Raw genomic sequence first — 190,012 nt, forward strand, 5'->3', positions numbered from 1 at the left:
GTCGATAGGCTCTCGGCGAAGCGCTGCGCCTTTGCAAGATCGCGGCCCCAGACATGGACCGCCCGGATCGGCCGCACCTGCGAGATGGCCTCGACGTGCCGGCGGGCCTGCTCGCCATAGCCGAGGACGGTCAGCATGGAACTGCCCGCGCGCGACAGCGCCCTCGTGGCGACCGTGCTCGCGGCCGCGGTTCGCCACGCCGTCAACTCTCCCCCGTCGATCAAGGCCACGGGCCGCCCGTGATCCTTATCGAACAGGAAGACGCCGCCGCGGTGAGACGCGAGCCCGTGGGCGAAATTGCCGGGAAACACCGACAGCACCTTCGCCCCGAACAGCGGCCGGTCGTCAAGCGCGGCATACATCAGCGACAGGCAACTGCCTGCCGCTCCCGGCAGGTCGAGCGTGCGCCTGATCTGCTGGCGGGCTGCGCCGTTCGAGGTCTTGAGCAGCGCCGCCTCGGTCGCTTCAAGCGCCAGGGGAAGCGTCAATGCCTGGCGGATCGCGTTCCTGTCGATCAGCAGGAATTCGGTCTCGGCATTCACCTTGCGGTCTCTTCCATTCCACCGACCTCCATATATGCCAGCGTGTGCGCCAGGCTCCGCCGAGCCTAGCACCGCCTTCGCAAGCTCTTGCCCACGACTTTCATAACTTCGTGCGAGAAGCTGCCCATGCGGCATCATGCGCCGACGAATGCATCCGTCGGATCGCGGCACGCGTCGGTTCATAACTTTTGGCCACCAACGGGAGCGGCCAGTTCAATTGACCGTGATTGCCCGCCCGTTGCAATGTTTTTCAGCCAGCTCAGATGTCGCGCTGGATATCCGCGGCAAATCATCTGCGCGAAAAAAATAGTACCGATGGAATAGGCAATATCAGAGATAGAAATACACTCGGAATGTTGGTAATTCGGCCATAGAGTGGAATGAAATGCCTAGCCAATATTAAAATAACTGATTGGCAGGAAGAGTAAAATATTATCGGAGGTTATCAATATGCTCGTCGTGGTCATCGGTTCCGGCATTGTCGGCAGCTCTGCTGCTTATGAATGCGCCAAGGCGGGAGCGGAGGTTGTCGTGCTGGAGGCCGGGAGGATAGCGGGAGGAACGTCGGCGGTAAGCTTTGCCTGGACGAACGCGACAACCAAGCGGCCGCGGCCCTATTTCGATCTCAACGTCGCGGGCATGCGCGCCCATCTCGAACTGAAGCGCGACTTCGGCGCCGCTCCATGGTTCACGCAAACCGGCAGTTTCGATTGGCGTACGGTGCCGGAGTCGATGGATGATTATTTCGAGAACTTCCGGCAGATGAAGGAGTGGGGCTACGGCGTCGAGTGGATCGACAAGAAGTTGGTCTCCGAGATGGAGCCCGATATCGACATCGCTGCCATTGGCGATTGTCCGGTCTCTTATTATCCGGAGGAGGGCTGGGTCGATCCGGTCCTTTATTCGGCCTGGCTTTTGCGGGCGGCCAAGGAGCGCTGGGGCGCCAAGGTGAGGGTCAACGCGCGCGTGATCGAGATCGAGACCGAAGGCGGCCGCGTCCGGGCGGTTCGCACGGCGGATGGCGAGCGCTACGCCGCCGATGCCGTGGTGAACTGCACCGGCGGCTGGTCCAGCCAGAGGCTCGGCGATGCCCAGGGCATCCCGCTGTCCTCGACGATCGGCGTGCTCGCCTTCACCCCGCCGGTGGCGTTGACGCTGCGCAGCCAGTTGCATGCCGACGATCTGGATATCCGTCCCGATGGCGCCGGCCGCATCATGATCCACAAGGTCTCGGTGGATCTGACCTTCAAGAAGCCGCAGCCGCTGAGCCCCGCGGGCGACGAGGCGAAGACGCTGCTGGAGGCGGCAGGCAAGGTCTTGCCTTCGCTTCGCGCCGTGGGTGTGGAAGCCATCCGCACCACCGTGCGACCCTTCCCGGAGGACGGCTACACCTGCGCCGGCGCGATGCCGGACGTCGCCGGCCATTATATGGCCGTGACGCACAGCGGCGTCACCATCGGTCCGCAACTGGGCAGGGTGGTGGCCGACGAGGTCGTACGCGGCAAGATCCATGACGAGATGGAGACGTTCCGTCCGCAGCGCTTCTTCCAGGCCAGCGCAAAACGCGCCGCCACGCACGCATGATCCCTCTTCGAACGCAGGCCCACGATGGCGAAGATTGAAAGATATACCAGAAGAACGAGAAGCTCAGCCGGATCGTCGTCCACAACGGAACGATCTATCTTTCGGGCCTGACCGCCGATGACAAGGAAGCCGACACGACCGGCCAGACCAGGCAGATACTGAGAAAGGCCGATGCGCTTCTGAATAGCGTCGGCGCGGATCGATCGCGGCTGCTGTTCGCGCAGATATGGTTGAAGGACGTCGAGGATTTCGATGCGATGAACAAGGCCTGGGTCGACTGGCTCGACGGCGCCGAGCCACCGGCCCGTGCCACGGTCGGAGCAAGCTTCGCGCTGCCCGAAATACTTGTCGAAATCCAGCTTACCGCGGCAAGCTGAGGATAGCGCTGCGAAGCGGCGTGCGAACCTGCGAAAAGCCGCCGCTACCTTTCCCTGAACGCCCTTGCGAAAGAATCCATCATCGGGCGTACCAGATACTCGAAGAAGGTCCGGTCGCCGGTGCTGATGAAGGTGTCGACCGGGGTGCCGGGATAGAGCTGTTCTCTCTTCACGCCCTGGGGCAGGGCATCGGTGATCTTCAACCTGGCGCGGAAATAGGGCTCGTGAGTAGCCTCGTCGATCAGCCGGTCGGCGGAAATCTCGCTCACCGTGGCCGGGACTTCCGGCGTCAGGCGGGCGTTGAGCGCGGAGAGCCTGAGCTTCGCCTGTTGGCCGACATGCACCTGGTCGATGTCCTTCGGCCGCAGCCTGGCGTCCACCACAAGGCCGGATGACGTGGGCAGGATCTCCATGATCTTTTCGCCGGGCGCCACCACGCTGCCTTGCGAATTGTAGGTCGACGACACGACGATGCCCGCCGCCGGCGCGGTGATCGTCGTGCGCTGCAGCACCGCTTGCGCCGCGCGCATCCGCTCCTCGATGTCGGCGAGATTGGTGCGCACATCGTCGAGCTTGGTCAGCGCTTCCTCGACGCGCTGCGTGGTCGCGCGCTCGGTCTGCGCCTCCGCCTCGACGATCTGCGTGCTGGCCGAGGCGAGGTCCGCCTCCAGCGCGCCGGCCTGGCCGACCAGGTCGGCCTCCGAGCGCAACAGCTGCGAATATTCGCTGCGGTCGGTAAGGCCCCGGTTGAGAAGGTCGGTCTTGATGCCGAGCTCCTTCTTCACCACCTCGGCCTGCTGCTCGATGGCGAGTTTCTGCGCGTTCAAGCCCTTGACCGACTCGCGGTGCATGGCGACGCGCTGCGCCAGGATCGACTGCTCCGAGCGGAACCGTGCAAGCCTGGCGTCGAACTCCTTCTGCTGTTCGCGGATGAGGTTTTCGAATTCCGGCTGGAACGGCGCTGGCGCGGGCTCGGCGATCGGCGCCAGCCTGGCGAGGCCGTCGCGCTCGGCCTCCAGCCGCGCGGCACTGGCCTTCAGCGCGATCCACTGTCTTGTCAGGCGGTTGAGATCGGCTTCCGCGGCGGTCCGGTCGAGCATGATGAGGTTCTGGCCTTCCCGCACGCGGTCGCCTTCATGCACCAGCAACTGCCTGATGATGCCGCCGTCGCGGTGCTGGATCAGGATGTTGCCGCCCGTCGCCGCGATCGTGCCTTGCGTGATCACCGCGCCGGCCAGCGGCGCTTTAGCCGCCCAATAGCCGAAGCCGCCGACCATCAACGCGATTGCCGCATAGCCGGCGAAGGCCGCGCGCCGGAAATCGGTGCGCGGGTGGCCGTCGAAGGTGAGGCTCTGCGTCATCGTTCAGGACCCATAGCGGATGCTCTGCGAGGCGCGGATGGTCGGTGCGAACGATCCGGTCACCACCGTGCTCTGCCGCGTGCCCTTGCCCGGCTGGCGCAGCACCTCCGCGCTCGGCCCGAACGCCTCGATGACGCCGCCGCGCAAAACCATCACGCGGTTGCAGGCCGCGGCGATGGAAGGGCGATGCGTGATCACGATCGTGGTGACGCCGGCGGCGCGCGCGGCGGCAAGCACTGCCTCGAGTGCCGCTTCGCCAACGCCATCGAGATGCGTGCTCGGCTCGTCCAGCACCAGGATGCGCGGGTTGCCGTAGAAGGCGCGCGCGAGCCCGATCCGCTGCCGCTCGCCGCCGGACAGCGTCCCGGCGATCACCGTCTGGTAGCCGTCGCGCAGCGAAAGGATCAGCTCATGCGCCTCGGCGCGTTTTGCCGCCTCGACGATTGCCGCGTCGTCCGCGTCCGCGTCGAAGCGGGCGATGTTTTCGCGGACCGAGCCGGGGAAAAGCTCCACTTCCTGCGCCAGATAGCCGATATGCCGGCCGAGCTGGTTTTCGTCCCAGGTCCTGAGTTCCGCGCCGTCGATCCTGACCGAGCCGCCGCTCGGCTGGGCTGCCCCGACAAGCAGCCGCGCCAGTGTCGACTTGCCGGCGCCGCTCGGGCCGATGATCGCCACCGCCTCGCCGGGCTTGATCGCAAAACCCAACCGCTTGAGGATCGGCTCGGCGCCGAACGTGGCATTCGGCGCGATGAAGAAAAGATCCTGGGCAGAGATCGCGCCGGTCGGGTCGGGCAAGACGAGCTTGCGCGCCTCTGCCGGCTGCGCCGAAAGGGTGCCCTCGAGCCGCGTCCAGGCGCGCCGCGCCTCGACGAGCTGCCGCCAGGAACCGATCAACTGGTCGAGCGGCTGCAGCGCGCGCGACGACACCAGCGAGGAGGCGAAGATCATGCCGGCCGTCATCTGGCCCTTGAGCACCAGCCATGCGCCGGTGCCGAGGATCGCCAGCTGCAGCATCATGCGCAGTGCCCGCGAAGCGCCGCTGAAGATGGCGTTGGCGCTGGCCGAACGGTCATGCAGGACAAGCGCCTCCGCCACATGGCGTCCCCATGCGCGCGCGGCGTTTTCCACCATGCCCATGGCGCGCAGCGTCTCGGCGTTGCGGGCAAAGGCCTGCTCGGCCCGGCTGGCCAAGGCCGAACGCTCCGCCGAGAGCGCATCGTTCCTGCCGATGGCGAACTGATTGGCGAAGACCAGCACGACGAGCAGCGCCGCGCCGCCGAGCGTCACCCAGAACAACAGCGGATGGATCAGGTAGAGCAGCGCCAGGAAGACCGGCGCGAAGGGCAGGTCGAACAGCACCGCCACGCCGCGCGAGCGGATGAAGGCGCAGACCGAGGCGAGGTCGGTGAGCGGCGACGGCGCGTTCCTGGCGCCGAGCGAAGCAGCGAACATTCTTGCGCCAAGCCTGTCATTGACCGTCGCGGCGACGCGCTGCGTGTAGACCGCGCGGATGGCGTCGAGGAAGCCGAGGAAGCCGAGCGCCGCGATCGCGATGACCGACAGATAGACGAGCGTCTCGAGGCTGGAGGAGGGCAGGACGCGGTCATAGATTTGGAGCAGGTAAAGCGGGATCACCAGCAGCAGCAGGTTGATGAGCAGCGAGAACAGCCCGACATCGGCGATGGCGCGACGCAAGACTGGCGGCAATCCCGACTGTCCCGTCATTTCCCGCACTCCCTCTCCAACCCGGATCACGGGCAGTCGCCTAACGTCCGAATCAGGCCGAATGCTCGCTTGCCGTGCCGAGATGCTGCTGCGTGCTACTTGCGGTGTGGCTGGTCAGCGCCGCCGCCTGGCTTGGCAAGTCGTTCAGCGTATAGGCCCTGATATAGTCGATCTTCATCTCGGCCGGTGTGGCGAGATGGTCCGGCGGCGCGCCGGCCTGGCCGCCGATCGCAAGGTCGACCAGCATGTACATCGGCTTGTTCATGTCCGACGGCGTCGCCGCTTCGGCGACCTGCACGCCGTCATAGGTCCAGACCAGCTTGTCCGGCGTCCACAGCAGGCCATAGGTGTGGAAGCCGGCGGTGTCCATGGCGTTCACCGTGGATCCGACAGTCGTGTGCTGGCCCGTCTGGTTGGTATGCGCGGTCATCAGCAGCGAATTCGGGTTCTGGCCATACTTTTCGATCACGTCGAGCTCCGGCGGCCAGGAGCCGTCCTCCGGCAGCAGCCAGAAGGCTGGCCAGGCGCCGGCATTTTCCGGCAGGTCGGCCTTCATTTCGAAATAGCCATAGGTCTGCGAGAACGAGTCATGCGTGGTCAGGATGCCGGAGGTGTATTCGTAGTTGTTGATCAACGGCTTGATGTCGGCCGGCGCCTGCGCGGCGGTGATGGAGAGCACGCCGTTCTGCACGCTGAACGGATGCACCGAGCTGGTCGGGCCGTAATTGGCGTCGATGTACCACTGCAGCTCGCCATTGCGGGTGAGCGTGCTGCCGTTCGCCGCGCCCCACCAGAAGTTGGTGTCCCAGGTGCCGCCCTGGCTGTTGTGAAGGTTCAGCGTGTTGAACTCGTCGCTGAAGGACAGCGTCATGCCGGACTTGTCGATTGGCAGCTCGAACTGGTTGGGCTGCAGCTTGTCGATCGTCATGTTCTTGAATTCGAGAATCTCGCCCGATCCGAGATTCAGCATCACATTGGGTCCCGCCTGGATCAGGTTCTCGTGGATGGCGGCGAACGACGTGAATCCGTAGCCATCGAGGCGCACGGTATCGTTCGACGCGAAATTGACGATCGAATCGCTCCCGTTGCCCTTCGCGATGATGAAAGTGTCGGCGCCGCCGCCGCCATCGATCAGGACATCATTGCCCGCGCCGCCGTCCAGGGTCTGGCCGCCCGCCGTGGCGGTGATGATGTTATCCAGCGCGTTGCCGAAGGCGTAGTTGTGGGCGTTGGTGACGACGAGGTTTTCGACATTGTCCGGCAGCATGTAGCTCATCCATGTGTTGATCGTGTCGACGCCCTGCCCAGGGTTCTCGAACACCTTGTTGCTCGCCGAATAGAGGTAATAGATGTCGTCGCCGGAGCCGCCATACATGGTGACGTTGACACCGCTGGCGCCCCAGATGGAGTCGTTGCCGGAGGTGCCATACAAGGCAGGTCCGGACGAGGCCGCCGAAAGCCAATGGTTGGAAGCGCCGCTATAGTAAAGAGGAACGCCTACCGCGTTGACGACGAAGCTCATCGGAGAATCCTTCCGCGCTGCCCCGCCCGGAGGTTCATTGCAGGTTCAAACGACCACTTCGAACCAATTTGCAACGTGGACTATGGTTCCCGAAAACAAGCAATTAGTACAGAGAAAATTGCCAGTATTTTTATCGATATTTTGTGAAGATAGAATAAGTGGTATCTAATACAATCATGGCGTGAGTTATTCTCAATTTACTTAATTTTGCAAGATTTTCTGCCAAAAGATTGTGCAGACAGCTGCGAATGGATGCGTTTGTCGCAGCGGTGCCACAGGTGGTGGCCGATCGAGTCTTGGCTTTTAGGATTGGAGCGTCCGCTCACGTCTCGCCCATCGCGATCGACTTTTCGAACGCCGCCTCGAGCCCCTTGGCGACGGCATCGTCGAACCCGGCTTCGCGCATCGTCTCGATCGCGGCGGCGGTGGTGCCGCGATAGCCGAGGAAGGTCTTTACCGTGTCGGCTGGCGAAGCGTCGTTCAAGTCGAGCAGTTGGCCAGTGCCGGTCAGCACCGTGTTGACGGCGCGCTGCGCGACTTCGGGCTTCAGGCCAAAGGCGACGGCGTGGCGCATCATGGCGTCGGCCAAAAGGGCGGGGAAGGCCGGGCCGGATCCGGTCAGGCCGGTGAGATAGTCGATGTCGCGTTCGCTGCCGACCTCGTCCTGGCTGCCGCAGGCGCAAAAGATCGCGCGCACGATGGCGCGGTCCTCGCTGGTGGCATCGCTGCTGGCGATCCAAGGCGTGTAGGATTTCGCGACCTCGGCCGCGGCGTTGGGCAATGTGCGCACTACCCGGCGCGTGCCATGCTTCGCACCGATCTCGGCAAGGCGGATGCCGGCCATCACCGAAATCACCAGTTTGCCCTTGGCGTCGATGGCGAGCGAGGGCCAGTCCTGCGGCCGTACCGAAAGCATGATGATGTCGCAGCGGTCGGCAAGCGCCTGGTTGTCGTCGGTCCAGAACGCGCCGGCAAAACGATCCGGCTTGGCGCTCCGATAGGAGAGGGCAAGGTCCTGTGCGCGAACGATGCCGGCCTGAAGCGCAGCATCCGCGATGGCGCTGCCCAGCCAGCCCGCGCCGCCGACGATGCCGAGTCTGATCGAAGCGTTCATGTCTGCGCCCCTCCATTGGAAGGCGCACGGTAGCCGCCCGACTCTAGATCAAAAGATAGAGCATGATGTCATCCGAAAAACCGCTTCACACGTTTCGGCACCATGCTCTAGTCAAAAAATTTGACAGCCTTTGTCGGATCGGCTGGGGGCCGCCCGTCCTTGGGGCATCGATCAACAAAGCAAGGATACCGAGATATGCCGAGCACCATCCACCTGCATCGCGTCCTGGCGACCAAGCCGGAAAAGGTCTACCGCGCATTCATCGAGGCCGATGCGCTGGCCAAGTGGCTGCCGCCGAACGGCTTCACCTGCACGGTCCACGAGTTCGAGGGCAAGGTGGGCGGCAGCTACAAGATGTCCTTCCGCAACTTCACCACCGGCGACAGCCACGCCTTCGGCGGCGAATTCGTCGAGCTCGTTCCGGGCGAGCGCCTGCGCTACACCGACCGCTTCGACGATCCCAACCTGCCGGGCCGGATCGAAGTGACCGTGACCTTGAAGAAAGTGTCGGTCGGCACCGACATCAACATCACCCAGGCCGGCATCCCGGACGCCATCCCCGCCGAGGCCTGCTATCTCGGCTGGCAGGAATCGCTGCGCAACCTGGCCAAGCTCGTCGAGCCCGAGATCAACCAGTAAAGTTGTGGTGGGCGGCGGCCCGTGCAACGGCCGCCGCCTTACCCAAGGTAAGTAAAATTTCACCAAGCGCTGTTAAAAGCCGCTTCCATGGATCGCAACAAGAACAACGACCTGTTTGTCCTGATGGCCGCGCTCGCCGCCATCGCGATCTACAACATCGCCTGCGGCATCAGGACAGGCGAAGTCCGCGGCAAGTTGCATTGGGTCGCCCTCGCGGACGATCCGACTCGATTCTGGAACATCGTGGTCGGCAATTCGATTGTCCTGGTGGCGTCGATAGCCTTCCTGTGCGTTCTGTGCGTGCTAAAATCCCGTAAGCTCGGATGATCCGAGGCGACATACCTTTCACACGACGATAAGCAAAATTTCATCGGGCGCGGCTAAACGTGCTCCATGGACCGCAACAAGCACGACGCCGTCTTTGTCCTGGTGGCGGCACTCGCCGCCTTCGCCATCTATAACCTTGCCTACGGCCTCAAGACCGGCGAAATCCGGGGCAGGCTCAGCTGGATTTCGTGTGTGGATGACCCGGCGCGTTTTTGGAGCAACGTTTTCGGCAATGTCGCCGCTGTCGTTGCCTTGTTGGGCTTTCTCTGGCTGTTGCATCTTCGCCGTCGCAAATGACGTTGTGCCCGGCAATAATACCGGGCGCCGGCCGCTGCGGCGTGGACTTACAGCGCCCTTGTGATGCCGCCGTCGACGCGGATGTTCTGCCCGGTGATGTAGGCGGCCCCATCGGAAGCCAGGAACGAGATCGTCGCGGCGATCTCTTCCGACGTGCCGTAGCGCTTCATCGGCACGCTGTCGCGACGCTCATTGGTCGTCGGCAGGCTGTCGATCCAGCCGGGCAGCACATTGTTCATGCGGATGTTGTCGGCGGCATAGGTGTCGGCGAAGATCTTGGTGTAGACGGCAAGCCCGGCGCGCGCCACGGCCGAGGTCGGGAACATCGCGCTCGGTTCGAATGTCCAGGCGGTCGAGATGTTGATGATGACGCCTGACTTCTGCTTCTGCATCACCGGCGTCACCAGCCGGGTCGGGCGCACGGCGTTGAGGAAATAAGTGTCGATGCCCTTGTGCCAGTCCTCGTCGCTGATCTCGATGATCTCCGCGCGCGGTCCGTGGCCGGCGCTGTTGACCAGCACGTCGATGCGGCCCCAGCGTTCCAGCGCGCCGTCGGCAAGGCGCTTCAAATCGTCGTTCGACTGGTTGGAGCCGGTGACGCCGAAGCCGCCGAGTTCCTTGCCCAGCGCCTCGCCCTTGCCGGAGGAGGAGAGCACGCCGACCTTGAAACCGTCCGCCGCCAGCCGCTTGGCCGCCGCAGCCCCCATGCCGCTGCCGCCCGCCGTCACCAGAGCTACTTTTTCTACTGCCATGTCCTGATCCATCCTGGGTGTTTAGGTTGAAAGCGATCCTGTTAGCATGCGGAGCGCGGGGGATGAACCGGATTGGATTGCGCCAAGGCGTCCGCGATTGGCGGTTCGCGCGCTGGCTAAGGCGCTCATCGCCATCTTCGACGGCCACGTGCCGGCCGATGCGAGATTATCCGAAGCGGTTGGCCGGCACGCCGCGCACGCCGGGCTTGAGCGCGAACAAGCCGCCCTCGGAGGGATTGGCGGCAAGATGCTCCGCGCTCATAGTGAAACGCGCGGAGGTCACGAACAGCGTGTCGAGACCCGCGCCGCCGAAGGCGCAGCTCGTCGGCCAGCTGCAGGGCAGCTCGACGATCCGGTCGAGCCTGCCGTCGGGTGCGATGCGGGCGAGGCAGCTCCCGCCGACCACCCGGCAGTTCCAGACATAACCCTCGGCATCGAGACAGGAACCGTCCGGCAGGCCGCGCTCGAAACCGGTGAAGAAGGGCAGGCGTTCGCCGAGCCGGCCCGCCTTCTTGTCCCAGTCATAGCTGTAGAGCGCGTTCTTCGTCGTGTCGGCGGTGACGAAGCGGCCGTCCGGCAGCCACGCCATGGTGTTGGTGATGCCGAAGCGGTCCTCGCTGAGCGACGCCGCCTTGCTGTTGGAACCGACCCGGTAGAGCCGGCCCTCATCGCTTGCGATGGCCAAGGGCGCGTCGTCCGGTCCGATATTGTTGGCCATCGTGCCGACCCAGAACGAGCCGTCCGGCGCCACCACGCCTTCGTTCAGTCTTGTGCCCGGCCGGTGGGCCTCGATCGTCGCCAGCGTCCGGAACGGCCCGCCGAAATCCCACAGCGCAATCGCCTTGCGCAACCCGACGACGGCGCCGCCATCGGCGCGCAGGCCGACCGAGGTGACGAGGTCGTCCGTCGGCCAGTTCTCATGCGCTCCGGTCGACGGGTTCAGCCGATGGATCCGGCGGCCGATGATATCGACCCAGACCAGCCTGCCGCGGCGGTCATCCCACACCAGGCTCTCGCCGACCACGTCGCGCGCGTCGAAGATCAGGCCGGCTTCCGTTTCATGCATGAGACTTCTCCAGGGCAGGTTCCAGAAATCGGCTTGACATATAGCTTTTGCATGAAATATGAGCAATTGAATAACAACCTGTCATACAGGTTTTGAGGGAGCGGCATGCAGGAGCAGACAGATCCACCGGGCGAACCGAATCCCGGACTGGTCAGCACGGCGATCCAGGCGATCTCCCAGCACATCCGCTCCCAAGGCCTGGCGCCGGGCGATCCGCTGCCCAGCGAAGCCGCCATGACGCGCCAGCTCAACGTCTCCCGCACCGTCGTGCGCGAGGCCTTCCGCTCGCTGTCGGCGATGCGGCTGATCGACATGAGCGCCGGGCGCCGCGCCACCGTCGCCAAGCTCGATACCGGCGCCATGTCGATGGTCATCGAGCACGGCATCACCACCCAGCAGATAAGCGTCCAGCAGGTTTATGACGTCAGGCGCACCATCGAGATGCGCACGGTTGCACTTGCCGCACTGCGCCGTACCGACCAGGAGGCCAAGGCGATCGCCCGGTCGGCCCGGCTGATGCGCGAGAATTTCACGAACCCGGAGACCGTCATGGAACATGACATCGCCTTCCACGAGGCGATCGCGGCGGCCTCGCACAACCCGGTCTTTTCGCTGATCGTCACCGCCTTCAGCGGTGTCACGCGCCGCACCTGGGTGATCGGCTGGCGGACCCGCTCGTCCGGCGAGGCCCAGCTCAAGATGATCAAGGGCCATGAGGACATCGCCGACGCCATCCTCAAGGGCGATCCACGGCTGGCGGCCGAGCACATGGCCGAGCATTTCGACAAGAGCGTCAAGGCGCTGCTCGACGCGGGGATTGCCTGATGAAGATCCGCGCCATCGAAACCGTCCGCATCGAGGAGCGGCCCAATTTGCTCTGGGTCGAGGTTCATACCGACGAGGGCATCACCGGGCTCGGCGAGACCTTCTTCCTGTCGCGCACCGTCGAGGAATATCTGCACGAATATGTCGCGCCGCGGGTGATCGGCCGCGACCCGCTGCAGATCGACCTCCTGGCCGCCGACCTCGTCGGCTATCTCGGCTTCCGCTCCAGCGGCGCCGAAGTGCGCGGCAACTCGGCCTTCGACATCGCGCTGTGGGATATTTTCGGCAAGGCCACCGGCCAGCCGGTCGCGCAACTGCTCGGCGGCTTCAGCCGCCGTTCGATCCGCACCTACAACACCTGCGCCGGCACCGAATACATCAAGGACGCCAAGGGCCAGACGACGGCCAATTACGGCATCGGCGCCGGGCGCGACTATGACGACCTCAACGCGTTCCTCACCCGCGCCGGCGACCTGGCCGGGGAACTGCTGGAGGACGGCATCACCGCCATGAAGATATGGCCGTTCGACCACGCCGCGGAAAAGACGCGTGGCAACGACATTTCCGCCGCCGACCTGAAGGCGGCACTGGAACCGTTTGAAAAGATTCGCAAAGCCGTCGGCGACAAGATGGACATCATGGTCGAGTTCCACTCCATGTGGCAGCTCCTGCCGGCCATCAGGATCGCGGAAGCGCTGAAACCCTACGCCACCTACTGGCACGAGGATCCGATCCGCATGGACAGCCTCGGCGACCTCAGGCGCTACGCCGCGGCAAGCCCGGCGCCGATCTCGGCCTCGGAGACGCTGGGCAGCCGCTGGGCTTTTCGCGACCTGTTGGAGACGGGAGCGGCCGGCATCGTCATGCTCGACATCTCCTGGTGCGGCGGCCTGTCGGAAGCGCGCAAGATCGCCTCGATGGCCGAGGCCTGGCGGCTGCCGGTGGCGCCGCATGACTGCACCGGTCCGGTCGTGCTCGCCGCCTCGACGCATCTTTCGCTCAACGCGCCCAATGCGCTCGTCCAGGAAAGCGTGCGCGCTTTCTACCGCACCTGGTACCGTGATCTGGTCACCGCGCTGCCGGAAGTGAAGGACGGCATGATCACCGTGCCGCCCGGGCCGGGGCTTGGGCTGGCGCTCAGTCCGGACCTCGGCCGCGCCTACACCGTCCATCGCCGCGTCAGCGACGGGACAAGCATCTGAAAAATCCAAAGGGAGGAACAGACATGAAGAAACTCACCGCAATGCTATTGCTCGGCGTCGCCCTGATCGGTGGCCAAACCGTGGCCCGCGCCGACGGGCTCAACATCGTCTTCACCCACCATTCGTCGGCCTCGAACACGTTCTGGCAGGCGGTAAAGAAAGGCTTCGACGATGCCTGCGCCAAGGTCGAGGCGAACTGCAACATGGTCTTCACCCAGACCGAGGGCTCGGTCGAGCAGCAGGTCGCGAACATGCGCGCCGCGCTTGCCGCCAAGCCCGACGCGCTTTTGACCTCCATTGTCGACGACCACGCCTTGGACGACGTCATCAAGGAGGCGCGCGACGCGGGCGTGCTGGTGATCGCCGTCAATGTCGACGACACCGAGGGCGCCAAGGGCAACGCCCGGCAGGCCTTCGTCGGCCAAGGCTTCAAGCCGGCCGGCTATTCGCTCGCCAAGGCGATTTCCGAGAGCTTCCCGAAGGACGGCCCGATCAAGGTGCTGGTCGGCATTTCGGCGCCCGGCCAGAACTGGTCGGAAAGCCGCGGCGCCGGCATCATGCAGTTCCTCGATGAGTACAAGGCCGCGCATAAAGACCGCGACGTGTCGTGGGAGCGCATCGACAGCGGCACCGATCTCGCCATCACCTCCGACCGCGTCGGCGCCTATCTGAACGCCCATCCCGACACCACGGCCTATTTCGACACCGGCTTCTGGTGCGCCGGTGTGGCGCGCGTGCTGGCCGATCGCGGCGTGGCGCCCGGCAAGGTGCTGCTCGGCGGCTTCGACCTCGTTCCGGAAGTGCTGCAGCAGATGCAGAAGGGCTATGTCCAGGCGCTGGTCGACCAGCAGCCCTACATGCAGGGCTTCATGCCGGTGATGGAGGCCTATCTGAACAAGAAGATCGGCCTTGCTCCGTCGGATATCGACACCGGCCAGGGTATCGTGCGGCCGAAGCAAGCCGACAGCATCATGGCGCTGTCCGCCCAGGGACTGAGATAAGCTCTCCAACAGCGAGACCCGCGTCGGCGGCGCCAGCCGTCGCCGATGCGTCTTAATCCCGAACCCCGGAGCCTTTCGTTGAAGCGCCTGTTCAAGACCTATCTCGAAAAACCGGAGCTGGCCGGGCTGATCCTTCTGGTGCTGCTCATCGTCCTGTTCCAGGTGCGCTCGCACGGCGTGTTTCTGAACGCCGACAATCTGCGCGGCATACTCGGCATCCTGCCGGAGGCCGGCCTCGTCGCCATCGGCGTCACCATCCTGATGATCAGCGGCGAGTTCGACCTCTCGGTCGGGTCGGTGTTCGCGCTGATGCCGATGTCGATGGCGGTGCTGATGGTGCATGGCTGGCCGTTCCCGCTGGCGCTGCTCGCCGGACTGCTGGTCGCGGCGGCGATCGGCTTCATCAACGGCTACATCACCATCCGCTTCGCCATCCCCAGCTTCATCACCACGCTCGGCATGCTGTTCATGGCGCGCTCGCTCACGGTCGTGGTCTCCGGCGGTTTCCCGCCGCTCTTACCCGCCGACCTGCCCAACTGGCTGTTCACCTCTTTCGTCGGGCCGGGCAACATGTTCCGCATGTCCTTCCTGTGGTTCGTGGCGGTCGCGGTGCTGACCTCACTGATGCTGTCGCGCACCAATTTCGGCAATTGGATCAAGGCCACCGGCGGCTTCCTGCCGGCCGCCGCCTCGATGGGCATCCCGACCGCCAGGGTCAAGATCGTCTGCTTCATGCTGTGCTCGGTGCTTTCCGGCTTCGCCGGCATGCTGCAGGTGCTGCGGCTGGGCTCGCCGCTGCCATCGATCGGCGAGGGGATGGAGCTGCAGGCGGTCGCAGCCGCGGTCATCGGCGGCGCCTCGCTCACCGGCGGCATCGGCACCGTGATGGGCGGCATCATCGGCACGACGCTGATCCGCGTCATCGACAACGGGCTTGTGCTCAGCCACGTCGACGCCAACTGGTTCAAGTTCGCCATCGGCTTCCTCACCATCTTCGCCGTCGTCGCCAATGCCTGGATGCGAAAACGCGCCAAGGCGATCAAGATGGAGGGCTGAGCCGTGGGTGACGCGATCATCTCGGTGCGCGACCTGCACAAATGGTATTCCGGCGTGCATGCGCTGAAGGGCGTCTCGCTCGACTTCAAGCGCGGCGAGGCGCTCGGCCTTGTCGGCGACAACGGCGCCGGCAAATCCACGCTGATCAACATCCTGTCCGGCGTCCACCGCGCCGACCAGGGCGAAATCCACGTCGAGGGCAGGGCGGTCAGCATCGCCACGCCGCGCGACGCCATGGATCTCGGCATCGAGACCATCTACCAGTACAACTCCATGGTCCCCACCATGTCGATCGCCAGGAACCTGTTCATCGGCCGCGAGCCGACCCGCTTCTCGATCCTCGGCGTCGGCATCCTCGACCAGAAGAAGATGGCAGAGGAAAGCATCCGCGCCATCGCCAATGTCGATCTGCATTTGCGCTCGCCGGAGGCGCTGGTCGGCGAGCTCTCCGGCGGCCAGCGCCAGGGCGTCGCCATCGCGCGCGCCATGCATTTCAAGTCGAAGGTGATGATCCTCGACGAGCCGACCAACCATCTCTCGGTCAAGGAGACAAACAAGGTGATCGGCTTCGTGCGCGGCCTGAAGGAGCAGGGGGTGACAGGCGTCTTCATCAGCCACAACATGCATCACGTCTTCGACTGCTGCGACCGCATCGTGGCTATGGCGCGCGGCGAGGTGGTGCTGGACAAGCGTATCGAGGATACCTCGATCGACGAAGTCCATTCCGTGCTGTGAGGAATAGGCGATGAAGGCGCTCGTTGGTCGTAAGGTGCTTCTGACGGGCGGGCTGGGCTCGCTCGGCCGGGCCCAGGCGGTGGCACTGGCGCGAGCCGGCGCGCGCGTGCTGTTGCTCGACCGCCCTGATGCCACGGGCGCGGCGGAGATAGTCGCCGGGTTGGCCGGCGAGGCCGCAGGCGACATTGCCTTCATAGGCTGCGATCTCAACCGGCTGGCCGAGGCGGAAGCGGCGGTTGCCGCGCTTGCGGCGAAGGAAGGCGGCATCGACATCCTGATCAACAACGCGGCGCTGATCATCAACCGGCCGTTCGAGGAATTCTCGCTCGCCGAGTATGAGGACCAGATCCGCGTCAACTCTTCGGCCGCCTTCGCGCTGGCGCGGGCCTGCGCTCCAGGCATGAAGGCCAAGGGCCACGGCAAGATCGTCAACTTCTGCTCGATCACGCTCAACGGCCGCTGGGACGGCTACGTGCCCTATGTCGCGTCGAAAGGCGCCATGCTCGGCCTCACCAAATCGCTGGCGCGCGAGCTTGGGCCGCATGGCATCAGGGTGAACGCCGTATCGCCGGGCGCGGTGGTCTCGGAGGCGGAAGAGCGCGTCTTCGGCGATCGGCTGAAGGAATACAATGACTGGATTCTCGCGAACCAGAGCCTGAAGAAGCGCATCGAGCCGGGCAACGTCGCCGATCTCGTGCTGTTCCTCGTCTCGCCTGCCTCCGACATGATCAGCGGCCAGAACATCGCCGTCGACGGCGGCTGGTGAGGGCTAGCATGGTTGAGCTTCGCGATGGCCGCGCGCGGCTCGTGCTCGCGCCCGACAAGGGTGGCGCGATCGCCCGTTATGATGCGCTTGTCGGCAGTGCGCGGGTTCCGCTGTTGCGGGCAGGGGACGGCACCGGCACGTCCGGTTGCCAACTCCTCGTGCCGTGGTCGAACCGCATCTCCGGCGGCGGCTTCACCTTCGACGGCCGCTTCCATGCCATCGGGCCGAATGTGCCCGGCGAAGCCTTTCCGATCCACGGCGACGGTTTCCAGAAGCCCTGGCGGCTTGCCCGCCATACCGACACGGAGGCCGAGCTGATGCTCGATGACGGCGCGATCGGTCCTTACCGCTACGCGGCCTCCGTTGTATACTCGCTACACGACGGCGCTCTCGAGGCCCACCTTACGGTGGAGAACAGTGCCGGCATGCGCTTGCCCTATGGCCTCGGTTTCCATCCCTGGTTTCCACGCGGCGCCAGGACCACGCTGAAGGCGAAGGCAGGGCGGGTTTGGCTGGAGGATGAGCGCCATTTGCCAACAGGCGTCGCGCCGCTTGCTGAGCATCCGTGGTGGGATTTCTCGCGGCTCTCGCTTTTGCCGGCGGGTTGGGTAAACAACGCCTTTGTCGGCTGGGATCGTCGCGCTACCATCGTCCAGCCGGCGCAGGGGATTGTGCTTGAGCTGGCAGCCTCGCCCGAACTGGGCGTGTTCATCCTCTATTCCCCGTCGCATGATGCCGGCTTCTTCTGCTTCGAGCCGGTGTCGCACCCGGTCGATGCGCATCATGGCCAGGGGCTGACGGTGCTCGATGATGGGGCGACGATGAGTGTGACGATGCGGATGGATTGGGTGGAGGTGGGCGCAGGCCCCTTTACAACTCCTTCTCCGCCAGTTCCCTGAACCCGTCCGGCACCGAGCGCGCGCCTTCCAGCGCCACCGTCCCGTAGCCGACGGCCTCCTTGCCGAAGCGCTGCCGGATCTTGTCGATGGCGCGGTCTGCGCCGAAGCGCGCGAGACCTTTTCGGCTGCCGGGCCTGAGCTTCTCGTCCGCCAGGCCGAGCGGCAATTCGAGCTGCAGCTCGGCATGCTCCTCCAGATGCGAGACCGAGATGGCGAGCAGCGAGATGTCGCGCTCGCCCGGATGGGCGGCCAGCACGCCGCGCACCAGCTCCTCGGCGATCTCGGCCAGCATCGCGGTCGCGTGGATCGGCTGCTCGAGCGTAATCGAGCGGCTCACCGCGCGCATGTCGGCGAAGCGCACGCGCACCGTGACCGTGCGCCCCGGCCGGTCCTTGGCGCGCAAGCGGCTGGCTACGCGGTCGGCCAGATGCAGCAGCGTCGGCACGAAGACGCGCGGCAGCGCCGGCTTCCTGCCCAGCGCCGATTGCGCGCCGGCCGAATGCGCGCGCCGATGCGTCTCGAGCTTGCGCGGGTCGCGGTTCCAGGCAAGCGCGGCAAGCTTCTGGCCGGCGGCATGGCCGATCAGCCGCTCCAGCGCCCCGCTATGCGTGCGCGCCAATTGCCCGATCGTCTCGACGCCGATTTCCGCGAGCCTGGCCTTGGTCGCGGGGCCGACGCCCCACATCAGCGTGACGGGCAAATCGTGCAGGAAGGCGAGCTCGGTGCCGGGCTCGACCACCACCAACCCGTCTGGCTTGGCGACCTGCGAGGCGATCTTGGCGAGATGTTTTGTCCGCGCCACGCCGATCGAGATCGGCAGGCCGAGCTCGGTCTTCACCCGCGCGCGGATTTTTCGCGCGATCTCTTGCGGAGGGCCAAACAGATGCGTGCAGCCGGCGACATCGGCAAAGGCCTCGTCGATCGAGATACGTTCGACCACCGGCGTGAAATCGTCGAGCACCTTGATCGCCGCATCGCCGAGACGCTGGTACTCGGAAAAATGACCGCCGACGAAAATGAGCTGCGGGCAGAGCTCGCGCGCCTTGCGGCCGGACATGCCGCCGCGCACGCCGAAGACCTTGGCCTCATAGGAAGCCGCCAGCACCACGCCGCCGCCGACGGCGATCGGCTTGCCGCGCAATGACGGATCGAGCAGCTGCTCGACGGAAGCGTAGAAGGCATCGAGATCGGCATGCAGGATGGTGGCGGCAGCGGCGTCCTTAGCGAGCATCCTGCGCTCCCGTCTGCAGCGCCCGCTTTGCCGCGGTGCAGTATTAGATTTCTCTGTTGGAAAAGGCAGATTTAGGGAACATAAAGAGAACAAAAGCAGTCTAGTGTCAAGGGCCCTATGAGCCTGCTTTCTGTGTCTTCATACAAACGAATGAGCCTGCCTCATTCATTCGAATGAGGCAGCGATTGCACCTGCGAAGGGATCAAGGTGACGTCGCCTTGATCCCGCAGCTTGGCTGGTGCAGCCGCCCATCGGCTGGATCCGGCCTATGCTGGTTTGGCGTATTGCTCGGCGCTCAGCACCTCGATGCACTGGAAGGGCTGATTGCCTTCCACCCAGGCGTCATGGCCCGGCGGGATGGTATAGGACGTGCCGGCCTCGAAGGTCTTTTGCGTGCCGTCGGTCATGCGCACGGTGATCGATCCGGACACGACGTAGCCGACATGCGAGACCTGGCAGCTGTCGGTCTTGACCACCGGCTTGACGCATTCGGACCATTTCCAGCCCGGCTGCATGTTCATTCGCGCCAGGGAATAACCCGGCAGCCGGACGATTTCGACGCGCGTCTTGGCGGGCGCGCGGACCTCGTCGGGAGTGTTGTGCGATTTGGATTCGAGTTTTGTCACCTGCATTGCAGCTTCGGCCATGGCATCCTCCCTTGTAAAAGCGGAGCCCGACGTTGCGATCGTCGGCGACCGCTATCCCATTCATTCATACGCCTTATCATAAGGTATTGCTAATGTAATAAGGGCCGCGGCTGGCTAAAGGCCGCGCTTCGGGCAACGGTCCGGGGTCATGTTCGGACCGAAGTCTCACCCGCCGAACGCAGAGGCCCGAGGCGCCGATTTCCGGGAAACAACAACGGCCCCATTTCATTGGCTAGCAAGCCGCCGGACAAAGTCCCTTCATCGGCGGTTGACGATGGGTGCCCGCCATTCCTGCGATATGGCGGGCATTCCTTTCGCCCTGGAAACTCTCTTGGAGTGCTGGCCGTGCAACCCGGCAACGTGATCGCGAACCTGTTTGCCGCGCTGCTTTTGGCGGGATTGATCGGCGGCGTCTTCCTCCTCTTCGGAAGGCCGCTCTGGCCACAACGCCATGCCCAGATGGTGGTCCTTCTTCCGATCGACACGATGGCCACCAGATCGGTGCGCAAGGCCTGTGCCGAGCCATGCCTGCCTGCTCGCTTCGATCTCAAGCTTGCGCCAGTCAGGCCATCCGCCGAACGCAGGCGAGGGAACCAGTCCGCGCCTCGTACCGTTGATTGAGCGAAGGGATGGCGCAGGCGGAGGCCGCCATGCATAATTTCGAACTCATCGATCTTTTGTGCGTCATCGACGCATGTGCGAGCGACCTGTCTGCCGGGCGCCTGGTGCCGATGTCGAAGGCCGTCGAGGAATTTCGCGTCCTGACCGGCGATTTCGTCTCGTCGGATGCGGATGCGGCCAACGCCTTGACGCAGGTCGCGCTCGAGCGCGGCTGCGCGGTGCTCTTCGACGAGCAGGCGGGCGCGGATATCATAGGCGAGTTGTGATCTTCCCTAGAAGCAATTCCAGGAAAGGCGCGAGCGGTTTTCCGTCCGGAATTGCGTTCAAAGGGATGACGAGATTGGCGTTCATTTCGCCAGGGTGATCATCCGTCCCGCATACATAGCGCGGTTCCCAAGCTCGGCCGTGCAATCCGATTTAACGGCGGAGCTCCCCGTCATTGCGACAGTGTCGCCGACCAGCCGCAGGCAACTGCCCTCGGCGTTCATGTCCGAATTTCCGGCATAGGTGATGGCAGCGTCCGGGGCGTAGATGAAACCGCTCACCACCGAGCCGGATCCGCCGTTCAGCGTCAGCGCCTGGGTGTTGCCGCGCGCCTGGTAGATTGTGATGCCGGCGTAGGGGCCGCTGGCCGGCGGCGACAGGTTCACCTGCTCGTTGGCGTTGATGATGAGCTGCGAGTTCTCCATCAGGAAGATCGTCACGCCCTGGCTGCTCAGGCTGCCGTTGCCGCCTGGCTTTATGGTGACGTTGCGCATGATGTAGGTGCCCGGATTGAGGGTAATATTTCCCGACAGCGTCTTGTCGCAGTAGGTACCCGGCGAAAGCGTTATTGTCTTGCCGTTCGGCACGGGCAGGCAGAGCGTGTAGGGAGGCGGAACGACGTCGGCCAGCGGATCGAACGAGGCATACTGGTTTTCCTGCGGCGCGCCGCAGGAAAGGGTGGCGCTGGGCGGCGTCAACCCTTGCGTGCCGCCGACTGTCGAGACGCAGCCAGCGCTGACGATTGCCGAGCCACCCCGGCTGACGGCGTCGGCGGCGTCCGAATTGGCCGCGATCACGCAACCGCTCATCGCTACATTGGTGGAGCCCTGCAGGCTGACCGCACCGTCGGCATTCTGATCGAGCGCGAGCACGCAGGCCTGCGCGCCGGGCTTGATCTTGACCGAGGCGGAGCGCGTCGCCGGCCAGGCCGGCATGCCGGGGACGAAGGCCGGTCGGCTGATGCTCGACGACACCGAAATGAAGTAGGCTCTCGGATCGCCGCTGGCCCCGGCCTGGAAGGCGGTGACGCTGCCCGCATATTCCTGCGCGTCGGCGGTGCTCATATTGGCCGCGAAGAAGGTCTGGCCGAGTTGCTGCACGTCGCTCGCCGACATGCTCGCCTGGTATTTCGTACCGATTGCAAGGTCGGCCGCGTCAAGCGAATTCTGCAACTGCGCGGCGTCGTCGCTGGTGCCGATCAAGTTGATGGACCCTGCCAGGGCAAGCATCAGCGGCACCATGGCCACCGCGGTCGCGACCGCGAAGTTGCCGCGCCTCGAAGCCCAGAAACGTGCAAACATGGAAGTCCGCCCTCGTCGTATATTCGAGAGTGATAGGCACGCTGTCTCTACGGGCGATTTCCAAAAAAGATAAAATGCAGAAAGTGCTAAAATATATGGTTTTACTAATGGTTACACCTTAAGTCTGAGAGTTTCTGGGCCTTAAGTCTTAGTGTGCGCGGCGTAAGGCGGGGGTGGCGGCCCGATGCAGTCCTAACAGCGCAAGTCGAGCGAAATAGTTAGGCATTCGTTCATATGACAATGATGATGTAACGGCTGGGATAGCTTGGGTGCGCTCGGCCATGGCCTTTTCAGGTCGGTTCATCAGAAATCTTTTTTCTGGACTGGTCTCTCGACGCTTTTGCGAAGGCAAGGGCGGCAATGTCGCGACCATCTTCGCGCTGACCCTCCCGGTCGTCATCGGCGGCGCCGGGCTCGGCGTCGAGACCTCCTATTGGTACTATTCGAGCCTGAAGCTGCAGGCGATCGCGGACGCGGCCGCCTATGCCGGCGCGTTGGAAAAGATCGCGGGGTCCGACACCGCCACCATCACCGCCGCCGCCACGACATCGGCCGCCTCGAACGGGCTGGGCGGCGGCACCATCGTCGTCAACACCCCGCCGGCGTCGGGACCGAACACGGCCAAGAAGGCGGTCGAGGTGATCCTCAACCAGAACCTCGACCGCATGTTCACCTCCATCTTCACGCAGACCAAGGTGCCGGAGCGGGCGAGGGCGGTGGCACTGATTACCGATGCCTCCAAAGCTTGCGACATAGCTCTCAGTCTCACGGCTTCGCAGGCGCTGCTCTTCTCCGGCAACACCAACGCGAAGAAAATCGGCTGCGTTGACATGGCGAATTCGAACGCCTCCGACGCAATCAAGATCCAGGGCTCGGCGGCTGTCCAGACCGACTGTCTGATCACCGTCGGCGGCATGGTGCTGAACAATCCGCCAACGATGGTTTGCAAGTCTCCGATCACCCAAGCCCTGCCAGCGGCCGACCCGTTCGCCAGCTTGCCGGCTCCCGCGACCTCAAACCCATGCCAGAAGATCAACGGCAACAAGACGACGCAAACGATCCAGCCCGGGACCTACTGCAGCGGCATGAACCTCAACGGCAATATCACGCTTTCCCCCGGTGTCTACGTCGTCCAGGGCGACTTGAAGATCAATGCGGGTGCCGTCATCCAAGGCAGCGACGTCACGATCTTCATGGCCGGCAGCAACACCGTCAGCATGAACGGCAACGCCACCGTGACGCTGGCCGCCCCGACCACGGGCACCTATTCCGGCGTGCTGTTCTACGGCGACCGGACAGGGACGGCGGCGCAAAGCACTTTCAACGGCAACGCGACTTCGCTTTTGACCGGCGCAATCTATTTTCCCAGGCAGCAGGTCAATTACCTTGGCAATTTCTCGGGTAAGAACGGCTGCACCCAGGTTGTTGCCGACACCATTCAGTGGTCGGGCAACTCGACCATCAACCAGGACTGCTCGAGCCTCGGGATGAAGGACATCCCGGCCACCCAGTCGGTTGCGGTGGTCGAGTAGCGGCCATGCGGCTACGGGCAATCCGCTTCGGCAGGGACCGCGCCGGCATCGCCGCGGTGGAGCTCGCGCTGGTGATGCCGGTGCTGTGCGCCGCTCTTCTGGGCGTCTTGGACGGCTGGTCCTACGTCACCAGCTCGCTGGCGATGCGGGCAGGGGTGAAGACGGCCGCCAACCTTGTCATGGCAGGCGGCACCGACGACAGCGCCACCCAGGCCGCGGCGCTGGCGAGCTGGGAACACAAACCGGACGATGCGGCGATCGCGGTGAGCCGTGCCTACAAATGCGGAACGACCGTGGTCACCTCGACCACCATCTGCAGCGGGCCGAAAGTGCCCTCGGTCTTCGTCCAGATCCAGGCGTCGGGCACCTGGAAGCCGCCTTTCATCTTCGGCGTCTTCCCGCGCGACACGTCGATCGGTCATCTGCAGGTGGTCCGTGTCCGCTAAGCAAAGGCGTCAAGCATTTGTCGGCGACATCTCGGGTGGCGCCGGTCTTGAGTTCGCGCTGGTTGCGCCCTTCCTCATCATGCTGCTGTTCGGCATCTTCGCCTTTGGCTGGTCGATGAACAACATCTCCAGCGTACGCTATGCGCTTGAAGCCTCCGCGCGCTCCCTGCAGCTCAACAACACGCTGACGCAGGCCGACATCCAGGCGGTCGCGACGCAGAAACTGCAGGCGCTGGGCCTGCAGAACGTGAACGTCACCATCACCACCGACCCGGCGAGCGGCGGCTTCCGCATGGCGCACGTCAACGCCAGCTACGCCTTCGTCATCAGCTTTCCTTATTTCAGCGATTATCCGATCAGCTATACCACCTCGGTGACCGTGCCGCTGGTCGGCGGCTAGAAGGTCGATCGCCGCCCGGTATCAAGCCGGAACATTAGCGATCTCTAAATCGTGTAAGTTTCGCGCCAGCCCGGAGTGCTAAACTAGGAATTTGCCTGTCATCCATATCGGAAGCGCAGCCATGACCTCTGTTGTTGGAAGCCAGCACGGCACCGGCTTGGTGCGTCATCCGAGCAAACCTCCTGCGTCGTCGGAAGCCTTCCCGGGCAAGAGTGGCGAAAGCGTTGGCCACCTTGCAAAGGCCTCGGTTTGCGAGACGGATGACAGCGAGCCGAATGCGCAAGGAAAAGCCGCGTCCCGCATAGCTCGGATGGATCTGACGGTCCTTTCCCCGACCGGTTCAGGTGAACACCAGGAGCCGGGCGCCGCGGTACCCACGGATCAGGATGCAGGCGACACGCAAGCCTCGGATCCTTCGCTTTAGGCGCGTCGCGCCGGGCGCATTTCTGGTCGACCGGGCTTGGTTCTCGCGCCGGGCGGACGTTCAGGGTTTGCACGGTTTCGCCCGGGCAGGAATGTCCTTGGGACCATGGTCTGGCGAGACAAGGGCCCTCATTGTTCCAAACGGCCCAAGCGCGCTCGGCCCTTTGTATTTTCGTTAAATTTCAATGCGTTAACACGCTATCTGGCGGAGATCGCCGGGCCGCGTCGGCCATGCTCTCATTTCGCGACCGCAATTGCTTAAAGTTTATCCGACGCCGTTAGGAAATTCTCATAAGAGGCTGCCTAGCGGTTGGGCCATGACGACGATTCATCTGCGGAGAAGCAAAATGACATTGCGAAAGACACTTCTGGCATCTCTTGCCATTCTGGCGCTTGCTGCGGCCCCCGCGCTTGCCGACGCTGGCGGCAATGGCGGCGGCAACGGCCATGGCGGTGGTAATGGCGGCGGCAATGGCAATGGCGGCAATGGAAACGGCGGCGGCAATGCCGGCGGCAACGGCAACGGCAACGGCAACAGCGGCGCCTCGCACGGCAAGTCGGCTTCGGCTCCGGGCCACAACAAGGGCACCGACAGCGCCTCGGACGACAGCGCGTCCGACGACAGCTCGACCGACAACACGACCACGGCCGCCACGTCGAAGGAGAAGAACCTTCACGCCAAGCTGGGCCGGTTGAACTCGCTGAAGCGCAATCTGAGCGCCTACGAGCATTCCAAGAGCAAGAAATTCGCCGGCGTCCAAGCTTACGTGACTCAGGCCGCGGCGGCCAAGAACGCGCAGGCCAAGCTCGACGCCGCGAACGCCCAATTGACCACCGACCAGAGCAAGCTCGCCGACCTCACTCAGCAACTCGCCGATCTCAACGCGACCGACACGACCGGCTTCACGACCGAACAGCAGGCCGCTCTCGATGCGCAGGTTGCCGAGGTTCAGGGGCAGATTGACGCCCAGAACACGGCAATCACCGCCGACAATCAGGCGGTCGCCGATGCCCAGGCCGCGGTTGACAACGCGCCGCCCCCCACTGACGCGTCCTTGGACGCGGCCCTTGCCGAGATGGCCAACAAGCCGGTCGACGCCGACGTCACCGCCTGGGCCAAGGACACGCTGGCGGGCAAGATCGACGCGCAAGCCGCTGCCACGGCGACGACAACACCGTAAGGCCGGGCGAACCGACCAGAGGGTGAACGAAAAGCCGCCGCGGGCCCGCCCGGCGGCTTTTTTGTCGGTATGTCGCCGGCCGCGATTTCAGAAAGAAAATGGCTCGCCTCGGTCGAGACGAGCCAAAGCGGGAGCCGCACTGTTGGTGTCGGCTCCCGCTACAGGTCGCCACCTGATTTCACGAATGCTTGCTTTCCTGGGCGATGAAAAGCATGGGCGCCGGCCTGGCGGAGAGGATGTTCGGGTATCGCTGACGGCTTTCGCAAAATGTCGTGTTACGATACACTTATCGTTGGGATGACAGGCCGGCAACAACTTTTGATGTTCGAACTCCAGCCACGCGGGATTGCTTCAAACAAGCCGTTGGCGGGGGCGTCCTCGTAATCACCCTCGACGGGTCGGCGCCGGCCCAATGCGTCGGCACGTCAGACCTCGGTCACCTTGTATTCGGCGAAACACAACGCCAATGTAACTCTGCACTCCTCTTCTTGCCCGTCATGGTGCATGGCTTAGACACCGCCGCCCCCGGCGAGCCGAGCCCAGATATGGGGAGTTGAGAAGACGACAGTCGATTCCTCAGGGATGTAGCTGTTCCTTCATCGAGCCCGCCACTGGTTCAGGCGCCAGTCGGCGGGCTTTTGATGGTCGGCCTAACTCGCGTGATCGAGCAGGCGGGTGGCGTCGGGGCGATCCCGGCCCTGTTTGGCCCCGGCGTGATCGATGCCTTCCACGGTGATCGCGAACGTCCCGTTCTCGGTCCTGCCGATGAAGCCCTTCGCCTTGAGGTACCACAGGTGGAATTCCAGGTGCTCGCGCGGGCAGCCCGACAGTCGCTCGAGCTCGTCGTCGCCGATGCCCGGATTGTTGACGTCCCGCCGGCGCCTCACATAGAGGAGCGACAGCAGATTGGCCTGGATGACGGTATCCCTCTCCATGCCGCCGCCGTCGCGGGCTCCTTCCGTGAGTTCGTGACGAAGGCCAAGATGCTCCCGGTAAAGGATGTCGTATTGAGCCCGTTTGACTGGGTCCCGCAGCGTATTGTGGGCTTCCACGATCTCGCTGAAGCGCGCTTCGTTGCCTGTTTCCCGATTGTCGGGGTGGTAGCGCATGGCAAAGTAGCGGAAAATCCGCTCGATGGTTTCAGAATTGGCGTTCGGGCTTATTTCCAGAAGTTCGTAGTAGTCAATGAACATGTAATCGTGCTTCCGAAATTACGGAAACCACCCCCGTCGCCAAGCATTGCTCAAATGCTGCGGACGTGCAAGGCGCATCGCCTTGCCGTGCTGCACCATCGGTTCTAGCAGAAGGATGGGACGCTGAAAGCCCATGCTTTCACCCGCCGGCTGAAAAAGGGGCGACGTCCTGTCTGGTAGTGCCTTGGTTCCGATGGCCGATCGGCAAGGGCTTGCGCTGTTCAAGGTCGGAAAACCTTACCGTGTCAGTCCGCTATAGCGGTGGAATAAATTCCGGGTTCTGTTACGTTAGCTCCGTTTGAAATTCAGGTGGCAACCTGGATGGGGGCCGACCTCAAGCCCGGCTCCGTTTTTGGCCCGCCTCGAAAGAGGCGAGCCATTTTTTTTGCAAAGCCGTCGACATCTCGCGGCTTTCGCCCGAAGCCCCACTGACTTAGGTACGCCATGGCTAATATGGCTTGCAGGATGTACACTTCGCAGAGTCGGGTTTACAGAGGCATTGGGAGGACAACAAAATGCCACGGGTATCGGAGCTTTTCTTCAAGACGGCCATCGTCTTTCTTATTCTGGGCATCGCCGCCGGGCTGCAGATGGCGATTTCGGGCGATCACGGTGCCTTTCCGGCGCATGCCCACATCAACCTTCTTGGCTGGGTCACCAGCGCCATCTTCGGCGGCTACTATGCACTCAACCCGGCCAAGGCCGAGCGCCGCATCGCAATGATCCATTACGGCCTCTATACGGTCGGCATCGTGATCATGCTGCCGGCGCTCTACTGGATGCTGGCGGCAGGCCACCCGGAGATCGAGCCGGTCGTGGCGATCGGCTCGCTGATCGTCGCCGCTGCGGTGCTGGTCTTTGGCTTCGTCGTCTTCTCGTCTTCGGAGACGGTCCGCTCGGCTTCGCCGGCCACCGCGCGTTAACTCGGCGAACCACAGGATTGCAGCCGGCTCGGACCACGGTTCCGACGGCTGCAAGCCGGCCGTTTGCGTTGCGCCGCATTGACGTGGTGAAAGGCGGCCCGCCGGCGACAATACAAATTTGATGGCGCCTCGGAACTTTAGCACCGAGGCGTAGCCCGGTCCCTGCGTTCGAGCGGAGAATGCGGAGCGCCGGCTATTGCGGTGCGACGACCTCTCGAAAACGAAAAGACGGTCGGTCAGCAGCCCGGCCGCAAAGCGCCGCTCAAAGCGATTAAGGCAGCAGTTTCGGGAACAGCCACAAGATGAGAGCGTGGATGATGCCGTCGCGCTCGAACGGGCCGGGTATCTTGGCCGGTGCCGAGCTTGCGTCCGCCTTGCGTTCGTCGGTCACGCGGGTCTCGCCATGCACGAGCCAGAGCACGGCCACGAAATAGCCGGCCTGCAGAACCACTGCCGCCAGGAATGTCCAGCCGATCGCCATCCAGACAGATCCCGTGGAGGCGTAAGTCCAACCGAGGATCACCAGAAGCGTTGCCACCATTCCCACAAGAAACTGCGGAAAATACATCTGCCCATCCGAGCGCCGCGGCCGCATTCGGTCGTCGACGATCTCGCCCATATCTCTACCCATCTCGACCCATGCACCTTTTCCTGGTGGACCGCAAGCTTGAACGATTTGCCGGCGGGCCCATCGCCCTTTCGTCCGATCCGATAGGGACTAGGGACGCAGGACTTCCGGTGTGACAACTGGGAATTGCGCCAAATCGTTCCCGAGGCTCAACATTCAACGCATGCCTAATGAACACGCGCAGGCGATTGCCCGTGTGTTCGGATGTCTCTGCACGCAAAAAGGCCCGCCGCGTGGCGGGCCCTTGTCTGTCCTGCTATCCGGATCAGGTCAGGATCAGCACGATCTTGTAAGTGTCGGGGTCGACGATGACGATACGTCCGTCGGCCAGCACGAAATACTCGTAGGATTCGTAGGCAGGCACGATCTTGACGATGCGCGCCGGCAGGCGGTGCAGACGCACCTTGTGCCGCGGAACCTCGACGCCGACAGAGATGTCGAAGCTGACGTCGCGAACCGGTTCGACCCTGGTCTCGTGAATGATCTGCGTGACCTGCGTCTTCTGCTCCACCGTCACGTTGTTGATCGAGGCCGTCTTGTTCTGGTCGGTCTCGACATTGGTGTTGCCCTGGGCGTTCTGTTCGGTGTTGGTACCGGTCTTGCCCTGCGCGTTCTGCTCGGTCTGCATCTTGGTGTTGCCGCCCTGAGCGTTCTGCTCGGTGGTGGTTGTGCCGGACTTACCCTGGGCCTGCTGATCGGTCTGGGTCTTCGTCTTGTTCTGGGCATTCTCCTCGGTTGTCGTACCGGTCTTGCCCTGCGCGTTCTGCTCAGTCTGCATCTTGGTGTTGCCCTGAGCGTTTTGCTCGGTGCTGGTCCCGGTCTTGCCCTGAGCCTGCTTCTTCTTCTTCAGCTGTGTATTGTCCTGAGCATTCTGGTCGGTATTGGCGCCGGCCTGACCCTGGGCCTGCTCATCGGTCTTCATCTTGGCCGTGCCCTGGGCCTGCTCTTCGGTGTTGGCGCCGGCCTTGCCCTGAGCGTTCATCTCGGTCTTCGATTTCGTCTCGCCCTGAGCCTGCCCGCCGGCCTTGCCGCCCTTTTGACAATCGGCCGTGCCGGCCGCGCAATTGTCGCCGCCGCTCGGCTGTGCGGATTCGGTCTGCGCCATCGCGGCGCCGCAACCGACGCCGAGCGCGATCATACTTGTGATAAGCAGATGTTTCATGGGATTTCTCCTCGAAAAATTCGGTCCCTTCACTAGGAAAACCCGGCCCGAAAAGCATTGTTCCGAAATTGCCGCGCCGCGCGCCGGTGACGTTTCTTCGGACGTGCCTGTGACGTTCCCCCAAAATGGTGTCGGCGAATTTTTTGCAGGAACAAGGCTTGTCGGCCGGCGTTACGCACATTGCCTACCGGCTGTGAAATCGCAGGCGCAGCGTGAGAGGCAATCTATCCAAATCAAGGAGAAGATCGATGAAAATGCACCTCACAACCGCAGCCGCGGGCCTGCTGCTTCTGACCGGCATCGGTGCCGCCGCCGCCGAGGATGTTATTATCCAGCCCGAACAGGAAACGGTCATCCGCGAATATGTGCATAAGCAGCCGCTGGCGTCGGTCAAGCTTCCCGGCGTCAAGCTCAGCATCGGCAGCGTCCTTCCCGACACCGTCGAATTGCACGAGGTACCGAACGTCAAGTACCGTTACGTCGTCGTCGACAATCAGACGGTCATCGTGGATCCCGGCACGCGCAAGATCGTCCAGGTCATCCAGTAGGATCATTCGCAGCTGAGTTGACGGCCTTGCCGCGGACTGCGGCCGGGCCGTTAACCAGTATTAATTCGTGACCACATGCTAACGGAACCTTCGTTCCGGGCTCGCGTTGCCGCTGCTGTGTTCGAAATTGCCTCATAGAGAACACAAGCATGCGCAGGATGCGGGAATCGGGCGGCGGCGAAACAGGCACGGGTTGGGGGAGGAGACTGACCAACATGTCGAAACGAGAAATCGGAACATCCCGTTCGCTCGGGATGCGTGTCGCCGATCTCAAAGCCAGGATGCGGGACGCCCGGATCACCGAGCATGAGATGAAGACCTTCCAGAAGGTCGCGGCCATCATGGGGGGCGGCGAGGGCTCCCTACGCATAGACGCGGACGATCTGATCGCCGCGTCCTTCGTCACCGAGGCCCCGGGCGAATCGGCACCGAGCTGACAGCGGCCTCCAGCCGAATCCCGATCGATCCAGTCGACCTCCAGCCGCAAGGCGGCGGTCTGCAGGCAAACGGATGCAACGGACGTCAGGGCGCGCCCGGTTGATCCGGGATTCGCAGGCCAAATCCTAAAACTTGCGGTCAAGGCCAATGCGCACGGCGTTCCTGGCGGATGGTCGTCATACGCGTTGTGAGGCGTGATCAACAGACGCTGCCGCTCCAGCGGGCGCCGCTGGCCCTGCGGGCGTCATGCCCGTCGCTGCCGACCGGCCTTTGACCGGCGAGGGATTATCCAGGCACGTGTCGGTTCTGTGCCCGGCTTTCGCGTACCCGGCTTCGCCTGACCTTTGCTTCGCGCAGCACCGCGACCGGATCGGCGCCGGTCCATTCGATTCCGGCCTTCCGCGCGAAGACCAGGAACGCCTGCCGCGCCTTGTCGAGATCGATCTCTCCGGTCCGCGCCGCCTCACAGGCGCGGAATGCGTTGGCGTAGCTATCGCCCCGCGTGGCCTGCGGCCATTCCTTGAGAAAGTTCTGCATCCCGGTGAGCGTGGCGATCTCGCGCTTGAAGCCGGCGCCCACGGCAATGGCCACGGGGGCCCGAAGTTCGATGTCGCTTCTGATGGGGCCTTCTTGCATGACTGCGGCATCCTTTGATTTTCAAAGACTTGGGCAGTTTCAATGCCTTCCAATGCGGAGCCGATGCGAAGGTTCCGCCAAATCAATTAGTCGTGGCTGACGGAACAACACCCTGCCGGCGGCGTTTGCCCCGGGAGCTCCCATGTTCGACCTGCCCGTGTTTCCGCCCCGCGGAGGCCAGGCGGAGCTCGCCAACGCAACAGGAGATAAACGATGAAAACCACCCTCATTCCAGCTGTCGCCGGCCTGGCTCTGATGGCCGGCATCGGCATCGCGGCCGCGGACGAGGTGATCGTCACCCCCGAGCAGCAGACCGTGGTCAGGGAATATGTCCACAAGCATCCGATCGCCTCGGTCAATGTGCTCGGCCTCGAGCTCGGCGTCGGCTCGACCGTGCCTGACACCGTCGAGCTGCAGCAGGTTCCGGACGTCCAGTACCGCTATGCGGTCGTCAATGACCATACGGTGCTGATCGATCCCGGCACGCGCCGCGTTGTTCAGGTGATCGAGTAGATTTAGTCCTGAAAGAGCCCGATCCTCTCCCCGGAGCATCGGGGAAGGATCGGGCTCTTCTCGTATCCGGGCATAAGGCCTAAGATAAACAGCGGTTTGGGAGGCAACGAAGCGCGGAAGGAGTCGTTGCCATGCATCATCCACACGTCGAATCACCTGACATTGCCCGCCAAGTCGACAGGCTGCTGGCCGAACGCGGCGATGGGCTGCTGTCGATCAAGCAGGCGGTCGCGCTGCTGCGCGAGCGCACCGGAACCGATCGTTCCGACGCCGACCTGGCCGGACTGATCGTCAAGAAGGCCGCGTATCTCGGCATCGCGGTGCTTTCCGACGAGAAGTGAGCCATCACCGGATATTGCTTCAAGATGCGTTTGCGCGCCGCGTCTACACCCAAGACGGCACGCGAAAATTCGGCTAATGTTTGGCTGGGGAACAGTCCCAAACCGTAGGAGGCGACAAAGTGACGGACGACAGGCACGAACGCATTCGCCAACGCGCGCACGAGATTTGGGAGCAGGCCGGCCGGCCTGAAGGCGCGCATATGGAGCACTGGGACCAGGCGACGGCCGAGATCGATGAGGCGGGCAGGCCGAAGAAAGCCGCCAAGAAGGCCGCTGCCGCCAAGGTCGAGAAGCCGAAGGCCGCGAAGGCGGAGAAGCCTGCCAAGGCCCCCAAGGCGCCACCCAAGTCGAAAGCCAAGGGCTGATCGCGTCCTAAAGGATTACGGGCAGTCGTCAGACCGTCTGCCGCATAGTTGACCCACCGGCGGTGCGACGGCGACCTGCAAAGCCGCGGCCTGCGCCAGCTGCGCGGGCCCATGTCGGCGAGCCTGCCGGGCAGATCGCCCGGCATCGCTTGATATTAGAGAGTGTTAATAAGCCTCGACGTCACAGCTCCAAATCATCGGGGAATTACTGACCAGGTTGAACTGTTTACTGTAGCTTGGCTGCAATATGTGTTCAATAGATGAAATGCTCCCAGTAAAAGTCAGGCATTGAGCGGAAGGCGCAGTTGACTCCGCGCGCTCGCATGCGCCTTTTTCATGCGAGGCTTTCTCTCAACATCCAACTTCGGGGATCAGGCATGCGGGGTATCAACCGTGTCATTTCATTTGCGTTTCTAGCTGTGGCGGGCGGTCTCTCTGCGCCTTGCCAGGCGGCGCCGGTCGAATACGTCAGGGTCTGCGCGGCGTATGGCGCGCAATACTATTACAGTCCCGGCACCGCCACCTGTATCAATGCCAACACGGGCGAGACGCGCAGCTTGACGGAGGACGGTGTGGTCGACGGCAAGACGGCGTTGGCGGGCAAGGTCGACGACATTGACCGTCGCGTCCAGCGCGCCTTCGAGGGTGCATCGGTGGCCTCGGCGCTGGCCGGCCCGGACCTGGTGCAGGGCGAGCATTTCGGCGTGCGCGTCAACTGGGGCAATGCCGGTCAATCCAACGCCATGGGCGTCACCGGCGCGGCGGTTCTTGGCGAGGGCTTCATGTCTGGCGGCAACGGTCGGCTGGCCGGCGCCGCGGGCGTCGGCTTCTCCGGCAAGACGGTCGGCGGCAATGCCGGCCTGCAGTTCACCTGGTAAGCGCGACCGGGGGCAATCAATGTTCAGATATCTTCTTGCGCCGGCGATCCTCGGCGCGGCAACGCTCCTTGCGGCGCCATCCCAGGCGGCAGTCGCGTATGTCAAGATCTGCTCCGCCTATGGAGCCAATTACTACTATAGCCCGGGCACGGACACCTGCATCAATGCCCAGACTGGCGTGACTAAGAAGCAGGTCGACGACGGCAATGGCGGCGAGATGACCGAGGTCGGTAAGACGGCGCTCGCGGCCCACGTCGATGACATCGACAACCGCATCACGCGCGCCTTTGAGAACGCCTCGATCTCGGCCGCGCTCGCCGCGCCCGATCTCGTCCAGGGCGAGCATTTCGGTGTGCGCGTCAACTGGGGCAATGCCGGCTATGCCAATGCCTTCGGCATCACGGGCGCCGCGGTGCTGAGCGAGGGCTTCGACCATGGCGGCCGGCTGACCAGCACGCTCGGCATTGCCTTCGCCGGCAGCCAGGTCGGCGGCAATGTGGGGCTGCAGTTCAGCTGGTAGGGGAGGCTACCGTCTCCCTTGCTTTCCGGCGTATTGCGCGACCGCGCAAATGAGAGCCAGCGCCGCCATATCGCAGGCAGTCCGCGACGGCGACGGTCCCCTGGCGAAAAGCACCGCGTCCGCGACGGGGATCGCCAGGCCATGCTTTCTGGCGAAGGACGTGACTTCGTAGGGCTGGTCGTCAGGCTGTATGCCGATGTCGATACGCTGGTTCATCAAACGAATTCCTCCCTGGTACGCGGCTTTACCCTCCTTCGCCTGAGACGAATTTAACCACCCGCCGCTCAGCCGCGTCCACCAATTGCCAATTGTATGAAACGATGCATTTTTCGACGGGAGGCCCAAGGGTTGTAGCGGGAGCTGCCTGCCTCACCACGCATCGCTCGACCGGGCAAACCTCATGTCGGCCGCGATCATCGCGCTTTCGCATTCGCTGATCAGCCTGAGATTGCGCAGATACCGCGCCACCGTCTCCGAGAGCCAGGCGGCGCAGGCCTCGACATAGGCGCGGCCATGCACCAGCGTGCCGGTCGAAAGCCGCTCGTCCTTCTCGGCGATCACCTTCAGATATTGCCGGATGAAACGGATGTCGTCGGCGATGTCCTGGCTGGCCATGCGCCAGGCGCCGGCAACGCGTTCGCGCTCGGCGAACGGCAGTGGCGAGAGCAAAGGGCGGGAGAGGTCGGCGAAAGCGCCATGGTTCGCGGTATTCAAGCAAGTCCCCTCAAAGGAAGGGAAATATCGTACTTTATGTACGAAAAACAATCAAGCCGGATTCGTACATTTTGAACGACACTGCGGTTGCGATACCGCGGTTATAAGAAATTTGCGAAAATCTTGTAACCCGGCATCTCCCTTAGGGAGATGGGGCCCTTGGCTCAATTGGCCTCGCAAAAAACCGCTTTCCCATTCGCTCGAACAGTGCTTTAACGCGGCCATCCACAGGGGTGCTCCGTACGGTCGGGGCTGAGATGGCGGCGGCAAGCCTCCGGACCCTAAAGCTGATCTGGATAATACCAGCGGAGCGAGGCGGGCCATGTTTTCCGGCGCACAGATTTCCCTTTATCCCATGGCTGACGATTTCGTCGGCGTCATCCTTGGCGCGTTGGGCGCGCTCGATCCTTACCGCGACAGGCTGAGGATCGAGACCGACGATATCTCGACGCTGCTGGTCGGGCCGCCCGAAGTGCTTTTTCCCGCCATGCGCGACCTGTTCGTCGCGGCGGCGAAGAGCGGCAGGCACTGCGTGCTGTCGGCCGCGGTCTCGCGCGGCTGCCCCGGCGAGCCGGACGACCCGATCTGCCGCTCGGACGAGATAGGCGGCCCGGCGATTCCGCTTGAGGAGCGCAAGCGCGCCGCGCTCCGCGCCGTCGAGGCGACGCCCTCGACCGACCAGCCGGTGGCGGCGCAATTCTCGCTCTATGTGATGGGCACCGGCGACCACATGGACGAGATCTATGGCTGCATCGACTTCCTGAAAAACTCCGGCGTCTTCGACCGCTCGAAGAATTTCTGCACCAGGCTGCGCGGCGATGCCGGCGCGGTGTTCGCCACGCTCGCCGAAGCCTTCTGCCGCTTCGGCCCCGGCGCGGGCCACGTGACGCTCGACATAACGATTTCGGCGAACAGCCCGACCGCGGTTTGAGTCGCGTAGCGCTGCCGAGGTAGATGTGATGGCTGTTTCGTTCGGTTCTACGCCGCAAGAAGAGCCTTCGGCGATTGGCGAAAGCCGGGATGCCGTCCAATCTCCCCCCTTGCGGGGGAGATCAGCTGTTGCCAACGCCTTCGCCAAAAGCCTCCCCGCCGCCATCGCTTTCGCTCTTCTCCTCATCGCCTGGGAGCTCTACGCCCGCCTCGGCGGCATCGCGTCCACCGTGCTCCCCGCGCCCTCGCGCGTGCTGGCGCAAGCCTGGGAGAACCGCTCGGCACTTGCCGACAACACGCTGCCCACCATCCGCGCCACGCTGGCGGGCTTTGCCTGCTCGCTCGTTGCCGCCTTCATCCTCTCGGCGCTGGTCGACTTCCTGGCCCCGTTGCGCCGGGCGCTGTTCCCGCTGCTGATCGCCAGCCAGACGTTGCCGCTGGTGGCGATCGCGCCGCTGGTGGTGCTGTGGTTCGGCTTCGGGCTGCTGCCAAAAATCCTGCTCGTGGCGCTGGTCACCTTCTTCCCGATGATGGTGGCGCTGGTCGAAGGCTATGCCGCCACGGCCAAGGAGATCAGCCAGATGCTCGCCGCCATGGGAGCAGGGCGCTGGCGCATCTTTTGGCTGGCGCGGCTGCCGTCGGCGCTGCCCTATTTCTTCGCCGGACTGCGCATCTCCATCACCTATGCCGTGGTGGGCGCCATCTTCGCCGAATATGCGGGCGCCGCGAAGGGGCTCGGCATCTACATGCTCAGCGCCAAGAACAATTTCCGCCCCGACCTGGTGCTTGCCGCCGTCGCGGTCAGCTCGGCGCTGACGCTGGCGCTGTTCGGCCTCGCCGTGCTCGTCCAGCGTCTCGCCATGCCCTGGGAAAATGCAGAGGGCGAAAGGGCGGGGCGCGACGGCGACAAGCCTGTCGGGGAGGGCCGGCCATGACCCGGCTCGAGCTCCGCGACGTGCGAAAGAACTTCGGCGCGCTCGAGGTTCTGGCCGGCGTCTCTCTCCATGTCGGCGCGGGCGAGTTCGTCTCGATCCTCGGTCCCTCCGGCGCCGGCAAGTCGACATTGTTCCAACTGCTCACCGGCGCGATCCGGGGCGAGGGCGAGATGCGCTTCGACGGCGCGCCGCTCGATGGCGCCCGCTTCGCCTTCATGCCGCAGCGCGACGCGCTGATGCCGTGGCGGCGCGTTATCGACAATGCGGCGCTGGGGCTCGAAGTGCAGGGCATGAAGCGGCGCGCGGCGCGCGAGCGCGTGGCGCCGTTGTTCGCCGAATTCGGCCTTGCCGGCTTCGAGCGCGCCTGGCCGGCCGAACTGTCCGGCGGCATGCGCCAGCGCGCCGCGCTCCTACGCACCGTGGTGCAGCAGCGCGACATGCTTTTGCTCGACGAGCCGTTCGGCGCGCTCGACGCGCTCACCCGCGCCGCCATGCAGCGCTGGCTGGAGACGATGTGGCGAAACCATCGCTGGACGGCGCTGCTCATCACCCATGACGTGCGCGAAGCAGTGCTTCTGTCCGACCGTATCTATGTGCTTTCGGCGCGGCCCGCGCGCGCGGTGCGTGAGGTGGCCGTGCCGCTGCCGCGCCCGCGCACCGAGAGCGCGGCGATTGCCCGCGAGGCCGCGGCGATCGAGGCAGGCATCCTCGACACGCTGCTTGGCCAGTCCGATCCGAATTTCCGACCATCCGATGGAGAATTGAAATGACCGATCTGACCCGCCGCCAGGCGCTGTTTCTGGCCGCCGGCCTGCCTCTTGCCGGGGCTGTCACGCACGCCCGTGCCGCCACCCCGCAAAAGATCACGGTCGCGCTCGACTGGACCGTCAACACCAACCACATCGGCCTGTTCGTCGCCCGCGACAAAGGCTTCTATCGCGACGCCGGCCTTGACGTGGAAATCCTGCCCTATGGCGATACCGGCTCGGGCACGCTGGCAGCCAACCGTGTCGCCGATTTCGGCATTTCCGGCTCGCTCGGCCTGTTCACCCAGAAGAGTGCTGGCGCCGACCTGAAGGCCGTCTACGCCGTCGTCCAGTCGGAGACCGGCCGCGTCGTCTTCAACGCCGACCACGCGGCGATCAAGAGCCCGAAAAATCTTGACGGCCTGACCTATGGCGGCTTCGGCAGCGCCTGGGAAAACGCGCTGCTGCGGACCATCATCCGCCATGACGGCGGCAAGGGCGATTTTTCGACCGTGACGCTGGGGACGTCCGCATACGATGCGCTGGCCAACGGCTCGGTCGATTTCACGCTCGAAGTCTCGACATGGGAAGGTGTCGAAGCGGAACTGAAAGGCCTCAAGCAGCGCAGCTTCCGCTACGCCGACTACGGCGTGCCGGACGAGCACACCACGCTGATCGTCTCCAGCAACGCCTTCCTTAGCGCCAATCCGAGAGCCGCCGCCGCTTTCGTCAAGGCGACGCGGCGCGGCTATGCCTTCGCGGTCGATCAGGCGCTGGAGGCGGGCGAACTGCTGATCGCCGCCAACAAGGACACACTCGCCAACCCGGCGCTGATCGACGCCTCGCTGAAGGCGCTGAACGACGGCCATTTCCTGAAGAGTGCCAACGGCGCCATCGGCACGATGGACAAGGCGAAGATGGAGGCGATGGGCGGGTATCTGTTCTCGTCGGGGATATTGCTCGACGGCAATGGCAAGGCGCTGAAGGAGAAGCCGGATATCGAGGCGTACTTCAGCAACGAGTTTCTGGGCGCCTGAGAGGACGAAGGAACGCGGTGTCGCGCCGGAACCCGTCCGGAAATCCGGTGCGGAGCCTAATTCTCAACGATGGCGCGAAGCAGCGCGGTTTTGATGTGCCACCCGGGTTCGCCATGCAGTAACAGGGCGGCCTCATAGAATCTCGCCATGGCCGGGCACAGGCCCGGGAAATCCTGGTTGGCGTTCGAGATAGCCTCCATCTCGGCCGACGTGCCGCCGATCTTTGTGAAAACGTCGGCGACCAGCGACCAGTCCTGATCGCTAGGCACGGCCGCCGGTAGGCCGCTTCTTTTGGCGGCGCCGAAGGCGCGGAACAGCGTGGCGCCGATCCTGTCCAGGTCAGCCAGGAAATCGTGGCCGGGCGCACTGATCGCGTCCGGCCCGTTGCGCAGGTAATTGTTGCAGGTGGCCGGTGTTTCGCGCGCCATGACATGATTGAGCATGTCGAGTTGCGCCGAAAGCGCTTCCGAAGCGTTGCTGTCGGGGGTCGTGGGTAGGAGTGGCGCATATCTATGCCTCAGATCGGCGACCGCCTGTCTGCTGATATCGCGCACTTCTGTTTGGCTTCCGGCCTGGGCCGCGGCAGTGATCTTGCGCAGCATCGCATCGTAGTCGTCCGGAAATTCGCGGGCGATAGCCTCGAATATCTGGAGATCCTGCTTCCGGATCTCGGCATCGATGTCGGCGGTGGTCAGCGTCTGCGGCGGCATCTTTACTGACTGATAGTGGTGATGTCTGCCGCTGCCGAACATCGTTGGCATCACGTTAGTCCCAACGATGCTTACGGGACGACCGCCGCCACTTGCAACCATTTCCAAGGTGACATCCGCCTGCGCTCCGACACCCTTCTCACTCTGCCCCAAGGCTCAGCGCCTTCTTGCGGTCGGCTTCCGCACGCTTGCGGTCGCCCTTGGCTTCCCACACAGCGCTACGCGATTTGTATGCGCCAGCGAAATTTGGCCTTAACTTGATCGCTTGATTGAGGTCGGCGATGGCGCCGTCATAGTCCGCTTTGCGGGCGCGGATCGTGCCGCGGCCGAAGTAACCGAAAACGTTATTGCGATCGAGTCTAAGAACCGTTTCGAAATCGCTGAATGCCCCTGTGTCTTCGTGGTGCTTCATGCGGAACATGCCTCGACTGGCATAGATCCTTGCGTTCGTTGGATCGAGACGGACGGCGTTTTCGTAATCCGCCGATGCCCCGTCATAGTCCCCCTGGTAGCCGAGAACGCGGCCGCGATCGCTGTAAGTGTCACCGATGTCGGGGCCGATAGTGATCGCCTGGCTGAAATCGGCGATGGCACGGGCATAGTCGCCCTTCGTCTCCCAAAGGATGGCGCGCGCTACATATGCGTCTCGGAAGGTGGGGAACAGGGCAATCGCTTTGCCATACTGCGCGATGGCGCCGTCATAGTCATCCCTGCCGTCCAGCACTTGTGCCTTGTTGAAAGCCGCCCTGGCTCCAGGCGGAATGCCACCCGCCGAGGTCGCCGCTCCGCTCTCGATCTTGCCTGACGTCTTTGCCTTCGCCGCCGCCGCAAGCTTGAGGCCCTTGCGGGCGAGGCTCATCTCCGGATCGAGCTTGAGCGCCTGATTGAAATCGGCGATCGCCCGGCCATAGTCACCCTTGGCAGCGAAGGCGCCGCCGCGCCCGAAATAGGCCTGCGCGTCATTGGCGTCGAGCTCGATTGCACGGCTCAAATCGGCGATGGCGCGATCCGGTTCGTTCTTTTTGGTCCACGCGACGGAACGGCCGATGTAAGCGTCCGAGTAGTCGGGGTAGAGCCCGATGACCTTGTTGTAGTCCTCGATGGCCGCGTCGTATTTGCCTTGCCGACAAGCGCGATGGCCCGTCCGACATAGGGCGAGGCATCTTGCGGATCGAGCGCCATCGCCTTGTTGAATTGGGTGATCGCACGATCATATTGGCCCTTGTAGTAGAAGGCGTAGCCGCGATCGACCAGAGCGTTTAGCTTCTTCGAGGATGGCGCGATCGCGTTGCCGCCGACACCGCCTTTCTTCTGCGTGGCCATCGCTGCTTTGCGCGCGGCGGCGTAGTTTGGATTGTGCGGGTCTAGTTTGGCAGCTTGGTCGAGGTCGGCAATGGCATCGGCGTAGTTTTTGCCGTCGGCTCGCACCATGCCGCGTCCGTAGTAGCTGGCGGCGTCTTTCGGATCGATCTCGATCGCCGCTGAAAATGCCTCGATCGCTCGCTTCGGGTTTCCCGTGGCGTACCAGGCCGCTCCGGAACAGAAGAAAGCGCCGCTCGCTTTCGGGTCGAGCCTGATGGCCTTGATGCAATCGTCAAGCGCGCCGTCCGCGTCGCCCGCCGCGGCCTTGGCCAGACCACGGCGCATGAGCGGCGCGGCCGCATCGGGAATAATGGCGATGGCCTTGTCGTAATCGGCGATCGCGCGGGTAAAATCCTTCTTGCCATCAAAGGCCCTGCCACGGCTGAAATAGGCGAGCGGGCTCTTAGGATCGATCGCGATGGCCTCTTCATAGGCCTCGATCGCTTCGTCATACTTTTCTTCGTGCAAGAGGCTGTCGCCCTTGGCCACCGCGACGAGGACGCGGGGATCACTGGTGTCGATAAGCTTCGCCAACTTCGGATCGGCAAGCGAAAGATCGTCACTCGCACCAGGCTTGACCGCAGACGGGGTTTCTGCTGGCGCAACTGCGGTGGCGCTCTGTTCGTTCGCCGTTATGTCGGAGCCGTCCGCTTTGGTCATGCCATCGGCAGGCTCCCCGCTGACGTCCGCCGCTGCCTTGCGGGCTACGGCATAGTCACCATTGCCGGGATCGAGCTTGAGCGCCTGATCGAAATCGGCGATGGCGCCGGCATAGTCTTTCCGATCCGCCCGCACCATGCCGCGCGCGTAGTAGCTGGCGTCATGCCCGGGATCGATCCCGATCGCCACCGAATAGGCGGCGATGGCGCGCCCGGTGTCGCCCTTGGCGTGCCAGGCCATGCCTTTGCAATAGTGGGCGTCGCGCGCCTTCGGGTCGAGCGTCGCTGCCCGATCGCAATCGGCAAGCGCGCCCTCGACATCGCCGGACGTCACCTTGGCGAGCCCCCGGTGAAAATACGCGGCGGCAAAATTGGGGGCAAACTGGATGACCCTGTCGAAGTCGGCGATCGCCTGGCCATAATCGCGTATGGCGGCCCTGGCCCTGCCGCGGCCGAAGTAGCCGAAGCGGTTGTCGGGTTCGAGCGCGATCACCACGTCATAGGAGCCGATCGCCTTGTCGTATTTGCCCATGTCCAGCCAGGCATCGCCTTCCAGGATCGCTTGGAGCGCGCGCTGGTCTTTTGTTTCCAAGGTCTTTGCTGCCAGCGTGTCGTCCGTAGCCGCCAAATTCGGACGGACGATTTGTGGCTTTGGAGCAGCGGCCGCCGCCTTCGGCTGCTCAGGGTCCTGCGACGGTTCAGTTTTGCCCTCATCGCCGGCAGCCTGCTCGTCGCAGCTTGCCGACCGTGTGGAATCCAACTCCACGGCGCGCCGGCAATCCGCCGCCGCGCCGGCGTGGTCGCCCTTGAGCGTCCTGGCGCGGCTGCGGCCCAGATAGGCGTCGGCATTGTCGGGGTCGAGGCTGATCGCCTTGTCGAAATCGAGCAGCGCGCCGTCGACGCCGTATTTCGACAACCGCATCTGGGCGCGCTCGAGCAGTGTCTTGGCGGTCGCCGGATCCCCGCTTGGCTGCGTAGCGGTCGGCTGTTGGCCAGGCAGATTTTCCCAACACGTGCCTGCGCGTTTCCGATCGAGTTCGACCGCTCGCCGGCAATCGCCGATGGCGAGGTCGAAATTGCCGACGAGTGCTTCGGCGATCGAGCGGTTGTAATAGGCATCTGCGTTGTAGGGATCGAGGCCGATGACAAAGCTGAATGTATCTATCGCGCCCTTGGGGTCGACCTGCATCGCCTGCAACCCCGATTTGAGGTTCCAAGCAATGGCGGCGGAGTTATCCTGCTTGGCATATAGTTGCGGCGGCGCATGTGTGGGGGGCGGGATAGGCTTGGCCGGCTGCGGCTCAGCGGGGACTGGGACATCAGCCTGATTGGTCGCAGTGCTCGGCGACCGCAGCACGGGTTGCCCGTTCGCCCTGCTTTTGCTGATTTGGACGCTGAGCCTTTCTTTCCGGTAGTCGGCGTTGGCCGGATCGAGCGCGATCGCTTTGTCGAGGTCCGCAATTGCCTTGTCGGCATCCTTCGCCTCCCAGACGACTGCCCGCTCGAAATACGATTTTGGATCGTCGGAGCTGATGGCAATCGCTTTGTCGAGGTCGGCAAACGCCTCTCGTGAATTGCCGATCTGGGCCATGGTCATGCCGCGCACGCGGTAAGCTTGGGCGTTGGCCGGATCGCGGCGAACGGCTTCATCCAGATCGGCGATGGCGCGGGCATAATTCTTCTTTGAGGCCCAGCTCTTGGCGCGGTTGAAGTAGAAAGCGGAACTTGCTGGATTGAGCCGGATCGCCTCGTCGAATGCGGCGATGGCGCGGGTATGGTCGCCCTTTTCCTGCCACTCTACTCCAATCGCATTTTGAGCAGAAGCTGGGTTTGGGTCGGTCGCGCCGTCGCCCGGCTCACCGAAAGCCTCGACAATCAGTCGCGTGCAATCGCGCCCCTTGTCCGCATCGATATTGGCGATGCGCTTGCAATCGGCCTTGGCTCGCTTGCGATCACGCTCGGCGATTGATGAGCGGGCGCGTTCTAGGTAAGGAGCGATAGGGTCAATACGGACGCTCTCCGCTTTGTCGTAGTCGGCCTGGGCTCGCGTTGCGTCGCCCTTGTCTTCCCACACAACGCCGCGCACGCCATAGGCCATTTCATTGGCGGGATCGATGTCGATCGCCTTGTCGCAATCGGCGATAGCCCGATCATGCTCGCCTTTCTTATTGAGCGCCCGCGCGCGATCGGCATATCGGCTTGCGTCATCCGGCGTAAGCGCGATCGCTTTTGTGTAGTCCGCGACGGCCCGGTCGAAATCCCCTTTGCTCTCCCAGGCGATGGCGCGATTGGTAAATGCGCGGACGTAAGTCGGATCGAGCGCGATCACCTCGTTCATATCGGCGATGAGGTGGGCAATATCGTTCCTCTGTGCATAGGCCAGGCCGCGCACAAAATAGGCGCTTACGCGAAGATCAGGCACCTCGCCTCTGTCCTCGGCGATTGCGGTGCAGGCGGCAACCTGCCGGTCGGCGGAGACTTTGCTCTCGCTGAAGCAAGTGTTGTAGTCTTTGCCAGCCGCGAATGTTTTGCCGCCGAAAGCACCAAGCACAACCACCCCTGCCAGCGCCAGGAGCGGCCCGCGCGAAAGCCAGGCAACAAACGCGCGCGTCAACGCGCCGGTGTGGCGTGACATGATTGATCCTCCCCCCGGAGTGACCGCGACTGCTCTCGCGGATGCCTATATAGTTCTGTTTTTGTTCCCTAATGCAAGCAGAAATTGCGGGGCTGCATTTATGCCCTTGGGGTGGGCCAAATGGAGTTTGGCGAGGACCTTGCGAGAGGGAAGCAAAGCGGCGCCTCAGCTTGGCGGCATCGCTCCCAACGGCTCACATATCGATCATCGACCGCTTCACTCGCCCGATGATGGTGATCGCGCCTTCCAGCTCCGGCGGCGGGATATCCATATAGGACGCCGGCTGGAACGGCGGGTTGTCGTTCGGGCGGTAGCGCTTGTAGGTGGCGCGTCCCGTCTCGTCCGAGATCACGTAGCAGCCATTGGTCACCAGCCGCTTGTCGCGCAAATTGACGAAGATGATCGAATCCGGCGGCGAGATCTTGTTCATCGACGGACCGTCGACGCGCAGCGCGATCCATTCGCCTTCCTCGAGGTCGGCGGTGGGGATGGTCGGATAGTCGGAGAGGTTGACCACGCTGTCCTGGCTGCCGAGCTCGCCGGCGCTGATCCACGACACGATCGGCACGTCGACGGTGACGGGCGAGGGCAGGAGGCTGACGGGCGCCGCTTCCGCGCCGTCGGCATTGAACAGGAGCCAGCCGGGGTCGACGCCGAACAGCCGGCCATATTTCTCCGCCGCTTTCCGGGACAAAGGCCGGTTGCCGTTCTCATGGCTGATCAGCGTGTTCTTGTTGATGTCGCGCAAGGCCCGCGCCGCATCGCTGGGCGAAGCATAGCCGGCCTGGGCGCGCGCCTGCTGCAATCTGTGCCGTGAATCCATCATCGTACAAAATGCCTGAAAATTATCGTCCAAAGTGTACGATTTCGCTTGCGCGGCATTCGTACATAACGTACGCTTAGCGCATGATCGTACATTCCGCAAGCTCTTCCGCATCGCCCGCCGGCGGATCCGCCCAGCCCGCCGACATTCCGGAGCTTATTGATTCCTGGCAGAGCATCGGCGCCTACGCCGCCGATGTGGGCTGCGGCTACGAGGCGGCGCGGCAGATGCGCCGGCGCGGCCGCATCGCGCCGCAGCACTGGCCGCATGTGGTGGCGGCAAGCCGCAGGCACGGCATCGCCGGCGTCAGCTACGAATCGCTGGCCGGCCGCGCCGCGGCCGCCATGCAAGGGGAGGCGGCATGAACGCGCCTCCCTCGATCCATGAATTCCAATCGCCCGGACCGTCCTCCTCCCCGGTCAGGGCGCTTTCCGGGGCGCTTGCCCCGGATCCGGTCGAACCGCCCGCACCCCGGTTCACCGGAGCGGCCGGAGCCGTTCCTCCCCCGGCTCCGGCCGCCACTTATGGCGGCGCATCCTGCATCCGCACCGAGGACGGAACCGTCATCCTGTTCGACCGGGCGACGGGTCTTGCGGTGTCGGGCCTGACCCGCGCCGCGGCCGAGGCAGCGCTGCTTCGGCTGACCGGCGCCGCCTGACTTCAACCGATCGCTGACCTGACCGGGGCCTCGCGGCCGAACCCTGGCGCTCGTCCGCGCCTTCGACAAGCAAATGGAATGAGAAGAATGGCAGCCGCCTACACGCAAAAGGAAATCGACGAGATCGCCACCTGGCTGAAGGAGGGGCTTTCGGCCTCGCGCATCGCCGGCCGCTTCAGCGCCCTGCGCGGCGCCCCGGTCTCGCGCAACGCCATCATCAGCATCGTCCACCGCAACGCGGGCCTGAGCGCCATCGGCTTCGCCAACCCCAAGGGCGGCCGCGCCGGCGGCCGGCCGAGGAAGCATGCCGCACGGCCGGATCGCCCCGGCCGGCGCGCCAGGGTAGCCGCTGGAGGCGTGACGCTCTCCGAACCTGCAGCACTTGCCAGATACGCCGAGCTGGCGGAAGGCGCCGGCGCTGAAGCGCTTGATCTCCGCCTAACTGGGCGCGATGCCCAGTCCACTCTCCGCAGCCGCAGCGCAGCTGTTGCGGAGGACGGGCAGGACAGAGAGGAGCGCTGTCCGGCCGACCTCTCAGCCTATGGCATCACCACACAAACGGACGCCGTCACCGCCCGCGCCCCCAAGCCCAAGAAACCCAAACCCCGCAAACCCGCGCGCATGCTTCCACCCGCCTGGCTCACCCCCGGTGGGCGCGAGAAATCCGAAGCGCAGCGCTACACGCTGCCCGCGCCGCCGCCGCCGGTAAAGCCCGGCCGCCAGCCGCATGTCGCGGCGATGCGTTTCCTCGATTGCCTGTTCGGCCGCTGCCGCGCGCCGCTCGACCTGGCGCTGCGCGAAACGCCGGAACACGATCCCGCCGGCGCGCGCCCGGCACCGGACATGCTTTGCTGCGGCCTGCCGACGTCGGCCGCGCGCTCCTACTGCGCGCATCACCATGCCAGGTTCCACGGCCATCGCGGGAGGAGGATGTGAGAGGCGAGGCGTATGCGCGCTTGTGTTCCTCGCCCCCGCCGATAGCGGGGGAGAGGTGTCCGCGAAGCGGACGGGGATAGCGCCGACGACGGCAGGACGAAACGCCGCGCGGCGAGAACCCGCTGTCGAGCTTGGCGCTCCACGAAAAACCCCTCTCCGTCGCGGCTTCGCCGCGCCACCTCTCCCCACTTCGTGGGGCGAGGAACCTTGATCCATGCGCGAAGGAACTCAGCCTCTCCCGTTGGCCATCCACCCCGCCACCCACAAAGGACCGCTCCATGCCCCGCAAAGCCGCCAAGAAACCGCAACCCCCGAAACTCCCCAAAGGCGAGGCCGAGCAGGTGCGCATCCGCCGCGAGGTCGGCCACGACTTCGCGCTGAAGACTGACCCCTTCGGCCGCCAGCGCCTCACCACCGGCACTGCGGAGGCGCGGCGCGTCTATGAGGTGTCGAACGGCGGCTACACCTCCACCGGCGGCGTCGTGCGCCTGCGCAATGTCGACCCGCTGGTGGGCATCACCTCGCTCAGCCGGCAGCAGCGTGAGGCAGGAGGGCGCTTCCGCGACGACTTCGAGCGCAGCCAGCGCGAGGGCCTGCAGCCACAATCCTGGAGCGAGCGCGTCGATGGCGGCCGCGTCGGCGGCGGCGTCCCCGACCGCGTGCTGTCAGCCGGCCGGGCGCATGCCCACGCTGTTGCTGCGCTGGCCCATTGGGACGTGGCGGAGGTGGCGCGAAGAATCTGCCTCGAAGGCCAGTCGGTGAAGGCCATCGCCGAACGCAGCGGTGAGGGGCGCGACGTGGTGGTGAAGCTGTTGAAGGTGGGGCTGGATTTACTCGCGGTGCACTATGGGATGATGGGGAGGAAGGCCGGGTGAAGGAAGATTCACCAGCAATAACAGAAGTGCACCTTGCAGATCGTTGTGCGGCCGGGCAGCCTGTCTTGGTCGTTCGTCTTTTGGGGTTTTGACGTAATGCAATACGTTTTCGGTACTTTGGTGCCTCAACATTTTCTACCCGCGCTGGGTTTCATTGCCGTCAGGCAAACACAGATGGACAAGGCTGTTAATCAGTCCATCGGCGACCTAACAGGGCTTGATCACAGCTCACTGATTGCACTGCTTTCGCCCGTAATGAACCTCTCGACTCGGGTAGAGATGTTGGAACGCATTATCCCCTTAAAAATTGAGGATATCGTGGACAGGTGTAAGCTTGTAGCCATCGCGCGGGAGGTCAGAGACCTGAATAGTCTTCGCAACAGGCTTATCCACGATCTGCCGTATGCCTATTCACCAAGCGAAGATTCTCTTATGTTCGTCAGGTCAGAAACATGGACCGACCCGCAGGTTAAGGCCAGTTTACCGAAACACGTTACACCCGAAGGGTTGTATGAACTTGGCAATCGCATGTTACAGGCCGAGATCTGGCTTGGCATGAGGTTTCAGTCCAGTGGTGTCGGTCTGGAGGCGCATCCCGATTGGCTAGACCGCACCAAATTTCCGTGGCCGGATAAATTCGAGCAATTGCTTCGAAATCTAAAAACCGAGCAACCCTGACTCTGCGGTTCTCACCCCTTCGGCTTCCCCTCCCACCCAAACACACTCCGTCCGCCCAGCAAATGCGACTGGTCCATCTCGCCGGCGACGATCTCCTTCAAGCTCGGCCCCGTCACATAGCGCTCCATCCGGCGTGACTCGCCGTCCAGCCGCCTCAGCGCCTCCAGTTCCTCGGTTCGTCCGAGCTTTGCCTTGCTCACCGCCGATTTCAGCACGCCGATCGTCTCGTCATAGACCTTCAGCGGCACGGGGAAGGGGTGGCGGTCCTTGCCGCCATGGGCGAGGGAGAAGCGGGCCGGGTCGGAGAAGCGAAAGGGTGCGCCATGCACCACTTCCGAGACCATGGCCAGCGCCCGCACCGTGCGCGGGCCGACACCCGGAACCAGCAGCAAATCAGGAAAATCCTTCGGGCCGCTTTCGATGGCCGAGGCGATGTTGCCGTGCAGGCGGCGCATGACGATGTCGCTCTCGCGCACGTCATGATGCGCGGGCATGACGAGGTTGGGCAGCAGCGGCTGCGCGGCGGGCTCAGGTTCGGGCCGCGGTTCCAGCAGGGCAAGCTCGGCGAGGATCTTTTCCGGGCTCATGGTCTTGAGCAGCTCGATCTGGCCGCCGCGGGCTTTTTCGGCGCGACGGTCGGTGAGGTTGACGATCTGCCCTTGGGCCTCGCCCTCGATCGCCGCATGCGGCTGGTCGACGAAGCTGGTCAGCCCCTCCGACAGCCAGTGATAGCGGCGCGCCTGGCGGGCGTCGCCGTTCATGCCTTGCTGCACCACCACCCAGCGCCCGTCATCGGCGACGATGAAGCCGTGCAGATAGAGGTCGTAGCCGTCCTGCACGGCGGCGCTGTCCACCTTGGCGACGAGGCGGCTGGCGGTGGCTAAAGCCTCACCGTCAAGCCCGACGCGGTCGCCGATGGCCAGCAACTCGCCGGGCGTCTTGCGCGAATGCGCGCCGCGCCCGCCGCAGACATGGATGCCGAGCTCGTTGCTGAGCGGATTTAGCCCCCGCTTCAGCGCGCCGATGACCGAGGTGGTGATACCGGAAGAATGCCAGTCCATGCCCATCACGGCCCCAAAAGACTGGAACCAGAAGGGATGCGCCAGGCGCCGCAAAAGCTCGTCGCGGCCGTAATGGTGGATGATCGCTTCGCACAGCACGGCGCCGAGCTTCGTCATGCGCACGCCCAGCCATTTCGGGACCCGCCCGCCATGCAGCGGCAGGTCGACGCTGCCGCTTCGCTGCGTCACCTTTCGTTCTCCCTGGAACCGGCGACTTAGATCGCATTTCGGCGGGGATTTGCAAGCGGCTGATCTCCCCACAGGGGGAAGATCAGCTTGTCGGTGTGCGGCCGCTGCTACCTACCTGCGCCCGTAGAGCCTGTGATGGTGCCGGTAATGGTGCCTGTGGTGATACCGGTGGGGATAGACGTAGTAATGTCTATGATACCGATGGTACCGGTAGTGGGGATAGCGGACCACGTAGCCGGGATAATCGTCGTAGTAGCGCGGGCCGTAATAGCGGCCGCCGTAATCGTAGAACGGGCCGCCATAGAACGGGCCGCCGTAGAACGGATAGCCGCCAAACGGTCCGATACCGAGGCCGAAGAATCCCTGAGCGTCTGCCGGCGCGACCGTGGCCACCGCCGACGCGAGGGCGATCGCGGAGGCGAGTAGAAGCTTTTTCATGGCAACCTCCTCCTGAAGGTTCGCATCGACAACGCTTGGCGCGCCGAAAGGCTGCCAAGGAACTGGCGCGCCTGCCCGGAAAATCACCGGGATTTGAAGTCGCACTCACCCGCCGGCGGTGGACATGGCTAACCGCAGACGCGCACCTGCCGCATGAACCGATGGTCATGACTGCGGGTTCTCACCATTTCGATCCGGCAATGGCGGCGGGCGTGTGCGGCATTCGGCGGGGCGACATAGAAGCTGTCATGGTCGTCGTGCTCACCGGGGGCGTAGTTGAGATAGGGGCCGCCCCAATAGGAGCCGTAGACCGGCACGGAGCCGTAGCTGTCGTAAAAATCGCCGAAGGGACCGTAGTCGAAATAACTGCCGCCGAGGAATACATTGCCTGCATCCGCAGGCATGACGGTGGTCGCAGCCGAGGCCAGGGCGAGCAGCGAGGCAAACACGAATTTGCGCATGACAAGCCTTCTCCTGAGGTTCGCCATGATAACGCGCGGCCCGCCGAAAAAGTCCGGCCGCGTCGCGCAATCAGCAAGATTTGAAGGCTTTGTGAGCGCCGGGAGCCGCCCCGGGGCGGGATCGGCCATCGCGCGGGACGCCGGAGGCGGTTCCCGCGCGATCCACGTTGGCTCGCTTAGTAGCGGTTGTAGCCGTTACCGCACACCCGCACTTCCTCCACCACGCGGTGGTGGCGGCGCCAGTGGGTCACCAGTTCGGTGCGGCAATGATGGCGATGATAGCGGTGATGGTAGCGCACCACATAGCCGCCATTGTCGTAATCGTCATTGTAGACGTGGCGGTAGTAGCGGTGCGGATAATAGCCGCCATAATAGTCATCATCATAGCCCGGCCCGATGCCGATACCAAGCTGAACGCCGCCGGCGCTGGCCGGCGCGATCGCGAACGCCGAGGCGATGGCGATCATCGAAGCAAGCAGAAGCTTTTTCATCGCTGCCTCCTTGAGTTTGCAGGACGCCCCTTCGGCAAGACAACGGTTTCGGGCGGTGCATGTTCCCGAAAACCGTCGGGTTGCCGCCCTTGGACAAGGCACTGGCCGCGGCGCCAGCCGCTTGGTCCGGCGCATTGCTGCCTCTCCGTAAGGCAATGAGCTCAGATATTTATTAGCGTATCTGCAACCGACCGGGCCGCGGCGCATCGCACGCCGGCGAAATATCTCTGATCATTGCCAGGCAGCAGGCAGGCTCGATGGTGTGCTGCCCGGCCGTCTGCATGGTCGGCAAGCCTTCGACCGCGACCCAGCCCGACAGATCGTCGCTTTCGGCAAGGTCGACGCGGTGACCGGCGCGCTTTCGAACAAGGCGGCGGTCACGTTGAAAACCCGCCCACCGCCGCCGCCAGCCGGCGCGCCGGAAGCAATTGCAGGCCGCGGAGGAAGGGCGGGGCGCCCGCCAGTCGGCATGACAATGAAGAAAGAAAACTCGCCGGGCTTGCCCCTGGTGCCCAAAGCCCACACGCCCGGCGAGATTTAAGACCTGATCCCCCGATCAGGACCGGCGGGAGGACACCGGCAATACTCATTATAGCAAGGCTGATGCCAGTCCCGAAACGGGACAGTGATGCTCGATGCCGCAAACTCTGTGCGACGCCTGTTAAGTGTTGCTAATATGCCACGGCCTATCGCCTCAGCCAGCTATCGGTTCCGTAGGCATCCGTCGCCGCTTCGCCTCGCTTTGTCGCATCGCCGCGTGCACCGCATGCCGCCATCGGCTATCTCATCCCCAGCCAATTCCGGCGACCCCAGGAGCATCCGATGACCAGACCCACCATTCTCAAATTCGGCCCCGCCGAGCATGCCGAAGGCGGCGACCTGCCGGGCTGGATCGCTGTCGAAGGCTCGCCGACCATGCAGACGGCCGTGCAGCACACCACCGAAGACGGCAAGGTGATGTCCGGCACCTGGCGCGCCTCGCCCGGCACCTATCACGCCACCTACACCGACTATGAATTCGTCCACATGATCGCCGGCCGCATCATCATCACCCCCGACGGCGGCGAGCCGGTCGAGGTCGGCGCCGGCGATGCCTTCGTCGTCGAGGCCGATTTCAAGGGCACCTGGAAGATCCTCGAGCCGGTGACCAAGCATTTCGTCGTCGTGGTGGAGTAGGGGGCTGCGCTGAACCTGCTGATCTCCCCCACGAGGGAGGAGATTGACAGCTTCAGCGCCCCACCTTCGAGATCACCCTTTTCTCCACCTCCGGCTCCAACGATTCCGCGAATGGCGTCGCCATATGGTGCTGGTCGCGGAAGGCGAGCTTGCCGTCGATGAAGACGTGGCAAATGGTGGCGCTGCAGAAGCGGTCGGTGAGGTCGACGTAAGCGGCGTTGGGAATGCTGTCGACGATGTCGCGTTCCACCGCCGCCATGGTGTCGTTGGCGGCGTAGGCGCGCGTCTGGTCGCAGCGCGAGGGCGTCTCGTCCCGCCACAGCGCCCGCGCCACGCAGGTGTCGACATTGGCGTTGTTGAACGGCACGTCGCGGATGAAGGCGATCTTGAGCCCCGCCTTGCTCAGGCTGGTGAGGGTGGAGCGCAGGCCGGCCCGCCAGTCGGCGTCCTGGCTCCGCGTGTCGCCGCCGCGGCCGGCCATTTTGCGGCCGCTGGTCAGCGCCAGCTCCGAGATGACCACCAGCGCCGGTCTCGCCTCGATGATCTCGGCGATCGCCTGCTCGCGCCAGCGGTCGCACTCGCTATAGGGACGCTTGAGCTCGGACGACCAGACGCTGATGCGCGAGGCGCGGCAGGAATTCTTCAGCCAGGTCACCACCCGGTAGCCATTCTTCCGGCCCGCCTCGATCAGCGGCGTCGACCAATGGTCGGCATGGGAGTCGCCGAAGAGGGCGATCAGGCGCTGGCCATCGCCGAACACGCAAGGCTTCGGCGTCACGCTCTGGTAATCCTGCACGCAGCCGGCTTTGGCCCGGGCCGTCGACGGTTCGGCGGCGCTGGCGGCGATGATGCGCTGTTCCGGATCGAGGTCGTGCACGGCAAGCCTGGCACTGCCATAGGCGGCTGCGACGCCGGTGCCGGTCAGGAGGAGGGCCGGCACCAGCGCCCGCGCCGCACTGGCCATCAGCCAGCCGTTGCGACGGATCGGGTTCTCGATGAGATGATAGCTGAGGATGGAGAGCGCCAGCGTCACCGCGAGGCACAGCAGCCGCTCGGCCGGCGTCAGGTCCGGCGCCAGCATGCCGGCATAGACGATGACCGGCCAATGCCACAGATAGAGCGAATAGGAGAGCTTGCCGATCCATTGTAAGGGCGGCAGCGCCAGGGTGGCATTCGCGCAATTCCATTCGGAATTGCGCGAGCCCTCCCTGGCGCCGGCCGCTCCCGCCTTGAGCAGAAGGACCGTGCCGGCTACCGGCAGAAGCGCCAGAAAGCCGGGGAAGGGAGCGTCCTCGCTGAAGGTGAGATATGCGGCCCCGATCATCGTCAGGCCGGTCAGACTTAACGCCCGCCCCAGCAGCGGGCGCTCCTGCAACAGCCGTGCCGGCGCCATCGATACGAGGCCGCCGGCGGCAAATTCCCATGCGCGCAGCGGCGAAAAATAGAAGGCCCAGGGCTGCGACACGCTCGTCAGCCAGGCACAGGCGATGAAGGAGACGAGGCCGACGGCGCCGATCGCAATTACGATGGCGCGCTTGCCGGGCTTCATCCAGGCGGCCAGCAGCAAAAGCGCCGGCCAGGCGAGATAGAATTGCTCCTCGACCGACAGCGACCAGTAATGGATGAACGGGTTGCTCGTGGCGTCATTGGCGAAATAGTCGAACGACCAGCGGATCAGCCACAGATTGATCATATAGGCCGAGGCGAACATCGCGCCCTTGGAATAAAGCGCCTGCTCCTCCGGCGACAGGATGAGCGCGCCGGCGCAGAGCGTCGCGGCGATGACGAAAAGCGCCACCGGCAGCAGGCGCCGCGCGCGCCGGGCGTAGAAGCGCAAAAGGTCGAGCCGGCCGGTCTCGGAAATCTCGGCGGCGAGATGGCGGGTGATCAGATAGCCCGAGATGACGAAGAAGATGTCGACCCCGGCAAAGCCGCCGGGCAGCGCGGTGAGGCCGAAATGGAAGGCGACGACGCCCGCCACGGCCACCGCCCGCAAGCCTTCGATGTCGGGCCGGAAATCCTGCGCAGGTGTTGACACGAATACGAACCTCACGATGCTCGTTCGTATCCCGCCTGCCCTAAAGCCTCGGCCCTACGCGCCGATATCGCAACGCAACAAATCTAACGCGGTGCAACATAAGGGGAGGGCGAGGGCGGCCCTCCCGATCTCCCCTGCCATCACGCCTTCTTCAGGAACTCTGTCTTCAGCACCAGGCCCTTGACCTGCTTGGTGTTGCATTCGATCTCGCCGGGATTGCCGTTGAGCCGGATGTTCTTCACCAGCGTGCCGCGCTTGATCGTTTCAGACGTGCCCTTGACCTTGAGGTCCTTGATGAGGGTCACGGAGTCGCCGTCTTTCAGCGGCGTGCCGTTGCTGTCTTTTACGATAGGGTCCGTCATGGCGGTCTTTCATCGGTTGGGTGGCCTCGGCCCGCCTATCGCGCCGACCACGGCCTGGTCAAGCTGCGCTGGAACCAAGGGAGGCTCACCCCCAATCATCACTTCGGCCTCGATCTCGACCGGGAAATTCAGGGGCAGGGCGGCGACGCCGATGGCGGTGCGGGCGTGACGGCCGATCTCAGGGCCGAAGACCTCGAGGATGAGCTCCGAAAAGCCGTTCATCACCGCCGGTGTCTCGGTGAAGCGCAATGCCGAATTGACCATGCCGTGCACGCGGCACCAGCCGGTGATCCGGTCGAGGCTGCAGAGCTCGCGTTTGAGGCTGCCGAGTATCGACAGCCCGACCTTGCGGGCCGAAGCCCGCGCCTCGCCCAGCGACACGCTCTCGCCGACCGCGCCGAACGGGCCGGCAAGCGAGCCGTCCGGCTCCTGCGGCCCGTGGCCGGAGATATAGGCGCGGTCGCCGCGCACATTCACCCAGGGAAAGGGCAGCACCATGCCCGGCGGCAGTTTCAGCGGCGGTGGCAGTACGATGCCGAGCGCGGCAAGCTTTTCGTCGGCACCCGGCATGGCACGGCCTTCCTTCTCGCACAGCGCCATCGCGGCGCCGTGTCCGAGCTTTCCGGTTCGCTGGCCCTTCGTCAAGAACGGCTTGGATCTGCAGAAGAATGATCTGGGGCGACTGGCCGGAAGCCTGACCCGCGCGGATCGTGGCCTTGCATCCGCGCGGGCAGGCGCCGCCCCCGCCGGCGGCGCCAAGCCCCCAGCCGTCAGGCTGGCGGCTGTTGGTTCGGCCGTCCGGCCGCTGCTTTTCCCCGCCGATCCCGGATGATGAACCGGCTATGGGTCCCCGGAATGGCTACCTTTTGTCTTACGCGGTAGCGGACCAAAACCGTCGAGCACGGCTTCCGGAATTGCTCTAGAAGTGAAGGTCCAGCGGCTGCGGATAGGCTTGGCCCGGTTCGGCGCCCTTCGACGTCAGGCCGGCCGAAGGCACGATGCCGCCGGTGGCCGTCTGATCGAGCGGCTGCCGGCTCTTCTCGGCGCCGGTCTTTGTTTCGGTCAACGGGATTTTCGTTTTGGCTTCGGCGGCTTGCGACAGCGCAAGTGCCATAACAAGCGTGGATAGAAGGATTTTCATGGCAGCTCCCTGGATTCACCCCGAAGCGACCCTAGCGCCGCTTGTCTCGTCGCGAAGGCCACGCGCGCGGAACACTGTGGAATTCTTTGGAATTCCAGTAATATTAGTGGATGGAAAACAAACGCCGCCGCCGGGAATGGAGATTGTTTGCCGGCGCGCTAGCCAGGAGCGTCGGAGAAGCTCGGCGATTCCCGCCGGAACGCCGAACTGCTTAGGTGGCGAAGAACATCGGGGACCTTTTGCATGGCGCAGCAAATCGCGCAAAAACTAAGGCTGACTTCGGCCTTGCTGGGAACGGTGACCCGCAAGGACCTGGCGGCGGCGTTCCGCGCCGTCAACCCGAACACTGCGTTCGATCTCGGCCGCGCCGACAAATGGTTGCAAGGCCGCGCGCGGCCGCGACAGATGAGCGTCTATGACGACTGGGCGAGGCTGCTCGAACTGGAGCAGTCCGGCGCCTGGATCGCCGAGAGCGAGCTACCGGCCTTCACCGCCGCCATCGCGGCCCGCCACGGCGTCGACAGCGCCGAGCTGGAGCGACGCGCCGGCATGCAGTTCGATGCCTCCTCGCATGACGAGCGCGGCGCCGGCTCCGGGCTTGCCGGAACCTATGCATGCTATTCTCGCGCCTGGTCGCCCTATTATCGCGGCCAGTTGATCAAGGGCCGCTTGTCGATCGAGGCCGGGCCAGGCGTGCATGGGCTGACGGCTACCTATGGCGAGACGTTGCCGACGGGGCACTTGCAACTCGTCGGCCCGGTGATGCCGGCAAAGCGCGGTGTCTATCTGCATCTCAAGGATGTCGGCGGCGACACGCAGTTCTTCCTGTGCCTGTTCCCGCAGACACAGCCGGTCAGCGTGCTCGGCGGCTATATGTGCGGCTCGGCCGTCATTGGTCCCGAAGCGCAGCCCTCGCTGACCCGGATACTGCTGGTGCGGCTGCGCGATGCGGCAACCGGCGCCGCGACATGGGGCGGGTACCTGCCGGCCGGCGGTTCGATTGCCGCCGACCTGGTAAGCCTCGGTATCGGCCTGGAACATCCGGAAGCGGTCGACCGGCAGCTCGACCAGTTCCTTGACGCCTACAGCGATGACGGCGCTATCCAGATTCCGCCGGGAGAGTTCCGCGCCATCCTCGACGTGTTCGACCGCCATTGGCTGCAGCACTCGGGTTGACCCTAACGCGGTCGTAAAGTTCCATCGGGGGGCGGCGCAAAGGGGCTTCCCATGAAGAAGACTTACGAGAAGCCGGTGCTGTCGAAGCGCCAGAAGCTGTCGAGCGTCGTCGCGAACGCCTCGAATCCCGCGCCGTAACACAGGCGCACCGATCACATTGGCTGGCGAGCCGATCGGCTCGCCAGCCAAATTTACGCGCTCGCCGAATTATCCTTCCGCCAAATTTATCCCTCCGCTTGACGCGGCGGTCGCCGGGCATATCTTGCTGTCCTGATTTCATCGTCGACCGGGCCGAGACAGCCGATGAAGAAGCCATATCGCAAACCGACGCTTGCCAGACGTGACAGGCTTTCGGCGGTGACCGCCGCAGTGCCATCCTCGGGCTTCACGTTCTGAGATCCGATCAGACCGGCCAGGAGCGGGCGGTACACTTCGAAGGTGCCCGCCCGTCCGGCGCCGCCGCCAAGCTGCTGAAACCCCGTCCGTCCCCAACAGCAACGGTCATGGCGTGACCAGTGGTTTGCGGAGTGCCATTGGCGCGGTGTCCTGTCAACGCCGCCGGCGAGCGGCCCGGGAGCGCCTTTTTAGCCGCCTTTTCGTGCCCGAAGCACGCTTTGCGGTCATGCCGGGGCCAAGCCAAGAAGCCCTGAAATAGCGGAATTCCGGGCTTTTCCGATGTCCACCAGGCCGCGCCGCACATATATGCCTATCCGCTTGAATAGGCTGATTTTTCGGTGGTCGGCATGTCACTTCGACCCCGACTTTTTTTGGGTGCAATTCGGCAATGCAGCATTGGCGCCCGGCGAAGACGGGTCTCGCCGTTGAAAACGGCATCGGACCCATTTGTGTGCCGTTTCATGATCCGCTCATGAAAGACGTGATAGAATGTCGCCAACGAATGGGGGAAGTTGCGATGGCCAATCGGTTGTTCGAGGTTCTTGCCAGACGGCGGTCATGGCTGGATCGGATCGCATTGGGGCTGCTTGTCTTTCTGGCGACTCTGGTCGCCGCGCTGATGGGCGGCGCCAGCACCTGAAGCAATTCCGGGAAAAGTGCGAAGCGTTCAAAGCCACGGATCGCCTATTTCCTCTGTCCGATTGCTTTGAATTCGAAGATCGTGGGCCTGAGCCTGACCGGCCTCGGCCGCTCGGTGAGGTCGACGACGCGGACCCACCTGTCAGCGCCGGCACGCAACGTGACTTTCCGGCCAAGCGCCTTCTCAGCCGCCTCGAAAGGCGTCTTGGCTTCCGCCGAATGCACCGCGACGACGGCTTCGCCGTCTATTTCCTCGACGCGATAGGTTTTCATGCGCGTCTCCAGGGCGCCCGCCGTTTCGCTTCTCGCGCAAGCGCCTTTTATATTAGAAATGGCGAATAAAATGCAAGATTCCCACGCCCGGCCATCAGTTGATCGGGGAAGCCTGTACATTGGAGGGCGCGCTGTAGCCGCGCAGGCCGGTTCCGTTGCAGGCCCGGCAGGAAACCAGTTGTCCCGGGCAATTGTCGTGCAATGCACCCGAGGGGCAGCATGTGCCGTTCGACGCCACCTGCTTCCCGCACTCGAACACCTTGCCGGCGCCCAGGCACCGGGGGCAGGCGAACTTCCTGAATTCGCTCAAGCGAGCCTCCGGCTGTTTCACAGGCGCCCGGGAACGCGCTGATTGCGCCGCGGGTTCCATGACAGACACGGTTTGTCCTGCGTGCGATAGTATACATTAGTTATGGCTAATATTTATAGGGATATCGCCTGCAACGCGCGGTTGGTTCCGTGGGGCCGGCGTATCAGGGCAAGGGTTCCTCGCCGTGGTGAAAGGAGGGAGAGGAAAGGCGGCACACCTCTTTCACCAGCCCGCGCAACCAGCGGTGCGCCGGATCGGCATCGAGCCTCGGGTGCCACAAGAGCGAGATCGTCAGCGCGGCGAGCTTCACCGGCAGCGTGAAGGTGAACAGGCCCTCGCGCAGGGTGCCGGTATAGCGCTCCGGCACGGTGGCGATGAGGTCGGAGCCGCGTGCCAGCGCCAGCGCCTCGGCAAAGCCGCCGACCACGGTCGTGACTTTCCGCGTCAGTCCGGCGTGTTCCAAGGCGTCGTCCATCGGGCCGCGGTCGAGGCCACGGCGCGAGATCAATATGTGCCGGCCGGCGGCGAAGCGGGCGGCGGTGATGCGGCCTTCGCTCAAAGGATGGCCGGCGCGCGCGACGCCGACGAATCGGTCGCGGAACAGCGCCTGCGTGCGTATCTCGGGTCCGGTCGAGCCGCCGACCACGCCGGTCTCCAGATCGACCGCGCCCCCGCGCATCGGGCCGCTGTCCTTGTCGGGCTTGGGCACGAAGCGCAATTGCACGCCCGGCGCCTCCTCGGCCACGCGGGCGAGCAGCGCCGGACCGAAATTCTCGACGAAACCGTCGCTGTTGCGGAGCGTGAAGCTGCGGTCGAGCCGCGCAAGCTCGAGCCGTTCGGCCGGCCGCAGCACCGCTTCGGCTTCCGTCACCAGCCGGCCGACCTCGGCGCCCAGCTCGATGGCGCGCGGCGTCGGCACAAGGCCGCGTCCGGCGCGCACCAGAAGCGGGTCGCCGGTTGTCTCGCGCAGCCTCGCCAGCGCCCGGCTCATCGCCGAGGGGCTGAGCTTCAGGCGCCGCGCGGCCTTGGCGACGCTGCCCTCGGCAAGCAGCACATCCAGCGTGACGAGCAGGTTGAGATCGGGTCGCGACATGGCGCGACCATAGCATGGATCCGTCAAACGGACATGGCGTTTGATGCACTGTTCAGGTGCAAGCGCTGCGCGTTCCGCCATGTCAGACGCGCGCTTATCTTCCCCGGCAAGTTCAACCGACGGAGAAGATCATGGCCGACATCGCCGAAACCCGCGCCGCGCCTGGAAGCCATTCGGCGGCTGGCGCGCTGGCCAGCCTGTCGCTTGCCATGCTCGTCTCCTCGCTCGGCACCAGCATCGCCAATGTCGCGCTGCCGACGCTGAGCTTGGCCTTCGCGGCGTCCTTTGCGGCGGTGCAATGGGTGGTGCTGGCCTATCTGCTCGCTATCACCGCGCTGATCGTCAGCGTCGGGCGTCTCGGCGATCTCGTCGGCCGCCGGCCGCTGCTGATTGTTGGCCTGACGCTGTTCAGCGCCGCCTCGTTTGCCGCCGCGCTCGCGCCGTCGCTGGCCTTTCTGATCGGCGCCCGCGCCGTGCAAGGCCTGGGCGCGGCGGTGATGATGGCGCTGACGATGGCTTTCGTCGGCGAGACGGTGCCGAAGGAACGCACCGGCAGCGCCATGGGTCTGCTCGGCACCATGTCGGCGGTCGGCACGGCACTGGGGCCTTCGCTTGGCGGCGTGCTGATCGCCATTCTCGGCTGGCGCTCGATCTTCCTCGTCAACGCCGGGCTCGGCGCCGTCGCGCTGCTCGCCGCCTGGCGCTTCCTTCCAGCGGCGATGCCCGCCAGCGAAGCGGCTGGCATCGTCCGCCGAGCGATGCCAGCCGGCAAAGCAGCAGGTATCGTCCGACGAGCGACAGGTGTCCGTGGAGAGGCGAGGGGTCGTTTCGATATGCTGGGCACGCTGCTGCTTGCCGCCACGCTTGCCGCCTATGCGTTGTCCATGACCATGGGGCGCGGCCATTTCGGCGGCCTGAACATCGCGCTGCTCGGCGCGGCCGCGGCCGGCGCGGTGTTGTTCCTTATCGTTGAGGCCAAGGTGGCGTCACCCCTGGTCAAGCTCGCGCTGTTGCGCGACCCGGTGCTGGCGCCGAGCCTCGCCATGAACGCGCTGGTTTCGACGGTGATGATGGCGACGCTGGTTGTCGGCCCCTTCTTCCTGTCGCGCGCCTTGGGCCTCGGCGACGCGGCAACCGGGGCCGTGCTGTCGATCGGGCCTGTCGTCTCGGCACTGTGCGGCGTCATTGCCGGGCGCGTCGTCGACCGCCTCGGCGCGGCGGCGATGGTCACCGCCGGGCTGATGCTGATGGTCGCCGGCTGCGTCGCGCTGGCCGCCCTGCCAGGCCTCTTCGGCGTTGCCGGCTACGCGGCGGCGATCATACTGCTCACGCCGGGCTACCAGCTCTTCCAGGCGGCCAACAACACGGCCGTCATGGCCGATGTCGACAGGAACGAGCGCGGCGTGGTGTCGGGCATGCTCAGCCTCTCGCGCAATCTCGGCCTCGTCACCGGCACGGCGGTGATGGGCGCGGTGTTCGCCTTCGCCGTGGGGACGGGGAACATCGCGGCGGCGCCGCCTGAGGCGGTTGCCGGCGGAATGCGGTTCACCTTCGCTGCGGCGTCGGTGCTGGTGGCGGTCGCAGCAGTGATTGCGGTGGCTGGACGAAGGAGCGAGTGATCTTCCTTGGACCTCTCAAGGGAGAGATTCCAGGCTTCCGTGATCGCGTAATTTCGCCGCCGGCCGCGAAGACTATCTTTGCCTTGCGGCGGTGCCCATTCCGCCTTCGGCCGGTGCCTCGGCTACCCCAACGAACCCCATCCACTGCGGCACCGGCCCATCCTCCCACCTGATCTCGATCGAGCGCCGGAAGCGGATGGCGATGTCCGCCTTGCCCCGGAACCAAAGCGGCGGGCAGCGGTTTACCCCGGCGAAGGGATGATCAGAAATTAGGAAAAGAGCAATGAAAACAGTGCTTCTTGCTGCCCTGGCGCTTTTTGTCGCCGCCCCCACCGTGGCTTCCGCGGCCGAGGCCGATATCGTCATCGGCACGCATCACAGGCATCATTACCACCACCGCCCGGCGGTCATCATCAATGAGGAAGGCCACCGCCTGCACCACCGCCATCACGGCACGGTCGCCTTCTATGACAATGGCGAGCGCGGCTGGCGTCACCGCCATCACCGCCGTGACGACACCGTCGTCGTCACCGGTTCGATCGGCCATCGGCACCATCATCGTCCGGTCGTGGTCGAGAGCGGCTCCGACTACTGAGGTTCCATCGATCATCGAAGACAAATCCGGTCCGCTGGCGCGTCATGGCGCATCAGCCGGACCGGATTTTTATGATGCGTCGGGAGGATGCAATCTCCCTACGCTGCGCTTTTCAGCACGCCGGCCTGAACCAGTGCCGCTGCTGGGTTGAGGCTGTCCACCAGCCCGGTCGGGATCAGGATCGTGGCGCCTCGCTCCTTGGTCGTCTCATAGATGATGTTCATGGCGCGCAGTTGCAGCGCCGCCGGATGATCGGCATAGGTGGTGGCGGCCTCGACGAACTTGGCCGCCACTTCGGCCTCGGCTGAGCCCAGGATGACGCGCGCTTCCTTCTCCCGCTCGGCCTGTGCCTGGCGCGACATGGCGTCCTGCAGCGCCACGGGGATGGCGACGTCGCGGATCTCGACCGACATCACGGTGATGCCCCATTGGGCCGTCTTGGCGCCGATGACGTCGCGCAGATGCGCATCGGCGGCTTGGCGGTCGGCAAGCAGCGAGGAGAGCATCGAGGAACCGATCATCTCGCGCAGCGAGGTCTGCGCCACGCGGTCGATCGCCTCGCGGTAGTTGGTGATTTCCAGCGCCGCCTGGCGCGCGTCATGAACGTGCCAGAAGATGACGGCGTCGACATTCACCGGCACGGTATCCCTGGTCAGCGCCTCCTCGGCGTTGAAGGCGGTGGTCTGGATGCGCTGGTCGATGACCGCCACGACATTGTCGAGGACCGGGACGATCATGAACAGGCCGGGACCGCGCACGCCAAGCAGATTGCCGGCGCGCAGCACGACGAAGCGTTGCCAGGTGTTGGCCATCTTCAGCGAGGCGGCGATCAGCGCCGCGATGACGAAGAACGGCACGCCCGCCCATGGCCCGGCCAGCGCGCCGGCGCCGGCGCCGATGAGCGCAAAGACAGCGGTGAGGAAAAGGGTGATCGGATTCATGGATAAAGCTCCTGTGTCGCGGCCGGTGACAGGGTCGCGCGATGCGCAACGGGCCTCGCGAGGAGCGTCGGCGGCCCAGGATGGACCGCCTGGCCGGCATTCTGGGATCGATCACGCTTGTCGCGAGGGCAATCATCGCCGGCGGGAGTCATATGGTGCGGGATGGAAGGTTTCGCCATGGGGCTGGCCACCGACGCGCAACCGCATAACAACCGCCAGTGGCTGCGCGACATCCTCGAAGCCGTGACGGTGACCGGCGAGCAGGTGGGCATTCCCGAGGGCCACGAGAGGGAATGGATAGACGCCGCGGTCGGCGCGCTTCACACGCCGGGCGAGCAGCAGATCAAGCTCTTCGATGGCCGTTCCAAAGCACGGCGTGAAAAGCGACGGAACGCGCGGGCGCCGGCGCGCGCTCAGGCATCAGTCCGCCTCGCCGCCTGAACCCTTGCCGCACGCTGCCAGCACCTTGCCGATTGCGGCGCCTGAGCCTTTCAGCGGAAAGCTGATCTCGCCATATTTGTCGGCGGAAACCGTCACTTCGCCCTTGCCGCGCAAGAGCGCCAGCAACGGGTCGGCGGGACCGGAGAGCTCGGCGGTGAAGTAATTGTACATCGCCTCGAGCTCGAGCTTTTTGGTCACGCTCTTGCCCCCGGCCTTGAAGGTGAAGGAGCCGCTGATGCCGGGCTCGAGCTGTCCGCCGGCGGCGCCCAGATCATAGCTCAGCACCGGTCTGTCGAAGCAGGCCAGCATCAGATGCGCATCGCCCTTCGGCCCGCCGCAGACCGACGCCGTCATCACGCTGCCGCCCTCGTCTTCTTCCATCTTGGCGGACCAGGCGCAGGAGGCGGCATGGGCGGGCGCTGCGGCCAGCAGGGTGGCCGTGATGGGAGCAGCCATGATGAATTTTGCCAATCCGTTTTGCATGGTCGCCCTCCGAGACATGTGGCGACCATACAGGACTTATGATGGCGTGGCATCCTCGGGAATGCGAAGGAAATGGCGCTTAACACCTTTCCGAAGCGCGGATTGCAGCCTCGACCTTGCCGAGCGCCGGCACCACTGCCTGGAACGCGCTCCGTGCCGCCGATGTCGGGCCGGGCTCGGTCGTCGTGCTGCTCGGCACGGGCGGCGTCTCGATCTTCACGCTGCAGCTCGCCAAGGCGGCCGGGGGCCACCGTCATTACTTGGTCCTCGGACGAGAAGCTCGATCGGGCCAAGGCGCTCGGCGCCGATCACCTGATCAACTACCGCGCGACCCGACTGGGACGGCAAGCTGCTGGAGCTGATCGGTCGTCGACAAGGTGTTTTCGCAGAACGAGGCAACCGAGGCCTACACTCACATGGCCGCCGGCGGCCTGCATTTCGCAAGCTGGTGTTCGGGTTGGACTGGTAGCCGACATTGGAGATTGGCGAAAGAGAATGGGCGACTGATCTCCCCCACGAGGGATCCCACGTGGGGGAGATTGGCGGCTTTGCCGCCGGCTCCACAGCCTGGATCCGCTTTCCGCTACGATCGGCAGGGCGCCGCCGATTCGAGCTGACATTTCCGAGTATTCTTGAAATTTTCCGATCGGGTCGATGAAATTCGGGTGAGTTCTTGTCCAGAACAGCAACGGAATTGTCCTGGCATGCATAGATATTTTGCGGCTCTGGACAAGATGTGAACTGGTCCAATACGGTGCCCGTCCAAGTGAAGACGCGCGCGCAGAAAGGCCAGGTTGCTCTTGAAAAAGAACGTCTTCTCGTCGCTCGACCTGCCTGGGCATCTCGACGACCGCGCGCGCTTCGCGCTCTGGCAGGACATCCACGTCGCCGAGATATGGTCGGTCGAATATGCCATCGCGGCCAACCAGCCATTCGCGGCCGAGATCGAAGCCACGCCCGTCGGGCCGGTGGTGCTGGGGCAGATGGCCGGAACCATCCGGCATGCCAGCCGCAAGGCCCGCAACATCGCCGACGACGGCCGCGACGGCTATCTCCTCTTGATCAACCATGGCGACACCAGGCTGAGCGGCGCCCAGGCCGGCCGCGACTACAGCGTGGGCAAGGGCGAAGCCGCGCTGGTATCTGCCTCGGAGGCGCTGGAAATGAGCGGCGGCGACAGCAATGTCTGGGCCAACATCGTCGTTCCGCGCGAGATCCTGGAGAGTGCCTTCGCCCATGTCGAGGACCGGCTGGCACTGACCGTGGCGGCCGACAATGAGGCGCTCGGCATGCTCAGGCGCTATTGCAACTTCCTGGAAGCTGGTCCGGCTCTGGTGTCGCCGGACCTTGTCACCCATGCCACCGAAACGATCGTCGATCTGATCGGCCTGGTAACCGGCGCCAAGGGCGAGCCCGCCGAGCTCGCTGGCATGCGCGGCCTGCGCGCGGCAAGGCTCCAGGCAATCCTCGACAAGATCAGGGACAATTTCGCCGATCCGTCCATCTCGGCCCAGCGCGTTGCCCAGCAGTTGCGGCTCTCGCCCCGCTATGTCCATGACCTCTTGCAGGAAAGCGGGGTGAGCTTCGCCGAGCGCGTTCTCGAATTGCGCTTGCAAAGGGCCCATCGCATGCTTTCCGACAGGCGCAACGACCGTATGCGCATCAGCGAGATCGCGCTGCTGAGCGGCTTCTCAGACGTCTCCTATTTCAACCGCTGCTTCCGCCGCCGCTTCGGCTCGACGCCGAGCAGCGCCAGATAGTTCGCCGGCCAGGGCTAGCGCGTAGCAATGCTGATCTCTGTTTGCGCGAACAGGTAGGAACCCGGCCTCGCGCCGGGTTTCTTGCTTGTGCCGGAAACGAAAAAACGCCGGCCGACGTGAGCCGGGGAGGCGCCAATGCCGCGGTCGCCGGGAGTGAGCGCGCGCCTGTCGGCTGATGCCGAACTGCCACACTGGCCGGACATGCGCGGCAGCGCTTTCCGGGACAATTCCAGTGCGGTGCAGCCCAAGACGCGGGCTGCGAACAATGCAACATCGGGGCTCTTGACGTTAACTGGATCCCGCTGAGCATTTCGGCAGCGGGGTAGCGCAACACCCTGGGGGCAGCAAACAACAATGAAAACGATTCTTCTCGCTACGGCCGTTATTCTCGCATCTGTCGGCATGGCGCCCGCGGCGGACATCAATGAAACCTTGCCCATTGCCGCCGATTACCACTGGTCCGGGCTCTATGCCGGCGTTCACTTCGGTTACGCTGCCGGAAAATCCAATCTCTTCATCTCTGGCGGTGGTATTGGGGGCACCGATATTAACGCTCCTGTCGATCCGGACGGTTTCATTGGCGGCATCCATATCGGCTTCAATCAGGAGATGGCGAACCGCTTCGTGCTCGGTGTTGAGGCGGACATCGCGTACAGTAACGTCGAAGGACTGACGACCCTTGCCAATGGCGGCAGCACTATTCTTAAGAGCGAGCTCCAGTGGTCGGGGTCGGCGCGGCTGCGCGCCGGCTATGCGTTCGATCGGACGTTGCCTTACATCACTGCGGGCGTGGCCGCGGCCAAGTATGAAATTACCGGCATCACCGGCACCTCCAGTGGTGACATACCGCTCCACGACGACACCCATGTTGGCTGGACGGTTGGAGCCGGCGTCGAGCACGCCTTCACCGATAAATGGATCGCTCGGGTCGAGTACCGCTACTCCGATTTCGGCAGCAAGGCTCTCTCGATCGCATCCGGTCTTCCCACGGCGACGAGCGTCGATCTCAAGACGCACGATCTGCGGGTCGGCCTCAGCTACAAGTTCTGATCCGACAGACCGCACGAAACCCTGGCCTCGCACCGGGGTTTGCTTGTGGCGGGGGGAAAGGCGACAGGAATGAGCAGGCCGGTCGGCTGGTGGCCGGATGGCCACACTGGCGCGTCAAGTGCGGCAGCGCTTTCCAGGACAATTCCGCTGCGGTCCAGCCCAAGACGCCGGACGGCGAACAATGCAAGACCGAGCCCGGCATTCGTCCGGACCGCAGGACGCATATTCGAATTCGGGGGCTCCTAATGCATCGCTTTTCAATCATCGCTGCGTCGCTGGTCGCCACGACGTTCGCGTACGCCGCCGACGCACCGCAGCCGCTGGCCGGAGAGACGGTGGTGACGCCGCATATTTCCGGCTACGGCGAGATCTACCTGGGCGGGCTTCGCTTTACCAGCATCGGCGACACCGTGCACGCCGCAGGGGGCGCCGCCCGCGTCAACATTCCGTTCGCCCAGCGCTGGAACTTCCAGGGCGACCTCACCTATGACCGGATCTGGGACGACGATTTCGCTCATTGGGGCGGCGTTGGCGGCGCGATCCACGGATACTACCGGGACCCCGACAGATTTGCCGCCGGTGTGTTCGCGACTTATACGTCGGTGGACTTTGGCGATTTCGACGGGAAGGCGAGTTCCTGGGCGGTCGGTCCGGAAGCCCAGATCTACTTTGGCAATCTTACCCTTTACGGCCAGGCGGCCTTTGGCCGGGCAAACGAGGATTCCCTCAACTCCGACCAATGGAACGTCCGCGCCGTCGCACGCTACTTCGTCCAGGATAACCTTCGCCTGGATGCGGAACTCAGCTTCAGCAGAACGGACCAGGGGGTGAACCTGGACGTATCCGGCGGCGCTCTCCAGGCCATGTACCGGTTCAACGACACACCGTGGTCAGTGTTCGCGCGCTATCAATTGGAGCAGATGAAGATCGGTTCAACCGACCTCGGCGAGACCCACAAATACCTGGTGGGCCTGCGCGCCTCCTTCGGCAGCAAGTCGCTGTTGGAGGAGGATCGCAACGGCGCGGCCATGGACACCTACCGGCCCAACGAGGTGAAGAATTTGAGCGTGAAATGATCGGTGCCGCCTACATCGCGTGGGGTGCTGTTCCGCTGTCTTCCGGCGACAAGCACCCTCACCGGACCGGCTGAAACAGCTCCGCCAGATTGCCGGACGGATCGATCAGCAATATCTGCGATCCGCCTGGACCCGGGACGATTTCATTGCGGAAGCTGAGACTCGCCGCCCGCAACCGGTTAACCTCCTCCGCAAGATCCTCGACGATCAGATGGATGCGGTTCCAGCCTCCAGGGCCTGGCCGCTTGCCGTCGGGCATTGGCCGGCCCGCCGAACTGGTCGGACTGTTGTTGCGGGTTCTGTCATCGCCCCAGCTGTTTCGTTGCCAAAGCAGGTTTCTTCGATCTGGTGGAAGGGCCGACCGCGAGGTCGTCGGGATTTGGCGAAAGCGACGGAGCCGTAGCCTCTACCTTGAGCGGAAAATTACTCGATCAATTTCTCCAGCGTGATCGGCAAATCCCTTATCCTCTTGCCCGTCGCATGGAACACTGCGTTGGCAATCGCCGGCGCGATGCCGACGATTGCCAGTTCGCCCACGCCCTTGCCCCCAAGGGCGGAGGAGTGCGGGTCGGGGATGCCGACCGAGATCGTCTGGATGTCGGGGATATCGGCGTTGGTCGGCAGCATGTAGTCGGCGAAATTGCCGTTGACGATGCGGCCGTGGCGGCGGTCGACGATGCCTTCTTCGAGCAGCGCCTGGCCGATGCCCATGATGATGCCGCCCTTCCACTGGCTCTCCGCCAGCTTGGGGTTGTAGAGCCGGCCTGAATCCAGCGCCGACACCACGCGCGACACGCGCACCGTGCCGAAATCCTCGTCGACGCGCACCTCGACGAAATGCGCGCACCAGGAATGGCGCGAATAGTCGCCTTCTGTGTGCGGGATCGACATGGTTATCGTGGTGTAGTTCTTGTAGCGCTCTTCCGGCGTCGTGCTGGCCGGCAGCGTGTCGCCCTTGGCTTCGATCTGGTCGCGGCCGATCGCCACCATGAACTCGGCGATCGACAGCTCCGGCCCTTCGCCACGCGGCGAGGCGATGCGGCCGTCCTTTACCAACAGCGTATTTGCCTGCAGCTTCTGGAAGGGCGAGCGCGGGTCGGAAAGCGCCAGCCCGATCAGCTCGTCCAGCGCCTGGCCGGCCGCCTTGTAGACGGCGCCGGTCATCACGCCGGCCAGCCGCGAGCCGCCGGTGACGCCGGCGCGGGCGAAATGCGAGTCGCCGAGCTTCACCGACACATGCTCCACCGGCACGCCGAGCGTTTCGGCCGCCGTCTGCGCCAGGATCGTGTAAGTGCCCTGGCCCATGTCGATGGAGGAGCTTTCGACCTCGACCGAACCGTCGGCCATGAGCTTCACCACCGCCTCGCCATGCGCGCGCCGCACCGGATAGGTGCCGGCCGCCATGCCCCAGCCGATGAGCTGGCGGCCGTCGCGCATCGAGCGTGGCTGAGGCGAGCGCTTGGCCCAGCCGAAGGCTTCGGCGCCGGCGGCAAACGCCTCGCGCAACTGGCGTGTCGACCATGCCTTCTTCGCATGCGGATCCTGTTCGGCATAGTTGATCAGCCGCATCTCCAGCGGATCGATCCCGAGTTCATGGGCGAGCTCGTCGATGGCGCATTCGATGCCGAAGGCGCTCGGGTTCTCGCCCGGCGCGCGTTTTGCTCCCGGCACCACCGTGTTGACCCGCACGACATTCTGCTTCGAGGAGAAGTTGGGCGTGGCATACATGATCGAGGTGACCGAGCCGAGCGGCTCGACCCACATGCCGTCGACGGCCGTCTCGTTGACGCCGCGATGCACGATCGACTGGATCCTGCCGTCTCTGTCGGCGCCGATGGCAACGGTCTGCCGCGTCGCGGCGCGGCCGCCATAGGACGTGAAATTCTGCGGACGGTTGAGCACCAGCTTCACCGGACGTCCGAGCATCCTGGCGGCAGCCGCCGCGACCGCGCTGTGCGCCAGCGCCAGCGCCTTGGAGCCGAAGCCGCCGCCGATATAGGGCGAGACCAGCCGCACATTCTCGAACGGCACGCCGAACCACTCGGCATAGGTGCGGGCCATGCCGTCGAGCCACTGGCTCGGCTCCCAGATGGTCAGCTCCTCGCCCTCCCACCGCGCGATCAACCCATGCGGCTCCATCGCCGCCTGGAATTCGCGCGGCGTGTTATAGGCTGCGCAGACGCGAACGGGTGCGGCGGCGAACGCCGCTTGCGCGTCGCCCCATTCCTTGGTCATGGCGTCGATCGGGAAGCCGTCGCCTGCCTTGCCGTCGCTAAGATCGACGATGGCCGGGCTCTCGTCATACCAGACCTTGACGAGTGCGGCCGCCGCCACCGCCTGCTCGAAAGTCTCGGCCACCACGGCCGCGACATGCTGGCCGGAAAAGGTGACCTCGCGCACGAGCGGCGCGTAGGTCGGCTGTGAAGGCGGGTTGCCGAGCCAGTCCGATGCGCCCTTCAGCTCCATGATGGTGTCGGGAGTCAGCACGGCCAGCACGCCGGGCGCGGTTTCGGCCGCTCTGCTGTCGATCGCGGTCACCTTGCCTGCGGCTATCGTCGCGCCGACCAGCACCGCATGCGTCAGCCCTTCGAGCTGCTGCTCGACGGCGTAGTGCGCAGCACCGGTGATCTTGGCCGGGCCGTCGACGCGCGACAGGCGCCCGCCGACCGCTTCGAGGCGCGCGCTGTCGGACGTGGCGTGTTTCATGTCATGAACGGTCATGCCGTCTCTCCCAATTTGAGGATGGCGCGGGCGATCACGCGCGGCGCCAAGGCGATCTTGTAGTGGTTGGCGCCATGGTCGACGGCGCCCTCCATGGCGAGCACGCTCGCCTCGCGGACCGTGGCTTCGTCGAGCGCCTTGCCCTTCAGCGCCTCCTCGACGGCGCGCACGCGCCACGGCTTGGTGGCGACGCCGCCGAGCGCGACGCGGATGTCGCGGACGGTGCGGCCGTCGCCTTCGAGCTCCAGCCCTACTGCTGCGCTGGCTGCGGCGAATTCATAGGACTGGCGGTCGCGCACCTTGATGTAGGTCGAGCGCCTGGCCGCGGCCGAGCCGGGGATTTCGATGGCCGTGATGACTTCGCCGGGGCGGATGTCGTGCTCCTGTTCGGCGGTTGCGCCGGGGGCGAGGAAGAAGTCCTCGACCTTGAGCTTGCGTTCGCCAAGATCGACCTCGGCGTCGAAGGCGACGAGCGCCACCGCCAGATCGCCCGGATAGGTGGCGATGCAGGCTTCGCTCGCGCCGAGCACCGCATGGCCGCGCGTCACCCCGCCGATCGCCGAGCAGCCGCTGCCCGGCGCGCGCTTGTTGCAGGCCGGGAAGTTTTGCGGATCGCGGAAATAGGGGCAGCGCGTGCGCTGCATCAGATTGCCGCCGATGGTCGCCATGTTGCGCAGTTGCGCCGAGGCCGCCTGCCAGAGCGCTTCCGACACGGCCGGGAACAGGCTTTTCACCTCGGCATTGTCGGCGACGTGGCTCATCTTCGCCAGCGTGCCGATCACCGCGCGCTCGGCGGTGACATCGATGGCGTTGAGCCCTTCGATATGGCTGATGTCGATGACGGTCGAAGGTTCGGCGACGCCGCATTTGGCGAGGTCGATGAGCGTCGTGCCGCCGGCAAGCAGCATGGCGCCGGGAAGGGCGGCGGCGTTGCGCGCGGCTTCCACGCTGTCAGCGCGGAGGTAGGAAAAATCTCTCATGAGCGCAGCTCCTGTGCGGCTTGGCGGACGGCGGCGACGATGTTCGGGTAGGCGCCGCAGCGGCAAAGATTGCCCGCCATGTATTCGCGGATCTCTTCGTCGGAGCCGGCATGGCCCTCGCGGATGCAGGCCACCGCCGACATGATCTGCCCCGGCGTGCAGTAGCCGCACTGGAAGGCGTCCTGATCGAGGAAGGCGGCCTGCACGGCGTGCAGCGTGCCGTCCTCGTCGGCGAGCCCTTCGATGGTGGTGATCGAGCGGCCCTCGACCTGGGCCGCCAAGGTCAGGCAGGCAAGCACGCGCTCGCCGTCGACATGGACGGTGCAGGCGCCGCACTGGCCCTGGTCGCAGCCCTTCTTGGTGCCGCTGAGATGCAGCCGGTCGCGCAGCGCGTCGAGCAGCGTCACGCGCGGCTCGACGTCGAGCGCATGGTCGCGGCCGTTGATGGTGAGGTTGAGGGAAAGCGTGGTGGGACTGGCCTTGCCGTTCAAGACGTGGCCGTCTTCGGGAGGATCGATGATTGTCTGGCTGGTCATAGGGCGTCGGGCTCCGATTGCTGGACGCTAGGCGGATGGAAATGGGGCTTGGGAGGAGAGGGGCAAGGGTAACGGCAGCCTGGGGACGCGACCTTCGCGGTCGTCATCCTCGGGCTTGACCCAAGGATCCATACCGTGACGTTTGCCGAGAAACGCGGCAGGCCAGAATTCTGCACCGGAGCCGCTCGCAGGGTATGGCATGGATCCCAGAGGCTGCGCCGCGTCGCTTCGCTCCTTGCTTCGCCCCAGGATGACGAACTCACGAGCGGATTCGCCAACCACAGGCGTCGCAGAACGCGCGCGGCTCCAGCGGGCAGGGAAAGCTTTCCGTCCTTCTCTACGTGACATACCGCTTCCCCTGGTTATATGATAAAGCCACTCCACTAAAACGGAGGTGCCTCCGTTTATTTAACTGGGGTCTGGCCAGTCATGGTTCAACCCCCCATATTGCGTTGGTGGAGAAAAAAGTGCCCGACCGGGAAATGACCGCTGAAGCGACGCGCGACGCGCAGGCGCCAAAGCCGCTACGCGCCGATGCGCAACGCAACCGCGACAGACTGGTCGAGGTGGCGGCGCAGACTTTCGCGAGCGACGGCGTCGATGCCTCGCTGGAGGAGATCGCCAAGCGGGCGGGGGTCGGCATAGGCACGCTCTACCGCCATTTCCCGACGCGCGAGCATCTGGTCGAGGTGGTCTACCGCCGCGAGGTGGAAGGGCTCTGCCAGGCGGCTGACGAACTGGCGCGCGAGCATCCGGCCGATGTCGCGCTGGAGCTCTGGATGCAGCGCTTCGTCGACTACATCGCCACCAAGCGTGGCCTCGCCACCAGCCTGCGCCTATTGCTCACCACCAACTCGACGCTGTTCTCCGACACGTCCGGCCGCGTCTCCGGCGCCATGCGAGGCCTGATCGAGGCCGCCGCCGCCTCGGGGAAAATCCGCGCCGACGTCGACGCTTCCGATGTGATGCACGCGCTGGGCGGCATCTACTCAGCGCCGAACACGCCGGACTGGCGAGAACGGTCGGGGCGGCTGGTGAAGCTTTTGATGGATGGGTTGCGGTTCGGGGCGAGGGGCTGAGGCGCCGCAACTGCCGGCGGCGCCAGCTCCACCCCGACTGGCATTCCCCAACCCACGGCCTACATAGTCGGCATCACCCTCCCTCCCAAAAGGATTCCCCATGCCCGAACAGCTCACATTGAACGACGGCGCCGCCATCCCCCAAATCGGGCTCGGTGTGTGGCAGGTCGATCCCGACATCACCGCCAAGGTCGTTCGCTGGGGCGTCGGGGCCGGCTACCGGCTGATCGACACCGCCGAGGGTTATCGCAACGAGGAAGGCGTCGGCGAGGCGATCCGCGCCGCCGGCGTGCCGCGATCCGAACTCTTCATCACCTCCAAGCTCCGCAACGGCGCGCATCAGCGTGACGCAGCGCTGCGCGCCTTCGACGATACGATGCAAAAGCTCGGCATCGACAAGATCGACCTCTTCCTCATCCACTGGCCGGTGCCCAGCCAGAACAAATATGTCGAGGCCTGGAAGACGCTGGTCGAGCTGCAGAAGGCCAGGCGGATAAAATCGGTCGGCGTGTCGAACTTCAACCAGGAGCATCTGGAGCGCATCATCGGCGAGACCGGCGTGACGCCGGTCGTCAACCAGATCGAACTGCACCCGCGCTTCCAGCAGCGCGACAAGCGCGAGTTCCACGAGAAGCACAACATCCATATCGAGAGCTGGAGCCCGCTGGGCAGCGGCCGGCTGCTGGCCGACCCGACGCTGGAGAAGATCGCGGAGAAGCACGGCAAGTCGGTGGCGCAGGTCATCATCCGCTGGCATTTGCAGGAAGGGCTGATCGTCATTCCGAAGTCGATCCACCAGGAGCGTATCGCCGGCAATTTCGACGTCTTCGGTTTCGAGTTGGACGCGGACGACATGCAGACCGTTCACGGTCTGGATTCGGCCGACGGCCGGACGGGACCTGATCCGGCCACGGCGGCGTTTTTGTTCTGAGGCGCTGCGCGCCTATTGGTGCGGCGTCGGAACCTCCAATCTTCCCACTGATGGCGAAATGAGCAGTTCTGCCGACGACATGCCGCCGCTCATCCGGTGAGCGCAGAGATGGTCTTTCGGGACGTCAATCCGGCGACGAAGCTTCGTATCTCGTCAACCAGGCGGTCGCAATCTTCACCCCAGATCACGTGGTCTCTGCCGGCCAGCTCGACGTATCTAGCGCCTTGGATGTGGGTTGCCAAATAGCGCCCTTCCTCTGGGCGTACCCAACGGTCGTCCGTCCTCTGCACGACCAGCGTCGGGACGCGGATCGCCGGCAGGATGTCGCGAACGTCGACTTCGGTACCCCAGCGCCAGAGCGCGATTGCATCGGCGGGCGAGGCCGAATTCCGGAGATAGGCGGCGAACCATTCGCGTTCGACCATGTTTTCGGTCAGGCTCGGCGCTGCATTGCTCATGTCGGCGGGCTTGCCCCATTGCCGCTCCATGGCCGCTACATCGTCGTCCACCTGCGCTACAGTTCTTGCCCAGGGATACTCTTTTGACCAAGTGCCCTTGGCGTAGGTTCCGTTAAGCACCAGCGCGGACGTACGCTCGGGATAGGTGGTGGCGAAAAGCATGCACATCGGACCGCCCTCCGAGCTGCCGAACAACACCGCTCGCGTGGAGCCGACTGCGTCCAGTACCGCACGCACATCCTCCATGCGCTCTTCCAGCGTCGGCAGGCCGACATTGCGGTCGGATAGACCGGTGCCGCGTTTGTCGAATCGGATCAGCCGTGAAAAGGTGCCGAGCCGCTTGAGCACATGCGCGAAGCGCGGCGAGCCCCAGGCAAGGTCGAGATTGGAGACCCAGCCGGGCACGTATATGAGGTCAATCAACCCTTCGCCGGTCACCTGATAGGCAATGTTGATTCCTGCCGATTTGACGTAACGGGTGGTCGGTGGAATCGGCTCGCCGCCGGAAAGGCTCCCACCGGCATTTGCCCCCGAACCGGCCGCCGGCTCGGCGGCCGCAACCGGACGCTTCGAGTAGGGCGATGAACTCATCCGGCGTGTCCGCAGAGCCTCGTACAGTTGGCGCGTTTCCAGTTCTGGCGGCAGTCCGAGATCTCTCTCCAGCGCCTCACGGCAGAGCTCATACTGTTTGAGAGCAAGGTTGATGCGGCCCTGCGCGGCATAGGCTCTCATCAATGCCCGGTGGATATCTTCGCGCAGAGGCTCCATTGCGAGCAGTCGCGCAGCCGTGCGCGCACAGGATGAAAGGTCGTTCGACGCGCTGTAATGCGCCACCAGCCTGTCCAGCGCTGCAACCGCGATCGTTCTCAGGCGCTCGCGTTCAACTCGAAGCCAGTCCTCGAACGGCTCCTCTTTCAAGCCAAGACCGTCGAGCAGCTCGCCGCGGTAGGCGGCGAGTGCCTGCTCGAGGTGTTCGGGCGACGATCCTGTCGCAAGCGTCTCGAACCGGGCGACATCGAAGTCGATCTCATCGAGATACAGGGCGACACTGGCGCCGTCCGTCACAAACCGTCCGCTGCCGCACTTGTGCATGGCCTTTCGGATGGCCGAAACGGCTTGCCTGAGGCTCATCCGGGCCTGGGTTTCGCCATTCAAGCTCCAGAGCAGGGCGGCCAGCTTCTCGCGCGATTGTGCCTGTCCGGCTTGCAGGGCGAGATAGGCCATCATCGCCCGTGCCTTACGGCTCAAGGTTGGAGCAGCCGCGCCGGTACCGGCGAGATCAAATCCGCCCAGAAGATAAAGATGAGGCCCTATCATTGAGTTCGGCCCCGGCCACGGTTATGGCAATTCTTTCGCTTCGCCCCTGCTAATTCAACCGCTATCTGTCCCAAGCGGTTTTTTTCACGTTTCGATCACGCTGCCTTCTCCAGCTTTATCACGGTCGCGCCAGAGAGTTGGCCGAACCTGAAACGTGGGAGACGTCAATGCTGCCATTCAGCCCGACCGACTGGCCCTTCCGGCAAGATGACGGTTTCTACCGGCCCCAAGGCAACCCACCCGCAATCTTTCGTCACGACATCGCCCAGGCGCGGTACTTGGAGCGGCAGCTAGCTCAACGGTTTCCCGGCGCTCCCAGAATAAGTCTGCCAATGCTCGTGAGCCGGCTTCTTGCCTTGGCGGCGTCGGCCCGCGCAGCGCTCTCTCGCCGGCGTGCCGGGCGAGGACCCGCCTCGTTTCGGCTTTGAAAGCCTGCCTTCCGATCCACGGCGGGCTTCACCCTAAATCCCCTCGCCATCCACCAGCGGCACGTCCTCGCCCTCCCATGGGCTCGGCATCGACCCGCGTCCGGCGGTCGGCAGCGGCATCCAGCATCTGAGTTCCGGCTCGGCATATTCGACGACGCGGCCGGGCGAGGAGTCCGACGCCCGCCAACCTTCCTCGCCGAACTGGTCGGCGCGCGACCAGTAGGCCATGTCGACCTCGGCCGGTCCTTGCTCCGAGGAGCGCACCGTCACCAGGATGCGGCTGCCGTCCCGCGGCGCGCTCGCCATGTTGCGCCACTGTTCGGTCTCGTCCATGCGATCTCCTCCTGCTGAACCAATTCCAGAAAACCGGCCGTTGCAATAGTCGCTGCCCGCCGGGAAGGGGTCAACCCGAACTTGGAGCGCGACAGACTTTTCATTCACAACTAATATGTCATTGGCCGCAATCGGACAGACGACGATGGATGAAGGATTGCTGTCTCCAGTGACCCGGCTCGGGCCGGTCCATCTCAGGGTGACCGACATGCCGGCGGCCTTGAATGTCTGGCGCGACGCGCTCGGGTTGGCGCTGCTTGGCGAAGACGCCACCATGGCGGAGCTTGGCGCCGGCGGCCGGACGCTGATCGTGCTGCACGCCGGCGCGGAGGCACCGCTGCCGCAGAAGTCGCGCGATCTCTTCCACGTCGCCATCCATATCACCAGCCGCCGCGATCTAGCGCACACCGCCGCCCGCCTCAAGGCATCTGGCTTACGGTCCAGCGCCCAGGATCACCTGGTTTCGGAATCGCTCTATGTCTCCGATCCCTCCGGTAACGGCATCGAGATCTGCTTCGACACGCCGGAGCGCTTGCTGCGTCGCGAAATGTCGCCCAACGGCCGCGTGACGCTGATTGCCACCGACGGCAGCGCGCATTCGGGGCTCGAGCCGCTGGACGTGTCGGGCCTGCTGCGCGACCTCGGCAACTCCGGCCATATCGAGCCGAGGATGGCGCAGGATGCCTTTATCGGCCACATCCATTTGCGCGCCCGCGCGCCCGAGATGCTGATGAAATTCTATCTCGGCGTGCTCGGCTTCCGGCCGCATATCCAGTCCCGGACCTTCGGCATGTTCGACTGCGGCACGGCGCGCCGCGCCCACATGGTGGCCTTCAACATCTGGGCGCGCGACGAGCTGCGCGAGCCGCCGCCGGGTGCAGCCGGCCTCGACCATTTCACCATCGAGCTTGGCTCGGCGCAGGAGCTCGCCGCCGTGGAGCGCAGGCTCGAAGCGGCCGACATACCGGTGAAAAGGGACGGTCGCGTTATCTCGACCGCCGATCCGGAAGGCAACCGCCTGCGGCTCGTGGTCCAGGGAGATTGATCGTAGCCGCTGGAAGACGTGGAGAAGTGGAGGAGGGGAAATGTCGCTCAAGGTGATTGGAACCGGCTTTGGCCGGACCGGGACGGATTCGATGCGCGAGGCGCTTACCATGCTCGGTTTCGGCCCTTGCCATCATATGTCGGAGGTGATGGCGCATGAGGAGCAGAAGGCGCTCTGGCGGGCGCTGGCCAAGGGCGCCGCGCCCGACTGGGGTAGGCTCTTTGCCGGTTATAAATCCTGCGTCGACTGGCCCTCGGCGCATTACTGGCGCGAGCTGATCGAAATCTATCCCCAGGCGCGCGTCATCCTGACCTGGCGCTCGCCCGAAAGCTGGTGGGAGAGTTTCGAAAAGACGCTCCTGCCCGCCATCGCCGGCAGCACGGACCATGACTCGCTCGGCATCTCGCTCGTTTCGAAACAGGTTTTTGACGGCCGCCCGCAGGATCGCGCCCACGCGATCGCGATCTATCGGGACAATGTCGAGGCGGTGCTGAATACCGTGCCGGCCGAACGTCTGCTGGTCCACAAGCTCGGCGACGGCTGGGCGCCGCTTTGCGCCCATCTAGGCATTCCCGTGCCGGACGAACCCTATCCCAGCCGCAACTCGACCCAGGAGTTTCGGACGGCGCTGTCGCTGAATTAGACGAGTTCGGGTCGATGAATACAGGCATCCGAACTTTCCGGTCGCTCATCGCATCCTGTCCCTTGTGATATGATCAGGAAAGGGGATCAGGCCATGGGGCAAGCCAGTTTTGATCGCGGTCGAGGCCAGCCCGATGCGGCGCTGGTGATGGCTGCGCGCTTCGGCGAGGCGAACGGTTTCGGCCTGTTGTTCGAGCGCTACCGTCCGCAACTCCATGCCATGGCCCTGTCGATGCTGGGCTACACCGGCGATGCCGAGGACGCGGTCCACGACACGTTCCTCACCGCGCTCGTCCGGCTGGACGGCCTTCGCGATCCCGCCGCCGTCGGCGGCTGGCTGCATTCGATTCTCAGGAACCATTGCCTGATGGCGCTGCGACGGCGCCGGCCCTGTGCCGGACCCGCCGAAACCGAGCGCGCATTCCGCGAGCTTGCCGACGAGGAACGCATCGAGAGCCGCATCGAAAGCCGCGACCTGCGCGACTGGGTGTGGGCTGCGCTGGCGCATCTGCCGGAAATGCAACGCGCTACCGTGATGCTGCGCTATTTCGGCAGCTCGCCGGGCTACGAGGAGATATCGACCGTTCTGGGCGTGCCGGTGGGCACCGTGCGCAGCCGGCTGGCTGACGCCAAGATCAGGCTTTCGGAGCTGCTGCTTGCATCGGCCGGCCTGCCCGACAGGGAGCATCAGAAGCTGGTGGCGGAGCGGCTGGCTTTCTACACCGAGGAATACCGCTCGCTGCAGCGCGGCGGCAAGGAGCGTGTGCTTTCCCACTATGCCGAGGAGCTCGACATCGCCTTCGCCGGCGGGCCGCGCGGCATTGGGCGCCATCTGTTCGGCGAGGCCATCGACGAGGATGTCGGCGCCGGGGTTCGCCATGAGCCGGTGCGGGCGCTGGTCAGCGCCAACGTCACCGTGCTCGAGGGCGATTTCGTCAACCCACCCGAGAACCCGTTCCATTGCCCGCCAAGCTTCGCCATCGTTTTGATCCACGGCGAGCGCCAGGTGCGCATGATGCGCGTCCACACCTGCGAACGGCCGCCGCGCCTCGAGGAATGACATCTTCGTGAAGTTCGCCGGCCCAGCGAACTTTTCGATCCGCCCCATCATCCTGTCTAGGTCACGCGGCCGATTGCCGGCGCGTCAACCACAGCAAGGAGGAATTCCGATGTTTGCCTTTCTCGCAGTCAGATTGAGCCGCGCCGTCGTTCTGGGCTCGCTTGCCATGCTCGCGCAGCCGTTGCTTGCCAATGCCGACGATTACGATGCGACGCTGAAGGACATCCAGTCGACGATGGGCGGCGTGCCGAGCTTCATCAAACAGTTTCCCAAGGCCGGTCTGCCCGGCGCATGGGCCGAGGTCAAGGCCATCGAGCTCAGCGACAAGACGGCGCTGCCGCCGAAGGTCAAGTCGCTGATCTCGCTGGCGGTCGCGGCGCAGATTCCCTGCAGCTACTGCATCTGGTCGGACACGCAGGACGCCAAGCGCGCCGGCGCCACCGACGAGGAGATCCAGGAAGCCGTCGCCATGGCGGCTCTGACCCGCCACTGGAGCACCATCTTCAACGGCATGCAGGTCGACTTCGAGCAGTTCAAGAAGGAGATGGGCGGGCAGTGAGACGGTAAGGGGTTGAGGGACTGGGGCAGCAGGGAAATCTGCAGGCTATCGCTTCCTGCTGCCTTACTCCCCCAACACAGGGAGAACACGCACATGACCGCCACTCTTGCCACCGACACCACCTTCCTGACCGCCACCCAACTGGCGGCGGCGATCCGCGAGCGGAGTGTGAGCGCAAGCGAGGCGATGGAGGCGCAGCTGGAGCGGATCGCCGCCGTCAATCCGCTCCTCAATGCCATTATCACCCTCGACGAGAAGGCCGCGCGCGACGGCGCCAGGGCAGCCGACGAAGCCATTGCGCGCGGCAAGACCGTCGGGCCGCTGCACGGCGTGCCGATTACGCTAAAGGACGGCCACGCCACCGCCGGCATGCGCACCACGATCGGCCTGAGGGCCTGGGCCGACCATGTACCGACGGTTGACAGCACCATTGCCGCGCGCCTGCGCAAGGCCGGCGCCATCATCATCGGCAAGACTAATGTGCCGCCGAGACTGCGCGACCTGCAGACCGTTAACCCGATCTTCGGCCGCACGGGCAATCCCTGGGATGTCACGCGCACGCCGGGTGGTTCCAGTGGCGGCGCGGCGGCAGCGGTAGCCGCGGGGCTCGCTCCGCTGGAGATCGGCAGCGACGCCGGCGGCTCGATCCGCGTGCCGGCGCATCTGTGCGGCGTCTATGGCTTCAAGCCGACGCAGGCAACTGTGCCGATCACCGGCAGCTATGCCGATCCCCCCGACATACCGCGCAGCTTCCGATTGCTGTTCGACATAGGGCCCCTTGCACGTGGCGTCGACGACCTGATCCTTGCCCACCGCGTTATCGCCGGCACCGACGGCCTCGACACCGAAGTGCCGCCGGTGGCGACGGACGAGGAGCCGGAGCCGCCGCTCGACCGGCTGCGCATAGCCTTCGCGCCGGAATTCCCCGGCGTGCCGACCGCTCGCGATATCGCCGATGCGATTGCCGGTCTTGCCAGCGCGATCGACGCCAGCGGCGCACGGGTCGGTCAGGCCCTGCCGTCACATGATTTCGCCGCCGAGCGGGCGCTGTTTTCGGACTTCATCACCTGGTATTCGCAGGCCTTCCAGCCGCCGCTGGAAAACTCCCCCACGCTGTCGACCTATCTCGAGGCGCTCAATCAGAGGGACGAATTCATCTACGCGTGGGAGCGCTTGTTCGGCGATTGGGACGTGCTCGTCTGTCCGGCGATGATGTGCACTGCTTTTCGCCACCGGGAGATGGGAATGCCGATTCCGGTCGATGGTGTCGAGACGCCCTATTGGAGCGCGCTCAGCCACGCCTGTCGCTTCAACCTGACAGGTCATCCGGCCGTCGTCATTCCGATCGGCCTCGACCGAGAAGGCCTGCCGATCGGCGCCCAGCTCGTCGGCCGCCGCCATTCGGACATGAAGCTGCTGGCGGCCGCCAAGGCGCTGTCGCGCCTGACCGACGGCTTTGTCAGGCCGCCGGGATTGTGATCGCGCGGCACGCTCCAGCAAGCATGGCTGAAATCCTTGGCGCGCCGCTGTTTCACACATGCACGTCGCCGAAGGACAGCTCGCCGTCATCGGCGCGGACCAGGAACGCGGCGGCAAGCAGCGCGAGATAGCAGGCGGCCACCCCGCACACGACGACGACGCCAGGGATGGGGCCCAGTGTCGCCACCCGGAACGTGTCGACGAGTGAGGCACCGAAGCCGATCGGAGAGCCTTCGCGCGACAGGCTCGGCGTGGTGATCTTCAGGATCCAGGCTAGCAGCAGGATCGTGTACATGAAGATGTAGTTGCGGCGCAGCCGCCTGATCAGCGCCGCGCGCTGAGAGATCAGGAAACGCGGCGAGCGCAGGCCTTCGCCGAGGATGGCGAGCCAATTGGAGGCATAGTCGGGCTGCGGCGAAAAGATCTGGGCGAAGTAATAGCGCTCGAACTGCCGCACGCGGGCGCGGTAGACGTCGAAAAAGCGGTAGCGCCGCGCCTCGATCCACAAAAGCAGGGTGATCAGGAGCATGGCGAACAAAAGCACGCCGTGATGCGCGCTGGGCGTCGACAGCGACACCGACAGCATCGCCGCCACCACGGTGATCGCCCAGTTGCTGGTGCGGTCGAGCCGGTCGCGCCAGCCCGCCATGCGCGCGATCTCGGCGCGATGGAAATGCGACAGCGTCGTGGTGAATTCGGGAGAACTAAGCTTCAGCGCCAGCGTATCGGAAGCGCGCGGCGGCGCGGCCGCTTCGGTTGATTTTGCTGGCGCGGCCGCCTCTGTCGGCCAAGCCGCGTCGGTTGGTTTTGCGGCCCTTGTCTGGGACATCCCTCTGCCATGCGCCTCCCGCCGCCATGGCCGCCCGCCCCGAGATCGGCCGGCCACACCCAATCCTTGTAACGTGCAGCCGGCCAGAATGTTCCCGCCTTTTCAGGCGGATAAGTCAGGATGCAAGCGGGGGAAGACCACCATTCGCGCGCCGCGGAAAGGGCAGCACATCGGCTATCGGCCTGGCATGCTGGGCTGCCGCCACTGCCTCGATCACAAGGTCGAGCGCCGCAAGCGCCGCGCGGCTCGTTTCATCGTCGCCACGCAGGTAATGGCAGGCCCGGTCGAGGTGCAGGTGGGCGGCGGCAAAGTCGCTTTTCATTAGCTTCTCCTTATTGCCCGCCACGGCGCGACCATCGCCGAGTCGCTTTACCGGGAAGCAAAGATCGGCGGCGGCATTTGAATAGAAATGTAAGGGATGCGGCGCTGGAACTGCTGATCTCCCCCCTTGTGGGAAAATTGGCAACTTCGACGCCCTGCAACCGAAGCACCGGCCAAACCGTTGTGACGCGAAATCGAGGGGAGACAGCTTGTCCAAAATACTCAATCGGCGTTGGTCGATCGCGCTTGGTGCTGCGGCGCTCGCCCTGATGCCCGCCGTCGCCTTCGCCGCCGAGAAGACAGGCATGTCCTCGGAAGGTATTTTCGTCGCCGAGCTGATCCTGCTGCTTGTCGTCGGCCGCGGCATCGGCGAGGTGCTGGAAATACTGGGCCAGCCGGCGGTGATGGGACAGCTGATCGGCGGCATCCTGCTCGGGCCCTCGCTGCTCGGCTGGGTCTGGCCGGCGGGCGAGCGGCTGATCTTCGCCGGCGACCCATCGCAAAAGTCGATGATCAACGCCATCGCCCAACTCGGCGTCTTGATGCTGCTCCTGCTCACCGGCATGGAGACCGATTTGAGGTTGGTGCGCCGCGTCGGCCGCGCCTGCTTTTCCATCTCGGCCGCGGGCGTGGCCATGCCTTTCGCGCTCGGCTTCGTCGCCGCCCAGTTCATGCCGGCCACGCTGCTTGCCGCCGGCAGCGAGCGCATCGTCGCCGGGCTGTTCCTCGGCACCGCGCTCTCCATCTCCTCGGTCAAGATCGTCGCCATGGTGGTGCGCGACATGAACTTCATGCGCCGCGACCTCGGCCAGATCATCGTCTCTTCGGCCATCATCGAGGACACGATCGGCTGGGTGATCATCGCCATCACCATCGGCATCGCCACCAAGGGGCGCATCGAGATCGGCAGCCTGGCCTTCACCATCGCCGGCGTTGCCGCCTTCATGGCGTTTTCCTTCACGCTAGGGCGCCGCATCGTCTTCGACGCCATCCGCTGGACAAACGATACTTTCCGCTCGGAATACGCGGTCGTCACCGTCATCCTCGCCATCATGGGCGCCATGGCTTTGATCACCGACCTGATCGGCGTGCACACCGTGCTCGGCGCCTTCGTCGCCGGCATTTTGGTGGGCGAGTCGCCCATCTTGTCGCGCCACATCGAAGGGCAGTTGCGCGGCATCATCACCGCGCTGTTCATGCCGGTCTTCTTCGGCGTCGCCGGCCTGTCGGCCGATCTCACCGTGCTTGTCGATCCGCAGCTCGCGCTACTCACCGTGGCGCTGGTGGTGATCGCCTCGATCGGCAAGTTCGGCGGCGCCTTCATTGGCGCGGAGGTCGCCGGCATGAGCCGCGCCGAAGGCATCGCTGTCGGCTGCGGCATGAATGCGCGAGGTTCCACGGAGGTCATCGTCGCCTCGATCGGCCTGTCGATGGGCGTACTTTCGCATAACCTCTTCACCATGATCGTCACCATGGCGGTCATCACCACTTTGATCATGCCGCCGACCTTGCGCTGGGCGTTGCGTCGCCTGCCGATCGGCGAGAAGGAAAAGAAGCGGCTGGAGCGCGAGGAGGTCGACCAGCGCGGATTCGTCGCCGGTCTGGAGCGGCTTCTGGTGGTGGTCGACGAGGGCGTCGTCGGCCGCTTCGCCGCCTATCTTGCCGGCGTCATCGGCGCGGGCAAGCCGACGACGGTGCTGCATTCCAGCGGCGAGATCGATGCCGAGCCGACCGAGGGGCTGCATCTGGAGGAGATCGAGAAGGGTGCGGAGGACAGCCGCGAGGCGGCGAAAAAGGGCGACGAGACGCCGGCGCGCGAAGCGCCGGTCACCCGCCGCCAGCACGAGGTGCTTTCGGCCGAGGCGGTCGCCAAGGAGGCGCGCAAGGGCTACGGCATGCTGCTCGTCGGCCTTGGCCGCGCGGTCACCCCCAAGGGCGGCTTCTCGCATCGGCTGAATGAAGTCGCCGGCGCCTTTGACGGGCCGCTCTGCCTGGTGTTGAAGCCGGCGGCCGCTGGCCGCCAGATGCCCCGGCTCGGCCCGGGATCCGGCAAGATACTGGTGCCGGTCAACGGCACGGCGGTTGCGCGCCGAGGCGCCGAACTGGCTTTGGCCATCGCCGCCGTCACCGGCGCGCCGGTCAAGATGCTCTATGTCGCCAGGGTCGGCCGCGACGAGCCGCGCGACACGGTCTCGCATCGCCGCCGAGAGGCGGTGCTGAAGGACATCGTGGCCCTTGCCGACCGCTACGGCGTCGAGATCGAGACGGCCATCCGCTCGCGGGCCGCCGCCGCCGATGCCATCGCCCGCCAGGCCGGCCGCAGCGTGGCGTTGATCGTCATGGGCGTGGCGCGGCGTCAGGGCGAGGAGCTGATTTTCGGCGAGACGACGACGGCCGTCCTGCGCCGCGGCCCATGCCCGGTGGTGCTGATCTCCGACGAGCGGGTGAAACGCGACGAGAGCGACCGCGAGGCCGTACGCACGGGGACTGGGGCAGGGTGATTGGCCGATCTCCCCCGCAGGGAGGGGATTACTCGCTCCCTCGGCGTCGCCTTGTCCTCACTTGCCTTCGAAGAACGCGTGGATCGCCGCTTCCAGTTTCTCGATGAGCTCGCCGTTGCGGGTGCTGCCGGCCCAGATCAGGGCGTTGAGCCGCATGTCCTTGTTGAGGAAGTTTACCTTCCTGGACTCAAGCAGATAGTCAGCGACCGCAAAGTGCCGCCCCTTGATGGCTTCGATGAGGGCGCTGTTACGTCCAGTCTTGTCGGCCGCATTGACGTCCGCGCCGTGCTCGACCAGCAGCTTGACGGCATCGAGATGTCCGTTCCTTGCCGCTTCGATGAGCGCCGTCCTGCCGTAATAGTCGGCACGGGCATCGATATCGATACGGGGATGGGCCGCCAGCGCCTGGATGCAGGCGTAATGGCCCTTGGCCGCCGCCAGGCTCAAGGGCGTGCTCTTCCATTTGTTCCTGGAATTGACGTCGATTGCCGGATCCGCGATCAGCGTCATGAGCGCCGCGATGCGGGCATTATGGGCGGCAAGATGCAGCGCCGACCAGCCGTCTTCCTCGGCCTGGTTGATGTCGGCGCCTGCCGCGAATTCCGCCCGAACGGCTTCGGTGTCGCCCTTCTCCGCCGCGATCAGCAGGTTGGACCATCCCCTGGCGTCGTCGGCTTCCACGCTTGCGCTCACTGCGATGCTCTCCGGACCACGATCGCGCCGACACCCACTGGATATTCGTCGGCCGGCGCTCATCGATCGCGGCTTTTACGGAGCGTTTCACACTCACCGGCGTCCGGCAACGGATTTCAAGCCGGTGGAGCTGCCAATCTCCCCCACAAGGGGAAGATCAGCAGTTTCCTCACGCCATCTGCAGCTTCTGCCGGCTGGGCTGCGGTGGGAAGGCGATGGCGATGCCGGCCGCGCCCAGCCCGATCAGCGCCGATCCGATGAACAGCCAGTGATAGCTGGCGGTGGCGTCGTAGATCATGCCGCCGGCAAGCGGCCCCAGCGACATGCCGAGGCTGGAGAGCATCGTGGCCGCACCGAGGATGGTGCCGATGATGCGCAGGCCGAAATATTCGCGCGCCAGCACAGCGTAAAGCGGCATCACGCCGCCATAGGTGGCGCCGAAGATGACGGCCAGAAGGTAGAACTGGTCGAGCTGGCCGACGGTGAGATAAGCGGCGATCACCAGCCCCTGGATGGCGAGCCCGGCGACCAGCACCGGCTTCACGCCCAGCCGGTCGCCGAGCACGCCATAGAGAATGCGCCCGCCAAGGCCGGCGAGCCCCTCGACGCTGTAGATCGATACGGCCGCCATCGGCGCCACGCCGCAGGACATGGCGTAGCTCACCATGTGGAAGATCGGGCCTGAATGCGCCGCGCAGCAGGCAAAGAAGGTCAAGCCCAGCACGATGAATTGCGGCGAGCGCAGCGCCTGGCCGACGCTCATGCCGGGATCGTCGGCGGCGGGCGCCGGCGTCCCATCGGCGGTAGTGATTGCCGCCGCGGGTTGGCGCACCAGGAAGACGGCGGGCAAGAGCAGCACCCAGGCCATGATGCCGATGTCGAACATGGCGGTGCGCCAGTCATAGGCCGTGATCAGCCAGCGCGCGAAGGGCGAGATGGTCATCGGCGCGACGCCCATGCCGGCCGAGACCAGCGAGACGGCAAGGCTGCGGTTGGTGTCGAACCAGGCGGTGGTGAGCGCGATCATCGGCGCGAAGAAGGCGCTGGCCGCCAGGCCTACGATCACGCCGTAGCTGAGCTGGAAGACCAACAGCGAATCGGCGCGGCTCGCCACCACCAGCGACAGGCCGAGCAGCACCGCGCCCGCAAGCACCACGGGCCGCGCGCCGACCCGGTCATAGATCGCGCCACAGGCGAAACCGCCGAGGCCCATCACCAGGAAGTTCAAGGTCATGGCGCTGGAAATGCCGGTGCGCGACCAGTTCGTGTCGAGCGACATCGGCTCCAGAAAGATCGCCAGCGAAAACATGGCGCCGAGCGCCACGCAGGTCATCAGCGCGCCCGCCGCGACGATGACCCAACGATAGGAATGGTTCATGGTTCTGCTCCCATGCCGAAAGGCATCCTGTTTGATGCGGCACGGTTTTTCCAGTCCACCGGGCCGTCTGCGTCCGAAGGACGCCAGGGCGGGAGCCGATCCTACAATCTGGTTGCATTTTTTATCCGGATTTTTGGCGCCCAAGAGAGTGGAAGGCGCCGACGAGAAAAGTCATCGCTCTGCGAAATCCCCCTCTCTGGCATTTTCCAAGCACTTGCTTGGGGACAAGTCCGCTCGCAAATGCCGGAAAATGCTATCTCCCCCCTCGTGCGGGAGATGTCCGGCAGGACCGAGGGGGCGCTGTCCCGCCAGCGTCTCCAACTGTCAGCAGCCTGCAGACCCCCGCGTTGACCGCACAGCAGGCGCTTCTAGATTGAGCCGCAGCATTCAGAAGGAGGCGTCACCCATGGAACTCTATCGCGGCCGGCTCATCGACCATCTGCACCTCGTGGTGCGCGACCTTGATGCCAGCCGGCATTTCTATGGCGCGGTGCTTGAGGTGCTGGGCATCCCGATCGGCGGCGAAGCCGAGGATTACTTCTGGGTGGACGAGCTGTTCATTTCCGGCATCGACAGCCGCGCGTCGCGCGGCGCGCTCACCGGCCGCCACCATTTCGCTTTCCAGGCCAAAGACCGCGCCATGGTCGACGCTTTCTACCAGGCGGGGCTCGCCGCCGGCGGCAAGGACAATGGCGCGCCGGGCGAACGCCACTACCATCCCGGCTACTACGCCTGCTTCCTGCTCGACCCCGACGGCAACAACATCGAGGCGGTGTTCCACGGCGAGGCGAAGCGAAGTGCCGCGGCGGTGGAGATCAGTTTTTAGAGCAGCCCCGCTGCTACTCCTTCACCGCGCCCGTCATCGATGAAACATAGTGCTCGACGAAGAAGGAATAGAGCACCACCACCGGCAGCGAGCCGATCAGCGCGCCGGCCATAAGCGCGCCCCATTCATAGACGTCGGAGCGAACGAGTTCGGTGAGCACGCCGACCGGCACCGTCTTCTTCTCCGAAGACTGGATGAAGGTCAGCGCATAGATGAACTCATTCCAGGACAAGGTGAAGGCGAAGATGCCGGCCGAGATCAGGCCGGGCACCGACAGCGGCAGCACGATCTTGGTGAGGATCTGCCAGCGGCTCGCGCCATCGATGAGCGCGCATTCCTCCAACTCGAAGGGGATAGAGCGGAAGTAGCCCATCAGAAGCCAGGTGCAGAACGGGATGAGGAAGGTCGGATAGGTGAGGATCAGCGCGAATGGTGTGTCGTATAGACCGAGGTTGAACACCATCACCGATAGCGGGATGAACAGGATAGAAGGCGGCACGAGATAAGCGAGGAAGACGGCGAGGCCAACTTGCCGCGCCCCCGAAAACCTCAGCCGCTCGATCGCATAGGCGGCAAGCACGGCAGCCGCCAGCGACAGGAAAGTTGCGGCGGTCGAAATGATGATGGTGTTGAGCAACCAGCCTGGGTAGGAGGTCTCGAAGAGCAAATAGCGAATGTGCTCCAGCGTCGGATGCACGACCCAGAACGGATTGTAGTTCACATAGTCGGTCATCTCGATATTGGGCTTAACCGCAGTGATCGTCATCCAGTAGAACGGAAACAGGAGCACGATCAGAAACACCAGCAGCGGCAGATAGACCGTCACCACCCGCCGCGGAAGGCTTTGCAGGTAGCCCATGCCGCCTTCGTCGGTCTCCAGGCGCTCGATTTCCTTGATTGCGGCCATGTCAGTCCCCGCCGCCTTGCTGCCATCTGCGCCGTTGGAGGCCGAAATAGCTGAACAGGATCGCCGCCAGCAGGAAAGGAATCATGGCGACCGCGATTGCCGCGCCTTCGCCCAGTTGGCCCCCCGCAATACCGCGCTGGAAGGACAATGTCGCCATCAGATGCGTGGCGTTCACCGGGCCGCCGCGGGTCAGCACATAGATCAGCTGGAAATCGGTGAAGGTGAACAGCACCGAAAACGTCATCGTGATGGCTATGATCGGCGTCAGCAACGGCAGGGTCACGTAGCGGAACAGCTGCCAGCGGCTGGCGCCGTCGAGCGTAGCAGCCTCGTAGAGCGATTGCGGAATGGTCTGCAGTCCGGCAAGCAGCGTGATGGCGACAAAGGGAATGCCTCGCCACACATTGGCCGCGATGACCGAGGCGCGCGCATTGGTCGGATCACCGAGAAAATTGATGCGGTGGTCAATCAGGCCCATCTGTTGCAACGCCCAGGACAGGATCGAAAACTGCGAGTCGTAGATCCACCAGAAGGCGATGGCCGACAGCACGGTCGGCACCACCCAGGGCAGCAGCACTACGGCGCGAAAGAACGACTTGAAAGGCAGCTTCTCATTGAGGATGAGAGCCAGCCACAGTCCGAGCACGAATTTCAGGATCGAGGCGCTGACCGTGTAGAGCAGCGTGTTGAAGACCGACAGCCAGAACACGCTGTCGCTCCACAGATATTCGTAGTTCTCGATGCCGATGAAGATGCCCGGTCGGCCGATGCGTGTGTCAGTGAAGCCGAGCCAGACGCCGAGGCCGAGCGGATAGGTGAGAAAGACCAGGAGCAGCGCCGCCGCCGGCAGCATGAAGCCGAAGCCGAGAGCGTTCCTGCTCTCGGCGAGCCGCGACAGGATCGACGGGCGCGGCTGAACGGCAACGGACGGCACGGCCATGGCGCGGGCTCCTTGTTATGCGGGTGGAACTGTGGCTGACCGCGCTTGGCGTGCGTAGGCCGCAAAGCGCGGTCAGCCTGCTTCAACTACGCCACGATCAGACGCGGTAGTAGCGGTTGGCGCGTTTTTCAGCCTCTTCCATTGCTTCCTGCGGCGTCGCCTGGCCCGTCACCGCTTTGGCGAACATGTCCACCAGCACGTAATCGGCCATTGTCGCGGCGGATGCATAGCCGAGCGGCCCGGCATAGCCGTTGGGGCGCAGCGTCGCCGAGGCTTTCGCGTAGGCCGCATTGTTAGAGTCGGCCTTCCAAACCGGGTTGTTGTCGAACGCTTTCAGCGTCTGGCAGCAATAGCCCGCCGACGAAGTGATCCAGTCGGACATTTGCGGATCTTCGAACATGAACTGCAGATAGGCTTTGGCAGCATTGGGATAGGGCGTGTAATTGAAGATGACAGCCGTGGTCACCTGGAAAAGCTCGACCGATTTCCCGACCGGCCCGATCGGCATGTTGGTAGTGCGGATGTCCTTGGCGATCTCAGCCAGCTTCGGGTCATTGTCCTTGTTGATCTTTGCTGTGTTGTAGGCCGAGATGCCGTTGGCGATCACGCTCACTTCCCCAGCCAGGAAAGCGCGGTTGTTGTTGACGTCAAGCCAGCTTTCGGTGCCGGGGATGAAGGTCTTGTAAAGTTCCTGCGCATATTCGATCGCCTTGAGCGTCTCCGGACTGTTGATCGTCACCTTGCCGGCTTCGTCGACCATCTGGCCGCCGTGGCTCCACAGCAGCCAATGCGCGTAATTGTTGCCGTCGCCAACGCCGTGGCCATGGGTGAAGCCGGCGGGATGGCCTTTCGCCTTCAACGCCTTGCAAAGCTCCAGGAAACCGGCCGTGTCCTTGGGGAATTCGGAGAAGCCTGCCTCCTTGACCCAGCTTTCGCGGTAGACGATGGCGTTGCCGATGGTGGCCAGCGGCAAGCCGATGAACTTGCCCTCGCGCGTCGCATATTGTTTCGGGCCGTCATACCAGCCGCCATACTTCTTGCCGAGATAATCACCCAGTTCCGTCACATCGAGCAGCTTGTCGGGATACTGGTGCGGGTCGTCGAACCAGACGAACATCAGGTCGGGGCCGGAGCCGACATTGGCGGCGACCGCCGCTTTGGGACGGATGTCTTCCCAGCTTTCCTTGTCGACGCGCACCTCCACGCCCGTCGCCTCGGTGAACCGCTTGGTATTCTTCAGCCACTGGTCCTCGTCGCCCTGCACGAAGGGCGACCAGCGCAGCAGCCTGAGCTTGGCACCTTCCTCGGGCTTATAGGTCAGGCCTTCCTGGGCGAAGGCGCTCGAGCCGGCGAAGCGGCTGCCCAGGGCTCCGGCTGCCGCGGCTGCGGTCGTGCGGATTACATCGCGTCTGGTGAACTTCATACTCGTTTCCTCCTACTTGCTTCCTCGTTGCGTTGTCTATCGCGCCGCTTCGATCCGCTGGCCCGTTCCGCCGTGGAACAGATGGATGGGGCCGGGCTCGACCGACAGCCGGATGGTTTTTCCCGGCGTGAAGGAATGGCGTTCGCGGAAATTGGCGACGATGTCCTCGCCGCCCGCCGTCCGGCCGATGATCTGCACTTCCGAACCGGTCGGCTCGATCACCACCACCGTGACCGGAATGCCGTCGTCGGCGAGCCGCAGGTGCTCGGGCCGCACTCCGAGCATCATTGCCTCGCCGTTGCGGATCGCGGGTGGTTTCGGCAAAGGCACGGAAATGCCGCCCGCGCCCCGGAAGGACGGCGCGCCGTCGCTGGCAAACGTGCCCTTGAGAAGGTTCATGGCCGGCGAGCCGATGAAGCTTGCGACGAACAGATTGTTCGGCCGATCGTAGAGGTCCAGCGGCGGCCCGATCTGCTCGACGACGCCGTCATGCATGACCACGATCTTGTCGGCCATGGTCATGGCCTCGATCTGGTCGTGCGTAACATAGACCGTCGTCGTCTTCAGCCGCTGGTGCAGTTCCTTGATCTCGGCGCGCATCTGAACCCTGAGCTTTGCATCGAGATTGCTGAGCGGCTCGTCGAACAGGAACACCTGCGGATTGCGCACGATCGCCCGGCCCATGGCGACGCGCTGGCGCTGGCCGCCGGAAAGCTGGCGCGGATAGCGCGACAGAAGAGGAATCAGCCCGAGGATCTCGGCCGCGCGCTTGACCCCCGCATCGCTTTCAGCCTTCGGAACACCCTTCAGCATGAGCGAGAAGGCCATGTTCTCGGCCACCGTCATGTGCGGATAGAGCGCATAGTTCTGGAAGACCATGGCCACGTCGCGCTCCTTCGGCGCAACGTTGTTGACGATACGGCTGCCGATCGAGATATGGCCGCGCGAGATTTTTTCCAGGCCGGCGATCATTCGCAGAAGCGTCGATTTTCCGCAGCCCGATGGGCCGACGAGCGTGACGAACTCGCCGTCTTCTATATCGACTCTGACCCCATGCAGGATTTCGGTGGCCCCGAACGATTTGTAGACATCGCCAATCGCGACAGACGCCATCGAACTCCTCCCGATGGTTCCCTGCGAGGTCTCGCGGGGAGCCGTTTCTATCAGGCGTGGTTGAAACGGATGCCGGCAGGCATCCACCACTGGCGTCGGCGACGTCTGCCCCAGCTCCCCCCGGGTCACGCGACGGTGAAACGGTAGCGCTACCACATCCGCCTGTAAAGCGGCGACAGGCGCCCTTATACTTTCGTCGCGCAGGACAGGTGAGCGAAGCCGGCTTTGAAGCGAAGCCAGGCCGGACGGTGCCGGATTGCCGGCAAGTGAATGCTCGAATAGCGGCTGGACAAGGTTTGCTCTCAGCCTCCAAACAGAAACGCCGCGATCAGCTTCAGCATGTTGCCGTCCTGCCCGAACTCGACCTTGTCGAAGTCGCGGCTGTCCTGGCGCTGCGCCTTGGAGAGCTGGTCGAGATAGGCCGTCAGTTCCGCCCTGACCTTCTTGCAGCCGGGATCGTTCTGGGCGGTAAGTCCGGTGCTGAAGGCGACGATCTTGTCCACCATGTCGACGATGCCGGCGCCGTGCACCTTCTCATGCGCGATCAGCCCGGCGGCGAAGGCGTCCCAGCGCGTTTGCAAGGCTGAGCCAAGTTTTCCCGCCGGCTTGGGCAGCGTGTAGGTGATGATCAGCTTCGGCCGCGCCGTCTTCAGCACGCAGGCGCCGCCTTGCGGCCGGTAGTCGCGCTGCCATGTCAGCTTGAAGAAAGTATGCGCGATCACGCGCCGGGCGTTGCCGGCCGAATCTTTGCCGATCACCGGCCCTTTCTCCCCGATCGAGAGATAAAGCTGTTCGGCGCTCTGGCCTGAGACGGCATAGGTCTCGATTTTCTCGATGGGTTTCCAGTCGGCGAGCGCCGGCGTGGACGAAAGCAGGGCGGCGAGGAGGAGGGCGGGCTTCATGTGCGAGCCATAGCATCGCGCCTCGTTCTGAAGAAGCCGGCCCGCGGATTTTTGGAACCCGCTTCGCCCGTCGCTCGTTTCCTTGGGCAATCATCCCGACCCATGGGGGAGGACAAGATGACCCGCAACGATATCATCTCCGTGCTTGGACCGGTCGACGAGGCCGTCATCGCCGACATCGCGCTGACCGGCGCCAGCCTCGAGGAACTGCGCGAGGCTTTCGCCTGGATCGGCGCCGACGAGGCGCTGGTCAACGAGGGCCACGCCATGCCCGGCGTGCGCGTGGCGAAACTGATCGAAATCCTCGACCCTCCCGAGGACGAGCTCGAGACGCCGGGCGCGATAGAGTAGGGCAGCGACGCTTTATCTCCCCCACTTGCGTACCCTCGAGGGGAGATAGGCGGCGTGCCGCCCCTCTAGGTATTCTCACCTACTTGTCCCTCTGCACCTCTCGTCATAGCCTGCGTCGCCTGGGCGGGAGGAGAGGTTCTTGGACACCAATGTCGTCATCGTCGGCGCCGGCCCTGCCGGGCTCGCCGTCGCGGCCTGCCTCAAACAGGCGGGGCAGGATTTCGTCATTCTGGAAAAGGCCAGTGAGGTTGCACCGGCCTGGCGGCGGCATTACCGGCGGCTGCATCTGCACACGGTGAAATCATTCTCCTCGCTGCCCTTCGTGCCGTTCCCGAAGAGCCATCCGCGCTACGTGCCGCGCGAAAAAGTGGTCGATTATCTCGACGCCTATGCCGGGCGTTTCGGGCTCAAGCCGCGCTTCGGCGTCACCGTCAAATCGGTCCGCCGCGAAGGCGAGCGCCTGCTGGTCCAGACCGATGCCGGGCTGTTCGATGCCCGCAAGGTGATCGTCGCCACCGGCAACAATGCCGAGCCCATCACGCCACGCTTCCCCGGCATCGAGGCCTTCAAGGGGAAGGTGCTGCACAGCGCCGCCTATGCCGAGGCCGCGCCTTATGTCGGCAAGGACGTGCTGGTCATCGGCATGGGCAATACGGGCGCGGAAATCGCGCTCGACCTCGCCGAAAGCGGCGCCAGGCCCACCATCTCGGTGCGCAAGGGCGTCCACATCGTGCCGCGCCAGCTGTTCGGCGTGCCGATCCAGATGGTGGGCATCGCCAGCCGTCCGATGCCGCAGGCGCTGAACGACTGGATGTTTCCGAAAATCCTCGATCTGGCGCTGGGCAAGTTGGAGAGATACGGCATCGTGCGGCCGAAACAGGGCATCCTGCAAGGGATCGAAGCCGGCCGCATTCCGGTGATCGATGTCGGCACGGTGGCGGCGATCAAGGCCGGCCGGATCGGCATCGCGCCGGATATCGCAAGCTTCACCGCGGACGGCGTGAAGTTCGCCGATCGCGTTGAGAAGAAATTCGACGCGGCGATTTTCGCCACGGGCTACCGCCCGGCCTATGACGGCTTCCTCCCGGCGGAGCTCAGGCCGGACAAGAGCGGCGTGAATGCTCGCGCGACGGAGCTCGGCGTCTATCTCGTCGGTTTCTACAACCCGGTCACCGGCCTGCTGCGCGAGATCGGCATCGAGGCGAAGGCGGTGGCGAAGGATATCGCAGGGCGGTGAGGGCGAAGCGTCGAAGCTGCTGGTCTGCCTGCTCGAGGTTGAGATGAGGCGCCTGAATCGGGTGGCTCTCACATCGCCCTCCATGCGAAGCCATCCTATCACACCGAGGACCGCTCAATGCTCACGCTCTACGACTATCTCCCCTCTCAAAATGCCTGGAAGGTTCGCGTCCTGCTCGGCCTGCTCGGTATCGCCTACGAAACCCGTATCGTCTCGATCTTCGAGGGCGAGACCCACACGGAGGCCTTCCTGAAGCTCAACCCGGCGGGCGCCGTTCCGGTGCTCGCCGTGGAGAATGGCCAGGCGATCGCCGAGTCCAACGCGATCCTCGTCCTCGTTGCGGAAGGCACGTCCTATCTTCCGGTAGACCGGCTTGCCCGCGCCAAGGTGATGCAGTGGCTGTTCTTCGAGCAGTATTATGTCGAGCCGATCATCGGCTCGCTGCGTTTCTGGACGCTGACCGGCCGCCTGGAGCGCAACCAGGCGCTAGTTGCCGGCAAGCGCGAAGCGGGCGCGCGGGCACTTGGCGCGCTGGAGCGCAGCTTGGTCGACACACCTTTCCTGGCCGGCGACGCGCTCACCATTGCCGACATTGCTGTCTACGCCTACGCCCACCGCGCAGAAGATTGCGGTTTTGAGCTTGCCGATTATCCGGCGGTCGGTGCCTGGATGGGGCGCGTCAGCGAGGCGATCGGCCCGGACTATCCGGTGCATCCCTACAGCATCGATCCGCATTCGCACGCCTGAGCCACCGGAACACAGCGGCGGGACAGGGCGTTCTCCAAAGGCAGCGTGTCGGGCGTCGCCTCATCGGCACCGCCTGCTTCGCGTCCCAGCCATGGAGATCCGCAATGGTTCGCACCATCGCCGTCGCAATCCTCGCCACTGGCATGATTAGCCTGCCTGCCAAGGCGGCCGAGCAATACTGGGTGGCCCGAGACGCGGTCTCGAAGCAGTGCGAGATCGTGCCGAAGAAGCCCGACGGAACGCTTGTCATCGACCTCGGCAAGAAGAAATACGCCAGCGAGGGTGAGGCGAGGAAGGCGATGGAGGCGATGTCGGACTGCAAGAAGAACTAATGCATGTCGCGCAAAAGTGTGCAGCGGTTTTGCGATAACATGCATGAAAACAAAGGCTTTTAAAGCGCGTCGCCTGAATCCGCTTCAGCGCGACACGCTTTAGCCGCTGGGATAACGCCTACCGGTCCACAAGAGACATCGTCCGCTCGTTGTAGCGCGGCCCCGACACCTTGTCGGGCGTCAGCGCCATGTCGAGCCCGAGCATCTCGGTGGCGTCGAGCGCGATGTCGGCCGCCGCGACATTCTCTTCCAGATAGGTCCGGCGCTTGGTGCCGGGGATCGGCACGATGTCGATGCCGAAATCGGGGCCTTTGGCGAGCAGCCAGGCGATTGCGATCTGGCCGGGCTTCACCCCCTTGGCGTCGGCGATGTCTCGCACCGTGGCGGCCGCGGCGACATTGGCGTCGAAATTCTCGCCCTGGTAGCGCGGGTCGCCGCGGCGGAAATCGCCTTCGGGATAGTCTTCCGCGCGCCTGACGTCGCCGGCGAGGAAGCCGCGGCCGAGCGGCGCGAACGGCACCAGGCCGACGCCCAGCTCCTTCAGCGCCGGGATGATCTCCGGCTCGAGGTTGCGCTCCCACAGCGAATACTCGCTCTGCAGCGCCGAGACAGGATGCACGGCATGCGCGCGGCGGATGTTGGCGATGCCCGCTTCCGACAGGCCGAAGAAGCGCACCTTGCCCTCGGCCACCAATTCGCCGACCGCGCCCGCGACGTCTTCCATCGGCACCGATGGGTCGACGCGGTGCTGATAAAGCAGGTCGATGCGGTCGGTGGCGAGCCGTTTGAGCGAAGCGTCGACCACCTCGCGTATATGCTCGGGCCGGCTGTCGGTGCCGGACTGCTTGCCGTCGGCGATGCGGAAGCCGAACTTCGTCGCGATCGTCACCTGGTCGCGCCGGCCTTTCAGCGCGCGTCCAAGCAGTTCCTCGTTGACGAACGGCCCATAGACCTCGGCGGTGTCGAGAAAGGTGCAGCCGAGCTCGATCGCCCGGTGCAGCGTCGCGATCGACTCCGCCTCGTCGGCCGGCCCATAGGCCTGGCTCATGCCCATGCAGCCGAGGCCGATGGCCGAGACTTCGAGCCCCTGGCTGCCGAGTTTGTGTTTGCCGAGGCTCATGCGTCTTGCTCCGCCGAATTTTCGATCCGGCTAAATTATAGGGCTGGGCGTGAATGCGTCCAGCGCTGGCCCTATTGACGGCGCAATCGTCCCATCCTTGCCCGGCGATGACTCCACTGCGATGACTGTCCAATGCAGCACGACAGACTTGTCCTGATAAAGCCGGAGCTGGGATGCGGCCCAACTGGCCGAAGCGGGCCGGGCGCCCGGAGCTTTCGAGGAAAGCGTCATGTAGGCACTGCGCAGGCGGGCCGCTGCCTGATTTCGATCAGGAGCAATTTCAGAAAAAGTGTGAGCGGTCGGCTGGGCGCTTTGGCCGCAGCGTTCCGTCTGGAATTGCGTAGAAACAAGGAGACAGAGCGGTTCGCCGTTTCCGTGAAACGGTGAAACGCTCTAAGCCCTCGGCAGCATGCGGCGCATGATCAGCGATGCATGCCCGCCGACGCCGTGTGCCGCGTCCCGGCGTTCGACCACTTCGAAGCCATGCTTGCGGTAGAAGGCGATCGCGCGGTCGTTGCCTTCGATCACTTCCAGCGCGATGCTGGGGATGCCGGCATTCGCGGCAAGCACCGCGTGCAAAAGGTCGACCGCGAGACCGCTGCCGAACGCCTGCGGCTCGATATGGAGCCGCTCCAGCATGACGTCGCTCTTTGCGTCCATCGCCGCCATGGCGTAGCCGGCGATCGAGCCGTCGGCGCCTTCGGCGACGAAGGACATCTTGTCCTCGTCGTCGAGTTCGGCCGCGAGCTGGTCCGGCGCATGCCTTTCGTCGAAAAGCCGTGCCACGGTTTCGTCGCCCATGATCGGCGCATACGTCCGCCGCCAGGATTGGCCGAGCAGCCGCGATACATCGGCCAAGTCGTTCCTCGTCATCGCCCGGATGCGGGTCATCTTCGTGGTCCTTGTTACAACCTGAAGATAGGGCGAAGCGCGGGGCGCGGCCAACCCCGCGCGAGCGGCTCCGGATGCAGCAGACGCAAGAGCGATGCCTTTCGGCTCAGGCAGCGCTGGGCGCCGGCAATTCTTCGCGATCGCGCATCTTGCGCCCGAGGATCGCCAGCTGGCGCGCCGTGTTGTTGCGCAGGCGGCGCAGCCGCCATTCGAGCCCCGTCTCGATGGTGATCCGCTTGGCGTAGATGCTGGAGCGCATGCCGGCTTTGTCGGTGGCGACCTTCACCGGATCGTCGTAGAAGGCGCAAATCTTTTCGGCGTCCATGCCGGGCGTCGAGAGCCATTGCGGGATATAGGTCGACGCAAGCCGGTCGACGTCGGTCACCACCCGGTTGATGCCGATGCCGGGCGTCGGGCACGTCGTCCAGAACGCGTCGCCGATGGTGACGACGCCGGCGCGACGATGCTGCCTGGTCGTCGTCAGGCTGACCTGCCTCACTTCGACGGCCCCGGCGACGGCGAAGTTGCCGCATTGCCTGGCGATCTCCGGCATCAGCTCGCAAAGCATTTTCTGCGGATTTTCGCGGAACGCCCGCGTCCATTCCTCGGCCACGGTGCGATAGGCGAACATGTTGCCCCGCATGCGGTCGCCGATCGGGAAGACGCTGAGATAGGCGACACGATCCGCCGGGTTCCTGGCGTAGCAGGCAAGGGCCGGGTAGGCGCATTGTTGCGGCGTGATCGCGAGGTCAAATCCGATCGATAGCGAATGCGCCTTCGATTCCTCGACGCGTTCGATGCCGATGGCGCGCCGCACCGCCTCGCCGTAGCCGGTAGCCACCACGAGCAGTCGGGCATCGATGACGGAACCGTCGGTCAGCACCAGGCGCTGCCGGTCCGGCCCGGTCGAAACCTCGGCGACCTTGCCCACCGTCAGCGGCACCTGCCGAGGCAGGGCCTGCCGCATGCCGTTGACCAGAGCGCCGTAGGAGAAAGCAAATTCCCATTTCCGTTCGCGCCGGAAGAACTGGCCGAGGCGGAAGACGTGGATGTCGGTCATCGGCGTGACCAGGGGCCTGATGGCAGGGCCAAGGCCGAGCTTCTCGAACACCTGCATCTGCTTCATGCCGATCTTCTCGGCCCGGAACTCGTCGTGATGCACCAGATGCGGGTCGACCAGCGCCACCTTGCGGCCGGCTTTGCCCAGCACCGCGGCCAAGCTCGTGCCCGCCAGCCCGGCGCCAACGATCGCCACTTCGACTTCGGCCGCGCCCGCCCGGACGGCGGGCGTTTCGCGGCCCTGTGCGGTGCTCATTGTTCTGCTCTCCACAGCCCACGGCGAAATATCTAGAGTAGCTGAAACAATCTCAAGCAACCCAGGCGCGAGCAGGGTAGCAATGGAAAATTAGGTTAATCCGCGGCACTGCCCGGCACGTGCCGCCGCTCGATAGCCCGCCGCCGAGCCGATAGAGACGGCAGCGGGCCATTGGTGCGACGGGAGTGCTGTCCCGCCGAGCAGGAGACACTGCTCGCCACGATCTAAGCCAGCTTCGCCAAGGATCGCGACTTACGGATTGGTAAGATCGCTCACGATCATGTTCCCAGGCCGGGCCGGCGTCTTGCCGGTTTGGTCGAACGCAGTTCCCCCTGGGTCAAGCCCGGCGCCACTCGGTTTTCCCGCCTCGCGGAACCGTCGGCCGAAGATCATCAGGTGCCGCGCGGTATTGTTGCGCAGGCGGCGCAGGCGCCATTCAAGCCCGGTCTCGGTCGTGATGCGCCTGGCATAGATGCTGGCGCGCATGGCTCTTTCGTCGGCGGCGATCTTGATCGGATCGTCGTAGAAGGCGCAGATCTTGTCGGCCGCCATGCCGGGCGTTTCGAGCCAGGCGGGGATATGCGTCGAGCCGAGGCAATCGACATCGGTAAGCACCCGGTGGATGCCGTCGCCTTGCGCCGGGCAGGTCGTGGCGAACGCATCGCCGATGAAGACGACGCCGTCGCGGCGATGGCCCTGCGTCGTCGTCAGGCTGACCTGCCTCACTTCGACCTCGCTGGCGACGGCGAAGTTGCCGCACCGCTCGGCGATCTCCGGCATCAGCTCCATGAGCATCTTTTGCGGGTCTTCGCGGAACGTCCGCACCCACGGATCGGCGACGGTCCGGTAGATGAACATGTTCGCCCGCAGCCGCTCGCCGATCCGGAAGATGGTAAGAAAGGCAATGCGGTCGGCGACCCGCCTTCCGTAGAAGGTGAGGGACTGGAGGCCGAATTCCTGTGGCGTGATCGCGAGATCGAATCCCGTCGTCAGCGAATGCGCCTTCGATTCCTCGACGCGCTCGACGCCGATGGCGCGCCGCACCGCCTCGCTGTAGCCGGTGGCCACCACCAAGAGCCGGGCTTCGATGACGGAGCCGTCGGTGAGCACCAGGCGCTGGCGGTCCGGTCCCGTCGAGACCTCCGCGACCTTGCCAATCGTCAGCGGCACTTGCGGAGGCAGAGCCGCGCGCAGGCCGTTGACCAGCGGCGTGTAGGAAAAGGCGTACTCCCAGCCTTGCTTGCGCTCGAACAGCTGGCCGAAGCGGAAGACATGGACGTCGGTCATCGGCGTGACGAGAGACCTGAAGACCGGGCCGAGGCCGAGCTTCTCGAAAAGCCCCATCTGCTCCGCCCGGGTTTTCTCGGCCCGGAACTCTTCATGGTGGATGCGATGCGGATCGACCAGCGCGACCTTGCGGCCCGCCTTGGCGAGCGTCATCGCCAGAACGGTGCCGGCGAGCCCGGCGCCGACGATCGCCACTTCGACCTCGGACCGCCCAGGCGGCGCGCCAGCTGTCTCGTGGTGCTCTGCGATGCTCATTTTCCGTCTCCAGGGGCCGCCGGGATGACATCATGCCGCCGCGTCCTCCAACGCGGCGCCATTGCCGAACCATCTATGAATTCCAGTCCGCCTGCCTCGTTGAGTGTATGCAGCTTGCGGCCGGCCCAGCCGGCGCCTGGGTTGAGGATCGTTTCGACGGTCTGTTCCATGCCGCTATCGTCGAGTCGGGTGACCCGCGCTATGCCGAGCCCGGCGCCATAGCTCCTGCGGCAATCCTGCACCGGGCGCAGGAGCTGGCCGCCGCGGCTGACCATGCGGCCCGCCGGCCGTGCCGAGGCGATGTCGATCAGCAACGGGTTCTTCGGATGCGCCGTCCACGGTCCACGGAAATCCGGCGCCGACCACAGATGCAGCTGGTCCGAGAAGGAGCCGCCGCCGTCGCGCACGGTGGCGAACATCCACCAGCGTCCGCCATGCTCGGTGAGCGTGGCGTCGCTGGCGACGATGTCCGACAGAAGCGTCGCTTCCTTCACCCAACCGCCCGGGAAGGCGGTGGCGCGGTAGAGATCGACGCTGCGGTTGGCGCCACTTTCCGGCACCATCCACATCTGGCCGTCGCGCTCGAAGACGAAGGGGTAGGAGAGGTGGTAGGGCAGTTCCAGAACTGGTTTCGGGGTCCCGGCCGGTCCGTTCGGACCGAAAGCCACGGCCGAAAGGATCGCCTTGCCGGTGCGGTGGATGTAATCCTCGACGAACAGCGTCACCTGGCCGCGATAGAGCACCGGGAACGGGTCCGCGTAAAAGCGGCTGCCGTCGTCCGGCAGATCGCGCCAGCCCGATTGCGGATGGGCGCGCAGCTCGTAGAGGTCCTTGCCTCCGGTCTCGCGCCAGCCGACCCGCCAATGCGGGGCGTTGTAGCAGAGATGGTATATCTGTTGCACGATGCGGCGCGCCGTCGCCTTCGCCGCACGCACGCCGAGCTTCGTGGCCGACGGCATGGCCGGAGCCGGCGCCTCGGATGACGGTTCGGGCAGCACCGGAAGCGACGAGCGCGCGGCACCGCTGACCGCCGCGACGATCAGGCTGGCGCTACGCGCCAGCCTGTCCTGGAAGGAAGCCAGCGCGATTCCGTGATATTCGGTGCCGAGCCGCCCTTCGGCGACGGTCGCACCGTTCTGTTCCAGACGGGCGAGCGGGGTGCGGCGGGCAAGGATCAGCGCCAGCAGGGCCTCTTCGCCGCAGGCGCCGTCATAGGTCAGGCGCCAGACCCGTCGGCCCTGCGGCTCGACATCGCCGATGAGATCGACGGTGATATCGGCCGGCGCGGACGCTCTCGCATGGCCGGCCAGTGTCGAAAGTGGCACACGCCTTGCCGTGCCATTGGCGGGCAGCCGATGGATCAGCGTCTCAAGTTGGAACAGCGCCTCGGCGGCGCGCGGCACGCCGCCCGCCGCCGGCCGGGCGTCGACGGCAAGCTCGACGCCGGGCAGCAGCGACAGCCGCTCAGCCAGCGCCACATGGAAAGCGCGCACGCAATCGCCGTCGAGGCGCAGGGTCAGGCGCATCGCCAATCCCCGGGCGACTCATATCCGGTGCCGGCGGACCGGCCGGCCAGGTCAAGCTCCCGCCGCATGCGCACGATGTCTCCAATTTTTACGCTGCACTTAAATTTCTACTGCGTTGGTGCAAACTTCGTGCCAGTACCGCATCAATTTATGAACATAATTAACAGTGTTTTAATCGTTGCCGGGAATAGCTAGGCCAACGCCGCATTTCTCGTCTTGCCGGCCGATGGAGCGTTGTCGGAGCGACCTTTGCAATCACCCCTGCTCATGGTGCCTCAGCAGAACGCTCCAGAGGCGATCGCGCCGGCGCCGACCTATTATGCGCCCGCGCCCGCCACGGTCGAGCTTGGCGATCTCGGCCGCATCCTGCTGCGCCGGCGCAAGCTGATCTTCGCAACCGTCGCGCTGCTCACCATCGCAACGCTGATCTACACCTTTCTGACGCCGGCGCTCTACTCCTCGACCGCGCAGATCATCATCGATCCGCAAGACCTCCAGGTCGTCACCAACGATGTCAATCCGAGCCGTATTTCGCCCGATGGCGGCATCACCCAGGTCGAAAGCCAGGTGAGCGTGGCCCAGTCGAACGGCGTCCTGCTGCGCGCCATCAAGGCGACCAACCTGACCGAGAACCCGGACTTCAACGGGCAGGGCGGACTTGGCCGCTGGCTGGGCATGTTCTTCGGCTCCGGCGACGGTGACAGGACGGCTGAGACGCTTGATGCGCTGCGCCGCCGCCTGGCGGTGAAGCGCGACGACAAGGTGCTGGTCCTCAACATCATCATCACCGCCAAGAGCGCCGACCTGGCGGCGGAACTCGCCAACGCCATCGCGCAGGCCTATCTCGACGACCAGGCGGAAGCGCGCTCGAAGGCCGCCGCCGACGCTTCCGACGCGATCAGCGCCCGGCTTGATGACCAGCGCAAGCGCGTCGAACAGGCGGCCAACGCCGTCGAGACCTACAAGGCCGAGCACAACATGGTGATGGCGGCCGGCAATCTGGTCAGCGACCAGGAACTGACCGACCTCAACACGCAGCTGACCGCCGCGCAGACCCGCACCGCGCAGCTCAAGGCGCAGGTCGACCAACTGCGCCGGCAGGGCGGCGCGCCGGACGCGACGTCTGAGGCGATGCGCTCGCCGGTGATCGCCAGCCTCAGGGCGCAGGAGGCGACGCTGGTCGATCAGATCGCGCAGTTCGGCACCGAGCTCGGGCCGCGCCATCCCTCGATGATCTCCGCGCAGCAGCAGCTGAGCGACCTGCGCAAGCTGATTTCGCGCGAGCTCGGCCGCCTCGTCACCGCCGCCGAGACCGATTACGAACGCGCCTTGGCCAACCAGAAGGCGCTGGAGGCCAAGGTGGCGTCGCTGAAGGGCAAGTCGCTCGACACGGACCAGGCGTCGGTCAGGCTGCGCGAGCTGCAGCGCGATCTCGACGCCGTGCGCACCGTCTATGCCAATTACCTGCAGCGTGCCCAGGAAACGCGCGAGCAGACCAACGTCAACAGCACCAACGCCCGCATCATCTCGCAGGCCATGCCGGCGCTGAAGAAGAGCTGGCCGCCGAAGGGGCTGCTTGTGTTCGGCGCGATCTTCGGCGGGCTGGCGCTGGGCGTCGGCATGGCGCTGATCGCCGAATATCTGTCGCCGACCGTGCTGTCCGCCAACCAGATGCAGTCGGCCATCGAGGCGCCGGTGCTGGGCGTGTTGCCGGGCAAGGCGCGGCGCCGCTCCGGCGGCGCGGCGCAAAAGACCGATGCCGTGGCGGGGCTCGCGCTGCAGCGCATCGCCGCCGCCACCAGGCGTCCGCCGGACTGGCCGCTGGTCCCCTCGATCCTGGTGGCGTCGCCGCCCGAGGACAAGGCGCAGCGGTCGAGGGTTGCATGGCAACTCGCCAACGCGGCGGCGGCCAGGGGGCGCCGCGTGCTGTTCATCGACATCAATGCCGGCAAGGGCCAGAAGGATCCGCAGCCCGGCGTGCTCGACGTGCTGCGTGGCGAATATCCGCTCGACGCGGTCAGCCGCTATGCGCCGGGCAGTTCCGTGGCGCTTATTGGCAGAGGCCGGCCGACCGCGGTGTTCCAGGAAGCGCAGGCGCTCTATTTCGCCCACCGCATGCTGGCCGAGGCCAATCACAGCTTCGAGCTCGTCGTCGTCGACGGCGGCGCGTTGGCGGACGACCTCAACGTCCTGCCGCTGGTCGCCATGGCCGACGAGATCCTGCTCGTCGCCAGGCTGAACGCGACGCCGATGCGCGACGTCGCCATGACCTCCGAAGCGGTCTCGGTCATGGGGCGGCTGCCGACCGGCGCCATGCTGGTCGACGAGGCCGCCTGACATGGCCTCGATCCTGGCTGGTTCCGGCGGGCCTGTTCCTGCTTCGGGCTACGGCATGGCCGGCCCGCGCACTGTCCCTGTCGACACGCTGACCCGTCTTGGCATCACCGTCGCCGTGCTGCTTCTGTTTTCCGTCTCCGGCGGCATGCTGTGGCTCGCCGGTTACAATTACGACGGCCTGCAGGGCAGTCCGCTGAGCAAGATCCACCCGTCCACCTATCTCTTCGTGCTCGTCTTCGTCTGGCGCTCCTGCACCTTCGGCAATCCGGTCGGTTATGCCGTCTACGTCGCCAACAAGCGGCCGGCAACAATGCTGATGGCGGTGATCTCGACGGTGCTTCTCTTCGTCGTCATCCTCAGGCAGCGCCCCGGCATGGCCGGCATGATCGACACGTTCGTCGCGCCGGCGCTGCTCGTGCTGCTGCTCAGCGAGGATGACGAGAAGACCTTTGCCCAGCTGCAGACCGTCATCCATGTCGTCATGACCGTGAACGCGCTGCTGGCGCTGTTCGAGTTCGGCACCAAGCATCTCGTATTCCCGTATCGGTTCGACGGCGCGGTGTTCGTCAACGATCTGCGCTCGACGGCTTTGCAGGGGCACCCGCTCTCCAATGCCACGGTCACCTCCATCTATGTGCTGTCGCTGCTGTCCGGCTCGCGTTCCCTGTCGACGCCGCTCAGACTGGCGCTCGTCGGCCTGCAGTTCTGCGCGCTGGTCGTTTTCGGCGGCCGCTCGGGAATGGTGCTGACGATCCTGCTCGGCGGCGTCTATTTGCTCATCCGCGGCGTGGCGCAGCTCACGACCGGACGCGTCAACCTTCTGGGCGCAGCGCTGGTGATCATGCTCGCCGCGCTGCTACCGCTGGCGCTCGCGCTCGCCGGCTATTACGGCTTCTTCGACGCGCTGCTCGAACGTTTCGTCTCCGACAGCGGCAGCGCCAATGCCCGCGTCGAGATGTTCGATCTCTTCAGGCATCTGGAACTGCGCGACCTGATCGTCGGACCCGATGTCGACCTGCTCGACAGCATGCGCCGCATCAGTGGCCTGGAGCAGGGCATCGAGAACCCGATCCTGCGCCTGACGCTTTACCAGGGGGCGTTCTTCACGCTTCTGATCTTCTTCGGCTTCGCGCTGTTCATGCACGAGGTCGCGCGCCGCTGTCATCCGGGCATCTGGCTGCCGATGCTGGGCTGGCTCATCCTGCTCAACACCTCCGAAAGCATCGCCTCCAAGACGACGCTGATGACCAAATTCGTGGTGATGGCGCTGGCGCTTTATCGGCCGGCGAGGGTTGTGCGTCAACGGATGCAGGCATAGCGCTCTACGGCGCGCCCCTCTGTCCTGCCGGACAGAGGGGCGCGCGACGGAACTCCGCAGCTCGCATTATGCGTTCACCGGCTGACCAGCCTCACTCCTCCGTGTCCCAAGCAACACCAGCGGCACCGCGACCAGATTGATCGCGATCACCGAAAGCCAGATGGCGCCCGGCCATTCTCTTCGCGTGGCGAAGTAGAAGGTCGAAAAGGCGAGCGGGGCGACTATGGAGGCGAGGCTGACGGCCGAAGCCAGCACGCCCTGCAACTGCCCCTGGCGTTCCGCATCGACCTGCCTTGTCGCCAGGGCCTGGAAGGCCGGCGTGCCGATGCCGGAGAGTGCGAAGACCGGCATGATGGCGAACACCATCCAGCCTTGGTCGGCGAAGGCCATTGTGGCGAGGGCGATGCAGGCAAAGCCGATGCCGGCGACGAAGGCCTTGCGCTCGCCGAGCAGCCGCGCGGCCGGACCGGGCAGGAAAGCCTGCGCCAGCGTCTGGCAAAGGCCGAATGCGCCCAGCGAAAGTCCGATCCAGAGGCCGTTCCAGCCGAACGTGTCGAAGCCCCAGAGCGCCCAGCAAGTGCCGTAGGCCTCGCCGGCGCCGGAGAGGATGAAATAGACCAGAACGATGGGAAGCAACCCTTTCATCGAAACACCCAGCGCAAGGGCTTCAGCGGGTTGAGCGCCGCAAGATCGATCCTCTGCCGGGCCGGCATACGCGGCTCCGGCAGGACGAAGACGGCCAGGAGCAGGTTCGCGGCGTTGAGCAGCGCTGCGGCAATGAAGGGCAGCCGGATCCAGTGGTCGCCGAGCACGCCGCCCAGAACCGGCCCGATGATGAAGCCGATGCCGAACATGGCGCTGAACAGGCCGAAGCGGCCGGCGCGCTTATCATGCGGCGTGATGTCGGTGATGTAGGCCGTTGCCACGGAGATGTTGGCGCTGGTCAAGCCAGCGATGGCGCGACCGATGAACAGCATCCAGAGCTGCGGCGCGAAGGCCATGATAAGGTAGTTGATCGCGGCGCCCGCCAGCGAAATCAGCAGGACCGGACGGCGACCCAGATTGTCGCTCAAGGCGCCGAGGACCGGCGCGAAGAGGAACTGCATCGCCGCGTAGAGCGCGGTCATGATGCCGATATACGCGACGATATCGGGGCTGTGCGTCACCTCCTCGAGGAGGCGCGGCAGGATGGGAAAGACGAGTCCGATGCCGACGGCGTCGAGACAAATGGCGGCAAAGATGACGATGACGGGTTTGTTCATAAGGGATTGATCTCCGGGAGTGAAGGCCGTCTTGCCCATGGCGGCAAAGGGGTCGAACCTTGCCCCGCCTGGGCGTCAAACGTTGGTATACTGAGTTTAAATTTATACTGAGTACATATATCGGCGATCGATGGCGCGGAGTCAATGGAAATATGTACTGAGTACAAAAATCATGCTACCGGAAGCCATGCCAGAACCGTCCGACCGCCGCTCCAGAAAACGCCTCGCCACCAGCAAAGCCATCTCCGATTCCGCCACGCGCCTGTTCATGGAGCGCGGCTTCGATCATGTGACGGTGGACGAGATCGCCGAAGCCGCCGACGTCGGGCGCATGACGGTCTTCAACCACTTCCCGCGCAAGGAGGACATGTTCTTCGACCGCGACGAGGAGGGGCGCGAGATGCTGCGCGAGGCCGTGCGCCGGCGTGAGGCCGGTGTCGCGCCACTGAAGGCATTGCATCTGCTCGCGCGCAGGCTGGTCGCCGAACGCAGCCCGGTGGTCGAATTCTCCGCCAGAAGCGAGCGTCTGGTGCCGACCGTTGCCGGCAGCGAAACGCTGAAGGCGCGGGCGCGGGCGATCCGCGACGAACTGGCCGACCTGGTGGCTACGGCGCTGGCCGAAGCGGTCGGGCGCGATCCCGCCGATCCCGACGCGCAGCTCGCGGCCAGCCTGCTGCTGGCAACGTGGACTGTCGCCTTCCTCGAGGCGCATCGAACCTTCCGGCAGACCCGCAGCCGGGAGAAAGCGAACGATGTTTTCCTGGCGCTCGTCGATAAGGGGGCTGCAGGCCTGAAAGCCGCGATGACCGGCACGCCTTATCTGTGAGCGATGCAGGCTCGACGTCCCGAACGAAGCGCGGGCGTCGGCCAGCTCTTGCGTGAAACCAGACCTTTAGCGCGATTGATGATTCAACAAGTCAAGCGCGCGGCATCGTCAGCCCGAGCGCTTCGACCATCGCCGGGTCGAGCGCGCGCGTGGTGTCATCCATCATGCCCATGCCGTCGAACAGGTCCCAGAATGCCCAGGGGAAGCCGGCGGCTTCGGCGCTTTGCCGGACATCGGCGATGTAGCGGGCGCGGTCGGGATTGGGCGCTGCGGTGTATCGGGCATCGGTGCGCAACGCGCCGAATTCACCCATGATGATGCGCTCAGGCGCGATGCCGTTTCTGTCCGCCCAGTCGCTCACCTGCTTCAGGTAGCTGTCGATGAAGCGGCGGTCGGGCTGGGCGTCGAAATAGACTTTCAGCACCTTTTCGGTCTCTTCGTAGGCGGCCCTCTTGGCCTCGTCGGACCTATCCGTGTCCGCAGCCATCCTTGCCCTGACCGAGGCCAGCGTCTTGTCGAGCGAGCCGGCCGAAGCCGGCCACGGCACGTTGTTCAGCGCGCGGTACACCGGCTCGCGCATCCACGGCGCGCCCTGATGGCTGAACAGATAGGGCTCGTAGAAGTGGAAGGTGAACAGGATCGGCTCGAATTCCGCCAGCGGCGCCGGATCGAGCGCGGTCAGCCCGCGCACCATCGAGCCGCAGCCGCCGGTGGCGAGCAGCGGCAGCTTTCGCGCCAAGCCCCGCGCGGCGGTCAGCAGCGCGGCCTGAACCTTGGGCCAGACATCGGAAGAACAGTTCTGCGGCGGTTCGTTGACCGGCTCCAGCGCGACCCTGCCGGGCGCCATGCCTTCGAGCATGCCGGCCACCTCGCCGACGAAGACGTGGTAGCGCGCAAACTCAGGCGCGCTGGTGCTGGAATACATGCGGTCGGGATTCCAGTAATGCGTAGCGCCATTGGCTTGAACGTTGACGATGACGCCGAGATCGGCGGCGACGGCCGCCTCGACCGCCGCGCTCAGCATTGCCATGAGGTCGGCGCGCTGGCCCGCATCGGCTGCAAGGAACGGGCCCGGATCGACGGGCAGGCGGATGAAATCGAGGCCGCTGGCGCGCAGCCGGACAAGGTCGGCCAGTGTCGGCACCGGCCGCTGCGATTGGAAGGGCGGCCAGTCATAGTCGGTGCGGGGCGCGGGAAATTCGCGCGTCAGCGCAAACCACGGCCAGGTGTTGACGCCGCGCCTGAAAGGCCATGCGCCGGTTGCGGCCTGCGACGAATATGAGAGTGGCGAGACCACTGTCGCCAGTGGCGCCATTGCCGCGGCCAGTGCCGCGCCGAGGATACGGCGGCGCGACCAGCCGGCCGTGTGTGGGCCAGTCATGCGTGCTTGGCGCGGTCGGCTTTCGCCGGCGCGGCGGTGGCAACGCCGAGCTGCCGCAGCGCTTCCTTCTCATAGGCGCTAAGCACGTCTTCCCAGCGGAAGGCCTCGCGGGCGCGGGCCCGCGCCGCCTTGCCGCAGCGTGCCGCCAACGCGTCGTCGGCCAGCGCCTCGTCGATCCGTTGGCTCAGGCTCTCGGTGTCGCTGAAATAGATCGCCGCATCGCCGGCGACCCAGCGGTTGTAGCGGTTGTCATGCGCGATCACCATGTTGCCGGCGGCCAGCGCCTCGACCAGCGAGGGGTTGGTGCCGCCAACAGTGTGGCCGTGCATATAGGCGCGTGCATGATAGCGCAGCGCCTTCACCACCGCCTGGTCGTAGATCGCGCCCGGCAGCATCACCGCGGAACCTGCCGCTTCGCGCACGGCGCGGTGGTATGGAATATCGTCATTGAGCGTGCCGAGCACCACCAGCTTCATGTCGCCGCGATCGCGGCGGCGGAAGGCTTCGATGATCGGCAAGATGTTGTTGTCGGGCTCGATCCGCGCGATCGAGACCAGATATTTGCCGGGCTCGAGCCCGAGCGCGCGAATGGGTTCCTCCGGCGCCGAGGTCACCGGGTCCGCGCCATAGGCGATCGTGGCGATGGCGCTCCGCGGCCGCCGTGTCGCCAGATGGTCGGCGATCGCCGGGTGGTCGGCGACGAGCCGGTGCGAGAGCCAGGCGCCGATCCATTCGTTGAGCCAGAACCAGCCGCGCGCCGCCGGCCCCCATTTCGGCCGCCGCCACTCGATGCCGTCCATATTGGTGAGGATCTTGCGCCCTCTGAGCCTCAACCAGGTCAGGAACACCGCGCCGTTGTAGCCCAGCACCAGGCACACGCCCGGCCGTCTGGCGGCGTCGAGCACGCACTGCCAGTCGAATTCCAGCGTCGCGCGCGGACCCTTGGAGGCGACCTCGATGGTGATGAGCTCGATGCCGCGCCAGGTCTCGCTCGTCACCCTTTGACCGACTCGCTCGACCTCCTTCTGGCAGTAGATGCCGACCTTCCAGCCGCGTCCGGCCAGGAAAAGCGCCAGCCGCTCGGCGAAGGTTTCGAAGCCGCCGTGAGAAGCCGGAATGCCGCGCGTCCCCAGGATCAGGATCGAAGGCTTTTCGATCAGGGTGGAAGGTCGTTCCGGTTTCAAAATAAAGGATTCCCCCGGGGTCCGGTCATGGTTGTTGTTAAATCAATGACACGCCCAGCAACTTCCGTGCCAGGGTACCCCCAGGGCGAATATTCACATGAAGGTGTAAAATTTCTCTTCAGAATGCATGGCTTGCTTCATTATCGGTCAACTTTCGCGACGTATCTGTATCGATACGGGGCACGGCCGGGTTCCTGGGTCGCAGCAGGGCGTTCAAGACCCGGCATGATCCTTGCTCCCGGGCCTGCAGTGGCCACCGCTGGGTAAGGCGGCGTGCGGATTTGGCATGAAGTTCCTTCCGCGCTTGAAGGGTCCGGTGCTGAGCGGACCCGGGGTGCAAGGTGGAAAAGATAGCAATGCGCATCGCCTGCGTTCATCAGGGCTACGAGCTCTATGGTTCGGACCGCAGCTTCGCGGAGAGCGTGGCTGCGCTGCGCGCCGCGTTTCCGGCCGCCGAGATCGAGGTCGTGCTGCCGCGCGAGGGGCCGATCGTCGATATCCTCAGGCCGCATGCCAGCCGCATCGTGTTCGAACCGCTCTGGGTGCTCCGGCGCCAGGCGATACTCAAGCTCGCCACCATTGAGATGGCGCGGCTGCCGGCGGCGCTCTGGCGCGCCTGGCGGCGCATGCGCGACAACGACCTGACCTATATCAACACCTCGATCATCGCCGACTATGCGCTGGCCGCGCGGCTCCTGCCGCGCAAGGCGCTGCTGCACATCCACGAGATCCCGGAAGGCGTCCTGCGCAAGGTGCTTGTCGCGCTGATGCGCTGGAGCAAGGCGGATCTGATCTTCAACTCGCGCGCAACGCGCGCCACCTTCGGCGATCCGCCGGCCCTCGATGCCAAGGGGCGGCGCACGCATGTCGTCTACAACGGCGTTGCCGGTCCCGCCGCGGCCCTGCCGATGACCTATGATGGCAGCCGTCCGCTCAAGGTCCTGCTGCTTGGCCGCGTCAACCGTATCAAGGGGCAGGAGGTGCTGCTTGATGCCGTCGCCTCGCTCCCCGCCGAATTGCGTGATCGCGTCGAGGTTCGCCTGGTGGGCGGTGCCTTCGAAAGCGTCGAACGCGAGCAGGCTTTGGCTGAACTGGTCGGGCGCATGGGGCTGACCGGGCATGTCGAGGTGCTGCCTTTCGTCTCCGACCCCGCCGACCATTATCGCTGGGCCGACATCGTCGCGGTGCCGTCGCGCCGCCCGGAGTCGCTCGGCCGCGTCGCCATCGAGGCGATGGGCTGGGGACGGCCGCCGCTGGTGTCGGCGATCGGCGGGCTGGTGGAAGTGGTGGCCGATGGCGAGACCGGCTGGCATGTGCCGCCGGGCAACGCCGCGGCCCTTGCCGGCAAGCTCACGGAGATCATCCTGCGGCCGGATCCGTGGCGCGACTTCGCCGCCGCCGGTCGCGCGCGCTACGAGGCGGTCTTCAGCGAGCCGATCGCCGCCGCCGCGATCGTGGCGATCGTGGCCGACAAGCTTAAGGCGACGCCGCCGCGGCAGGGGCGGGCGCGTGTCGCCCGCGAGGCGGAGACGAGCCCGTGAAGTTCACCTTCCCGGCCCATCTGGTGCGGCGCCTCATGCTGATGATCGGCGGCGAGGCGATGCAGAGCGGCTTCCATTTCGCCCTCAACATCGCGCTGTTGCATCTTCTGTCGGCCGAAGGTTACGGGCTCTTCGCGCTGGCCATGGTGATGGGCGGCGTCGGCTTGTCCTATATCCGCTCGCTCACCGCCGTTCCCGCCACAATATGGATGAGCAAAAGCGCCAACAGCGCCGGCGTCGACGCCTACGACGTGACCTTCGGATCGGCGGCGCTGGTGGTGGCGCTGCTGATGGCATTGGGCACCGGGCTGCTGATGCGCCTCCTGGGCGACCCGAGCGGCATCGGCGCCGCCTGCTTCGTCGGGGCCTGGTCGCTGCGCAGCCATATGCGCACCGCCTTCTTCGCGCGCCGCATGCAGCTCGTCGTCTCCATCAGCGACGCCGTGTTCACGATCGCGGGCATAGTGCTCGCAGGAGCGGCGATCTGGTTCTTCGCGGACGCGCTTCAGGCCACCTTCTACGCGCTTGCCGCGGCCAATATGGTCGGCATCGCCGTGCTGGTGAGGCTGGCGCGCCGCAGGCTGCGTATCTCCTTCCGCGCCCCGACCTTGCGGCGCTATGCAAAGCTCTGGCCGCAGCTTTGCTGGTCGGGGTTCAGCGCCACCACCACCAACATCCAGGGGCAATGCCTGGCCCTGCTGGTCGCCGGCATCGCCGGACCCGCGGCTTACGCGCCGCTGGCGGCGGTGCTGGTGCTGTTCGCGCCGCTGCGCATCTCCAGCCTTGCCTTCTCGAACATGACGCAGCCGGAACTCGCAAAGCTGGTGCGCAACAAGGAGTTCGACCGCGTGTGGACGCAGGCCAAGATCTGGGCGCTCGTCATGGGGCTTGGCAGCCTGGCCTATGGTTGCGGCATCCTGTTCATCTTGCCGATGATCAAATCCCAGGCCCTGCAGCATGCCTCGGTCGGGCTGATCGGGCTTTTCGCCATCGCCAATTATGTACCGATTATGGCCTATGTCATGCCGCGCGTGGTCCTCGAGATCCTCGGCGATTTCCGCATCGTCGCCTTCATCACCATGGCCGGCGCGATCGTCGGGCTGGCGACGATCGGGATTCTGCTGGCCGTCGCGCCGTCGACATGGTCGCTGGCGGGCGCCGCGGTCTCCGAGACCTTCGTGCTCGTGGCCTCATGGTATTTCGCTGCTCACCGTATGTGGAACTCCAAGCACCCGAACCAGCAGCGCCCCAGCGTGTTCGGCGCCTGGCGCCGCGCGGCCACGTTGGCAGTGCAGAGACGATAGGAGAATGATGTGGTAAGCCAGGCAATGCCGATGGCCGCAATGACGACCGGCTTGGCCGACGATGAGGCCGCACCGCACGCCGCCGGCGCCGCCAGCGGCGCTTACGTGGCGCAACTGCACACCAGTCTCGAAGCGGTCAAACCGCTCTGGCTGCGTCTCGAGACAGAGGGCGTGTGCACCGGCCACCAGCATTTCGCCTGGGCCGAAGGGATCGTCGAAGGGCTCGTGCCGCAAAAGGCCGACCTCGCCATCGTCGAGGTGAGGGACGCCGCCACGGGCGAGCCGAGGATGCTTGTGCCGCTGATGCGCCGCCGTGCATTCCACCATTGGGTGATCGAGTGGCTGAGCTGCGGCGTGTGCGACTATTCCGCGCCTTTGCTCGCCGACGCGACGCCGTGGACCAGGCAATCCGCCGAGGCTGCCTGGACGGCAGTGCTTTCCGTGCTGCCGCCGGCCGACCGCATCCACATCGTCGGTATCCCGAAGGAGGTCGGCGGTGTCGCCAATCCCCTGGCGCTGCTTGAGCCGGCGCGCGATTCCATCCACTCGCACTACGGCATCGCCATGGACGGCGACGCCGAAACCGTCGTCAAGCGCATCTGCCGACCGTCCTTCGTCAAGGCGCTCAACAAGGACTTGCGCCGGCTCGATCGCAATGGCGGCCTGGCCCTGGTCGAGGCCGACACGCCGGCCCTGGTGGACTCCATCTTCGGCAAGCTGGTCGAGATGCGGCTCAGCCGTTTTCGCGAGCTCGGCCGCTTCGATCTGCTCGCGCAGCCGCCGGTGGTCGATTTCTACCGCGAAGCCGCGCATCGCGGCCTGACGGACGGTTCGGTGCGGATCTTCGGCCTGCGCGCCGGCGAGGTCATGGTCGCGGTCCAGTACCTGGCGGCCCATCTGGGCACCTTGCATGCGCTTCTGATCGCGATCGACCAGGGCGCGGTGCCCAATGTTTCGCCGGGGCTCTGCATCATGGGCGAGCTGATCCGATGGGGGCGCGGCGCCGGCTTCGACTATTTCGACCTGTCGGTCGGCAACCAGAGCTACAAGGAACATATGGGCGCGGTGAAGTCGGTTCTGTCCGAACTTTGCTACGGCATCACACTGAAGGGCGTGGCGGCGAGCGAGGCCATCAAATACCGCGGCCGGGGCGTGGCTTTCGTGCGTGACAACCCGCGCCTGTTCAAGGTCGCGCAGGAATTCATGCAGCGCTGGCGGCGACTGCGGGCGCCGCGGTGAACGGCCGCCTGCGTCCGGCAAATTGACTCATATTGAGCTCTCCGCCATGTTTATGGGCGGCCGCTATCCGAGCGGCAGCGTGTTCGAGTGAGGCCATGGTCAGTCCTGTCGCCAGAGAAAAGTCCCGCCGCGCCGCGGTGAAGACCGCGCTCGACCGCCACAGGGTCTATGTCACCGCGCAGCGCTTTTCCGGCGGCTCCTACAGCGCCCGCGTGCTGGTCGATGGCGAGGCCTATTGGGTCGACGAGTTCCGGCTCTCGCAGTTGAGGCAGGGACTTTCCCCCGCCGAGCTGGAATTGACGCCGGCGATTGACGATTGATTTCTGTCCTTTGCTCCGCCGCGATATAGGAAAATCCGAGATGCTGGCGGGACAGCACCCCCCTCTGTCCTGCCGGACCTCTCCCCCGCAAGGGGGGAGATCAGATGTCATCACCGCTTTCGCCAATCGCCAACGCTGCAGAAGAGGCGCCGGCAGCCAAGCTGCCAATCTCCCCCCTTGCGGGGGAGATGTCCGGCAGGACAGAGGGGGGTGTGACGGAACGCGGCGTCGGCAAGGCGAGCTTGCCATCCCTCCCGCCTGACCCATGGCCGCCAACCTCAAACCCTATCGCGCCAAACGCGAATTCTCCCGCACGCCCGAGCCGGCGGGCAGCCTCGCGGGTGCAGAGGGCAACCGCTTCGTCGTCCACAAGCACCACGCCACAGCCGACCACTATGACCTGCGTCTGGAAGTCGGCGGCGTGCTGAAGAGCTGGGCGGTGCCGCGCGGTCCCTCACTCAACCCGGCCGACAAGCGTCTCGCCGTCGAGACCGAGGACCATCCGATCGAATATATCGACTTCGAGGGCGTCATCCCCGAGGGCGAATATGGCGGCGGGCCGATGATCGTCTGGGACACCGGCACCTGGGCGCCGATGGACGATGTCGAGAAGAGCCTCAAGACCGGTGCCTTCAAGTTCCGCCTTGCCGGCGAGAAGCTCAATGGCGGCTGGATGCTGACGCGGCTGAAGCCCAAGCCCGGCGAGGACGAGAACAGGAAGAACTGGCTGCTCTTCAAGGAGCGCGATCTCGCTGCCGATCCCAAGCTCGACATCCTCGAAGCGCGGCCGGAAAGCGTGAAATCGGGACGGCGCATCGAGGAACTGATCGCCGTGAAGAAACCGCCGCGCTTGCCGCCGAAAGCCGGTTCGCTGAAGCCCGGTGCGCTGCCTGGCGCTGTGAGAGGCGATCCGCCAAGCCGCGTCGAGCCGCAGCTCGCCACGCAGGTGCCGAAACCGCCGGGCGGCGATGATCCCGCCGGGCGCACCGGCGAGCTCTGGCTGCACGAGATAAAATTCGACGGCTACCGCACCATGGCGCATGTGGTGGATGGAACGGTGAGATTGATGACCCGCGCGGGCATCGACTGGACGAAACGCTATGGCGATCTCCCGCAGGCCTTTTCGCGGCTGCCGGTCAGCCGGGCAATCATCGACGGCGAGATCATGGTGCTCGACGACAAGGGCATCTCGCGCTTCGCGCTGCTGCAGGACGCGCTGGCCGAGGGCGCCGGCTCGAAACTGCATTTCTACGCCTTCGACCTGCTTCACCTCGACGGCTGGGACCTGCGCAAGGCGCCGCTGCAAAAGCGCAAGGCCCTGCTTGCCGAACTGCTCGCCGGCCAGGCCGCCAACGCCGCCATCCAGTATAGCGATCATGTCGAGGGCGACGGGCGCGGGCTCTACCAGCAAGCGACGGAACTCGGGCTGGAAGGCGTCGTTTCCAAACGCGCCGACGCCATCTACCAAAGCGGCCGCACCAAGAGCTGGACCAAGGTGAAGGCGCAAGAGAAAGGCGACTTCGTCATCGCCGGCTACACCGTTTCCGACCGGGCTGAAGGGTTGGCGGCGCTGGGCATGGCCGAATTCGAGAATGGCGAACTGCACTATCGCGGCAAGGTAGGCACCGGCTTCGACAGCGATATGGCGCGGGATCTCCTCGCCCGGCTGGAACGGCTGACCGCCGGCGCCACGCCGCCCGAAGGCGCGCCGCGCGAGATCATGCGCGAGATGCACTGGGTGAAGCCGCTGCTGTCGGCCCGCATCCACTATGCCAACCGCACCGCCGACAATTCGCTGCGCCACGGGGTCTTTCGCGGCCTGCGCGATATCGGCGGGCTCACCACGCCGGTGCCGGTCAAGCGCAAGCGGCTGATCGCCGAGTCCGATCTTGCCACCATCTGGGTGACCAATCCGGAACGGCGGCTGTTCGGCAAGACCGGGCCGACCAAGCTCGACATCGCCGTCTATTACGCGCTGGTCGGCGATTTCATGCTGCCGCATATCCTGGGACGTCCGGTCTCGCTGGTGCGCTGCCCGACCGGCAAGCCGCAGGATTGCTTCTTTCAGCGCCACGCCTTCACCGGCATGCCACCTTCGGTGGCGGTGTTCGAGAGCAGCAATTCGGAAGGGGAGACGAAAACCTATCTCTCGGTCGAGGACGCCAAGGGCTATCTGGCGCTGGCGCAGTTCGGCGTGGTGGAATTCCACACCTGGGGCACGCACCGGTCAAAACTCGACAAGCCCGACCAGATCGTCTTCGACCTCGATCCGGGCGAGGGGATTTCCTGGCGTGAGGTGGTGGAGGCGGCGGTCCACATCAAGGGCGGGCTGGAGAGCCTCGGCCTGGTGCCTTTCGCGAAAACCTCCGGCGGCAAGGGTATCCACATCACCGTACCAGTGACGCGCAAGCAGAACTGGAAGAAACTGCACCAGGTGAGCAGCGCCATTTCGACTTTGCTGGCCGCGAGTTCGCCCGACACCTTCACCACCACGATGGGCAAGGAAAACCGCAAGAAGCGCATCTTCATCGACTTCCACCGCAACGCCCGCGGCCACACCTCCGCCGCGCCTTACTCGCTGCGCGCCCGCACCAACCTGCCGGCTTCGACGCCGGTGAGCTGGACGGACCTCGAAGCCATCGATGCGCCCGAGGATTTTAACTACGCCTCGCTGCCGGGGCTGCTGGAGACGTCCGGCGATCCCTGGGCGGAGATCGATGAGGCGGCCAGGGATTTGCCGGTGGTGGAGAATGGGCTGTAGCCTCTCGGCGGCGTCGTTCTTGGATCTGCTCGCGTCGCTTCGCTCCTTGCTCCGCCCTAGAACGACGAAATGTCGAGGCCTTCAGCCAATCGCCGGCGTCTCAATTCCTCTCCATCGACGCTCGATACAATTTGAACTATCCTCCGCCGCAACTCCGCCCGAAAACACTTCGCTAGGGTTTTACCGCTACGATCAAAGGTCGGTGTAGGATTTCCACGGCGCTGTTCGTCCTACGGACGAAGCGCTGCAGAGCATGGTCCCAAAAAGTGGGAACCGGTTTTTGGACAAGACCATGCTCCAACATAGTGTCAGTGCATGGCCGCGTAGGAGTTCATCATGGCGCCCAGGGCAAGTTGGAAAGGTTACCTCAAGCTCAGTCTCGTCAGCTGTCCGGTCCGGCTCTATCCGGCCACCAGCGCGAGCGAGCGCATCTCGTTCAACCAGTTGCACAAGAAGACCCACAACCGCATCAACATGAAGCCGGTCGATCCCGAGCTCGGCCTCGTCGAGCGTTCGGACCTAGTGCGCGGCTACGAATATGAGGACAAGCAATATATCATCATCGACGACGCCGACCTCGATGCGGTGAGGATCGAATCCAATCATACGATGAACATCGAGGCCTTCGTCGACGAGGGCGAGGTCGACGTCATCTACCAGGACGCGCCCTATTACCTGGCGCCTGACGGCGCCATGGCCGAGGAAACCTTCGCGGTTCTGCGCGAGGCGATGCGCAAGTCCGGCAAGGTCGCCATCGCCCGCCTGGTGCTTTCCAGCCGCGAGCGCGTGGTGACGATAGGCGCGCGCGAGAACGGCATGTTCGTCTGCACCTTGAGGAACCCCAACGAAGTGCGCGGCACCACTGAATATTTCGGCAACATCCCCGATGCCAAGCCAGACGCGGAAATGCTGCAGCTGGCCGAGGCGCTGATCAAGCAGAAGGAAACCCACTTCGATCCGAAGAATTACGAGGATCGCTACGAGGTGGCGCTGATGGCGATGATCCGCGAGAAGCTCAAAGGGCACAAGCCGATCATCGCGGCGGCGCCCGAGCGCGGCAATGTCATCAACCTGATGGATGCGCTGAAAGCGAGCCTCTCGCAGCAGGCGAAGCCCCCGGCCAAGTCGAAGAGCAAGGCCGAGGAAGCACCCGTAAAACCCGCCAGGAAGGCGGCCGCCGGCGGCGGCGCGCCTGAGAATCCGCTGAAGGCGAACCTGTTGAAGGCCGTCGGCAAGAGCAAGAAGTGACGGGAAATGCAGGGCCAGTGATCGTTCCCGGCGCCGTCTTCGGCGTCGTCGGCGCGCTAGCCGCCTTTCCGCTGCGGCTTGCCGTGCGCGAGGTCGAGCGCCGCCACGCGGAGCTGAGGCGCGGCGTCACCCGCCGCACTTCACATGTCGTGTTCGGCCGCGCGCTTCTCGCCAAGGCGACGAAAGCCGGCGACGTCGAGATCGAGCGCCGCGCGAAGGCAGAGCGCGAAGCCGGCCGCGCCCTGGTCAGCGAGAACGGTTTCCTGCGCCTGCTTGGGCTGATGAAGGCGCCCGAAGCGTCCTCGCTCTCCAGGCAATCGCTGATCGATCAGTCGCGGCTTGCCGGCGGCGATCTCGACATGTTGTCGCTGTTCGACGCCTTCGAGCATGACGCCGAGCCTTATTCCTTCCGCGACCTGATCCTGGCTAGAAAATATGCCGGGCTGATCGCCAGCGGTGCGTCCTGGGGCGCCATTGCGCGCTCTGTCCACCGCTCCGGCCCGGTCGCGTCGCTCACCGCCAAGTCGCTCAACCTCGGCTCGCAGCATGGCCGGCCCGACACGATCTATCTCGACGAGGGCCGAAGCGAGCTCGACGGCCAATTGCTGTTCGATCTCGGCTCGCCGGAAGACGACACGCTGGAGGAGCTCTTCGCCGAGGCGGAGATGGCGGAAGAGGAGGGGCGCCACGACGATGCCGCGGCCCTTTACCAGCGCTGCCTGGCGATCGATCCCAAGGATGCGATTGCCGCCTTCAACCGCGCCAACTGCCTGCGCGGCGCCGGCCGGATTGCCGAGGCCGCGCATGATTACGCGCGCGCGATAAAACTCGACCCGGGCTTCGTCGAAGCCTGGTTCAATCTCGCCGGCCTGATGAGCGACGAGGGCAAGGTGGCGTCCGCGCGCAGGCATCTGCAGAAGGCGATGGCGCTCGACAAGACCTACGCCGATCCGGTCTTCAATCTCGCGCGGCTGGAGTTCGACGGTGGCAATCTCGTCGAAGCTCGGCGGCTGTGGGTGCGCTATCTGGAGCTGGATGCGGTATCCGAATGGGCGCGGACTGCGCAGAAGGGGATACAGTTCGTGGATCTGCATATGGCACGCACGGCGGGGTGACGATGATTGGCGAAGGCCGTCGCGACAGCCAATCTCCCCCCTTGTGGGGGAGAAGTCCGGCAGGACAGAGGGGGGCGCTGTCCCGCCGGCCTCTCAACCTCTTGCGGCCGCCGGTTCTGGAGTTGTCTTCATGTAAGCGGCGAAGCCGGTATTCCTTCGCGCCCCCCTCTGTCCTGCCGGACTTCTCCCCCACAAGGGGGGAGATCAGCAGCTTCGCCGTCGCGCCGGGAACAATCCCATGACCACTTTCCTCTTCGACGGCTTCGACACCGCCCCCGTCACCATCCTTCTCGCCCACGGCGCCGGCGCGCCGATGGATTCGCCTTCCATGACGGCCACCGCCAAGGCGCTCGCAGCGGCCGGTTTCCAGGTCGCGCGCTTCGAGTTCCACTACATGGCGGCGCGCCGCTACGGCCATCGCAAGCCGCCGCCGCGCGCCGAGACGGTGAACCCGGAATATGTGAAGGCGATCCTCGACCTGCGCGCCAAGGGCGTGACCGGCAAGCTGATCATCGGCGGCAAGTCGATGGGCGGCCGCGTCGCTTCGATGGTCGCCGACGAGATGTACGCCAAGGGCGAGATCGCCGGACTGGTCTGCCTTGGCTATCCATTCCATCCGCCGGCCAAGCCGGAGCAGTTGCGCACGAAGCATCTCATCGACCTGAAAACGCCGACGCTGATCTTCCAGGGCACGCGTGATGAGTTCGGCACCAAGGACGAGGTCGCGACCTACGGGCTTTCCCCGGCCATCGAGGTGGTCTGGTTGGAGGATGGCGACCACGACTTGAAGCCGCGCAAGGCGATCTCGGGTTTTTCGACGGCGGATCACCTGAAGACGGTGGCGGAGACGACAAAGGCGTGGGCGTAGCGTCCACATCGGTCGTCATCCTAGGGCGAAGCAAGGAGCGAAGCGACGCGCGCAGACCCTAGGATCCATGCCGTGACGTTAAAGCGTTGCAACGGTTCAGGATTTTGCTCCGCCGCGCTCCACGGCGAACGTAACGGAATAGATCCTCGGGTCAAGCCCGAGGATGACGAGGCGAGAGGCGCCTTCGGCATTCAAAAATGAAACTCGCCACCTTCAACATCAACAACATCAACAGCCGGCTGGAAAACCTGCTGGCTTGGCTCGCCAAAGCAAAGCCCGACGTCGTCTGCCTGCAGGAGTTGAAGGCGCGCGACACGCAGTTTCCGCTGACCCGGCTCGCCAAAGCCGGCTATGGCGCGGTGTGGAAGGGCGAGCCGACCTGGAACGGCGTGGCGATCCTCGCGCGCGGCTCCGAGCCCGTCCTGACGCGCGATGCGCTGCCCGGCGACGATGCCGATCGCCAGGCGCGCTACATCGAGGCGGCGGTCGACGGCGTCGTCATCGCCTGCCTCTATGCCCCCAACGGCAACCCGCGGCCAGGGCCGAAATTCGACTACAAGCTCGCCTGGCACGAGCGCTTCGCGGCGCATGCGGAGCAACTGCTCGACACCGGCCTGCCGGTGGCGCTGGCCGGCGACTTCAACATCGTGCCAGAGCCGCGCGACATCTATGCCACCCGCTCTTATGACGACAACGCGCTGGTGCAGCCCGAAAGCCGTGCCGCCTTTGCCGCGCTGGTCGAGCAGGGCTGGACCGACGCCCTGCGCAAGGTTTTTCCCAGGCAAGAAAAACTCTACACCTTCTGGGATTATCGACGGAACCGCTGGCCGCGCGACGCGGGCCTGCGTCTCGACCACATATTGCTATCGAAGAAGCTGGCGCGGAAACTGAAAGCGGCGGGCATCGACCGCGAGGTGCGGGGAGGCGACAATCCCAGCGATCATGCGCCGGTTTGGGTGGAGTTGGGGTGAGAAAACAAAAATCCCCGCAATAGCGGGGATCGTTGAGAATCAAAATCCTGGGTGCCCGATCATGGGGGCGGAGCGGGCGGAGGCGAACCCGCCACAATCACGGAAAGCTTGCCTCTGCGGATCAAAACCGGCTTCTCGTAAGTCTTCTTCATGGGTTGCCCTCCAATACTCCAGTAGATGATCTCAAATGAGTGGTTTCTGTCAAGCATTCGACCAGAGCGGCCGTTCGACACCTGGGGAAAGCCTTCTGCTGGTAGAACCGTGGTCCAATAGTTTCGATAGCGCAGGCGTTCTCCCGCCGGCGTCTCAATCATGCGCCTTCCACAGCAACGACTTGCGGTGTTGGTGTCCAGCGCTAATCTGCTGAAGAGTTGGAGGGGGTAAAATTTCATGCTCGTGGTCTTGAACACGTGTCTCCAGCCGTTGCTGCCTCGCAATGGCTGATACCATCCTCGTCGCCCTCATCTCCGCCCTCGTCCTTGCCTGCGCTGTAGCTCTCGTCGCGATCGCGCTGCGCTGGCGCCGCAAGCGCCGCAGGGCGCGCGGCAGCCCCAATCCGGCGGGCGACTATGCGCCGCGCGCAGCCTGGGGCGGCAGCCGCGGAGCGCTCAACTATTCGTCCTTCGTCTTCATGGATGTCGACGGCGACGGCAAGTTCGGACAGGCCGACCGGCCGATCGCCGGCATCGTGGTAAGGGCCTATGACGAAAAGGGCGCATTCCTCGCCGCGGTGCGAACCAACAATGGCGGCTTCGCCAATTTCGTCATGTCGGCGAAGAAACATCGGGCCGTCCTGCGCGCGCCCGGAACCTACCGGTTTTCGGTCTCGGTGCCGAAAGGCTGGCGCGTGAGCACCGGCAATGAGGATCAGTCGCTGCGCCTCGACACCATGCCCGGCGCGCCGTCAGGTCTCGCCGGCGAGGACTTGCCGAAGGCGGTCGGTCTCTCGCCAGGACGCTTCATTCGCGGCAGGACCGTGACCGAGGCGGCGCTTCAGGTCATGGGCAAGGGCAGGGTCCTGGAAACCAGAGCGCTACTGCCTGGCGACTTCCTTGTCGGTCTCTCCTCCGACGCCGACACGCTGACGATCTCTGGATCGGGTCTCGACCGTCGCCTGGCGCTTACCCCCTATCCGGCCGATCTCGGACTTTTGCGATCGGACGCGATCGCAGCCGATGCGGCACTCGAAACGGTCGACTTCGACGCTGTCACCGCCCTGCCTTTTCAGAAAATTCCCTGCGGCCATGCCGGTCTCGACTGGCGCAACCTGAACGCCCTGACGAGCCAGTACGTCAAGGACAGCGAGGGCTATCTCAACGGCAATCTCTCACGCGGCCGCGTTGCCTATACCAGCAGCGGCCATCCGGCGGAGTTTGCCGGCACGACACCCTTCGGCTTTCATTCGATTATGCTCACCGCCGCATGGCTGGCTTCGGAAGGCGAGGTCGCATTGGTCGAAAGCTGGCTCGATGACGAACTGGTCGCCAGCGACGAGATCGCGCTCTCGGCGTTGGCTCCGGTCCACTACGCACCGATGCTGAAGGCGGTGACGCGCGTGCGCATTTCCACGAAGCACTATTGGCAAGCTGTGCTGGACGGTTTGGTGCTGGTGCGCTGAATCCGCCGAGATTGCCGGCGTCGGCCTTCGCGTATTGTCAAGAAGCGCGGGGATAACCGGTCAGATCACCGGCCCGGTTCCATTGATGGGACCTGAACCGGCGCCGTTGATTGCCGTGATGGCCGAAAGCTTGCCCTTCCTGGCGAAGGTTGGCTTCTCGTAGACTTTCTTCATATTCCGAAGTCCCCGATTTACCCAAAACAGCATGCCGGCCGACAACAAGCTGTCGGTCCAACATGCCAAGCCGGCATGTTCGATCGTAGGCCGATCAGTCCGTCGAAACCGGAGCGTTCGCCGTAACTGCCGAAAGCCTGCCCTTCCGGATGAGGTTGGGCTTCTCGTAGACCTTCTTCATAAAAAATCTCTCCAAACGCTCGCGCCAACCTGAGCAGCGCCTATGGCTGCTTCCCAGTCGGGCCTAACGATCGCTATTCCCGATGATCAACCCGGGAGGGGGTTGGAAGGGCTGTTCAATGCCGTGACTGTCGAAAGCTTGCCTTTGCGGATGAAGATAGGCTTCTCGTAGATCTTCTTCATGCTAATGGCTCTCCTGAAAATCCCCGCCGGATAATGTCATAAGAGCGTTTCCTGTCAACCAATGCGAGTGGTTGAGGTCTTTATTCTTGGGGAGTGTGGCTTTCTGCTCACGCGACCGGCTTTCAACGAAGAGAAAGACCTCAATGCCTCGAGCTAGTCGGCGGGATATTGGTCCGCCGGTCGAGTAAAGTTGAAAAGCCGGCCGTCGTTGGGCGGAAGAGCACGCCCCGAGGCCGAAGCAGATTAATCTTTCCTCGTGTGATGTCTTGCACTTAGCCTGGCAAGAAAGCTCGGCTAGGATGGCTGATGCGCCTTCCGCATTCAGGCGGGAGGAACGGGGGGTGGATGAAGCGATCGACCGACAGGCTGCTGGCGCTGGCGATGCTGATCGTCGGCATTGCCTGCTTCGCCAAGCTCTATCTGGCGTTGGGCGGCAAGCCGCTGGCGACGGCGCGGCTGGAAGTCTTCGGCGTGGCCGGCGTGCTGTCGGTCCTTGCCGGGCTGCTTTTCCTCGCCGGCCTGCTGCCGGGCGCCGCCAGGCACGATCCGGCCGCCCCCTTGTTCGGCCGCGACGCCGAGATCGCGCCGGCCGGCCATCCGCGGCTGCGCCGCGCAGCACTCGCTTTGCCGCTTTTGGCGCTGCTCGTCATCGTCGCCGACCAGTTCGGCCCGTGGCGGACGCAGCGGCCGGATGGCGAACCGGCGAAGGAAGTCGCCGCCGCGCCGGCGGAACCGGCGCCTCGGCCATCCGAGCCGAAGCCCGAGCCGGAGGCGAGCACAAAACCAACCACGCCGGAGGCGAGCGCAAAACCGACCACGCCGGAGGCTAGCGCAAAGCCAACCGTGCCCGCATCCGCGCAGGAAGAAGTCGCGAAATCCGCGCCGCCGGCAGAGCCGGTTGCGGCTCCCGTTCCGCCGTCGCCGCCAGCCATCGCGCCGCAGCCTGCCCAACCGGCACAGCCCACCGAGCAGACGGCGCTCGCGCCCGCAACGCCGCCACAGATAGTGGCGCCGCCTCCACTGGCGCCTCCGGCCCAGCCGACCGCGCCCGAAGGCCACCGCGACGCCGTCGTCTGGCTGGCGGTGTCGGCCGACGGCCACGAGATCATGAGCGCAAGCACCGACCGCATGATCAAGCTCTGGGACATCGACGGCAAGCGGCTGATCCGCGATCTCGGCATCCACAAGGACATGGCGCGCAGCGCGCTTTTCATGCCCGACGGCAAGACCGCGCTGACCGCCGGCGACGACGGCGAGATCGTGCTGCGCCAGCTATCCGACGGCACGGTGCTGCACGTCTTCTCCTCAGGGGCGAACGGCGGCGTCCGGCAACTGAAGGTCAGCCAGGACGGCAAACTCGCCGTCAGCGGCCACGACACCGGTTCCGTCGTCGTCTGGGACCTGGAGAAGGGGACGGTGTCGCATGTGCTGCCGGGCCACGACTGGTCGGTGAGCTCCGTCGCCATCTCGCCCGATGGCACCAGGGCGCTCACGGGCAGCATCGACGGTGAGCTGAAGCTCTGGGATATCGTTTCGGGCAAGCAGCTGCGCAGCTGGCACGGCCACGACCGCGGCGCCTATGGCGCGGTCTTCCTGGCCGACGGCCACCACGCGGTGACCGGCAGCGGCGACTACACGATAAAACTCTGGGACCTCGACAGCTTCAGGGAAGTGCGACGTTTCGAGGGCCATTCCGGCACGGTCTACGCGCTGGCCCTGTCGGCCGACGGCAAGCGGCTCGGCTCCGTCTCGCTCGACGGCACGGCACGGATCTGGAATATGGACACCGGCGCCGAGATCGCCGAGTTCGATCCCGGCACCGGCCCCATGTATTCTGTCGCCTTCGCCGCCGATGGCACGCTTTTGACCGGCGGCATCGACCGCACCATTCGCGACTGGCCGGCGGCGGGAGGCGACGGCACGGTGCTGTTTGCCGGGGCGCCGGAGTAGGCGGAAGCGATTGGCGGCGGCGGTCGAGCGCGTGATCCCCTCGGGGGAGATCGGCTGTCATTGACAGTCCGCTGATCGAGCCTAGTTCATCCCGGTGACGGCATGGCCGGCTGCATAGTGCCGAGCCCTCTGCAAGGAGTGCCTCCTTGAAACGCTTCTGGACCGGCGTTCTCATCCTCATTGTAGTCTGCCTGGCGGGTTTCGCCGCCTATGCCTGGAAGCCGGCGATCGACCCGATCGAACCGCCGCAACGCGCCTCCTTCGACCAGACGCTGATCGTGCAGGGGGCGGTGGTCGCTTCGGTCGGCAACTGCACGTCCTGCCATACCAAGCCCGGCGGAAAGTCCTTCGCCGGCGGGCTGGCGGTGCCGACGCCATTCGGTACCATCTATTCCACCAACATCACGCCGGACCCCAAGACCGGTATCGGGCGCTGGTCGGAAGCTGCCTTCAGCCGGGCGATGCGGGAAGGCGTCGAGCGCGACGGCGATCACCTTTATCCGGCCTTCCCGTTCGACCATTTCACGCTGGTCTCCGACGAGGACAACAAGGCGCTCTATGCCTATCTGATGACGCGGCATGCCGTGGAGAATCGACCTCCCGCCAATGAGCTGCCGTTCCCGCTCAACCTGCGCTTCGTGCTGGCGGGCTGGAAGCTGCTCTTCTTCGACAAGGGCGCCTATCGCGAGGATGCCTCGCAGAGCGCCGAATGGAACCGCGGTGCCTATCTCGTCGAAGGGCTTGGCCATTGCGGCGCCTGCCACACGCCGCGCAACCTGCTGGGCGCCGAGCGGAAAGGCGCGCATCTGGCAGGCGGCGAAGCGGAGGGCTGGGATGCCTTCGCGCTCGACAGATCGTCCTCCGCGCCAATCCCATGGACGCATGACAGCCTCTTTGCCTATCTACGCCAGGGCTGGCATGCCGATCACGGCGTGGCCAACGGACCGATGGCCGAGGTCACCGGCAATCTCGGCCGACTGCCGGATTCCGACATCAGCGCCATCGCCACTTACCTGGTCTCCCAAATGGGCGAGCCGACGCCGGAGCGGGCGGCGGCAGCCGAGGACATCCGCAAGAAGCTTTCGATCGACCAGGGTGGCACGCCGATACCGGCCAGCGCCACCACCGGCAGTCCGACAAGCCGCGGCGGCGCGATTTACCAGGCGGCCTGCGCCACCTGCCATGACGGCAGCCGCCCGCAGCCCTTCGGCGGCATCAATTTCCATCTCTCCAGCACGATCGCCGCGCGCGATCCTCAAAATGCAATCAACGTCGTGCTCTTTGGCCTGCCGGCGGCGAGCGGCCGGGAGAGCCCGATCATGCCGGGCTTCGCCGCGACGCTGACCGACGATCAGGTGGCGGACCTGCTCGGCTATCTGCGCGAGGCCTATGCCCAGAAGCCGGCATGGGCGGACGCGAAAACGAAGACCGCCGACACCAGGAGCGGCAAATACCGGGTCAGCGTCCGGCCTTCGGACGGCATCGAGCGCAGCCCGGACAATGTGGGAGCCAAGGACTGATGGTCAAGCTCAACGTCAATGGCACGTCACATGACGTCGACGTCGATCCGGCGACGCCGCTGCTCTATGTGTTGCGCAACGATCTGAAGCTCAACGGAGCAAAGTTCGGTTGCGGCCTCGGCCAGTGCGGCGCCTGCACGGTGATGGTCGACGGCAAGGCGGTCTTTTCCTGCCTGACGCCGGCCATGCTGGTCGAGGGGCGCGAGATCAAGACGGTCGAGGGCCTTGGCACCATCGACGATCCCGGCCCGATGCAAAAAGCTTTCATCGAACAACAGGCGGCGCAATGCGGCTATTGCATTGCCGGCATGATGATGCGGGCGCAGGCGCTGCTCGAGGCAAAGCCCGATGCCACCGACGCCGACATCAGGCAGGCGCTGGAGCCCAATCTCTGTCGCTGCGGCACGCATATGCGCATCCTTCGGGCCGTGGCCCGCGCCCGCGACCTGATGCAGGGCAAGTCCGCCGGCAACATGGCGCCGGCAGCCGCCACCGGGAGGGGATGATGAACGCACCGAACCTGCTTCCCGATGTCACCCGCCGCGGCTTCCTGGCGGGAGCCGGCGCGCTGGTCGTATCCTTCGCCATCCCCGCCGAGGCGCAGCAGGGCGAGGTACCGAGCGCGCCCGGCGCCCAGACGGCGAAACCCGAATTGCCCGGCAGTCTGGCTGATACGCCCTCGCTCGACGCTTGGATCCGCATCGACGCCGACGGTTCGATCACCGTCTTCACCGGCAAGGCCGAGCTTGGCCAGGGCACCAAGACGTCGCTGCGCCAGATCGCGGCCGAGGAGCTCGAGGTCGAGCCGGCGGCGATCAAACTGATCACCGCCGACACCGCGCTGACGCCGAATGAAGGCTACACCGCCGGCAGCCAGACGATCCAGAATTCAGGCACCGCCATCCGCTATGCCTCGGCGCAGGCGCGGCAGATCCTGATCGCCAAGGCCAGCGAAAAGCTCGGCGCGCCGGTCGAGGCGCTGAAGGCTGAGGCGGGAGCGGTCGTCGGCCCGAACGGCGCCAAGGCCGGTTATGGCGAACTGGTCTCGGCCGATTTCCTTCATGTCGATGCGGCGGCGGATACCAGGCTCAAGCCGCCGGCAGCCTATCGCGCGATCGGCAAGCCTTTCGCGCGGGTCGACATCCCGGCCAAGGTCACCGGCGGCGAGGCCTATGTCCAGGACATGCGGCCGCCAGGCATGGTTCATGCCCGCGTCGTGCGGCCGCCGAGCTACGGCGCGAAGCTCGCCGACTTCGCCGATGTCGCGGTCAAGGCGATGCCTGGCGTGATCGCCGTGGTGCGCGACGGCGATTTCCTCGCCGTGGTCGCCGAGCAGGAGTTCCAGGCCGTGAAGGCCATGCGCGCCATGGCCGTCGTCGCGAAGTGGCAGGAGCAGCCTGCGCTTCCCGACCCCAACGATATTTCGGCTTTCCTGGAAAAGGCCGTGTCGAAAGTCGGCACGGTGACCTCCGTCGGCGCCGACAGCGCGCCGGGAGCCAGGACGCTCCAGGCGCAATTCACGCGCGCCTACCAGATGCACGGCTCTATCGGTCCATCGAGCGCGGTGGCCATGCTCGACAATGGCCTGACGACGGTCTGGACGCATACGCAAGGCGTCTATCCCGATCGCAAGGCGATCGCCCAGATGCTCGGCGTGCCGCAGGAGAAGGTGCGCTGCATCCACACCGAGGGCTCGGGCTGCTACGGCCACAACGGCGCCGACGATGCGGCGGCCGACGCCGCGCTGATCGCGCAGAAAGTGCCGGGCAAGCCGGTGCGCGTGCAATGGATGCGCGACCAGGAGCATCTATGGGAGCCATACGGACCGGCGATGCTGACCAGGGCGAGTGCCACGCTCGACCAGAACGGCAACATCGTGAACTGGCACTACGACCTGTGGAGCAACAACCATGGCACGCGGCCGGGTTCCGCCGGATCGCTGATCGCCGGCAGGCTGATGGAACGGCATTTCCCGCCCGATCCCGCCGAGCTGCAAATCTCTCCGCTCGGCAATGGCGACCGCAACGCGATCCCGCTCTATGACGTGCCCAACCAGCGCGTGAACTGGCACTTCGTCGCCGACATGCCGGTGCGCGTGTCCGCGCTGCGCGGCCTCGGCGCCTATTGTAACGTCTTCTCCATCGAAAGCTTCATGGACGAGTTGGCGGTGGCGGCGAACGCCGATCCGGTCGAATACCGCCTGCGCCATCTGAAAGACCCGCGCGCCAAAAAGGTGATCGAGGTCGCGGCGCAAAAATTCGGCTGGTCGAAGGATGCTTTGCCGGAAGGCCGGGGCAGGGGTTTCGCCTTCGCCAAATACAAGAACCACGCCGCTTATCTGGCCCTTGCGCTGGAGGCCGATGTCGACAGCGACAGCGGCGCGATCAAGGTGTCGCGCGTCGTTGCGGCGGTCGATTGCGGGGAGGCCGTCGCCCCGGATTCGATTATCAACCAGACCGAAGGCGGCATATTGCAGTCGATGAGCTGGACGCTTTACGAGGCCGTGCATTTCGATCGAACGCGCATCTTGAGTCCGGACTGGTCAACCTATCCGATCCTGCGCTTCAGCGCGGTGCCCGACAATATCGAGGTGCAAGTCGTCGATAATCCCGGCACGCCTTATCTCGGCGTCGCCGAAGCCGCACAGGGCCCTACCGCTGGCGCCATCGCCAACGCATTCCGGAACGCGACCGGCAAGCGCATATATGATCTGCCTTACACGCGAGAGAGGGTGAAGGACGTGCTGGGGGTTTAGGGCCTTAATCTCCCCTCGAGGAAGATGTCGCCGAAGGGGACAGGGGAGTTCACTGTACAAGTTACGTGCGCGCCGTCATCCTAGGTGGATAGACAAACCTACCAGTCAGCGTCCCGTCCCATCATGCTCAATCTCCACCTCGTCGAAGCCTCGATCGCCGACCTGCGCCGCGCGCTGGAAGACGGCACCGTCACCAGCGTCGAGCTCACCGCCGCGTATCTGCGGCGCATTGCGCATTACGACCGCCACGGCATCGCGCTGAACGCGGTCCCCATCCTCAACCCGAACATGTTCGAGGAGGCGGAAGCTTCGGACCGCCGCCGCCGAGAGGGCAAAGCCCTCGGCCCGCTCGACGGCATCCCTTACACCGCCAAGGACAGCTACAAGGCCAAGGGCCTGACGGTCGCCGCCGGCTCGCCCGCCTTCGAGCATCTCGTCGCCGGCGAGGACGCCTTCACCATCGCCAGGCTGCGCGCCGCCGGCGCGGTATTGATCGGCCTCACCAACATGCCGCCGATGGCCAATGGCGGCATGCAGCGCGGCGTCTATGGCCGCGCCGAGAGTCCGTACAACAAGGACTTCCTCACCGCCGCTTTCGCTTCCGGCTCGTCCAACGGCTCGGGCACGGCGACCGCCGCATCCTTCGCCGCCTTCGGCCTCGGCGAAGAAACATGGTCGTCCGGCCGCGCGCCCGCTTCCAACAACGCGCTGGTCGCCTACACGCCCTCGCGCGGCGTGATTTCGGTGCGCGGCAACTGGCCCTTGGTGCCGACCATGGATGTGGTGGTGCCGCACACGCGAACCATTCCCGACATGCTGGAGCTGCTCGACGTGATCGTCGCCGACGATGCCGAGACGCGCGGCGATTTCTGGCGCGTGCAGCCCTGGGTGGCGATTCCGAAAACATCGGCGCTGCGGCCGGCGAGCTACGCCGCGCTTCCGCTGCAAGGCGCGCTGAAGGGCAAACGCCTCGGTGTGCCGAAAATGTATATCGGCAAGGATGATGGCGCCGACCGCCCGATCAAGACGCGCGCCTCGGTGCTGGAGCTTTGGCGTCAGGCAGCGCGCGATCTCGAAGCGCTCGGTGCTGAAGTGGTCGAGGTCGATTTTCCCGTCGTCACCAACTACGAGCGCGACCGTCCGGGCGTGCTGTCGATGGTCGACCGTGGCCTTGTGCCGGCTGAATTCGCCGAGCGCGAGATCTGGGACCTGTCCATCTGGTCCTGGGACGATTTCCTGCGCGCCAATGCCGATCCCGCGATCCCCGATCTTGCTTCGGTCGACGGCGCAAAGATCTTCCCGCAGCCGCCGGGCACGTTGCGCGACCGTTATGGCGAGGTCGATTTCGATCTGGCGCAGTATGTCGAGCGGGCGAAGCAGGGCGTGGCGCCGCTCGAGGGCATTCCCACCATCGAGGCCGGATTGAAAGGCCTGGAGACAACGCGCCGTATCGATTTCGAGGACTGGCTCGATGCCAACCGCCTCGATGCCGTGGTGCTGCCGGCGGTCGCCGATGTCGGTCCGGCCGATGCCGACGTCGACGAGGCTTCCGCACGGCTTGCCTGGCGCAACGGCACCTGGGTCGCCAACGGCAATCTCGTGTGGCGCCATCTCGGCATCCCGACGGTGACGGTGCCGATGGGAACGATGGCCGATATCGGCATGCCGGTCGGCCTCACCTTCGCCGGCAAGGCTTATGACGACGTGGCATTGCTGACCATCGCCGGCGACTATGAGCGGGCCACCAGACGCCGCACCGTTCCGCCGCGCACGCCGGCGCTGGCCGGCGATGTGTTCGAAGGCAGTGGCGCGACTGCCGGCGATGCGCCGCTCACGCTGGCGCTGACCGCCGAGACGACGCGCTCCGGCGACACCGACGAGATCGCGATCGTGTTGGACGTCGGCGCGGACGAGCCGGCCGCGGTCAAGGTTCACGTCAATGGCGAGCCTGTCGTCATGCGGGCGGAGGGCAACCGCCAGACCGGTCGGGTGGTCGTGCCGGCATCGACGCATCAGGGCTTCCACAGCGTCTGGCGCGGCGCCTATGGCTCGATCGTCACGGCCATCGCGCGCCTGCCCGACGGGCACTGTAAGGGAACCTTCACGATCACTGGCGGGATCGGGTGACAGGCCACCACCGATCTGGCAGAGTGACCTTAAGAGGCCGGGCTGGTCCGTTGTGTTTACTGCTCGGAGGGGGATTTGTACGCTGGCGGCTCAGTGCGATTGCATGCCGGAGTTCGGTTCAGGCTGATCCGCATCGTCGTGGCATTGGCGGGACTTGCCGTGGTGCTCGACGGCTGCGCCAATCCCAAGGTCATCGAAAGCGCCGTGCCCCAGGCTGCCGCGCCGAAGGCCGCAACACCGAAGCCTGCCAAAGTGGCCGTCGCCTCGCCGGCCGCCTCACCAGCGGTGGCGCCCGTTGTCGCGTCGCGGCCGTCCTGCACCGACCAGTGGAAATCCCACGGGCATACCACCCAGCCGGAGGCGCAGGCTTTCGCGAAAAACTGCCTCGCGGGGCAGGGCGCGTTGACAAAAATGGTCGATCATAAGACCGTGACGCGCAAGCTGGCCTACCTGATCGATGCTGAAAAGCCGCTGAGCGGTCTCGAGCCTTCCGACATAGGGGTTTTCTGCCCCGGCTATCTGCGCCAGGACCGCGGCGGCCGCGCCGTGTTCTGGCGTACGCTGCTTGCCGACCTGGTCAGCGCGGAATCCGTCAACAGCAGCTCCGCCGCCTATTGGGAAGAGGACCAGGACCAGTATTCGATCGGCCTGCTGCAATTGTCGCTTTCGGACGAGCAGAGATACCATTGCGGCTTCAAGTCGGAGGTCGACATCACCGATCCCGACCGCAACCTTGCCTGCGGCGTCAAGATCGTGACGATGCTGGTCGGCGCCGACGGTGCGCTTGGCGGTGGCCAGGGCACGGAAATGAAGGGCATCGGCGCCTACTGGCAGAATTTGCGCCGGCCTTCCGAAATGCGCGGCAAGCTGATCGCCGCCACCCGCGCGATTCCGCAATGCGTGGCCGACCCGAGGAATGCCTAGGCGGATAGCAGGACGATTGGCGCAGAGACCGGCGCTTCGCGTTATTTCCCCCTCGAGGGAGGAGAAAGATGCGGCGCTACTCCAGCCAGTCCACCACTAGCGCCATCACACCGAACACCGCGCCTGCGGCGCACACCGCGTTCCAGCCGCCCCAGGCCCAGGCGATGCCGGCCAGCAGCGAGCCGATTGCGCCGCCGATGAAGATGATGCCGACGAACAGCCCGTTGATGCGGCCGCGCGCCTTGGGCTGCAAAAGATTGACGGCACGGCGGCCCGGCGTCTGGTCGCCGACGACGCCGATATCGAGCAGCACCGCGCTTGCCCCCATCAGCACCAACGGCAGCCATGCGCCGCCCGCCTCGACAGCCCCGGCAGTGGATGGTGCGTTTCGGCGCTGTCTTGTTCTTGACCCATCCCCCACCCACGCTATCTTCGCCGCCATGCCAGAGACCGCCCCCTCCGCCGCTGCGCCGCTGATCGTCATCGATCTGCAGACCAACATGTTCGACGGCCGTTTCGAGCCGCCGATCCACGACGCCGACACGATCGCCGAGCGCGCCCGCAGGCTGATCGACTGGGCGCGGCGTTCCGGCCGCAAGGTGGCGTTCATCCGCCATGACGGGCCGGAGGGCGACCCGCTGGCGCCGGGCGCTTCCGGCTGGCCGGTATGGCCGCTGCTCGGCCAGGCCGCCGACGAACCGACCTTCGGCAAAAGCGTCGGCAACGCCTTCTCCAACCCCGACCTCGCCGAATGGGTGGCGGGGCAGGGTGCTGACGACGTCGTGCTCCTTGGTGCCCAGACCGATTTCTGCGTCGCCGCTACCGTGAAGGGAGCCTTCGCTGAGGGGCTTGGGGTCACCGTGGTCTCCGACGCGCATTCGACGCTGGATTCACTGAAGGAGAAGGCGCCCGATATCATCGCTCGCCACAACGAGGCCTTCGAGGGGCAGGGCGCGCGGATGACGACCACGGCGGAGCTGGTTGGGAGTTGAGCGCTTTCTTCCTCCTCCCCTTGTGGAGCACCCCTATCCGTCGCCTTCGGCGACACCTTCTCCCGCAAGGAGAGAAGGAATAACCCAACCCAAGGAGCCTATCTTGCCCACCCTCGATCTTCCCGCCGAAGGCGGCTGCCGCTGCGGCCGCGTGCGCCTGAAGATTTCGGCAAAGCCGCTGCTCACCATGGCCTGCCATTGCACCGGCTGCCAGTCGATGTCGTCCAGCGCCTATTCGCTGAGCGCGGCAATCCCCTCGGAAGGTTTCGAGGTGACCAAGGGCGAGCCGGTGGTCGGCGGCCTGCATGGCGCATCGAAACACTATTTCTGCGGCTATTGCATGCCCTGGATGTTCACCCGACCGGAAGGGATCGACTGGTTCGTCAACCTGCGCCCGACCATGCTCGACGAGCATGCCTGGTTCACGCCCTTCATCGAGACCTGGACCAGTGAGAAATTGTCCTGGGCGGCGACATCGGCCGCGCACAGCTACCAAGCGCTGCCGTCCTTCGAGGAATATGAGCCGCTGGTCGCCGAATACGCCGGCACGCAAGGCTGACCAAAAGCGGGGCCGGTCAAAAAAGCGGCGACCTAGGGCAAGGTCGCCGTTTCCGTTCATGGTCGACGCGGCCGTTGGGGGCGCATTGTTGGGGATGTGCTTGGGCGTCCGCGTCGACCACGGCGGCCTCATACCGCAGACTGCACCATGGCACATTTGCCGCCCGCTGAAACTTCCGCGAAAACGGTATATGGCGGCTCTTCCCTTCTCCCCTTTGTTTGGGAGAAGGTGGCCGAGCGAAGCTCGAACGGATGAGGAGTGTTCCAGCTTGGCGATATCGCTTGCTCAGCCGTGGCCGTGCGGCCCTCACCGGCGCCTCATTCCTTCCAGCAACCGTCTCGGCGCTGCGCGCCGATCCGCCTTCTCCCACAAGGGGGCCCGCAAGGGGGAGAAGGCGAAGGCGAAACACTTTCTCCCTCGATCCGCATTGACCTGGTCCGCCCGGCCGGCGACGACTGAGGCTTTCCTTTTCAATGGATTGCATCGTGGACCAGACTCATTTTCTCAACGCCAGGCTTGCCGACGGCACGGTCGCTGACCTCGCCGTCGCCGGCGGCCGTTTCAGCGCCATCGTGCCTGCAGCCAATGCGACGACGCCGCCGGCTGGCGCCATCGATCTCGCCGACCAACTCGTGCTGCCGGCTTTCGTCGAGGGTCATATCCATCTCGACACCTCCTTCTATGGCGATGCCTGGCGCCCGCACACTCCCTGCACCAATGGTTTTGACGTGCGCGAGCGGGTCGCCTTCCAGATGCGCAATCTCGAGCAGGCCGCGCCGATGGAAGAGCGCGCGAAAAGCCAGCTCGAGCTCTGCGTCGGCAATGGCAGCCTTACCATGCGCAGCCATGTCATGGTCGACGCCTCGGTCGGGCTGAAGCATGTCGAGACGATCCTTGGCGTGCGGGAGAAATACCGCGACTTGATCGACATCCAGCTCGTCGCCTTCCCGCAGAGCGGCATTCTGTCCTCGCCAGGCACCGTAGAACTGCTCGACGAGGCGCTCAAGCTCGGCTGCGACCTGATCGGCGGGCTCGACCCGGCAAGCTTCGATCGCGATGTGAAAGGCCATCTCGATGTCGTCTTCGGCCTTGCCGAAAAGCGCGGCGCCGGCGTCGACATCCACCTGCATGACCGCGGCACGCTTGGCCTGTTCGAGATCGAGGAAATAGTCGCCCGGACCGCGGCACTGGGCATGCAGGGAAAAGTCGCCGTCAGCCACGCCTACGGGTTGGGCGACATCTCCGCCGATGCGTTGGCCGGAGCCGGCGAGCGGATCGCTGCCGCCGGCGTCGCCATCATGACCAACGCGCCCGGCGATCATCCTTTCCCGCCGGTGGCCGCGCTGCGCAAGGCGGGCGTCACGGTCTTCGCCGGCTCCGACAACATCCGCGATTCGTGGTGGCCCTATGGCGATGGCGACATGCTCAACTGCGCCAACATGATCGGCTACCGCTCCGGCTTCTACGAGGACTGGGAACTGAAAGCCGCTTACGACGTGGTGAGCCATGCCGGCGCCAAGGCGCTCGGGCTCGAGGGCTACAACATCGCCGTCGGCGCCAAGGCGGATTTCGTTGCGCTGAAGGCAGAGCATGTCCCGGAAGCGGTGGTGGCTGTGCCGAAGGAGCGCACCGTCTATCGCGCGGGCAGGGAAGTGGCGCGAGGCGGGAAGGTGGCGGCGTAGGACGTCGTCTCCTGGAAGGCGGGCCTTCGCTTGACAACGTCTATTCGGATGCCGCACGTTTCCTTGCAGCTTGGGGACTTGGCCATGAAGAAAGAATATTCAAAGCCGACGCTCGTCCGTAAAGGCCGGCTCTCGGCGCGGACCGCGCAGCAGGCCGGATCGGATTCGCAGGCGCCGGAGTAAAGCGCGCCCTCCCTCTCGGCTGAATGTATCGGCGATAAGACCAAGCGTCCGACATTGCAGGCACGCAGTTCGGCGACTGGCGCGCCGCCGCATTTCGATCCCACAAATTAGTTTGCATGCATATGTTTCAAGCCCCTCCGGTTTCGTGAAGCATTTCACCGTTCGCGCGCAATCCACCGGTTACAGACGCATCGCAAAAGCGGCACCGGGAAGAGGCGGCACCGGTTTTCCGCCGCTGATCTATGGAGGTTTCCATGTTCAAAAGTCTTAACCGAATCCGCGCCGCCTTCGAGCAGGCCAGCAAGCGCCGCCGCACGACGCGTCAGCTGAACGAACTGCCGGCGGAGGTCCAAAAGGACATTGGCTGGCCGGAACAGTCGAACCACCTCGACGAGATCCGGTTGCCGTTCTGATCGCGGCCGCCTGCGGGCACTGGCAGACGGATAGGGGTTGCTATCCCAGCCACCACCATAAACCGCCGACCGCCAGCGCGATCAGGACCGCAACGCCGGCAAGCATCAGATAGGATCCCATGATCATCTCGTTGATGATCTTCTTGATGCTGGCGCGGTCGTTGAGATTGGGGAAGGGCTCGTTGGGCAGCGCGACCCCGAGGAAATCGCAGAGCGGCGCCCAGCCGTCGCTGACCTTGAACACCAAAAGCTTCTCCGGCGGCACCGCCGCCTTTACCTCGTCTATATAGGAATTGTAGCGCGCCACCGCCTTATCGCGGTCGTTCATCACGCCCTTCAGCGTTCGGCCCCAGATCAGCTTGCGCGACATATCGCCGAACTTGCGGCCGAAGGGTGTGAGCCATTCCAGCACTTTGAATTGCCAGACGTTCTCGGTGAAGTAGATCGTGTCGATTGTGCTGTCATACCAGGCTTCGCCTCCGCGCGGATGCAGCGTCAACAGCACTTTAGCGTCGGGATAAGCGGCCATCAGCTCGCGCCACACGCAGCAGCCCGGATTGTCGACGGTCGCCCGGTAGTTGGAAAAGACCCGGTTCCAGTCGTGCTGGCTGCCCGGCGGGCTGTTCGCCACCTTGCGCCAGAAGTCGAGGTGGCCCTTGTTGGCCTTGTTGATGATGACTTCCTGCATATGGTAGCTCGGAAAGCCCAGCCGGTTCAGCGCGGCGAAAGTCGACCACGTGCCGGTGCGGCCGAAACCGGCCCCGATGACTTCGAGTGTCACGCGCGTCCCCCTTGGTCCGGATTGATTTTCTCTCGGCTTCCGGTTCTTTGGCCGTGATCGTGCGCCCGGCCGGCCGATCGCGCAATGGCTTTCCATTAGCGTCGCACAAATTTTGTGGACCAAATGTCGCCCGGACGATGCGCCATTGTCGTTTTGTGTATTCACGCGAAAGGCGCGGCCTGATAATAGGTCAACCAAGCTGACCTAAATAAGCACTGCGGGAGGTGCGCCTTGACCCTGTTGAACCTTCTGGCCTCGCGCTCCTCGCGCATGAAGGCCTCGGAAATCCGCGAGCTGTTGAAGCTGCTCGACCGGCCGGACATCATCTCCTTCGCCGGCGGCATTCCCGACCCGTCGCTGTTTCCGGCCGAAGCCATCGCCGATGCCTACCAGGCGGTGCTGGGCGGCAAGGAGGCCGGGGCCGCGCTGCAGTACCAGGTCAGCGAAGGTTTCCTGCCGCTGCGCAAATGGCTGGCCGGTGAAATGGGCAAGCTCGGTGTCCCGTGCGACGAGGGCAACATCTTCATCACCTCCGGCTCGCAGCAGGCGCTCGACTATCTCGGCAAGCTGTTCCTGTCGCCCGGCGACACGGCGCTTGTCACCTGGCCGACCTATCTCGGCGCGCTGCAGGCCTTCAACGCCTATGAGCCGCGTTACGACCGGCTGAACACAGCCGGCGGCAACATGACGCCGGAGGCTTATCGCGCCGCGGCGGCCGCCCCCTCTGTTTTTTCGAAAGGGGGTGGCAAGGTGAAGTTCGCCTATCTGGTGCCGGATTTCGCCAATCCGACCGGCAACACGCTGGACGCCAAGCAGCGTGAGGCGGTGCTCGACCTCGCCGGCGAGCTCGACATCGCCGTCATCGAGGACGCGGCCTACCGCGCGCTGCGCTATGACGGCGAAGGCGTGCCGCCGATCCTGGCGCTCGACTGCGCCCGCTCCGGCGGCATCGATCATGCGCGCACGCTCTATTGCGGCTCGTTTTCGAAGATACTGTCGCCCGGCATGCGCGTCGGCTGGGTCTGCGCCCCGCGCCATGTCGTGGAAAAGCTGGTGCTGATGAAGCAGGCATCCGACCTGCACAGCCCCTCGATCAACCAGATCGTCATGCACCGGGTCGCCGAGACCATCTTCGACGCCCAGGTGGACAAGCTGATCGGCGCCTACCGCAAGCGCCGGGACGCGCTGCTTTCCGCGCTGGAAGCCAACATGCCCGACGGTATTTCCTGGAGCCGCCCGGACGGCGGCATGTTCGTCTGGCTGACGCTGCCGGACGGCGCTGACGCCGCCGAACTTTTGGCGCGCTCGGTCAAGGAGGCGCGCGTCGCCTTCGTGCCGGGTAACGCCTTCTACGCCGACGGCACCGGCCGCAACACGCTGCGCATGTCGTTCACCCTTGCCGACGACCGAGCGGTGAACGAAGGCGTGCCGAGACTGGCGAAGCTGCTGCGGGGGTAAGCCGGCTATCACCTCATTCTCGCGCAGGCGTGATTGGTAGTGCGCAGCCGTGATTGTCCGCGGGGCCGATTCCTCGGCTAGTGTCGCGACCGATCCAACACCCCCTGGATCGACCCGACCTTGGGGTCCCACCTCCATGGTCCGAACGAAGAGCCCCGACGGCCTCCACCGGCGGGGCTTTTTTTGTTGTCCAGGCAGGCGGTCGCGGCAGCTTGCCCTTTTTCGGGCCGCTTTTCCGCTACGCTGCGTTCTTCAGGGAGGATCAAATGACAACCTTGCGTCTCGGCTTCACCATGCTTGTCCTTGTCGCCTCCGCCAGCCATGCGGCGGCCTTCGAGATCTCCAGCCCGTCGGTTTCGGACGGCCAATGGGACGCGAAATATCTCGGCGACAAGGCCGGCTGCGGTGGGCAAAGCGTCTCGATCGCCCTTGCCTGGAAGGATCCGCCCGCCGGCACCAAGAGTTACGCGCTGACCATGTTCGACACCGACGCCAATGGCGGCAAGGGTTTCTGGCACTGGCTGGCCTGGAACATCCCGGCGAGCGCCAAGGGTCTGAAAGAAGGCGCCGGCGCGCAGGGCGGCAAGCGCATGCCCAAGGGGGCGGTGCTCGGCAAGGGCGGCGTCGGCCGCGCCGGCTATTTCGGCCCATGCCCGCCGCCGGGCAGCGGCCAGCATCACTATGTCTTCACGCTCTATGCGCTGGGCGAAAAGACGCTGCGTACGCCGGACAATCCGTTACCGGACATGGTCTCGGTCGCCGCCAAGAGCTCCGCGCTCGGCGTGGCGAGTGTGACGTATACATTCGGGAGGTAGCCGATCTCCCCTCGAGAGGGGAGATTAACCCTTACTCCGCCGCCTCCAGCTTATCCTGCGTCTTCGTCTCGAAGTCGCTGGCGTCATGGCGCTCGCGCAGCTGGAAGGCCGGATCGCCGGACATGCGGTTGACCATGCGGCCGCGGCTTACCGCCGGCCTGGCGTCGATCGCGTCGGCCCAGCGCTGCACGTTCTTGTATTCATGCACCGAGAGGAACTGCGCGGCGTCGTTGTAGCTGCGGCCCTTGGCCAGCCCGCCATACCAGGGCCACACCGCCATGTCGGCGATGGTGTAGTCGGGGCCGGCAAGATACTCGCTCTCGGCCAGGCGGCGGTCGAGCACGTCCATCTGCCGCTTGGTCTCCATGGCGAAGCGGTCGATGGCATATTCGATCTTGTGCGGCGCATAGGCGTAGAAATGGCCGAAGCCGCCGCCGAGATAGGGCGCCGAGCCCATCTGCCAGAACAGCCACGAGAAGGTTTCCGCGCGCGCCGCGCGCTCGGTCGGCAGGAACGCGCCGAATTTTTCGGCGAGATAGGTGAGGATCGAGCCGGATTCGAACACGCGCACCGGCTTCGGCTCGCTGCGGTCCATCAGCGCCGGGATCTTCGAGTTCGGGTTGACCCCGACGAACCCGCTGCCGAACTGGTCGCCGTCGCCGATCTTGATCAGCCAGGCATCATACTCTGCGCCCTTGTGGCCGAGCGCCAGCAACTCCTCCAGCATGATCGTAACCTTCTGGCCGTTGGGCGTGGCCAGTGAATAGAGCTGCAGCGGGTGCTTGCCGACCGGCAGTTCCTTCTCATGCGTCGGGCCTGCGATCGGCCGGTTGATCGAGGCGAACTGACCACCATTGGGCTTGTTCCAGGTCCAGACTTTCGGTGGGGTGTATTCGTCCATGTTGGCGGCCCTGTGTTTCGTAAGCGGCGGGAAGTCCGCCGCGGATGCCGTTAGACTTAGGTGCGGTTCCGCGCGCGTCAAAGAAAAAAGTTCAATCTTCGTTGAACTAGCGCTTGTGCCAGTGCCTTTCCCTTCTCCCCTTGTGAAGAAGTTGGATCGGCGCGCGGCGCCGAGACGGGTGAGGGGTGTTCCAGCGGAGTGTGGCGTCTGTGCTCTCTGGAGCCCCATCAGTCGCCTTCGGCGAAACCCTCTCCCACAAGGGGACAAGGGGGAAATCCGCCCTTGCGCCGCGCTCCTTCGGCCATACTTATAGGCAAAGACCCGCAATGCAGGATGGATCGATGACCATCGAGAAAATTTCGCGCTCCGTCGTTGCCGTGCGCGCCACGGTGCCGGACGACGCTTTCACCGCCAATGCGCTGGGCACGCGCCGCGAAGGCAGCGGCGTGGTGATCCGCGACAATGGCCTGGTGCTCACTATCGGCTATCTCATCACCGAGGCCGAGGAAGTGTGGCTGACCGACCAGGACGGCCGCGTGGTCGCCGCGCACGCGCTTGCCTATGACCAGGAAACCGGCTTCGGCCTTGTTCAGGCGCTGTCGCCACTCAACCTTCCGGCTGTGCAGTTCGGCAATGCCAGGAAGACCAATATCGGCGATGCCGTTACGCTCGCCGACGGCATCGGCCAGCAGGTCGACGCTCACATCGTCACCAAGCAGGAATTCGCCGGCTACTGGGAGTATCTGATCGACGAGGCGATCTTCATTGCGCCCGCCCACCCGTCCTGGGGCGGGGCCGCGCTGTTCGATCGCGACGGCAAGCTGCTCGGCGTCGGATCGCTGCGCCTGCAGATGAGCCGCGCCGGCGAGGTGGCGGACATCAACATGGTCGTGCCGATCGATCTTCTGACGCCGATTCTCGACGATCTCATCAAGCGCGGCCAGGCGGCCAAGGCGCCGCGTCCGTGGCTCGGCGCCTTCTCGGCCGAGTCGAACGGCATGGTGGTGGTGATGAGCGTGGCCGAAGGTGGCCCGGCCGCCCAGGCCGGCCTGCGCCAGGGCGACATCATCTCCGACGTGCGCGACGGCGAAGTCGACGGTCTGGCCGATTTCTACAGAAAACTCTGGCAGAATCCGGCCGGCGCGGAAATTCCACTGCGCGTCGTGCGCGACGGCCGCGAGACCTGGCTGCGCGTCAAATCCGCCGACCGCAATTCCTTCCTGAAGAAACCGCAGCTGCAGTAGGCTTGAAGCGCCGATGCATCCCCGGCTGCTGAAGACCTTCCTCGCGGTCGCGCGCACCCGCAACGTCACGCGCGCGGCGCGGGAGCTCAATCTCGCCCAGTCGAGCGTCAGCGATCAGATCCAGGCGCTGGAGGCCGAGCTTGGCGCCAGCCTCTTCACCCGTTCGCGACCAGGGCTGGAACTGACGCCGGCGGGCGAAACGCTGAAACCCTATGCCGAGGACCTGCTGGCGCTTGCCGACGACGCCCGCGCCGCCATCGATGCCACCAGCGCCGAGGCGGCCGGCAGCCTGTCTATCGGCGCGCTGGAGACGATCGCCGCGGCAAGGCTGGCGCCATGGCTTGCTGGTTTCCGCGCCGACCATCCCGGCATCGATATCAAGCTCCGGATCGCCGGCAGCGGCGAGTTGCTGCGGCGGCTGGGTGACGGCGAGATCGACGTCGCTTTCTGCTTCGAGCGACCCGATGCTGGTGAGCCAGAACCGCGCCTTGCCAGGCGCGCCGTTGCGGTCGAGCCGCTGGCGCTGATCGCGCCTCCGGGCGACAACAGTGCGGATGTCGATCTGGCGGCGCTGGCCGAAAAGCCTTTCGTCGCCACCGAGACCGGCTGCGTCTACCGCGCCATGGTCGACAAGGCGTTTGCCGAGGCAGGTCTTGGCAAGCCAAGGCTGGCCGCCGAAGCCGGCAGCATCGACGCCATAGCCGGGCTGGTGGCGGCCGGCGCCGGCTTTGGCCTTGTGCCGCGGTTGGCGGTCGCCGCCGCGATCGATCGCGGCGAGGTGGCCGAGCTTGCCTGGCCCGGCTCGGTCCGCTCGGCCGACATCGTGATGATCTGGCGCCGCCGGCGCGTCCAGCCGCTGGCGCTGAAGGCGTTCCTCACCGCTCTGGCGGAGGGCTTGGTCCCGGTCACACCAGCCGGTGCCCGCCCTCGACATGCAGCGTCTCTCCCGTCGTAAAGCCATTACCGATCAGGAAGTGGATTGCGTCGGCGATGTCCTCGGGCCTTCCGACCCGCCCAACGGGCAACCGCTCCGCCATGGCGGACAGCGTCTGCGCCTTCCTGTCGCCCGCGACAAACTCCCATATCGGCGTATCGACCCAGCCGGGCGACACGGCGTTGACGCGGATCGGCGCGAGTTCCACAGCCAGCGCTCTTACCAGCCCTTCCAGCGCCGCGTTGACGGCTGCGACCACCGAGCCGCGAGCCGCCGGCCGATAGGCCGCGATGCCGGAGACGAAGGTGAGCGAACCTGTCGGCGGCAGCTTCGGCGCGCCATGCTTGGAGAGCAGCAGCGGCCCGTAAAATTTGCTTTCGACCACCCGCTGCGCGGCTGAAAGCTCGATCTCCGGCAACAGCCGGTAGGCGCCTTCGATGGCGGCGGCGGTGCTGACGATATGGTCGAGCCTGCCGATGCGCTCGAAAAGCGCTGCGACCCCGTCCTCGCGGCTTATATCGACCACGGCTGTCTCGAGCGTGCCCGGCTGGCCGAGTTCTTCCCGCGCCGCGCTCAGCTTCGCTTGCCCGCGCCCGGCGATGATGACGCCGGCTCCTTCCTCGAGACAGCGCTTGGCGAGCACCAGCCCCATGCCCGAGCTGCCGCCGACGATCAGGATTCTCTGCTTGTCCATGTCCATGCCTTTCCTTTGCCTGGACAGGGTTTGGCAGGCCGCCGCGCGAAGCGGAAACGGAAGAATCCGATTGTGCCATAGGAAGCTCCGATGGCGGGGGTCGACGCGCTCGCCCCACTTCTACCGCAGGCCCTGGCATAACCGGTCGCGAGACCTGGCCGCGCATGAAATCCGCCGGCCGCGGCTCTTCCTGAGGAACCGCAACTGCGGCAACCTTGACTTGGGCGCGGCCCGATCCAGATGCACGGTACGGGCTCCGAGTTCATGCATTGCGCACCACTCCTGATCGTCGACGCCTTCAGCAGACGAATGCCCGCCGAAAGGAGATATCTGTGAACAACAAGTCGCTTATCATGCTGGCAACGTCGTTGGTTTCCGGCCTCGTATTTTCATTCGGCGCAACGCCCATGGCGGCCGCGCAGAGCGCGGCAACCAACATCGTGGTCGGTGCCGACACGACCTTCCCGCCATTCGAGACCGAGACGAATGGCGAAGTCACGGGCTTCGACATCGACATGATCAAGGCGATCGCCAAGGCCGAGGACATGACGGTCAGCCTGAAAACACTGCCGTTCAACGGGATCATCCCGAGTCTGCAGGCCGGCTCGATCGACGCCGCGGTTGCCGGAATAACGATCAAGACCAGCCGCATGCAGAACGTCGATTTCAGCGACGCCTATTACAAATCCGGCCTTTCGGTGCTGGTGAAGAAAGACTCCGGCATCAAGGGCTTCGACGATCTCAAGGGCCACGTGGTCGCGACCAAGAAGGCAACCTCGTCGGTCGACTACCTGACCGGTCATGGCTTCGCGCCGGATTATGTGAAGCAGTTCCAGAGCATCGATGCAGCCTATCAGGCGCTCGAAACCGGCGGGGCCGACGCGGTCATCTTCGACAATCCTGTCAACGTCAACTTCAAGGCCGGCCACGACAACGTCGAGACCGTGGGCCCGCTGCTGACTGGCGAATATTACGGCATCGCCATCAGCAAGCAAAAGCCGGAGCTTGTCGAGAAAATCAATGCCGGCCTCGCCAAGATCAAGCAGAGCGGCGAATACCAGAAGCTTTTCGAGAAATATTTCGGAGGCGATACCAGTGGTGTCGTCAACGAGGTTCAGAAACCGGCTTCCGTCGCGATTTCGGGCTGAGGCCGTTCGGATCGTCCAAACGGCAGATCCCTTCAGCGTTCTCTCCGGCAAGTCGACACGCATGGCGCCAGCCGTGCCATGCGTGTCTTCTGACGAAGCGGGCGGGAATAGCGATCCAAGGCACGGTTCATGGGCCCCATCTGGCAAAACCTACCCGTCATCCTCGATGGCCTGCGGCTTACCATCCAGTATTCGATCGTCGCCATCATCCTGATGGTGGTGATCGGCCTGTGCGCGGCGCTGATGCGCCTGTCGACGGTTGCGCCGCTGCGCTGGATCGCCACCGGCTATGTCGAGATCTTCCGGTCCACGCCGCTGCTGGTGCAACTCTTCTTCATCGTGCTTGGATTGCCGGCGATCCTGCCCGTCAACCAGTGGTTCGGACAGCTGACTTATCCCATCCTCGCCGCCGCCTTCACGCTCAGCCTGAACGAGGGCGCCTATGTCACCGAGATCATCCGCGCGGGCATTCTCGGTGTCGACCGCGGCCAGAAGGAGGCGGCGCAGTCAATTGCCATGAACGGCTTTCAGACGATGCGCTATATCGTTCTGCCCCAGGCGTTCAAGCGGATGATCCCGCCGCTGGTCAACCAGGCTGCCCAGACGATCAAGGACACCTCGCTGCTGGCGCCGGTCGGCATCGCCGAGCTGGTCTACAAGGGCGAGATCGTGATTGCCGAGACCTTTGCGTCCTTTGCGATCTGGGGGCTGATTGCCGCCCTCTATTTCGTCCTCATCTTCTCGCTGTCGAAGTTCTCGTCCTACCTGGAGAGGAGGCTTCAAGTTGATAAACGTTAAGGACCTTCACAAGTCCTTTGGCCACAACGAGATCCTCAAGGGGATAACCACTCATGTGGAGGAAAAGGAGGTCGTCGTCGTCATCGGTCCCTCGGGAAGCGGCAAGAGCACTTTTCTGCGCTGCCTGAACGGCTTGGAGGCGGCAACCAGCGGCGAGATCGAAATCGCCGGCATGATGTTGACCGACCCGAAGACAAACATCCACCAACTACGTCAGCATGTCGGCATGGTGTTTCAGCAGTTCAACCTGTTCAAGCACCTGACCATTCTGGAGAATGTCACGATCGGGCCGCGCAAGGTCAAGAAGATCCCGGCCGAGGAGGCCAACAGGGTCGCGCGCGAATTGCTGGCCAAGGTCGGTCTCGTCGGCAAGGAAGCGAATTATCCGGACGAGCTGTCCGGCGGCCAGCAGCAGCGCGTGGCAATCGCGCGCTCGCTGGCGATGGGACCGAACGTCATGCTCTTCGACGAGCCGACCTCCGCGCTCGATCCCGAAATGGTGGGCGAGGTGCTTCAGGTCATGAAGACCCTCGCCGTTGAGGGCATGACGATGGTCGTGGTCACCCATGAGATGGGTTTTGCCCGGGAGGTCGGGCACCGTGTGATCTTCATGGATGACGGCATGATCGTCGAGGAGGGAGCGCCGAAAGCGCTTTTCTCGGATCCGCAGAGGAACCGCACAAAGAGCTTTCTGGCGAAAATCCTGTAGCCTTCGACCCGGCGGTCGTCGCTTCAATTCGCAAATGAGGAGCCCGTCGGATCAAGCCGTTTGGCGCCTGCTGACAGAAACTGGCACCAGCCGTCGCTACAACCGCTGCGGAATCGCCCACACTGGTGGCGACGAAAGACGAGGTGACGATGGCCCCGATAAAGGTCGACCCGGACAAGGTGCGCGAGTTCCCCGATGCCGACAGCTTCTATGCCTGGCTGGTCGACAACCACGCTGGCGAAAGCGAGGTCTGGATCAAGGTCCACAAGGTCGGTTCTGGTCTCGCCTCGATCACGCCGAAGGAGGCGATCGACGTCGTGCTCTGCTTCGGCTGGATCGACGCGGTGCGCAAGTCGCTCGACGACAAGAGTTTCCTGCAGCGCTACACCCCGCGCGGCAGGAAGAGCATCTGGAGCAAGATCAACATCGACAATGTCGCGCGCCTGATCGAGGCGGGCCGCATGACCAGCCACGGCTTGCGCGAGGTCGAGGCGGCCAAGGCCGACGGCCGCTGGGACCGCGCCTATGGCGGATCGAAGGAGATGACCATCCCGCCCGACCTGCAAGCCGCGATCGATGCCGAACCGAAGGCGAAAGCGACGCTGGAGAAGCTTTCGGCACAGAACCGCTTTGCGCTCGCTTTTCGCACCCACAACATGAAGACCGAGGCGGGCCGCAAGAAGAAGATCGCCGATCTGGTGGCGATGCTGAAGCGCGGCGAGACGATCCACCCGCAGAAGAAGAAGCCGTAGACGCAAACAAAAACGCCGCCCGGAAGGAGGGCGGCGTTTTCGGGAAGCGATGATCCTGAACCCTTTGCAAGCGGTCCGGGATCATCCGGTCATGAAGTTCGAAACGCGTCAGGCCTTATGCGGCCTTCTTCGCAACATGCTTCTTCACATGGTGCTTGCGCACGTGATGCTTCTTGGCGTGATGCTTCGAGTGCTTCTTCACGTGATGATGCTTGCGGGCATGATGACGGTGATGCTTGCGATGATGCTTCTTGTGCTCGGCCTTGGCGGCGGGCTTGGCCGTCTCGGTGGTCGCGGCCGGAGCAGTCGTCGTCGTGGTCGTGGTCGCGGTAGTCGTCGCGGCGGCGTTGGCTTCGGTGGTGCCCAGCGCTGGCACCGCGAAAGCGAGCGCGACGGCAAGGCCGAGTGCGGAAAGAACGGTCTTTTTCATAATCGGCATTCCTTGGTTAAGAACAATGTCCTGTGTCGCGCGCCGCAAATCATCGGCTGCTCCGGTGCCGCTTATGACAGGCGCTCTTTTCGCGAGTTTTTCCCGACTGTTGAATCTTGTTTCTGGATTGTGTCCGGCGCGTCGTCGCCCTCGTGCATTGGGCAAAGGTGACCGCGTAGCGACCCGCGAGGGTGCGCTTTCAGATGCGATAGCGTTACCCGGCAGCGGTGAATATTGCTGGGGTTCGGAATTGCCCGTCACTCATGAACTGAATCGCATAATGATTGCGAACTCTTCACTCTAATCAATCGGTGCGATCGATGCGATCTTGCTGTCGACACGAACAACCGAAGGAGCGGAAGCAATGACCGGCAGCACAGATCATTCCGGCAAGGTGGCGCTCGTCACCGGCGGCAACCGGGGCATCGGTCTGGAAACGGCGCGCCAGCTCGCCGAACTCGGCTTCACCGTGCTGATCGGCGTGCGCGACCTCGCCAAGGGCGAGGCGGCGGCGAAGCGGCTTGGCGGCAAGGTCGAAGCCATCGCGCTGGATGTCGCCGCGTCCGAGGCGGCAGCGCGCGCCGCGGCCGAGGTCGAGCGCCGCTTCGGCCGGCTCGACATTTTGGTCAACAACGCCGCCATCCATTACGACCCTTCTGCGCGCGCGCTCAAGCCCGACTGGACGGTGATCCGCGAGGCCTTCGAGACCAATGTCTTCGGCGCCTGGCGCGTCGCTGCCGCCTTCGCGCCGCTGCTCGGTGCCTCCGGCCATGGCCGGCTGGTCAACGTCTCGTCGGAAGGCGGCTCGCTCGCTTCGATGGGCGCCGGCGCCCCGGCCTATTCGACCAGCAAGGCGACGCTCAACGCGCTGACCCGCATCCTGGCCGCGGAGCTGCACGGCGCGGGCGTGCTGGTCAACTCGATCTGCCCCGGCTGGGTCGCGACCGACATGGGCGGTCCCGGCGGACGCCCCGTCGCGCAGGGAGCGGCCGGGATCGTCTGGGCCGCGACCTTGCCCGACGGCGGCCCGACCGGGGGCTTCTTCCGCGACGGCAAGCGGCTGCCGTGGTGAGCGGGCGTCGATGAGATGGATATTTCCCAGTTTGGGTAAGTACCGCTTGTTCCCAGTTTGGGAAATGGCTATATGGGTGCATGCAAATCGTCAGCAGGAAAACGCTCGTTACCTTCTGGGCGAAGCATCCGCAATCCAGAATGCCGCTGACGGCCTGGTTCAATGCATCGAGCAAGGTCGACTGGAAGGGACCGGCTGACGTCAAGGAACAGTTCGGCGCAAATGTCGATTTCGTAGCTGATAACCGTCTGGTGTTCGACATTGCGGGCAATAAGTACCGGCTGATTGTGCATGCAAGCTACACGTTCAAGAGAGTGCTCATCAAATTCGTCGGCACTCACGCCGAGTACGACAAGATAGACGCGGAGAAGGTGTGATGGACAACATCCGACCCATTAAGACCGAAGCCGATTACGATTGGGCGATTGCGGAGATCACTCGCTATTTTGACAAGGAGCCCGTTCCCGGCACGCCTGACGCCGATCGTTTCGATGTTCTTGCTGAACTTATCGAAGCATACGAGACAAAACACTACCCTATCGCGGAAACCGACCCGGTGGATGCGATCACTGCTCATATGGAGATGGCCAATCTCAGCAGGCAAGCGCTGATAAAGCTGCTCGGGTCAGCGTCGCGTGCATCTGAGATTCTAGCCCGCAAGCGAGCGCTGACGATGGACATGGCTTTCAAGCTCAATCGTGAATGGCATATCCCTGCAGAGGTCCTGATCGTCCCTTACCACTTGGCCGATCAGGGCAACACAAAGGACAGAAAAGCCGCCGCTCGTGCTTGACCGTCCCGGGGCGCCTCATCACCATACGACCGCCCCTTGACCGTCTCCGGCAACTGGTCATCCCAATCTTCTGCCATGCTACGAAAATAGCATTCTCGGCCCGCGACATGTGGTGCTAGGCTCGCGCCCGTGCACCCAAGGCACGCCGTGGCCCAGCCCGCAAACAAGAGGACCCGCGAGAGGAGGAGCGGCAGAGCGGGATCGAGGCTCCAATCCAAAATCCGAAGGAACTGTTGAACCATCGCGAGGCAGCCGCGTTTCCCATGGCTGCCATATGGGAGGAACCACCAGTGAAAGCATCCTATCTCGTCTCGGCCGCGCTCCTTGCGGCATCCGCAATGCCGGCCGCGGCCGGCGAAATCTCCGACGGCAAGGTCAAGATCGGCATCCTCAACGACCAGTCGGGCGTCTATGCGGATTTCGGCGGCAAGTGGTCGGTCGAGGCCGCCAAGATGGCGGTCGAGGATTTCGGCGGCAAGGTGCAGGGCGCGCCGATCGAGATCGTCAGCGCCGATCATCAGAACAAGCCCGACATCGCCTCCAACATCGCGCGCCAGTGGTACGACACCGAGCAGGTCGACGCGATCATGGAGCTCACGACGTCTTCCGTGGCCTTGGCCGTCCAGGGGCTTTCCAAGGAAAAGAAGAAGATCGACATCGTCACCGGCGCAGCCTCCACCGACCTCACCGGCAAGCAGTGCTCGCCCTATGGTTTTCACTGGGCCTATGACACCCATTCGCAGGCTGTCGGCACCGGCGGCGAGTTGGTCAAGCAGGGCGGCGACAGCTGGTATTTCATCACCGTCGACTACGCCTTCGGCTATTCGCTGAAGGACCAGACCGCCAAGCTGGTCGAAGCCAGCGGCGGCAAGGTGCTGGGCGAGGTGCGCTATCCGCTCGGCTCCACCGACTATTCCTCCTTCCTGCTCCAGGCGCAGTCCTCCGGCGCCAAGATCGTCGGGCTTGCCAATGCCGGCCTCGACACCTCGAACTCGATCAAGCAGGCGGCGGAATTCGGCATCGTCGCCGGCGGCCAGCGGCTGGCGGCACTTCTCTTCACGCTCGCCGAAGTGCATGGGCTCGGCCTCCAGGCAGCGCAGGGCGTGGTGCTGACCGAAGGCTTTTACTGGGACCGCGACGACAAGAGCCGCGAATTCGCCCAACGCTTCTTCAAGCGCACCAACCGCATGCCGAACATGATCCAGGCCGGCACCTACTCGGCGGTGACGCAGTATCTGAAGGCCATCGACAAGGCCGGCACCGACGAGACCGAGGCCGTGGCCAAGGAACTGCATGAAATGCCGGTCAACGACGTCTTCACCGCCAACGGCAAGGTGCAGGCCGACGGCTCGATGGTGCACGACATGTATCTCTACCAGGTCAAGAAGCCGGAAGAATCGAAGAAGGACTGGGACTACTACACCTATCTGGCGACCATTCCTGGCGACAAGGCCTTCATGAAGGCCGAAGACAGCGGCTGCCCGCTCGTCACCAAGTGACGCTCGACACCGCCACCGCTGTTCGCCCGGACAGCACCGATCAGACGCCGCGGGTGGTGCTTTCCGCCCGCGGCCTCAGGCGCGACTTCGCCGGCTTCGTCGCGGTGAAGGATGTCGACCTCGACGTCCTTCACGCAAAAATCCATGCGCTGATCGGCCCGAACGGCGCCGGCAAGACCACGATCTTCAACCTGTTGACCAAATTCCTGCAGCCGACCAGCGGCAGGATCGAATTGCTCGGCACCGACATCACCCGCGCGCCGCCGGCTAAAGTGGCGCGCATGGGCCTCGTCCGTTCCTTCCAGATATCGGCGATCTTTCCGCATCTCTCCGTGCTCGACAATGTGCGTGTGGCGCTGCAGCGTCCGGGCGGGCTCGGCTACCAGTTCTGGCGCCCGGTCGCCGCGCTGGATCAGCTCACGCCAAGGGCGAGCGAGCTGCTCGCCATCGTAGGTCTTGACGACGCGGCGCATCGGCTCGCCGGCGATCTTTCCTACGGCCGCAAGCGCGTGCTGGAGATCGCGACCACGCTGGCGCTCGACCCGAAAGTGCTTCTGCTCGACGAGCCGATGGCCGGCATGGGACATGAGGATGTCGGCATGATCTCCGGCATCATCCGCTCGTTGGCGAAGGACCGCGCCGTGCTGATGGTCGAGCACAATCTCACCGTGGTTGCCGACCTCTGCGACTGGATCACCGTCATGCAGCGCGGCCAGGTGCTGGCGGCCGGCGACTATGCCACCGTCAGCCAGGACGAGCGCGTGCGCGTCGCCTACATGGGAACCGAGCATGAGTGAGCCGCTGCTTGCCGTGCGCGACCTCCACGCCTGGTATGGCGAAGGCCATGCGCTGCACGGCGTCGACCTCGATGTCAGGCGCGGCGAGACGGTGACGCTGCTCGGCCGCAACGGCGTCGGCAAGACGACGACGCTGCGCGCCATCATGGGCCTGATCCGCAAGCGCACTGGCTCCGTCACCTTCAACGGCAAGGACCTGATCGGCCTGCCGCTTCACCGCGTCGCCCATCAGGGCATCGGCTTCGTGCCGGAGGAGCGCGGCATCTTCGCGACCCTTACCGTCGACGAGAACCTGATCCTGCCGCCGGTCGTGGCCAAGGGCGGCATGAGCGTGGAAGAAATCTTCGAGCTCTTCCCGAACCTCAAGGAACGCCGCGACAGCCAAGGGACAAAACTGTCCGGCGGCGAACAGCAGATGCTGGCGATTGCGCGCATCCTGCGCACCGGCGTCGATATGCTTTTGCTCGACGAGCCGACCGAAGGCCTGGCGCCGGTCATCGTCCAGCGCATCGGCGAGCTGCTGGCGACGCTGAAGAAGCGCGGCATGACCATCCTGCTGGTGGAACAGAACTTTCGCTTCGCCGCCCGCATCGCCGACCGCTTCTACCTGATGGACCACGGCAAGGTGGTGGAGGGTTTTGCCGTCGGCCAGCTGTCCGCGCACACCGACAAGTTGCACGAAGTGCTGGGGGTATGATCGCGCCATGTTGACGGTCTTCGGCATCCCCATCCAGGCCTTGCTCGGGCAGCTCCTTGTCGGCCTGATCAACGGCTCCTTCTACGCCATGCTCAGCCTCGGCCTCGCCGTTATCTTCGGCCTGCTGCGCATCATCAATTTTGCCCATGGCGCGCTCTATATGCTGGGTGCCTTCATCGGCTATCTGCTGCTGGTGCATTTGGGCATCGGCTACTGGCCGGCGCTGGTCCTTGTGCCGCTTATCGTTGGCCTGTTCGGCATGGCGGTCGAGCGCCTCGCGCTGTCGCGGCTTTACCGCCTCGACCCGCTTTACGGCCTGCTCTTCACCTTCGGCCTCGCCTTGGTGATCGAAGGCGTGTTCCGCTACTACTACGGCGTCTCGGGCAATCCCTATGCCGTGCCGACGCTGCTCGCCGGCGGAACCAATCTCGGCTTCATGTTCCTGCCCAATTATCGCGGCTGGGTGGTGGTGGCTTCGCTGATCGTCTGTATCGGCACCTGGCTGCTGATCGAAAAGACGAGGCTTGGCTCCTATCTGCGCGCGGCGACCGAGAACCCGCAACTGGTGCAGGCCTTCGGCGTCAACGTGCCGCTGCTGCTCACGCTCACCTACGGGCTGGGCGCGGCCCTTGCGGGGCTCGCCGGCATTCTCGCCGCTCCCGTCTACCAGGTCAGTCCGCTGATGGGTTCGGACCTGATCATCGTTGTCTTCGCCGTCGTCGTGATTGGCGGCATGGGCTCGATCCTCGGCGCCATCGTCACCGGCTACATGCTCGGCCTCGCCGAGGGCCTGACCAAGGTTTTTTACCCGGAAGCCTCGAACCTGGTCGTGTTCGTCATCATGGTGATCGTGCTGCTCTTGCGCCCGGCCGGCCTATTCGGAAGGGATGCCTGAGATGAGCGAGGCAACCCTTCACCAGGAACGCGCCGCCGCCTCGCTCAGGCTCGAACGGGGGCTGATAGCGCTGGGCATCGTGGCGCTGATCGCGGCGCCCTTCTTCGTCTATCCGATCTTCGTCATGAAGATGCTGTGCTTCGCGCTCTTCGCCTGCGCCTTCAACCTCTTGATCGGCTACACCGGCCTGCTTTCCTTCGGTCATGCCGCCTTCTTCGGCGGTGCGGCCTATTTCTGCGCCTACGCCGTGAAAGCCTGGGGCTGGCCGCCGGAGGCAGCCATCCTGCTCGGCACCGCGGGTGCCGCGGGTATGGGCCTCGTCATGGGCTTCCTCGCCATCCGAAGGCAGGGGATCTATTTCTCGATGATCACGCTTGCGCTGGCGCAGATGTTCTATTTCTTCTGCGTCCAGGCGCCCTTCACCGAGGGCGAGGACGGCATCCAGGGCGTGCCTCGCGGCCACCTCTTCGGCGTCGTCGACCTCAACGTCACCATGAACATGTATTTCTTCGTGCTCGCCGTCTTCCTCATCGGCGTCTTCGCCATCTGGCGCATCGTCAATTCGCCCTTCGGCATGATCCTGCGCTCGATAAGAGAAAACGAGAACCGCGCCATTTCGCTCGGCTATTCGGTCGGCCGCTACAAGCTCGCCGCCTTCGTCATGTCGGCGGCCCTTGCCGGCTTCGCCGGCGCGACCAAGGCGATCGTCTTCCAGTTCGCGACCCTCACCGATGTCACCTGGCAAATGTCGGGCGAGGTGATCCTGATGACGCTGCTCGGCGGCATCGGCACCATGGTCGGTCCGGTGGCGGGCGCCGGCCTTGTCGTCGGTCTCGAAAACACCTTGGCCACCTCGGGCTTCCCGGTGACCATCGCCACCGGCCTGATCTTCATGATCTGCGTGCTCATCTTCCGGCGCGGCATTGTCGGCGAGGTATATGCACGGTGGCTGGCGCCGGCGGCCGAGGACGGCAGCCGTGACAAGCTTTGATTTCATGGCTTTGAGCGATCAGCCGACCGTGGCTGGATCGCCGAAGCCTGCCTTCAGGCTGCGCGCTTGGGTTCGACCGCGAACGGGCTGAGCCCGAGCCAGGTTTGCATCTTCTTGCCGATGGCCTTGTCGCCGGTCAGAACGACCTTCACGCCGGCTGTCTCGACGGTCAGCAGGCCCATCCAGATGGCGGTCATCGTGTGGAGATCAGTCGAGACGTAAAGGTCGACCTCGAAACCCGGATCGTACCAGCACAAATCGACCTCGCCATGCTTCTCGACGATCAGCCACCACGAGCGTTTCGACGCCGGGAGATCCTGATACAGAAATTGTATCACGGTTCTTCCCTCGGGCAGCGGCGAGGGGTTCAGATTACGCCGCATGTCCCACATCAGCAGGGACGGATCGAGGTTCTTCAACGACAGCCTGGACTCGACCCATTTCTGTCCCCAAAAACCCATTGCCTCGACGACCGGGCGCAAATCGCGTCCCGCCTCGGTCAACCGATAGTCGAAGATACCCTTCTCGCCGGGGACTTCCCGGCGCTCCACGATCCCCGCCAGCTCCAGCTCCTTCAGCCGTTGCGACAGAAGGGTCGGCGACATTTTCGGCACGCCGCGGCGCAGGTCGTTGAAGCGGGTCGAGCCTGCCACCAACTCGCGCATCAGCACCATCGTCCAGCGGGTACACAGCACCTCGGCGGCCATCGATAGCGGGCAGAACTGCTTGTATCCGTGCTGGGCCATGATCTGTGTCCTCCCTCGAAGCTGGGTGGAACATTAGACCTTCATGAATGAAGCGGCGAGTACAGAAACTGTACCGGCCCGGTACAGATCGCGGACTGGTTGGCGCGAGCCCTGCCGTGCGAGCCGTTTTGGCCGACGCACGGGATACCCCTGTGCGCAGCAACCAGGAGACTGACCATGACCGCTTACCTTATCGCGGATATCAAAGTGAAAGATCCGAAATGGATACCGGACTATGCCGCGACCGTGCACGACCTCGTTCACAAGCACGGCGGCAGATATCTGGCGCGCAGCGGCAATGTAAAGACGCTCGAGGGCAAGCCGCTCGACACGACGCTGATCGCGCTGATGGCCTTCCCATCGGAAGCGGCGGCCCACGCCTTCACCAATGATCCGGCCTACGCCCCATTCGTGTCGGCCCGACAAGGTGGCAGCGACAGCCGGTTCCAGCTGATCGACAACACCGACCTGGCCGGAACGATCTCGTACCTGCCGAAGGGATGATCGGCAGCCGCCGCATCGAACCCGCGATCATCAAGCACAAACAGCCACGGCGCTTGCCTGTCGCGCCGCCGTATTTTCGGCGGCCGGCAAGCCGTGCTTTTTCAGGAAGAACGGAATGAACATGACACCACACTTTTGGAACAGGCTTCTCATGGCAGCGGCCGCGCTGACGGCCTTTACGACCTTCGCGCAGGCCCATCAGCATGCGGCTGCGTCCGTGTCCGGCGCCAGCCCGCTGGCCGACAAGGTGCGAGCGGCCAACAGCCGGTTTCTCGACGTCAAGGCCGCTACGGCCGAGGGCTATGCGCCCATTCCTTGCGCCAGTGGCATCACTGGCGGCGCCATGGGCATCCACTACGTCAACGGCCAGTATCTGAAGGACGACAAGATCGATATCGCCCGTCCGGAAGCGGTCATGTACGAGCCGATGGCCGACGGCGCGCTGAAGCTGGTGGCGGTCGAATACATCACCTCGAAGGGGCCGGCGTCGCTCGACGGCCAACTGTTCAACTTCAACAGCGCGCCCAACCGCTACGGTCTGGGCGAGTTCTACGAACTGCATGTCTGGGCCTGGAAGGGCAACCCGACCGGCACCTTTGCAGACATGAACCCGAAAGTGTCGTGCGAACACGCGATGACGCCGAGCCAGTAGACGCTGGAGATTGGCGAAAGCCAGGACGACTGCCGATCTCCCCCTTGTTGGGAAGATCGGCAGCTTCGACGCCTCACTCCACCGGCACTTCCAACCCTACCTTGACCCGGTCCATCGCCACGAACGTGCGAAACCTTTTGACGTTGTTGTTTGCGAAGAACAGCCGCCGGGTCAGCGCTTCGTAGTCGGCCATCGTCGCCACGGTGACGACGAGGATGAAATCGGCCTCGCCGGTGACGTAATAGCATTGCTGCACCTCGGGCACTTCGGCAAAGCCGCGCTTGGCGGCGTCGATCAACTCGGCGCGCTCGCTCTCCACCTCGACCTCGACGAAGATGGTGATCGGGTGGCCGACCTTGGCCGGATCGACCAGCGCGACATTGGCGCGGATGACGCCCGTTTCCTCCATACGCTTGATGCGCCGCTGCACGGCCGGCGCCGAGAGGTTGACCTTCTCGCCGATGACGCGCTGCGGCGTGATGTTGTCCTTCTGCAGGATGACGAGGATGGCGCGGTCGAAGGCGTCGAGTTCGGGCGAAATGGACATGTCAGCGTTCCAGACGAAACAAACTTGCATTTAAAGCGCCAAAACAGAGCGCCTTTCTCGCTTCGCTTGCAATAAATTTCAGCCATCAAAGGCGCAGAAAGGCCGACCCATGTTCCTGCTCAACCGCCACCCGAACCATCGCCAGCCGCTGACGGAGGAAGACGCCGCGACGCTTGGGCTCGCCGGCGCCGGGGAGGCCGAGCGCTTTCTTGCCGCGCGCGACAACCATGCCGAGACGCCGCTGCATCCCTTGCCGGCGCTGGCGGGCGAACTCGGCATCGGCGCCCTTTACCTCAAGGACGAGGGCAAGCGCCTCGGCCTCGGCAGCTTCAAGGCGCTCGGCGGCGCCTATGCCGTCATGCATCTGGTGCTGGAGGCGGCCGGCAGGCGGCTCGGCCGCGCCGTCGATGTCGAGGAACTGCACAAGCCGGAGGTGAGGGCGATCGCCGCGCAAATGACCTTCGCCTGCGCCACCGACGGCAATCATGGACGCTCGGTGGCGCAGGGCGCCGGGCTTGTCGGCGCGCGCTCCGTCATCTTCGTCCATTCCGGCGTCAGCGATGAACGCGTGACGGCCATCGCCCGCTTCGGCGCTCAGATGGTGCGCGTTGCCGGCGACTACGACCAGTCGGTCAGGGAAGCCGCCCGCGTCGCCGCCGAGCGCGGCTGGACTGTCGTCTCCGACACGTCCTGGCCGGGCTATGAGCGCATTCCAGGACTGGTGATGCAGGGCTACACCGTGATCGTGCGCGAAGCGCTGAAGCGTTTGCCTGAGCCGCCCACCCACGTCTTCCTGCAGGCCGGCGTCGGCGGCTTCGCCGCGGCGGTGGCCGGCCATCTCGCCATCAGGCTTGGCGAGGATCGGCCGAAGACAATCGTGGTCGAACCCGCGCGGGCGGCGTGCGTCTACGCCACCGCCAAGGCCGGGCATCCAGTCGCCATCGCGCACAGCAAGCCCACGGTGATGGCGATGCTCGAATGCTATGAGCCGTCTTTGGTCGCCTGGCGCGTGCTGTCGCGGATCGGCGATGCTTTCATGACGGTCGAGGAAGAGGATGCGATCTCGGTGATGAACCGCCTGGCGCGACCCGAGGCGAACAATCCGGCGATCGTCTCCGGCGAGAGCGGCGGGGCAGGGCTCGCCGGTCTGATCCGCGCTGCCGGCGACAGGAAGATACGGGCGGCGCTCGGTCTCGACTCCAGCTCCCGCGTGCTGATCATCAACTCCGAAGGCGCGACGGATCCCGGCCGCTATGCCGAGATGGTCGGCATGGCGCCGGACGAGGTCGCAAACGCAAGGCTGCCGGCATGAGCAATCTGACGATCAACGCCGACCGGCTCCTGGGCCGCATCGAGGAACTCGGCGGTATAGGCCGCGATCCGCAGGGGAGGCTGGTCCGCGTCGCCGCTTCCGACATGGACAGGCTCGGCCGCGACCGCCTTGTCGGCTGGCTGGAAGAAGCAGGACTTGAGGTCGCCGTCGACCGCATCGGCAACATTTTCGGAATCTGGAAGGATGGCGCCAATGAAAGCCAGGCGCCGCTCATGCTCGGCTCGCACATCGACACGGTGATCGACGCCGGCATCTATGACGGCTGCTATGGCGTGCTTGCCGGCCTCGAAGCGATCGAGAGCCTGAAGGAGGCCGGCTTCGCGCCGGCGCGCCCGCTCGTCGTTGCCGCCTTCACCAATGAGGAGGGCGTGCGCTTTTCGCCCGACATGATGGGTTCGCTGGTCTTTGCCGGCGGCCGCGACCTCGGGGAAGCGCTGGCCTCGGTCGGCATCGACGGCGCGGTGCTGGGCAAGGAGCTCGAGCGCATCGGCTATGCCGGCAACCACGAGCCCGGCTTCCTCATGCCGCATGCCTATGTCGAATTGCATGTCGAGCAGGGGCCGGTGCTCGAGCGCGAAGGCATCGCCATCGGCGCCGTCGAGAACCTGCAGGGCATTTCGTGGCAGCGCATTACGATCGACGGCGAGGCCAACCATGCCGGCACCACGCCCATGTCGATGCGCCGCGATGCCGGCGTCGCCGCCGCGCGGGTGATCGGCTTTCTCGCGGACCGGGCCAGTGCGTCGTCGACGCGCACGGTCGCGACCGTCGGCACCATCGCTTTCGAGCCCAACGCCATCAACGTCATCCCGTCGCGGGCGACCTTCACCATCGACCTGCGCGACCCGGTTGAAACGCACCTTTGCGAGGAGGAAACCGCGCTCGCCGCTTTCCTCGACCAGCTTGCCGCAAGCACCGGTGTCATCATCCATGCCGAAAGCCTGGCGCGGTTCGAGCCGGTGACCTTCGATGCCCGCATCGTTTCGCTGATCGAGGATGGCGCCAAAGCCGCCGGCCTTTCATGCCGGCGCATGACCTCGGGCGCCGGACACGACGCGCAGATGATCGCGCGCATCGCGCCGTCGGCGATGATCTTCGTGCCGAGCCGGGGCGGCATCAGCCACAACCCGGCCGAGTTCACCGCCGCCAGCGAGCTTGTTGCCGGCGCCGACATCCTGCTCGGCGTCGCCGCCCGGCTGGCGGCCGACTGACAGGGGGCTGGCGTCTACGGCGTTTCGACGGCACGCGTCAGGCCAAATACCACCAAAAATAGTCAAGTTGGCTGTATCGAATCCTTCCGAAGCGAACATTCGGCGACATCTGGTCGAAACAGAAATCAATCACTTAGCCAATTAAGGCGCCGGAATCGCGCCGGAATCGCACCCGCCAACAGAATTCAGTGCCTAGCAGGAAGACTAGCATGCTGCTTCTCAACCAACGTCCAGAATACAACCAGCCGTTGGTTGCCGCTGATGCCGAGTCCCTCGGCATGGCCGGCGGCGCGCGGGCAGAGCATTACCTCAAGGCGCGCGACAACGATGCGGAAACGCCGCTGCATGCCTTGCCGGCGCTGGCCCAGAAGCTCGGCATCGCGGCGCTTCATGTCAAGGATGAGGGCCAGCGTCTTGGCCTGGGCTCCTTCAAGGCGCTGGGCGGCGCCTATGCGGTTATGCGGCTGGTGCTGGAGGAGGCCGGCAAGTGGCTCGGGCGCGATGTCGATATCAGCGAGATAAACGACGCCAGGGTGCGCGAGATCGCGTCGAGCATGATCTTCGTCTGCGCCACCGACGGCAACCATGGCCGCTCCGTGGCGCAGGGCGCCAGCCTCGTCGGCGCGCGCTCGGTGATCTTCGTCCATGCCGGCGTAAGCCGTGAGCGTGTCGCGGCCATCGCCCGCTTCGGCGCCGAGATCGTCGAGGTCGAAGGCGGCTATGACCATGCGGTGCGCGAAGTCGCCCGCGTCGGCGCCGAGCGCGGCTGGAAGATCGTCTCCAACACGTCCTGGCTGGGCTACGAGCGCGTCCCCGGACTGGTCATGCAGGGCTACACGGTGATCGTGCGCGAGACGTTGCGGCGCATGGCCGAGCCGCCCACGCATGTCTTCCTGCAGGCCGGCGTCGGCGGCTTCGCGGCGGCGGTCGCCGGCCATATGGCTGTCATGCTTGGCTCCAGGCGGCCGAAGGCCGTGGTGGTCGAGCCGCGGCGCTCGGCCTGCGTCTACGCTTCGGTTGAGGCCGGACGTCCGGCAACGATCGCAAATCAGGAGCCGACCGTGATGACGATGCTCGAATGCGCCGAGCCGTCCTTGGTCGCCTGGCGCGTGCTGGCGCGCGTCGGCGATGCCTTCATGACGGTGGAAGAGGAGGACGCGGTCGCGGTGATGAAGCGGCTGGCGCGGCCGCTGGGCAACGATCCGGCCATCGTCTCCGGCGAGAGCGGCGGGGCAGGACTCGCCGGGCTGGTCCGCGCCGCGGGCGACAGGCATAAGCGCACGGCGCTCGGCCTCGATAGGCATTCGCGCGTGCTCGTCATCAACTCGGAGGGCGCGACCGACCATGGCCGCTTTGCCGAGCTGGTCGGGATGGCGCCGGAAGAGGTGTTCCTGCAGACTGCGTGAAAGCAATTCCAGGAAAAGTGCCGAGCGGTTGGGCTCGGCGACTTCGCCGTAGCCTTCCGTCCGGAATTGCGTCAAGAAAAGAGCAATTCCAGGAAAAGTGCCGAGCGGTTGGGCCCGGCGACTTCGCCGTAGCCTTCCGGAATTGCGTCGAGAAAAGGGGCTTGAGGGGCGACGATGGCTGAACTCGACCAACAGGCTTTGCACAGCGAGATGACGGCGTGGCGGCGCGATCTGCACGCCCATCCCGAGTTCGGCTTCGAGGAAAAACGCACAGCGGCGTTCGTCGCGCAGAAGCTGCGCGACTTCGGACTTGAGGTGGTCGAAGGCGTCGGCGGCACCGGCGTCGTCGGCACGCTGACCCGCGGCAGCGGCAATCGCGCCATCGCGCTGCGCGCCGACATGGATGCGCTGCGCATCGCCGAACAGGGCACGCAAGCCTGGCGCTCGCAAACACCCGGCACCATGCATGCCTGCGGCCATGACGGTCATACCTCGATGCTGCTCGGCGCGGCAAAGCTGCTTGCCCGCGAAGGCGGCTTCGACGGCACGGTGCGCTTCATCTTTCAGCCGGCCGAGGAATGGGGCAGGGGCGCGCTGGCCATGCTGGACGACGGCCTGCTCGAGCGCTTTCCTTTCGAGGAGATATTCGGGCTGCACAACATGCCTGGCCTGCCCATCGGCCATTTCGAGACCCGCAGCGGCCCGGTCATGTCGGCCGAGGACAATTTCGAGATCGTGCTCAAAGGCCTCGGCGGTCACGCGGCGCGGCCGCATGCCGGTCAGGAGGCGCTGGTCGCCGCCTGCGCGCTGGTCGTCAACCTGCAGACCATCGTCTCGCGCCGCCTGAGCCCGGCCGATATCGGCGTCGTCTCGGTGACCGAGTTCATCACCGACGGGACCCGCAACGCGCTGCCGGGGCTGGCGCGCATCCTGGGCGACTGCCGCAGTTTCCGGCCAGAGGTGAGCGCCGCGATCGAAAAGGAGATGCGCCGCATCGCCGAGGGCACGGCCCAGGCCTATAACGTCGCGGCTGAAGTCGCTTACACCCGCGAGTTCGTGCCTTTGATCAACGACGCGGCGCTGGTGGACGAGGCACTTGCGGCGGCCCGAGCCGTGCTGGCCGACGACGCTGTCCGCGTCGCGGCTGAGCCGATGACCGCCTCGGAGGATTTCGCCCGCTTCCTTGACCATGTCCCTGGTTGCTTCGTCTTCATGGGCAATGGCGGCACCGCGCCGCTGCACAACCCGGCCTATGATTTCAACGACGAGGGCCTGCTGCACGGCGCGCGTTTCCATGCGGCGGTGGTGAGGAGACGGCTGGGCGGTTAGCAATCTCCCCCCTTGTGGGGGAGATGCCCGGCAGGGCAGAGGGGGGCGCTGTCCCGCCAGCGTTTCAGGCTGTCGCAGGCGAACAGCTTTGCCAGCAGCCTTGATCGAAATTCCTGCAACGCCGCGATCCTTCACGCCCCCCTCTGGCCTGCCGGCCATCTCCCCCACAAGGGGGGAGATTGGCTGAAGAACCCCCGGTAACTCTTTCTTCTCTGCTTTCATGCAGTATTGCTGCGACGGGACGGCAAGAACAAAGAATGGCGGACGACGACAAACGCAACGGCAAGTTCTGGGCGCAGGCGCTCGACCGGGCTCATCTCGGCTTGTGGGACTGGAATCTGTCGACCGGCGATTGCTATTATTCGCCGACCTGGTCGAAGATGCTGGGCTACGAGGCGAACGAACTCGCCAACACGCCCGATCTCTGGCTGAAGCTCACCCATCCCGACGACCGCCAGCGCGCGCAGGAGAGCGGCGACCGGCACATTGCGGGCATCGTCGATTCCATCGAAACCGAGCTGCGCCTGCGCCATAAGGATGGCCATTGGGTCTGGGTGCTCGACCGCGGCGGCATTGTCGAGCGCGACGCCGACGGCAAGCCGCTCAGGCTGATGGGCGTGCAGACCGACATCACCCGGCAGAAAGAGGCCGAGGCGGCGCTCGAGCAGGTCAATGTCCGCTTCCGTCTCGCGCTTGCCGCCAGCGGCACCGGCATCTGGCACCACGATATCGGCACCAGGAAAAGCTATTGGGACGCGCGCACGCGCGAGATATTCGGCCTCGTTGCCGATATCGATGAGGTGACGGCCGACCTGTGGCACACCTATCTTCATCCCGACGACAAGGACGCCACCGAACGGGCCCACCAGATCGAGCCCGGCTCTAGCAGCGTCGTCGCCTCGCAATACCGGATCGTCCTTCGTGACGGCGAAGTCCGCCATATCGAGTCGCTGGTGCGTTTCATTGCCGGCGTCGGCTCGGCCGGCCAGATTTTGGGTACGGTGCGCGACATCACCGAGGAGAAGAGGCGCGCCGAGGAGCTTGCCTTCGCCGCGCGTCACGACGCCCTGACCGGGCTGCTCAACCGTTCGGCCTTCGACCGGCTGCTTGCCGAGAACATCGCCATGGCCGGGCGGCTGCCGCTTGCCGTGTTCTATGTCGACCTCGACTACTTCAAGGCGCTCAACGACTATGCCGGTCATGCCGCCGGAGACCTCGCGCTGAAGAGCGTCGCGGCTGGCATCCTCGCCAGCCTGCCCGCGTCGGCGCAGGCGGCCCGCCTCGGCGGCGACGAATTCGCGCTGCTGGTGCCGAACTGCAATGACGCCTGTGCCGAGCACCTTGCCCGCGCGGTGCTCGCCGCGGTGCGCAACGCCGATCTTGGCTCTGCCATCACCTCGCGCAGGCTTGCCGCCAGCATCGGCATCGCCTTCGTGCGCGACCGCAACATGACGGTGGCCGACGCGCTCGCTTGCGCCGACGATGCCTGCTACGCCGCCAAGGCCGGCGGTCGGGACCGCTTCTCGGTGTTTTCGCCTGAAACGACGTCGGGCGCCGGCGGCCTCAACGCCGCGCGGCTGGCCGCCGATCTGGTCGATGCGATGGAGGACGGCCGGCTGAAGCTGTTCGGCCAGGAGATCCACCGGCTCGGCCAGCCATGGGAAGACAGCCGCCACGTCGAGGTGCTGGCCAGGCTCGAGGCCCGCAACGGCAAGATGATCCCGCCCGGCGATTTCATGCCGGTCGCCGAACGCTTCGGCCTTGCCGCCCGGCTCGACCGCTGGATCATCCGCGCCGCGCTGACGCGCCACGGCGAGGCGATGCGCGCGGGCGCCATCTCGCTCGACTTCAACCTGTCGGCGCAGACGCTTTCCGATCCGCAGCTCTGGGATTTCGTCGACGAGGCCATCGCCGACAGTGGCGCGCCGGCGTCGGCCATCGGCTTCGAGATCACCGAGACCGCCGCCGTCACCAATTTCGATGCCGCGGCGGAGTTCGTGCGCAAGGCGAGGCTCCGCCATTGCCGCGTCAGCCTCGATGATTTCGGCGCCGGCATGAGCTCGTTCGAATATCTCAGGCGCTTTCCCATCGACGCCATCAAGATCGATGGTTCCTTCGTCGAGCATATCGCCGAAAGCCGCTTCGACCGTGAGATCGTTTCGGCGATCACCGGCATCGCCCGCTCGATGGGCGCCGCGGTGGTGGCGGAAAAGATCGAGGAGAAAAACGCGCTGGAGATCCTCATGGGCATGGGCGTCGCCTATGGCCAGGGCTATTTCCTGCACCGGCCCGAGCCGCTGGAAGCGATCGTGGCAAGGGCGACGGGCGGCGCGCGGGGGATGCGGGCTGGTTAAGCGTCTCCTCCGTCGGGGGAGAGGTCAGCCACCCATCAGCCACCTCAGCACGCCCGCCGAAGCCACCCCGATCACCACGGTCGGCAGCATCGACAGCCGTGTCGCGGCAAGCATGGTTATGGCCAGCGCGGCGAGGTCGGCCGGATTCTTCGAGACGAAGTCCGGCGCGATCACCGAGATCAGCACGCAGCCGGGCGCGGCCTTCATCACCGCCGTGGCGCGCGAACTGAGCGTGCGGTTCCTCAGCACCACATAGCCGCCGATGCGGGTGAGGTACGTCACGCCGGCCATCGCCAGGATGGCGAGCACGGTCATCGGATCGATCATCTCTCACCTGCCAGGAACCACGCGGCCACCAGGCCGGACAGCGCGCCGGCCGCCACATACCAGGCGCCGGGGACGACAAGATAGACGAGCGCCGCCACCACCAGGCTGACCAGCCAGGGCCGCGCCGCGGCAACGCCCTTCCACATGCCGCGAAGCAGCACCAGGAAGACGGCCGGGAAGGCCATTGCAAAGCCGTATGTTTCGACGTCGCCAAGCACCGGCCCGAGTGCCGCGCCGCAAGTCGTGAACGCCGCCCAGGCGAGGTAGAAGGGCAGGCCGGCGCCCAGATAGAAAAGCAGGCTGAAGGCCGGCCGCAGGCCGGCGGCGGCGCGGCGCTGTGCATCGGCCAGGCCCACGGCCCAGCTCTCGTCGCACATCAGGAACAGCGCCGGAAGAACCTGTCGCTTCGGCAAATGCTTGATGAACGGCGCAAGTGCGGCGCCCATCAGGAAATGCCGGCTGTTGACCAGGAAGGTGATGGCGGCGATCAGCAGGATATGCGGCGGCGAGGTCCAGAGCTGGATGGCCGCGAATTCCGAGCCGCCGGCGAAGTTGAGCCCGGTCATCAGCGGCACCTCGACGACGCCGAGGCTTTTCTGCGAGGCCTGCGCGCCAAGCACCAGCGCGTAGGGGATGATGCCGAGCAGCACCGGCGTCGAGGCGGCGAGCCCGCGCCGGAACTCGGCACCGCGTCCATCGGTGCTTTGGCCCTCGGCGAGGGCGATCTCAGAAATGCTCATGGCTTTGCCTGCGGCTGGCCTTGCGGCCGCCGTTCTCCCGCTCGGTTGTCGGTTATCTGTTGCCGGACCATAGCCGAAACGCCCGGCAATCGGGTTGCGAAGATACGCCGTTTCTGCAAATATTTGGCAGCAGATGGCGTATTTTGGCCGAAGGTTGGAATCTGACACCATGAAGCTGGATGAGATCGACAGGCGCATCCTTCGCGCCTTGCAGCGCGGCGGGCGCATGGCCAACAACGATCTCGCCAGGGAAGTCGGCCTCTCGCCGTCGCCTTGCCTGCGGCGCGTCAAGCTTTTGGAGGAGACGGGCGTCATCGACCGCTATGTCGCGGTGCTCAACCCGGCCAAGATCGGCCGCGGCCAGACCTTCTTCACCCGCATCTGGCTGAAGCAGCAGGACGAGGACACGATCGAGCATTTCGCCGCCGAGGTGGCGAAGTTCCCGGAAGTGATGGAGTGCTATCTGATGCTGGGCGACTGCGACGCCATGGTGCGGATCGTAGCCGCCGGCATCGACGACTACCGCCGCTTCCAGTCGGAGCATCTGAGCCGCATCAAAGGCGTGCAGAACGTCAAGACGGATGTGCCCAGCCAGACGATCAAGCAGACCTCGGAGATGCCACTGTAGGGCATTCCCCTTCTTCCCTTGTGGGACCCACAAGGGGAGAAGGGGAAGTCCTCAATGATGCGCGTGGCTCTCATTCCGCTTGCGCGTCGCCGCCGCCTTTTTCGCCGAAGCCGATCTGTCCGCCGCGGAGCGCTCGCCGGAGGCCTTCCCGCCCGTCCTGCCGCCCTTGTGCGCGGCCGGATTGCCGGTGTGCTTGCCGCGGCCGGAGCCCCCTTCCTTCTTGCCGCCGGCGTCGTCCTTGTTGACGGTCGCCCAGGCGCGCCGCTCGGCTTCCTTTTCGGACACGCCGCGCTTTTCATAGCCTTCGGCGATATGGTCGGCCTTGCGTTCCTGCTTGTCGGAGTATTTCGATTTGTCGCCACGTGGCATTTGCTTGCTCCTTGTTGCGCTGAGTGAAATCGGCCTCAGGAACCTTTCTTCTTAGCGACGTCGCCGAGGTCGGACCGTTCTGGATCCTTGTTGTTCTCGCCAGCCGCGTCGCGGTTCTTGTCGGGATCGTCCTTCGGCCTCAGATAGCCCGGTGGGCGGTTGCCCTTCGGGCCCTCCCAGCGCGGCCATTGCTCGGTCGTTCCGGGCCGTCCCGGATGTGGTTCGTTGCTCATGGTCTGCCTCGCTTTCGTAGAAGGGTCAGCCCTCCGCCTTCATGGTCCGTGCGATCTCGAGCAGCTTGTCACGGTCGTGCCCGTGCTCGCGGATCAACTCCCGAGCCTGCTTCGGCGAAAGATCGGTGTGCTCCGCCAGGAAGCGCACATCGGGATCGTCGCCGCCCTTGGTCGGCAAATTGCCGGTCGAGGGCGCATCGGCGGCGCCCGGCCGGTTCGGTATATTGTCGTTCGCCTGGGTCATCTCGGGCCTCCTTCGATTTCCGCCTTATCAGGTCGCCGTCTGGGACTGCCTGCGGCGTGCTTGCTTCTTGCGGCGCAGCACCTCGTCGGTGCCGACGATGTCCTTCGAGCCGCCGGTGATCGCGGTCGAGACCACTGCCGGCGGATCGCTTGCCGGAAAGGAGTCCTCAAGGCCGGACTGCAACTGCTCTTCCAGCGTGTCCGGATCTTCCGAACGGCCTTCGGCGCGGCGTCCGTCGATCTCTTCCAGATCTTGCTTGGCGTCGGGATGCCCGCGCACATTGCGCAGCGTCGACACGATGAGCTCGACAGCGAATTCCTTCATCTCCTCGCCCTGCGGCGCGGCGACGTCGGTCTCCTCGATCAGCCGCACCAGCGATTGTTCGAGCTTGTCCAGTTCGCGTGTCCCCTGGCAGAGCGCCAGTTTCTGCGCCAGCGAATGAATCAGCAAAGGACCGAAGATCGAATAGGCCTGCATGCGGGTCTCGTCGACGCGTTCGGGGTGAAGTGTATGCAAGGACATTGGTGCCTCCATGTAACGCCCTGCGGCGACGGCTTCGCTTGAGGCCGCCGGCCCTTAAGGGAACTGGAGGAGGGGGAAGAGGTTCCATCCCGGGCTGGAAGTCGCGGAACAGCTGGAAGTCGCGGGACACGAAAATGGCGTCCGCGAAACGCGAACGCCATTCTGAAACTCAGCGCTGACCGCCCTTGCGGCCGGCCTCGGAGGCGCGCTGGCGGTCTTCGGCGAAGTTGCCGCTGCCACCTCGATGCTGGCCGGCGCTGCGCTGACCCATGTTGCGGTCCTCGGCCTGCTGCTGCCCGCTGCCGCGATGCTGGTCTTCGCGGTTCTTGTGGCTCTGCTGGCCGGCCTTGACGTGCTGTTCGTGGGTTCCGCCTTGATTGGGCATATCGAATTCTCCGTTGTTTCGGATTTTTCTTGAGGGGTGAAATTCAAGGACGCGTCCAACATCCCTGAGTAAGGAGAACAGGCGCCGGCAACCGATGTTCCGGCCGAAACATTTCGTGACTCGGTCAGACTGAAGTCCGATCCGGCCCGCGCATTGGGCCGGCCTGTGCAACCAAATCTCTTTTTGCGAATTGGTGAGCGGCCGACGAAAAAGCCCCCTCCATCGCCGGCCATCATGGTGTCCGCCGGTCGCCCCCCGCGCAATTCCGGCGGACACCAATATCCATAAACAAGAAAGCCGCGCAGTCGGCTTCGGAGCGAGACGACGTTTTGACCTATATCTCTGCAAAGCCCGCTCGGCAGGATGCCGAAAGCCTGCCTGCCAACGACAACCAGCGTACCACCCGTGCCGATCTCTCGTTCCTCGATGTCATCAACGACGAGAACGAGGTCGCCGACATTGCCAGGCGCGCAGAGCGCCTCGGCCATGCCGCGCTCATTGCAATGGCAATCGGCCTGGCGGCCCTGCCGTTGCTCTACCTGATGCTGATGTGAGCCAGGCCGGCCGGCCGCTTGGCCGGCCGGCGCCATCTCCGGGAAAGAGCCTCTCCTCTTCCGGAGAAGAAGGCGTCATCTTCCAGAGAAGAAGGCGTCGAGCGTGGCCGCCGTTTCGATCGGCGACTCCTCCGGAAAGAAGTGGCCGCCGGGCATCGCTCCGCCGCTGGCATCGTCGGCCCAGTTCCGCCATATGCCCAGCGGTCCGTCTTCGTCCCGATACCATTCTGCCAGCGCCCCATGCTCGCTCCACAGCGCCAGCACGGGGCAGGATATACGCCGGCCGGCCTCCCGGTCCGCATGGTCGTGCACACGGTCGAGCGAAGCCGCGGCGCGATACTCTTCGCAGATGGCGTGGATATGCGCCGGATCGCGCAGGGCATCGACATAAGCCTGCCGCACGCCGGGCGGGAACGCGTCGGCTGCGGATCCCCAGCCGGAAAGCGCATTGTCGACGATTGCTTCGCCCGCCGCCGCCAGTATCGTCTCCGGCAGCGGCTCGGGCTGCGCCAGCAGCGACCACGGCCAAAAGCTTAGCGCGAGTCTCGCATCCGCCCGGTCCCAGGCCGCCGCGGTAGGGACGATGTCGAGCACGGCGAGCTTCTCGACGCGGTCCGGATGATCGAGCGTCAGCCGGTAGGCGACGCGCCCGCCGCGATCATGACCGGCGACCAGGAAACGTTTGAAGCCGAGTTCTTCCATAAGCACGGCCATGTCGGCGGCCATGGCGCGCTTGCCGTAGGGCGCATGGTCGGCGGCCGATGGCGGGCAGGAGCTCTGCCCATAGCCGCGCAGGTCGGCACAGACGACGGTGAAATCCCGCGCCAGGCTGGGCGCCACGTCGCGCCACATCACATGCGTCTCGGGAAAGCCGTGCAGCAGAAGCAGGCCGGCCCCACTGCCTGCTTGGCGGGCGAAGATGCGCGCCTCGCCGGTGTCGATTTCCAATGCCTCAAAATCGGCGAACATGCTTGCCTCCTGCGGGATGCGGCGCTGAGGCCGAACGCCTCAGATCCAGATCGAGTCCAGTGTCAGCGACGCCTCGAAGATCTGCGCCTTCTCGGTGCGCAGCTTCACGGTGATCTTCAACTGTTCGGTCCCGGGCGCCTCGTCGCGGGCGATGTCCTGCAGGATGCGCAACGCCTCAAGGCGGGCGCGCTCGCGGTTGGCAAAAAGCTGCCCCTGGTCGTCAACCTGGCCATGCTCGGCGTTATAGAGGTCAAAATAATAGCGTTCCATCGATGAAGCACTCCAGGCGGTTCGCAAGTTCAATCCCTGGCCGCGATCATGGTTCCAAGCGGTTGATCCTGAGGGGAAATCCGCAGCGCGCCCGCCCTTGCTGCGCGGCCGCCCGCAACCGGTCCAGCCCTGCGGCGTTAGCTGTTGCGAATGGAGAACCCCGAATGCTGGAATCGCTCTACCTCAACCTCGGCCAGCATGACGCCCTGTCGGAAGAAGAGAAGGCGCTGCTCGTCGGCGCGATGTCGCTCGAACGATATGTCGCCGCCGGCGAGGATATCGCCACCGAAGGCACGCGGCCGACCTACAGCACGCTGATCATCGACGGGCTCGCCGCCCGTTACAAGGTGCTGGAGGATGGCGGTCGGCAGTTCACCTCACTGCAGGTCGCGGGCGATTTCGTCGACCTGCACGCCTTCCTGCTGAAGACGATGGATCACGGCATCATGGCGCTTTCGCCGTGCCATGTGCTTGCCGCCGAGCATGGCAAGCTGAAGACGATCACCGAGCAGGCGCCGCACCTCACCCGGCTGTTGTGGCTCGACACGCTGGTCGATGGCGCCATTCACCGCGAGTGGATCGTGGCCATGGGCCGGCGCTCCAAGACCTCCCATCTCGCGCATCTGATATGCGAGCTCTTCGTCAGGCTGCAGGTGGTGAAAAAGACCCGCGAGATGAGCTTCCATCTGCCGCTCTCGCAGGCCGAACTCGCCGACGTGCTCGGCCTCTCCGTCGTCCATATGAACCGGGTCATCGGCACCCTGCGCCGCATGAACGTGATCAACTGGACAAGCCATATGGTCACGATCCTCGACTGGGAGCGGCTGGTTACGATCGCCGAATTCGATCCAACCTATCTTAGCATGACGCGCGAGCCGAGATAGGCATCTAGCTGGGCGGGGTCTTGGAGCGCGACCACAACTGGTCCAGCATGGTGAGCGCGGCACTCGGCTGGGCGGGCCTCAGGAGGCCTTGCTGCGCGGCGACCTTCTTGAAGGCGGCAAAGGCGATGGCCGGACGGCAGGTGCCTGCGATCGCGTCGTCCACCAGCCGGGCCGCTTCGAGATAGGCTGGCGCCTCCTTGTTCTTCCATGTGCCTCCGAGCGCCTTCTTGGCCTCCGCGACGGTGGTGACCACCATCGTGCCGCCATTGACGAAGCGTATGGTGAGGGGCAGGAAACGGCTCATCGGTCGTTCACCACCCGAGCCATTCGCGCGTCCGCCAGGCAAGGCCGGCGAAGGGAGCGGCCGTGATCATGACGGCGGCGAGAATAAAAAGCGGGCTGTTCATAGACAAGGATTTCATGTTTCACCGTAAAAATTTCGGATGGCGATAAACGATGACTCCGCCAGTCGGTTGCATCCGGCCGGCCAGTTCGAGGCTACAAATCTGAGCCTACATATTGCTCGCGGGCCGGGCCGGCGGCGCCGGCCGGTGCGGCGGACGCGGGCGCGGCCTGAGCGGCACATCCGCCAGCGAGGCGCGGATCACCCTGACCGGGATTGGCGGCGCTGCGGCACGCCGGCGCAGCATTGCCGCCGAGAGGCTGCCGATGAGAGTTCGAACGTCCATGGGACTCCTCCTGAAGAGTCCCCCCAATGACCAAGCGTTAGCACCACGGCCGGGCGGCCGCATTTAACTTTGATGTATGCCCAGGCGTCTCGGCGAACCGGGGCCAACCTTTTCCGTTGGCATGCGTTGTCCTCTGAAAAGGAGACCACCATGCCGACCACCAGCCGAACGAAAACCGACACGGCCAAAAAATCATCCGCCGGCAAGAAGACAGATACGGCCAAGACCGCGCGCAGGCAGCGCGGCGTCCAGCGCAAGGTCGATGCCACGGACCGCAGCAAGCCGAAGCCGAAAGCCCCGGGCGCCATGCAGGCCGGCGCCCGCAGATATCCCACGCCGCCTTTCCCAAGGCAGCATCACCCCAAGCCCGGCGAGGAATGGGCGATCGAGCCGGCGCCGCTCTATGACGCGCCGTTCTGGCAAGGGTCGGGCAAGCTCAAGGACAAGGTCGCGCTGGTTACCGGCGGCGATTCCGGCATCGGCCGCGCCGTGGCCGTGTTGTTCGCACGCGAGGGCGCCGATGTCGCCATCGTCTATCTCAGCGAGGACCGTGACGCCAAGGCGACGAGGCAAGCGGTCGAGGCGGAGGGCAGGCGTTGCATCACTTTGCGCGGCGACGTCGCCAAACGCGCCTTCTGCCGCAAGGCGGTGGATGAGACGGTCAAGGCCTTCGGCAGGCTGGACGTGCTGGTCAACAACGCGGCTTTCCAGGTCCACTCGGCCGATTTCGCCGATCTCACCGAAGCGCATTTCGACACCACGCTGAAGACCAATCTCTACGGCTATTTCCACATGGCGCAGGAAGCCGTGCCGCACATGAAACCGGGTTCGGCGATCGTCAACACCGGGTCGGTCACCGGCATCGAAGGGTCGAAGGAACTGGTCGACTATTCGATGACCAAGGGCGGCATCCACGCCTTCACCCGCGCGCTTTCCGGCAACCTTATCGGCAAAGGCATCCGCGTCAACGCGGTGGCGCCGGGCCCGGTCTGGACGCCGCTCAATCCGTCCGAGAAGGAACCGGAAGACGTTTCGCAATTCGGCGCCAAGACGCCGATGAAGCGGCCGGCTCAGCCGGAGGAGATCGCGCCGGCGTATGTGTTCCTGGCCTCGCCGCAATGTTCGAGCTACATCACCGGCGAAATCCTGCCGATCATCGGGGGTTACTGACCCATGAGGAGGTTCTCATGAAAAAAGCGCTTCTCATTGCGGCTCTGACCCTGATCCCGGCCCTGCCGGCGGCGGCCCAGACTGCCGCGCAACCGAAGGACCAGCAGGCGCAGAACTGCCAGGCCAAGCCCGATGCCAACGACCAGCAGCAAAAACAGAAGCAGCAGGCCGATACGGATGAACTGTCGGAACAGCTCGGCAATTGCGGCGGCGTGCTGAAGCCGCCCCCGACCGGCGACAAGAACGCGACGCCGCCCCCGCCGACAGGCAGCGACATGCCGGTGATCAAGCCGGGCGAAGTTCCGCCGCAGACGGGTCAATGAAACCCGCATCCAAGGTCAGTGCTTGCGCTTCTCGTCCGCCGCCGGCTTGACGGCCGGCGAGCCTTGGGCTTCGCGCATTATCTGCAATGCCTCGTCGCGGGTGAGGCCGCATTTGCGGGCAAAATAAGCCGCTTCACTGATCTCGGCCGGGGAGGCCGCCGCAATCTCGGAAGGAGCTTGCCTGTCTTTCTTCTTGGCCATCGGCTCACCGCGCCATGAATCACTTAGTCAGCTAAATATATATCCATTGTCCCTCATTGCAAATTCCGGAGACGGACCCGCTCAAAATCGTTCGAACCGCCGCTCCACATTGCGGGCGAATTTTGCCCGCTCCTCGCGGGTAATGTTCTCCACCGAATATTTAGCCAGATAGAGGTGTTTCTCCGTGCGTCCGCACATGGATTTCAAGCCGCGCAAAAGCACCTTTCTGCCCGGGTCCTGCATATAGATCCTAGTGTACCACCATGGCGAGCCGAAGGTGGTGACCACGCCCATCCGGCGGATGTTCAGAAGCGCCGGTTTGATCGTGCCGCCATCCGTCGATAGTTCGAAGGCAACGCCCGGCCGCCACACGCGGTCGAAATATCCCTTGAGAACAGCGGGCATGCCCGACCACCAGGTCGGGAAGCAGAACACGCACGCTTCCGCCCATTGCAGTGCGTCGATGTAGACCTGCAGATCCGCCGGCGCGGGCGACGGACCGGCGTGCCCCTTCAACTCATCGACCCGCATGACGGGGTCGAATTTCATGGCATAGAGATCGAAGTCGACGACCTCGTCGCCCCTGGCCTTCAGGATCTCCACGACGCGCCGGTGCAGCGACGCCAGGTAGCTGTCCTGCGCCGGATGCGCGTAGACGATATTGACCTTCATCGCATGGCCCCCCGCGCCTCTGATCCCCGCCTGAGGCTAGTTGAACGCCATTGCTTTGCCTAGGCTTGACCATTGGTCGTACGCGGCCACTCATCGATAGGTGGCCGGAACCATCGCGCCGGCACCGGGTTGTGTTCAGCGGGCCGCGTCAGCCGGACCCGGTGGCAAAGAGAATACGGCTTGGTTTCTCCGGCTTCACGCCCTGGCCAACGAAAAGGCAGTCGAGCTCTTATCCACCCGGCCCGCTCCGTATTGGTTTGGGCAGCAAATGGCAGAACAGACACAATCCGACAAAGCCGCCATAGAACCGCGCAAGGGCATGCCAAGCCCGCGCCTCGGCGAGGCGGAATTCAAACAGCGCTACAGGAAATTGTTCTACGACCCGGCCTTCGAGGCGGAAGCCGACGCCATCGGCCGGCTGGCCCAGATCGCCTGGCGGGCCTATAGCGACGAACGCAAGAGTCCGGTGACCCGGAAGGCGGGGCAGGGCTTCCACGACCCCGGCTACGACCTTTCGGTCGAATGGATCGCCGCGCATGATGCGGTCGAGGCCGCGCAGCGCCGGCACGAGGATAAGGCCGCGCCCTCGCGCATCCTGATCATCAACGGCTCGTCGCGCAGCGAGCATACCTGTCCGGGCGAGATGTCGAAGAGCTTTCGCCTGGTCGAGTTGGCGCGACGCGCCATTGCCGACAGGCAGGGCTTTTCGGTCGAGGTGCTCGATTTGGCGCGGCTCGCTTCGGAATACGGCCGCAAGATCTACCCCTGCAAGGCATGCTTCTCGACAGCGGCGCCCCTCTGCCACTGGCCGTGCTCGTGCTATCCGAACCACTCTCTCGGCCAGGTGCAGGACTGGATGAACGACATCTATCCGCTGTGGGTCGAAGCGCATGGCGTGATGATTGTCACGCCCGTCAACTGGTACCAGACGTCATCGCCGCTGAAGTTGATGATGGACCGGCTGGTCTGCGCCGATGGGGGCAATCCTGACCCGACGCTGACGCAGGGCAAGGGTGCAGAGCTTGCCAAAAAGGTGGAGCTGGCCGGCTGGGACTATCCGCGCCATCTCGCGGGCCGGCTGTTTTCGGTCGTGGTCCATGGCGACACCGAAGGCGCCGCCAATGTACGGCACGCGCTCGCCGACTGGCTGCGTTCGATGAAGCTCGACGCGATCGGTGAGGTGGCTGAGCTCGACCGTTATATCGGCTACTGGAAGCCCTATGCGAACAGCCACGACGAGCTCGACGCCGACAAGGACATCCAGGCCGAAGTGATCAACGCCGCTTTGGCCCTGGCCGAAGCAGTCGGGAAGCGTCGGGCAGGCGACTTTCCCACTATCGGCGCCCGGTTCGAGGATCCGCGTCAGAAGTGAGGGGAAGATGCCGCGCTGGCTCGACGAAGGCTGGATACTGCTGAAGGAAAGCGTCACCGGCTATATCGATGACAATGCGCTGAGCCATGGCGCGGCGATCGCTTTCTACGCCACCACGTCGCTGGCGCCGATCCTTTTGATCGTCGTGGCGATCGCCGGTGTCGCCATCGGCAATGATGCGGCCCAGATCGCGCTGTCGGCCGAGATTTCGGGCGTGATGGGGCCGCAAAGCGCCGACCTTCTGAAGGCCACTGTTGAGAGCGCCGCGCAGCGCTGGTCGAGCACGCTTGCCACGCTCATCGGACTGGTGACGCTTTTCGTCACCGCGTCGGGCGTCTTCGGCGAGATGCAGCAGTCGCTCAACGAAATCTGGAAGGTGAAGCCCAATGGCGTGTCGCTGTCGCGCCTTGTGCGGGCGAGGGCGGCGAGCCTCGGTCTCGTCGCGGCGCTCGGCTTCCTGCTGCTGGTATCGCTCGCGGCAAGCACGGCGATCTCGGCGCTGAGCGAATTGATCAACCGGCGCCTGCCATTCGGTGGCCTGATCGTCAGCGGCGTCAACACGATCGTCTCTTTTGTGCTGATCGCGCTGCTCTTCGCCGCGATCTACAAGGTCCTGCCGGACCGCACGCTCAAATGGCACGATGTCGGCATCGGCGCGGCGGTGACCGCGTTGCTCTTCACCATCGGCAAATCGCTGATCGGCTGGTACATCGGCACCAGCGCCATCGCCACTTCCTACGGCGCCGCCGGCGCGCTGATGGTCGTTTTGGTATGGGTCTATTATTCGGCGCAGATTTTTCTGTTCGGCGCCGAAATCACGCGCGCCTATTCGGTGCGCCGCGGCAGCCGGCGCGACCTCGCGCCGGTCATGGCGGACGCAAACGACCGGGCTGCGCCGCGCCATGCCGAACAAGTAGCCAAACCCGAGGCGACGATGCCGGCCAGCGCTGGCACGGTCAGCAGGGAGGCTCCTCGGTCACCGGCATTCGGCGGCGAGATCGTCGCATGGATTGTCCTCAGCAGCTTGATCACTCTGCTTGTCACACGGATCCTGCGCCGCGAAGGCTGATACCAACCTCGGACGCCTTACCGCCGTTCTTCCTGACGTTTCTCGATTTCGTAGGATAGCCAGCGGCAGAACATGCCGATAACCGAGGTAGCGGCTCCGCCCAGCAGGCAAGCAACCAGCAACGGACTTTTCGATGCGCTGTCCCAGCTGACGATCGCCAGCAGCGTCACGCTCACCGTGGAAATCAGATACCCTGCACCCTTGAGCAGATGAAGCGACGATCTGGTCATGCTGGCCCGCCTTGCAATGGAACTGACAACCCTGATCGAGGTTCCATTTCAGTCGTCCGTAGCTGGCGGGAGCAAGGAGGATGTTTGGAACCGGCTATCATGTGGTCGCCTCAGACCGGGAGGCAGGCATGGTGGGTCACGGAATAGCCGAACCTGCCGAACTGGCAATTCTGGCGAATGCGCTCAATGCTTTCTGCGTGAAACACGGCATTGCCGGCGAGATCGAGCGCGAACAGGTTGCGCTGAAAATCATGTGCCTTTTCAGGCGGGGCGTCATTGACCCCGGCGATCTATCGGCGGAACTCGAAAGCTGGGCCGGCAACAACGGACGTGCCGGGTAGCCGGCCGGGCGAGCCCTGCAACGCCGACGAGGCGGATTCTTGTGGGACGATTTGACGAAGATTTGAGTCCCTTCATCGTCAGCGGTTTGAACGCCCACCATTCGCGATTGGTGGGTGCCCGTTCGAAGACAGGTCATCCAGTTCAAGGGACGAGACCGGATGACATGCTGCACCGCATATCAGGTGGCTTTAGTTTGGCATACGCGATATTCGCTGCTCGCGGTCCTACTAGCTTTCGGCACGTGCATTGAGGCGCTTTGCCGCAAGATACATCACTGCCGACGCGGCACGGTTCCTGTCCCAGCCCGCAGCTTCCGCCTGTGCTAACAGGCCATCGAGAGAGCCAGCCAACGCTTCCTGGCAATCGCTGTCGTATCGGGCGGCGTTTACCTCATGAACAGGTTTTCTAATGGCGAGTTCTGCCATTGAAGGTTCCTCATCATTTATCCAGGTTTGGTGCGAGGCGCCCCGACAATGGTCGTGGGCGCCCCGATCATCATTGGTGATGTGACGGCTGGGCTTTTCCGATGGCGGGAGGGATTGCTCCGTCCTCGACCAGGATATCCTTCCTGCGCGCGAACGCGGCGAAAACGCCTCGCGCGGTTTCCGCGTCGACGTCGCCAACCAAGGCCGCCTTACAGGCGCGGATCGCCGCTTTCTGCTCCGGGCTATTGCCGCACCAGTCGATCGCGAACTGATAGGCATCGACGACGGTGTTCAGTTGCCGGGGAAAGCCCAGTCCGACCCAAATGCGAAGGGGTTTCTCGAAAGGTTTGGAAAGCATCGCGAACTCCCATACAACCGCGATGCTTTCAAGCAGTCAGTCCGCCGCCGCGGCCGCCTTTGCCGGTCATCCATGGCAAGGGGACACTCACGTCCTCGAGAATTTTGACCGACTTTGCGAAACCGCGAAAGGCATCTCTGGCGGCAGTCAGCGGATAGCCGCTGTCGAATGCCCGCTGGCAGGCACGAAGGGCCGTTTCAAATATGGTTCCGCGCCTGTTCCTGGGCCACGCGTAGAGAAACTCCAGGGCATCTTCCAGGCACGCGATTTCCTGGATGAGGCTGTTTTCGGTCTTCACGAAAACAGGGCTGTCGAATATCCGATCGTTCATAAGGTCCTCCAATCGAACGAACAATTGAGTTCAGGCGAAGGCTTGGGACCGACAGAGGCCAAGCCCAGCGGCGATATGGGTTTGTGGGTTTTGACCGTCAAGAGCTTCCCGGTCGCTACAAGAACCGGCGCGCCAATTCTGTTACCCGCAACGGCTTTATCGGTCCTGCAATTCGGCGTGATCGTTGGGTGGCATGGGCAAGGGCGGTCGCCATTCGCTTGAACGTGGGTCCAACAAGCAGCAGCGAGCCCCGGCAATCTGCCGGGGCTCGCTGGAAGCTGGGCCAAGGAAAGCTGCGCCCGGGCGCGGATCGTCGCTACGCGGCTTCAGCCGCGACATTGACCGCGGATTCGGCGAGCTGGGTGAGCGCTGCGTCCGTTTCCTTTTCTTCGGTCAGCGTCTTGTCGAGCAGGGTGACGGCTTCGGTCAGGCCGAGCTCCTGCGCCCAGGTCCTCAGCGTGCCGTAGCGCGAAATCTCATAGTGCTCGACGGCTTGAGCAGCGGCCAGCAGACCTGCGTCGAGCGACGGAGATCCCTTGTACTCGTCCATGATCTCGGCGCCTTCCTCGGTGATGCCCATAATGGCGGCACACGTCTTGCCGGCCGGCTTCTTGTCGATCACCTCGAAGACTTCCTCGAGACGCGCGACATGTTCTTCGGTCTGGTCGCGATGTTTTTCGAACGCGGCCTTCAGCGCGTCATCCTGTGCCGCCTTGGCCATCTTCGGCAGCGTGGCGAGAATCTTCTTCTCGGCGAAATAGATGTCCTTCAGCGTGTCGTGGAAAAGTTCGTTCAGGCCCTTGTTCGAGGCCGCCTTCGTCGTCGCCATATCTGCATCTCCTGGTGAGGTTGGATCATCAACAACACGGCCTGACTGAACTTGTTCCAGAAAGAAAATCATGCGGGGCCCCGCCCAAAACATCATTTGTTATTGACCTGGCTCTGGTATGGAAACGGGCCGGCGGTAAGGCGGTTCGCAGCCCATCTATAGGAACCACTGCGCCACGAGCCCCACCGACGAGGCTGCCATTGTCAACGTCGATAGCCAGCCAAGCGCCCGCAGCCAGCCTTGCAAAGGGAGCTCCCCCATCACGTCCTTGCGGCCGGCCATCAGCATCATGACGATCATCACGGGAACGGCGCATATGCCATTGATGATGGCGCTCCAGTAAAGCGCCTTGATCGGGTCTATCGGTGTGAACATGATCCCGGTGCCAAGAGCGGTCGCGGCGGCGAGCGTCGCGTAGAACGCCACGGCTTCCTTCGGCTTGCGCTGCAGCCCGACCGGCCAGCGCAACGCTTCGCCGACGGCGAAAGCCGCTGACCCAGCCAGCACCGGCACAGCCAGAAGCCCGGTGCCCATAATTCCCATCGAGAAAATAATGAAGGCGAATTTTCCGGCCGCCGGCTCCAGCGCCTTTGCCGCGTCGGTGGACGAAGCAATGTCCGTCACCCCTGCCTTGTGGAGGGTGGCGGCCGTAGTGAAGATAATCGCGATGGCGATCAGATTCGAAAAGGCCATTCCGACCAGCGTATCGGCGCGTATCCGCCGGAAGGCTCTGGGCGCCTGCCACGGCGCCCACCTCAGCGGCTTGGCGGTTGGCTTGAGCTCTTCCTCTTCAACCTCCTGCGAGGCTTGCCAGAAGAACAGATAAGGCGAGATCGTCGTGCCGAGGATTGCCAGCAGCGTGGTGAAGAAGGCGCCGCTCCATTCGATGTGCGGGATGAACAGCCCTTTGGCCGCGTCCGCCCAAGGCACATTCGCGGCGAACATCGCGGCAACATAGGCGAACAGGCTCAAGGTGGTCCATTTGAGGACTTTCACATAGCGGGTGTAGTCGAGGAAGACGATCGCGCCGATACAGACGATCGCGAAAGCGATCACATAGAGCGGGCTCGGCCCGCCGACGAGCAGCTTCAATGCATCTGCCATGGCGCTGAGATCGGCGCCGATATTGATGACGTTGGCGAGGAACAGCAGCATGACGACCGCGTAAAGCAGCGAGGCCGGATAGTACCGGCTGAGATTGCCGGAAATACCTTCGCCCGTGGTGCGCCCGATACGGGCGGCGATCTCCTGGATCGCGGCCATCAGCGGGAAGGTGAACAGCATGACCCAGCCGATGTTGAAGCCGAGCTGGGCGCCGGCCTGGCTATAAGTTCCGATACCGGACGGATCGTCGTCGGACGCGCCGGTAATGAAGCCTGGCCCGATCGTGCGGAGGAACCGCTGGAACCGTCCCTTTGCCGGCGTGTTGCTTTGTTCTCCCTCGACCTGGGAACCGACCTCGGTCATTGCCGGCCTTTCCAGCTTCGCTCAAGCGGGAAAGAAGCGGCCGTCGGGGAGACGGGCTGCGCAAGAGGCTGGGTGAGGCTGTTCCGCATAAAATGAGCACCGGCTAATGAAGGCATGATGTAACCGGCGGACATGACGTCGGTTCCACCGGGACCGCCACCTTGGCATCGCGGCCACACGGTCATCATCAACATTTGTTTGGCCAGCCCGCATTTGCGTCGGCGCCGCAGCGTCGGCGCGCAGCGTGACCTCGACCCCGAGCGCCCGTCGGGCAGCCTCGAACGGCGCCATCGCCTCGACGGCGTGCCTTGCAAGGACGGTCTCGCCGTCCAATTCCTCGACGCGATAGGCCCTCATTGCGCCGGGTCCCGCAGCCATGCGAGTTTGAGCGGCAACGCGAGGCGTTGAAAGTCCATTTGATATGAGGGGCGGCTAATTCGTCACGAATTGCAACGAGTAGGTCGCAACATCGCTGCAGGCGTGTGCCCGGCCGCTCTTTCAGTACAGCAAGTGCTGGACGCTCGCTCCTGTGTGGGGCGGGCGTTCAGCGCTCTTCTGAGACGGGCGCTCAGTTATTGCCGGCGAGGTCCCTGGTCGCCTTGCAGAATTCATCGTGGGACTTCGCGATGGTCTCGTCTGCGCAGTCTTTCTTCATGGACGCGCGATCCTCTTCGGTAAGCGCCATCCAGGCTTTCTTGAACTCATCGCCCGACCTCATGGTTTTCATGCCGGCATCGGTGAAGAAGGGCGACATTTTCTGGGGATCGTCCAGCGCGGACGTTCCGGTGCTCGCGCCAGCAAATGCCGAGCATGTCATGACCGAAATCGCGAACGCACTCATCAAGATCACTTTGGTTTTCATGGTACGCGTCTCCCTGCCTAATTTAGAAAATCCGCATCGAGATAGCGTTCTTGACGCGAAATAGTTCCAGCTAGCGGACGAAAAACAAGCAAGGCAATCGAGTATCATTCCCATCGCCTGCCTGGCGCACGGCGGTCCGGGCAGATTGTTCGCAGTTTTCACCGATTGACGAAGAAGGACGGTGAGGATTTGACCCGTGAGTTTCCGGCTAACGCGGCTCTCGCGTCATCGAGAGATAGGTCGGGTCGAACTCGGCGATCTGCTGCAGCTTCTGCCAGTCGAGGATCGTCACCGTATGGGCCGCCCAGGCGATCACGCCGCTGTTGCGCAGCGCGCTGATGACGCGGTTCATATGCACCACCGACAGACCGAGCACATCGGAGAGCTCGGCTTGCGAAACGGGCAGATGGAAGCTCATGCCGTTGGTGCGCTTGACCACCTGCAGCCTGACGAACAGATGCGCCAGATGCGAGACCTTCGAGCGCCGGCCCATGGCGACGATCCACTCGCGGTGGATGGCGCCGTCGATCAGCGTGTCGAGCCACAACAGCCACGTCAGGTGCGGCGCCCGCTCGGTGATGCTGCGCAGCTTCGAATGATCTGCCAGGATGACGCGGCAGGGCGAGAGCGCGATGACGCCATGGTCCATGGTCTTCAACAGGAAGGCGTAGAGGTCGACGAAATCGCCAGGAACCTGCAGCGAGGTGAATTGCCGGCCGCCATCGGCAAGCACCTTGTAGCGGGCAGCGAGGCCGTCGAGGATGAGTGTGCTGTAGGCCGGCCGCGATCCGGACGCGACGACATCCTGCCCGGCGGCGAAGCTGCGCTCTCCCGCCATCAAATTGCCGAGCAGCGCCTGCTCCTCACCCGATAGGCTGTCGTGCTGGCCGAGATTCAGGAAAAGCGATTCAAGCATTCATGTCTTCCATGAGCGAGCCGAGCGGCCCGGTCACAGGGGATGTCACAGGGGATTCAAGAACAGGCACGTTTGACGAGGTATGGGGTTGTTGGTCAAAGCGCGCTAACATTTGATACTTCGGCGCCTTTTCCCCGGCGAAATGCCGACGAACGCATTGCGGCCGGCGTCGCCGATCGCCGGGACCTTCCGTTCCCGATGCCATGCCTTTCTGGAAGCGACGCAAGGTGGCGCGCCGGGAGCGTCGCGAAGGCAAGCCGAATCCGGATAATCCGATCCGTCGGCGACGTCGAACCTTTTGCGCCGGCCGGGGGATGCATGTCGGCTTCATTGATTCCTGAACATCGCGTGGCGGCGGATTTCATCGCCGCGCGGCGCGCCTGAACAGCCAAAGGAAAAGGCGCTGCCGCGAGGCAACGCCTTCGTTTTCGGGAAGCCGGCTGCTACCAGCGCTGCATGTTATACCAGTCGTCGATGTCGCGGCGCACGCGATCCTTCTCCAGGCCGTAGCGTTCCTGGATCTTGCCTTCGAGCTGGTCGCGCTTTCCCGCAATGCGGTCGAGGTCGTCGTCGGTGAGCTTGCCCCACTGTTCCTTGACCTTGCCCTTCATCTGCTTCCAATTGCCTTCGACGCGGTTCCAATCCATTGCCGGACCTCCTGTTGGACACGGAAGGCTAACGGCAACGCCGTCGCGAGGTTCCTGCCGAAAAGCTTTTCTGCGTCGAGATCCTGCACCGAGCCCAACGACACGGCCGAAGGAGGGTTCATCTGGCGGTCATATTGAACCGGCAAACTGGCAAGCGCTGAACCAGGCCCCTCCGGTCAGCATGTTCCCAAGACTTCTCTTGCCCGGCTCCTGGTCCGGGCTTCTTTTTAGACGCCGCTTCGAAGGGTGCCACAGATGGCCTGATCGTTCTTAAAAATCCGCGAGCAGCGGAACATTCGCCTGGCGCCGATGTTCTTGAATGCAGGATGGCGCGCAGCCCGCTTCTCCCCCGCGAAAAGCGCGCCACCCGGGGCTCAGGCCCGAGCAAGCCCGCCTCGGCCGTCCCTCGCCGGGACGGGCTTTATTGTGACGAGATTGGAAGACCATGCTCCACGAAGCAGCAAGGATCGCTGAAGAGGCCCATCGCGGACAAACGGACAAGACCGGCCGGCCCTATATCGAACACTTGCGACGCGTAGCCGATGCCGTCGAAACGCTTGATGAAAAGACCGTCGCTTACCTGCATGACGTCATTGAGAAGGGCGAGGGCTGGACGCTCGACCGCCTACAGTCGGCGGGTTTTGGATTCGTGGTCGTGGCTGCCGTCGATGCGCTGACAAGGCGTCTGGACGAGAGCGAAGAGGGCTTCATCTGTCGCGCCGTCTCCAATGAACTGGCGCGACCGGTAAAGGAGGCGGATCTCAAGGACAATCTTTGGCAGGCTCACCAGGCGGGTGCTCCGGCGGAGAGATACGAGACCGGCCTGACCATCCTTGATCGTCTGGATGCAAGGGGGTGAACCTTAATGCATGTCGTCCAGAAGTGTGCAGCGGTTCTGGGACAACGACATGCAGCAAAACAAAGGCTTAAAGCGCGTCGCCTGAATCCGCTTCAGCGCGACGCGCTTTAAGACTGCGATGCGATCGCCTTGGCCTCGCGAATAAGCGAGCTCCAGTTCAAGCCGGCCAGATAGATGAGTTCGAGCGCCTGCGCTTCGCTTATTTCCGTTTCACTCACCAGCCGCTGCACGAACTCGTCCAAGGGTAGGGTGGTTCTCATTCCAGATCGGGTCGTCGTCCGCCGTTGCCCTTTCTCTTCCAAGGTCCAACGCCTTGTCGGCTGGCTCGTTGCCCTCGGCTGGTTGGCTCTCGATCGCAACACCATCTTCGGAAGTATTATTTTGAAAAGCCTTGTCGATCAGGAAATTTAGCGCTATGTATGGAAGATCGATCTTGCTGAAAGAACGTTGTTTTCGCGCTAAATGGCGCACTTACGATCTTCCCTCTCAATTTCGAAGATAGCGTCGCTCGGCGATTGTCGGGCGCGTATAATTTTGCGTCGATTTGTAAGGAGATCGCAATGACTACTGGAACGGTGAAGTTCTTCAATGCCACCAAGGGTTTCGGCTTTATCGAGCAGGGCGGCGGCCAGCCGGACGTGTTCGTCCATATTTCAGCCGTGGAGCGCGCAGGGCTGCGCTCTCTGGTCGAGGGCCAGAAGGTCAGCTTCGACATCGTGAAGGATGCTCGCAACGGCAAGAGCTCGGCAGACAATCTGCAAGCCGCCTGATCACAGCGCCTCGGGGTCCTTTGACCACGGATGTACTGGCATCGGCCGCACACGCGCGTTGGAGAAGGTCGGGCTGTGCCCGGCCTTTTTTGTTCTAATGCATGTCGCGCAAAAGTGACCTCGGTTTTGCGACAACGACATGCATCAAGCAACGACCTAAAGCGCGTCGCGTGAATCCGTTTCGACGCGACGCGCTTTAGGCAATTCCTGGAAAAGTGTGACGCGCTTTTTCGTCCGGAATTGCGTGAAACAAGGAGAAAACAATGAAGTCGCTACCGGATACCGGCCTGTTCAAGCCGGTCCCATCCCGCACGGAAGCCAAGACCGACACGACGTCCCGCGTCGCGCGACAGATACAGGACCTGGAAGCGGCTGCCCGGGCTGCCAAGACAAAGCGGTTGCGCGAAGCCAGGCTGGCGCAAGAGGCCGACGCACCTCCCGTCGCGCCGAAGAAACCAGCCCGCAAGCGCTAGCCGGCAAAGGCTGGCCGGCAGGTCATACTGCGAGAGCAGGCAGGAGGAAGTTTCCAGGGCGCCCCGATTGGTTGAACGCAGTGGCCTCGACCCCAAGTTCGCCAATCGCATGACGCGACTGATGGGGGAGAGCGAGGCTTTTATGCGCCCCGATCCACCTGAAGCAGGTGTTCCATGGACCCGTCCGGCAAGGATCGCTCGCTGAGCGCTCTTTCCAGATCGTTGCGATTGTCGCGGCCGCTGGCATCGGGCAGGTCGAGCGCGGTAAGCGCCTGTTCATCGAATTCCACGATCGCCCCATAGAGTTGCGCGACTTGCAGAACCAACTCCTCGATGTCCTCGCGGGCGATGTTTTCGGCGAGATTTAGGAGCCTTATCTCCTCAGCCACCACGACCAGATTCACGACTCCGTGAGCCCACAGGGCGGTCTGTACCCGGCTGTGGGCGTCGTCTCTCAGCTTGTTTGTGTATCTTATCCGCATGGAAAACCCTCCCTTTCACGGACGGTTTGTCCCTTTGATTCAATCATGCTCCCCTGGCCCTGGAATGGCAAGTGGAAATTAAAAAAATAGAAACGATATCAGTCAGTTATGATAGAGCACGTAGTGCTTGGTAGACGCATCGTTGGCATCGTTGGTCTGTTGCGGTTTTGACTCACAGAGCGACCTTGACGTTTCATTGGACGTAACCTAGTTAATTGCAAAATAAGACATATACTAACTCGTGGCATTTGTAGCCTTTAAAGGGAGGCACATGTGGCTGAACTTGAGCGTCCGCAGCGTTTGCAGATCATGCTCAATGACGAAGAACTCGCGGCTCTGGAGAACTGGCGCTTTGAAAAGCGCATGCCCAGCCGCTCCGCGGCGGTGCGGGAGCTTTTGCGCCGCGGCCTCGCCTCGGAAGGGTTTCTGATGGCGGAAATCGGGATCAAGTCGCAGGATTTCGGCGTCGTGCGACCGGCGAAAGCGCACGGCGACGCCGAGAACTCGGCCGATTAGGATGTTGCCTTTATGCAGTCCGGCGCTACCTTCAGCATATGACAAAAATCGGGGGGATTATCCGCCAGGACGCAAGCGCTGACGCACGCCTGGCGGCCATCGTCGATTCTTCCTACGATGCCATCATCGGCAAGGATCTGAACAGCATCATCACCGATTGGAACCAGGCGGCTGAACGCGTCTTCGGCTACAGCGCTGAAGAGGCCATCGGCCAGTCGATCCTGATGCTGATCCCCGATCATATGCAGAACGAGGAGAGCGAGATCATCGCTCGGATCCGCGGGGGTGAGCGCATTCCTAGCTTCGAGACCACCCGAAGGCGCAAGGACGGATCGCTGGTTGCCGTTTCGCTGACCATCTCGCCGATCAAGAACAGTGCCGGCGACATCGTCGGCGCATCGAAAATCGCCCGCGACATCACCGCCGCCAAGGAAAGCGAGCGCCGCATCCGGCTTCTGATGCGCGAAGTCAACCATCGGGTAAAGAACCAGTTCGCGGTGATCCTGTCGATGGTCAGGGAAACCAGCAAGCGCTCGACCGATCCTGTCGAGTTCGAGCAGATGATCCGCTCGCGCATCATGGCGCTGTCGCGCTCGCACGATTTGCTTGTCACCTCGGAATGGGCCGGCGCCAGCCTTTTCGACCTGATCCAGGAGCATTTGAAGCCCTTCGGCCACGAAGAGCGCATCTCGCTTTCCGGGCCGCTGCTTACGCTGCAGTCCAATGCGGTGCAGAATCTCGGCATGGCCTTCCATGAGCTCGGCACCAACTCGGCCAAATACGGCGCGCTGGCGGCCGAGGGCGGCCGCGTCGAAATCACCTGGAAGGTCGAGGCCGGCCCCGAGGCGCAGCGGCGCTTTCATCTTCTGTGGCACGAGACGTCCGGGGCGACAGCAAGCGAAGCCGGGCGGAACGCGGCCGACCGCAAGGGTTTCGGCGACCGCAAGGGTTTCGCCGACCGCAAGGGTTTCGGCACGGTGGTGCTGCAGCGGGTGGCGCCGCAGTCGCTGAGCGGTTCCTCAAGCCTCGAACGCGCTCCCGGCAGCGTGAAGTGGGAGCTCGACGCGCCGCTCGAGGCAATCGTCGTGCCGCAGCTGGGGGCGGAGGACGAAACCGACTTCAGCCTCTGAGAGGCTGCGCCCCCTGGCGCGCGGGGCTGCCCACCCGGTCGGCACCTTGCAGCTTCATAGAAGCGTAATTACATCAATGGCTAAGCGTGCGATGTCCACGCGAATGCAATTGCTTTGGTCAAGCTTCATCCATGGAGGTTGTCATGGCAAGCAAACTGATGGAAGCAAGACGGAGCCAGGACTGGATCACTCTGGTCCTCGCGATTTGCCTGTTCATCTCACCCTGGGTCATCGGATTCACCGCGGCGATGGTGCCCGCGTGGAACGCCTGGATAGTCGGCGTTCTGCTCGGCGCGCTGGCGCTCGCGACGCTTTCGGTGTTCGCCGAATGGGAGGAATGGGTAAACGTCGTCCTCGGGCTCTGGCTGATCGTGTCGCCCTGGCTGCTGGGCTTTGCGGCCGACACGCATGTCATGGCCACGCACGTCGTGCTCGGCGTGCTGGTGGTCGCGGCATCGGCCTGGGCCGTCTGGGACTTCCGTCATCCCCACGCGCATGCGTGAGCGGTGACTGAGCGGGAGCCCGCCGCGCAAGCGGCGAGCCCCTGGTATTGCGGTATCGGGGCATCGGGCTGGACGGTGATTGCGGCGTTCACGCAATTGCTGCAAGCGGGAACCTTTTGGTGCATTCTTGGGAATGGTCTCGATGCTCAACCCCGACACCCCCGCCAAATGCTGCTCCTATTGCGGCGGCCGCGACCATGATTTCGAGGAATGCCCGAAGCGAAAGGCCGACGCGGAGAAGGAAAAGGTGGCGCGGGCGGCTGACGCTATGCCTTTGTTCGCCAGCGAAGATCCCGCGGCAAAATCCTAGGGCCGCGATCCTTCGCGCCCGCTGTCCCGCCGACATCCACGTTGTCCGCTCCAGCACTCATCCGCTCGGGAGCACCCGCAGCCTCCGCAAAGATCTTGCCCTTGATCCCGCCTCGCGCCATCGAGGCACGGTCGGGCGCCCGCGCGCCGCGCCCTGACTTTTTCTGGGATGGTCGCGGAACGGCGTTGATCCGGTCTATGATCACGACGGGGGTACGCGGTGGCGGACATCATCTCGATCAGAACAGGCGCGGAGCCTGCCGGACGGCTGTCGGCGGGACGCTTGCGGCTGGTCGCCTTCACGGCGATCGCCGCGTTCATGATCGCCGGTCCGGCCGTGGATCAAATCTTCGGGGTGCAGACGCCATGGCTGCGCTCCTGGACCATGTTCAGCGCGATCGGGCTGGGCGTCATCGACGCTTCCTTCGAAATCCGCCAGCCGGACGGCGCGCTCATCCCGCTCGACCGGTTCGAGATGCTCGGCGCTCCTCGCGGCGGCAGGCTGAAGCGGATCGCAAGCCGCGAGGAACTGGCATCCGTCGTCAAGCGGCTCTGCACGGCCGCCGGGCAGGGCGCCGACATCCGCGTCCGCGCCCGGCTGGGCACGCGCAGCGGCTGGCAGATAATCCATACCGATGCCGAAAATGCCTGCGCCGGCTGACGCGATCACCGATTGGATGAGCTGGCGTTCGGCGCACACCGTGGCGGCGCGCTTCGTCGGCTGGGCGGTCGGTACGGAGGGATCGTCGCGCTCGTCCGCATTGATCCGCATCGGCCTGGCGATGCTGTTCTGGTCGCGCTGGGCCGGCGAATTGCTGCTCTACAGGGACCAGTCGGCGATCGGCCTGTTTCTGGCAGCCAACTTCTTCGTCGCGACGACGCTGCTGTTCGTTGGCTATCAGAGCCGCGCCGCCGCTGTCTGGGCCGGGTCGGTCGGGCTGGTGATGTATTATTATTTCGGCCACCAGCTTGGGCGCGAGCCCTGGACTCACCACCATACCTATCTGCTCGCCGTCGCGGCACTTCTGGTCGCGCTCACCCCATGCGGCCGCTCCTATTCGCTGGACCGCTACCTGGCGGTGGCGCACGCCGAGCGCAGGGGCATTGCGCCGCCGGCGGAGCGCGGCAATCTGTGGGGGCTGCGGCTGATCGTGGTGCAGCTGTCGGTGCTCTATTTCTTCGCCGCCTTCGACAAGTCGAACCATGCCTTTCTGAGCGGCGCGCGGATCGAGCAGATCTTCCTCTGGTTCTATGCGGGTTCGGATTACCCGGCCGGCCTTGCCTTGCCCGCCACGATCGTATCCTTCGGCGTGGTCGCGCTCGAATATGGCCTTGCCTTCGGCCTGCCGTTCCGTGCGACGAGGCGCTATCTGGTCCTGCCGGGCCTGGCCTTTCACGCCATCATCTATCTGACGCTGCCGGTCTATACGTTCAGCGCGACCATGGCGTTGCTCTATCTTGCCTATTTCGATGCGGATGCCGTGGACAGGATCATCGCGCGGCTCCAGGGGATCGGACCGACACCGACTGCCAGAGGGGAAATTTCGTGAAGCGTGGTTTGTCGTTCCCGGGCGCCGTCGTCGTCGCGGCCACCGGCCTGGCCATGGTCTGGGGCTCGGCGCGTGCCGGCAGCGCGGCGGACTATTATCCCAGGCGCGCGTGGGACGCCTTCAACGGCGGCCAGATGAACACATCGATCCTGGTGTTCCGCGACCGCAACAGGAACGGGATCTACGATCTCGGCGACCGGCCGATGTCGCATGTGGCCGTCGAGCTCGGCAAGCCGAATGGCGACACCATCATGCGATGGACCAATGTCAGCGGCTTTGCCAACTTCCGGATGTCGGTTCTCCAGCGCAATCTCGAGGTTGTCGATCCCGGACATTATTCGTTCCGGGTCGTGCCTCCGCCAGGCTTTTCCGTCACCACCGCAAACGCGTCCCAGGAAAGCGATTATGCGGCTTCCCCCGGCTCGCCGGGCGACATGATCGCACAGCGCACGACGCATCCGGTCGGCCTTGCGGCGGACCTGACGATCAGCGGCGTAGCCGCTCCCGGGGCGCGAATTTCCCTCACCGGGCCTGACGGGGCAGGCGTCGCCGCCAAGGTCGATCCGGATGGGCGCTTCAGCGCGCCCGTGACATCAGGCGAATGGCTGGTCGAGGTTTCGGCCGACGGAGCGACTGAGCGGCGCAAAATCGTGGTCGACGAGGCGCCCGTCGTGCTCTCCGCGTTTTCGGGCAAGGGCGGGCCCGCCGAGGGGCCGCTGCCCCGACAGCACGTCGTCGGCTTCGACGACCTTATGACGACGTCGGGCGTGTTCGAAATTCCGTCCGGCTATGGCGGGCTCGACTGGTACAATCTCGTTGCCATGCACCAGCGTTTCACCGACGGCCCGGGTTACATCAACACGACGATGTCCGGCGAATTCATCGCCTATAACAGCTCAGGCCACCCCGGGCAGGTGTTCAGCGACAAGCCGTTCGATTTCACGGGCGCCTATTTCGGCGTCGGCTGGAACGACGCCGAGGGCGAGACGCTTGTTCTCAAGGCCTGGCGGGGCGACCAGCCGGCCTATGAGGATCAGCTTGTGCTGTCCGCGAGCGGCCCGGTCTATTTCGCGGCCGACTACACGCGTATCACGCGGCTCGAGATCCGGACACGGCACTCCTGGCAGGCCGCGATGGACGACTTCGCCTACCGCACCGGTCCGTAGAGCAATTCCAGGAAAACTGCGCAGCGGTTTTCCGTCCGCGCGCAAACAAAGACTTGAAGCAGGTCCGTTTGATCCGCTTTGGCGCGACGCGCCTTAAGGTCAAGCCGCGTCAGCAAGACGATCGCCAGGAAGCGCCGCAGGAACCGACGTTGCCGGAATGACCGGAACCGGTGTTGTGATGGCCGGCGCCGCCACCGCCGCCCGAACTGCCATTGCCGCCGGTTCCACCATTGCCGGTGCCGCCGTTGCCACCATTCCCGGCGGAGCCGCCGTTGCCGGCGCCACCGTTGCCGCCGTCGCCGCCATTTCCGCCGGAGCCGCCATTGCCGGCGCCACCGTTGCCGCCGTTACCACCATTCCCGCCGGAACCGCCATTGCCGGCGCCACCGTTGCCGCCGTCGCCGCCATTTCCGCCGGAGCCGCCATTGCCGGCGCCACCGTTGCCGCCGTT

At 64.5% G+C, this 190,012-nt stretch carries 211 protein-coding genes, 4 pseudogenes and 1 riboswitch (1 of these 216 cut by a window edge); of the genes and pseudogenes, 124 read left to right on the forward strand and 91 right to left on the reverse strand.

Going from position 1 to position 190,012, the window contains the following annotated elements:
• On the reverse strand, nucleotides 1–542 hold the 5' portion of the coding sequence (locus tag FJ424_RS02430) for an ornithine cyclodeaminase family protein (RefSeq protein WP_181181991.1). Its footprint begins 460 nt before the window's first position; only the first 542 of its 1,002 coding nucleotides appear in the window; it begins with the start codon at nucleotides 540–542; its stop codon lies off the left edge, out of view.
• A gap of 450 nt (nucleotides 543–992) precedes the next feature.
• Between FJ424_RS02430 and FJ424_RS02435 the strand changes: the two genes are divergently transcribed.
• Nucleotides 993–2,126, forward strand: coding sequence for an FAD-dependent oxidoreductase (locus FJ424_RS02435; protein WP_140652252.1), 1,134 nt, complete (start codon nucleotides 993–995; stop codon nucleotides 2,124–2,126).
• Nucleotides 2,127–2,197: 71 nt separating this feature from the next.
• Nucleotides 2,198–2,503: a RidA family protein gene (locus tag FJ424_RS02440; RefSeq protein WP_348640105.1), complete on the forward strand. Its 306-nt coding sequence runs from the start codon at nucleotides 2,198–2,200 to the stop codon at nucleotides 2,501–2,503.
• Nucleotides 2,504–2,547: 44 nt separating this feature from the next.
• Here FJ424_RS02440 and FJ424_RS02445 read toward each other — a convergent pair whose 3' ends face one another.
• The 4 genes from FJ424_RS02445 to FJ424_RS02460 form a co-directional block, all read right to left on the reverse strand.
• Entirely contained in the window at nucleotides 2,548–3,864 is a 1,317-nt protein-coding gene (locus FJ424_RS02445) for an HlyD family type I secretion periplasmic adaptor subunit (RefSeq protein ID WP_140652249.1), read from the reverse strand.
• A 3-nt stretch (nucleotides 3,865–3,867) separates the two neighbouring features.
• Nucleotides 3,868–5,589 (reverse strand): type I secretion system permease/ATPase, encoded by a 1,722-nt coding sequence (locus FJ424_RS02450; protein WP_140652247.1) that lies wholly within the window; start codon nucleotides 5,587–5,589, stop codon nucleotides 3,868–3,870.
• A gap of 52 nt (nucleotides 5,590–5,641) precedes the next feature.
• Complete coding sequence (locus FJ424_RS02455; protein WP_140652245.1) at nucleotides 5,642–7,111, reverse strand: family 16 glycosylhydrolase; 1,470 nt, start codon at nucleotides 7,109–7,111, stop codon at nucleotides 5,642–5,644.
• Nucleotides 7,112–7,433: 322 nt separating this feature from the next.
• A complete protein-coding gene (locus FJ424_RS02460) occupies nucleotides 7,434–8,225 on the reverse strand; it encodes a pyrroline-5-carboxylate reductase dimerization domain-containing protein (protein WP_140652243.1) in 792 nt (263 codons plus the stop codon).
• Nucleotides 8,226–8,420: 195 nt separating this feature from the next.
• On the opposite strand from FJ424_RS02460, the gene FJ424_RS02465 reads away from it, so the two are divergent.
• From FJ424_RS02465 to FJ424_RS02475, 3 genes are all read left to right on the forward strand, one after another.
• A complete protein-coding gene (locus tag FJ424_RS02465; RefSeq protein WP_140652241.1) occupies nucleotides 8,421–8,864 on the forward strand; it encodes an SRPBCC family protein in 444 nt (147 codons plus the stop codon).
• An 87-nt stretch (nucleotides 8,865–8,951) separates the two neighbouring features.
• A complete protein-coding gene (locus FJ424_RS02470; RefSeq protein ID WP_140644868.1) occupies nucleotides 8,952–9,191 on the forward strand; it encodes a hypothetical protein in 240 nt (79 codons plus the stop codon).
• 66 nt (nucleotides 9,192–9,257) lie between these two features.
• Nucleotides 9,258–9,488, forward strand: a complete 231-nt coding sequence (locus tag FJ424_RS02475; protein ID WP_140644867.1) for a hypothetical protein — start codon at nucleotides 9,258–9,260, stop codon at nucleotides 9,486–9,488.
• A 47-nt stretch (nucleotides 9,489–9,535) separates the two neighbouring features.
• On the opposite strand, the gene FJ424_RS02480 is transcribed toward FJ424_RS02475, so the two are convergent.
• Nucleotides 9,536–10,240: an SDR family oxidoreductase gene (locus FJ424_RS02480; RefSeq protein WP_140652239.1), complete on the reverse strand. Its 705-nt coding sequence runs from the start codon at nucleotides 10,238–10,240 to the stop codon at nucleotides 9,536–9,538.
• Between the two features lie 166 nt (nucleotides 10,241–10,406).
• Entirely contained in the window at nucleotides 10,407–11,306 is a 900-nt protein-coding gene (locus FJ424_RS02485) for an SMP-30/gluconolactonase/LRE family protein (RefSeq protein ID WP_140652237.1), read from the reverse strand.
• 105 nt (nucleotides 11,307–11,411) lie between these two features.
• Here FJ424_RS02485 and FJ424_RS02490 point away from each other — a divergent pair, with 105 nt between their 5' ends.
• From FJ424_RS02490 to FJ424_RS02520, 7 genes are all read left to right on the forward strand, one after another.
• Nucleotides 11,412–12,131: a FadR/GntR family transcriptional regulator gene (locus FJ424_RS02490; RefSeq protein WP_140652236.1), complete on the forward strand. Its 720-nt coding sequence runs from the start codon at nucleotides 11,412–11,414 to the stop codon at nucleotides 12,129–12,131.
• On the forward strand, nucleotides 12,131–13,333 hold the full coding sequence (locus tag FJ424_RS02495) for a mandelate racemase/muconate lactonizing enzyme family protein (protein ID WP_140652234.1): 1,203 nt from the start codon (nucleotides 12,131–12,133) through the stop codon (nucleotides 13,331–13,333). Before FJ424_RS02490 ends, FJ424_RS02495 begins: the two co-directional genes overlap by 1 nt.
• Before the next feature lie 23 nt (nucleotides 13,334–13,356).
• Nucleotides 13,357–14,334 (forward strand): sugar ABC transporter substrate-binding protein, encoded by a 978-nt coding sequence (locus FJ424_RS02500; protein WP_140652232.1) that lies wholly within the window; start codon nucleotides 13,357–13,359, stop codon nucleotides 14,332–14,334.
• 78 nt (nucleotides 14,335–14,412) lie between these two features.
• Nucleotides 14,413–15,390, forward strand: coding sequence for an ABC transporter permease (locus FJ424_RS02505; protein ID WP_140652230.1), 978 nt, complete (start codon nucleotides 14,413–14,415; stop codon nucleotides 15,388–15,390).
• Between the two features lie 3 nt (nucleotides 15,391–15,393).
• The gene (locus tag FJ424_RS02510; RefSeq protein WP_140652228.1) at nucleotides 15,394–16,125 is read left to right on the forward strand and encodes an ATP-binding cassette domain-containing protein; all 732 of its coding nucleotides are present in this window, start codon (nucleotides 15,394–15,396) and stop codon (nucleotides 16,123–16,125) included.
• A gap of 10 nt (nucleotides 16,126–16,135) precedes the next feature.
• Nucleotides 16,136–16,891, forward strand: a complete 756-nt coding sequence (locus FJ424_RS02515) for an SDR family oxidoreductase (protein ID WP_140652226.1) — start codon at nucleotides 16,136–16,138, stop codon at nucleotides 16,889–16,891.
• Between the two features lie 8 nt (nucleotides 16,892–16,899).
• Nucleotides 16,900–17,790 carry an aldose 1-epimerase gene (locus FJ424_RS02520; protein WP_140652224.1) on the forward strand — a complete coding sequence of 297 codons (891 nt, stop codon included), beginning with the start codon at nucleotides 16,900–16,902 and terminating at the stop codon, nucleotides 17,788–17,790.
• Here the strand turns inward: FJ424_RS02520 and dinB are convergent.
• Together dinB and FJ424_RS02530 are read right to left on the reverse strand one after the other, a co-directional pair.
• Nucleotides 17,762–19,021: a DNA polymerase IV gene (gene dinB / locus FJ424_RS02525; RefSeq protein WP_140652222.1), complete on the reverse strand. Its 1,260-nt coding sequence runs from the start codon at nucleotides 19,019–19,021 to the stop codon at nucleotides 17,762–17,764. The genes FJ424_RS02520 and dinB overlap by 29 nt on opposite strands.
• Nucleotides 19,022–19,287: 266 nt before the next feature.
• Nucleotides 19,288–19,668 carry a cupin domain-containing protein gene (locus tag FJ424_RS02530; RefSeq protein ID WP_140644857.1) on the reverse strand — a complete coding sequence of 127 codons (381 nt, stop codon included), beginning with the start codon at nucleotides 19,666–19,668 and terminating at the stop codon, nucleotides 19,288–19,290.
• A 336-nt stretch (nucleotides 19,669–20,004) separates the two neighbouring features.
• On the opposite strand from FJ424_RS02530, the gene FJ424_RS02535 reads away from it, so the two are divergent.
• Both FJ424_RS02535 and FJ424_RS02540 read left to right on the forward strand, forming a co-directional pair.
• Nucleotides 20,005–20,289 carry a hypothetical protein gene (locus tag FJ424_RS02535; protein ID WP_226891897.1) on the forward strand — a complete coding sequence of 95 codons (285 nt, stop codon included), beginning with the start codon at nucleotides 20,005–20,007 and terminating at the stop codon, nucleotides 20,287–20,289.
• A 29-nt stretch (nucleotides 20,290–20,318) separates the two neighbouring features.
• Complete coding sequence (locus tag FJ424_RS02540; protein ID WP_140644856.1) at nucleotides 20,319–20,555, forward strand: hypothetical protein; 237 nt, start codon at nucleotides 20,319–20,321, stop codon at nucleotides 20,553–20,555.
• A gap of 81 nt (nucleotides 20,556–20,636) precedes the next feature.
• Here the strand turns inward: FJ424_RS02540 and FJ424_RS02545 are convergent, their stop codons facing one another.
• Nucleotides 20,637–21,854: a TadE/TadG family type IV pilus assembly protein gene (locus tag FJ424_RS02545; RefSeq protein WP_140652220.1), complete on the reverse strand. Its 1,218-nt coding sequence runs from the start codon at nucleotides 21,852–21,854 to the stop codon at nucleotides 20,637–20,639.
• Between the two features lie 281 nt (nucleotides 21,855–22,135).
• On the opposite strand from FJ424_RS02545, the gene FJ424_RS02550 reads away from it, so the two are divergent.
• The 5 genes from FJ424_RS02550 to FJ424_RS02570 all read left to right on the forward strand — a co-directional run bounded on the left by FJ424_RS02550 (nucleotide 22,136) and on the right by FJ424_RS02570 (nucleotide 25,836).
• The gene (locus tag FJ424_RS02550; protein ID WP_140652218.1) at nucleotides 22,136–23,386 is read left to right on the forward strand and encodes a pilus assembly protein TadG-related protein; all 1,251 of its coding nucleotides are present in this window, start codon (nucleotides 22,136–22,138) and stop codon (nucleotides 23,384–23,386) included.
• A 5-nt stretch (nucleotides 23,387–23,391) separates the two neighbouring features.
• A complete protein-coding gene (locus FJ424_RS02555; RefSeq protein WP_140644854.1) occupies nucleotides 23,392–23,832 on the forward strand; it encodes a TadE/TadG family type IV pilus assembly protein in 441 nt (146 codons plus the stop codon).
• On the forward strand, nucleotides 23,822–24,232 hold the full coding sequence (locus FJ424_RS02560) for a TadE/TadG family type IV pilus assembly protein (RefSeq protein ID WP_140644853.1): 411 nt from the start codon (nucleotides 23,822–23,824) through the stop codon (nucleotides 24,230–24,232). Before FJ424_RS02555 ends, FJ424_RS02560 begins: the two co-directional genes overlap by 11 nt.
• 121 nt (nucleotides 24,233–24,353) lie before the next feature.
• Nucleotides 24,354–24,656 carry a hypothetical protein gene (locus FJ424_RS02565; RefSeq protein ID WP_140652217.1) on the forward strand — a complete coding sequence of 101 codons (303 nt, stop codon included), beginning with the start codon at nucleotides 24,354–24,356 and terminating at the stop codon, nucleotides 24,654–24,656.
• A 346-nt stretch (nucleotides 24,657–25,002) separates the two neighbouring features.
• Complete coding sequence (locus tag FJ424_RS02570; RefSeq protein WP_140652215.1) at nucleotides 25,003–25,836, forward strand: hypothetical protein; 834 nt, start codon at nucleotides 25,003–25,005, stop codon at nucleotides 25,834–25,836.
• Between the two features lie 650 nt (nucleotides 25,837–26,486).
• On the opposite strand, the gene FJ424_RS02575 is transcribed toward FJ424_RS02570, so the two are convergent.
• A complete protein-coding gene (locus tag FJ424_RS02575; RefSeq protein WP_140652213.1) occupies nucleotides 26,487–27,029 on the reverse strand; it encodes a J domain-containing protein in 543 nt (180 codons plus the stop codon).
• Between the two features lie 515 nt (nucleotides 27,030–27,544).
• Between FJ424_RS02575 and FJ424_RS02580 the strand changes: the two genes are divergently transcribed.
• Nucleotides 27,545–27,952 (forward strand): hypothetical protein, encoded by a 408-nt coding sequence (locus FJ424_RS02580; RefSeq protein WP_095820511.1) that lies wholly within the window; start codon nucleotides 27,545–27,547, stop codon nucleotides 27,950–27,952.
• A gap of 271 nt (nucleotides 27,953–28,223) precedes the next feature.
• Here FJ424_RS02580 and FJ424_RS02585 read toward each other — a convergent pair whose 3' ends face one another.
• Both FJ424_RS02585 and FJ424_RS02590 read right to left on the reverse strand, forming a co-directional pair.
• On the reverse strand, nucleotides 28,224–28,571 hold the full coding sequence (locus FJ424_RS02585; RefSeq protein ID WP_246677120.1) for an exopolysaccharide production repressor protein: 348 nt from the start codon (nucleotides 28,569–28,571) through the stop codon (nucleotides 28,224–28,226).
• Nucleotides 28,572–28,845: 274 nt separating this feature from the next.
• The gene (locus FJ424_RS02590; protein WP_140652211.1) at nucleotides 28,846–29,742 is read right to left on the reverse strand and encodes a DUF1236 domain-containing protein; all 897 of its coding nucleotides are present in this window, start codon (nucleotides 29,740–29,742) and stop codon (nucleotides 28,846–28,848) included.
• 248 nt (nucleotides 29,743–29,990) lie between these two features.
• On the opposite strand from FJ424_RS02590, the gene FJ424_RS02595 reads away from it, so the two are divergent.
• On the forward strand, nucleotides 29,991–30,290 hold the full coding sequence (locus FJ424_RS02595; RefSeq protein ID WP_140645398.1) for a DUF1236 domain-containing protein: 300 nt from the start codon (nucleotides 29,991–29,993) through the stop codon (nucleotides 30,288–30,290).
• Nucleotides 30,291–30,505: 215 nt separating this feature from the next.
• Nucleotides 30,506–30,727, forward strand: coding sequence for a hypothetical protein (locus FJ424_RS02600; RefSeq protein ID WP_140652209.1), 222 nt, complete (start codon nucleotides 30,506–30,508; stop codon nucleotides 30,725–30,727).
• Between the two features lie 286 nt (nucleotides 30,728–31,013).
• Here FJ424_RS02600 and FJ424_RS02605 read toward each other — a convergent pair whose 3' ends face one another.
• Nucleotides 31,014–31,364 (reverse strand): DUF982 domain-containing protein, encoded by a 351-nt coding sequence (locus FJ424_RS02605; protein ID WP_140652207.1) that lies wholly within the window; start codon nucleotides 31,362–31,364, stop codon nucleotides 31,014–31,016.
• 213 nt (nucleotides 31,365–31,577) lie between these two features.
• Between FJ424_RS02605 and FJ424_RS02610 the strand changes: the two genes are divergently transcribed.
• The 5 genes from FJ424_RS02610 (at nucleotide 31,578) to FJ424_RS02630 (ending at nucleotide 33,981) form a co-directional block, all read left to right on the forward strand.
• Complete coding sequence (locus FJ424_RS02610; RefSeq protein WP_140645400.1) at nucleotides 31,578–31,877, forward strand: DUF1236 domain-containing protein; 300 nt, start codon at nucleotides 31,578–31,580, stop codon at nucleotides 31,875–31,877.
• A 131-nt stretch (nucleotides 31,878–32,008) separates the two neighbouring features.
• Nucleotides 32,009–32,218 (forward strand): hypothetical protein, encoded by a 210-nt coding sequence (locus FJ424_RS02615; protein WP_140645401.1) that lies wholly within the window; start codon nucleotides 32,009–32,011, stop codon nucleotides 32,216–32,218.
• 119 nt (nucleotides 32,219–32,337) lie between these two features.
• The gene (locus tag FJ424_RS02620; protein ID WP_140645402.1) at nucleotides 32,338–32,583 is read left to right on the forward strand and encodes a DUF2934 domain-containing protein; all 246 of its coding nucleotides are present in this window, start codon (nucleotides 32,338–32,340) and stop codon (nucleotides 32,581–32,583) included.
• Nucleotides 32,584–32,960: 377 nt separating this feature from the next.
• On the forward strand, nucleotides 32,961–33,461 hold the full coding sequence (locus tag FJ424_RS02625) for a porin (protein ID WP_140652205.1): 501 nt from the start codon (nucleotides 32,961–32,963) through the stop codon (nucleotides 33,459–33,461).
• 19 nt (nucleotides 33,462–33,480) lie between these two features.
• Nucleotides 33,481–33,981 carry a porin gene (locus FJ424_RS02630; protein WP_140703592.1) on the forward strand — a complete coding sequence of 167 codons (501 nt, stop codon included), beginning with the start codon at nucleotides 33,481–33,483 and terminating at the stop codon, nucleotides 33,979–33,981.
• A 6-nt stretch (nucleotides 33,982–33,987) separates the two neighbouring features.
• Here FJ424_RS02630 and FJ424_RS02635 read toward each other — a convergent pair whose 3' ends face one another.
• Nucleotides 33,988–34,197, reverse strand: coding sequence for a hypothetical protein (locus tag FJ424_RS02635; protein WP_140652201.1), 210 nt, complete (start codon nucleotides 34,195–34,197; stop codon nucleotides 33,988–33,990).
• Nucleotides 34,198–34,350: 153 nt separating this feature from the next.
• Complete coding sequence (locus FJ424_RS02640) at nucleotides 34,351–34,695, reverse strand: hypothetical protein (protein ID WP_140652199.1); 345 nt, start codon at nucleotides 34,693–34,695, stop codon at nucleotides 34,351–34,353.
• A gap of 219 nt (nucleotides 34,696–34,914) precedes the next feature.
• A riboswitch (TPP riboswitch) is annotated at nucleotides 34,915–35,027 on the forward strand.
• Here FJ424_RS02640 and FJ424_RS02645 point away from each other — a divergent pair.
• The 4 genes from FJ424_RS02645 (at nucleotide 35,018) to FJ424_RS02660 (ending at nucleotide 38,343) form a co-directional block, all read left to right on the forward strand.
• Entirely contained in the window at nucleotides 35,018–35,626 is a 609-nt protein-coding gene (locus FJ424_RS02645) for a YkoF family thiamine/hydroxymethylpyrimidine-binding protein (RefSeq protein WP_140652197.1), read from the forward strand. (Overlaps the previous riboswitch by 10 nt.)
• A 28-nt stretch (nucleotides 35,627–35,654) precedes the next feature.
• A complete protein-coding gene (locus FJ424_RS02650; RefSeq protein ID WP_140652195.1) occupies nucleotides 35,655–36,560 on the forward strand; it encodes an ABC transporter permease in 906 nt (301 codons plus the stop codon).
• Nucleotides 36,557–37,330: an ABC transporter ATP-binding protein gene (locus FJ424_RS02655; RefSeq protein WP_140652193.1), complete on the forward strand. Its 774-nt coding sequence runs from the start codon at nucleotides 36,557–36,559 to the stop codon at nucleotides 37,328–37,330. The genes FJ424_RS02650 and FJ424_RS02655 overlap by 4 nt, the downstream gene beginning before the upstream one ends.
• Entirely contained in the window at nucleotides 37,327–38,343 is a 1,017-nt protein-coding gene (locus FJ424_RS02660) for an ABC transporter substrate-binding protein (RefSeq protein ID WP_140652191.1), read from the forward strand. The genes FJ424_RS02655 and FJ424_RS02660 overlap by 4 nt, the downstream gene beginning before the upstream one ends.
• 56 nt (nucleotides 38,344–38,399) lie before the next feature.
• Here FJ424_RS02660 and FJ424_RS02665 read toward each other — a convergent pair whose 3' ends face one another.
• The 4 genes from FJ424_RS02665 to FJ424_RS02680 form a co-directional block, all read right to left on the reverse strand.
• A complete protein-coding gene (locus tag FJ424_RS02665; RefSeq protein WP_246677121.1) occupies nucleotides 38,400–39,161 on the reverse strand; it encodes a hypothetical protein in 762 nt (253 codons plus the stop codon).
• A gap of 31 nt (nucleotides 39,162–39,192) precedes the next feature.
• Nucleotides 39,193–40,155, reverse strand: coding sequence for a tetratricopeptide repeat protein (locus FJ424_RS02670; RefSeq protein ID WP_246677132.1), 963 nt, complete (start codon nucleotides 40,153–40,155; stop codon nucleotides 39,193–39,195).
• Nucleotides 40,041–43,709 (reverse strand): tetratricopeptide repeat protein, encoded by a 3,669-nt coding sequence (locus tag FJ424_RS02675; RefSeq protein ID WP_140652187.1) that lies wholly within the window; start codon nucleotides 43,707–43,709, stop codon nucleotides 40,041–40,043. The genes FJ424_RS02670 and FJ424_RS02675 overlap by 115 nt, the downstream gene beginning before the upstream one ends.
• Before the next feature lie 193 nt (nucleotides 43,710–43,902).
• Entirely contained in the window at nucleotides 43,903–44,535 is a 633-nt protein-coding gene (locus tag FJ424_RS02680) for a S24 family peptidase (RefSeq protein WP_140652185.1), read from the reverse strand.
• Between the two features lie 80 nt (nucleotides 44,536–44,615).
• On the opposite strand from FJ424_RS02680, the gene FJ424_RS02685 reads away from it, so the two are divergent.
• The 5 genes from FJ424_RS02685 to FJ424_RS02705 all read left to right on the forward strand — a co-directional run bounded on the left by FJ424_RS02685 (nucleotide 44,616) and on the right by FJ424_RS02705 (nucleotide 47,679).
• Nucleotides 44,616–44,897 carry a hypothetical protein gene (locus FJ424_RS02685; RefSeq protein WP_140652183.1) on the forward strand — a complete coding sequence of 94 codons (282 nt, stop codon included), beginning with the start codon at nucleotides 44,616–44,618 and terminating at the stop codon, nucleotides 44,895–44,897.
• Nucleotides 44,894–45,190, forward strand: coding sequence for a hypothetical protein (locus FJ424_RS02690; RefSeq protein ID WP_140652181.1), 297 nt, complete (start codon nucleotides 44,894–44,896; stop codon nucleotides 45,188–45,190). Before FJ424_RS02685 ends, FJ424_RS02690 begins: the two co-directional genes overlap by 4 nt.
• A gap of 87 nt (nucleotides 45,191–45,277) precedes the next feature.
• Complete coding sequence (locus FJ424_RS02695; RefSeq protein WP_140652179.1) at nucleotides 45,278–46,126, forward strand: GcrA cell cycle regulator; 849 nt, start codon at nucleotides 45,278–45,280, stop codon at nucleotides 46,124–46,126.
• 278 nt (nucleotides 46,127–46,404) lie between these two features.
• Nucleotides 46,405–47,001, forward strand: a complete 597-nt coding sequence (locus FJ424_RS02700; protein ID WP_140652177.1) for a DUF6456 domain-containing protein — start codon at nucleotides 46,405–46,407, stop codon at nucleotides 46,999–47,001.
• Nucleotides 47,002–47,034: 33 nt separating this feature from the next.
• A complete protein-coding gene (locus FJ424_RS02705) occupies nucleotides 47,035–47,679 on the forward strand; it encodes a hypothetical protein (protein WP_140652175.1) in 645 nt (214 codons plus the stop codon).
• Nucleotides 47,680–47,690: 11 nt separating this feature from the next.
• On the opposite strand, the gene FJ424_RS02710 is transcribed toward FJ424_RS02705, so the two are convergent.
• From FJ424_RS02710 to FJ424_RS02725, 4 genes are all read right to left on the reverse strand, one after another.
• Nucleotides 47,691–48,929, reverse strand: a complete 1,239-nt coding sequence (locus tag FJ424_RS02710) for a DUF763 domain-containing protein (RefSeq protein WP_140652173.1) — start codon at nucleotides 48,927–48,929, stop codon at nucleotides 47,691–47,693.
• A 111-nt stretch (nucleotides 48,930–49,040) separates the two neighbouring features.
• Entirely contained in the window at nucleotides 49,041–49,367 is a 327-nt protein-coding gene (locus tag FJ424_RS02715; RefSeq protein ID WP_140645419.1) for a hypothetical protein, read from the reverse strand.
• Nucleotides 49,368–49,495: 128 nt separating this feature from the next.
• Complete coding sequence (locus tag FJ424_RS02720) at nucleotides 49,496–49,828, reverse strand: hypothetical protein (protein ID WP_140652171.1); 333 nt, start codon at nucleotides 49,826–49,828, stop codon at nucleotides 49,496–49,498.
• Nucleotides 49,829–50,004: 176 nt separating this feature from the next.
• Nucleotides 50,005–50,319, reverse strand: a complete 315-nt coding sequence (locus FJ424_RS02725; RefSeq protein ID WP_140645421.1) for a hypothetical protein — start codon at nucleotides 50,317–50,319, stop codon at nucleotides 50,005–50,007.
• An 822-nt stretch (nucleotides 50,320–51,141) separates the two neighbouring features.
• Here FJ424_RS02725 and FJ424_RS02730 point away from each other — a divergent pair.
• Nucleotides 51,142–51,495, forward strand: a complete 354-nt coding sequence (locus FJ424_RS02730; protein WP_140652169.1) for a cupin domain-containing protein — start codon at nucleotides 51,142–51,144, stop codon at nucleotides 51,493–51,495.
• A 52-nt stretch (nucleotides 51,496–51,547) separates the two neighbouring features.
• Here FJ424_RS02730 and FJ424_RS02735 read toward each other — a convergent pair whose 3' ends face one another.
• From FJ424_RS02735 to FJ424_RS02750, 4 genes and pseudogenes are all read right to left on the reverse strand, one after another.
• Nucleotides 51,548–53,533, reverse strand: coding sequence for an acyltransferase family protein (locus FJ424_RS02735; protein WP_140652167.1), 1,986 nt, complete (start codon nucleotides 53,531–53,533; stop codon nucleotides 51,548–51,550).
• Nucleotides 53,534–53,673: 140 nt separating this feature from the next.
• On the reverse strand, nucleotides 53,674–53,895 hold the full coding sequence (locus FJ424_RS02740) for an alkylphosphonate utilization protein (RefSeq protein WP_040980560.1): 222 nt from the start codon (nucleotides 53,893–53,895) through the stop codon (nucleotides 53,674–53,676).
• A 93-nt stretch (nucleotides 53,896–53,988) separates the two neighbouring features.
• Nucleotides 53,989–54,465, reverse strand: a pseudogene (locus FJ424_RS02745) (RidA family protein); the annotation flags it as partial.
• 349 nt (nucleotides 54,466–54,814) lie between these two features.
• Nucleotides 54,815–55,036, reverse strand: coding sequence for a hypothetical protein (locus FJ424_RS02750; RefSeq protein WP_140652165.1), 222 nt, complete (start codon nucleotides 55,034–55,036; stop codon nucleotides 54,815–54,817).
• A gap of 243 nt (nucleotides 55,037–55,279) precedes the next feature.
• Between FJ424_RS02750 and FJ424_RS02755 the strand changes: the two genes are divergently transcribed.
• Together FJ424_RS02755 and FJ424_RS02770 are read left to right on the forward strand one after the other, a co-directional pair.
• On the forward strand, nucleotides 55,280–56,212 hold the full coding sequence (locus FJ424_RS02755; protein ID WP_140652162.1) for a hypothetical protein: 933 nt from the start codon (nucleotides 55,280–55,282) through the stop codon (nucleotides 56,210–56,212).
• Between the two features lie 784 nt (nucleotides 56,213–56,996).
• Nucleotides 56,997–57,248 (forward strand): hypothetical protein, encoded by a 252-nt coding sequence (locus FJ424_RS02770; RefSeq protein ID WP_140652160.1) that lies wholly within the window; start codon nucleotides 56,997–56,999, stop codon nucleotides 57,246–57,248.
• Nucleotides 57,249–57,292: 44 nt separating this feature from the next.
• Here the strand turns inward: FJ424_RS02770 and FJ424_RS02775 are convergent, their stop codons facing one another.
• The 3 genes from FJ424_RS02775 to FJ424_RS02785 all read right to left on the reverse strand — a co-directional run bounded on the left by FJ424_RS02775 (nucleotide 57,293) and on the right by FJ424_RS02785 (nucleotide 58,923).
• On the reverse strand, nucleotides 57,293–57,520 hold the full coding sequence (locus tag FJ424_RS02775) for a hypothetical protein (RefSeq protein WP_140645428.1): 228 nt from the start codon (nucleotides 57,518–57,520) through the stop codon (nucleotides 57,293–57,295).
• A 94-nt stretch (nucleotides 57,521–57,614) separates the two neighbouring features.
• Nucleotides 57,615–57,830 carry a hypothetical protein gene (locus FJ424_RS02780; RefSeq protein WP_140652158.1) on the reverse strand — a complete coding sequence of 72 codons (216 nt, stop codon included), beginning with the start codon at nucleotides 57,828–57,830 and terminating at the stop codon, nucleotides 57,615–57,617.
• A 163-nt stretch (nucleotides 57,831–57,993) separates the two neighbouring features.
• On the reverse strand, nucleotides 57,994–58,923 hold the full coding sequence (locus FJ424_RS02785) for a LysR family transcriptional regulator (RefSeq protein ID WP_140652156.1): 930 nt from the start codon (nucleotides 58,921–58,923) through the stop codon (nucleotides 57,994–57,996).
• Between the two features lie 131 nt (nucleotides 58,924–59,054).
• On the opposite strand from FJ424_RS02785, the gene FJ424_RS02790 reads away from it, so the two are divergent.
• Nucleotides 59,055–60,542, forward strand: a complete 1,488-nt coding sequence (locus tag FJ424_RS02790) for an MFS transporter (RefSeq protein ID WP_140652154.1) — start codon at nucleotides 59,055–59,057, stop codon at nucleotides 60,540–60,542.
• 283 nt (nucleotides 60,543–60,825) lie between these two features.
• Entirely contained in the window at nucleotides 60,826–61,137 is a 312-nt protein-coding gene (locus FJ424_RS02795; protein WP_140652152.1) for a hypothetical protein, read from the forward strand.
• Nucleotides 61,138–61,235: 98 nt separating this feature from the next.
• On the opposite strand, the gene FJ424_RS02800 is transcribed toward FJ424_RS02795, so the two are convergent.
• A complete protein-coding gene (locus FJ424_RS02800; RefSeq protein ID WP_140652150.1) occupies nucleotides 61,236–62,078 on the reverse strand; it encodes a slipin family protein in 843 nt (280 codons plus the stop codon).
• A 177-nt stretch (nucleotides 62,079–62,255) separates the two neighbouring features.
• On the opposite strand from FJ424_RS02800, the gene FJ424_RS02805 reads away from it, so the two are divergent.
• Nucleotides 62,256–62,519: a hypothetical protein gene (locus FJ424_RS02805; protein WP_140652148.1), complete on the forward strand. Its 264-nt coding sequence runs from the start codon at nucleotides 62,256–62,258 to the stop codon at nucleotides 62,517–62,519.
• On the opposite strand, the gene FJ424_RS02810 is transcribed toward FJ424_RS02805, so the two are convergent.
• Entirely contained in the window at nucleotides 62,499–63,002 is a 504-nt protein-coding gene (locus FJ424_RS02810; protein ID WP_246677123.1) for a hypothetical protein, read from the reverse strand. The genes FJ424_RS02805 and FJ424_RS02810 overlap by 21 nt on opposite strands.
• A gap of 79 nt (nucleotides 63,003–63,081) precedes the next feature.
• Complete coding sequence (locus FJ424_RS33875) at nucleotides 63,082–63,222, reverse strand: hypothetical protein (protein ID WP_181181989.1); 141 nt, start codon at nucleotides 63,220–63,222, stop codon at nucleotides 63,082–63,084.
• 1 nt (nucleotide 63,223) lies between these two features.
• Here FJ424_RS33875 and FJ424_RS34430 point away from each other — a divergent pair.
• From FJ424_RS34430 to FJ424_RS02830, 4 genes and pseudogenes are all read left to right on the forward strand, one after another.
• Nucleotides 63,224–63,471: pseudogene (locus FJ424_RS34430) on the forward strand (zinc-binding dehydrogenase); the annotation flags it as partial.
• 331 nt (nucleotides 63,472–63,802) lie between these two features.
• Entirely contained in the window at nucleotides 63,803–64,762 is a 960-nt protein-coding gene (locus FJ424_RS02820; protein WP_140652146.1) for an AraC family transcriptional regulator, read from the forward strand.
• Between the two features lie 354 nt (nucleotides 64,763–65,116).
• Nucleotides 65,117–65,812, forward strand: a complete 696-nt coding sequence (locus FJ424_RS02825) for an outer membrane protein (protein WP_140652144.1) — start codon at nucleotides 65,117–65,119, stop codon at nucleotides 65,810–65,812.
• Between the two features lie 245 nt (nucleotides 65,813–66,057).
• Nucleotides 66,058–66,888, forward strand: a complete 831-nt coding sequence (locus tag FJ424_RS02830; protein ID WP_140645436.1) for a hypothetical protein — start codon at nucleotides 66,058–66,060, stop codon at nucleotides 66,886–66,888.
• A gap of 58 nt (nucleotides 66,889–66,946) precedes the next feature.
• Here FJ424_RS02830 and FJ424_RS02835 read toward each other — a convergent pair.
• The 4 genes and pseudogenes from FJ424_RS02835 to FJ424_RS02850 all read right to left on the reverse strand — a co-directional run.
• Nucleotides 66,947–67,177: pseudogene (locus tag FJ424_RS02835) on the reverse strand (VOC family protein); the annotation flags it as partial.
• A gap of 134 nt (nucleotides 67,178–67,311) precedes the next feature.
• Nucleotides 67,312–69,609: a xanthine dehydrogenase family protein molybdopterin-binding subunit gene (locus FJ424_RS02840; RefSeq protein ID WP_140652143.1), complete on the reverse strand. Its 2,298-nt coding sequence runs from the start codon at nucleotides 69,607–69,609 to the stop codon at nucleotides 67,312–67,314.
• Entirely contained in the window at nucleotides 69,606–70,589 is a 984-nt protein-coding gene (locus tag FJ424_RS02845) for a xanthine dehydrogenase family protein subunit M (RefSeq protein WP_140645438.1), read from the reverse strand. Before FJ424_RS02845 ends, FJ424_RS02840 begins: the two co-directional genes overlap by 4 nt.
• Nucleotides 70,586–71,125, reverse strand: coding sequence for a (2Fe-2S)-binding protein (locus FJ424_RS02850; RefSeq protein WP_140652141.1), 540 nt, complete (start codon nucleotides 71,123–71,125; stop codon nucleotides 70,586–70,588). Before FJ424_RS02850 ends, FJ424_RS02845 begins: the two co-directional genes overlap by 4 nt.
• A 482-nt stretch (nucleotides 71,126–71,607) precedes the next feature.
• Here FJ424_RS02850 and FJ424_RS02855 point away from each other — a divergent pair, with 482 nt between their 5' ends.
• Both FJ424_RS02855 and FJ424_RS02860 read left to right on the forward strand, forming a co-directional pair.
• A complete protein-coding gene (locus tag FJ424_RS02855) occupies nucleotides 71,608–72,204 on the forward strand; it encodes a TetR/AcrR family transcriptional regulator (protein ID WP_140645526.1) in 597 nt (198 codons plus the stop codon).
• A 100-nt stretch (nucleotides 72,205–72,304) separates the two neighbouring features.
• Nucleotides 72,305–73,135 carry an aldo/keto reductase gene (locus FJ424_RS02860; RefSeq protein WP_140652139.1) on the forward strand — a complete coding sequence of 277 codons (831 nt, stop codon included), beginning with the start codon at nucleotides 72,305–72,307 and terminating at the stop codon, nucleotides 73,133–73,135.
• Between the two features lie 89 nt (nucleotides 73,136–73,224).
• On the opposite strand, the gene FJ424_RS02865 is transcribed toward FJ424_RS02860, so the two are convergent.
• Both FJ424_RS02865 and FJ424_RS02870 read right to left on the reverse strand, forming a co-directional pair.
• Nucleotides 73,225–74,820, reverse strand: coding sequence for an alpha/beta fold hydrolase (locus FJ424_RS02865; protein WP_246677124.1), 1,596 nt, complete (start codon nucleotides 74,818–74,820; stop codon nucleotides 73,225–73,227).
• A 551-nt stretch (nucleotides 74,821–75,371) separates the two neighbouring features.
• Nucleotides 75,372–75,671 carry a hypothetical protein gene (locus FJ424_RS02870; protein WP_112101294.1) on the reverse strand — a complete coding sequence of 100 codons (300 nt, stop codon included), beginning with the start codon at nucleotides 75,669–75,671 and terminating at the stop codon, nucleotides 75,372–75,374.
• A 145-nt stretch (nucleotides 75,672–75,816) separates the two neighbouring features.
• On the opposite strand from FJ424_RS02870, the gene FJ424_RS02875 reads away from it, so the two are divergent.
• The 5 genes from FJ424_RS02875 to FJ424_RS02895 all read left to right on the forward strand — a co-directional run bounded on the left by FJ424_RS02875 (nucleotide 75,817) and on the right by FJ424_RS02895 (nucleotide 80,456).
• On the forward strand, nucleotides 75,817–76,716 hold the full coding sequence (locus FJ424_RS02875; protein WP_140652135.1) for a VOC family protein: 900 nt from the start codon (nucleotides 75,817–75,819) through the stop codon (nucleotides 76,714–76,716).
• A gap of 40 nt (nucleotides 76,717–76,756) precedes the next feature.
• Nucleotides 76,757–77,359 carry a sulfotransferase family protein gene (locus tag FJ424_RS02880; RefSeq protein WP_140652133.1) on the forward strand — a complete coding sequence of 201 codons (603 nt, stop codon included), beginning with the start codon at nucleotides 76,757–76,759 and terminating at the stop codon, nucleotides 77,357–77,359.
• A 93-nt stretch (nucleotides 77,360–77,452) separates the two neighbouring features.
• Complete coding sequence (locus tag FJ424_RS02885; RefSeq protein ID WP_140645445.1) at nucleotides 77,453–78,418, forward strand: sigma-70 family RNA polymerase sigma factor; 966 nt, start codon at nucleotides 77,453–77,455, stop codon at nucleotides 78,416–78,418.
• 109 nt (nucleotides 78,419–78,527) lie between these two features.
• Complete coding sequence (locus tag FJ424_RS02890; RefSeq protein ID WP_246677125.1) at nucleotides 78,528–78,977, forward strand: carboxymuconolactone decarboxylase family protein; 450 nt, start codon at nucleotides 78,528–78,530, stop codon at nucleotides 78,975–78,977.
• Nucleotides 78,978–79,070: 93 nt separating this feature from the next.
• Nucleotides 79,071–80,456 (forward strand): amidase family protein, encoded by a 1,386-nt coding sequence (locus tag FJ424_RS02895; protein ID WP_140652131.1) that lies wholly within the window; start codon nucleotides 79,071–79,073, stop codon nucleotides 80,454–80,456.
• A 52-nt stretch (nucleotides 80,457–80,508) separates the two neighbouring features.
• Here FJ424_RS02895 and FJ424_RS02900 read toward each other — a convergent pair whose 3' ends face one another.
• The gene (locus FJ424_RS02900; RefSeq protein WP_140645447.1) at nucleotides 80,509–81,285 is read right to left on the reverse strand and encodes a DUF2270 domain-containing protein; all 777 of its coding nucleotides are present in this window, start codon (nucleotides 81,283–81,285) and stop codon (nucleotides 80,509–80,511) included.
• Nucleotides 81,286–81,400: 115 nt separating this feature from the next.
• On the reverse strand, nucleotides 81,401–81,607 hold the full coding sequence (locus tag FJ424_RS02905; protein WP_140652129.1) for a hypothetical protein: 207 nt from the start codon (nucleotides 81,605–81,607) through the stop codon (nucleotides 81,401–81,403).
• Between the two features lie 268 nt (nucleotides 81,608–81,875).
• On the opposite strand from FJ424_RS02905, the gene FJ424_RS02910 reads away from it, so the two are divergent.
• Nucleotides 81,876–84,107, forward strand: coding sequence for a cation:proton antiporter (locus tag FJ424_RS02910; protein WP_140652318.1), 2,232 nt, complete (start codon nucleotides 81,876–81,878; stop codon nucleotides 84,105–84,107).
• Nucleotides 84,108–84,164: 57 nt separating this feature from the next.
• On the opposite strand, the gene FJ424_RS02915 is transcribed toward FJ424_RS02910, so the two are convergent.
• Both FJ424_RS02915 and FJ424_RS02920 read right to left on the reverse strand, forming a co-directional pair.
• A complete protein-coding gene (locus tag FJ424_RS02915) occupies nucleotides 84,165–84,800 on the reverse strand; it encodes an ankyrin repeat domain-containing protein (RefSeq protein ID WP_140652127.1) in 636 nt (211 codons plus the stop codon).
• Between the two features lie 169 nt (nucleotides 84,801–84,969).
• On the reverse strand, nucleotides 84,970–86,178 hold the full coding sequence (locus FJ424_RS02920; RefSeq protein WP_140652126.1) for an MFS transporter: 1,209 nt from the start codon (nucleotides 86,176–86,178) through the stop codon (nucleotides 84,970–84,972).
• Between the two features lie 406 nt (nucleotides 86,179–86,584).
• Here FJ424_RS02920 and FJ424_RS02925 point away from each other — a divergent pair, with 406 nt between their 5' ends.
• Nucleotides 86,585–87,004, forward strand: a complete 420-nt coding sequence (locus FJ424_RS02925; RefSeq protein WP_140652124.1) for a VOC family protein — start codon at nucleotides 86,585–86,587, stop codon at nucleotides 87,002–87,004.
• 13 nt (nucleotides 87,005–87,017) lie between these two features.
• Here FJ424_RS02925 and FJ424_RS02930 read toward each other — a convergent pair whose 3' ends face one another.
• The 5 genes from FJ424_RS02930 to FJ424_RS02950 all read right to left on the reverse strand — a co-directional run bounded on the left by FJ424_RS02930 (nucleotide 87,018) and on the right by FJ424_RS02950 (nucleotide 92,289).
• The gene (locus tag FJ424_RS02930) at nucleotides 87,018–87,911 is read right to left on the reverse strand and encodes a carbohydrate ABC transporter permease (protein ID WP_140645453.1); all 894 of its coding nucleotides are present in this window, start codon (nucleotides 87,909–87,911) and stop codon (nucleotides 87,018–87,020) included.
• Nucleotide 87,912: 1 nt separating this feature from the next.
• Nucleotides 87,913–88,851 carry a sugar ABC transporter permease gene (locus FJ424_RS02935; protein WP_140645454.1) on the reverse strand — a complete coding sequence of 313 codons (939 nt, stop codon included), beginning with the start codon at nucleotides 88,849–88,851 and terminating at the stop codon, nucleotides 87,913–87,915.
• Nucleotides 88,852–88,948: 97 nt separating this feature from the next.
• On the reverse strand, nucleotides 88,949–90,274 hold the full coding sequence (locus FJ424_RS02940; protein WP_140645455.1) for an ABC transporter substrate-binding protein: 1,326 nt from the start codon (nucleotides 90,272–90,274) through the stop codon (nucleotides 88,949–88,951).
• 36 nt (nucleotides 90,275–90,310) lie between these two features.
• Nucleotides 90,311–91,387: a sn-glycerol-3-phosphate ABC transporter ATP-binding protein UgpC gene (gene ugpC, locus FJ424_RS02945; protein ID WP_140652122.1), complete on the reverse strand. Its 1,077-nt coding sequence runs from the start codon at nucleotides 91,385–91,387 to the stop codon at nucleotides 90,311–90,313.
• Between the two features lie 302 nt (nucleotides 91,388–91,689).
• Nucleotides 91,690–92,289 carry a DUF922 domain-containing protein gene (locus FJ424_RS02950; protein ID WP_140652120.1) on the reverse strand — a complete coding sequence of 200 codons (600 nt, stop codon included), beginning with the start codon at nucleotides 92,287–92,289 and terminating at the stop codon, nucleotides 91,690–91,692.
• A 117-nt stretch (nucleotides 92,290–92,406) separates the two neighbouring features.
• On the opposite strand from FJ424_RS02950, the gene FJ424_RS02955 reads away from it, so the two are divergent.
• From FJ424_RS02955 to FJ424_RS02970, 4 genes are all read left to right on the forward strand, one after another.
• The gene (locus FJ424_RS02955; RefSeq protein ID WP_140652118.1) at nucleotides 92,407–92,640 is read left to right on the forward strand and encodes a hypothetical protein; all 234 of its coding nucleotides are present in this window, start codon (nucleotides 92,407–92,409) and stop codon (nucleotides 92,638–92,640) included.
• Nucleotides 92,641–92,779: 139 nt separating this feature from the next.
• Entirely contained in the window at nucleotides 92,780–93,877 is a 1,098-nt protein-coding gene (locus tag FJ424_RS02960; RefSeq protein ID WP_140652116.1) for an NAD(P)/FAD-dependent oxidoreductase, read from the forward strand.
• A 117-nt stretch (nucleotides 93,878–93,994) separates the two neighbouring features.
• On the forward strand, nucleotides 93,995–94,624 hold the full coding sequence (locus FJ424_RS02965; protein WP_140652114.1) for a glutathione S-transferase family protein: 630 nt from the start codon (nucleotides 93,995–93,997) through the stop codon (nucleotides 94,622–94,624).
• A 104-nt stretch (nucleotides 94,625–94,728) separates the two neighbouring features.
• Nucleotides 94,729–94,956: a hypothetical protein gene (locus FJ424_RS02970; protein ID WP_226891882.1), complete on the forward strand. Its 228-nt coding sequence runs from the start codon at nucleotides 94,729–94,731 to the stop codon at nucleotides 94,954–94,956.
• Nucleotides 94,957–95,074: 118 nt separating this feature from the next.
• Here FJ424_RS02970 and FJ424_RS02975 read toward each other — a convergent pair whose 3' ends face one another.
• From FJ424_RS02975 to FJ424_RS02995, 5 genes are all read right to left on the reverse strand, one after another.
• The gene (locus tag FJ424_RS02975; protein WP_140652112.1) at nucleotides 95,075–96,076 is read right to left on the reverse strand and encodes an aldo/keto reductase; all 1,002 of its coding nucleotides are present in this window, start codon (nucleotides 96,074–96,076) and stop codon (nucleotides 95,075–95,077) included.
• A gap of 393 nt (nucleotides 96,077–96,469) precedes the next feature.
• On the reverse strand, nucleotides 96,470–96,967 hold the full coding sequence (locus tag FJ424_RS02980) for an N-acetyltransferase (RefSeq protein ID WP_140652110.1): 498 nt from the start codon (nucleotides 96,965–96,967) through the stop codon (nucleotides 96,470–96,472).
• A 106-nt stretch (nucleotides 96,968–97,073) separates the two neighbouring features.
• Complete coding sequence (locus tag FJ424_RS02985; protein WP_140652108.1) at nucleotides 97,074–98,282, reverse strand: NAD(P)/FAD-dependent oxidoreductase; 1,209 nt, start codon at nucleotides 98,280–98,282, stop codon at nucleotides 97,074–97,076.
• A 252-nt stretch (nucleotides 98,283–98,534) separates the two neighbouring features.
• On the reverse strand, nucleotides 98,535–99,824 hold the full coding sequence (locus FJ424_RS02990; RefSeq protein ID WP_140652106.1) for an NAD(P)/FAD-dependent oxidoreductase: 1,290 nt from the start codon (nucleotides 99,822–99,824) through the stop codon (nucleotides 98,535–98,537).
• Nucleotides 99,821–101,350, reverse strand: a complete 1,530-nt coding sequence (locus tag FJ424_RS02995) for a formyl transferase (RefSeq protein ID WP_140652104.1) — start codon at nucleotides 101,348–101,350, stop codon at nucleotides 99,821–99,823. The genes FJ424_RS02990 and FJ424_RS02995 overlap by 4 nt, the downstream gene beginning before the upstream one ends.
• A 249-nt stretch (nucleotides 101,351–101,599) precedes the next feature.
• Here FJ424_RS02995 and FJ424_RS03000 point away from each other — a divergent pair, with 249 nt between their 5' ends.
• A complete protein-coding gene (locus FJ424_RS03000) occupies nucleotides 101,600–103,687 on the forward strand; it encodes a Wzz/FepE/Etk N-terminal domain-containing protein (protein ID WP_140652102.1) in 2,088 nt (695 codons plus the stop codon).
• Between the two features lie 55 nt (nucleotides 103,688–103,742).
• The gene (locus tag FJ424_RS03005; protein WP_246677133.1) at nucleotides 103,743–105,005 is read left to right on the forward strand and encodes a VpsF family polysaccharide biosynthesis protein; all 1,263 of its coding nucleotides are present in this window, start codon (nucleotides 103,743–103,745) and stop codon (nucleotides 105,003–105,005) included.
• Nucleotides 105,006–105,071: 66 nt separating this feature from the next.
• Here FJ424_RS03005 and FJ424_RS03010 read toward each other — a convergent pair.
• Nucleotides 105,072–106,267, reverse strand: a pseudogene (locus FJ424_RS03010) (TCR/Tet family MFS transporter).
• Nucleotides 106,268–106,454: 187 nt separating this feature from the next.
• On the opposite strand from FJ424_RS03010, the gene FJ424_RS03015 reads away from it, so the two are divergent.
• The gene (locus tag FJ424_RS03015) at nucleotides 106,455–107,093 is read left to right on the forward strand and encodes a TetR/AcrR family transcriptional regulator (RefSeq protein ID WP_140652100.1); all 639 of its coding nucleotides are present in this window, start codon (nucleotides 106,455–106,457) and stop codon (nucleotides 107,091–107,093) included.
• A 91-nt stretch (nucleotides 107,094–107,184) separates the two neighbouring features.
• Here the strand turns inward: FJ424_RS03015 and FJ424_RS03020 are convergent, their stop codons facing one another.
• Together FJ424_RS03020 and FJ424_RS03025 are read right to left on the reverse strand one after the other, a co-directional pair.
• Nucleotides 107,185–108,474, reverse strand: a complete 1,290-nt coding sequence (locus tag FJ424_RS03020; protein WP_140652098.1) for a cellulase family glycosylhydrolase — start codon at nucleotides 108,472–108,474, stop codon at nucleotides 107,185–107,187.
• On the reverse strand, nucleotides 108,471–109,658 hold the full coding sequence (locus FJ424_RS03025; RefSeq protein ID WP_246677126.1) for a DUF1972 domain-containing protein: 1,188 nt from the start codon (nucleotides 109,656–109,658) through the stop codon (nucleotides 108,471–108,473). Before FJ424_RS03025 ends, FJ424_RS03020 begins: the two co-directional genes overlap by 4 nt.
• A gap of 341 nt (nucleotides 109,659–109,999) precedes the next feature.
• Here FJ424_RS03025 and FJ424_RS03030 point away from each other — a divergent pair, with 341 nt between their 5' ends.
• From FJ424_RS03030 to FJ424_RS03070, 9 genes are all read left to right on the forward strand, one after another.
• Complete coding sequence (locus FJ424_RS03030; RefSeq protein WP_246677127.1) at nucleotides 110,000–111,199, forward strand: glycosyltransferase family 4 protein; 1,200 nt, start codon at nucleotides 110,000–110,002, stop codon at nucleotides 111,197–111,199.
• Nucleotides 111,196–112,503, forward strand: a complete 1,308-nt coding sequence (locus FJ424_RS03035; RefSeq protein ID WP_140652094.1) for a hypothetical protein — start codon at nucleotides 111,196–111,198, stop codon at nucleotides 112,501–112,503. The genes FJ424_RS03030 and FJ424_RS03035 overlap by 4 nt, the downstream gene beginning before the upstream one ends.
• 30 nt (nucleotides 112,504–112,533) lie before the next feature.
• A complete protein-coding gene (locus FJ424_RS03040) occupies nucleotides 112,534–113,742 on the forward strand; it encodes a GNAT family N-acetyltransferase (protein ID WP_246677128.1) in 1,209 nt (402 codons plus the stop codon).
• A 95-nt stretch (nucleotides 113,743–113,837) separates the two neighbouring features.
• Nucleotides 113,838–114,062, forward strand: coding sequence for a hypothetical protein (locus FJ424_RS03045; RefSeq protein ID WP_140645475.1), 225 nt, complete (start codon nucleotides 113,838–113,840; stop codon nucleotides 114,060–114,062).
• Between the two features lie 265 nt (nucleotides 114,063–114,327).
• Nucleotides 114,328–116,823: a DNA ligase D gene (gene ligD, locus FJ424_RS03050; protein ID WP_140652090.1), complete on the forward strand. Its 2,496-nt coding sequence runs from the start codon at nucleotides 114,328–114,330 to the stop codon at nucleotides 116,821–116,823.
• A gap of 336 nt (nucleotides 116,824–117,159) precedes the next feature.
• Nucleotides 117,160–118,071 (forward strand): Ku protein, encoded by a 912-nt coding sequence (locus FJ424_RS03055; protein WP_140652088.1) that lies wholly within the window; start codon nucleotides 117,160–117,162, stop codon nucleotides 118,069–118,071.
• Nucleotides 118,068–119,186, forward strand: a complete 1,119-nt coding sequence (locus FJ424_RS03060; RefSeq protein WP_246677129.1) for a tetratricopeptide repeat protein — start codon at nucleotides 118,068–118,070, stop codon at nucleotides 119,184–119,186. Before FJ424_RS03055 ends, FJ424_RS03060 begins: the two co-directional genes overlap by 4 nt.
• A gap of 238 nt (nucleotides 119,187–119,424) precedes the next feature.
• Nucleotides 119,425–120,054 carry an alpha/beta family hydrolase gene (locus tag FJ424_RS03065; RefSeq protein ID WP_140652086.1) on the forward strand — a complete coding sequence of 210 codons (630 nt, stop codon included), beginning with the start codon at nucleotides 119,425–119,427 and terminating at the stop codon, nucleotides 120,052–120,054.
• A gap of 197 nt (nucleotides 120,055–120,251) precedes the next feature.
• Entirely contained in the window at nucleotides 120,252–121,025 is a 774-nt protein-coding gene (locus FJ424_RS03070; protein ID WP_140652084.1) for an exodeoxyribonuclease III, read from the forward strand.
• Between the two features lie 59 nt (nucleotides 121,026–121,084).
• Here the strand turns inward: FJ424_RS03070 and FJ424_RS33885 are convergent, their stop codons facing one another.
• Nucleotides 121,085–121,339 carry a hypothetical protein gene (locus FJ424_RS33885; protein ID WP_246677130.1) on the reverse strand — a complete coding sequence of 85 codons (255 nt, stop codon included), beginning with the start codon at nucleotides 121,337–121,339 and terminating at the stop codon, nucleotides 121,085–121,087.
• A 122-nt stretch (nucleotides 121,340–121,461) separates the two neighbouring features.
• Between FJ424_RS33885 and FJ424_RS03080 the strand changes: the two genes are divergently transcribed.
• Nucleotides 121,462–122,643, forward strand: coding sequence for a hypothetical protein (locus FJ424_RS03080; RefSeq protein WP_140652082.1), 1,182 nt, complete (start codon nucleotides 121,462–121,464; stop codon nucleotides 122,641–122,643).
• A 60-nt stretch (nucleotides 122,644–122,703) separates the two neighbouring features.
• Here the strand turns inward: FJ424_RS03080 and FJ424_RS03085 are convergent, their stop codons facing one another.
• Both FJ424_RS03085 and FJ424_RS03095 read right to left on the reverse strand, forming a co-directional pair.
• The gene (locus tag FJ424_RS03085) at nucleotides 122,704–122,817 is read right to left on the reverse strand and encodes a putative RiPP precursor (protein ID WP_140645482.1); all 114 of its coding nucleotides are present in this window, start codon (nucleotides 122,815–122,817) and stop codon (nucleotides 122,704–122,706) included.
• 267 nt (nucleotides 122,818–123,084) lie between these two features.
• A complete protein-coding gene (locus FJ424_RS03095) occupies nucleotides 123,085–123,180 on the reverse strand; it encodes a putative RiPP precursor (RefSeq protein WP_140652080.1) in 96 nt (31 codons plus the stop codon).
• A 345-nt stretch (nucleotides 123,181–123,525) separates the two neighbouring features.
• Here FJ424_RS03095 and FJ424_RS03100 point away from each other — a divergent pair, with 345 nt between their 5' ends.
• The 6 genes from FJ424_RS03100 (at nucleotide 123,526) to FJ424_RS03125 (ending at nucleotide 132,456) form a co-directional block, all read left to right on the forward strand.
• Nucleotides 123,526–125,130: a WD40 repeat domain-containing protein gene (locus FJ424_RS03100; RefSeq protein WP_140652078.1), complete on the forward strand. Its 1,605-nt coding sequence runs from the start codon at nucleotides 123,526–123,528 to the stop codon at nucleotides 125,128–125,130.
• Nucleotides 125,131–125,276: 146 nt separating this feature from the next.
• The gene (locus FJ424_RS03105; protein ID WP_140652076.1) at nucleotides 125,277–126,650 is read left to right on the forward strand and encodes a cytochrome c; all 1,374 of its coding nucleotides are present in this window, start codon (nucleotides 125,277–125,279) and stop codon (nucleotides 126,648–126,650) included.
• The gene (locus FJ424_RS03110) at nucleotides 126,650–127,156 is read left to right on the forward strand and encodes a (2Fe-2S)-binding protein (RefSeq protein WP_140652075.1); all 507 of its coding nucleotides are present in this window, start codon (nucleotides 126,650–126,652) and stop codon (nucleotides 127,154–127,156) included. Before FJ424_RS03105 ends, FJ424_RS03110 begins: the two co-directional genes overlap by 1 nt.
• Nucleotides 127,156–129,405: a molybdopterin cofactor-binding domain-containing protein gene (locus FJ424_RS03115; protein ID WP_140652073.1), complete on the forward strand. Its 2,250-nt coding sequence runs from the start codon at nucleotides 127,156–127,158 to the stop codon at nucleotides 129,403–129,405. Before FJ424_RS03110 ends, FJ424_RS03115 begins: the two co-directional genes overlap by 1 nt.
• Nucleotides 129,406–129,528: 123 nt before the next feature.
• Nucleotides 129,529–131,532 (forward strand): amidase, encoded by a 2,004-nt coding sequence (locus FJ424_RS03120; protein WP_140652071.1) that lies wholly within the window; start codon nucleotides 129,529–129,531, stop codon nucleotides 131,530–131,532.
• Nucleotides 131,533–131,631: 99 nt separating this feature from the next.
• A complete protein-coding gene (locus FJ424_RS03125; RefSeq protein ID WP_140652070.1) occupies nucleotides 131,632–132,456 on the forward strand; it encodes a hypothetical protein in 825 nt (274 codons plus the stop codon).
• A 76-nt stretch (nucleotides 132,457–132,532) separates the two neighbouring features.
• Here FJ424_RS03125 and FJ424_RS03130 read toward each other — a convergent pair whose 3' ends face one another.
• Nucleotides 132,533–132,898 (reverse strand): hypothetical protein, encoded by a 366-nt coding sequence (locus FJ424_RS03130; RefSeq protein WP_246677131.1) that lies wholly within the window; start codon nucleotides 132,896–132,898, stop codon nucleotides 132,533–132,535.
• On the opposite strand from FJ424_RS03130, the gene FJ424_RS03135 reads away from it, so the two are divergent.
• The 4 genes from FJ424_RS03135 to FJ424_RS33400 all read left to right on the forward strand — a co-directional run bounded on the left by FJ424_RS03135 (nucleotide 132,897) and on the right by FJ424_RS33400 (nucleotide 136,285).
• Nucleotides 132,897–133,448: an isochorismatase family protein gene (locus FJ424_RS03135; protein WP_140645491.1), complete on the forward strand. Its 552-nt coding sequence runs from the start codon at nucleotides 132,897–132,899 to the stop codon at nucleotides 133,446–133,448. The two genes, FJ424_RS03130 and FJ424_RS03135, sit on opposite strands and share 2 nt — an antisense overlap.
• A 103-nt stretch (nucleotides 133,449–133,551) precedes the next feature.
• Entirely contained in the window at nucleotides 133,552–134,007 is a 456-nt protein-coding gene (locus FJ424_RS03140) for a GFA family protein (protein ID WP_140652068.1), read from the forward strand.
• Nucleotides 134,008–134,480: 473 nt separating this feature from the next.
• Entirely contained in the window at nucleotides 134,481–135,689 is a 1,209-nt protein-coding gene (locus tag FJ424_RS03145) for an amidohydrolase family protein (protein WP_140652067.1), read from the forward strand.
• Between the two features lie 437 nt (nucleotides 135,690–136,126).
• Entirely contained in the window at nucleotides 136,127–136,285 is a 159-nt protein-coding gene (locus FJ424_RS33400; protein WP_181167012.1) for a hypothetical protein, read from the forward strand.
• A 40-nt stretch (nucleotides 136,286–136,325) separates the two neighbouring features.
• Here FJ424_RS33400 and FJ424_RS03155 read toward each other — a convergent pair whose 3' ends face one another.
• Entirely contained in the window at nucleotides 136,326–137,066 is a 741-nt protein-coding gene (locus tag FJ424_RS03155; protein WP_140645495.1) for a sulfotransferase family protein, read from the reverse strand.
• Nucleotides 137,067–137,336: 270 nt separating this feature from the next.
• Here FJ424_RS03155 and FJ424_RS03160 point away from each other — a divergent pair, with 270 nt between their 5' ends.
• Together FJ424_RS03160 and FJ424_RS03165 are read left to right on the forward strand one after the other, a co-directional pair.
• On the forward strand, nucleotides 137,337–138,524 hold the full coding sequence (locus FJ424_RS03160; protein ID WP_181181993.1) for a PLP-dependent aminotransferase family protein: 1,188 nt from the start codon (nucleotides 137,337–137,339) through the stop codon (nucleotides 138,522–138,524).
• A 266-nt stretch (nucleotides 138,525–138,790) separates the two neighbouring features.
• The gene (locus FJ424_RS03165) at nucleotides 138,791–139,339 is read left to right on the forward strand and encodes a YbhB/YbcL family Raf kinase inhibitor-like protein (protein ID WP_140652062.1); all 549 of its coding nucleotides are present in this window, start codon (nucleotides 138,791–138,793) and stop codon (nucleotides 139,337–139,339) included.
• A gap of 31 nt (nucleotides 139,340–139,370) precedes the next feature.
• Here FJ424_RS03165 and yghU read toward each other — a convergent pair whose 3' ends face one another.
• Nucleotides 139,371–140,240: a glutathione-dependent disulfide-bond oxidoreductase gene (yghU, locus tag FJ424_RS03170; RefSeq protein WP_140645498.1), complete on the reverse strand. Its 870-nt coding sequence runs from the start codon at nucleotides 140,238–140,240 to the stop codon at nucleotides 139,371–139,373.
• Between the two features lie 341 nt (nucleotides 140,241–140,581).
• On the opposite strand from yghU, the gene FJ424_RS03175 reads away from it, so the two are divergent.
• Together FJ424_RS03175 and FJ424_RS03180 are read left to right on the forward strand one after the other, a co-directional pair.
• Nucleotides 140,582–141,484, forward strand: a complete 903-nt coding sequence (locus FJ424_RS03175) for a S1C family serine protease (protein ID WP_140645499.1) — start codon at nucleotides 140,582–140,584, stop codon at nucleotides 141,482–141,484.
• Between the two features lie 13 nt (nucleotides 141,485–141,497).
• On the forward strand, nucleotides 141,498–142,439 hold the full coding sequence (locus FJ424_RS03180) for a LysR family transcriptional regulator (protein ID WP_140652060.1): 942 nt from the start codon (nucleotides 141,498–141,500) through the stop codon (nucleotides 142,437–142,439).
• Here the strand turns inward: FJ424_RS03180 and FJ424_RS03185 are convergent.
• Complete coding sequence (locus tag FJ424_RS03185; RefSeq protein ID WP_140652058.1) at nucleotides 142,390–143,118, reverse strand: SDR family oxidoreductase; 729 nt, start codon at nucleotides 143,116–143,118, stop codon at nucleotides 142,390–142,392. The two genes, FJ424_RS03180 and FJ424_RS03185, sit on opposite strands and share 50 nt — an antisense overlap.
• A 326-nt stretch (nucleotides 143,119–143,444) precedes the next feature.
• Here FJ424_RS03185 and FJ424_RS03190 point away from each other — a divergent pair, with 326 nt between their 5' ends.
• From FJ424_RS03190 to FJ424_RS03205, 4 genes are all read left to right on the forward strand, one after another.
• Nucleotides 143,445–144,260, forward strand: coding sequence for a basic amino acid ABC transporter substrate-binding protein (locus FJ424_RS03190; protein WP_210239383.1), 816 nt, complete (start codon nucleotides 143,445–143,447; stop codon nucleotides 144,258–144,260).
• 129 nt (nucleotides 144,261–144,389) lie between these two features.
• A complete protein-coding gene (locus FJ424_RS03195; protein WP_140645502.1) occupies nucleotides 144,390–145,058 on the forward strand; it encodes an amino acid ABC transporter permease in 669 nt (222 codons plus the stop codon).
• On the forward strand, nucleotides 145,045–145,767 hold the full coding sequence (locus FJ424_RS03200) for an amino acid ABC transporter ATP-binding protein (protein ID WP_140652056.1): 723 nt from the start codon (nucleotides 145,045–145,047) through the stop codon (nucleotides 145,765–145,767). Before FJ424_RS03195 ends, FJ424_RS03200 begins: the two co-directional genes overlap by 14 nt.
• Before the next feature lie 149 nt (nucleotides 145,768–145,916).
• Entirely contained in the window at nucleotides 145,917–146,519 is a 603-nt protein-coding gene (locus FJ424_RS03205) for a YdeI/OmpD-associated family protein (protein ID WP_140652054.1), read from the forward strand.
• Between the two features lie 115 nt (nucleotides 146,520–146,634).
• On the opposite strand, the gene FJ424_RS03210 is transcribed toward FJ424_RS03205, so the two are convergent.
• Nucleotides 146,635–146,949, reverse strand: a complete 315-nt coding sequence (locus FJ424_RS03210) for a hypothetical protein (RefSeq protein ID WP_140652053.1) — start codon at nucleotides 146,947–146,949, stop codon at nucleotides 146,635–146,637.
• Nucleotides 146,950–147,313: 364 nt separating this feature from the next.
• On the opposite strand from FJ424_RS03210, the gene FJ424_RS03215 reads away from it, so the two are divergent.
• From FJ424_RS03215 to FJ424_RS03250, 8 genes are all read left to right on the forward strand, one after another.
• Nucleotides 147,314–148,021, forward strand: a complete 708-nt coding sequence (locus tag FJ424_RS03215; protein WP_140652051.1) for an SDR family NAD(P)-dependent oxidoreductase — start codon at nucleotides 147,314–147,316, stop codon at nucleotides 148,019–148,021.
• Between the two features lie 80 nt (nucleotides 148,022–148,101).
• Nucleotides 148,102–148,398: a type II toxin-antitoxin system HigB family toxin gene (locus FJ424_RS03220; RefSeq protein ID WP_140652049.1), complete on the forward strand. Its 297-nt coding sequence runs from the start codon at nucleotides 148,102–148,104 to the stop codon at nucleotides 148,396–148,398.
• On the forward strand, nucleotides 148,398–148,814 hold the full coding sequence (locus tag FJ424_RS03225) for an XRE family transcriptional regulator (protein ID WP_140645508.1): 417 nt from the start codon (nucleotides 148,398–148,400) through the stop codon (nucleotides 148,812–148,814). Before FJ424_RS03220 ends, FJ424_RS03225 begins: the two co-directional genes overlap by 1 nt.
• Before the next feature lie 290 nt (nucleotides 148,815–149,104).
• The gene (locus tag FJ424_RS03230) at nucleotides 149,105–150,313 is read left to right on the forward strand and encodes an ABC transporter substrate-binding protein (protein ID WP_140652046.1); all 1,209 of its coding nucleotides are present in this window, start codon (nucleotides 149,105–149,107) and stop codon (nucleotides 150,311–150,313) included.
• A complete protein-coding gene (locus tag FJ424_RS03235; protein ID WP_140652044.1) occupies nucleotides 150,310–151,110 on the forward strand; it encodes an ABC transporter ATP-binding protein in 801 nt (266 codons plus the stop codon). Before FJ424_RS03230 ends, FJ424_RS03235 begins: the two co-directional genes overlap by 4 nt.
• Complete coding sequence (locus FJ424_RS03240; protein ID WP_140652042.1) at nucleotides 151,103–151,807, forward strand: ABC transporter ATP-binding protein; 705 nt, start codon at nucleotides 151,103–151,105, stop codon at nucleotides 151,805–151,807. Before FJ424_RS03235 ends, FJ424_RS03240 begins: the two co-directional genes overlap by 8 nt.
• A 7-nt stretch (nucleotides 151,808–151,814) precedes the next feature.
• The gene (locus tag FJ424_RS03245) at nucleotides 151,815–152,702 is read left to right on the forward strand and encodes a branched-chain amino acid ABC transporter permease (protein ID WP_140645512.1); all 888 of its coding nucleotides are present in this window, start codon (nucleotides 151,815–151,817) and stop codon (nucleotides 152,700–152,702) included.
• Nucleotides 152,695–153,693 carry a branched-chain amino acid ABC transporter permease gene (locus tag FJ424_RS03250; protein WP_181181988.1) on the forward strand — a complete coding sequence of 333 codons (999 nt, stop codon included), beginning with the start codon at nucleotides 152,695–152,697 and terminating at the stop codon, nucleotides 153,691–153,693. The genes FJ424_RS03245 and FJ424_RS03250 overlap by 8 nt, the downstream gene beginning before the upstream one ends.
• Before the next feature lie 53 nt (nucleotides 153,694–153,746).
• Here the strand turns inward: FJ424_RS03250 and FJ424_RS03255 are convergent, their stop codons facing one another.
• Nucleotides 153,747–154,439, reverse strand: a complete 693-nt coding sequence (locus FJ424_RS03255; RefSeq protein WP_140652038.1) for a helix-turn-helix domain-containing protein — start codon at nucleotides 154,437–154,439, stop codon at nucleotides 153,747–153,749.
• A gap of 177 nt (nucleotides 154,440–154,616) precedes the next feature.
• Between FJ424_RS03255 and FJ424_RS03260 the strand changes: the two genes are divergently transcribed.
• Nucleotides 154,617–154,943, forward strand: coding sequence for a DUF1330 domain-containing protein (locus tag FJ424_RS03260; protein ID WP_140645515.1), 327 nt, complete (start codon nucleotides 154,617–154,619; stop codon nucleotides 154,941–154,943).
• 151 nt (nucleotides 154,944–155,094) lie between these two features.
• Nucleotides 155,095–155,595 (forward strand): hypothetical protein, encoded by a 501-nt coding sequence (locus FJ424_RS03265; protein ID WP_140652036.1) that lies wholly within the window; start codon nucleotides 155,095–155,097, stop codon nucleotides 155,593–155,595.
• 73 nt (nucleotides 155,596–155,668) lie between these two features.
• On the opposite strand, the gene FJ424_RS03270 is transcribed toward FJ424_RS03265, so the two are convergent.
• Nucleotides 155,669–156,142 (reverse strand): Lrp/AsnC family transcriptional regulator, encoded by a 474-nt coding sequence (locus tag FJ424_RS03270; protein ID WP_140652034.1) that lies wholly within the window; start codon nucleotides 156,140–156,142, stop codon nucleotides 155,669–155,671.
• A gap of 109 nt (nucleotides 156,143–156,251) precedes the next feature.
• Here FJ424_RS03270 and FJ424_RS03275 point away from each other — a divergent pair, with 109 nt between their 5' ends.
• The 5 genes from FJ424_RS03275 (at nucleotide 156,252) to FJ424_RS03295 (ending at nucleotide 163,775) form a co-directional block, all read left to right on the forward strand.
• On the forward strand, nucleotides 156,252–157,454 hold the full coding sequence (locus tag FJ424_RS03275) for a diaminopropionate ammonia-lyase (protein ID WP_140652032.1): 1,203 nt from the start codon (nucleotides 156,252–156,254) through the stop codon (nucleotides 157,452–157,454).
• On the forward strand, nucleotides 157,451–158,686 hold the full coding sequence (locus FJ424_RS03280; RefSeq protein WP_140652031.1) for a Zn-dependent hydrolase: 1,236 nt from the start codon (nucleotides 157,451–157,453) through the stop codon (nucleotides 158,684–158,686). The genes FJ424_RS03275 and FJ424_RS03280 overlap by 4 nt, the downstream gene beginning before the upstream one ends.
• Nucleotides 158,687–158,895: 209 nt before the next feature.
• Nucleotides 158,896–160,092 (forward strand): diaminopropionate ammonia-lyase, encoded by a 1,197-nt coding sequence (locus FJ424_RS03285; protein WP_140645519.1) that lies wholly within the window; start codon nucleotides 158,896–158,898, stop codon nucleotides 160,090–160,092.
• Nucleotides 160,093–160,266: 174 nt separating this feature from the next.
• Nucleotides 160,267–161,421, forward strand: coding sequence for a M20 aminoacylase family protein (locus tag FJ424_RS03290; protein WP_140652029.1), 1,155 nt, complete (start codon nucleotides 160,267–160,269; stop codon nucleotides 161,419–161,421).
• A gap of 257 nt (nucleotides 161,422–161,678) precedes the next feature.
• Nucleotides 161,679–163,775, forward strand: coding sequence for an EAL domain-containing protein (locus FJ424_RS03295; protein WP_140652027.1), 2,097 nt, complete (start codon nucleotides 161,679–161,681; stop codon nucleotides 163,773–163,775).
• A 24-nt stretch (nucleotides 163,776–163,799) separates the two neighbouring features.
• Here the strand turns inward: FJ424_RS03295 and FJ424_RS03300 are convergent, their stop codons facing one another.
• Both FJ424_RS03300 and FJ424_RS03305 read right to left on the reverse strand, forming a co-directional pair.
• The gene (locus tag FJ424_RS03300; protein WP_140652019.1) at nucleotides 163,800–164,102 is read right to left on the reverse strand and encodes an AzlD family protein; all 303 of its coding nucleotides are present in this window, start codon (nucleotides 164,100–164,102) and stop codon (nucleotides 163,800–163,802) included.
• Nucleotides 164,099–164,842 carry an AzlC family ABC transporter permease gene (locus FJ424_RS03305; RefSeq protein WP_140652017.1) on the reverse strand — a complete coding sequence of 248 codons (744 nt, stop codon included), beginning with the start codon at nucleotides 164,840–164,842 and terminating at the stop codon, nucleotides 164,099–164,101. Before FJ424_RS03305 ends, FJ424_RS03300 begins: the two co-directional genes overlap by 4 nt.
• 169 nt (nucleotides 164,843–165,011) lie before the next feature.
• On the opposite strand from FJ424_RS03305, the gene FJ424_RS03310 reads away from it, so the two are divergent.
• The gene (locus tag FJ424_RS03310; RefSeq protein ID WP_140652015.1) at nucleotides 165,012–165,470 is read left to right on the forward strand and encodes an Lrp/AsnC family transcriptional regulator; all 459 of its coding nucleotides are present in this window, start codon (nucleotides 165,012–165,014) and stop codon (nucleotides 165,468–165,470) included.
• Between the two features lie 51 nt (nucleotides 165,471–165,521).
• Here FJ424_RS03310 and FJ424_RS03315 read toward each other — a convergent pair whose 3' ends face one another.
• From FJ424_RS03315 to FJ424_RS34435, 5 genes are all read right to left on the reverse strand, one after another.
• Nucleotides 165,522–165,839, reverse strand: a complete 318-nt coding sequence (locus FJ424_RS03315) for a plasmid stabilization protein (RefSeq protein ID WP_140652014.1) — start codon at nucleotides 165,837–165,839, stop codon at nucleotides 165,522–165,524.
• Between the two features lie 35 nt (nucleotides 165,840–165,874).
• Nucleotides 165,875–166,072: a hypothetical protein gene (locus FJ424_RS03320; protein WP_140640884.1), complete on the reverse strand. Its 198-nt coding sequence runs from the start codon at nucleotides 166,070–166,072 to the stop codon at nucleotides 165,875–165,877.
• 25 nt (nucleotides 166,073–166,097) lie between these two features.
• Entirely contained in the window at nucleotides 166,098–166,316 is a 219-nt protein-coding gene (locus tag FJ424_RS03325) for a hypothetical protein (protein ID WP_140652012.1), read from the reverse strand.
• Between the two features lie 27 nt (nucleotides 166,317–166,343).
• Complete coding sequence (locus FJ424_RS03330) at nucleotides 166,344–166,838, reverse strand: hypothetical protein (protein ID WP_140652010.1); 495 nt, start codon at nucleotides 166,836–166,838, stop codon at nucleotides 166,344–166,346.
• 169 nt (nucleotides 166,839–167,007) lie between these two features.
• Nucleotides 167,008–167,223, reverse strand: coding sequence for a KGG domain-containing protein (locus tag FJ424_RS34435; RefSeq protein ID WP_095768385.1), 216 nt, complete (start codon nucleotides 167,221–167,223; stop codon nucleotides 167,008–167,010).
• Nucleotides 167,224–167,552: 329 nt separating this feature from the next.
• Here FJ424_RS34435 and FJ424_RS03340 point away from each other — a divergent pair, with 329 nt between their 5' ends.
• Nucleotides 167,553–167,777, forward strand: a complete 225-nt coding sequence (locus FJ424_RS03340; RefSeq protein ID WP_140640890.1) for a hypothetical protein — start codon at nucleotides 167,553–167,555, stop codon at nucleotides 167,775–167,777.
• A gap of 75 nt (nucleotides 167,778–167,852) precedes the next feature.
• On the opposite strand, the gene FJ424_RS03345 is transcribed toward FJ424_RS03340, so the two are convergent.
• A complete protein-coding gene (locus FJ424_RS03345; protein ID WP_140652008.1) occupies nucleotides 167,853–168,746 on the reverse strand; it encodes an alpha/beta hydrolase in 894 nt (297 codons plus the stop codon).
• Nucleotides 168,747–168,785: 39 nt separating this feature from the next.
• On the reverse strand, nucleotides 168,786–169,016 hold the full coding sequence (locus FJ424_RS03350) for a hypothetical protein (RefSeq protein WP_140652006.1): 231 nt from the start codon (nucleotides 169,014–169,016) through the stop codon (nucleotides 168,786–168,788).
• A 164-nt stretch (nucleotides 169,017–169,180) separates the two neighbouring features.
• Here FJ424_RS03350 and FJ424_RS03355 point away from each other — a divergent pair, with 164 nt between their 5' ends.
• Nucleotides 169,181–169,900: a Crp/Fnr family transcriptional regulator gene (locus tag FJ424_RS03355; protein ID WP_140640895.1), complete on the forward strand. Its 720-nt coding sequence runs from the start codon at nucleotides 169,181–169,183 to the stop codon at nucleotides 169,898–169,900.
• Between the two features lie 4 nt (nucleotides 169,901–169,904).
• Here the strand turns inward: FJ424_RS03355 and FJ424_RS03360 are convergent, their stop codons facing one another.
• The gene (locus FJ424_RS03360) at nucleotides 169,905–170,204 is read right to left on the reverse strand and encodes a DUF982 domain-containing protein (protein ID WP_140640897.1); all 300 of its coding nucleotides are present in this window, start codon (nucleotides 170,202–170,204) and stop codon (nucleotides 169,905–169,907) included.
• A gap of 208 nt (nucleotides 170,205–170,412) precedes the next feature.
• Nucleotides 170,413–170,589: a hypothetical protein gene (locus FJ424_RS33410; RefSeq protein WP_181167016.1), complete on the reverse strand. Its 177-nt coding sequence runs from the start codon at nucleotides 170,587–170,589 to the stop codon at nucleotides 170,413–170,415.
• Between the two features lie 150 nt (nucleotides 170,590–170,739).
• On the opposite strand from FJ424_RS33410, the gene FJ424_RS03365 reads away from it, so the two are divergent.
• Nucleotides 170,740–171,759, forward strand: coding sequence for an SDR family oxidoreductase (locus tag FJ424_RS03365; RefSeq protein ID WP_140652004.1), 1,020 nt, complete (start codon nucleotides 170,740–170,742; stop codon nucleotides 171,757–171,759).
• Between the two features lie 17 nt (nucleotides 171,760–171,776).
• Nucleotides 171,777–172,082: a hypothetical protein gene (locus FJ424_RS03370; protein WP_140652002.1), complete on the forward strand. Its 306-nt coding sequence runs from the start codon at nucleotides 171,777–171,779 to the stop codon at nucleotides 172,080–172,082.
• Nucleotides 172,083–172,097: 15 nt separating this feature from the next.
• Here the strand turns inward: FJ424_RS03370 and FJ424_RS03375 are convergent, their stop codons facing one another.
• Both FJ424_RS03375 and FJ424_RS03380 read right to left on the reverse strand, forming a co-directional pair.
• A complete protein-coding gene (locus FJ424_RS03375; protein WP_140640903.1) occupies nucleotides 172,098–172,283 on the reverse strand; it encodes a hypothetical protein in 186 nt (61 codons plus the stop codon).
• Nucleotides 172,284–172,364: 81 nt separating this feature from the next.
• Nucleotides 172,365–172,955, reverse strand: a complete 591-nt coding sequence (locus tag FJ424_RS03380) for an NAD(P)H-dependent oxidoreductase (protein WP_140652000.1) — start codon at nucleotides 172,953–172,955, stop codon at nucleotides 172,365–172,367.
• A gap of 268 nt (nucleotides 172,956–173,223) precedes the next feature.
• On the opposite strand from FJ424_RS03380, the gene FJ424_RS03385 reads away from it, so the two are divergent.
• A complete protein-coding gene (locus FJ424_RS03385; protein WP_140651998.1) occupies nucleotides 173,224–174,327 on the forward strand; it encodes a flavodoxin family protein in 1,104 nt (367 codons plus the stop codon).
• Between the two features lie 7 nt (nucleotides 174,328–174,334).
• Complete coding sequence (locus FJ424_RS03390; RefSeq protein ID WP_140651996.1) at nucleotides 174,335–175,396, forward strand: YihY/virulence factor BrkB family protein; 1,062 nt, start codon at nucleotides 174,335–174,337, stop codon at nucleotides 175,394–175,396.
• A 17-nt stretch (nucleotides 175,397–175,413) separates the two neighbouring features.
• Here the strand turns inward: FJ424_RS03390 and FJ424_RS03395 are convergent, their stop codons facing one another.
• Nucleotides 175,414–175,626: a hypothetical protein gene (locus FJ424_RS03395; protein ID WP_140651994.1), complete on the reverse strand. Its 213-nt coding sequence runs from the start codon at nucleotides 175,624–175,626 to the stop codon at nucleotides 175,414–175,416.
• An 80-nt stretch (nucleotides 175,627–175,706) separates the two neighbouring features.
• Here FJ424_RS03395 and FJ424_RS03400 point away from each other — a divergent pair, with 80 nt between their 5' ends.
• The gene (locus tag FJ424_RS03400; protein WP_140651993.1) at nucleotides 175,707–175,967 is read left to right on the forward strand and encodes a hypothetical protein; all 261 of its coding nucleotides are present in this window, start codon (nucleotides 175,707–175,709) and stop codon (nucleotides 175,965–175,967) included.
• Nucleotides 175,968–176,195: 228 nt separating this feature from the next.
• Here the strand turns inward: FJ424_RS03400 and FJ424_RS03405 are convergent, their stop codons facing one another.
• The 8 genes from FJ424_RS03405 to FJ424_RS03440 all read right to left on the reverse strand — a co-directional run bounded on the left by FJ424_RS03405 (nucleotide 176,196) and on the right by FJ424_RS03440 (nucleotide 181,803).
• Nucleotides 176,196–176,393, reverse strand: a complete 198-nt coding sequence (locus FJ424_RS03405) for a hypothetical protein (protein ID WP_140640913.1) — start codon at nucleotides 176,391–176,393, stop codon at nucleotides 176,196–176,198.
• A 70-nt stretch (nucleotides 176,394–176,463) separates the two neighbouring features.
• Nucleotides 176,464–176,751 carry a DUF982 domain-containing protein gene (locus FJ424_RS03410; RefSeq protein ID WP_140651992.1) on the reverse strand — a complete coding sequence of 96 codons (288 nt, stop codon included), beginning with the start codon at nucleotides 176,749–176,751 and terminating at the stop codon, nucleotides 176,464–176,466.
• Between the two features lie 28 nt (nucleotides 176,752–176,779).
• A complete protein-coding gene (locus FJ424_RS03415; protein WP_140640917.1) occupies nucleotides 176,780–177,082 on the reverse strand; it encodes a DUF982 domain-containing protein in 303 nt (100 codons plus the stop codon).
• A 316-nt stretch (nucleotides 177,083–177,398) separates the two neighbouring features.
• On the reverse strand, nucleotides 177,399–177,911 hold the full coding sequence (locus FJ424_RS03420; protein ID WP_140651991.1) for a ferritin-like domain-containing protein: 513 nt from the start codon (nucleotides 177,909–177,911) through the stop codon (nucleotides 177,399–177,401).
• Nucleotides 177,912–178,067: 156 nt separating this feature from the next.
• The gene (locus FJ424_RS03425) at nucleotides 178,068–179,378 is read right to left on the reverse strand and encodes an Nramp family divalent metal transporter (protein WP_140651989.1); all 1,311 of its coding nucleotides are present in this window, start codon (nucleotides 179,376–179,378) and stop codon (nucleotides 178,068–178,070) included.
• A 568-nt stretch (nucleotides 179,379–179,946) separates the two neighbouring features.
• The gene (locus FJ424_RS03430; protein ID WP_140651987.1) at nucleotides 179,947–180,240 is read right to left on the reverse strand and encodes a hypothetical protein; all 294 of its coding nucleotides are present in this window, start codon (nucleotides 180,238–180,240) and stop codon (nucleotides 179,947–179,949) included.
• A 208-nt stretch (nucleotides 180,241–180,448) separates the two neighbouring features.
• Complete coding sequence (locus FJ424_RS03435) at nucleotides 180,449–181,156, reverse strand: Crp/Fnr family transcriptional regulator (protein ID WP_140651985.1); 708 nt, start codon at nucleotides 181,154–181,156, stop codon at nucleotides 180,449–180,451.
• 443 nt (nucleotides 181,157–181,599) lie between these two features.
• Nucleotides 181,600–181,803 (reverse strand): CsbD family protein, encoded by a 204-nt coding sequence (locus tag FJ424_RS03440; protein WP_140640927.1) that lies wholly within the window; start codon nucleotides 181,801–181,803, stop codon nucleotides 181,600–181,602.
• 445 nt (nucleotides 181,804–182,248) lie between these two features.
• On the opposite strand from FJ424_RS03440, the gene FJ424_RS03445 reads away from it, so the two are divergent.
• Complete coding sequence (locus FJ424_RS03445) at nucleotides 182,249–182,662, forward strand: HD domain-containing protein (protein ID WP_140651983.1); 414 nt, start codon at nucleotides 182,249–182,251, stop codon at nucleotides 182,660–182,662.
• 107 nt (nucleotides 182,663–182,769) lie between these two features.
• On the opposite strand, the gene FJ424_RS34270 is transcribed toward FJ424_RS03445, so the two are convergent.
• Nucleotides 182,770–182,904 (reverse strand): hypothetical protein, encoded by a 135-nt coding sequence (locus tag FJ424_RS34270; protein ID WP_281405421.1) that lies wholly within the window; start codon nucleotides 182,902–182,904, stop codon nucleotides 182,770–182,772.
• 318 nt (nucleotides 182,905–183,222) lie between these two features.
• On the opposite strand from FJ424_RS34270, the gene FJ424_RS03455 reads away from it, so the two are divergent.
• A complete protein-coding gene (locus FJ424_RS03455; protein ID WP_140640931.1) occupies nucleotides 183,223–183,432 on the forward strand; it encodes a cold-shock protein in 210 nt (69 codons plus the stop codon).
• Between the two features lie 263 nt (nucleotides 183,433–183,695).
• The gene (locus FJ424_RS03460; RefSeq protein ID WP_140640933.1) at nucleotides 183,696–183,905 is read left to right on the forward strand and encodes a hypothetical protein; all 210 of its coding nucleotides are present in this window, start codon (nucleotides 183,696–183,698) and stop codon (nucleotides 183,903–183,905) included.
• 140 nt (nucleotides 183,906–184,045) lie between these two features.
• Here FJ424_RS03460 and FJ424_RS03465 read toward each other — a convergent pair whose 3' ends face one another.
• Complete coding sequence (locus tag FJ424_RS03465; protein WP_140640935.1) at nucleotides 184,046–184,309, reverse strand: hypothetical protein; 264 nt, start codon at nucleotides 184,307–184,309, stop codon at nucleotides 184,046–184,048.
• Between the two features lie 351 nt (nucleotides 184,310–184,660).
• Between FJ424_RS03465 and FJ424_RS03470 the strand changes: the two genes are divergently transcribed.
• From FJ424_RS03470 to FJ424_RS03500, 8 genes are all read left to right on the forward strand, one after another.
• Nucleotides 184,661–184,903: a hypothetical protein gene (locus tag FJ424_RS03470; protein WP_140640937.1), complete on the forward strand. Its 243-nt coding sequence runs from the start codon at nucleotides 184,661–184,663 to the stop codon at nucleotides 184,901–184,903.
• A 38-nt stretch (nucleotides 184,904–184,941) separates the two neighbouring features.
• Entirely contained in the window at nucleotides 184,942–186,033 is a 1,092-nt protein-coding gene (locus FJ424_RS03475) for a PAS domain S-box protein (protein ID WP_140640939.1), read from the forward strand.
• A gap of 143 nt (nucleotides 186,034–186,176) precedes the next feature.
• Nucleotides 186,177–186,536 carry an SPW repeat protein gene (locus FJ424_RS03480; RefSeq protein ID WP_140651981.1) on the forward strand — a complete coding sequence of 120 codons (360 nt, stop codon included), beginning with the start codon at nucleotides 186,177–186,179 and terminating at the stop codon, nucleotides 186,534–186,536.
• 142 nt (nucleotides 186,537–186,678) lie between these two features.
• Complete coding sequence (locus FJ424_RS33415; protein WP_181181987.1) at nucleotides 186,679–186,846, forward strand: hypothetical protein; 168 nt, start codon at nucleotides 186,679–186,681, stop codon at nucleotides 186,844–186,846.
• A 219-nt stretch (nucleotides 186,847–187,065) separates the two neighbouring features.
• A complete protein-coding gene (locus tag FJ424_RS03485; RefSeq protein ID WP_140651979.1) occupies nucleotides 187,066–187,506 on the forward strand; it encodes a hypothetical protein in 441 nt (146 codons plus the stop codon).
• Nucleotides 187,490–188,395 carry an HTTM domain-containing protein gene (locus FJ424_RS03490; RefSeq protein WP_181181986.1) on the forward strand — a complete coding sequence of 302 codons (906 nt, stop codon included), beginning with the start codon at nucleotides 187,490–187,492 and terminating at the stop codon, nucleotides 188,393–188,395. The genes FJ424_RS03485 and FJ424_RS03490 overlap by 17 nt, the downstream gene beginning before the upstream one ends.
• Nucleotides 188,392–189,561 carry an SdrD B-like domain-containing protein gene (locus FJ424_RS03495; protein WP_140651976.1) on the forward strand — a complete coding sequence of 390 codons (1,170 nt, stop codon included), beginning with the start codon at nucleotides 188,392–188,394 and terminating at the stop codon, nucleotides 189,559–189,561. The genes FJ424_RS03490 and FJ424_RS03495 overlap by 4 nt, the downstream gene beginning before the upstream one ends.
• 157 nt (nucleotides 189,562–189,718) lie before the next feature.
• On the forward strand, nucleotides 189,719–190,012 hold a 294-nt coding region (locus FJ424_RS03500), incomplete at its 3' end, for a hypothetical protein (RefSeq protein WP_181183372.1).

Origin of the sequence: Mesorhizobium sp. B3-1-8 (genome assembly GCF_006439495.1) — a bacterium.
In the GTDB taxonomy this organism is placed as follows: Bacteria; Pseudomonadota; Alphaproteobacteria; order Rhizobiales; family Rhizobiaceae; genus Mesorhizobium.

Bases quoted from the DNA above. Each gene is read 5' to 3' on its own strand.
- FJ424_RS02435 (WP_140652252.1), top strand. From the start codon at position 993: ATGCTCGTCGTGGTCATCGGTTCCGGCATTGTCGGCAGCTCTGCTGCT.
- FJ424_RS02445 (WP_140652249.1), bottom strand. From the start codon at position 3,864: ATGACGCAGAGCCTCACCTTCGACGGCCACCCGCGCACCGATTTCCGG.
- FJ424_RS02450 (WP_140652247.1), bottom strand. From the start codon at position 5,589: ATGACGGGACAGTCGGGATTGCCGCCAGTCTTGCGTCGCGCCATCGCC.
- FJ424_RS02455 (WP_140652245.1), bottom strand. From the start codon at position 7,111: ATGAGCTTCGTCGTCAACGCGGTAGGCGTTCCTCTTTACTATAGCGGC.
- FJ424_RS02460 (WP_140652243.1), bottom strand. From the start codon at position 8,225: ATGAACGCTTCGATCAGACTCGGCATCGTCGGCGGCGCGGGCTGGCTG.
- FJ424_RS02465 (WP_140652241.1), top strand. From the start codon at position 8,421: ATGCCGAGCACCATCCACCTGCATCGCGTCCTGGCGACCAAGCCGGAA.
- FJ424_RS02470 (WP_140644868.1), top strand. From the start codon at position 8,952: ATGGATCGCAACAAGAACAACGACCTGTTTGTCCTGATGGCCGCGCTC.
- FJ424_RS02475 (WP_140644867.1), top strand. From the start codon at position 9,258: ATGGACCGCAACAAGCACGACGCCGTCTTTGTCCTGGTGGCGGCACTC.
- FJ424_RS02480 (WP_140652239.1), bottom strand. From the start codon at position 10,240: ATGGCAGTAGAAAAAGTAGCTCTGGTGACGGCGGGCGGCAGCGGCATG.
- FJ424_RS02485 (WP_140652237.1), bottom strand. From the start codon at position 11,306: ATGCATGAAACGGAAGCCGGCCTGATCTTCGACGCGCGCGACGTGGTC.
- FJ424_RS02490 (WP_140652236.1), top strand. From the start codon at position 11,412: ATGCAGGAGCAGACAGATCCACCGGGCGAACCGAATCCCGGACTGGTC.
- FJ424_RS02495 (WP_140652234.1), top strand. From the start codon at position 12,131: ATGAAGATCCGCGCCATCGAAACCGTCCGCATCGAGGAGCGGCCCAAT.
- FJ424_RS02500 (WP_140652232.1), top strand. From the start codon at position 13,357: ATGAAGAAACTCACCGCAATGCTATTGCTCGGCGTCGCCCTGATCGGT.
- FJ424_RS02515 (WP_140652226.1), top strand. From the start codon at position 16,136: ATGAAGGCGCTCGTTGGTCGTAAGGTGCTTCTGACGGGCGGGCTGGGC.
- FJ424_RS02520 (WP_140652224.1), top strand. From the start codon at position 16,900: ATGGTTGAGCTTCGCGATGGCCGCGCGCGGCTCGTGCTCGCGCCCGAC.
- dinB (WP_140652222.1), bottom strand. From the start codon at position 19,021: ATGCTCGCTAAGGACGCCGCTGCCGCCACCATCCTGCATGCCGATCTC.
- FJ424_RS02530 (WP_140644857.1), bottom strand. From the start codon at position 19,668: ATGGCCGAAGCTGCAATGCAGGTGACAAAACTCGAATCCAAATCGCAC.
- FJ424_RS02540 (WP_140644856.1), top strand. From the start codon at position 20,319: ATGCATAATTTCGAACTCATCGATCTTTTGTGCGTCATCGACGCATGT.
- FJ424_RS02545 (WP_140652220.1), bottom strand. From the start codon at position 21,854: ATGTTTGCACGTTTCTGGGCTTCGAGGCGCGGCAACTTCGCGGTCGCG.
- FJ424_RS02550 (WP_140652218.1), top strand. From the start codon at position 22,136: ATGGCCTTTTCAGGTCGGTTCATCAGAAATCTTTTTTCTGGACTGGTC.
- FJ424_RS02555 (WP_140644854.1), top strand. From the start codon at position 23,392: ATGCGGCTACGGGCAATCCGCTTCGGCAGGGACCGCGCCGGCATCGCC.
- FJ424_RS02565 (WP_140652217.1), top strand. From the start codon at position 24,354: ATGACCTCTGTTGTTGGAAGCCAGCACGGCACCGGCTTGGTGCGTCAT.
- FJ424_RS02570 (WP_140652215.1), top strand. From the start codon at position 25,003: ATGACATTGCGAAAGACACTTCTGGCATCTCTTGCCATTCTGGCGCTT.
- FJ424_RS02575 (WP_140652213.1), bottom strand. From the start codon at position 27,029: ATGTTCATTGACTACTACGAACTTCTGGAAATAAGCCCGAACGCCAAT.
- FJ424_RS02580 (WP_095820511.1), top strand. From the start codon at position 27,545: ATGCCACGGGTATCGGAGCTTTTCTTCAAGACGGCCATCGTCTTTCTT.
- FJ424_RS02585 (WP_246677120.1), bottom strand. From the start codon at position 28,571: ATGGGCGAGATCGTCGACGACCGAATGCGGCCGCGGCGCTCGGATGGG.
- FJ424_RS02590 (WP_140652211.1), bottom strand. From the start codon at position 29,742: ATGAAACATCTGCTTATCACAAGTATGATCGCGCTCGGCGTCGGTTGC.
- FJ424_RS02595 (WP_140645398.1), top strand. From the start codon at position 29,991: ATGAAAATGCACCTCACAACCGCAGCCGCGGGCCTGCTGCTTCTGACC.
- FJ424_RS02600 (WP_140652209.1), top strand. From the start codon at position 30,506: ATGTCGAAACGAGAAATCGGAACATCCCGTTCGCTCGGGATGCGTGTC.
- FJ424_RS02605 (WP_140652207.1), bottom strand. From the start codon at position 31,364: ATGCAAGAAGGCCCCATCAGAAGCGACATCGAACTTCGGGCCCCCGTG.
- FJ424_RS02610 (WP_140645400.1), top strand. From the start codon at position 31,578: ATGAAAACCACCCTCATTCCAGCTGTCGCCGGCCTGGCTCTGATGGCC.
- FJ424_RS02615 (WP_140645401.1), top strand. From the start codon at position 32,009: ATGCATCATCCACACGTCGAATCACCTGACATTGCCCGCCAAGTCGAC.
- FJ424_RS02625 (WP_140652205.1), top strand. From the start codon at position 32,961: ATGCGGGGTATCAACCGTGTCATTTCATTTGCGTTTCTAGCTGTGGCG.
- FJ424_RS02630 (WP_140703592.1), top strand. From the start codon at position 33,481: ATGTTCAGATATCTTCTTGCGCCGGCGATCCTCGGCGCGGCAACGCTC.
- FJ424_RS02635 (WP_140652201.1), bottom strand. From the start codon at position 34,197: ATGAACCAGCGTATCGACATCGGCATACAGCCTGACGACCAGCCCTAC.
- FJ424_RS02645 (WP_140652197.1), top strand. From the start codon at position 35,018: ATGTTTTCCGGCGCACAGATTTCCCTTTATCCCATGGCTGACGATTTC.
- FJ424_RS02650 (WP_140652195.1), top strand. From the start codon at position 35,655: ATGGCTGTTTCGTTCGGTTCTACGCCGCAAGAAGAGCCTTCGGCGATT.
- FJ424_RS02655 (WP_140652193.1), top strand. From the start codon at position 36,557: ATGACCCGGCTCGAGCTCCGCGACGTGCGAAAGAACTTCGGCGCGCTC.
- FJ424_RS02660 (WP_140652191.1), top strand. From the start codon at position 37,327: ATGACCGATCTGACCCGCCGCCAGGCGCTGTTTCTGGCCGCCGGCCTG.
- FJ424_RS02675 (WP_140652187.1), bottom strand. From the start codon at position 43,709: ATGTCACGCCACACCGGCGCGTTGACGCGCGCGTTTGTTGCCTGGCTT.
- FJ424_RS02680 (WP_140652185.1), bottom strand. From the start codon at position 44,535: ATGATGGATTCACGGCACAGATTGCAGCAGGCGCGCGCCCAGGCCGGC.
- FJ424_RS02685 (WP_140652183.1), top strand. From the start codon at position 44,616: ATGATCGTACATTCCGCAAGCTCTTCCGCATCGCCCGCCGGCGGATCC.
- FJ424_RS02690 (WP_140652181.1), top strand. From the start codon at position 44,894: ATGAACGCGCCTCCCTCGATCCATGAATTCCAATCGCCCGGACCGTCC.
- FJ424_RS02695 (WP_140652179.1), top strand. From the start codon at position 45,278: ATGGCAGCCGCCTACACGCAAAAGGAAATCGACGAGATCGCCACCTGG.
- FJ424_RS02700 (WP_140652177.1), top strand. From the start codon at position 46,405: ATGCCCCGCAAAGCCGCCAAGAAACCGCAACCCCCGAAACTCCCCAAA.
- FJ424_RS02715 (WP_140645419.1), bottom strand. From the start codon at position 49,367: ATGAAAAAGCTTCTACTCGCCTCCGCGATCGCCCTCGCGTCGGCGGTG.
- FJ424_RS02720 (WP_140652171.1), bottom strand. From the start codon at position 49,828: ATGCGCAAATTCGTGTTTGCCTCGCTGCTCGCCCTGGCCTCGGCTGCG.
- FJ424_RS02725 (WP_140645421.1), bottom strand. From the start codon at position 50,319: ATGAAAAAGCTTCTGCTTGCTTCGATGATCGCCATCGCCTCGGCGTTC.
- FJ424_RS02730 (WP_140652169.1), top strand. From the start codon at position 51,142: ATGACCAGACCCACCATTCTCAAATTCGGCCCCGCCGAGCATGCCGAA.
- FJ424_RS02740 (WP_040980560.1), bottom strand. From the start codon at position 53,895: ATGACGGACCCTATCGTAAAAGACAGCAACGGCACGCCGCTGAAAGAC.
- FJ424_RS02750 (WP_140652165.1), bottom strand. From the start codon at position 55,036: ATGAAAATCCTTCTATCCACGCTTGTTATGGCACTTGCGCTGTCGCAA.
- FJ424_RS02755 (WP_140652162.1), top strand. From the start codon at position 55,280: ATGGCGCAGCAAATCGCGCAAAAACTAAGGCTGACTTCGGCCTTGCTG.
- FJ424_RS02770 (WP_140652160.1), top strand. From the start codon at position 56,997: ATGCAGCATTGGCGCCCGGCGAAGACGGGTCTCGCCGTTGAAAACGGC.
- FJ424_RS02775 (WP_140645428.1), bottom strand. From the start codon at position 57,520: ATGAAAACCTATCGCGTCGAGGAAATAGACGGCGAAGCCGTCGTCGCG.
- FJ424_RS02785 (WP_140652156.1), bottom strand. From the start codon at position 58,923: ATGTCGCGACCCGATCTCAACCTGCTCGTCACGCTGGATGTGCTGCTT.
- FJ424_RS02790 (WP_140652154.1), top strand. From the start codon at position 59,055: ATGGCCGACATCGCCGAAACCCGCGCCGCGCCTGGAAGCCATTCGGCG.
- FJ424_RS02795 (WP_140652152.1), top strand. From the start codon at position 60,826: ATGAAAACAGTGCTTCTTGCTGCCCTGGCGCTTTTTGTCGCCGCCCCC.
- FJ424_RS02800 (WP_140652150.1), bottom strand. From the start codon at position 62,078: ATGAATCCGATCACCCTTTTCCTCACCGCTGTCTTTGCGCTCATCGGC.
- FJ424_RS02805 (WP_140652148.1), top strand. From the start codon at position 62,256: ATGGGGCTGGCCACCGACGCGCAACCGCATAACAACCGCCAGTGGCTG.
- FJ424_RS02810 (WP_246677123.1), bottom strand. From the start codon at position 63,002: ATGCAAAACGGATTGGCAAAATTCATCATGGCTGCTCCCATCACGGCC.
- FJ424_RS02825 (WP_140652144.1), top strand. From the start codon at position 65,117: ATGAAAACGATTCTTCTCGCTACGGCCGTTATTCTCGCATCTGTCGGC.
- FJ424_RS02830 (WP_140645436.1), top strand. From the start codon at position 66,058: ATGCATCGCTTTTCAATCATCGCTGCGTCGCTGGTCGCCACGACGTTC.
- FJ424_RS02840 (WP_140652143.1), bottom strand. From the start codon at position 69,609: ATGACCGTTCATGACATGAAACACGCCACGTCCGACAGCGCGCGCCTC.
- FJ424_RS02845 (WP_140645438.1), bottom strand. From the start codon at position 70,589: ATGAGAGATTTTTCCTACCTCCGCGCTGACAGCGTGGAAGCCGCGCGC.
- FJ424_RS02850 (WP_140652141.1), bottom strand. From the start codon at position 71,125: ATGACCAGCCAGACAATCATCGATCCTCCCGAAGACGGCCACGTCTTG.
- FJ424_RS02855 (WP_140645526.1), top strand. From the start codon at position 71,608: ATGACCGCTGAAGCGACGCGCGACGCGCAGGCGCCAAAGCCGCTACGC.
- FJ424_RS02860 (WP_140652139.1), top strand. From the start codon at position 72,305: ATGCCCGAACAGCTCACATTGAACGACGGCGCCGCCATCCCCCAAATC.
- FJ424_RS02865 (WP_246677124.1), bottom strand. From the start codon at position 74,820: ATGATGGCCTATCTCGCCCTGCAAGCCGGACAGGCACAATCGCGCGAG.
- FJ424_RS02870 (WP_112101294.1), bottom strand. From the start codon at position 75,671: ATGGACGAGACCGAACAGTGGCGCAACATGGCGAGCGCGCCGCGGGAC.
- FJ424_RS02875 (WP_140652135.1), top strand. From the start codon at position 75,817: ATGGATGAAGGATTGCTGTCTCCAGTGACCCGGCTCGGGCCGGTCCAT.
- FJ424_RS02880 (WP_140652133.1), top strand. From the start codon at position 76,757: ATGTCGCTCAAGGTGATTGGAACCGGCTTTGGCCGGACCGGGACGGAT.
- FJ424_RS02885 (WP_140645445.1), top strand. From the start codon at position 77,453: ATGGGGCAAGCCAGTTTTGATCGCGGTCGAGGCCAGCCCGATGCGGCG.
- FJ424_RS02890 (WP_246677125.1), top strand. From the start codon at position 78,528: ATGTTTGCCTTTCTCGCAGTCAGATTGAGCCGCGCCGTCGTTCTGGGC.
- FJ424_RS02895 (WP_140652131.1), top strand. From the start codon at position 79,071: ATGACCGCCACTCTTGCCACCGACACCACCTTCCTGACCGCCACCCAA.
- FJ424_RS02900 (WP_140645447.1), bottom strand. From the start codon at position 81,285: ATGTCCCAGACAAGGGCCGCAAAACCAACCGACGCGGCTTGGCCGACA.
- FJ424_RS02905 (WP_140652129.1), bottom strand. From the start codon at position 81,607: ATGAAAAGCGACTTTGCCGCCGCCCACCTGCACCTCGACCGGGCCTGC.
- FJ424_RS02910 (WP_140652318.1), top strand. From the start codon at position 81,876: ATGCCCGCCGTCGCCTTCGCCGCCGAGAAGACAGGCATGTCCTCGGAA.
- FJ424_RS02920 (WP_140652126.1), bottom strand. From the start codon at position 86,178: ATGAACCATTCCTATCGTTGGGTCATCGTCGCGGCGGGCGCGCTGATG.
- FJ424_RS02925 (WP_140652124.1), top strand. From the start codon at position 86,585: ATGGAACTCTATCGCGGCCGGCTCATCGACCATCTGCACCTCGTGGTG.
- FJ424_RS02930 (WP_140645453.1), bottom strand. From the start codon at position 87,911: ATGGCCGCAATCAAGGAAATCGAGCGCCTGGAGACCGACGAAGGCGGC.
- FJ424_RS02935 (WP_140645454.1), bottom strand. From the start codon at position 88,851: ATGGCCGTGCCGTCCGTTGCCGTTCAGCCGCGCCCGTCGATCCTGTCG.
- FJ424_RS02940 (WP_140645455.1), bottom strand. From the start codon at position 90,274: ATGAAGTTCACCAGACGCGATGTAATCCGCACGACCGCAGCCGCGGCA.
- ugpC (WP_140652122.1), bottom strand. From the start codon at position 91,387: ATGGCGTCTGTCGCGATTGGCGATGTCTACAAATCGTTCGGGGCCACC.
- FJ424_RS02950 (WP_140652120.1), bottom strand. From the start codon at position 92,289: ATGAAGCCCGCCCTCCTCCTCGCCGCCCTGCTTTCGTCCACGCCGGCG.
- FJ424_RS02955 (WP_140652118.1), top strand. From the start codon at position 92,407: ATGACCCGCAACGATATCATCTCCGTGCTTGGACCGGTCGACGAGGCC.
- FJ424_RS02965 (WP_140652114.1), top strand. From the start codon at position 93,995: ATGCTCACGCTCTACGACTATCTCCCCTCTCAAAATGCCTGGAAGGTT.
- FJ424_RS02970 (WP_226891882.1), top strand. From the start codon at position 94,729: ATGGTTCGCACCATCGCCGTCGCAATCCTCGCCACTGGCATGATTAGC.
- FJ424_RS02975 (WP_140652112.1), bottom strand. From the start codon at position 96,076: ATGAGCCTCGGCAAACACAAACTCGGCAGCCAGGGGCTCGAAGTCTCG.
- FJ424_RS02980 (WP_140652110.1), bottom strand. From the start codon at position 96,967: ATGACCCGCATCCGGGCGATGACGAGGAACGACTTGGCCGATGTATCG.
- FJ424_RS02985 (WP_140652108.1), bottom strand. From the start codon at position 98,282: ATGAGCACCGCACAGGGCCGCGAAACGCCCGCCGTCCGGGCGGGCGCG.
- FJ424_RS02990 (WP_140652106.1), bottom strand. From the start codon at position 99,824: ATGAGCATCGCAGAGCACCACGAGACAGCTGGCGCGCCGCCTGGGCGG.
- FJ424_RS02995 (WP_140652104.1), bottom strand. From the start codon at position 101,350: ATGCGCCTGACCCTGCGCCTCGACGGCGATTGCGTGCGCGCTTTCCAT.
- FJ424_RS03005 (WP_246677133.1), top strand. From the start codon at position 103,743: ATGGCCGGCCCGCGCACTGTCCCTGTCGACACGCTGACCCGTCTTGGC.
- FJ424_RS03015 (WP_140652100.1), top strand. From the start codon at position 106,455: ATGCCAGAACCGTCCGACCGCCGCTCCAGAAAACGCCTCGCCACCAGC.
- FJ424_RS03020 (WP_140652098.1), bottom strand. From the start codon at position 108,474: ATGACTGGCCCACACACGGCCGGCTGGTCGCGCCGCCGTATCCTCGGC.
- FJ424_RS03040 (WP_246677128.1), top strand. From the start codon at position 112,534: ATGGCCGCAATGACGACCGGCTTGGCCGACGATGAGGCCGCACCGCAC.
- FJ424_RS03045 (WP_140645475.1), top strand. From the start codon at position 113,838: ATGGTCAGTCCTGTCGCCAGAGAAAAGTCCCGCCGCGCCGCGGTGAAG.
- ligD (WP_140652090.1), top strand. From the start codon at position 114,328: ATGGCCGCCAACCTCAAACCCTATCGCGCCAAACGCGAATTCTCCCGC.
- FJ424_RS03055 (WP_140652088.1), top strand. From the start codon at position 117,160: ATGGCGCCCAGGGCAAGTTGGAAAGGTTACCTCAAGCTCAGTCTCGTC.
- FJ424_RS03065 (WP_140652086.1), top strand. From the start codon at position 119,425: ATGACCACTTTCCTCTTCGACGGCTTCGACACCGCCCCCGTCACCATC.
- FJ424_RS03070 (WP_140652084.1), top strand. From the start codon at position 120,252: ATGAAACTCGCCACCTTCAACATCAACAACATCAACAGCCGGCTGGAA.
- FJ424_RS33885 (WP_246677130.1), bottom strand. From the start codon at position 121,339: ATGATTGAGACGCCGGCGGGAGAACGCCTGCGCTATCGAAACTATTGG.
- FJ424_RS03080 (WP_140652082.1), top strand. From the start codon at position 121,462: ATGGCTGATACCATCCTCGTCGCCCTCATCTCCGCCCTCGTCCTTGCC.
- FJ424_RS03085 (WP_140645482.1), bottom strand. From the start codon at position 122,817: ATGAAGAAAGTCTACGAGAAGCCAACCTTCGCCAGGAAGGGCAAGCTT.
- FJ424_RS03095 (WP_140652080.1), bottom strand. From the start codon at position 123,180: ATGAAGAAGATCTACGAGAAGCCTATCTTCATCCGCAAAGGCAAGCTT.
- FJ424_RS03100 (WP_140652078.1), top strand. From the start codon at position 123,526: ATGAAGCGATCGACCGACAGGCTGCTGGCGCTGGCGATGCTGATCGTC.
- FJ424_RS03110 (WP_140652075.1), top strand. From the start codon at position 126,650: ATGGTCAAGCTCAACGTCAATGGCACGTCACATGACGTCGACGTCGAT.
- FJ424_RS03115 (WP_140652073.1), top strand. From the start codon at position 127,156: ATGAACGCACCGAACCTGCTTCCCGATGTCACCCGCCGCGGCTTCCTG.
- FJ424_RS03120 (WP_140652071.1), top strand. From the start codon at position 129,529: ATGCTCAATCTCCACCTCGTCGAAGCCTCGATCGCCGACCTGCGCCGC.
- FJ424_RS03135 (WP_140645491.1), top strand. From the start codon at position 132,897: ATGCCAGAGACCGCCCCCTCCGCCGCTGCGCCGCTGATCGTCATCGAT.
- FJ424_RS03130 (WP_246677131.1), bottom strand. From the start codon at position 132,898: ATGGCGGCGAAGATAGCGTGGGTGGGGGATGGGTCAAGAACAAGACAG.
- FJ424_RS03145 (WP_140652067.1), top strand. From the start codon at position 134,481: ATGGATTGCATCGTGGACCAGACTCATTTTCTCAACGCCAGGCTTGCC.
- FJ424_RS33400 (WP_181167012.1), top strand. From the start codon at position 136,127: ATGTTCAAAAGTCTTAACCGAATCCGCGCCGCCTTCGAGCAGGCCAGC.
- FJ424_RS03160 (WP_181181993.1), top strand. From the start codon at position 137,337: ATGAAGGCCTCGGAAATCCGCGAGCTGTTGAAGCTGCTCGACCGGCCG.
- FJ424_RS03165 (WP_140652062.1), top strand. From the start codon at position 138,791: ATGACAACCTTGCGTCTCGGCTTCACCATGCTTGTCCTTGTCGCCTCC.
- yghU (WP_140645498.1), bottom strand. From the start codon at position 140,240: ATGGACGAATACACCCCACCGAAAGTCTGGACCTGGAACAAGCCCAAT.
- FJ424_RS03175 (WP_140645499.1), top strand. From the start codon at position 140,582: ATGACCATCGAGAAAATTTCGCGCTCCGTCGTTGCCGTGCGCGCCACG.
- FJ424_RS03180 (WP_140652060.1), top strand. From the start codon at position 141,498: ATGCATCCCCGGCTGCTGAAGACCTTCCTCGCGGTCGCGCGCACCCGC.
- FJ424_RS03185 (WP_140652058.1), bottom strand. From the start codon at position 143,118: ATGGACATGGACAAGCAGAGAATCCTGATCGTCGGCGGCAGCTCGGGC.
- FJ424_RS03195 (WP_140645502.1), top strand. From the start codon at position 144,390: ATGGGCCCCATCTGGCAAAACCTACCCGTCATCCTCGATGGCCTGCGG.
- FJ424_RS03205 (WP_140652054.1), top strand. From the start codon at position 145,917: ATGGCCCCGATAAAGGTCGACCCGGACAAGGTGCGCGAGTTCCCCGAT.
- FJ424_RS03210 (WP_140652053.1), bottom strand. From the start codon at position 146,949: ATGAAAAAGACCGTTCTTTCCGCACTCGGCCTTGCCGTCGCGCTCGCT.
- FJ424_RS03215 (WP_140652051.1), top strand. From the start codon at position 147,314: ATGACCGGCAGCACAGATCATTCCGGCAAGGTGGCGCTCGTCACCGGC.
- FJ424_RS03220 (WP_140652049.1), top strand. From the start codon at position 148,102: ATGCAAATCGTCAGCAGGAAAACGCTCGTTACCTTCTGGGCGAAGCAT.
- FJ424_RS03225 (WP_140645508.1), top strand. From the start codon at position 148,398: ATGGACAACATCCGACCCATTAAGACCGAAGCCGATTACGATTGGGCG.
- FJ424_RS03240 (WP_140652042.1), top strand. From the start codon at position 151,103: ATGAGTGAGCCGCTGCTTGCCGTGCGCGACCTCCACGCCTGGTATGGC.
- FJ424_RS03245 (WP_140645512.1), top strand. From the start codon at position 151,815: ATGTTGACGGTCTTCGGCATCCCCATCCAGGCCTTGCTCGGGCAGCTC.
- FJ424_RS03250 (WP_181181988.1), top strand. From the start codon at position 152,695: ATGCCTGAGATGAGCGAGGCAACCCTTCACCAGGAACGCGCCGCCGCC.
- FJ424_RS03255 (WP_140652038.1), bottom strand. From the start codon at position 154,439: ATGGCCCAGCACGGATACAAGCAGTTCTGCCCGCTATCGATGGCCGCC.
- FJ424_RS03260 (WP_140645515.1), top strand. From the start codon at position 154,617: ATGACCGCTTACCTTATCGCGGATATCAAAGTGAAAGATCCGAAATGG.
- FJ424_RS03265 (WP_140652036.1), top strand. From the start codon at position 155,095: ATGGCAGCGGCCGCGCTGACGGCCTTTACGACCTTCGCGCAGGCCCAT.
- FJ424_RS03270 (WP_140652034.1), bottom strand. From the start codon at position 156,142: ATGTCCATTTCGCCCGAACTCGACGCCTTCGACCGCGCCATCCTCGTC.
- FJ424_RS03275 (WP_140652032.1), top strand. From the start codon at position 156,252: ATGTTCCTGCTCAACCGCCACCCGAACCATCGCCAGCCGCTGACGGAG.
- FJ424_RS03280 (WP_140652031.1), top strand. From the start codon at position 157,451: ATGAGCAATCTGACGATCAACGCCGACCGGCTCCTGGGCCGCATCGAG.
- FJ424_RS03285 (WP_140645519.1), top strand. From the start codon at position 158,896: ATGCTGCTTCTCAACCAACGTCCAGAATACAACCAGCCGTTGGTTGCC.
- FJ424_RS03290 (WP_140652029.1), top strand. From the start codon at position 160,267: ATGGCTGAACTCGACCAACAGGCTTTGCACAGCGAGATGACGGCGTGG.
- FJ424_RS03295 (WP_140652027.1), top strand. From the start codon at position 161,679: ATGGCGGACGACGACAAACGCAACGGCAAGTTCTGGGCGCAGGCGCTC.
- FJ424_RS03300 (WP_140652019.1), bottom strand. From the start codon at position 164,102: ATGATCGATCCGATGACCGTGCTCGCCATCCTGGCGATGGCCGGCGTG.
- FJ424_RS03305 (WP_140652017.1), bottom strand. From the start codon at position 164,842: ATGAGCATTTCTGAGATCGCCCTCGCCGAGGGCCAAAGCACCGATGGA.
- FJ424_RS03310 (WP_140652015.1), top strand. From the start codon at position 165,012: ATGAAGCTGGATGAGATCGACAGGCGCATCCTTCGCGCCTTGCAGCGC.
- FJ424_RS03315 (WP_140652014.1), bottom strand. From the start codon at position 165,839: ATGCCACGTGGCGACAAATCGAAATACTCCGACAAGCAGGAACGCAAG.
- FJ424_RS03320 (WP_140640884.1), bottom strand. From the start codon at position 166,072: ATGAGCAACGAACCACATCCGGGACGGCCCGGAACGACCGAGCAATGG.
- FJ424_RS03325 (WP_140652012.1), bottom strand. From the start codon at position 166,316: ATGACCCAGGCGAACGACAATATACCGAACCGGCCGGGCGCCGCCGAT.
- FJ424_RS03330 (WP_140652010.1), bottom strand. From the start codon at position 166,838: ATGTCCTTGCATACACTTCACCCCGAACGCGTCGACGAGACCCGCATG.
- FJ424_RS34435 (WP_095768385.1), bottom strand. From the start codon at position 167,223: ATGCCCAATCAAGGCGGAACCCACGAACAGCACGTCAAGGCCGGCCAG.
- FJ424_RS03345 (WP_140652008.1), bottom strand. From the start codon at position 168,746: ATGTTCGCCGATTTTGAGGCATTGGAAATCGACACCGGCGAGGCGCGC.
- FJ424_RS03350 (WP_140652006.1), bottom strand. From the start codon at position 169,016: ATGGAACGCTATTATTTTGACCTCTATAACGCCGAGCATGGCCAGGTT.
- FJ424_RS03355 (WP_140640895.1), top strand. From the start codon at position 169,181: ATGCTGGAATCGCTCTACCTCAACCTCGGCCAGCATGACGCCCTGTCG.
- FJ424_RS03360 (WP_140640897.1), bottom strand. From the start codon at position 170,204: ATGAGCCGTTTCCTGCCCCTCACCATACGCTTCGTCAATGGCGGCACG.
- FJ424_RS33410 (WP_181167016.1), bottom strand. From the start codon at position 170,589: ATGGACGTTCGAACTCTCATCGGCAGCCTCTCGGCGGCAATGCTGCGC.
- FJ424_RS03365 (WP_140652004.1), top strand. From the start codon at position 170,740: ATGCCGACCACCAGCCGAACGAAAACCGACACGGCCAAAAAATCATCC.
- FJ424_RS03370 (WP_140652002.1), top strand. From the start codon at position 171,777: ATGAAAAAAGCGCTTCTCATTGCGGCTCTGACCCTGATCCCGGCCCTG.
- FJ424_RS03375 (WP_140640903.1), bottom strand. From the start codon at position 172,283: ATGGCCAAGAAGAAAGACAGGCAAGCTCCTTCCGAGATTGCGGCGGCC.
- FJ424_RS03380 (WP_140652000.1), bottom strand. From the start codon at position 172,955: ATGAAGGTCAATATCGTCTACGCGCATCCGGCGCAGGACAGCTACCTG.
- FJ424_RS03385 (WP_140651998.1), top strand. From the start codon at position 173,224: ATGGCAGAACAGACACAATCCGACAAAGCCGCCATAGAACCGCGCAAG.
- FJ424_RS03390 (WP_140651996.1), top strand. From the start codon at position 174,335: ATGCCGCGCTGGCTCGACGAAGGCTGGATACTGCTGAAGGAAAGCGTC.
- FJ424_RS03395 (WP_140651994.1), bottom strand. From the start codon at position 175,626: ATGACCAGATCGTCGCTTCATCTGCTCAAGGGTGCAGGGTATCTGATT.
- FJ424_RS03400 (WP_140651993.1), top strand. From the start codon at position 175,707: ATGTTTGGAACCGGCTATCATGTGGTCGCCTCAGACCGGGAGGCAGGC.
- FJ424_RS03405 (WP_140640913.1), bottom strand. From the start codon at position 176,393: ATGGCAGAACTCGCCATTAGAAAACCTGTTCATGAGGTAAACGCCGCC.
- FJ424_RS03410 (WP_140651992.1), bottom strand. From the start codon at position 176,751: ATGCTTTCCAAACCTTTCGAGAAACCCCTTCGCATTTGGGTCGGACTG.
- FJ424_RS03415 (WP_140640917.1), bottom strand. From the start codon at position 177,082: ATGAACGATCGGATATTCGACAGCCCTGTTTTCGTGAAGACCGAAAAC.
- FJ424_RS03420 (WP_140651991.1), bottom strand. From the start codon at position 177,911: ATGGCGACGACGAAGGCGGCCTCGAACAAGGGCCTGAACGAACTTTTC.
- FJ424_RS03425 (WP_140651989.1), bottom strand. From the start codon at position 179,378: ATGACCGAGGTCGGTTCCCAGGTCGAGGGAGAACAAAGCAACACGCCG.
- FJ424_RS03430 (WP_140651987.1), bottom strand. From the start codon at position 180,240: ATGAAAACCAAAGTGATCTTGATGAGTGCGTTCGCGATTTCGGTCATG.
- FJ424_RS03435 (WP_140651985.1), bottom strand. From the start codon at position 181,156: ATGCTTGAATCGCTTTTCCTGAATCTCGGCCAGCACGACAGCCTATCG.
- FJ424_RS03440 (WP_140640927.1), bottom strand. From the start codon at position 181,803: ATGGATTGGAACCGCGTCGAAGGCAATTGGAAGCAGATGAAGGGCAAG.
- FJ424_RS03445 (WP_140651983.1), top strand. From the start codon at position 182,249: ATGCTCCACGAAGCAGCAAGGATCGCTGAAGAGGCCCATCGCGGACAA.
- FJ424_RS03455 (WP_140640931.1), top strand. From the start codon at position 183,223: ATGACTACTGGAACGGTGAAGTTCTTCAATGCCACCAAGGGTTTCGGC.
- FJ424_RS03460 (WP_140640933.1), top strand. From the start codon at position 183,696: ATGAAGTCGCTACCGGATACCGGCCTGTTCAAGCCGGTCCCATCCCGC.
- FJ424_RS03475 (WP_140640939.1), top strand. From the start codon at position 184,942: ATGACAAAAATCGGGGGGATTATCCGCCAGGACGCAAGCGCTGACGCA.
- FJ424_RS03480 (WP_140651981.1), top strand. From the start codon at position 186,177: ATGGCAAGCAAACTGATGGAAGCAAGACGGAGCCAGGACTGGATCACT.
- FJ424_RS33415 (WP_181181987.1), top strand. From the start codon at position 186,679: ATGCTCAACCCCGACACCCCCGCCAAATGCTGCTCCTATTGCGGCGGC.
- FJ424_RS03490 (WP_181181986.1), top strand. From the start codon at position 187,490: ATGCCTGCGCCGGCTGACGCGATCACCGATTGGATGAGCTGGCGTTCG.